General features: G+C 69.3%; 190 protein-coding genes, 1 tRNA gene and 10 pseudogenes (2 of these 201 running past the window's edge). 52 read left to right on the forward strand and 149 right to left on the reverse strand.

Annotation, left to right across the window (positions count from 1 at the left end; genetic code table 11):
• The 3 genes and pseudogenes from F4554_RS25115 to F4554_RS25125 form a co-directional block, all read right to left on the reverse strand.
• On the reverse strand, positions 1–537 hold the 5' portion of the coding sequence (locus F4554_RS25115) for a zinc-dependent alcohol dehydrogenase (protein WP_202889458.1). Its footprint begins 522 nt before the window's first position; 537 of the gene's 1,059 nt are visible here — the first part of the coding sequence; it begins with the start codon at positions 535–537; the stop codon falls past the left edge of the window.
• A gap of 83 nt (positions 538–620) precedes the next feature.
• The gene (locus F4554_RS25120) at positions 621–1,469 is read right to left on the reverse strand and encodes an ABC transporter substrate-binding protein (protein ID WP_179789859.1); all 849 of its coding nucleotides are present in this window, start codon (positions 1,467–1,469) and stop codon (positions 621–623) included.
• Positions 1,397–1,675: pseudogene (locus F4554_RS25125) on the reverse strand (ABC transporter substrate-binding protein); the annotation flags it as partial. The gene F4554_RS25120 and the pseudogene F4554_RS25125, both read right to left, overlap by 73 nt.
• A gap of 434 nt (positions 1,676–2,109) precedes the next feature.
• On the opposite strand from F4554_RS25125, the gene F4554_RS25130 reads away from it, so the two are divergent.
• From F4554_RS25130 to F4554_RS25150, 5 genes are all read left to right on the forward strand, one after another.
• Positions 2,110–3,291: a neutral zinc metallopeptidase gene (locus F4554_RS25130; protein ID WP_179789860.1), complete on the forward strand. Its 1,182-nt coding sequence runs from the start codon at positions 2,110–2,112 to the stop codon at positions 3,289–3,291.
• Positions 3,292–3,754: 463 nt separating this feature from the next.
• Positions 3,755–3,922, forward strand: coding sequence for a hypothetical protein (locus F4554_RS25135; protein WP_179789861.1), 168 nt, complete (start codon positions 3,755–3,757; stop codon positions 3,920–3,922).
• A 211-nt stretch (positions 3,923–4,133) separates the two neighbouring features.
• The gene (locus tag F4554_RS25140; protein WP_179789862.1) at positions 4,134–4,310 is read left to right on the forward strand and encodes a hypothetical protein; all 177 of its coding nucleotides are present in this window, start codon (positions 4,134–4,136) and stop codon (positions 4,308–4,310) included.
• 210 nt (positions 4,311–4,520) lie between these two features.
• Complete coding sequence (locus F4554_RS25145) at positions 4,521–6,443, forward strand: right-handed parallel beta-helix repeat-containing protein (protein ID WP_179789863.1); 1,923 nt, start codon at positions 4,521–4,523, stop codon at positions 6,441–6,443.
• A gap of 619 nt (positions 6,444–7,062) precedes the next feature.
• Positions 7,063–7,956, forward strand: coding sequence for a glycoside hydrolase family 16 protein (locus F4554_RS25150; RefSeq protein WP_179789864.1), 894 nt, complete (start codon positions 7,063–7,065; stop codon positions 7,954–7,956).
• A 105-nt stretch (positions 7,957–8,061) separates the two neighbouring features.
• On the opposite strand, the gene F4554_RS25155 is transcribed toward F4554_RS25150, so the two are convergent.
• From F4554_RS25155 to F4554_RS33830, 4 genes and pseudogenes are all read right to left on the reverse strand, one after another.
• Entirely contained in the window at positions 8,062–10,032 is a 1,971-nt protein-coding gene (locus F4554_RS25155; protein ID WP_179789865.1) for a hypothetical protein, read from the reverse strand.
• Positions 10,033–10,968: 936 nt separating this feature from the next.
• A complete protein-coding gene (locus tag F4554_RS25160) occupies positions 10,969–11,916 on the reverse strand; it encodes an alpha/beta hydrolase family protein (RefSeq protein WP_179789866.1) in 948 nt (315 codons plus the stop codon).
• A complete protein-coding gene (locus F4554_RS33825; protein WP_337796318.1) occupies positions 11,897–12,154 on the reverse strand; it encodes a hypothetical protein in 258 nt (85 codons plus the stop codon). Before F4554_RS33825 ends, F4554_RS25160 begins: the two co-directional genes overlap by 20 nt.
• Before the next feature lie 192 nt (positions 12,155–12,346).
• A pseudogene (locus F4554_RS33830) lies at positions 12,347–12,484 on the reverse strand (winged helix-turn-helix domain-containing protein); the annotation flags it as partial.
• A gap of 1,181 nt (positions 12,485–13,665) precedes the next feature.
• Between F4554_RS33830 and F4554_RS25170 the strand changes: the two are divergent.
• Entirely contained in the window at positions 13,666–13,995 is a 330-nt protein-coding gene (locus F4554_RS25170; RefSeq protein ID WP_179789868.1) for a hypothetical protein, read from the forward strand.
• Positions 13,996–14,118: 123 nt separating this feature from the next.
• The gene (locus F4554_RS25175) at positions 14,119–14,796 is read left to right on the forward strand and encodes a response regulator transcription factor (RefSeq protein ID WP_179789869.1); all 678 of its coding nucleotides are present in this window, start codon (positions 14,119–14,121) and stop codon (positions 14,794–14,796) included.
• Between the two features lie 55 nt (positions 14,797–14,851).
• On the opposite strand, the gene F4554_RS25180 is transcribed toward F4554_RS25175, so the two are convergent.
• From F4554_RS25180 to F4554_RS33835, 21 genes are all read right to left on the reverse strand, one after another.
• The gene (locus F4554_RS25180) at positions 14,852–16,786 is read right to left on the reverse strand and encodes a DUF6861 domain-containing protein (protein ID WP_179789870.1); all 1,935 of its coding nucleotides are present in this window, start codon (positions 16,784–16,786) and stop codon (positions 14,852–14,854) included.
• A gap of 286 nt (positions 16,787–17,072) precedes the next feature.
• The gene (locus F4554_RS25185; RefSeq protein WP_179789871.1) at positions 17,073–17,861 is read right to left on the reverse strand and encodes a hypothetical protein; all 789 of its coding nucleotides are present in this window, start codon (positions 17,859–17,861) and stop codon (positions 17,073–17,075) included.
• A gap of 25 nt (positions 17,862–17,886) precedes the next feature.
• Positions 17,887–19,236 (reverse strand): hypothetical protein, encoded by a 1,350-nt coding sequence (locus F4554_RS25190; protein WP_179789872.1) that lies wholly within the window; start codon positions 19,234–19,236, stop codon positions 17,887–17,889.
• Positions 19,237–19,253: 17 nt separating this feature from the next.
• Positions 19,254–21,392, reverse strand: coding sequence for a hypothetical protein (locus F4554_RS25195; RefSeq protein ID WP_179789873.1), 2,139 nt, complete (start codon positions 21,390–21,392; stop codon positions 19,254–19,256).
• Positions 21,389–23,227 carry a baseplate J/gp47 family protein gene (locus F4554_RS25200; RefSeq protein ID WP_179789874.1) on the reverse strand — a complete coding sequence of 613 codons (1,839 nt, stop codon included), beginning with the start codon at positions 23,225–23,227 and terminating at the stop codon, positions 21,389–21,391. Before F4554_RS25200 ends, F4554_RS25195 begins: the two co-directional genes overlap by 4 nt.
• On the reverse strand, positions 23,224–28,164 hold the full coding sequence (locus F4554_RS25205) for a baseplate J/gp47 family protein (protein ID WP_179789875.1): 4,941 nt from the start codon (positions 28,162–28,164) through the stop codon (positions 23,224–23,226). Before F4554_RS25205 ends, F4554_RS25200 begins: the two co-directional genes overlap by 4 nt.
• Complete coding sequence (locus tag F4554_RS25210; protein ID WP_179789876.1) at positions 28,161–28,583, reverse strand: GPW/gp25 family protein; 423 nt, start codon at positions 28,581–28,583, stop codon at positions 28,161–28,163. Before F4554_RS25210 ends, F4554_RS25205 begins: the two co-directional genes overlap by 4 nt.
• Positions 28,584–28,585: 2 nt before the next feature.
• On the reverse strand, positions 28,586–28,882 hold the full coding sequence (locus F4554_RS25215) for a PAAR domain-containing protein (RefSeq protein WP_179789877.1): 297 nt from the start codon (positions 28,880–28,882) through the stop codon (positions 28,586–28,588).
• A gap of 10 nt (positions 28,883–28,892) precedes the next feature.
• On the reverse strand, positions 28,893–29,534 hold the full coding sequence (locus F4554_RS25220; RefSeq protein WP_179789878.1) for a phage baseplate assembly protein V: 642 nt from the start codon (positions 29,532–29,534) through the stop codon (positions 28,893–28,895).
• The gene (locus F4554_RS25225) at positions 29,534–30,646 is read right to left on the reverse strand and encodes a phage late control D family protein (protein ID WP_179789879.1); all 1,113 of its coding nucleotides are present in this window, start codon (positions 30,644–30,646) and stop codon (positions 29,534–29,536) included. Before F4554_RS25225 ends, F4554_RS25220 begins: the two co-directional genes overlap by 1 nt.
• On the reverse strand, positions 30,627–31,310 hold the full coding sequence (locus tag F4554_RS25230; RefSeq protein WP_179789880.1) for a CIS tube protein: 684 nt from the start codon (positions 31,308–31,310) through the stop codon (positions 30,627–30,629). The genes F4554_RS25225 and F4554_RS25230 overlap by 20 nt, the downstream gene beginning before the upstream one ends.
• Positions 31,311–31,317: 7 nt before the next feature.
• Positions 31,318–31,674 (reverse strand): hypothetical protein, encoded by a 357-nt coding sequence (locus F4554_RS25235; protein WP_179789881.1) that lies wholly within the window; start codon positions 31,672–31,674, stop codon positions 31,318–31,320.
• Between the two features lie 1,291 nt (positions 31,675–32,965).
• Entirely contained in the window at positions 32,966–33,388 is a 423-nt protein-coding gene (locus F4554_RS25240; RefSeq protein ID WP_179789882.1) for a phage tail protein, read from the reverse strand.
• 10 nt (positions 33,389–33,398) lie between these two features.
• A complete protein-coding gene (locus tag F4554_RS25245; RefSeq protein ID WP_179789883.1) occupies positions 33,399–33,581 on the reverse strand; it encodes a DUF6760 family protein in 183 nt (60 codons plus the stop codon).
• Entirely contained in the window at positions 33,578–33,931 is a 354-nt protein-coding gene (locus tag F4554_RS25250) for a hypothetical protein (protein ID WP_179789884.1), read from the reverse strand. The genes F4554_RS25245 and F4554_RS25250 overlap by 4 nt, the downstream gene beginning before the upstream one ends.
• Positions 33,932–33,955: 24 nt before the next feature.
• Complete coding sequence (locus F4554_RS25255) at positions 33,956–34,396, reverse strand: phage tail protein (protein WP_179789885.1); 441 nt, start codon at positions 34,394–34,396, stop codon at positions 33,956–33,958.
• 35 nt (positions 34,397–34,431) lie between these two features.
• Entirely contained in the window at positions 34,432–35,961 is a 1,530-nt protein-coding gene (locus tag F4554_RS25260; RefSeq protein ID WP_179789886.1) for a phage tail sheath family protein, read from the reverse strand.
• 19 nt (positions 35,962–35,980) lie between these two features.
• Positions 35,981–36,160, reverse strand: a complete 180-nt coding sequence (locus F4554_RS25265; protein ID WP_179789887.1) for a hypothetical protein — start codon at positions 36,158–36,160, stop codon at positions 35,981–35,983.
• Positions 36,157–36,876, reverse strand: coding sequence for a hypothetical protein (locus F4554_RS25270; RefSeq protein ID WP_179789888.1), 720 nt, complete (start codon positions 36,874–36,876; stop codon positions 36,157–36,159). The genes F4554_RS25265 and F4554_RS25270 overlap by 4 nt, the downstream gene beginning before the upstream one ends.
• Entirely contained in the window at positions 36,873–37,448 is a 576-nt protein-coding gene (locus tag F4554_RS25275; RefSeq protein WP_179789889.1) for a Pvc16 family protein, read from the reverse strand. Before F4554_RS25275 ends, F4554_RS25270 begins: the two co-directional genes overlap by 4 nt.
• Positions 37,445–39,913 carry an AAA family ATPase gene (locus tag F4554_RS33835; protein WP_179789890.1) on the reverse strand — a complete coding sequence of 823 codons (2,469 nt, stop codon included), beginning with the start codon at positions 39,911–39,913 and terminating at the stop codon, positions 37,445–37,447. The genes F4554_RS25275 and F4554_RS33835 overlap by 4 nt, the downstream gene beginning before the upstream one ends.
• 418 nt (positions 39,914–40,331) lie before the next feature.
• Here F4554_RS33835 and F4554_RS34135 point away from each other — a divergent pair, with 418 nt between their 5' ends.
• Positions 40,332–40,895, forward strand: a complete 564-nt coding sequence (locus F4554_RS34135; RefSeq protein ID WP_420360733.1) for an eCIS core domain-containing protein — start codon at positions 40,332–40,334, stop codon at positions 40,893–40,895.
• An 833-nt stretch (positions 40,896–41,728) separates the two neighbouring features.
• Here the strand turns inward: F4554_RS34135 and F4554_RS25290 are convergent.
• The 5 genes from F4554_RS25290 to F4554_RS25310 form a co-directional block, all read right to left on the reverse strand.
• Positions 41,729–41,929, reverse strand: a complete 201-nt coding sequence (locus tag F4554_RS25290; RefSeq protein WP_179789892.1) for a hypothetical protein — start codon at positions 41,927–41,929, stop codon at positions 41,729–41,731.
• 192 nt (positions 41,930–42,121) lie between these two features.
• On the reverse strand, positions 42,122–42,379 hold the full coding sequence (locus F4554_RS25295; RefSeq protein ID WP_179789893.1) for a hypothetical protein: 258 nt from the start codon (positions 42,377–42,379) through the stop codon (positions 42,122–42,124).
• 882 nt (positions 42,380–43,261) lie between these two features.
• A complete protein-coding gene (locus F4554_RS25300) occupies positions 43,262–44,623 on the reverse strand; it encodes an ATP-binding protein (protein WP_179789894.1) in 1,362 nt (453 codons plus the stop codon).
• Positions 44,620–45,294, reverse strand: coding sequence for a response regulator transcription factor (locus tag F4554_RS25305; protein WP_179789895.1), 675 nt, complete (start codon positions 45,292–45,294; stop codon positions 44,620–44,622). The genes F4554_RS25300 and F4554_RS25305 overlap by 4 nt, the downstream gene beginning before the upstream one ends.
• Before the next feature lie 85 nt (positions 45,295–45,379).
• Positions 45,380–46,168 carry a hypothetical protein gene (locus tag F4554_RS25310; RefSeq protein WP_179789896.1) on the reverse strand — a complete coding sequence of 263 codons (789 nt, stop codon included), beginning with the start codon at positions 46,166–46,168 and terminating at the stop codon, positions 45,380–45,382.
• Positions 46,169–46,790: 622 nt separating this feature from the next.
• Between F4554_RS25310 and F4554_RS25315 the strand changes: the two genes are divergently transcribed.
• Positions 46,791–49,793, forward strand: coding sequence for a carbohydrate-binding protein (locus F4554_RS25315; RefSeq protein WP_179789897.1), 3,003 nt, complete (start codon positions 46,791–46,793; stop codon positions 49,791–49,793).
• Between the two features lie 105 nt (positions 49,794–49,898).
• Here the strand turns inward: F4554_RS25315 and F4554_RS33250 are convergent, their stop codons facing one another.
• The 5 genes and pseudogenes from F4554_RS33250 to F4554_RS25330 form a co-directional block, all read right to left on the reverse strand.
• Positions 49,899–50,021, reverse strand: coding sequence for a hypothetical protein (locus F4554_RS33250; RefSeq protein WP_272955909.1), 123 nt, complete (start codon positions 50,019–50,021; stop codon positions 49,899–49,901).
• Positions 50,022–50,085: 64 nt separating this feature from the next.
• Positions 50,086–50,733, reverse strand: a pseudogene (locus F4554_RS34140) (nucleotidyl transferase AbiEii/AbiGii toxin family protein); the annotation flags it as partial.
• A gap of 299 nt (positions 50,734–51,032) precedes the next feature.
• Entirely contained in the window at positions 51,033–52,769 is a 1,737-nt protein-coding gene (locus tag F4554_RS25320) for a DUF4855 domain-containing protein (RefSeq protein WP_179789898.1), read from the reverse strand.
• 206 nt (positions 52,770–52,975) lie between these two features.
• Positions 52,976–55,732 (reverse strand): NEW3 domain-containing protein, encoded by a 2,757-nt coding sequence (locus F4554_RS25325; RefSeq protein ID WP_179789899.1) that lies wholly within the window; start codon positions 55,730–55,732, stop codon positions 52,976–52,978.
• A gap of 431 nt (positions 55,733–56,163) precedes the next feature.
• Positions 56,164–56,553, reverse strand: a complete 390-nt coding sequence (locus F4554_RS25330) for a VOC family protein (RefSeq protein ID WP_179789900.1) — start codon at positions 56,551–56,553, stop codon at positions 56,164–56,166.
• Positions 56,554–56,972: 419 nt separating this feature from the next.
• On the opposite strand from F4554_RS25330, the gene F4554_RS25335 reads away from it, so the two are divergent.
• A complete protein-coding gene (locus F4554_RS25335) occupies positions 56,973–57,932 on the forward strand; it encodes a mannonate dehydratase (RefSeq protein ID WP_179789901.1) in 960 nt (319 codons plus the stop codon).
• A gap of 164 nt (positions 57,933–58,096) precedes the next feature.
• Here the strand turns inward: F4554_RS25335 and F4554_RS25340 are convergent, their stop codons facing one another.
• From F4554_RS25340 to F4554_RS25350, 3 genes and pseudogenes are all read right to left on the reverse strand, one after another.
• On the reverse strand, positions 58,097–58,441 hold the full coding sequence (locus F4554_RS25340; RefSeq protein ID WP_179789902.1) for a DUF1330 domain-containing protein: 345 nt from the start codon (positions 58,439–58,441) through the stop codon (positions 58,097–58,099).
• Complete coding sequence (locus tag F4554_RS25345; protein ID WP_420360734.1) at positions 58,438–58,698, reverse strand: nuclear transport factor 2 family protein; 261 nt, start codon at positions 58,696–58,698, stop codon at positions 58,438–58,440. Before F4554_RS25345 ends, F4554_RS25340 begins: the two co-directional genes overlap by 4 nt.
• Positions 58,699–58,774: 76 nt before the next feature.
• Positions 58,775–58,963, reverse strand: a pseudogene (locus F4554_RS25350) (transposase); the annotation flags it as partial.
• Between the two features lie 762 nt (positions 58,964–59,725).
• On the opposite strand from F4554_RS25350, the gene F4554_RS25355 reads away from it, so the two are divergent.
• Complete coding sequence (locus tag F4554_RS25355) at positions 59,726–60,031, forward strand: hypothetical protein (protein ID WP_179789903.1); 306 nt, start codon at positions 59,726–59,728, stop codon at positions 60,029–60,031.
• A 347-nt stretch (positions 60,032–60,378) separates the two neighbouring features.
• Here F4554_RS25355 and F4554_RS34145 read toward each other — a convergent pair whose 3' ends face one another.
• Positions 60,379–60,777: an MBL fold metallo-hydrolase gene (locus F4554_RS34145; protein WP_420360735.1), complete on the reverse strand. Its 399-nt coding sequence runs from the start codon at positions 60,775–60,777 to the stop codon at positions 60,379–60,381.
• On the reverse strand, positions 60,778–61,101 hold the full coding sequence (locus F4554_RS25365; RefSeq protein ID WP_238341400.1) for a mycothiol transferase: 324 nt from the start codon (positions 61,099–61,101) through the stop codon (positions 60,778–60,780).
• 16 nt (positions 61,102–61,117) lie between these two features.
• Between F4554_RS25365 and F4554_RS32635 the strand changes: the two genes are divergently transcribed.
• Positions 61,118–61,276 carry a hypothetical protein gene (locus tag F4554_RS32635; protein WP_238341401.1) on the forward strand — a complete coding sequence of 53 codons (159 nt, stop codon included), beginning with the start codon at positions 61,118–61,120 and terminating at the stop codon, positions 61,274–61,276.
• Positions 61,277–61,392: 116 nt separating this feature from the next.
• Here F4554_RS32635 and F4554_RS25370 read toward each other — a convergent pair whose 3' ends face one another.
• On the reverse strand, positions 61,393–63,195 hold the full coding sequence (locus F4554_RS25370) for a GAF domain-containing protein (protein ID WP_179789905.1): 1,803 nt from the start codon (positions 63,193–63,195) through the stop codon (positions 61,393–61,395).
• A 220-nt stretch (positions 63,196–63,415) separates the two neighbouring features.
• Between F4554_RS25370 and F4554_RS25375 the strand changes: the two genes are divergently transcribed.
• The 8 genes and pseudogenes from F4554_RS25375 (at position 63,416) to F4554_RS25400 (ending at position 68,550) form a co-directional block, all read left to right on the forward strand.
• A complete protein-coding gene (locus tag F4554_RS25375; RefSeq protein WP_344291878.1) occupies positions 63,416–64,096 on the forward strand; it encodes a helix-turn-helix domain-containing protein in 681 nt (226 codons plus the stop codon).
• 98 nt (positions 64,097–64,194) lie between these two features.
• Positions 64,195–64,482, forward strand: coding sequence for a hypothetical protein (locus tag F4554_RS25380; protein WP_179789906.1), 288 nt, complete (start codon positions 64,195–64,197; stop codon positions 64,480–64,482).
• 632 nt (positions 64,483–65,114) lie between these two features.
• Positions 65,115–66,191, forward strand: coding sequence for a hypothetical protein (locus tag F4554_RS25385; protein WP_179789907.1), 1,077 nt, complete (start codon positions 65,115–65,117; stop codon positions 66,189–66,191).
• A 3-nt stretch (positions 66,192–66,194) separates the two neighbouring features.
• Positions 66,195–66,974 (forward strand): SDR family oxidoreductase, encoded by a 780-nt coding sequence (locus F4554_RS25390; protein WP_179789908.1) that lies wholly within the window; start codon positions 66,195–66,197, stop codon positions 66,972–66,974.
• Positions 66,975–66,995: 21 nt separating this feature from the next.
• Complete coding sequence (locus F4554_RS33255) at positions 66,996–67,118, forward strand: hypothetical protein (RefSeq protein ID WP_272955910.1); 123 nt, start codon at positions 66,996–66,998, stop codon at positions 67,116–67,118.
• A gap of 39 nt (positions 67,119–67,157) precedes the next feature.
• A pseudogene (locus tag F4554_RS32640) lies at positions 67,158–67,307 on the forward strand (transposase); the annotation flags it as partial.
• A gap of 86 nt (positions 67,308–67,393) precedes the next feature.
• The gene (locus F4554_RS32645) at positions 67,394–67,699 is read left to right on the forward strand and encodes a transposase (RefSeq protein WP_337796194.1); all 306 of its coding nucleotides are present in this window, start codon (positions 67,394–67,396) and stop codon (positions 67,697–67,699) included.
• Entirely contained in the window at positions 67,699–68,550 is an 852-nt protein-coding gene (locus F4554_RS25400; protein ID WP_179789910.1) for an IS3 family transposase, read from the forward strand. Before F4554_RS32645 ends, F4554_RS25400 begins: the two co-directional genes overlap by 1 nt.
• A 345-nt stretch (positions 68,551–68,895) precedes the next feature.
• On the opposite strand, the gene F4554_RS25405 is transcribed toward F4554_RS25400, so the two are convergent.
• Positions 68,896–70,539 carry a DUF4855 domain-containing protein gene (locus F4554_RS25405; protein ID WP_337796195.1) on the reverse strand — a complete coding sequence of 548 codons (1,644 nt, stop codon included), beginning with the start codon at positions 70,537–70,539 and terminating at the stop codon, positions 68,896–68,898.
• A gap of 980 nt (positions 70,540–71,519) precedes the next feature.
• On the opposite strand from F4554_RS25405, the gene F4554_RS25410 reads away from it, so the two are divergent.
• From F4554_RS25410 to F4554_RS31635, 3 genes and pseudogenes are all read left to right on the forward strand, one after another.
• Positions 71,520–74,609 (forward strand): glycosyl hydrolase family 28-related protein, encoded by a 3,090-nt coding sequence (locus tag F4554_RS25410; RefSeq protein ID WP_179789912.1) that lies wholly within the window; start codon positions 71,520–71,522, stop codon positions 74,607–74,609.
• 1,037 nt (positions 74,610–75,646) lie between these two features.
• A pseudogene (locus F4554_RS34150) lies at positions 75,647–75,895 on the forward strand (helix-turn-helix domain-containing protein); the annotation flags it as partial.
• Positions 75,874–76,110, forward strand: a complete 237-nt coding sequence (locus F4554_RS31635; protein ID WP_202889461.1) for a hypothetical protein — start codon at positions 75,874–75,876, stop codon at positions 76,108–76,110. The pseudogene F4554_RS34150 and the gene F4554_RS31635, both read left to right, overlap by 22 nt.
• A gap of 280 nt (positions 76,111–76,390) precedes the next feature.
• Here the strand turns inward: F4554_RS31635 and F4554_RS25420 are convergent, their stop codons facing one another.
• From F4554_RS25420 to F4554_RS25445, 6 genes are all read right to left on the reverse strand, one after another.
• Positions 76,391–78,037, reverse strand: a complete 1,647-nt coding sequence (locus tag F4554_RS25420; protein ID WP_179789913.1) for a GxGYxYP domain-containing protein — start codon at positions 78,035–78,037, stop codon at positions 76,391–76,393.
• Positions 78,038–78,282: 245 nt separating this feature from the next.
• Complete coding sequence (locus F4554_RS25425; protein WP_179789914.1) at positions 78,283–80,058, reverse strand: GH39 family glycosyl hydrolase; 1,776 nt, start codon at positions 80,056–80,058, stop codon at positions 78,283–78,285.
• Between the two features lie 483 nt (positions 80,059–80,541).
• Entirely contained in the window at positions 80,542–82,047 is a 1,506-nt protein-coding gene (locus F4554_RS25430; RefSeq protein ID WP_179789915.1) for an extracellular solute-binding protein, read from the reverse strand.
• Positions 82,048–82,301: 254 nt separating this feature from the next.
• Entirely contained in the window at positions 82,302–83,210 is a 909-nt protein-coding gene (locus F4554_RS25435; RefSeq protein WP_179789916.1) for a carbohydrate ABC transporter permease, read from the reverse strand.
• The gene (locus tag F4554_RS25440) at positions 83,210–84,073 is read right to left on the reverse strand and encodes an ABC transporter permease (protein WP_179789917.1); all 864 of its coding nucleotides are present in this window, start codon (positions 84,071–84,073) and stop codon (positions 83,210–83,212) included. The genes F4554_RS25435 and F4554_RS25440 overlap by 1 nt, the downstream gene beginning before the upstream one ends.
• A gap of 178 nt (positions 84,074–84,251) precedes the next feature.
• Entirely contained in the window at positions 84,252–85,124 is an 873-nt protein-coding gene (locus F4554_RS25445; RefSeq protein ID WP_179789918.1) for a phytanoyl-CoA dioxygenase family protein, read from the reverse strand.
• Positions 85,125–86,084: 960 nt separating this feature from the next.
• Between F4554_RS25445 and F4554_RS25450 the strand changes: the two genes are divergently transcribed.
• The 3 genes from F4554_RS25450 to F4554_RS25460 all read left to right on the forward strand — a co-directional run bounded on the left by F4554_RS25450 (position 86,085) and on the right by F4554_RS25460 (position 88,236).
• The gene (locus tag F4554_RS25450; protein ID WP_179789919.1) at positions 86,085–86,435 is read left to right on the forward strand and encodes an ArsC/Spx/MgsR family protein; all 351 of its coding nucleotides are present in this window, start codon (positions 86,085–86,087) and stop codon (positions 86,433–86,435) included.
• Positions 86,436–86,882: 447 nt separating this feature from the next.
• On the forward strand, positions 86,883–87,458 hold the full coding sequence (locus tag F4554_RS25455; RefSeq protein ID WP_179789920.1) for a hypothetical protein: 576 nt from the start codon (positions 86,883–86,885) through the stop codon (positions 87,456–87,458).
• A 319-nt stretch (positions 87,459–87,777) separates the two neighbouring features.
• Positions 87,778–88,236 carry a hypothetical protein gene (locus tag F4554_RS25460; RefSeq protein WP_179789921.1) on the forward strand — a complete coding sequence of 153 codons (459 nt, stop codon included), beginning with the start codon at positions 87,778–87,780 and terminating at the stop codon, positions 88,234–88,236.
• A 736-nt stretch (positions 88,237–88,972) separates the two neighbouring features.
• Here the strand turns inward: F4554_RS25460 and F4554_RS25465 are convergent.
• From F4554_RS25465 to pglW, 16 genes are all read right to left on the reverse strand, one after another.
• Positions 88,973–89,665 (reverse strand): response regulator, encoded by a 693-nt coding sequence (locus F4554_RS25465; RefSeq protein ID WP_179789922.1) that lies wholly within the window; start codon positions 89,663–89,665, stop codon positions 88,973–88,975.
• A gap of 247 nt (positions 89,666–89,912) precedes the next feature.
• Complete coding sequence (locus tag F4554_RS25470) at positions 89,913–90,386, reverse strand: protein kinase family protein (protein ID WP_179789923.1); 474 nt, start codon at positions 90,384–90,386, stop codon at positions 89,913–89,915.
• A gap of 543 nt (positions 90,387–90,929) precedes the next feature.
• On the reverse strand, positions 90,930–91,880 hold the full coding sequence (locus tag F4554_RS25475) for a protein kinase family protein (protein WP_179789924.1): 951 nt from the start codon (positions 91,878–91,880) through the stop codon (positions 90,930–90,932).
• Positions 91,877–92,725 carry a protein phosphatase 2C domain-containing protein gene (locus F4554_RS25480; RefSeq protein WP_179789925.1) on the reverse strand — a complete coding sequence of 283 codons (849 nt, stop codon included), beginning with the start codon at positions 92,723–92,725 and terminating at the stop codon, positions 91,877–91,879. The genes F4554_RS25475 and F4554_RS25480 overlap by 4 nt, the downstream gene beginning before the upstream one ends.
• Positions 92,726–92,937: 212 nt before the next feature.
• Positions 92,938–93,606 (reverse strand): vWA domain-containing protein, encoded by a 669-nt coding sequence (locus F4554_RS25485; protein WP_179789926.1) that lies wholly within the window; start codon positions 93,604–93,606, stop codon positions 92,938–92,940.
• 14 nt (positions 93,607–93,620) lie between these two features.
• Positions 93,621–93,971, reverse strand: coding sequence for a hypothetical protein (locus F4554_RS25490; RefSeq protein WP_179789927.1), 351 nt, complete (start codon positions 93,969–93,971; stop codon positions 93,621–93,623).
• A 206-nt stretch (positions 93,972–94,177) separates the two neighbouring features.
• Entirely contained in the window at positions 94,178–95,302 is a 1,125-nt protein-coding gene (locus tag F4554_RS25495) for a hypothetical protein (protein ID WP_179789928.1), read from the reverse strand.
• A 122-nt stretch (positions 95,303–95,424) separates the two neighbouring features.
• Complete coding sequence (locus tag F4554_RS25500; protein WP_179791220.1) at positions 95,425–96,657, reverse strand: IS256 family transposase; 1,233 nt, start codon at positions 96,655–96,657, stop codon at positions 95,425–95,427.
• 199 nt (positions 96,658–96,856) lie between these two features.
• Complete coding sequence (locus F4554_RS25505) at positions 96,857–97,996, reverse strand: exonuclease domain-containing protein (RefSeq protein ID WP_179789929.1); 1,140 nt, start codon at positions 97,994–97,996, stop codon at positions 96,857–96,859.
• Between the two features lie 531 nt (positions 97,997–98,527).
• The gene (locus F4554_RS25510; protein ID WP_179789930.1) at positions 98,528–100,831 is read right to left on the reverse strand and encodes a HelD family protein; all 2,304 of its coding nucleotides are present in this window, start codon (positions 100,829–100,831) and stop codon (positions 98,528–98,530) included.
• A gap of 18 nt (positions 100,832–100,849) precedes the next feature.
• Positions 100,850–102,946, reverse strand: a complete 2,097-nt coding sequence (locus tag F4554_RS25515; protein ID WP_179789931.1) for a DEAD/DEAH box helicase — start codon at positions 102,944–102,946, stop codon at positions 100,850–100,852.
• The gene (gene brxD, locus F4554_RS25520) at positions 102,943–104,271 is read right to left on the reverse strand and encodes a BREX system ATP-binding protein BrxD (protein ID WP_179789932.1); all 1,329 of its coding nucleotides are present in this window, start codon (positions 104,269–104,271) and stop codon (positions 102,943–102,945) included. The genes F4554_RS25515 and brxD overlap by 4 nt, the downstream gene beginning before the upstream one ends.
• The gene (pglZ, locus tag F4554_RS25525) at positions 104,268–106,928 is read right to left on the reverse strand and encodes a BREX-2 system phosphatase PglZ (protein WP_179789933.1); all 2,661 of its coding nucleotides are present in this window, start codon (positions 106,926–106,928) and stop codon (positions 104,268–104,270) included. The genes brxD and pglZ overlap by 4 nt, the downstream gene beginning before the upstream one ends.
• The gene (locus F4554_RS25530; RefSeq protein ID WP_179789934.1) at positions 106,925–110,584 is read right to left on the reverse strand and encodes a DUF6079 family protein; all 3,660 of its coding nucleotides are present in this window, start codon (positions 110,582–110,584) and stop codon (positions 106,925–106,927) included. The genes pglZ and F4554_RS25530 overlap by 4 nt, the downstream gene beginning before the upstream one ends.
• Positions 110,585–110,598: 14 nt before the next feature.
• Entirely contained in the window at positions 110,599–114,141 is a 3,543-nt protein-coding gene (pglX, locus tag F4554_RS25535; protein WP_179789935.1) for a BREX-2 system adenine-specific DNA-methyltransferase PglX, read from the reverse strand.
• The gene (pglW, locus tag F4554_RS25540) at positions 114,138–118,283 is read right to left on the reverse strand and encodes a BREX system serine/threonine kinase PglW (RefSeq protein ID WP_179789936.1); all 4,146 of its coding nucleotides are present in this window, start codon (positions 118,281–118,283) and stop codon (positions 114,138–114,140) included. Before pglW ends, pglX begins: the two co-directional genes overlap by 4 nt.
• 404 nt (positions 118,284–118,687) lie before the next feature.
• On the opposite strand from pglW, the gene F4554_RS25545 reads away from it, so the two are divergent.
• Entirely contained in the window at positions 118,688–119,260 is a 573-nt protein-coding gene (locus F4554_RS25545; protein WP_179789937.1) for a DUF6642 family protein, read from the forward strand.
• Positions 119,261–119,677: 417 nt separating this feature from the next.
• Here the strand turns inward: F4554_RS25545 and F4554_RS25550 are convergent, their stop codons facing one another.
• The 3 genes and pseudogenes from F4554_RS25550 to F4554_RS25555 all read right to left on the reverse strand — a co-directional run bounded on the left by F4554_RS25550 (position 119,678) and on the right by F4554_RS25555 (position 122,395).
• On the reverse strand, positions 119,678–121,063 hold the full coding sequence (locus F4554_RS25550; RefSeq protein WP_420360762.1) for an HNH endonuclease family protein: 1,386 nt from the start codon (positions 121,061–121,063) through the stop codon (positions 119,678–119,680).
• A 9-nt stretch (positions 121,064–121,072) separates the two neighbouring features.
• A pseudogene (locus F4554_RS34155) lies at positions 121,073–121,774 on the reverse strand (DUF262 domain-containing protein); the annotation flags it as partial.
• A gap of 539 nt (positions 121,775–122,313) precedes the next feature.
• Positions 122,314–122,395: transfer RNA gene (locus F4554_RS25555), tRNA-Tyr, on the reverse strand.
• A 103-nt stretch (positions 122,396–122,498) separates the two neighbouring features.
• On the opposite strand from F4554_RS25555, the gene F4554_RS25560 reads away from it, so the two are divergent.
• Positions 122,499–122,993 (forward strand): YajQ family cyclic di-GMP-binding protein, encoded by a 495-nt coding sequence (locus F4554_RS25560; protein WP_179789939.1) that lies wholly within the window; start codon positions 122,499–122,501, stop codon positions 122,991–122,993.
• A gap of 98 nt (positions 122,994–123,091) precedes the next feature.
• Here the strand turns inward: F4554_RS25560 and F4554_RS25565 are convergent, their stop codons facing one another.
• The 18 genes and pseudogenes from F4554_RS25565 to F4554_RS25650 all read right to left on the reverse strand — a co-directional run bounded on the left by F4554_RS25565 (position 123,092) and on the right by F4554_RS25650 (position 142,508).
• The gene (locus F4554_RS25565; RefSeq protein WP_179789940.1) at positions 123,092–125,038 is read right to left on the reverse strand and encodes an efflux RND transporter periplasmic adaptor subunit; all 1,947 of its coding nucleotides are present in this window, start codon (positions 125,036–125,038) and stop codon (positions 123,092–123,094) included.
• The gene (locus F4554_RS33260; protein WP_179789941.1) at positions 125,031–126,029 is read right to left on the reverse strand and encodes a DUF5666 domain-containing protein; all 999 of its coding nucleotides are present in this window, start codon (positions 126,027–126,029) and stop codon (positions 125,031–125,033) included. Before F4554_RS33260 ends, F4554_RS25565 begins: the two co-directional genes overlap by 8 nt.
• Before the next feature lie 36 nt (positions 126,030–126,065).
• Positions 126,066–127,295: an ABC transporter permease gene (locus F4554_RS25575; RefSeq protein ID WP_179789942.1), complete on the reverse strand. Its 1,230-nt coding sequence runs from the start codon at positions 127,293–127,295 to the stop codon at positions 126,066–126,068.
• The gene (locus F4554_RS25580) at positions 127,292–128,041 is read right to left on the reverse strand and encodes an ABC transporter ATP-binding protein (protein ID WP_337796196.1); all 750 of its coding nucleotides are present in this window, start codon (positions 128,039–128,041) and stop codon (positions 127,292–127,294) included. The genes F4554_RS25575 and F4554_RS25580 overlap by 4 nt, the downstream gene beginning before the upstream one ends.
• Positions 128,038–129,405, reverse strand: coding sequence for a permuted SH3 domain-containing protein (locus tag F4554_RS25585; RefSeq protein WP_179789943.1), 1,368 nt, complete (start codon positions 129,403–129,405; stop codon positions 128,038–128,040). The genes F4554_RS25580 and F4554_RS25585 overlap by 4 nt, the downstream gene beginning before the upstream one ends.
• 165 nt (positions 129,406–129,570) lie before the next feature.
• Complete coding sequence (locus tag F4554_RS25590; protein WP_337796197.1) at positions 129,571–130,425, reverse strand: M48 family metalloprotease; 855 nt, start codon at positions 130,423–130,425, stop codon at positions 129,571–129,573.
• 148 nt (positions 130,426–130,573) lie between these two features.
• On the reverse strand, positions 130,574–132,208 hold the full coding sequence (locus tag F4554_RS25595) for an FAD-dependent oxidoreductase (protein WP_179789945.1): 1,635 nt from the start codon (positions 132,206–132,208) through the stop codon (positions 130,574–130,576).
• A 61-nt stretch (positions 132,209–132,269) separates the two neighbouring features.
• Positions 132,270–133,946, reverse strand: a complete 1,677-nt coding sequence (locus tag F4554_RS25600; protein WP_179789946.1) for a proton-conducting transporter transmembrane domain-containing protein — start codon at positions 133,944–133,946, stop codon at positions 132,270–132,272.
• 8 nt (positions 133,947–133,954) lie between these two features.
• Positions 133,955–135,469 (reverse strand): complex I subunit 4 family protein, encoded by a 1,515-nt coding sequence (locus F4554_RS25605; protein WP_179789947.1) that lies wholly within the window; start codon positions 135,467–135,469, stop codon positions 133,955–133,957.
• Positions 135,466–137,376, reverse strand: a complete 1,911-nt coding sequence (locus F4554_RS25610; RefSeq protein ID WP_179789948.1) for an NADH-quinone oxidoreductase subunit 5 family protein — start codon at positions 137,374–137,376, stop codon at positions 135,466–135,468. The genes F4554_RS25605 and F4554_RS25610 overlap by 4 nt, the downstream gene beginning before the upstream one ends.
• The gene (gene nuoK / locus F4554_RS34250) at positions 137,373–137,846 is read right to left on the reverse strand and encodes an NADH-quinone oxidoreductase subunit NuoK (RefSeq protein WP_179789949.1); all 474 of its coding nucleotides are present in this window, start codon (positions 137,844–137,846) and stop codon (positions 137,373–137,375) included. The genes F4554_RS25610 and nuoK (F4554_RS34250) overlap by 4 nt, the downstream gene beginning before the upstream one ends.
• On the reverse strand, positions 137,846–138,418 hold the full coding sequence (locus tag F4554_RS25620) for an NADH-quinone oxidoreductase subunit J family protein (RefSeq protein WP_179789950.1): 573 nt from the start codon (positions 138,416–138,418) through the stop codon (positions 137,846–137,848). The genes nuoK (F4554_RS34250) and F4554_RS25620 overlap by 1 nt, the downstream gene beginning before the upstream one ends.
• Positions 138,419–138,590: 172 nt before the next feature.
• Positions 138,591–138,815 (reverse strand): annotated as a pseudogene (locus F4554_RS32660) (4Fe-4S binding protein); the annotation flags it as partial.
• A 163-nt stretch (positions 138,816–138,978) separates the two neighbouring features.
• A complete protein-coding gene (gene nuoH, locus F4554_RS25630) occupies positions 138,979–139,938 on the reverse strand; it encodes an NADH-quinone oxidoreductase subunit NuoH (protein ID WP_179789952.1) in 960 nt (319 codons plus the stop codon).
• On the reverse strand, positions 139,931–140,764 hold the full coding sequence (locus F4554_RS25635; protein WP_179789953.1) for an NADH-quinone oxidoreductase subunit C: 834 nt from the start codon (positions 140,762–140,764) through the stop codon (positions 139,931–139,933). The genes nuoH (F4554_RS25630) and F4554_RS25635 overlap by 8 nt, the downstream gene beginning before the upstream one ends.
• Entirely contained in the window at positions 140,761–141,459 is a 699-nt protein-coding gene (locus tag F4554_RS33840) for an NADH-quinone oxidoreductase subunit B (protein ID WP_337796198.1), read from the reverse strand. The genes F4554_RS25635 and F4554_RS33840 overlap by 4 nt, the downstream gene beginning before the upstream one ends.
• Entirely contained in the window at positions 141,450–141,845 is a 396-nt protein-coding gene (locus tag F4554_RS25645; protein WP_337796199.1) for an NADH-quinone oxidoreductase subunit A, read from the reverse strand. Before F4554_RS25645 ends, F4554_RS33840 begins: the two co-directional genes overlap by 10 nt.
• 183 nt (positions 141,846–142,028) lie before the next feature.
• The gene (locus tag F4554_RS25650) at positions 142,029–142,508 is read right to left on the reverse strand and encodes a DinB family protein (RefSeq protein WP_179789954.1); all 480 of its coding nucleotides are present in this window, start codon (positions 142,506–142,508) and stop codon (positions 142,029–142,031) included.
• A 149-nt stretch (positions 142,509–142,657) separates the two neighbouring features.
• Here F4554_RS25650 and F4554_RS25655 point away from each other — a divergent pair, with 149 nt between their 5' ends.
• The 3 genes from F4554_RS25655 to F4554_RS25665 are packed head-to-tail and all read left to right on the forward strand — an operon-like array spanning position 142,658 to position 145,300.
• A complete protein-coding gene (locus F4554_RS25655) occupies positions 142,658–143,614 on the forward strand; it encodes an ABC transporter substrate-binding protein (protein ID WP_179789955.1) in 957 nt (318 codons plus the stop codon).
• 22 nt (positions 143,615–143,636) lie between these two features.
• Positions 143,637–144,545, forward strand: coding sequence for an amino acid ABC transporter permease (locus tag F4554_RS25660; RefSeq protein WP_179789956.1), 909 nt, complete (start codon positions 143,637–143,639; stop codon positions 144,543–144,545).
• Complete coding sequence (locus tag F4554_RS25665) at positions 144,542–145,300, forward strand: amino acid ABC transporter ATP-binding protein (RefSeq protein ID WP_179789957.1); 759 nt, start codon at positions 144,542–144,544, stop codon at positions 145,298–145,300. Before F4554_RS25660 ends, F4554_RS25665 begins: the two co-directional genes overlap by 4 nt.
• Before the next feature lie 53 nt (positions 145,301–145,353).
• Here F4554_RS25665 and F4554_RS34165 read toward each other — a convergent pair.
• The 4 genes and pseudogenes from F4554_RS34165 to F4554_RS25685 all read right to left on the reverse strand — a co-directional run bounded on the left by F4554_RS34165 (position 145,354) and on the right by F4554_RS25685 (position 149,616).
• Positions 145,354–146,455 (reverse strand): annotated as a pseudogene (locus tag F4554_RS34165) (aminotransferase-like domain-containing protein).
• Between the two features lie 274 nt (positions 146,456–146,729).
• Entirely contained in the window at positions 146,730–147,299 is a 570-nt protein-coding gene (locus tag F4554_RS25675) for a histidine phosphatase family protein (protein ID WP_179789958.1), read from the reverse strand.
• Between the two features lie 24 nt (positions 147,300–147,323).
• Positions 147,324–147,797 (reverse strand): DUF1203 domain-containing protein, encoded by a 474-nt coding sequence (locus F4554_RS25680; protein WP_179789959.1) that lies wholly within the window; start codon positions 147,795–147,797, stop codon positions 147,324–147,326.
• A gap of 112 nt (positions 147,798–147,909) precedes the next feature.
• Positions 147,910–149,616 carry an ABC transporter substrate-binding protein gene (locus F4554_RS25685; RefSeq protein ID WP_179789960.1) on the reverse strand — a complete coding sequence of 569 codons (1,707 nt, stop codon included), beginning with the start codon at positions 149,614–149,616 and terminating at the stop codon, positions 147,910–147,912.
• Positions 149,617–149,954: 338 nt separating this feature from the next.
• Here F4554_RS25685 and F4554_RS25690 point away from each other — a divergent pair, with 338 nt between their 5' ends.
• From F4554_RS25690 to F4554_RS25705, 4 genes are all read left to right on the forward strand, one after another.
• Positions 149,955–151,847: a 2-oxoacid:acceptor oxidoreductase subunit alpha gene (locus F4554_RS25690; protein WP_179789961.1), complete on the forward strand. Its 1,893-nt coding sequence runs from the start codon at positions 149,955–149,957 to the stop codon at positions 151,845–151,847.
• On the forward strand, positions 151,844–152,947 hold the full coding sequence (locus F4554_RS25695) for a 2-oxoacid:ferredoxin oxidoreductase subunit beta (protein ID WP_179789962.1): 1,104 nt from the start codon (positions 151,844–151,846) through the stop codon (positions 152,945–152,947). Before F4554_RS25690 ends, F4554_RS25695 begins: the two co-directional genes overlap by 4 nt.
• A complete protein-coding gene (gene rarD, locus F4554_RS25700; protein ID WP_337796200.1) occupies positions 152,944–153,990 on the forward strand; it encodes an EamA family transporter RarD in 1,047 nt (348 codons plus the stop codon). Before F4554_RS25695 ends, rarD begins: the two co-directional genes overlap by 4 nt.
• 76 nt (positions 153,991–154,066) lie before the next feature.
• On the forward strand, positions 154,067–154,630 hold the full coding sequence (locus F4554_RS25705) for an MOSC domain-containing protein (protein ID WP_179789963.1): 564 nt from the start codon (positions 154,067–154,069) through the stop codon (positions 154,628–154,630).
• 21 nt (positions 154,631–154,651) lie between these two features.
• Here F4554_RS25705 and F4554_RS25710 read toward each other — a convergent pair whose 3' ends face one another.
• Positions 154,652–155,353, reverse strand: a complete 702-nt coding sequence (locus F4554_RS25710) for a sulfotransferase family protein (RefSeq protein WP_179789964.1) — start codon at positions 155,351–155,353, stop codon at positions 154,652–154,654.
• 187 nt (positions 155,354–155,540) lie between these two features.
• Between F4554_RS25710 and F4554_RS25715 the strand changes: the two genes are divergently transcribed.
• The 5 genes from F4554_RS25715 to F4554_RS25735 all read left to right on the forward strand — a co-directional run bounded on the left by F4554_RS25715 (position 155,541) and on the right by F4554_RS25735 (position 160,474).
• Positions 155,541–155,906, forward strand: a complete 366-nt coding sequence (locus tag F4554_RS25715; protein WP_179789965.1) for a DUF427 domain-containing protein — start codon at positions 155,541–155,543, stop codon at positions 155,904–155,906.
• A gap of 110 nt (positions 155,907–156,016) precedes the next feature.
• Complete coding sequence (locus F4554_RS25720; protein ID WP_179789966.1) at positions 156,017–156,976, forward strand: PhoX family protein; 960 nt, start codon at positions 156,017–156,019, stop codon at positions 156,974–156,976.
• Positions 156,977–156,980: 4 nt separating this feature from the next.
• Complete coding sequence (locus F4554_RS25725; protein ID WP_179789967.1) at positions 156,981–157,580, forward strand: nucleotidyltransferase family protein; 600 nt, start codon at positions 156,981–156,983, stop codon at positions 157,578–157,580.
• Between the two features lie 64 nt (positions 157,581–157,644).
• The gene (locus tag F4554_RS25730) at positions 157,645–158,187 is read left to right on the forward strand and encodes a hypothetical protein (protein ID WP_179789968.1); all 543 of its coding nucleotides are present in this window, start codon (positions 157,645–157,647) and stop codon (positions 158,185–158,187) included.
• 10 nt (positions 158,188–158,197) lie between these two features.
• Complete coding sequence (locus tag F4554_RS25735; protein ID WP_179789969.1) at positions 158,198–160,474, forward strand: polysaccharide deacetylase family protein; 2,277 nt, start codon at positions 158,198–158,200, stop codon at positions 160,472–160,474.
• On the opposite strand, the gene F4554_RS25740 is transcribed toward F4554_RS25735, so the two are convergent.
• The 19 genes and pseudogenes from F4554_RS25740 to F4554_RS25830 all read right to left on the reverse strand — a co-directional run bounded on the left by F4554_RS25740 (position 160,402) and on the right by F4554_RS25830 (position 180,981).
• On the reverse strand, positions 160,402–161,403 hold the full coding sequence (locus F4554_RS25740) for a polyprenyl synthetase family protein (protein WP_179789970.1): 1,002 nt from the start codon (positions 161,401–161,403) through the stop codon (positions 160,402–160,404). The genes F4554_RS25735 and F4554_RS25740 overlap by 73 nt on opposite strands.
• Before the next feature lie 58 nt (positions 161,404–161,461).
• Positions 161,462–163,024, reverse strand: coding sequence for an NADH-quinone oxidoreductase subunit NuoN (gene nuoN / locus F4554_RS25745; RefSeq protein WP_179789971.1), 1,563 nt, complete (start codon positions 163,022–163,024; stop codon positions 161,462–161,464).
• A complete protein-coding gene (locus F4554_RS25750) occupies positions 163,021–164,643 on the reverse strand; it encodes an NADH-quinone oxidoreductase subunit M (RefSeq protein ID WP_179789972.1) in 1,623 nt (540 codons plus the stop codon). The genes nuoN and F4554_RS25750 overlap by 4 nt, the downstream gene beginning before the upstream one ends.
• Positions 164,640–166,553, reverse strand: coding sequence for an NADH-quinone oxidoreductase subunit L (nuoL, locus tag F4554_RS25755; protein ID WP_179791769.1), 1,914 nt, complete (start codon positions 166,551–166,553; stop codon positions 164,640–164,642). Before nuoL ends, F4554_RS25750 begins: the two co-directional genes overlap by 4 nt.
• Positions 166,554–166,635: 82 nt before the next feature.
• Positions 166,636–166,935, reverse strand: a complete 300-nt coding sequence (nuoK, locus tag F4554_RS25760) for an NADH-quinone oxidoreductase subunit NuoK (protein ID WP_092652824.1) — start codon at positions 166,933–166,935, stop codon at positions 166,636–166,638.
• Entirely contained in the window at positions 166,932–167,888 is a 957-nt protein-coding gene (locus F4554_RS25765) for an NADH-quinone oxidoreductase subunit J (protein ID WP_179789973.1), read from the reverse strand. The genes nuoK (F4554_RS25760) and F4554_RS25765 overlap by 4 nt, the downstream gene beginning before the upstream one ends.
• Positions 167,885–168,466, reverse strand: coding sequence for an NADH-quinone oxidoreductase subunit NuoI (gene nuoI / locus F4554_RS25770; RefSeq protein WP_179789974.1), 582 nt, complete (start codon positions 168,464–168,466; stop codon positions 167,885–167,887). The genes F4554_RS25765 and nuoI overlap by 4 nt, the downstream gene beginning before the upstream one ends.
• The gene (nuoH, locus tag F4554_RS25775) at positions 168,459–169,883 is read right to left on the reverse strand and encodes an NADH-quinone oxidoreductase subunit NuoH (RefSeq protein ID WP_179789975.1); all 1,425 of its coding nucleotides are present in this window, start codon (positions 169,881–169,883) and stop codon (positions 168,459–168,461) included. Before nuoH (F4554_RS25775) ends, nuoI begins: the two co-directional genes overlap by 8 nt.
• The gene (locus tag F4554_RS25780) at positions 169,880–172,435 is read right to left on the reverse strand and encodes an NADH-quinone oxidoreductase subunit G (protein WP_179789976.1); all 2,556 of its coding nucleotides are present in this window, start codon (positions 172,433–172,435) and stop codon (positions 169,880–169,882) included. The genes nuoH (F4554_RS25775) and F4554_RS25780 overlap by 4 nt, the downstream gene beginning before the upstream one ends.
• Entirely contained in the window at positions 172,432–173,754 is a 1,323-nt protein-coding gene (nuoF, locus tag F4554_RS25785) for an NADH-quinone oxidoreductase subunit NuoF (protein ID WP_179789977.1), read from the reverse strand. Before nuoF ends, F4554_RS25780 begins: the two co-directional genes overlap by 4 nt.
• Before the next feature lie 182 nt (positions 173,755–173,936).
• Positions 173,937–174,605: pseudogene (gene nuoE / locus F4554_RS25790) on the reverse strand (NADH-quinone oxidoreductase subunit NuoE); the annotation flags it as partial.
• A gap of 23 nt (positions 174,606–174,628) precedes the next feature.
• The gene (locus F4554_RS25795) at positions 174,629–175,990 is read right to left on the reverse strand and encodes an NADH-quinone oxidoreductase subunit D (RefSeq protein ID WP_179789978.1); all 1,362 of its coding nucleotides are present in this window, start codon (positions 175,988–175,990) and stop codon (positions 174,629–174,631) included.
• Positions 175,990–176,736 carry an NADH-quinone oxidoreductase subunit C gene (locus F4554_RS25800; RefSeq protein ID WP_179789979.1) on the reverse strand — a complete coding sequence of 249 codons (747 nt, stop codon included), beginning with the start codon at positions 176,734–176,736 and terminating at the stop codon, positions 175,990–175,992. The genes F4554_RS25795 and F4554_RS25800 overlap by 1 nt, the downstream gene beginning before the upstream one ends.
• On the reverse strand, positions 176,733–177,287 hold the full coding sequence (locus tag F4554_RS25805; RefSeq protein ID WP_179789980.1) for a NuoB/complex I 20 kDa subunit family protein: 555 nt from the start codon (positions 177,285–177,287) through the stop codon (positions 176,733–176,735). Before F4554_RS25805 ends, F4554_RS25800 begins: the two co-directional genes overlap by 4 nt.
• A gap of 46 nt (positions 177,288–177,333) precedes the next feature.
• A complete protein-coding gene (locus tag F4554_RS25810; protein WP_092652806.1) occupies positions 177,334–177,693 on the reverse strand; it encodes an NADH-quinone oxidoreductase subunit A in 360 nt (119 codons plus the stop codon).
• A 170-nt stretch (positions 177,694–177,863) separates the two neighbouring features.
• The gene (locus F4554_RS25815; RefSeq protein WP_179789981.1) at positions 177,864–179,168 is read right to left on the reverse strand and encodes a geranylgeranyl reductase family protein; all 1,305 of its coding nucleotides are present in this window, start codon (positions 179,166–179,168) and stop codon (positions 177,864–177,866) included.
• 285 nt (positions 179,169–179,453) lie between these two features.
• Positions 179,454–179,822: a DUF5615 family PIN-like protein gene (locus F4554_RS25820; protein WP_179789982.1), complete on the reverse strand. Its 369-nt coding sequence runs from the start codon at positions 179,820–179,822 to the stop codon at positions 179,454–179,456.
• Positions 179,819–180,046 (reverse strand): DUF433 domain-containing protein, encoded by a 228-nt coding sequence (locus F4554_RS25825; RefSeq protein WP_179789983.1) that lies wholly within the window; start codon positions 180,044–180,046, stop codon positions 179,819–179,821. The genes F4554_RS25820 and F4554_RS25825 overlap by 4 nt, the downstream gene beginning before the upstream one ends.
• Before the next feature lie 242 nt (positions 180,047–180,288).
• Positions 180,289–180,981, reverse strand: a complete 693-nt coding sequence (locus F4554_RS25830) for a demethylmenaquinone methyltransferase (RefSeq protein WP_179789984.1) — start codon at positions 180,979–180,981, stop codon at positions 180,289–180,291.
• Positions 180,982–181,044: 63 nt separating this feature from the next.
• Between F4554_RS25830 and F4554_RS25835 the strand changes: the two genes are divergently transcribed.
• Positions 181,045–182,367 (forward strand): isochorismate synthase, encoded by a 1,323-nt coding sequence (locus F4554_RS25835; RefSeq protein ID WP_179789985.1) that lies wholly within the window; start codon positions 181,045–181,047, stop codon positions 182,365–182,367.
• 182 nt (positions 182,368–182,549) lie between these two features.
• Here the strand turns inward: F4554_RS25835 and trhA are convergent, their stop codons facing one another.
• From trhA to F4554_RS25865, 6 genes are all read right to left on the reverse strand, one after another.
• Positions 182,550–183,236 (reverse strand): PAQR family membrane homeostasis protein TrhA, encoded by a 687-nt coding sequence (gene trhA, locus F4554_RS25840; RefSeq protein WP_179789986.1) that lies wholly within the window; start codon positions 183,234–183,236, stop codon positions 182,550–182,552.
• A gap of 73 nt (positions 183,237–183,309) precedes the next feature.
• A complete protein-coding gene (locus F4554_RS25845) occupies positions 183,310–184,968 on the reverse strand; it encodes an ABC-F family ATP-binding cassette domain-containing protein (RefSeq protein WP_179789987.1) in 1,659 nt (552 codons plus the stop codon).
• 191 nt (positions 184,969–185,159) lie between these two features.
• Positions 185,160–186,341: a DUF2207 domain-containing protein gene (locus F4554_RS25850; protein WP_179789988.1), complete on the reverse strand. Its 1,182-nt coding sequence runs from the start codon at positions 186,339–186,341 to the stop codon at positions 185,160–185,162.
• A 47-nt stretch (positions 186,342–186,388) separates the two neighbouring features.
• The gene (locus F4554_RS33845) at positions 186,389–187,348 is read right to left on the reverse strand and encodes a GNAT family N-acetyltransferase (protein ID WP_179789989.1); all 960 of its coding nucleotides are present in this window, start codon (positions 187,346–187,348) and stop codon (positions 186,389–186,391) included.
• A 68-nt stretch (positions 187,349–187,416) separates the two neighbouring features.
• Positions 187,417–189,192: a 2-succinyl-5-enolpyruvyl-6-hydroxy-3-cyclohexene-1-carboxylic-acid synthase gene (menD, locus tag F4554_RS25860; protein ID WP_179789990.1), complete on the reverse strand. Its 1,776-nt coding sequence runs from the start codon at positions 189,190–189,192 to the stop codon at positions 187,417–187,419.
• The gene (locus F4554_RS25865; RefSeq protein ID WP_179789991.1) at positions 189,189–190,151 is read right to left on the reverse strand and encodes an o-succinylbenzoate synthase; all 963 of its coding nucleotides are present in this window, start codon (positions 190,149–190,151) and stop codon (positions 189,189–189,191) included. Before F4554_RS25865 ends, menD begins: the two co-directional genes overlap by 4 nt.
• Before the next feature lie 100 nt (positions 190,152–190,251).
• On the opposite strand from F4554_RS25865, the gene F4554_RS25870 reads away from it, so the two are divergent.
• Complete coding sequence (locus F4554_RS25870; RefSeq protein WP_337796201.1) at positions 190,252–191,511, forward strand: AMP-binding protein; 1,260 nt, start codon at positions 190,252–190,254, stop codon at positions 191,509–191,511.
• A 120-nt stretch (positions 191,512–191,631) separates the two neighbouring features.
• Positions 191,632–192,504, forward strand: a complete 873-nt coding sequence (locus F4554_RS25875; RefSeq protein ID WP_179789992.1) for a 1,4-dihydroxy-2-naphthoate polyprenyltransferase — start codon at positions 191,632–191,634, stop codon at positions 192,502–192,504.
• 60 nt (positions 192,505–192,564) lie between these two features.
• Here the strand turns inward: F4554_RS25875 and F4554_RS25880 are convergent, their stop codons facing one another.
• The 8 genes from F4554_RS25880 to F4554_RS25915 form a co-directional block, all read right to left on the reverse strand.
• The gene (locus F4554_RS25880; RefSeq protein WP_179789993.1) at positions 192,565–192,783 is read right to left on the reverse strand and encodes a hypothetical protein; all 219 of its coding nucleotides are present in this window, start codon (positions 192,781–192,783) and stop codon (positions 192,565–192,567) included.
• An 84-nt stretch (positions 192,784–192,867) separates the two neighbouring features.
• Positions 192,868–194,019 (reverse strand): L-cysteine desulfhydrase Cds1, encoded by a 1,152-nt coding sequence (gene cds1, locus F4554_RS25885; protein ID WP_425546751.1) that lies wholly within the window; start codon positions 194,017–194,019, stop codon positions 192,868–192,870.
• Positions 194,020–194,028: 9 nt separating this feature from the next.
• Positions 194,029–195,042: an ABC-2 transporter permease gene (locus tag F4554_RS25890; RefSeq protein ID WP_179789994.1), complete on the reverse strand. Its 1,014-nt coding sequence runs from the start codon at positions 195,040–195,042 to the stop codon at positions 194,029–194,031.
• A 62-nt stretch (positions 195,043–195,104) separates the two neighbouring features.
• Positions 195,105–195,683 (reverse strand): TetR family transcriptional regulator, encoded by a 579-nt coding sequence (locus tag F4554_RS25895; protein ID WP_179789995.1) that lies wholly within the window; start codon positions 195,681–195,683, stop codon positions 195,105–195,107.
• Between the two features lie 23 nt (positions 195,684–195,706).
• Positions 195,707–196,030 carry a DMT family transporter gene (locus F4554_RS25900; RefSeq protein WP_179789996.1) on the reverse strand — a complete coding sequence of 108 codons (324 nt, stop codon included), beginning with the start codon at positions 196,028–196,030 and terminating at the stop codon, positions 195,707–195,709.
• Between the two features lie 199 nt (positions 196,031–196,229).
• A complete protein-coding gene (locus tag F4554_RS25905) occupies positions 196,230–196,484 on the reverse strand; it encodes a DUF4229 domain-containing protein (protein ID WP_179789997.1) in 255 nt (84 codons plus the stop codon).
• Positions 196,485–196,501: 17 nt separating this feature from the next.
• Positions 196,502–197,464, reverse strand: coding sequence for a threonine ammonia-lyase (locus F4554_RS25910; protein WP_179789998.1), 963 nt, complete (start codon positions 197,462–197,464; stop codon positions 196,502–196,504).
• Between the two features lie 10 nt (positions 197,465–197,474).
• On the reverse strand, positions 197,475–198,032 hold the full coding sequence (locus F4554_RS25915; protein WP_179789999.1) for an Lrp/AsnC family transcriptional regulator: 558 nt from the start codon (positions 198,030–198,032) through the stop codon (positions 197,475–197,477).
• Between the two features lie 119 nt (positions 198,033–198,151).
• On the opposite strand from F4554_RS25915, the gene F4554_RS25920 reads away from it, so the two are divergent.
• The 3 genes from F4554_RS25920 to F4554_RS25930 all read left to right on the forward strand — a co-directional run bounded on the left by F4554_RS25920 (position 198,152) and on the right by F4554_RS25930 (position 200,275).
• The gene (locus F4554_RS25920) at positions 198,152–198,337 is read left to right on the forward strand and encodes a hypothetical protein (protein WP_179790000.1); all 186 of its coding nucleotides are present in this window, start codon (positions 198,152–198,154) and stop codon (positions 198,335–198,337) included.
• A gap of 146 nt (positions 198,338–198,483) precedes the next feature.
• Entirely contained in the window at positions 198,484–198,873 is a 390-nt protein-coding gene (locus F4554_RS25925; protein WP_179790001.1) for a PLDc N-terminal domain-containing protein, read from the forward strand.
• A 49-nt stretch (positions 198,874–198,922) separates the two neighbouring features.
• Entirely contained in the window at positions 198,923–200,275 is a 1,353-nt protein-coding gene (locus tag F4554_RS25930) for a phosphotransferase family protein (RefSeq protein ID WP_179790002.1), read from the forward strand.
• A gap of 19 nt (positions 200,276–200,294) precedes the next feature.
• Here the strand turns inward: F4554_RS25930 and ccsB are convergent, their stop codons facing one another.
• From ccsB to F4554_RS25995, 13 genes are all read right to left on the reverse strand, one after another.
• Complete coding sequence (gene ccsB / locus F4554_RS25935) at positions 200,295–201,332, reverse strand: c-type cytochrome biogenesis protein CcsB (RefSeq protein WP_337796202.1); 1,038 nt, start codon at positions 201,330–201,332, stop codon at positions 200,295–200,297.
• Complete coding sequence (gene resB, locus F4554_RS25940) at positions 201,329–203,026, reverse strand: cytochrome c biogenesis protein ResB (RefSeq protein WP_179790003.1); 1,698 nt, start codon at positions 203,024–203,026, stop codon at positions 201,329–201,331. Before resB ends, ccsB begins: the two co-directional genes overlap by 4 nt.
• Before the next feature lie 3 nt (positions 203,027–203,029).
• Entirely contained in the window at positions 203,030–203,776 is a 747-nt protein-coding gene (locus F4554_RS25945; RefSeq protein WP_337796310.1) for a cytochrome c biogenesis CcdA family protein, read from the reverse strand.
• 29 nt (positions 203,777–203,805) lie between these two features.
• On the reverse strand, positions 203,806–204,453 hold the full coding sequence (locus tag F4554_RS25950; protein ID WP_202889463.1) for a TlpA disulfide reductase family protein: 648 nt from the start codon (positions 204,451–204,453) through the stop codon (positions 203,806–203,808).
• Between the two features lie 25 nt (positions 204,454–204,478).
• Positions 204,479–205,135, reverse strand: a complete 657-nt coding sequence (locus F4554_RS25955; RefSeq protein WP_179790004.1) for a histidine phosphatase family protein — start codon at positions 205,133–205,135, stop codon at positions 204,479–204,481.
• Positions 205,132–206,511, reverse strand: coding sequence for a glutamate-1-semialdehyde 2,1-aminomutase (gene hemL / locus F4554_RS25960; protein WP_179790005.1), 1,380 nt, complete (start codon positions 206,509–206,511; stop codon positions 205,132–205,134). The genes F4554_RS25955 and hemL overlap by 4 nt, the downstream gene beginning before the upstream one ends.
• 791 nt (positions 206,512–207,302) lie before the next feature.
• Complete coding sequence (gene hemB, locus F4554_RS25965; RefSeq protein ID WP_179790006.1) at positions 207,303–208,277, reverse strand: porphobilinogen synthase; 975 nt, start codon at positions 208,275–208,277, stop codon at positions 207,303–207,305.
• A 144-nt stretch (positions 208,278–208,421) separates the two neighbouring features.
• Positions 208,422–210,029: a uroporphyrinogen-III synthase gene (locus F4554_RS25970; protein WP_179790007.1), complete on the reverse strand. Its 1,608-nt coding sequence runs from the start codon at positions 210,027–210,029 to the stop codon at positions 208,422–208,424.
• Positions 210,026–210,988 (reverse strand): hydroxymethylbilane synthase, encoded by a 963-nt coding sequence (gene hemC / locus F4554_RS25975; RefSeq protein ID WP_238341405.1) that lies wholly within the window; start codon positions 210,986–210,988, stop codon positions 210,026–210,028. The genes F4554_RS25970 and hemC overlap by 4 nt, the downstream gene beginning before the upstream one ends.
• Positions 210,985–212,331: a glutamyl-tRNA reductase gene (locus F4554_RS25980; protein ID WP_179790008.1), complete on the reverse strand. Its 1,347-nt coding sequence runs from the start codon at positions 212,329–212,331 to the stop codon at positions 210,985–210,987. Before F4554_RS25980 ends, hemC begins: the two co-directional genes overlap by 4 nt.
• Positions 212,328–213,071 (reverse strand): redox-sensing transcriptional repressor Rex, encoded by a 744-nt coding sequence (locus F4554_RS25985; RefSeq protein WP_179790009.1) that lies wholly within the window; start codon positions 213,069–213,071, stop codon positions 212,328–212,330. Before F4554_RS25985 ends, F4554_RS25980 begins: the two co-directional genes overlap by 4 nt.
• A gap of 270 nt (positions 213,072–213,341) precedes the next feature.
• Positions 213,342–213,599 carry a glutaredoxin family protein gene (locus F4554_RS25990; protein WP_179790010.1) on the reverse strand — a complete coding sequence of 86 codons (258 nt, stop codon included), beginning with the start codon at positions 213,597–213,599 and terminating at the stop codon, positions 213,342–213,344.
• A 2-nt stretch (positions 213,600–213,601) separates the two neighbouring features.
• Positions 213,602–215,350 carry a class I adenylate-forming enzyme family protein gene (locus tag F4554_RS25995; protein WP_337796203.1) on the reverse strand — a complete coding sequence of 583 codons (1,749 nt, stop codon included), beginning with the start codon at positions 215,348–215,350 and terminating at the stop codon, positions 213,602–213,604.
• An 81-nt stretch (positions 215,351–215,431) separates the two neighbouring features.
• Between F4554_RS25995 and F4554_RS26000 the strand changes: the two genes are divergently transcribed.
• The 3 genes from F4554_RS26000 (at position 215,432) to F4554_RS26010 (ending at position 218,711) form a co-directional block, all read left to right on the forward strand.
• Positions 215,432–216,334, forward strand: a complete 903-nt coding sequence (locus F4554_RS26000) for an HAD family hydrolase (RefSeq protein ID WP_179790011.1) — start codon at positions 215,432–215,434, stop codon at positions 216,332–216,334.
• A gap of 85 nt (positions 216,335–216,419) precedes the next feature.
• Positions 216,420–217,295: a sigma-70 family RNA polymerase sigma factor gene (locus F4554_RS26005; protein WP_179790012.1), complete on the forward strand. Its 876-nt coding sequence runs from the start codon at positions 216,420–216,422 to the stop codon at positions 217,293–217,295.
• A 234-nt stretch (positions 217,296–217,529) separates the two neighbouring features.
• The gene (locus F4554_RS26010) at positions 217,530–218,711 is read left to right on the forward strand and encodes a DUF5667 domain-containing protein (protein ID WP_179790013.1); all 1,182 of its coding nucleotides are present in this window, start codon (positions 217,530–217,532) and stop codon (positions 218,709–218,711) included.
• 128 nt (positions 218,712–218,839) lie between these two features.
• Here the strand turns inward: F4554_RS26010 and F4554_RS26015 are convergent, their stop codons facing one another.
• The 5 genes from F4554_RS26015 to F4554_RS26035 form a co-directional block, all read right to left on the reverse strand.
• Positions 218,840–219,859, reverse strand: coding sequence for a lysophospholipid acyltransferase family protein (locus F4554_RS26015; protein WP_179790014.1), 1,020 nt, complete (start codon positions 219,857–219,859; stop codon positions 218,840–218,842).
• The gene (locus F4554_RS26020) at positions 219,852–220,910 is read right to left on the reverse strand and encodes an NAD-dependent epimerase/dehydratase family protein (protein WP_179790015.1); all 1,059 of its coding nucleotides are present in this window, start codon (positions 220,908–220,910) and stop codon (positions 219,852–219,854) included. The genes F4554_RS26015 and F4554_RS26020 overlap by 8 nt, the downstream gene beginning before the upstream one ends.
• A 30-nt stretch (positions 220,911–220,940) precedes the next feature.
• Positions 220,941–221,042, reverse strand: a complete 102-nt coding sequence (locus tag F4554_RS26025) for a 30S ribosomal protein bS22 (RefSeq protein ID WP_092652736.1) — start codon at positions 221,040–221,042, stop codon at positions 220,941–220,943.
• A gap of 225 nt (positions 221,043–221,267) precedes the next feature.
• A complete protein-coding gene (locus F4554_RS26030) occupies positions 221,268–222,512 on the reverse strand; it encodes an arginase family protein (protein ID WP_179790016.1) in 1,245 nt (414 codons plus the stop codon).
• A gap of 4 nt (positions 222,513–222,516) precedes the next feature.
• Positions 222,517–223,575: an ROK family protein gene (locus F4554_RS26035; RefSeq protein ID WP_202889465.1), complete on the reverse strand. Its 1,059-nt coding sequence runs from the start codon at positions 223,573–223,575 to the stop codon at positions 222,517–222,519.
• A gap of 107 nt (positions 223,576–223,682) precedes the next feature.
• Between F4554_RS26035 and F4554_RS26040 the strand changes: the two genes are divergently transcribed.
• Positions 223,683–224,228 (forward strand): NUDIX hydrolase, encoded by a 546-nt coding sequence (locus F4554_RS26040; protein ID WP_179790018.1) that lies wholly within the window; start codon positions 223,683–223,685, stop codon positions 224,226–224,228.
• 35 nt (positions 224,229–224,263) lie between these two features.
• Here the strand turns inward: F4554_RS26040 and F4554_RS26045 are convergent, their stop codons facing one another.
• Positions 224,264–224,857, reverse strand: coding sequence for a GNAT family N-acetyltransferase (locus F4554_RS26045; RefSeq protein WP_238341406.1), 594 nt, complete (start codon positions 224,855–224,857; stop codon positions 224,264–224,266).
• Between the two features lie 271 nt (positions 224,858–225,128).
• On the opposite strand from F4554_RS26045, the gene trpS reads away from it, so the two are divergent.
• Both trpS and F4554_RS26055 read left to right on the forward strand, forming a co-directional pair.
• A complete protein-coding gene (trpS, locus tag F4554_RS26050; RefSeq protein ID WP_179790020.1) occupies positions 225,129–226,169 on the forward strand; it encodes a tryptophan--tRNA ligase in 1,041 nt (346 codons plus the stop codon).
• Positions 226,170–226,246: 77 nt separating this feature from the next.
• Positions 226,247–226,627, forward strand: a complete 381-nt coding sequence (locus tag F4554_RS26055; RefSeq protein WP_179790021.1) for a nitroreductase family deazaflavin-dependent oxidoreductase — start codon at positions 226,247–226,249, stop codon at positions 226,625–226,627.
• A 64-nt stretch (positions 226,628–226,691) separates the two neighbouring features.
• Here F4554_RS26055 and proC read toward each other — a convergent pair whose 3' ends face one another.
• From proC to F4554_RS26075, 4 genes are all read right to left on the reverse strand, one after another.
• Positions 226,692–227,513, reverse strand: a complete 822-nt coding sequence (gene proC / locus F4554_RS26060; protein ID WP_179791777.1) for a pyrroline-5-carboxylate reductase — start codon at positions 227,511–227,513, stop codon at positions 226,692–226,694.
• 125 nt (positions 227,514–227,638) lie between these two features.
• Positions 227,639–228,571, reverse strand: coding sequence for a proline dehydrogenase family protein (locus F4554_RS26065; RefSeq protein ID WP_425546752.1), 933 nt, complete (start codon positions 228,569–228,571; stop codon positions 227,639–227,641).
• Positions 228,572–228,677: 106 nt separating this feature from the next.
• Complete coding sequence (locus tag F4554_RS26070; RefSeq protein ID WP_179790022.1) at positions 228,678–229,715, reverse strand: hemolysin family protein; 1,038 nt, start codon at positions 229,713–229,715, stop codon at positions 228,678–228,680.
• On the reverse strand, positions 229,708–230,686 hold the 3' portion of the coding sequence (locus F4554_RS26075; RefSeq protein ID WP_179790023.1) for a hemolysin family protein. The gene runs 428 nt beyond the window's last position; 979 of the gene's 1,407 nt are visible here — the last part of the coding sequence; its start codon lies beyond the right edge, outside the window — the gene reads right to left on this strand; it ends in the stop codon at positions 229,708–229,710. Before F4554_RS26075 ends, F4554_RS26070 begins: the two co-directional genes overlap by 8 nt.

Raw genomic sequence — 230,686 nt, forward strand, 5'->3', positions numbered from 1 at the left:
GTCGGTGTCGACGAGCTGTACGCGGACCCCGGGATAGCCGGCGAGCAGCCGGGCGACACAGCAGCCGACCATCCCGGCCCCTATGACGGCGATCCGGTCACCGACCATCGGCGCCGCGTCCCAGGCCGCGTTGACAGCCGTCTCGACGGTTCCGGCGAGCACGGCGCGCTCCACGGGAACGGAGTCCGGGATGACGGTCACCGCCTCGACGGGCACGACGTACCGGGTCTGGTGCGGATAGAGGCAGAAGACGGCCCTGCCGGCGAGCGCTGCCGGGCCGCGCTCGACGACGCCCACGTTGAGATATCCGTACTTGACCGGGGCAGGGAAGTCGCCTTCTTGGAACGGCGCCCGCATCACGTCGTACTGGCTCGGCGGAACCCGGCCGCCGAAGACGGTCCTCTCGGTGCCCCGGCTGACGCCACTCCACAGCGTGCGGACGACGACCTCACCCGGACCGGGCTCGGGCAGCGTGACCGGCCGGATCTCACCCTTCCCGGCAGAGACCACCCAGAAGGCGCGGGCCTCGAGTGCCATCGAACCTCCAGGAAGGGAACATCTCCGTCGACGGCGCCAGGTCGCTTTCGCCGTGACCGGTCGGGCCAGCGTAGCCCGACCGGTCACAGAACCTGTCGGGCGAGGCTATCGGTGCTTGCCGGGGTCTTCCCAGTAGTACGCCTCGGGGTCGTAGACCGCCGGGGTCGGGTGGATCCACGGGTTCGCGAAGCCACCCTGCCTGAGGTTCTCCTTCTTCGGCACGTTCTGGAGCTTGGCGTGGCTGAGGCCTCGGGGTCGTGCTTGACGTAGGCGTCACGCCAGTTCTTGTAGACCTGCTTGCCCTTGTCGTCGACATGGAACTCGATGGCCTTCGGGCTCATCGTCCCGGTGGTGATTTCTCCGGTGTTGAAGTAGATAGCCTTCTGGATCTCTTTCCTGTCCACGCCCAGTGACAGCGCCTGGCGGAACTTGGGTTCGCGGACGAGCTTGCGGAACTTCTCGTCCTTGTGGTCGTAGTTCAGGAAGAAGATCGAGCCGGTGCCCGAGCCGCCGTCCCAGAGCAGGACCTTGACCGTGTCCGCATAGGGAAGCTGGTCGCCGTTGGGCATGACAGCGTCGTAGTAGTACGGGTTGCGCTCGAGAGTTGTCAGGCGGCCCTCTTGCAGCGACTCCAGCTTCCAGCCGGTCATGGTCGGGCACATCGGGTTGCGCGACCAGTAGACCTTCGTCTCGAACAGGCCGCCCGCCGAAGCCCAGTCCTTGGGCACGTCCTTGTTGTACTTGGGGTGGAACTGCTTGGCGTAGTGGCTGGGCGCCATCCACTTCGGCCCGTTCCTCACGGTGCCGTTGACCCACATGGCGATCCGGTCCGCGGTCAGTGGCGCGGGTGCGTCGAAGGTCAGCACCAGAGTGTTGTCGTCAGGGGTGGTGAACTTCGCGAGCGTGCCCCTACCGGAGCGGGCCACGGGCATCCGTGGACCACCCGCATCGGCGCCTCCTTGAGCTTGGCGGGGGCGCTGAGCGGCTTGGTCGCAGAGCCCTTGGGCGCCGCGGCCGCACCACCGGAGTCGTTGCCGGCGTCGCTGCCGGTGTCGCTCGACGAGGTTCGGCTACCGGAACACGCCCCGAGCATCGCCGCGCCGGCGGAGGCCGCGGAGGCGTAGAGGAACGTACGACGGCTGAGCTTTGCCTTGTCCTGCGCGGGGACTGCTCCCTTCTCTTACCGGCCGGTGGCCGGCGTCGGAGACGTTGCGCGTCGGGTGGATGCGCGACGTACCCGGGGATGCAGAACACACGCAGGTCGGGGCCGGACCTTCACCCAATCGCAATACAGCGGCGTCAGAACCAGCGGGCAACGCGCGATGTAGCCGCTCTGACACGGTGCGTGGCCGAGGTCGGCTTAGCCGCTTGACCTGGCCGGCGTCCGGTTCGAGCGGAACTCTTGCCAAATGCTCCGGATGCGATGCACTATCTGGTTCGCGCACGACCCGAAGGATCAACAGGTCCTCAGGGCCGGCTGCACGGGGGGTTCTTCGCGTTGAGAGACCCAGCGCTTCGGGTTCCTTCGTTTTCCGGCCGCATGTCGCCGCGCCAGTACGAAGGAGACCCCCCTTGAAGCAGTCACCACGCTTCCTCGCCGCCTTCGGCGCAAGCATCGTCCTCACGATCGGTTCAGCCACGGCTGCTGTCGCCGGCACGGGCGTTGGCACCGGCGCCGCCGTCGACACCGCCGCACCGGCAGCCGCTGTGGCGCCTGCCGCCACCCGCACCGCGCTGGCCCGTAGCGGCGAGGCCGCCGACCGGTTCGGGATCGACCGGTCCCCAGCACGCGCGGCCGTCGAGCGGGCCATCGACCCCGGCGACTACCAGTGCGGACCGACCGACCTCGACGCCTACGTCAGCGCCCTGATCAACGGTATGTCCGACGAGGAGTACGCCTTCCTCGTCCGTCACCTCGAGATGCTCGACATCCCGACGTACGACGCACTGCTGTACGGCACCACCGCCGACCCGCGCTACGCCCTCCGCGCCGACTACGGGACCGAGCTGACCCACACGTTCCGGGACGTCAAGCGGTTCTGGGACATCCAGTCCGGCGACATCCAGCTGATGTCGATGCACGGCAGCATCATGGGTGACGCCGCGGCTGTCTCCCGCGTCCTTCAGCTGCCGATCCCCGGGTTCGGCTTCTCCCCCGCTGTCGCGGACGCGCGCGCCAAGGACATCGCCGCCGCGGTCAACAGCGGCATGTTCGACAACGGCAACAACCCGCTGTTCACGCTGAACGCGTTCGCGTTCACCGCCGAGGGCGACCCCGACCCGCTGGTCAAGGGTGTTCCCGACAAGCTGATCTTCGGTGACGGCATCGTCGACGCTCTCAACGCGATGGGCATCGGCGACGTCGGACCGCGCGCGGTGATGGGTCACGAGTTCGGCCACCACGTGCAGTTCGAGGACAACCTGATGGACTCCCCGCTGACCGGGCCCGAAGCGACCCGGCGTACCGAACTGATGGCCGACGCGTTCGGCACCTACTTCGCCACCCACGCCCGCGGGCTCTCCCTCAACACCAAGCGGGTACTGCAGGCCGAGAAGACCTTCTTCGAGGTCGGTGACTGCGCCTTCGACAACGACGGCCACCACGGCACACCGAACCAGCGGCTGCGCTCCGCCACCTGGGCCGCCGGCATCGCCGACTCGGCACGCCCGCAGGGCAAGATCCTGCCGTCGCTGACCTTCGCGGACATGTTCGAGGACGAGCTACCGACCCTGGTCGCCCCGGACGCCTCCTGACCAGTACGACAACACGCATCGGCCCGGCCACCCTTCTTGGTGGCCGGGCCGACGTGATTCCGGATCCAGCTGAGCGGACGGATTTACGGCTCGGCTCCGCCCTCCCGCGGCGTGGTCAGAGGTATGTGGTGCTGCAAGAGTGATGCCTCATACCCGCCTGGACCGCCACAGAGGCGAGAAGCTCACGGCATGATCCGGAACAACCCCGGTGCGCCGCGGTCAGTGGGGCCAGGTCGTACTGGCGCCGGGACGAAGTGACCGGAACCAGCGCGTAGGTGCGAGTTCTATGTGCTCGTCACCAGCCGAAGGCGACCTTGGGATGAGTTCCTGGTTCGGATGCCGATCGGCAGGATGACGTGCCGTGGGTCGCCGAGGGACTCGCGGCCGGTGATGCGCGTATGGAGCAGGTCTGCTGCCTGGCGGCCCATCTCGGCCGAGGCAGGATCGCCGCGACGGCGGTCAGGTGGAGGATGCCGAACGGGCCGGCGTCATCCATACCGGCCAGGTCGATGTCGCCCGGGACCTCCGCGCCGAGCGCCACCAGGTCCTCGGCGGCGGCAGCGAGGGGCGGTCGGGTGCAACCCCAAGCCAGCAGGTGCAGCATTCCGCGGGGACGACGATCTGCATCTGAGCCTGGACACGTGCGATGGCTCGTCAGGTCGAAGAAGTGCTCGCTCGGAGTGTGCCTGCGCAGGTTCTCGGTGAACCGAGTAACGCCATCTGTCGTATTGCTCGAAGGCTGCTTGCTCCCTGCATGCGATCCGTGCGCGTCAATGGCGACGGAGATCACCAGGGCCCCGCGGTGGAAGAGGAGCAGAGCGAAGGTCGGCGGCCGGCGACTCGTGTCTGTACTCACCTGGTGTCTCAAACTGTCCGTTGAGCGGCGGGACATCGACATCGGCACGCTTCTCGGCTGCTGGACCGTATCGCCGATTGCCGCCGAGCAGACCGGGATCGATCCCGCTCTGGTCGAAGGCTTTCCCGTCGGTATGCAAGGACTACATTTGATGCACGGTTGAGCTTCCAGCCGCGGACGCGCTTCTTGCGCCACCACGGAGGCTGGCTGTCATGCCCGGGAGGATCTGATGGCGCTGCCCCCCAACGCGTACACGACCGTGATCCGTGGCCGGATCCTTGACATGGTTGGGAACCCGCTTGAAGTTGATGTGCAGTTCACGGCGGACCCGGTGCGGATCCGTGTCCCTGCAGATCAGGTATTCCTGTACCACGTGACGGTCTCGACGAGGGCGGACAAGTTCACGGGCCAGTGGGAACTGGAAGTCCTGTCCACCGACAACCCTGAGCTTGACCCGACCGGCTGGGCCTACACCGTCCACGTCATCGGCGACGGCGTGGACGACACGATCGCGTCGGTGTCGGCACCGATGGGCGCCCCCGTGGACCCGGCCACAGGAAAGCCGACGATAGACCTGGTGGATCTGACCTCCGGCTCGGTGGCCGGCGACCGGGTGGGCCGCGACTGGACGCTCGACTCCACCCAGATCGCCGGCAAACCCGCCACGTTCCCGCCGCAGACGCACAGCCACGCGACCGGGGAGGTGACGGGGCTGGCGGCAGTCGCCACCACGGGGTCGTACGACGACCTGTTGGACGCGCCGCCATCGGACACGGGTGGCAGTGTGCAGGTCGACTCGTTGGTGTGGAACGTGAAGGACCACGGCGTGGTCGGCGATGGTACGGCCGATGACACAGCCGCGTTGCAGGCGATGTTCACCGCGGCGCCGGCGAACACGTGGATCCTGTTCCCGCACGGCACCACGTGCAAGATCAGCGGCACGTTGACGCTGTCCAAGCCGTTCCACATCGAGGGCGGCGAGATCGTCCAGGTCGCGACGAACGCGTACGGCTTCTCCCTGACCTCGGGAGCGTCTGGCACCGTCATCCGCGAGGTGCGGTTCACCGGCCCCGGCGCCACCAATTACGGCGGAAACCGGCGGGCGATCCACCTGCAGGGCAACTCGGCCACGTCCCGGGTTGGTGACGTGCTGGTGGAGGGGTGCACCATCTCCGGCTGGTCGTTCGGGGTGTCGTGCAGGCTCGGCGAGCGGATCACCGTGCGGGGCTGCAAGATCCTCACCATGGGCTATGCGGGGGTGCACTTCTTCTCGGTGAACCGGTGCAAGGTCACTGACAACTACATCGACGACGTCCGCCTGACCGGCAGCAACGTCGACTGCTACGGCATCACGATCAACCGGATCGAGAACGTCACAATCGCCGCCGAGCCGCTGTCCGAAGGGGGGTTGGTCTCCCGCAACCAGGTCCTCAACGTCGCCTGGGAAGGGATCGACTCCCATGGCGGGATCAACCTGGTCATCGCCGACAACTACGTGTACGGCTGCCTGAACGGCATCGCCCTGGTGGCCGGCGGGAACGAAAACAACGTCGAGACGTACGCCTGCAAGGCGATGGTGGTCCGGGGCAACGTCGTCGTGTCCGGCGTCACCAACGGCACCAAGGAGGTCGGGATCAAGGTCGTGGGGGCTGGGACGGCCGTCGGGGCGCTGGTCGACGGGGCGACCGGGATCATCTCCGGGAACTACGTCCACGGCCACGGGAAGATCGGTTCCACGAACGCCGCCGGGATCATGGTGTACTACACGTCCGGCATGGTGATCACCGACAACATCGTGGTGGAGCCGTCCAGCTTCGGGATCAACGCCTACCACACCAACAGAGGCGTCGTGATCGCGAACAATCTCGTGATCGACCCGTGGGACGCCTCCGTCAACTCCACCCTGCCCACCGGTGTGTTCCTGCGCGACCGGGCGAACATCAACGCCCTTGTGCACGGCAACGTCGTGCAACTGGGGTCGAAGGTCGCCCCGTCGAAACTGTTCCGCGGCGTGTCCATCAACAACACGGCCACGGGGATCCTCGGCATCAACTACGCGCCGGAGGCGACGAACAAGGATGTCCTCGCCGCCCCAGGGATGATCCACCAGAACAACTCCTTCACCTTCAAGTTCCACGATTCCGCTGGCTCCAGCAGGACCCTCGGGTTCTTCGGAAATACCCCGGTGTCCCAGCAGGTGATCGGCGCGTCGCCAACTGCGGACGTGACCGCGTTGAAGAGGGCGGTGGATGCAATACAGACAGCGCTGGTGAAATCCGGGCTGGCGAGACGGTAGGGGTGCGGTGGACTCTGGTGTAGCGTCCGCGAGGTGGCCCGCAGGGTTGAGCTCACCGACGCCCGAGCGTGGCCGGACCTCCTCGAGGATTTCGACGGCACCTACACCGGCACGCAAGGCCGCCCAACGGTCTCTCTGACGCAACGTGGCAGTCGCCGTCTGTGCTGACGGACTCAGACGTTGGTGGATCACGGTGATCAGAACTCTGCACGTGGCCGAGGCCTGGTGCAGTTCCTCGTGGCATAAAACTCTGGATGGCTAAAAGGTATGAGCAAAGTCGTGCCATTCACTGAAATCAGGCTCGGTGCCATCAGGCGGGATGCACGCCGCGATCACGGCCCCACCAACCTTCCAGACTGGAATCCCGTCGCCCTCTTCTGATCGTAAGCAATATCGGCCTTTTGACTGCCGCGCCACGGAGCTTTGTGCCGGCGGCGGTCACCTTTGCCGCAAACCTCAACCTGTGGCGGCCGAACGCGGCCGAAGTGCAGCAGCATGTGAGATGTTCGGCAGTCCGTCGATTACTCTCGACAAAATCGATAGCCTTCGTCCATCGGTTACCCAGCCAGTCTCGGTTCATGTTCCGCTCAGCTTTTGCCGACGAAACTTGGAGTTCCGTATGACTGATGGATCCATGCGGCGCCGCTCGCTTCTTCGCACGGCAGGAATCTGCATTGGCGCGGCAGTAGCCAGTTCTGTCACTGACACCGGATCGGCGCGGGCGGAGACCGTGCGCAGCGTATTCCACCGTCCGACACTGGTCGATCCGGCGACACCGCGTAATGCGCGCCCGTCGATCGGGGGAACAGGGCGCTCGCTGGTGTTCAGCGACGAGTTCACCGGAAGGTCACTTGACACGTCGAAGTGGAATGCGGTCGAGCAACATCGCAGCCCGGGCAATCACGGTGTCGACTACTGGTACAAGTCGGCCAACGTCCATGTCGGCGGTGGAGCTCTGGAGTTGGGCATCAGCCAGCTTGGGACCGATGCGTACGGTGGTTCCCGAGTGGACAGCCAGGGCAAGTTCGACTTCACCTTCGGCACGATCGAGTACGCCATCCATGTCCCACCCACGATCGGTCACCTCGCGGCAGCTTGGCTCCAAGCTGCCAACGGACTCACCCCCGGCGGCGTCGTCGATGGCACTGCTCGCGACGGGGAGGAGATCGACATAGTCGAAACCTTCAGCACCGACGACAAGTTCGGGGTCACCGTGCACTGGGACGGCTACGGCGCCGACCATCGGCAGTCCAACACGGTCGTGACCGCGCCTGGACTCCACGACGGCACGTGGTACCACACCTTCACGCTCGACTGGACGCCCACCACCATGACCTTCGGCTACGACGGTGACGTGGTACGGACAATCACCGATCCAGCACTGATCAGCCAGGTGAAGGAGTTCCCGATCGCATCCAACGAGATCATCTCCTACGCCCAAGGCGACATCCACGACGCGCCATTGGACTGGCACTCCACGATGTACGTCGACTACATCCGCATCTGGCAGTGACGCTTCAACCAAGAGGGCCCGCTCGCCAGGGCCCCAGCGGGCCCCAGCAGTGAGTCGGCCCCACCACCTACGGTGGCGGGGCCAGCCCGTCGGGGTGTCGCGCGGTTACCGTGCTGGGTGAAGCTCGATGATCGTCGTGGAGTGGGCCGGGAATGTGTAGCGGAACGCGGTGCTGCCCAAGCTCATCCGGCCGCGTTGGATCTGAACGGCATCGGGGTCGCCAACGGAGTTGTAGCTGGTGAACTCCTGCCCGGCCACCGTGCTGACAGCTGCCAGGTCGCCGTGTGCGTAGCCGGCTGGCACGACCTCGGCGGTCACGGCCCGGCCGGCGTCCCGATTGACGACCGCGACACGGAGTACGCCGTCATCGCCGACCGCGGCCGTGGTGGCCAGCGCGCCGTAGGTACCGAACCGGGCATCCTCCGTGGCCTCCGGGGTGACCTGCGGATTGTTCCTCACAGTGGTCGCGACAGTCGTACCGCCGCCGTCGACCAGAGGCTTGAACTGTTCACGCATGACCGCGTCCGCCGTGTAGACGAGGTCGGGCAGCCCACCGAGGACGGACCGCAGCGTGGTCGGGGTGTCGCCGATCAGCGTGTTGCCCATCGCCCAGGGCAGGTTGAGCTGGGAGAAGGCGGTCCATTGGGAGGCCATGTACAGCGCGTGCGACATCGCGGTGTCCCAGTGCGGGTAGGCGGAGATGTCGTTCATCGCGCCGAACCACAGCGCGCCGTACTCCGAGGTCGCGACGTACTGCCGACCGGATCCGTTGGTCCGGACGTCGGAGATGAGGTTCGCGACCAGGTCCGTGGCCTGCTTCTCGCCCAGGAAGTACTCGTCGTGCCCCTCCTGTGCGGTCTTCCAGTCGCCGTCACCGAAGACGTTTCTGAAGTTGGTGTACGGGTGGACGACCAGGCAGTCGTAGTTGTCCGCGAGTCCTGACTGCCTCATCACCTGGGCGAACGAGGCCACGCCGAGCCCGGATTCCTTGTTGATCGGCGCCCAGGTCGCGCAGACGTCGATGGACGGGTCGGCCTTCTTCATCTCGGCGTAGAAGTCGACGAACCCCGGCTTGCGTTCGGGCGTGTAGTCGGCCGTGACGACGGCCTGCTTTGCTGGGACCGCTCCGTGGATGCCGTCGCCGAAGTGGACCGTTCCGGTCTTCGGATCGAACTCGTACACCCTGTCGGAGGGGCCGGCCGAGCCGAGGTCCGCCACCGCGGTCCACGCCGTGCCGCCCACGTAGATCGTCTGGCTGTCCGGCACCACCGGCGGGTAGTAGACCTTCAACTGCTGGTTGGCCCTGCCGTCGCTCTTCGACGCCGCGGGCCGGCGGTCGCAGCCACGCTGCAGGTTCTGGCCGACCTGCGGTTCGGTGCCGCCGAAGGCGTACTCCCGCAGGTTGGTCGTCGGGTCGGTGCTCCGCCAGTACGTCTGTGCGGAGCGATCGGGCTCGTTCCCGATCTCCCAACTCCTGACCCCGTACGGCGCCGGGTGGCCATTCTCCGCCCGTATCTGCGCCCAGGCCGTGCCACCACGCGGATTCGTGCCGAGCGGAGCGTTCATGTACTCGACCCAGTCCGCGGCGTCCGAGGGTGTCTCGTTGATCATCGGCGTCATGATGTCGGGCCGGGCACCCGTCGCCTCGACGAACTTCATGTACTCGTCCGGTCCGAAGCTGCCGTCGACCGGACCTGGACCGCCATTGGGCTGCCCGGGGGTCTGGCACGCGCGCTGGTTCGCCGGCCCGATCGCGCTCTTCCAGTCGTAGAGTGCCGCTGGAGTTCCACCCGGGAAACGGACCATGCCGATGTTGGCCCGGCGCGTCTTGTCGACCACTGCGGGATCAGGGGCGTTCGCCGCCGGATCCCACAGGCCGTGTGAGTTGTTCCAGAACTGGTCGTTGTTCGCACCGGCGAGGAACGGCGACGCCGAACCGATGCGCTGATTGGTCTTCACCTGCAGCACGACCGGGACGTCGTCGGCGAAGCTCGGAGCCGGTGTCAAGGCCAGTGCGCAACTGGCCGCCGACAACAGGATCAGGGCATTGCGCCATTGCGGTCGCCGATACCTCATCTGCTACTCCTCACCCTTCTCGGGCCTTCGCCGATGTCTGGCCGGCCGGTCCTGAGCGGAGTCGCCCTGGAGCGGGTGCCGACTGGTCACACCTCTGTCATCGCGGAATCAGTTGCGGGTGGAGCAGGGAACGAACAACCATCGTCGGTTCTACAACGTTGCACTAAGTCTTGTAAAGACCTGACTGCCGCTGGCGAACCACCCGCACTGCCTCGCCTGCCTGCGCGCCATTGAGACCAGCAACTGCTCGCACCATCACCTGAGACGACGGCATCGACTCCACCAGCGCCCGTCCCAGCGGCTTGCGACGATCCAAAGGTCACAAGCGACAGCGCTCCGTAGGTGAGCTCGCCGTTGCCCTCGCACAGGTGATGATTGCCACAACGTCGCGGTCGTGCGTGCCCAGCCGGAGCTGGTCGGGCCGGCCGGCTCCGACCCCAACCGTCAACCGGAGAGCCGACGGTTTTGCAGGAAATCTGCAACCGGCCTGCGACCTGCGGCTTTGCCGTTTGGCGGCAGTTCCGCCACAAGTACGCCGCAGACGTTCACCTCACGCGTCACCCATCACCGTCGTGCACTGAGCAGGGTCGCAGTAAGTCGGACCGGCTTGTGCTTTAGCAGGGGTTACCGAGCGGTCTCGCCGATGTGACTCCAGATGCTGCCGGACGGTGCGCCACTACCGCTGGCTCTCCACCTCGTGCGCCTGATCCGCGGCATGGCCCTGTGGTTTGTTCTGGGCAGCAGTCGGTCCGCCGACGACGATCGCGCCGGGAAGCAGCCCCAGCACCTCAGCGCGGGATATCCAGTACCTGCTGGAGGTGCCAGAGCTGGCCGATGCTTCGCAGTTACCCCAGCACGCAGACAGCCGATCGATCCCCTCCAGCCGCTCTTACAGATGACACGGACACGACACGACCTGGCCCATTGGCCGTACGGCTACGAGGTGCGCTGCATCTGTACGAAGGCCTCCAGCATCGGCAGGAATCCCGGAGCGAGTTGGGTGTTGCCGGGCAAGCCGGGCTGCGGGTCGGCAACGAGCAGCCCGTGGTCGGCGCCGGGAAAGATCGCCAAGCCGTGCGGATCGCCAGGCAGTTGAAGTAGGCATCGGGCAAAGACCTCGACACTTTCCCGCACGGGTACGAGCTGGTCGGCGCCGCCGAAGACGGCGAGTACGGGACAGCCGACCTTCGGCAGCACTTCGGCGGGTTCGAAGTCAAGAGCACGGGCCAGGAAGCTGAGCATCTGCGGGGTGTCAAAGTATCGGGTCGCAGTTTCGTACCAGACTCGTCCGGCGTACTCGGCCTGCGCTTCGAGGACGGCTCGGACCTCGTCCCCGCGGCGCAACCGCGCCGCACGTTCGTCGAGCCAAGCCAACGCTTCGGCCATCGCGTCAGCATGGATCCCTTCGGCTACAAGCTCACGTTCGATCCGCACGCGATCCTGCACGGACGGGCTGACCCCCGGTCCGGACAGTGAGACGACGAAGTCGACGTGCTCTTCCTGAAGCGCGGCCGCGAGCAGCGAGACCCAGCCGCCCTGACTCATGCCGAACAGGCCGACGGGCCGGCCTGCCACCGATGGGTGCGCCCGCAGAACCCGCAGTGCCGCGAGCGACTCGTGAGCTCGGTCCGCGAAGGTCTGCTCTCGCCAGTCGCCGGGCGAGCCGCACCCCGGCTTGTCGTGGGCGATCACGGCGAAGCCACCCTCGGTGAGACGTGAAGGCCACTCGCCCCAGTCGTCGAACCGGCCGTCCCCCGAGCCGTGCACGAGCACGATGCCCGGCACCGGTCCCCTGACCGACGGCACCCAGATGCCAGCACGCAAGCTGCCGGCAGCAGTGGAGATCGATGTGGTGAGGGTGCGCTCAAACGAGGTCGGCGCCATCAGGCTTGTCCTTCCTGGAATTCGGACCGTCAGCGGTGTCCGGGCCTTCCACCTCCGGGCCGGTCAAGTCCAAAGGTGTGCCGCCGAGCAGGAATCGAACGAACCTGGCACCGGCCGGCACGGTGGAGGAGTCGGAAAGACGTTCGAGGTACGGCGCGAGGACGGCGCGGAGGCCCTCAGCGATCACCTCGACCTCGGCAGACGTGACGGGCAACGTCGTCCCGTCGACGTACGTCACCCGGCGCCACTCGTCGGCTTCGCCACCCTGTCTCGCGCTCCATCCCAGGATCCGGTTGGCCTCCCGCTGTACGAAGACGCGATGGAGTTCATCGGCTGATGCCCCACCGTCCGAAGGCCACGACTGCTCGATGTCGATCAAGCGCCACGGCCGCTCGCGTCGGTCACCGCTGTTGGGCGCCTGCTCGACAAACCCGTACTTGGCGAGTTGACGGAGGTGGAATGAGCATGATGCCTGTGACGTGCCGAGGCGGCTTGCGCATGTGGCCGCGGTGGCCGGGCCCAGAGCTCCGAGCAGTTCGATGAGGTCCAGCCGCAGTGGATGTGACATCGCCCGGAGAGCTTGCGGATCGGTTATGTGCACATGCCAAAGGTAGCTTTGACGTCGAGAACGTCAAAGCTACCTTTGGCAAATTCCGCCGCTAGTCGCGTGTACCCGTCCTCGCTTCCGAACCGCCTTACCGGGGTTGGGCGAGTCGACACCCTGCAGTCAGGAACCGCGCAGGCCGCGGCCCGCCGGAGTGGGTCCCGGTGGGGCCGGAGCCGGGTCCGCCGGACGCGGAAGAGTCGCTGGCGGACATTCTCGCCTCCCACTGGGAGCCAGTACTGCCGCCTGAACCAGCCGACACCATCGTCATCGCCTCCCACGGGCCGAACTGGATCACCGTCCTGTCCGCAGGCGATCCTCCAAACCTGAAGCGGCGGACCTGAGTGGCGACCTGGCGGGGCAACGACGACTCCGACAGTCCTGTCGCGATGGCGGAGTGCCCGGTGTCCCACCGCCGTGGCGTGTATGAGCGGGCCGCCCGCCAGAGGGCCGCGACTGGGCTCGAACATGGCGACGGCATGACCGAGCCCCGCGAGTTGCAGCTACCGCCGCCGGTGAACCTGGCGCCGGACCTCGACTGTGGCACGGTACGCATCTCCTGGACTACGGCCGCCCGGCCTGGCACGCCGTGTGGTTCGACATCTACGCCGAGCTCGCAGAGTTCAATCACGAGACGGCGCTTGTGGATTCGACCTCCGGTGCGACCTGTCTGGGACTTTCCTCCGGCATCGCCTCTCAGCCCCTGCGCGGTCGCAGTAGGCAGTGGAGTCAGAGCCAACCAGGTAAGACTGCTCAGCCGGGAACCAGGTACTTGACTAGCACTCGCCCCCGGCTCATCCTCACGGCAACGAGCCTGCAGTTCGGGCCTCTTGGTTTCCCCACCACCACTGCAAATCTGCCTGCTCGGCCATTCGGCTCGGCCGGCGCGCACCCTTCCCGTTCGGGATCACGTTGTCTGCCCCACGTTCAAAGAGACCTGGATGACATGAGTGACTGGTCGGTATCAGTTCGTAGCCAGGTGGCAGTAGAGCTTTCGTGGCTGTCCCCAAGCCAGGCGTCGCGTCCACCACCACATCATCATCGGACGCCGAAACCCCATCCGGTGTCCTCTTCCCCGCTTGCAGCGCCTGCCGTCTGGCTCACTCACACGGGTAGAAGCGGAGTAATTTCAGATGCAAATTAACATGTATTACAAGATGATCACCGCATTCGTTGGATGCGTGGCAACCTGGGCTGTTGCGGCCCTTCAGGACGGCGCGGTCTCGCCCAATGACTGGGGCGGGCTCGTCATAGCTCTGGGAACTGCGGTGACGGTCTACGTGGTGCCCAACGTGCGCGGAAGCGTAGGCGCCTACGCCAAGACGTTCGCTGCCGTGTTGGGCGCGGCCGGGACGTGGGTCTCCAGCGCTCTGCCGGCCGGCGTCACCGGTCAGGAGTGGGCGGCTCTCGTCTTGGCTGTCGTGACCGGACTGGGCGTCTTGGCTGTGCCTGGACCCGTCTCCGACCACACGTGAACAAGGGCCGAGGTGGACGCTTCGCTCACAGGCTCGCCTGCCGGCATGTCCTAGGCGCCCGTAAGGCCGTGCGTACAACCACCGACGGACTCGACGTCGCGCTCTGAGATGACCGGGGGCAGGATGCGCATACTCGTCTTCTCGCCGGTACGCCTGTTCGGCGAGGGCATCAGCGCATTCCTGCTTTCGCTCAACCGGTTCGACGCCGTGTTGGTGGAACACGACGCAACCGCGCTCGAAGCCACCGCCGTCGAGTTCCGCGCCGACCTTGCCCTCTTCGACGTCACCAGCGAAAAGTCCCTCCCGGTCGCCCAGACCCTGAAGGCGTTGTGCCCGGACGTCATGACGATCGCGATGGCAGTGCCGGAGGTGGCCGAGAACGTCATCGCCTGCGCCGACGCCGGCTTCGCCGCCTACATCCCACGCAACGCCTCCGCCGCGGAGATGCTGGCAATCGTCGACCGTGCGCTGTGCGGCGAAACCGTCTGCGCACCGCGTATCGCCCGCTCGCTGTTCGACGAGCTGTCCCGCCGCCGGGCCACCCACCCACCTCCCGATCCGGACGATTGCCTCACACTTCGGGAGATCGAGACGGCGCGAATGCTGGCCCGTGGCCTTTCCAACAAGGAGATCGCCAGGGAACTGCAGCTGAGCGTCGCGACCGTGAAAAACCATGTGCACTCGGTACTCCAGAAGTTGCAGGTACGCAGCCGCGCCCAGGTCGCCACCCTGCTGGTCGACAACCCCTGGGTACTTCGCTTTCCGATCAGCCGCCCGGTTGCCTCCAGGTTGGATGCGTGAGCGACGGGTCAGCCTCCCGACGCGCTGGCGACTCACCTCCGCGTGCAGGAGATCTTCAGTTGGGCTCCGCAGTCGGGCTGGGAGGACCTGTCAGCCGGCCGGTGTCGAGAAGGCCGCCGCCGCCATACCGCGCCTGGTACTTCCGCAGATGTTGTTGCCAGGATGTGACCGTCGTGGCGTCGAACCAGTCGTCGCCGGGAGTGCGCAGGGAGGAGTCGATGAAGTCCGGCTCAGGCACGAAGTCGGGAGCCGTGACCACCGCTGCCAGATCGGGGTCGTTCATCACCGACTCCTTGGCGAACGCATCGATTCGTGAGCCACGGTGGCGGGCTGCAGCCCTCGGATTGGTCCTGATGTCGATCTCCTGGTTTCGGGTGTAGCCCTCGACCTCGAACCGCGCACGCGCAGCGTCGACGTGCTGCTGCAGCCGCTTCCTGAGCCAGGCTCTGCGGACGCTCGGAGGCGCGGACGGCGGTGGCGGCGCGGTTGCTCCGGGCGGCCTGTACGGCTTCCGTGGCGCACCGGGAACCTCACCTTCGTCGGCTGTACGGCGCTCCCGCGGGCTGTTCAGTTCGTCCGGATCGGAGGGGCTCCGCCGACCGCTGCCGGTGCCCTCGGTCAGCTCATCGTGGACGGCGGCGATGTCCTCGGCGGTACTGCCGGGGTGCGGCTCTGAGGTCGCGCGGCCGCGGTTCGCCGCCGGTTGCGGCTTTGGCGGTCGGGACGTGCCGGATCGCCGGGTCTCCACGACCGGTTCCAGTGCGGGTGGGTGGGTCTCGACGGTGAAGTCATCACCTACTCCCGACGCGCTGGCGCCGCCGCTGCGAGGCGGCGCTGACGCCTTCGCCTCCGCGGACCCGGCCGTGGTGTTGGCCCGCTCGACGGTCTTCCGCGTCGTCGACCCGCGTTGCCTTTCGGCGAACCACTTTGCCAGCCGGCTCTCGCCGACGGTCTTCGCGAACCTTGTACCGGACAGGGCCTCACCGCCCTTCTTCATGAGGTAGGCGGCCACGACGACAAGAATCGCGCTGACGAGGATCCCCAGAGCGTCGGCAAGAGTCTGGCCCGCCTGGTCGATCTTCTTCTTGTCTCCATTGGCGTTCCAGACCTGACCGATGAAGCTGGCGAGCTGCCCGAGCAGGCTGCCCGCGACGCTGACGATCGCCTCGATCAACATCGCCAGGCCGTATGCCTCCAGGATGAGCAGCCCGACCTCGAAACCGATCTCCGCGCCGGGGACCGCGCCGACACCGCCGAACAGGGCGCCGATCAGGGCGCCGACGGCGGTGCTCACGCCGAGGATCTTTGCTGCGTCGACGGCGAAGTCGACCAGGCCGGTTAGCAGACCGAGCGCCGCGTCGCCGGCGTGGTGCGTGATCGAAGGCAGGATGTACTTGTGTGCCGCCGCCACGGCGTCCCGAAAGTCCTTCAGCTTCTGCTCGATCTTCTTGACGAGGCGCGTCACCTCGCCGGTCACGGTGCCGCTGCCGACGTCCATGCGCGCCGCGAAGCCGAAGCTGGGGATCCAGAGGTCGTAGCCGGCCTTCAGGAGGGTGTCGGAAGCATCGCGGCCGCTGATCAGCCAGTTGCCAACGTCGTCCATCCAGTCAGTCTTGACGACGAAGGCGTCGCCCTTGTTCACCGCTCGGATCGCGTTGATGAAGTGGTTGATGTTCTGGTCGGCGGTGCTTTCGTTCCCGCGGATGCCGTACTGCTCCTTCACCAGCCCCCAGAACGTCTGGCCGCTACGGATCCGCACCATGGTCAGGCCCGGATCCTGCTCGATCAGGTCGCGCGGGGGAAAGTGAATCCGAGGCGCGTAGAGAAAGCCGACGCCTTTCGTCGCCGTCGCCACCTTCTGCCAGCCGGGGTGCAGCGACTCGTCCTCCACCACGTGAACGCGGGCACCAAAGGCCAGCTTGGCCATGGAGGTCGACGTCTGGTCGGGACCGGCACGCAGGTTCAACCCTTCTTCGCGAACGAACGCCACTCGCCGAGCTTCACTCCGCTGAGCCGCCTCAAGATCGACCCCGACTGGCAGAGCATCGGCTCGGGTCACCACGCCCCCGGCCCGTTGAGTCTCGCTGACGTTGCCTGCACCGGTGGCCGGCCTGCCAACGACGGCCGACACGCCGCGGTTGCCCAGGCGACGCTGCAGGTCGGCTGGCGCCACCTGGGCCGATCGCCGCGCTGCGCCCGCGGCAGCCGGCGGGCGACGTTCCGGGCCTGCCCGGTGGGTCGGAGACGCCGGTGTCGGAGTCGGAGTCATTGCTCCTCTATCCCTTCTCCGGAGCCCGCTTTTCGAGGGCGGCGACCCGCTCGGTGAGCTTGGAAAGCTCGTTCGCCATGGTCGTTACTGTCCCGACCAGATCGCCAGGGCCCGCGCAGACGGCTTCTACGGGCTTCACCCACCGCCGTCCGCTGGTGTCCGGCTGGTCGACGATCCCCCTGTCCTTGTCCAGCGCCACGCACCCCAGCAGGATCCAGCTCTCCCCGCAGCCGCACGCGGAGCATGCGGTCAGCGCGGTGCACGCCGAGGTCTCCTCACCCGGCCTCCGACGGCACACCCGGTCGCCCAGCGCGTCGAGCTCCGGCTCGGTGAACGCCTTCACCATGACGTAGTCACGGACCCGGCGGCAGTCGAAGCGGGGCTCGTCGAGATCGCACGTACAGGCATCGTGTGGCGCCTCGTCGGAGGTGATGCGCCGCACGGCGATGCAGACCCTGTCCGGCGGAGGCTCGCAGGCGCACGCCTCGGGGCTCAGGTCGAGTTCCACGGGGGCGCACAGTTCGATCGGATAGCCGCGGCCGTCGATGGCGACCCCGCGGTCGACACACAGCACCCAGCCGCCGCGATCGGACTGCTTGGGCCGCAACGCCAGGCCGCACACGACACCGCACCCGAAGAAGGCTTGGAACACGGTGAGCAGCAGGCTGGTCGGGTAACGCATGGCCGCGTCCAGGTCGTCCGCGGTGACGATCATGCCGTCGCGGAACGAGACGGCTTCGATGGTGGTGGGCTTGGTCGTCTCGGGAAGTACGTAGGTGCGCTCGGTGGTCGTCATGGCTCTCTCTCAAGGGTCAGGGCGGTCAGTCCGCGGAGTTGTCTGCGGTACGAGAGTCGACGCGGTGGCGGCGGGCAACGCGGAACGCCGAGACGAAGTCGCCGCCGGGCCGCTCGTGACCGCGCTCACCATGCGCGATGTCGAGGGGGCGGGCGTCCAGCATGCGTCCGCAGGTGTCGCGCAGCAGCTGTCCGCGGATCGTCACCTCGACCTGGGCCCCGCCGAACAGGCTGGATCGCCGCCCGGTCACTTCGGCCGCCAGCCAGTCCGACTCCGGCACGAGCCGGACGACGCACGCACAGCGCTCCGCGTCGCCTTCCTCGTCGACGTAGACGAACCGCATCGGCACCTGCCGGGGCAGCCAGTAATCGGCGTCCTCCTCCTGGGTGCGGACGGTGACGAAGATGCCGGCTTGGTTGATCGTCGCGATTCGGACCGGCCGGGTGAACCGAATCTCCAACCCTTCGGCGATCCGCTCGGCGAACTCCGGCCACGGGACTCGTTTCCGCCAGCCGCCATCTATCCAGTCCTGCCACGAGATCTCCTCCACCCGCGGCAGCCGAACGTCGCAACCTTTCACCAGCTCGTAGAGCAGCGGGTTGCGGTAGACGAAAGGCCGCACCGCGCAGACGTCGGGCGACTCCGTCGCGAATCCGTAGCACGGCTCGCAGCCCGGATCGGCCAGGTTGCGTATCTGCACGCAGGCGATCGGGACGCAGACGTCGGGATCGGGGTCGTACCACCAGCCGTCGAGGCCGGTGGCGCACAGTTCGCCCGGCTCGGCGAGCACCCAGTCGACGTCCGGACTCACCGGGACGTTGCTGGGGTCGGGGCCGGGGCGGGCACCGGTACGGCGGCACACATAGGCGTCGTGGCCGATGCACGCACCGTCCGGGTGGTGCGCGCAGTGCCGGTCGACCGGGGCGCACTCCGGTCGCAGGGTGAAGACCACACCCTCCTTCCGCCACTGGGCCCGCTCGCCCGCGAACGGGAAGCAGCCGTCGGTGTCCGGGAGGTGGGTGGCGAAGTGCGCGCTGAGGGTGTAGCTGCCCTCCGCGGTCGGGGGCTCGCCGACGATGTCGGACGGCCTGATGTGACCGCCCTTCCAGTAGAGCATGCGTCCGTGGCGGTCCAGGGCGAGCCCGCCGGTGAGCTCGACGCACCCGTGCTCGACGATCAGGGCGCCGTCTTCGTCGACGGCCAGCCCGAGCCCGACGACCACGCCGTAGCCGTGCACGGCCCGGTTCAGCAGCTGTTCCCGCAGTATCTCGTCGGCCAGGCCCGCGTTGAGCTGGTGTGCGGTCAGCATCTGGCGGGGCCGGAAGCTGGGTCGGGCCGACCACACGCTGCGCTCCGCCGGGTTCTTCGTGGGCATCGATCGCTCCTTTGTCGCTAGTGGAGTCGTTGGGGGCCGCCGAGGGGGCCGCCGTGGTCGAGGAGGACGGGCCGGCACGGCGGCGCCGGCAGGGTCCACGCGTCGAGCCGGGTCGTGGCGCCGAGACGCCAGTGCACGGCGCTGTACAGCGCTGCAGCGTCGAGCTGGAAGTCGACGTCCAGCCTTCTGCTGCGGTCGGCCGCATCCGCGGCGGTGTAGTGGACCTGGAGGCGGCAGTGGGCGGGGACGAACGCCGGCATCAGCCGTTCGATCACCGGCTGAAGCGTCGTCCGCTGCTCCGGGTCGACCTCGACGGTGACCGTCACCGTGGTGGCCCGCTCGGCCAGCACGAGCTCCGGGTCGGGACAGCCCCGGCCCAGTGGGGTGCTGCCGAGGACCATTCCCCCGGCCCGCGCGGGCGCTGGCCGCTGCGCCAGGCTCACGGTGTCGACGCCGAGGCGTGCGGCGGCCGCCCCGACGGAGGGGCCGCCTCCCGTTCCCAGGAACCACGCGCCGGGTTCGTCGGCGTGGTCGGTCACGGTGGCGCGGTTGTCGGTCACCAGGTCCAGGAGCAGTTGCAGGCCGCCGCACGTGCCGCGCAGGTCGAGCAGTTCCGCGGCATGCTGCAGTAGCTGTGATCGGATCGGGGCGGGCAGGTCGCCCAGCGGCGGGAACCCGAGCCAGCTCAGCAGGTGGTCGGTGCGGGCGTCGTCCGCGGTGGACGGGTCGACGCGATCGGGTAGAGCGGCTAGTTCGGCGTCGAGGCCGTCGAACAGCAGCTCGTACGGTGCCACGATGCGGCGCAGCTCCGCGGCGGCCTGTGGGTTCTCCCGGTAGATGGCGGGCAGGTCGTCGAGGTAGGAGACATCGGGGTAGCGCACGCGGAGGGCGACCAGGGCGGGCGGGACGCGCCCTGGCGGGGTGTGCAGCCGCACCCGAAGCCAGAGGGTGGCCGCGGCCGCGCCGTCGAGCAGCGCTGCCAGCTGCTCGACTTCCTCGGTGTCGGACACCCCGCTGTAGGCGACGGCCTGGTCCTCGCACCACGGCAGCAGGGCATCCAGCTGGTCCACGAGATCCGCGGGCGCCGGCCCGTCGAACAGACTCGCCGCCCGGTCCACCGTCGACAAGTCGTCGGTCGCGGCCCAGGTCACGTCCATTGCTGTGCCGACGGGCAGCACCACGTCGATCTCGGCCCGGTCCCAGCCCGACCGAGACCCGGGCGGGGAGACCAGGGCCGGAGTGATGAAGGTCGACGTCCGCTCGCCGGTCCGCCCCGGCCGCGCTGCGATGTCCGCCAGGCCGTGCGCGCAGGCGACGACGAGCCCTGCCGGGCCGCCGACCAGCGCCGTCGGCCGTCCGAGCGGCAGCTCGAGATCCTGGTGGTCCTCGACACTGCCGGTGAGGTTCACCGCCTGGTAGACGGCGCGGTCGTCGGACGTCGCGGTGAGCAGGTGGATCCGGGTGCCACGGGCAGCGGTCAGCAACGTCCGGCGGCCGTGGTGCACCTGGTCGAGCCCGATCGCCGTGACGGCGCCGGTGGCCGGGTCGACGACGTAGGCCTCCGTCGACACCACTGGGTCGAGCACCACCAGCCGATCCCCGGCGACGGCCACGGTGGGCGCGTCACCCTCGAGACCGGGCACGGGGAACGGTGGCCGGCAACTGCGGCCCCAGCAGTCGACATGACGCAACCACCACCGGCCCGGTGATCCGGCTTCGGCCTCGACGAGCCACACGCCGTCTCGACCGTCCTCGGCGGCGTCGGAGATGGCCGGACGGACGACCGGGGTGAGCCGCTGGAGCGTGTCGGCGGCGTAGCGGTCGAGCCCCCGGTCGGTGAGCACCCAGAACAGGCTGCGTCCGCGCAGAAGCCTCCGGGCCGGCCCGGGGCCGTCGAGCGGGCCGACCAGGACCGGCCCGCGGGTGCCCGGCAGGGCCCGGCGCGCGAGCGTTCTCGTCGGCCTTAGCCACCACAGCACACCGCGGTCGTCGACCGCGGGCAACGCCCCCGCTTCGGCCGCGCCCGGGACAGGCACGACGCCCAGCTGGTCGGGGACGACCAGCCGATCGCCGCTTGGAGCCAGGTTGCGCCGCGCGCCGGCCGCCCACTGCGCGGGCAACGCGAACCGGTACATCCGCTTGTCGACGACGGTCATCGCGCCCGCCCTCCCCCGATGGAAACCTCCACCTGTCCGGCCACGACGAGTCCGTCCGTCGGCACTTCGACCGGATCCGAGCCGAGCGGGCCACCCGCGGCGCCCACCCGCACCGCCACGACCTGCTCCACCGCGGGCACGTCTGCGGCCAAGGCCTCCACGTCGACGACGGTCAGGTCCCGGCCCAGCGGCCATGCCAGCGCGGCAAGCCTGCTGTGGACCGCCGCTTGCACCGCGGACTCGACGTCGCCGGCCACCGCCCCGGCCGCGATGGTCACCGTCACCGCGACGTCGACGGCCACCACCGCCGGGCCCTGCACGACCAGCCGTTCGCCCAGCACCCGTCGGGGCGCGAGCCGGGTGGCCACCTCGTCGAGGTACGCCTGCGCGGGCCACACCGGGGCCGGTGGCCGGCCGCGGCCCGACCACGGCGGCTGGCGGGGAACGACGACGAGCGTGCGGATCCCGTCCACGCTGCGGCCGGGGAGCCTGCGGTCGAACCGCGGAAGTACCTCGGCGCGGCCGACCGCCATCCCGGTGAGACCGTTCGCGGCTGCAGCCAGTTCGGCGTCGGTCAGGAGCGCGGCCCGGGTGACGGCGACCTGCCGCGCCGCGCGGGCGAGGTCCTCAGGCGCGGTGGGGTCTGCACCGCCCGCGAGAGCCGTGCGGTTCTGCCCGTAGGCCCGCGGCCCCAGCGCAGGCACCGACCAGGTCAGGCCGGGTCGGAGGTTCCCGCCCGCGCCGAGGGTACGGACCAGCCCGGTGTGTCGGATGTCGGTCCCGAGCTCCGGCCGACGGCCGTTGACCCCGTTGCCGAACAGCAGGTGGTCGCCGAAGGCGACGTAGTGCGTGTCCTCGGGGCCGGACCGGGCCAGGTCGGCGCGGGCCTGCCACGGATCGTCCCCCACCCGGATGTCCGGCGGGCCGACGAGGTCGGTGGTGTCCACAGCGATCACCTGGTCGGGTTGGCCCGTGCCGACGCCCAGCACGGCGGGAGCGTCCCGGCGGAGCTGTACGACCGGGAGCGTGTTGATCGCCACAGCCCGAATCTGCGGGGCCACCGGGAAGAAGCCTTTGTCGAACCTCAGCCGCAGCTCCGCGGCACCTGCCGCGGTGCCCGCAGGGGGCACGGCCAGGATGACGACTCCCGTGCGGGCGAGCCCTGCCGTGCTGTCGCGCACGACCTTCAGCTCGACCCACCCGGCGGCCCCGGCCCGGTAGGCGTACCCGACCGGACCCCATGCCCGGTCGCCGGGCGCGGGCGGTGGGCCGGGCGGCGATGCCACCTCGACGCCGAGAGCGACCCGGGCGGGGCCGGTCGCGGCGAGCGGCCCGTCGAACCGGAGGGTGACCGTGGTGTCGGCGGGACTGCCGATGTCCCACGATCCGACGCCGGCCGGTGGCGCAAGCAGCTCGTCGCCGTCGCGGGTCAGGCCGACGCCTGTGAGAGAGACCGCCGGGAGGTAGAGCTCTGCATCGACGTCGAGGGTGAAGCCCACGTCGAGGTGCTGAAGGCAGACCACATCTGCGCCGGCTTGCACGATCCGCCCTTCCGGCAGTGGTTGGGCGGGCCAGACCAGGCCACGGGCGGGCGTCGGGCCGCTTGGCCGCTGGCCGAGGAGGGCGGCGAACGCGCGGCGGTACCGGCCGCCGACGAAGCCCGCCCGGAAGACCTGTTGGTCGACCACCCAGGCCAGCAGGTCGACCAGGGTCATGCCGGGGTCGTGCAGGTTGTGGTCGGTCCAGTCGGGTGCGTAGCGGGGGATCTCGCCGCGCGCCAGGTCCACCAGTTGGTCGAACTCGATGGTGTCGAGGTCTGGGACGATGTCGCTCACGAGGCCTCCTCGACCGCTGTCACGAGCACGGTGACGTCGGCGGGCTCGGCGGTGACCTGGCCGTCGGCAGGCGGCCGCGGGTCGGTCGGGGTGAGCTCGACCGACACCACCCGGTCCAGTCCGTGCACCGTGCCGAGTGCCCGGAGCACGTCGCTGCGGGTGGCCGGGCGCCCGAACGGCCACCCGGTACCGTCCGGCCCGCCCTCGACCGGATGGAACAGGCGGGTCAGGACCGCCTTGGCCGACTGCTCGACGTCGGCGAGCACCGCGCGTGGGGCGGTCAGCTGCACGGCCACCGCCACCCCGACGTAGGTGGGTGCCTTCACCACGATCGCGTCCGGGCCCAGCCCTCCCCAGCCCGTGGCTCGTAACAGCGCGGCGACCGCCTCGCGACGGGAGAGCGTCGGGACGGGGCGTCGGGTGCCGTCGCGCACCGAGAGGGTGACGGTGATCGGGGTACGCGGACCCGGTGGCGGGGCGCAGTGCGCGCGGACAACGTCCGCGGCGGACGCGACTGCGAGCGCCTCGACGTCGGCGGGGGTCAGGGCCCGGCCCGCGTGCCGGAGCAGGTCGGGCGCGGTGGCCAGAAGGGAGTCGCGGGCCGCCTGGTCGACCTGCGCGGCGTCGGTCCCGCCGACCCCGCCGGCGGCGTCGACCGGGAGGACGACCGCGTCGACGCCCTCGACGGCCGAGGTCAGCTTGGCATCCGACCAGGCGGCCACGTTGCCCGCCGCACCGCCGCCCTGCTGGTAGGCGAAGGCCCGGATGCCGTCGCGGCCGGCGGGAGGAATCTTGCCGCTGCGGCCGTCCCCGAACATCACCCTCCCCGAGCCCGGGTCGAGCAGGTAGACCCGCGCGTCCGCGGCCTGCCCCAGCAGGCCGTCCACGCGCTGCCACAGCACCCACGAACCGGGGAATTTCTCCGGATCCGTGACGACAATCGGCTCCGGCCCGTCGTACCCGGCTTGAAGCGTCACGAGCTCTTCGTCGCTCAGCAGCTCGCGGACCCGAAGCTGCACGGTGTCGGGAAGCACCGGTGCCGCGGCGAGCGCGACGGTCAGCCCCGGCCCGCCGAGGCTGGAGCCGAGGATCTCGTTCTCGACGGTCCGTGCCTGGCTGACCTCGACCGTGTTGAGGTAGACGCCGCGGACCTCGGGCGCCCAGGCCGCCGTGCCGGTTCGGAACCGGAGCCAGATCCGTTCCCGTCCGAAGAGCCGGACCGTCACCGGGTCGACGTCGATCGACAGGGTGACCATTCCGCGGCGGCGCAGTGCGGCGGTGCGGTCGTCCACGCCGACCGCGTGCCAACCGTCGGCCGTGCGCAGGTCCACGTTGACGGTGCCGGTGCCTTCCTGGTCGACGGCGTCGACGAGCAGCGACATCGACCCGACGCCGACCGGGCCGGTCAGCCCGAGAAACAAGGCCCGCTCGCCGGTCACCGCCACCGCGCCCTGGAACAGGTCGAACCGGGCCTCGGGCACCACCGCGGCCTGGGTCTGGTCGCGGACGTCGAGGTTGTTCTCGACGAGCAGGACCTCCGGAGCGAGCGTGTCGGCCAGGATGAAGCGGGCCTCGATCGCCAGGACTTCCGGTGGGTGCATTCTGGAGGTGTCGACGGTGACCGACTGCACCCCGTCGCTGGTGCGCACGTTGCAGCTCGGGCGGCCGTAGTCGCCACCGATGAGCCGCGCCCGGATCCAGTAATCGGTCTTGCCGCCGATCTCGGTCGGCGCCAGGTCGTCGGGCACCGTGAAACTGACCTTCCCTGTGCTGGACAGGTTCGCGGTGCCGTCGACGAACCCTTGCTCGATGCGCCGCCAGCCCTCGCCGTCGTAGTACTCCCACGACAACTCGGGGCTCTGGTAGCCGCGTTCAAGCGTGTTCTCGGTCCAGGTGGCGCCCGCCGCCACCGTCCCCGGCAGCACGACCGTGCCCGTGGCGGCGGGCCGGGTGGCCCACGCGTCGGTCAGCTGCACCCACACTGTCGAGTTCGCCTTCGTCTGGCGCTTGGCCCTCTGCCGTACAAGGCCCGCTGGGGACTCGAAGTCGAGGGTGTCGACGGTGTCGGTGGTGTCGAGTTCGGCCAGGGTGCCCAGTTCATCGGGCTGGACGGTGCCGGTGGCCTGGATGGCCGCCGTCCGGTAGGCGGGCGTCGCTGCGTTGCCCGCCACCGGCGCGCTGAGGCCGGCGATCCTGCCGTCCAGGGACTGCACGACGTAGGCCGCACCGGCGATGATCAGCCGGCTTGTGGGTGCGGTGTCGGTGTCGGCGGCGTCGAGCTGCAGCTCGGCCCGCTTGGCGGGGTCCGGGAACGACCCGTAGTAGGCGGTGGGTCTGACGTAGCGGAGGAAGGTGAGCGCCGTGCCGGGCTGCAGCGCCGGCTTGTCGATCTGGTAGATGCGCAGGTGGCCGTCGACGAACCGCCGGATGTCCTTCCCGAGCTTCACCAGGAATGCGGGACTCCCGATCTCGACCCAGTGTGGAAGCTTCTGGGTGACCGGGGCGACGATGTCGTGCAGTTCGTAGCCAACGGCGTCGGATGCGAGCGGCGCCCGGAAGATCCGCTCGTTGGTTCCGCCGAGGATCACCTCTGCCTGGTCTTTGCCGGCCCGCAGCAGCATCGGCCGCTCGGTGGGGGTGCCTCCAGTAGGCGGCGGAATCGTCGTGAGATCGTCGGCGTCGGGCCAGATGATCGCCCCGCCGGCGCTCAAGGCGACTGTCACCGGACGGCCGTCGACGCCGAGCAGCCCGGGGTTGGCGTGCAGCGTGGTCATGGAGCGCACAGTGGCCGCGAGGCTGTCGCCGGATACGGACACGGGAGCGTCCGTGCCTGCGAGCAGCACGCCGTGCAGCTTCCGGCCGGTTGTGGCGTAGGCGACCCAGAGGCGCTCTGATGTGTCGGCTGAGTCGGTACTGCGGAACCGGGTGGCGGCGGGCGCGGTGTCACCGGCGGCGGACCCGTCGCCGGCCAACGGTTTCCAGGTCGCGGCGAGCTGCGCGGCGGGGGCGGCCGGCGCGATGCTCGCCAGCCACACGGCGCCGGTCGGGTCGATCGCGACGAGCTCCGCCCGGTCAGGGCGCTTCGGCCAGTCCGGGCCCTGCACGGGGGTGAGCTGCCAGGTGCCGGTGAGCGTGGGTGCGCCGGAGCCGTCGATCCGCTGCCAGGTGGTCCCGATGGCCGTGCCGTCGTCGGTCACCTTCAGCGCGTGGATGGCGTTCCCGGCCACGGTGAACAACAGCGCCGCCACTCCCGAGCCAGGCGGGGCGGGCACGAGTACCGGTCCGGGTGGGCGGCCGTTGGGCGGCTGACCTGCCGACGGGGTGGGGGGATCGGGCAGCTTTCGCCAGGTCCCCTCGGCCGTTGGGACCCCCTGGTCGCCGGAGCGGTGGATCCGGGCCGTGTACAGCTTTCCGTCCCGGGTGGTGGCAACGACCAGGTCGATGCCCGGAGTGGTGGTCTCGACTGCGCCGGCGTTCGCCAGCAGGAGCCGGTTGCCGTCGGAGTCCGCGGCCTGCAGCACCTGCCAGCGCAGGGTGCCGTCCGGGCGGAAGGTCAGCTCCTGAAGGTCGCCGTTGCGCCCGACGCCGTATCCGTGGACGGTCGCCGGGTCGGCCACGGCCGCGATCTCGAACGTGGCCAGCGACGAGTCGACCATCGTGATGTCGATCGTGGCGGTGGCGCCCTTCTTGGACAGCGCCTCGGGGGCGGCGAGGGCGAACGCGTCGAACCGCAGCGGCTCGGACCCGAACGGGAGGAACCGCCCCGCTGTGGAGAGCGGGGTGCCGTTGTGGAAGGCGCGCGCGATGGTGCGGCTGCCCTCGGCCGGGTCCTCGTCGGCCTGCCCAAGTGAGGCCACGGCGACGCGGATCTCGGCCACGGGCGAACTGAGGCTTCGCAGGCGGCTTACAGGACCGTTGAGTTCGGCGCGCAGCCAGCGGCCCTCGCGGCCGTCGACCTTGACCTTGTCGACGGTGCCCGCGTCGGGCTTGACCAGGTTGAGCGTGCCGCCGGTGGTGCCGCGCAGCTCCAGCGGGTGCCAGGCGGGCTCCTGGTCGCCTTCCTTCGTGCCCCACATCGAGTAGGTCACGGCGAGCCCGGTCAGCTCCCGCGCGAGGTAAGGCGGGGCAACGGCAAGGGAGATCTCGGCGGCCTGCTTCAGGTCGAACAGCGCCGAGTGCCCGACGTAGAAGGCGTGGCGCTGCAGGTTACGCAGGTCGAACGAAGGGAACGAAGCGATCCTCCGCACGGTCGCGGCCGCGGCGACCGGCGCCTCCAGCGAATCCAGGAGGGTCACGATGCCGGTGTTCTTGTCGACGGTCGCGATCCGGTAAGCCGCGGCCCCGATCCGCAGGACGTCCCCGGCGGCCAGCCCCACGGCCGGGCTGAGCTGCACAGTCTGGCTCCCCGCGCCCGCCGGGCTCACCACCGCGTAGCTCCCCGGCGCCGGGTCGGGCGCGGCCGTCGCTGTGACCTGCGAGGGCGCCTGCTCGATGCGGTCGGCTGCGGGGTCGGCGCCGATCAGCTCGGCGAGTCGCCCGGGCACTACCCGCAGGCCGCCGCGGGTCTCGAACGGGACCTGGCCGCCGCCGGCCACGGCCACCGTCACCTGCGTTCTCGCCGGCGCGAACACCGGGAGCGTCGCGCCCTCGACGAGCGCCATGGCCAGCACACCTGTGGCGGCCCGCGGCGGCGATGGCGGCAGCCCGAGGAAGTCGAAGAAGGCCACGGGGTCGCGCTCGGCCGTCTGGTCGAGTCGCCGGGTCGTCTCCTCCCCCAGCCGGGCCGCGATGGCGAGGAGGGCGGAGGCGAAGTCGTCGCGCTCGCCGGTCGGCACCCACAGCGGAGTCAGAGCCGACGCCAGGCGGCGTAGCTGCGCGCGCAGCGCCGCGGCCCGGCGAGGATCTACCGGTGGCAGGAGGGTTCGGTAGCTGCTCATTGGCTCGCCGATTCCTGGAAGTAGAACGGGAACACGAAGTTGCCGGGCTGGTTGGTGGCCCGTACCTCGTAGTCGATGACGATGTCGAGGTAGCCGCGCGCGAGGTTGGCGGTGCCGACCGCCACGTTCTGGACGAGGATGCGGGCCTCGTAGGTACGCAGGGCGTCGCGCACGGTGGTCTCGATCTGCGAAACGACCTGAGCCGTGACCGCCGCGAACACCAGATCGTGGATCCCGCACCCGAAGTCCGGGCGCATCACCCGCTCGCCCTTCGCGGTCGTGAGGATGATCAGGATCGACTGCCGGATGTCCTGTTCGTAGGACACCCGCTCGACCAGGCCCGTCTCGGAAGCGATCCGTGGTGGGAAGGCCCATCCGGTGCCCAGGAACTCACGTCCCCGCTCCTCGCCGGCAGTCATGGCTACCCGATCACCACAGTGGGTGCGCCGAAGGCGACGGCGTTGGGCGCGCCCACCTCGACCACCTTGTCTCCCTGGCGAACGGCTGGCAGGCCGCCGATGAACACCGTGGCGCTGCCGACCGCGACGGTCCCGCCGACATGCGGCTTGACGCCGTCCACCAGGGGGCAGACGTGGAAGTCCGCGCCCACCCGCCATGCGGGCTTGCCCCCGATCAGCACCGTCGGGCAGCCCGGGCCGGGACCGAGCGGGGTGCCGTGGCTGGTGAGGTCACCGACCCGGGCGGCTGGCTGGCCCATGGTTTCTCCTTCAGTTGATCTGGACGAGCGCGCCGTTCAGCGCGAGCGTCCCCGACGACTTGACGTTCAGGGCGGTGGTCGCCTCGATCGAGACCGACGCCGCCTTGAGGGTGAGCTGCTGGGCGGCGCTGATCTCGATGGCACCGGACTGCGCGCGGAACGTGATGACGTTCTGGTGCGCGTCGTTGATGACGATCGTGTTCTGGTCCAGGAGGATCTGCTTGCCGTCGGACAGCCGCACCTCGATCTCGGGAGCGCCCTGGTCGTCGTTGAACCGGACGGTGTGACCGGACCGGCTCTTGATCAGCCGGGTGTTGTTGCCGTTGTCGCCGGTCACGGGCGGTTTCTGCTTGCCGTTCCACAGCGCGCCGAGCACGTAGAGGTGCGACGTGTCGCCCTCCTCGGCCCCGATGAGCACCTCGTCGCCGACCTCGGGCAGGAAGTAGGAGCCGCGGTCGTTCCCGGCCATCGGCATCGCGATGCGGGCCCAGAAGCTGGTGTCGCTGTCGGTGTGCCACGGCAGCCGCACCCGCACGCGCGCCAGGTTCTCGGGGTCCTGGTTGTCGGTCACCACGCCGACGGCCAGGCCGACCAGGAATCCGTCGGACTCCCGCTCGGCGTCGGAGGTGGGTAGCCACGCCATCCCGTCCATCAGATCGTCGCCTCCTGCACCGTGAACGTCGTGTGGTAGCCGTTGGCGTCGAGCCGGTGGTTGGCTGCCGACACGTAGTAGGTCCTGCTGAACGCACGGCCGAGGCCGCCGAGTGCGACATTGGTGTCCGGCAGGATCTCCGGAACCCCGATCGACTCACCGCTGCCGGTCACGAAGTCCTGGCCTCGTTCCTCCAACACCGCCTTGGCCCGCGCGTCGGCCTCCTCCTGGGTATGGACCGCGGCCCGCAGGTGCAGGACCGGTGTCGACGACAAGGCGGTGACCACCCGCTCGCCGCCGCTCTTTTTCCGGGCGTCGCGCCCGGACTCCTCACCGCGCCGGGCCCGGCCGAGCACCACCTCGCCCTTGGCAGCCGACCAGCCGTGCACCTGCACTTCTGCGACCTGACGGGCCAGGTTGGCCTCCGGGCGGAACGAGAGCAGGCCCTGGCCCCAGTCCAGCTCAACGATGTCGCTCGCGTCGTTGCGCCGCCGGCCGAAGTAGAGCTTGCGGTTGCGGTGGTAGAACGTGGCACCGTTGCGCTCGGCCAGCTCCCCGACGAACGCCATGTCGCTCAGGTTGTTCTGGTCGATCGTGAGCTTGACGGGGCTGGTCGGGCGTACGTCCGTGGCAACACCTCCGATGCCCGCGACGTCCTGGACTGCCGCGCTGTCGGGCTTGTTCTCCCAGTGGCGGGTGTTCTTGCCGACGGTCAGTGGATAGAGGTCGTCGTAGCCGCTCACGGTGAGCGTGGGCGTCGAACCGGTCGCGAAGTCGGTGGTGATCTCGGTGAGGACGCCGGTCAGCATCGGCTGGCCGAGCTTCGCCGGGTCGCCGTACCCCAACCCGACCTCGACCTTCCGACCGAAGGCGAACTGCTCGAGCAGGTCGACGCGCTTCTTCGCACGGGTCGCGAGGAACTCGCCGGCCTCCCAGTCGAACGCGCTCGCGACGGTGAAGGAGAAGCGGGCGGCCGCCTTCTCCTTCAGGTCGACGCTGACCTCCGACACCGCCAGGTACAGGTCGCGCAGCACGTCCTCGCCGCCGACCTTGATGACGGCGGTCGGCACGTAGAAGCCGCCGTGCTTGCGCTCAAGCTCCGCGATCCGCATCGGCGGCCTCCTTCGGGTCGGCGCGGTCGATCGGTGGCAGCACCAGCACCCGACCCGCCTCGATGCGCCGGGGGTCGTCGATGTCGTTCTCCTTGGCGATGAGCCGCCAGTACCGGACTTCGCCGTACTCGCGGGCGGCGAGCAGCCAGATGCTGTCGTGCGCCTCGAACACCCGGCGCTTGGTCTTGTCGGCGGAGTTGCGACGAGGATCTTCGAGCTGTTCGGCGATCGTCTTGTACTGCTTGAAGGTGACGGAGAGGGTGGCGCGCACCGGGATCCCGTCGGACCGGAACATGGTGAGCTTCTGCGTGATCTTCGAGACCACGGCGCGGAACGCGAACGAGCCCCAGCGGAACTCGACCGGCGGTGGGGCGTGGAGGTCCCCGTCGATGGCCACCATGTCCAGGAACGGCCGGGTCGTCGCCGTCACGTCCGCGCCGCCACCGTCGGTGTAGGTGTCGAACAGCAGGTCCATGGTCAGCACCTGCGCGTTCCCGTTGACGAACTGGATGATCGGGCTCGACAACCCTGGCGGGGCGGCCTCCTGGAAGGTCGCGGAGTACTCCACGCTGTACTCGGTCGGGTTGAACAGCACCTCGATCGCCCGGCCGCTGTTGCGCCCGCCCAGCAGGGTGACGACGGCCTTCGCCAGTTCCTGACCCATCGTTCGATCACCTTCTCCCGTGCCGTTCCTGTTCGATCCGCATCCGCTTCTCGAAGCGTCGCCAAAGGTCGCGGTCGAGCCGGTCCAGGTCGACCGGGGCCGGCGGGGGTGCGGCCTGCTGCTGCGGCGGCGCGGCCACGGTGACCGGGCGCGGCGGTGCGTCGGGCACGGTCCGGTGCACCCGCGCGACCGGGGAGTGGCGGCGGAGCAGCTCGTGCGGCGCGGGTTGGCGGGCAGCAGCACGTCCGAGGGACGGACGGGAGCGGACACCGACCAGGAGCGCGCCCGGTGCCGCGTGCGGGCCGGACCGCACGGCGATCCGCGGCGGAACCAGCCGGATCTGCACCGTGCGCGACGGCCACACACCTGCTTCCCCGCTCCGGTGCGGCCGGCCACGGGCACCTCGGACCACGGCAGGTGCCGCGCCGCCCGGGTGGCCTACGGGGGCGCGCCCGGCCGCACCCGGGTTCGGCTCAGGCTCGTCCCGGCGTGTCCACGCCGCCGCCCCACCTGGCTGCCTGGCGACGGACCAGGCCCGTCGCGGGCTCGCCGGGCGGGGACCGGCGCCCGGTCCGCTCGCCGCACCGTCCACGAAGGGCCCGGCGACCGGGGACCCACCCACCGGCGACCACGCCACCGACCGGCCACGAGTGGAGGGCCGGGCAGGCTGCGGGGCCGCGCGGTAGCTTCCGCTCTGCGAAGGACGGACGAGGTCGAGCGCGCCTGCGCCAGGCCGCACCTGGTCCGGCCCCAGCGCCGACCCCGACAGTGCGGTGCGGCCGAGCACGCTTGCCCACGGGCGGGTACCCGAGAGTTCACTCCTCGGTCGGACCTGATCCGGGCCCGTCGTACCGTCGCCTGCGGGCCAGGTTGCCGACGGCCACCACAACGGCCGCTGCCCCACGGGCGGCTGACCCACCGACGCACCTTTCGGCGACCACCCCTGCGCGGCCGGCCGGCCTGGCAGTGTGGTGGCGCGGTAGCGTCCGGCTCGCGACGGCGACGGCCAGGTGGGGTCGAGCGCACCTACGCCCGGAATCACCTGGCCCGGCCCCACCCTCGACGGGGCTGCGTGGCCAGGAACGCTTTCCCACGCGCGCGTACGAGAGTGTCCACTCCCCGGCCGGGTGTCGGGACCGCTGGCTGTCTGCCGGGTGGGCGCGGGCCCGCTCCCCGACGGCCGCAACCCTGCGGGGCTGCGCCGGCGGGCAACGCCGACCCAGGTGGCCGCCGGCGCCCGAGTGGGCGCGGCAGACATTGCCGGCACCGCGAGCGGCGTGGGCACAGCGGGCACAGCGGCCTGCGCCGGTGCGATCTCGTGGCGGGCGAGAAGGCGCGGGACCAACGGCGGGAGCGGTGCCACTCCGGCCTGCCGCACGACGGTCCGGAGCCGCTCGGCCCAGGAGACCCGGACGGCGAAGTGCACCGACAGCTCGATGGGGGCGGCAGCAGGCGCCCGCGGTGGTGGCGTCGTCGGCGATGTCGCCGGGAGGCGGAACACGAGGTGCAGCGGGCGGTGCCGTAGGGGCGAGCGGTGCACCGCCGTGGGCTGCGACGCGGTCCCGCCCGCACGCATCCCCGCCGCCCTGCGCCGGCCCATCGGCCGGGGCCGGTCGGGCAGGTGGCCCCACGGCTGCGCACCCATCATCGCCTCCTCACTGCCGGGTGATTCCGCGGTGGACGAACTCGACCGTCTCGGTGGCGACGGCGTCGGACATGGCGTCGAGTTCGGCGCCGGACCACCTGGTGGGGTACGCCGCCGCGCAGATCCACCGCCACACTTCGTCGCCCGCCTCGTCGAGCAAAAGCACGGAGATCGTTTTCCGCTCGACCGTTCCCCCGACGACGTCCTGGTGCCAGTCCCAGAGCGCGGTGTCGGCGAGGCCCCGCTTCAGGACGAGCGCCGGGTAGGTCGTCCTCACGACGAACTGGTGCTCGAACTCGTTGACGCCCCCCTCCCGGTACGGCTCCACCTCGGTCCGCCGTTCGAGGCCGGCGACCGACTGGAACCCGCCCGCGACGGTGCCGTCGAACTCGACGACGAAGCGGAACGCCCGGTACGGGTCGGGTCGGGCCATCGGTCACCTCTCAGGCGATCTCGAAGGGGTTGCTCGGCGCACCGCCGAGCTGTCGGTTGATCCGCGAGATCTCCTCGCACCACCGGCGCCGTTCGCCGTGCTCCAACGCCATCAGCTCGGCATGGGACCAGTGGAAGTGGTAGGCGATGAAGGCCATCTCCTCGTAGAGCTCGTCGAGGGGATAGGGCCTCATGAATCCCCCACGACGCGGAAACCCCCGGAAGGGTGGTCGGCTACCGGTTCTGGCGCCGCAGGCTCGTCGAGGTTGAGCTCGTCGTAGAGCTTCTGCAGGTGGTTGAGGTCGCTGGCGAACAGTCCCTCGATCACCTTCGTGTTGACGTCGCGCAGCGTCCCGAGCCGGGTGATCACCCGGGCCAGCACGACGATCGTCAGGTAGGCCGGGTTCGACTGCACCCGTGGGTCCTTCAGCGGCAGGATCTCGTCCGCGGCGGTGGCCAGCCGCATCACGCCCTCGGTGTGCAGCACCCCGTCCTGGTCGAGATAGCCCTTCGGCAAGGTGAAGTTGACTTCGGTCGCGAACATGGCAACTCCTCGCAGCTGATTCCGTTACTGGATACGCCGAATGCCCTCGTTGCAGAGCTCGAGGGAGTCGATGGCGACTTCGTTGCCGGTCGCGTTGAGGTCGCTCGGGTCGTACTTGCAGGGCCAGGCCCGGGTGATCTCGAATGCCGCCTTGTCGGTGCCCGCCTCGTCCTGGATCCGGATGACGACGGTCTTGCGGATGTCGTCGAGCAGGGTGGCGCCGCCGACGATCTGCTGGTGCCATTCGGCGAGCTCGACCGAGTCGGTGATGCCCCACTTCAACGTGACGTTGGCGTATTTCGTGAGGCCGCTGAGTTTGCGGACGGTCGGGATCTCGTCGCCTTCCCGGTACTCGATCGGGTCGCTGGCCAGGTCGCCGATCGTCACCTCGGAAAACGCCGCCTGCTCGATGCTGTCGATTTCCAGGCGGAAGCGAAACTTGCGGAGTGGGTCTTGACGCGCCATCGGTCAGGCCTCCGTGCTCGTTGGGGTGACGGGGATCATGACTTCGCCTCCTGGGTCTTCTGGAAGACCCGGAAGACCACGAACTCGGCCGGCCGTACTGGCGCGACGCCGATCTCGACGATCAGGCGGCCGTTGAGGATGTCGTCCTCGGTCATCGTTTCTCGGCCCACGGCGACGGAGAACGCCTCTTCCTCCTTGGCGCCGAAGAGCGCGCCCTCGCGCCACTGGGTCCGCAGGAACAAGGTGATCGTCTGCTTGACGCGCGCCCACAACTGCTGGTTGTTGGGTTCGAAAACCACCCACTGCGTCGAGTTGTAGATCGACGCCTCGAGGAAGATGAACAGCCGCCGGACGCTGACGTACTTCCACAAAGGGTCACTCGAGAGCGTCCGCGCCCCCCACACACGGATGCCGCGGCCGGGGAACCGCCGGATCACGTTCACCCCGGCAGGGTTGAGCGTGTCCTGGACGCGCTGGTTGATGTCGTACTCGAGGTCGATGGCGCCTGCGATCGTCTCGTTGGCAGGCGCCTTGAAGACGCCGCGGTTGTTGTCGGTGAGGGCGTAGATGCCGCAGACCGCGCCGCCGGGCGGCACGAGCTTGCGTGCCCCGCTGCGTGGATCACTGATCCAGATCCAGGGGTAGTAGAACGCGCCGTACTGGGTGTCGTCGACCTGCGCCCGCGCGTCGATCGATGTCGCGTTGGCCTGGTGGGGAAGAGCGTCGACGACAGCGAACCGGAACCGGTTGTTCTCGCAGTGGGTGACGACCTTCTGGGCGGCGTCATAGGCGGCTCCGGGGGCGTGCACGACCGCCACCGCCCGGAACGCGTCAAGGTCAAGCGCGGCCAGACCCTTGCGCCGGCTGGGATCGGGGTCGTCGACCTCGTAGTCGGCCGCGGTCACCCCGGAGCCGTCGCTCACCGATGGCAGCTGCGCGTCGGAGTCGCTGGTGGGCAGCGTGACCCCGGCGGCCGGGTCCGCCGGGACCAGTTCGACCAGCGACGAGTTGCCGTTGTTGATCCGCTTCTCGAAGTACGACGTCGAGGTCGGGTCGACACTGAGGTCGTTGAAGTCCTCGGAGATGGTTGGCGGCTTGCCGGCGGGGATCGACGCCGCGTCGGGGGGCACGTCGGCGGCGTTGGCCCAGTAGTCGATGCGCACGCGGAACCCGACAGGGTTGCCGTTCTTGTCCTTCGTGGAGCCGGGTCCGACGCGGATCCACACCTTGTGGTATTCGCTCCCGGGGCCGAGAGCCGTCACCGTCAGCCCGGCGATGTCGATGGTGGCGGTGGCGGCGTCCGCAGCCGCGATGCGGGCGATGTAGCAGCGACGGCCGCCGTTGTCGAAGAACATCTTCACCGCGTACGGCATGTACTTGTCGGGTCCGTAGATGTCCCCGAACAGGCGCAGGTACTCGTTGTAGCTGGTGACCAACGTCGGGGTCTGCGGTCCGCGCTGGGTCTCACCGAGGAAGGCGGCGGTACTCGTCGCCACGCCCTCGATCGGCTTCGGCCCGCGCTCGATCTCCTCGATGTAGACCCCTGGCGAAAGGTACTCGGGCATGAGGTTTCTCCTCACCTGGTCAGGCGTTGGCGGCCGGCTGGGCCGTGGTGATCGCGCGAAGCTCGTCACGCAGGTTGGCTTCGCCGTCGGACTTCTGCTCGGCGGCCGCCGGTTCGGCGTTCTGCTTGCCGGTCACCGCCTGGGTCGTATTCGCGTCGAGCGTCTTCCTCACTTCGACCTTCTTCTCGCTGTCGCTCACGACCGGGTGCTCCTTCGGCTGCCGGTCGTACCCGATGGTGTGAACCGGGGCGGGTCGTCCCGGTCGAGGTCGACCGGCTCCGCGAGGATGTGGGTGCGCCCCTCGTCGAGGGCGAGGGTGAACTCGCGTACCGGAAGGCCCGGCTTCTCCAAGCGCAGGAGCGTCGGCACCGGCGCCGGGCCTTCGGCCGTCGCGGCCAGCTTCAGGCCGACGGCGAGCGCGAAGACCCCTCGTTCGTCGGTGGTGGCCGGGAACTGGTGGCCCGCGGAGCCGGTGCGCGGGCGCGCCGTCACCGTGAGCCCCGCGACGGGCAGGGGGTGCGTCGGGGTGCCGCCGCCCGCGGACCGGACGACCGAACCGCGCACCAGGGTCGTTCCGTCGTCGAACGCGCGGTCCGGTCGCGGTTCGAGGGCAACGACCCTGCTGACACCGTCCCGGGCAGGGTTGAACGTGACGAACAGCGGGCCTCGGTAGCCCGCGTCCGCCGGGTCGATCCGGAACGTCAGGTCCTGGTCGGGTGACTCGTTCACGAGCACGACGTGGCCGCTGAGGTTGCGGATCAGGCGTCCCGGCCGCGCGGCCCCCCTCACCGGATCCCAGAGCAGGACGCCGAGCCGACTTCGCACCGGGCGCCGGGTCACGCCGTCGACGACGATCAGCACCGCAGCCACGACGTCCGTCCGCACCTGCTCGAAGGCGATCCGCCGCCGCGTCATGACTGCTCCCGTTCGGTGAACGGACCCTGCCGCGACGTGCGCTCCACCACTGCTGGGCCGGCCGGCATCGGGTCGAGGGTGACCGTCACCGGGCTCAGGAGGTAGACCATGGACGTGCGGTACGACGAGTCCGGGAACAGCCCCCAGATCCGGCTCAGTTCCTCCACCGTGTAGGGCTCCGGGGTGATTCGCACCAGCTGTCCGGGCACCTGCGCGTCGTCGATGAAGGGCTGCTCGTGCAGGGCGCGCACCGCCTGGCCCAGTGTGATGAGCTCGTTCGGATCGCCCATGCCGCCCGTGCCTGCGGATCGGAAGACCGACACGAGGTAGCGCAGGTCCAGCGGCAGCGCCGCTGCCTCGACGAGCGGGCCGTCGGGGTCACCCGCGCTGGCCACGTAGTGCCGCTCGTTGCGCAGTTCCTGGTTCGGCACCGCCTGGTACAGGCAGAGCGACAGTGTGCGGGTTCCCACGTCCTCGGCGATCGGCGGGCCCACGTACACCGGACCGCCGACGGCGGCCGCCAGCCGGTTCTGGAGCACGGCGGTCACCAGTGCGATCGCTTCGGCACTCATGACGGCACCGCCAGCTCGTCGAGGCTTCGCTCGGCAGTCAGCATGCCGATCTTGACCAGCTCCCGGCGGGTGGCGGCCAGGACGTGTGCGGCACTGATCGGTCCGCCCGCCGCTGCGGCGATGAAGGCCGCGTGCAGCGCGATGTTCTGGATGCTGCCGCCGGGAATCTGCAGGCGGCTCGCCAGGAGCGCGACGTCGACGTCGCGGGCCAACGGCGCGTGGGCCGGGAACGCCTTGCGCCAGATGCGTTCCCGCTCCGCGGCGGTCGGGAGGGCGAACTCGACGACGAAGCGGAGCCTGCGCACGAAGGCGTCGTCGATGTTCTGCTTGAAGTTCGTGGTGAGCACGGCCAGGCCACGGAAGGCCTCGATGCGCTGCAGGAGATAGGCGACCTCGACGTTGGCGTGCCGGTCGTGGGCGTCCTTGATCTCGGTCCGCTTGCCGAAGATGGCGTCGGCCTCGTCGAAGAGCAGCACGGATCCGGCGCCCTCGGCGGCGTCGAAGATGCGATCGAGGTTCTTCTCGGTCTCGCCGATGTACTTCGAGATCGTCTTCGACAGGTCGACCTGCAGCAGATCGACGCCGAGCGCGCCGGCGACGATCCGCGCCGCCATGGTCTTGCCGGTGCCACTCGGACCGCAGAACAGTGCGGCCACGCCCTGCCCGTAGGGAACACGGCTGGCAAAGCCCCACTCCTCCAGCACCCGGCCCGCCTGCAGGACATGCACGGGGATCGTCTGCAGCTGCTCCTTGCGGGCTTCGGGCAGCACGATGTCGTCCCACGTGTAGGTGGGCACGATCTGCCGTACGCCCTCCGGCAACGGCGTCGGCGAGAGCTCGCGAGCCGTACGTTGCATCTCGGCGACGGCCGCGTCCCCCGCGGGTAGCCCGAGCCGGGCCGCGGCGACCACGCTGCGCCGGATCCGCTCCGGATCGATCGGTGCGGTGGCGGCCAGCCGCTGGATGTCGTCGGCGCCGAGCGCGAGGCCGGCCTCGGTCGCCGCCCGCCGCCACCACGCGGCCCGCTGGGCAGTCGAGATGGCCGGAGCGCGCAGTTGTGTGGCTGACTCCCACCAGGTCCCGTCGGGGGTCGGCTCGCCGTCGAGGGCCACCAGCCGGAGACTCCGGGCGATCTCCACCAGCTGGCCCCTCACCCGGCTGCGGTCCAGCGGCTCCAGAGCGTCGATCCCGAGCACCATCAGCCCGCTCCCATCCAGGCGGGCGAGTACCGCCCAGTCGCCGACGACGTCCACCCCCCGCTCGACCCTGCGGAGGTCGCCAACCAGGAGGGGAAGCCCGATCGCGGCGGCCAGCCGAATGAACCACCCCTTGGCCGTTCCACTGCCGACAAGGTGGACCAGGGTGGTCTGGTCGGCGACCAACCGGTCCAGGCGGCGTGCAAGCTCCGCCTCCTCCACCGACAGCGGCTCCGTGGTCTCCGACGACGCTTCGCACAGCGTGGCGTCCACGGCGCGTACGGCGTCGTCGAGCGACGGGGCGAGCAGGTAGGCGACGAGCGCCCGGCTCGGCGCGAGACCCACGTCGACCGGGAGGGCGTCGGATCCGGCCGGCCGCACCAGTCCTTGCTTCATGACCGAGTTCGAGGCGTTGATCGTGCGCCGCAGGTTCCAGGTGCCGACATCGGTGGACACCATCAGCTCGGCGAGGAGGGTGAGGCCGGGACGACGGCGGGTCAGGTCGTCCTGGAGCACGCCGATGGCGGTGGCGTAGCGGCCGTCCAGCTCGGGCGCCAGCACCAGGCAGAGCAGCCGCAGCTCCAGCGCCGACAGGGCGAACGCCTCGGCGACGCGAGCAACGGGAGCCGGCAGGGAGGTCCGTGTCACCACGAGGGCCGCGTCGGCCGCAGCGAGGCGCGCGGCGAGTTCGGCCTCGGTGCTCAACAGCGGGTCCAGGGCGAGCGACTCAAGCGCCTCGGCGGGGGCGACCGACCAGCCCGGCACGCCTGGAGCGTCGTGGCCGGTGCGCCGTACGAGCGCCCGGGCGAGGCTGAGCTCCAGCCACTCTGTCAGCGGGGCCAGTGTGGCCGCGTCGGCGTCCTGGGACCGGGCGGGCCGCAGCGTCCAGGGGTCGACGACATGCACCCGTTCGGCCGTGACGTCGTGGGCTGCAGCCTGCAGCACCTCGACGAGCTTCCGCCAGTCGGGGTTCTCGAGCCCGATGAAGGCCCGTGCCCCGACCGGGTCGAAGAGGACGACGGAGCGGATGTGCTGTTCGTCGAGGTAGTCCTGGCAGGCCGCGGGATCCGCACCTTCGATGATGAGGATCGCCGCGCCGCCGCCGACGACGTGGCGGTCGAGGACGGCCGGGTCGTCGACCGAGACGACGTCGAACTCCCCGCTGCCGAGGAGAAAGGCCTTCAGCCCCAGTGCGAACGGCTCACTGGAGAACGGGCCCATGATGGCCGAGACCCTGGGCCTGCCGCGTTCTCCCCCACGATCGTCCACGCCCCCACTGTGTGCTGCCGTCCGCCCTGGGCCCATGGATCATTGGATTCACAAACGGTCCCCGACGGATTCGGACCGTGGATTAGGTGTGGAAGCTCGCCGACCCTCTTGGGTACTCGGGCGTGGAACGGGCAAAGGCGCGACGGAGTTATCCCCGTCTTCGCGGTGCGCCATACGTCGCACGGCCACGCGAGTGACCCAGGCGCTGGTGCTCTCCGCCAGCTTCCGCCACTGCCTGCCGCGCCACCGCTACCAGCGCCTCGTCCACCGACGCGTGACAGCCGAACCATCCGGTTCCATCATGGTGGTGCCCTGAGTGCACCGCCGGGTGTAGCGCGGGGTTAGCCCAGTCGAGGCGCGAGCCTTCGGCCGGCGCTCTTGAAAGAGCCGGGTGTTCGGCTGAGAGGGGCGAGTGGCTATGCATCACGCACGTGCAACCTCAAGTAGCGACACTGCGCGGTCGGAAGACCTCGAACCGAACAGGACCCGTTTCTCTCCGGAGGCCGCCGTATCAGAACCCGGCTTCGCGTTCGGGGCAGGCGCACGCGGGATAGGGCGGTTCCCGCCGGGCCAACGGGCGTTCCTGCAGCAGACGATTGGCAACCGAAGACTGAGCCAGCTCCTCACGGCACCGGATGGACCACCGGCAGGAGAACATGCGACTCCGGTGGGAGCGGATGAACCGGGACGCCCACTCGATGAGCCGGTCCGTGCCGAGATGGAGTCGCGTTTCCGCGATGACTTCAACCAGGTTCGAGTTCACGCGGACGCGAGCGCAGCAGCCACTGCCAGGGAGCTAAACGCGAGGGCGTACACGTTCGACAACCACATCGTCTTCGGCGCTGGTCAGTACTCTCCGGAGAGCGAGCCGGGCCGACAGCTCCTGGCGCACGAGCTGACGCACGTGCAGCAGCAGCGAGGCGGCCATCCACCGGAGCCCGACCACGGCGCAGCGCACGAGGGCAGCGTTGGCCAGCCATAGCCGCCGGCTGGTGTTGGCCAGCTCGGCGAACCGTGGCCGGCGAGGTCGATGCCATCTCCACAGGTGTCGGCGGGATACCACGACGACGGCGACAACCAAGGCACGCGGCGCCAGGCTCACGGTTCAACGAGTCGCGAACTGGCGTCGACCCCTTCGATCGGGCTCCCGATCGGAGGGGTCGACGACATACGGGCTCCGGTTCTGCACTGCACAGACATGAGGCAGCCCCGACCCCGACGCCCCGGATGCGTGCGAGGCCTCAGCGCATGACCACAGGCATGAGCTTGTCCCGTAAGGGGTCCGTCTTAACGCGCCACGCACCGAGCCACTTGCGACCTCCGCCTGCTTCTGGCACACCGCACGCACGCTAGCTAGCGTCTTAACAGGAAGGTCGCAACTGCCGGCTGACCTGCAGCTTTGCGCGCTGCGGCTGTCTAGGCCATAAATACGCCGGAGACGCTCACGCGACGCGTCGCCCATAACAGTTGTGCACTGAGCACGGTCGCAGCAGGTCGGACCGGCTTGTGCTGTAGCAGAGTTGTCGGCCGACTCTTGCTGGTCGGCGCCGACACCAAGCGGCCCGAATCTGACCTGCCGCGCCCAGCAAGGTGGACGGGACATTAGGTCACTCGGCGTTGGATCACATTGCTAGGTGCCCGGCACACGACCCGGCGGGGCCGGGTGCTTCCAACCGAAGCGGCGTCGCGCTACCCGGCGTTGAGTACCTCACGCTTCCTGACCCAGCACCCGTGCCGTCGCGCGGGCCGTGCGGGCCGTGTAGACGTCGCCGGTTTCCTCGCCCACCGCGATCACCACGCGGGTCGACGCCGCAGTCAGCGCGCCACGTCGGGGTGGTAGTCGGTGATGGCCACGACCAGCCCGGACAGCAGCGGGTGATCGCGCGAGCCGTGGTCCTCGCCCGGCAGTCCGAACCGGGCCGGGTCCGGGTCCGGTTGCGCGAAGTAGGCGTCGGCGAACTTGCCCTCCCAGGCGTGCATCGCCTGGAACCCGGCCATCGCCGGGCCGTAGCCCATCGCCTGGTAGGTCTGCAGGTAGTGCGCGCGGGCGCGGTGCGGCGACGGCGTCGGGCAGCACCGGGTTCATGGGCGGCTCGTGCGCGACGAGGACCGCGACGTCATTCGGGAAGCCGGCGACGAGCGCGAGAGCGACCACCGCACCGCCGCTGCCCGCGAACAACTCCTCCGGCCCGCCTCCGACCGCTTCGATCACCGCGTGGACGCCGCGGATTTGATCCTGCGGGGTCTGCTTCCCTCGTCCGTCTTGCGGACACTGCGGCCGCCGCTGCGCGGGTCGGAGGTGACCACGGTCCCGTCCGGGAAGAACCCGGCCAGCGCGCGGAAACCGCTCGCGTCTATCGGCTGGCCGATCATGACCAGCGGCGGCTGGCCGTCGGCGGTCGGCAATGGGCCGGCCACGTCGTAGACGAGGTCGACATCGGGAGTCTCCAGCGTATGAGTCCGCATGCCACCACGTCTCACCCCGGCTGCAGAACTCATCGGTTGGTCAACGCAGGCGCCCGTATCTGTACTGAGCAGAAGCCAGCCCGCCTCGCTCACCCCTTCGCGGCGAACGCAAGGGAGCTATCGCCTCGCAGCGTGCCAAGTCCGTCGCGACGGCGATCACGCTCGCGACGGACGTGAGCTCGCCGCGGAATCCGCACAATACGCAGAACCATTGCCAACGACCGTCTGCGCAGGTCAGCGAACCTTGAGCTCTCCAAGCGACGAAGCCGCAGAACGTCGCGTCAACTGGCCGGCAATTGCCAGAGATCCACAAGAGCGGACTGACGGAGATTGTGCGAGACTTCTGCGCCGGTTCAGAGCCATCACAGGCTTGGACCGCCACGGGTCGTCTGACCTGGGCAGCCACGTCGCCGGGTCGGCAACGGACGCTTGGCCGGACTCGCGCCTGCACTACGAGAGCGACCCTGACGAGGTTGCCGACAAGACCATTCTCGGTGAGGCCGGATTCGATCGGGCGGAGGGAGGCGACTTCGCTGACGTCTACCACCTCGCCCACTTATTCGGCGAGACAACTGATCACCTGACCACACACGCAGTCAGCCATAACGGCCCGAAACTGCGATCCCGACACGATCATCACGGTGGCGCAAAACCATTGATGCTTTTACAGGAAAGCCCCCAACCGGGCACTTGACCTGCACGGTTACAGGTTGGCGCACGGTGCGTCAGGCAGTCGGGTCCAGTCGGGCGCTGGCGCCAGGTGGCCGGCAGTCTTCCGGCCCTGTGCGTATCTTCCCGCGTCTGTTGGGCCGGACCCCCTCCTGGACCAGTGGCGGCTCCAGCGTGCCCGGTTCGGTGCGGCCGCGGACCCCGGCGCGGGTGTCAGGTCGAGGAGGGGAGGGAAAGCCGCATGCGGAGACCGCGGTCCAGGGGTTCCGCTGTGACGGTGCCGCCGTGGGTCTCGACGACCTGTTTGACGATGGCGAGTCCGAGGCCGGATCCGGGGAGGGAGCGGGCGGTCGGTGAGCGGTAGAAGCGGTCGTAGACGAAGGGCAGGTCGTCCGCCGGGATGCCCGGGCCCTGGTCGGTGACGGTGACCGTACCGTCGGGGAATACTCCGACCAGGACCTGGCCGCCGTCCGGGCTCCACTTGACCGCGTTGTCGACGAGGTTGCTCACGGCGCGTTCCAGTGCGTCGGGGTCGGCGTGTACCAGGCATTCGGACAGGTCGGTATGCAGCGACACATGCGGGCTTCGCCGGGCGGCCCGGGCCACCACCCGTTCTGCGAGGAGGTCGAGGCGGGTGTCCTCGGCGTGGGTGTGCTGCTGCCCGTACCGGGCCAGTTCCACCAGGTCGTTGACGAGGGACCGCAGCTCCTCGGCCTGGAAACGGGCCTGCTCGACCAGCGCGGGGGCCTGCGGATCGGCCACGCCAGGGCCGTCGCCGAGCAGTTCCAGATTGGTGATGATACTGGTCAGCGGGGTACGCAGTTCGTGCGAGGCGTCGGCGACCAGCCGCCGCTGTGCCCATACAGACTCCTCCACCGCGGCCATCATCGCGGTGAATGAGCGCGCCAGCCGGGCGATCTCGTCGCGTCCCCAGACGTCGATCCGGGCGGTGAGGTCCCGGGTGGCCGTCACGTGCTCGACCGTCTCGGTGAGCCTCCGCACCGGGCGGAGTACCCGGCCGGCCACGAGTCGCGCGCCGAGGGCCGCCAGCAGGGTGCCGATGGCCGTGATCGCGGCAAGCAGGGCGGCGAGCGGACGGAGGGTGGACTCAACCACTGACTGCGGTATCGCCGCCCGGACCACCGCGCCCTTCCAGCCGGCCAGCGGCGCGGTGTACACGCGATAGTGCACCCCCTGGTACTCCGCGTCTTGGAAGTACGCCGGGGCCTTGCCCTGGGAGACCAGCACGTCCCGCTCGGTGACCGCTATGAAGGCGCCGCCAGGACCGGCCTCGACCGGCGGGACCATGAACTGCAGCCGCGTGGAGCCGACGGTGACCGGCGAGGTCGGCACCGTCAGCCGGGATCCCTCCCGCTCCTGCTTCATCTGCTGCACCTTGAACTTGAAGTCCTCGAGCAGCTTGGAGGCGTCCTGGTCGGCGGCGGCTACGAGGATCTCGTCGTGCTGATGGTGCAGGTCGGCGCTGAGCGAAGGGTAGATGATCAGCGAGGCCAGCAGCAGCGCCGCGAAGACCACCGTGCCGCCCGCCAGTGCCACCCGGTTTCCCAGGGTCACGGCTCCTCCCGCAGCACATAGCCGAGCCCGCGCACGGTCTGGAGCAGCCGGGGCTCGCCGCCGGCCTCCAGCTTGCCGCGCAGACAACTGATATAGACCCACAGCGCGTTGGAGGACGGCCCGAAGTCGTAGCCCCACACCGACTCGAAGATCAGCGACCGGCTCAGCACCCGCCGCGGGTTGCGCAGGAACAGCTCCAGCAGCGCGTATTCGGTGCGGGTGAGCTCCAGCGTCCGCCCGCCGCGGCGGGCCTGGCAGGCCGCCATGTCCAGTTCCAGGTCGGCGAAGCGGATGACCTCCTCCTGGGCGGCGGCGCCGCGCCGCAGCAACGCGCGTACGCGGGCCCTGAGCTCGTCGAGGGCGAACGGCTTGACCAGGTAGTCGTCGGCGCCCGCATCCAGACCGGCCACCCGGTCCTCGACAAGGTCCCGGGCAGTGAGCATGAGGATTGGCACGCGGTCGCCCCGGGCCCGGACCCGGCGGCACACCTCCAGGCCGTTCGGCTCCGGCATCAGCACGTCGAGGATGACGACGTCGGGCTGGCCACCGCCGAGTGCCTCCAACGCCTCGGTACCGTCCGCTGCCTCGGCCACCTCGTGGCCGTCCCGGGTCAGGGCCCTGGAAAGCGCGAGGCGCACCGCGTCGTCGTCGTCCACCACCAGCACACGCATGGCTGCAATCGTCCCGTCCAGGAGGTCAATGGCGAATATGGGCGGCCAGCCCGGAGAGTCCCGGGGCCGGCCGCCCGCTGTCGGTTCAGCGCTTGGAGGACTGCCCGCCGGCGGCCAGCTCATCCGGTCCCCTGTGCCTGATGACGACCTTGCCGTCCCCCGGCTTGCCCTTGCCCTTCTCCTCCACGACCTGCTTGCCGAGGGCCTGCTTGGCCGCCGCCAGGGCCTTCTCGAAACGCACCGGACTGACGCCCAGTTCCTTCGCGATCGCCGCGAACTCGGCGCTGCGCGGGTCGACACCGTGCGACCGATCGGCCAGCGCGAACAGCTCCTTCAGCGCGTGCTCCGCGGAGGCGACGCCGACGTCCAGCCGGGCGGCGACGGCCTCGGCCAAGAGCCTCACGGTGCCGGCGTCGTCCGGTCCCCTGTGCCTGATGACGACCTTGCCGTCCCCCGGCTTGCCCTTGCCCTTCTCCTCCACGACCTGCTTGCCGAGGGCCTGCTTGGCCGCCGCCAGGGCCTTCTCGAAACGCACCGGACTGACGCCCAGTTCCTTCGCGATCGCCGCGAACTCGGCGCTGCGCGGGTCGACACCGTGCGACCGATCGGCCAGCGCGAACAGCTCCTTCAGCGCGTGCTCCGCGGAGGCGACGCCGACGTCCAGCCGGGCGGCGACGGCCTCGGCCAAGAGCCTCACGGTGCCGGCGTCGTCCGGTCCCCTGTGCCTGATGACGACCTTGCCGTCCCCCGGCTTGCCCTTCGCCCCGGCAGCTGCAACCGCCTTGGCCTTGGCCGTGTCGGACGACGGGCTCGCGGACGCGGCCGCCGACGCAGTCAGGCAGACCGCCGTGGCGACCGCGGCCACCACAGCCATCAAACGCACCCTGCTTCTCATACCTGCTCCCCTTCGCACTCGTGGGCCGGCGACTGCCGCCGCCCAAGTCGAGAAGACCATGTGGAACTCAAGGGAACTCTCAAGAAACCTTAGGCCGGCCTTAGGCCGCGATCCGTGGATCGGGTGCGTCGTCCATCAGCCGGTCGCGCGTGCCGGGTTGGTGCCGGGATGGCACTGGCCGAGCGGGCGGCCTGTCGGACCTGGTCTTGAGCAAGGTCGCGATCGCGGAGACGAGGCTGGCTGGCTTTGGTGGTGCGGGGGAGCGCCCACGCCTGTCCGCCGGACAGGGGCGGATGTGGCCTGAACGTGTCACAGGCCTTGATGATCGTGATGACGGGCGCTGAATTTGTATGGCAGCGCTTCGTAGAACGGTCCAAGTTCGCCGGGGCACTGCTGGAGCGACGGACCGGCACGAGATTCGCAGTCCGGTTCCCGATCCCGTCTCAAGCACACCGTAGGGCGCTGTCCATCGCCGTCTCATTGCACACGCCACCGTGATCCGCTCCAGGTGAAGGGAACACCCGACCATGCCATGTGTTCTCCGGCCCTGTTCACCGCCGTCGTGATGACACGCCTGCGCTTAGTGTTCTGAGGAGTACTGATGCAAGGACTACTGCGCCGCGCGATGGCGGTAGCTCTCGCCGTCGCGGCAACATCGGTCTGGTCGGTGGCCCTGGCACCGACGCCAACCTTCGCCGCGGCAACAGCGGGCTCGGCTGTCACGTTCAGCCCCGCAGGTGCCACGTCGGTTCCCTCGGATCCCAACGACGTGGCCGGCTACGCTCCGGACGGCACCAGCAACATCGCGGTCGGTGCCACGGTGACGTCTTCCTCCAGTTACGAGATGCCCACCGAGACCTGGGCCATGGCCTTCCTGAACAACCAGGTGGCGGGCACCACCGACGGGTGGAGCACCAATCCGTACGAGAAGGTGCAGGAACCGACGGCCCCCGCGTGGGTGCGCTACGACTTCGGCGACACCTACGATCTGAACCGAGTCGTCGTCTTCCCACGGACCAAGAGTTTCCCGGCCGACTTCCGCGTCGAGGTGTCCGACGACGGCGACACCTACACCACCGTCTTCTCCAGCAGCGGCAACGCCGACAACCGCACCGATCCAGTGGTGGTTGACCTGGCCGGGGTCAAGGGGCGGTACCTGCGCCTGTACGTCACCCGGCGCAACGGCGTCGCCACCGGCGACGGGTACCTGGTACAGCTGTCCGAGCTCGCGGTCTTCGGCACGATCAGTGGCGTACATCTGTCCATCGACAAACCCGCGCTGCTCTTGCAGACCGGCGGCAGTGACCAGTTGCCGTACCGGGCCGCCGCACCCGGTGGTACGCCGCGGGTGGTCTGGTCCTCCTCCGACCCGGCGGTGGCGACGGTGGACGACACCGGCAAGGTGACTGCGGTGGCGCCGGGCGAGGCGACGATCACATTGACCGCACCGCAACTCGACGTCTCGACGTCGATCCCGGTCCAGGTGCAGGACCACGTAGCGCGGATGGGTGAGGGCAACATCCTCATCTCGGTGTTCTGGCCACCCACGGGTGCCAACTACGTCAACGACACCCAGTACCGCTATCTCGGCGACGCCGGTATCGACGACGTGGTGGGCAACGACACGCTGGCGACCAAGGACATCAACCTGAAGATGGCCCAACTCGCGTACCAGCATGGCCTGCAGGCGACGGTCTACGACAGCCGCTTCACGAGCTTCCCGACGATGTCCGACGACCAGATCAAGAAGCTCGCACGGGAGTACACCGACGTGCCGGGCGTAGGCGGGTTCTACCTCGTGGACGAGCCGTACGACCCCACCCCGTACCAGCATGTCGTCAACGCCATCGCCGACGTCGCACCCGGCTACGACGCGCACCTGAACTTCCTGCCCAGCAGCGTCTACCCATCAGAGGCGGCGTACGCGCAGGTCATGCAGAACTACCTGACCGGCATCGATGGCCGTGGCTACCTGATGTTCGACCGGTATCCGTTTGGACTGGCGGCGGACAGCATGGACTACACCGGCTTCCTGAACAACCTCAACACGGTACGCAAGGTCGGACTTGCCAACAACACCAAGACGGCGACCTACCTGCAGTCGATCGGGCTACCGGGCGGCTTCCGCCGACCCAACGCCACCGAGATCCGCTACGAGGCCAACCTGGCCCTGGCCTACGGATACAAGCAGCTGTCCTACTTCACCTGGTTCACCCCGACCAACCGTAGCCAGACGTTCACCGACGCCATCGTGACCGCCGACGGGCGCAAGACCGACCTGTACGAGCCGGTCAAGCAGCTCGACAGCGAGATCCACGCGATCGGCTCGACCCTGGCGAAGCTGGATGCGAGGCAGGTCTGGCAGAACGGCAACACCTACGGTCAGCCGACGGTGCCGACGGACTTCTTCGTCCACGCCGGCTCGGACCAGAACCTGACACTCTCCTACCTGCGTGACCGCGACACCGGCCGCAACTACCTGATGGTCGTCAACAACGACTTCACCAGGGGTCAGGACATCTCCCTCACCTTCGACCACGGCATCGGTTCGGTACAGGAACTCAGCCGCACCGACGGAACCCTCCGCACGCCGATCGCGCTGACGGATGGCACGCCGCTGCACCGCCGGCTCGATGCGGGCGAGGCGGTGCTGTACGCGCTGCCCACCGGCTACGACTACGAGCACCCACCGGCCTGGAACGCGACCAGCGTCTACAACGCCGGTGACCGGGTCAGCTATCAGGGCAAGATCTACCTCGCCGCATGGCATTCCCGCAACCAGACACCGGGCGACCCGAACGGTCCGTGGCAGGAGACCGCGATGACCGACGACGGCACCCCGAAGTGGACGGCCTCGCGGATATTCGAGGCCGGCGACAAGGTCAGCTACCAGGGCAAGACCTACCTCGCCGCATGGCATTCCCGCAACCAGACACCGGGCGACCCGAACGGTCCGTGGCAGGAAATCGCGATGACCGACGACGGCACCCCGATCTGGACGGCCTCGCGGATTTTCCACGCCGGCGACAAGGTCAGCTATCAGGGCCACCTGTACGAGGCGCTGCAGTACACCCGCAATCAGGTGCCGGGTGAAGCGAACAGCCCATGGAAAAACATCGACCCGCGCTACACCTTCGACGACAGTGTGCAGGGCTGGCAGGCGGGTCAGAACGTGACCGGGGTGGAACAGGTGACCTCCATCGCGAACGGCCCGGGCCGCTGCTTCTCCGGTGGCTGCCTGCAGGCGAACACCGCGTCCGTGGCGCCGACAGCGGTACGCAGCGTCTACCTCGCCCCGGACCAGCCGATCGACATGTCACGAGCCTCGACCTTCTCGCTGAAGTTCAACTCCTGGGGCAGCGTGCCCGGCGTCGACCAGGCGACCGGGTACCAGGTGACCGTGAGGCTGACCGGCGCCAACGGCGCCACGCTGACCAAGACGTTCAACACGTCGGCGGACGCGTGGACGCCGCTCTCGTTCGAGCTGAAGGGCTGGGCAGGTGCGTCGGCGGTGAGCCGGATCGAGATCGGGACCCGCACGGCCGACACGGACTACGGGGCGTGGCCCGGCAAGTTCCAGCTCGACAACGTGACCTGGCAGTAGCCACCGCCGGGGCGCCGCGAAGTCTGCCTCGCGGCGCCTCGCCGGTCATCCCGTCGTGCGGGTCACTGCGCCCTGGACCGACTCGACCATCGGGTCGCGGAGACCCTAGCGAGCTGTAAGTGTGGCCCGCCATTCGGCGAAGAAGGTTCTCAGCTCCGCGATGTCGGCGGCCCGGATTGGGATGTCGCGGTCGTTGAGGCGGTTGAGGCGGTTGAGGCTGTTGAGCATGGTGGCGAATATGTTGGTGTCGAATCCGGGGTCTTGTTCGTGTGCCCAGGATGATGAGGTTGTCTCGGCCGAATCTGTGGGCGAGGTGGTAGATGTCGGCGAAGTCGCGTCCTTCTGCCCGGCCGTAGAGGGCGAGGGTTTTTGGGGCTGCGAGATCGCGCTCGGCGAGGGTGGGGCCGAGAATGGTGTGGTGGGTTGGTTGGTCGGGTGGTGAGTCGCGGCCGAGGTCGATCACCAGGCTTTCGTCTCCATTAGTAATGAGGAGCCGTACGAACTCGCGCTGGTCGACGATCCTTCGGGTGGTCCAGCCCCGAGTGTGGGCGGCTGTCTCGAAGCTGGTGGCCGCGTCGGGGATGCTCGACGTACGGCGGTGGACGGCGAACAGGTCGATGTCGTTGGTTGCCCGGGTGATCAGTCCTGAGGCGATCAGGGCCGCGCCGCCGGCGAGGACGAAGCCTTTGCTTTCGGGGAGTTCGAAGAACAAGCGAGCCGCGGCCAGCTGCAGGGATGTCAGGTCGGGGTGTGTGCTCATGTCACGCGGCCTGGGAGTGGGTTTGCTCGATGAGTGGCGCCCATGCGCGTCTGATGTCGGTGGGGAGGATGAGGTCGGGCCACAGGTCGGCCAGGAGGGTGCCGTCGATGTAGGTGAGGATGTCGTCGGCGGTGCCTTCGCGTAGGACGATGAGAACCTCGGTGCGTGCCTCGACGTCATGCGAGGTGCTTAGGGCTCCAAGCGATCATGTGCTCCACGCAATTCAGACCTTATGGGCGCTCGCTTCGCTCACACGGTGGCAGGACATGGCGTCGTCCGGCCCCGTCAAGATTCGGTAGAGAGGCAATCCGTCTGGTGGTGTGCTCATGAGGAGAAGGATCCCAGTCGTACCCGCCCACCGAGCCCAACGGGCCAGCGGTGTTCTTGGTGGCAAGGTGCAGGTGAGGGCGCTGTGGAAGCGTGTGATTCTTCTCATCCGGCTCGCCGGAAGTTCTGAGGAACCAGCGTGGCTGTGCGAATCAGCGGGATCGGCGGATGAATTCGTAGGCGGCGTCGTACATGGCCCGAACCTCCGGGTCGGTGCTCTCGACCATGGCCTGGAAGGTGGTCCGCGTGCCCCAGTAGTAGCCCTTGATTGCCTTGTCGGCGCTGGTGGCTCGGTCGACCTCCAGGTAGTTCAGCCACTTTTGCCGTGCACCGGCATCGGTGAGCGCGGCCTCGTCGATCTCGAGTTCCACCCCCTGCCCGCTCCACCGTGCGATCTCGGCGTTCAGTTCCAGTCGGGAGGTGTCCGTTGGGGACAAGATCCTGTCAAAGAAGTAGTTGGGCTGCATCATCGATGCGTCGAATCCGTAGTCTCTCCAGTACGCGAATCCGGCTGACTGGAACCACGGGATCCAGTAGAAGCGCAGGTTCTCCGGTCGATCGTGCAGCAGGGCCGAGACCTTCTGGACCAGTGCGGAGTCGGACGAGCGCGGGGCGATCTGCTCGCGCATCCAGTAGAAGCCGGCAAGTCGGAAGTTCCTGTGCCTGGCTGCGCGGAGGCGCTGCAGCGCCTGGTCGATGTACCAGTGCACGACGCGCAGTCTGTTGGCGGCCGAGACCTGCGCGCCGACCCTGGTCGGGTTGAGGTCGAGCTCTTCGCCGTTCAGTGAACCCCAGGGCCGGTCGAGGGTGGCCACCGGGTTCGGAATCGGCAGCACGAGCCGAATGGTCTGCCCGTCGTCGTCGAGGGTCTGACGCGCTGTGGCCACCGCCTGGTCGAGGGCGTCGATGTTGATGTCGGGCTCGAACAACCTGTCCAGCAGATCGTCCCAGCGTGGCTGGTCCGGGTAGCCGTCGAGCTCGGATCCGCCAGCCATCAGTAGTACGGTGTCCCACATCCAGTCCGTGGAGACGCTGTCGCTATCGACGTGGGTAATCACCTCGCGAAGGTCCTCAGCACTCCATTTGCCGACCTCGCCGAGTTCTGACTGGGTCCAGTAGGTGTAGGCGAGGAACATGTTCTTGACCCCGCCGACCTGTCCTGTTCCCTGCCTGAGGAACTGCCCGGGGTCCTGCGAGTCGGGCTTCACGATCTCGCCCGTTGGCTCCCGCGTGCCAGGCTCGATTCCCTCGGTCCCGAGCACCTCGATCTCGTCGACGAACGCCCAGCCGTTGACGTCGAAATGCACCTGGACGTAGCGGGCATAGGTCGGCGCCACCTCGACACCCACCACGCGGTGCTCGTTCACCGTGCCCACATTGTCGCCCGGAGCCGTCCCGGCCAGACGCCAGGTCTTGCCGTCCATCGACAGTGCGACCCGTACCTGGTTCGGAAGGTAGACGGCCGCGCTCGGATAGAAGAGATAGTCGATCAGGACCTTTTGGACTGTACCAATCTTCCCCAGATCAATGGCGATCGTCCTGGTGTCCTGCCGCAGGTAGCCACGCCATCCTGCGTCGGTGAACTCGGTGCCGGAGTACTGCCCGTCGGTGAGCAGGTTCCCCGTCTCGGGGTAACTGGTCTCGTCGCCCTCACCGTCAGACAGATTCGGCCGACCCGCCGTCACTCCATAGGACGCACCAGCGGCAAGGTTGCGAAGCGTGCTTTCCGCGGCGGCCGGGACGGCGAGCGTCGAGGCGCCACCGAAAGCCGCGGCGGCCACGCCGGCTGCCGTGATGAACCGACGGCGAGACATCCGCCCCAGACTGACCAGGGCCGATGCGTCCTCGGCGTCGTCGCGCCCGCGGTCCGCCGTGCTCCGGGGATCCATAGTGGTCCTATCGTCGAAGCGACAATTGGTAGAGACCTATTTGCCGAAAGTTATCGCCCAACGACGGCTCGGTCAACAGCACGTCCGGCTCCGGAACGGCCAACCCAGTGCGCCATCTCCCGCTCGAATCGACGATCGGGCGGGAGGGAATACCGCGAAATGGTAGGGGCTTGCGGTGGCATGTCTCCCAGTCGAAGCCGGGGCCGTCAGTGCTGCGGAGAGGAGACGCCGACGCCGGATACGACGACCGTAACCCGATGAATCGTGATCGGCCCGGCGGAGGAGAAGATCCGGAAGTCCGTCGCGCCGTTCTCGCGACCTGCGAATCGGGCGTCGTCGACGGTGAATGTAGCGGTCTTCCAGGTGCCGGTGTCGGCATTGGTCACCGTGCCAGCCGTGGTGTATGCGCCGCCCAGAGTGCCAGCGGGGTTGTTCGAGTCGTACTGCAGGACCCAGTCGTAGGTGTGCTCGTCGTAGTAGTCGACAGTGAAGGTGGCCTGGAACTGTCCGTCATTGGCGACGCTGTTGTCGACGCCGAAGTACACGTTGAGATCCGCAGGGACCACCTCGACCATCCGTCGACCTGTTTCACCGGCGACGGTGACCTCCTGGGTACGGCCATCGCCCGAGACCTCAACCTGGCTGAGGCCGTCGTCGACGTTGGCCGCAGCCAGGGTCGTGGAGATTGTTGCGCTGCCCGTCGCGGCGGAAGAGGTGCGTGTCTGGAATCCGTAGCTGCGTGAGGCCCCGCCAACGGTCACGACAGCGGCGAGGTCGTGCCGCTCGCCGAGTGGAAGCCCTGCGGGGGCTTGCACATCGATCGTGATCTGAGTTTGTCCTTCCGCATCGAGGTTGAACGGCACGGCGGCGGGGCTGGCCGTCCAACCGGATGGCGCGGTGATGGAGACCGAGCCTGTGGTCGCGGTCGGGCGGTAGCTGGTGAGCTCGAGGGTGACCGCTACGGACTGTCCGGGGACGACCGCCACGAAACTCGCCCCGACGGTTGCAATCACCTGGTCGTAGAGGTGCTGACGGAGTAGGGCGAAGAACGTCAGCGCGTCGACGAAGGCGACCTCGGCGTCAGGAAGCGAGGAGTGGATCCGGTCGGCGGCCTGCTTGTACCAGGTCGGTGACTGCAGGGTGTTGCGGTAGACGTGGAATTCCGGCAGGTACGGTGCTCGCGTGGTGTCGCCGGTGAGGATGCTCTCCAGCGACCCGTCCTGTGCGCCTTGCAGGTACGGCGTGGTGCCGATGACGCCGAGGGTGGGTCCGGACTGCTCGGCGAAACCGTTGGTGGAGAACCGCGCGTAGATCTGCCGGGCTTCCGCACTCATCGCGGGCGCGTTGCCGTCGATGACGAATCCCGTGACGGTGATGTCCCAGAGGTGGTAGTACCGGGAGCAGTGCCGTTGCCAGGCGGCGAGGCCCGACGGGAGGCCCGAGTACGGCCTTGGGGTCTCCAGCATGCTGGGGTTGAGATAGCCGGCACCCGAGTCGCCGGCAATGAATACGTCGTTGTCGGTCTGGGTGGCTCGGGTGTAGGTGAAGGCGGGGGCGATGCGGTCGGAGAGGTTGGGGTTGAAGGCCCAACTCAATGGAACCTCTCCTCGGTTCGGGTCGCGCCAGAACCGTGGCACAGCGTGGTAGATCCAGGCCGCCGAGTCGTAGTCGGAGACGTAGAACATGACGTAGCGCTTCGGCACGACCGATCCGTCGGGAGCCACAAGACCACGGTCTTGTAGTTGGCGCACGGTCGGTGCCGGGCGTTGCGGGTACGAGGGCTTCAGCGGCGTGTGCACGTATATCGATGCGTTCGCCATACCGCCGACCTCACCCGGCGCGTCGGCGTCGAGGTAGGCGTTGTAGGCGGAGAAGAGCTCGGCGCTCTCCCACTCTGCACCGACGGGGTTGTGCGGAGCAGAGCCGTATTTGTACTGCCAGGGGACGAAGCCGTGAACTGCCGTCATCTGGCCGCCGGTGCCGCGGTAGGCGGAGGCCAGGATCGCCTGCCAGGTCGCTCGGTCCGTGCCAGGGGGTTGAGTCGGGTCGTCCGAGGGCTGCTCGTCATCCCAGGGGCCGAGGTCGACGACGAAGCCCCTGCGTGCCACCAGATAGTCGTGGTTGGTGACCATCGCCACCGGCAGCCCGAAGGTCGGGTTCGTGAGCCAGTAGGCGTCCAGGTAATAGCCGAGCTGTCCTGGATCGCAGCGCCTGGTGTCGAGATAGCGGACCTTCGCCCACATGTACGCGTCACATTTCGCGCTGCCCGTGCTCTGCAGCTTCGTGCCGGGGATCGTGCCAGCTCCGGTGAACAGGGGCGAACCGTTGGGTTGGAGCAGCCATCGTTGGACCGGAAGGTGCACGGTCGGGGTCGCCGGTGTCGTCACATAGCGCGAGTAGAGGGAGCCTGGGCTGGTGTCGTAGCGGATGGCGACGAGATCCTCGACACCGGCCACCGTGGACGCCACATTGGACGTCGCCGCCACCCGCGGGTCCCACACCACCGCGCCATGCAGGTACGGGCGGAACGTGCGCACAAGATCGTCCAGGTCGGCCGCGTTCCGCGTGGGCCGGCCCGTGAGGAACTGGCCCGGCTGCTGCAGATAGTTCAGCCAGAAACCGTCGATGTCGGCGGCGCCGAAATCGTCATGGTAGGAGAACTTCACGTACAGCCGCGGTTCGTCCCGGTTCACGATCCCCTGCAGCGTCGCGACGAAATGCATCTCGTCGTACGCCGATCGGGCCTGCGCCTGGTCGGTGAGATCCAGCGAGTAGAGGTGTTGCATGTCGTAGATGACCAGCGTGCCTGATTCCGAGTCGGCCGCACGGGCCTCGGCAGGGATCGACAGCCTTGTTCCGAGGCCGGCCATCGCAACGACGGCGCCGCCGTACTTGATGACGCCACGACGAGAGAGACGGTGTCGCTCGGCCCGATCGGCGTGATGCGGCGTCGACGCGTCCATGTGCCGTGTCCTTTCCGGTGGCCTACTTCAGGCCGGTGGGGGCGAACCTTGGACCAAGTGGCGCTGGAAGAACAGGAAGACGACGACCTACGCGTGGCGCAACCGGACATAGCGCTCAGCTACTGCAGCGTCCACCATCTGCACCACCTCAGCCCTGAACTGCGCCCTGAACTTCCGGCGCTTCTCGGACGTGAACGCCATCCTCTCCGGTCAGGAGTCCCTGTCCAAGATCAGTGGTACACCCCAGCCTGAGCCAAGAGCGAGGCCGTGTGACCAGATGACTGGGATCGGTCAAGCCCGGGCCGCCGGCCGGTCGCGCCTACGGACTGTATCGCCGCCGGCAGCGTGCCAGGGTATGGCGTCAGATCCTGGCCGGCTGGACGTGGCGACCGGGTGGCGCCGATGAGCAGACGCTAACCGTCCCCGTTGTGTCAGAGGTCGTACGCCGTCGGATGGCTCGGCTGGTAGATCATGATGTCGTCGGCCCCAGGCACCTGCATCATCGTGGTGAGGCCGAAGCCGTAGTCCTCGATGCCGCCGCTGAACGCCGCCCCCTTCGACTCCAGCTCCGCCCTCGTGCGTTGCACGTCGTCGCAGATGAGCGAGACTGAGTGGTGTCTCGGGGAGGACCAGGACTCTCCGTCCGACTGCTTGCCAGCGGTGGGGTGTACCCCCAGCTCGCTCGAACCGGTCTTGAAGATCAGCCAGTCTTGGCCGGACTCCTCGTGCACCACGCTCGACCAGCCAAGCACGTCACGAAGAAACGCCCGGGTGGCCGGAGCGTCGTCGGAGTAGATGAGCGTGTGGACACCGGTGATCATGTCGCCAGCCTATGCACGTTGTTGTCAGCAGGAGTGGCGGTCATAGACAGTAGCGCGAACCCAGGCCCCAGGTCGCACACCAGCTCACGCTTGGGGGTGTCGGTGTGTGGGTGAGCCATCGCAGGTGTACAGCTGTACGTGCACGGCGGCGGGACCGGTCCTTGCCGCCAGGAGACGTGTGCCGTTCAGTAGGGGTTGTGGCTGGCCATTTGCTGTGCGTGGAGGTAGTTGATCGTGGCCCGTACGTGGTTGTCGATCCGGGTTGAGCTGGTCGGCGGCAGAGGCATGGACCTGTGGCCTGTCGGCGAAGGGAGTACGTCGTCGCGGTGGCCGTTCCTTGTCGAGATGCCGGGCCGCGGCCTCGTCTTCAGTATCGTGGCGGCTGGCACGCTGTCCGGGCAGTCGATCGGAGGAACGGCATGAAGATCTCGATGCAGCTGCGGTCCGACTTCACCGACGACGACCTGACGTTCGCCCGACAGCTCGGCGTCGACTACGTGAGCGTGAGCACGACAGGTGGCACGTACGACCTGTTCGCGACAGTCAAGGCACGCGTCGAAGCCGCCGGTCTCACGCTCGCCAACATCGGCAACACCCATGTGCACAACATGCCGGAGGTGACGCTCAACCTGCCGGGCCGGGACGAGAAGATCGCGCAGTACAAGGAGTACCTCCGCTCGCTCGGACGGCTGGGCATCGACTACACGACGTACGCCCACATGGGCAACGGGATCTGGAGCTCGGCACGCGACTCGACACGGGGTGACGCCTCGGCCCGGCACGTCGACCTCGACACGGCACACGGCTACTGGGTCGGCGAGGAGTTCGTTCCACCGCTCACCCATGGCCGTCGCTACTCCGAGGACGAGCTGTGGGACAACTACACGTACTTCATCCGCCAGGTCGCACCGGTCGCCGAAGAGGTCGGCGTCCGGATCGGCATGCATCCCGACGACCCGCCGGCCGTCGAGCTCGGCGGCGTCCCGCGCTGCGTACTGGGGACATACGACGGATACGTACGCGCGCTTGAGATCGCGGACAGCCCGAACGTCGGGGTCTGTCTGTGCATGGGGACATGGCTCGAAGGCGGCGACCGGATGGGAAAGCCGGTTGCCGACGCGGCGCGAGCCTTCGCGGCTCTGGGCAAGCTGTGGAAGGTCCACTTCCGAAACGTGAGCGCGCCACTGCCGACGTTCACCGAGACCTTCGTCGACGACGGCTATGCGGACATGCGCACCCTGATGCGTACGCTGGTGGCGCTCGACTTCGACGGCATCCTGATCGCGGACCACGTACCCCAGATGGTCGGCGACTCGCGTACTGGTTGGGCCTACAGCCTGGGCTACATCAAGGCACTGCGCGACATGGCCGTGAGCTGAGGGCAGCCGGCCAAGAAGACCCCACCGAACAGTCTGCCCGCGGCCGGCCACTGACCCGGCCACCCAGGGTCGCCCGACAGTTCAAGAGGCTCGCCAGGGCCGACTTTGCCGCTGCCTCCACGATCGCCGGGCCGTCCGTTGGACGGCCCGGCGACCTTGTCCGGTCAGCCGACGACCAGCTTGGCGATGGTTTCCGCGGCCTGGTATCCCTGCGGCACGCCCTCGAGGAGCACGACCTGGGAGTCGGCGTGGTTGACTCGCAGTTCGAGGATGTCCTGATAGGCGGGTGAGGCGTACCAGTCCCGGGCTGCGGTGATTGATGGAAAGCCGATGATCACCAGGTCGGCTGACCACGGTCCCTCCAGGACCTCCGGGTGGGTGCCGTGCACGATCCATTCCCCACCGAAGGGCTCGAAGGTGGACTCGATGCGCTCCATGTAGCGTCTGATCTCGGGTCCGAAATCGACGCTGCGGAAGTGCCACACGGCGTACCCACGTCCCGTGCTCATGCCGGCACCTTGTCGAGGAACCCGCGGACGTCCTGGATTCTGCCGTCCTCGTCGAGGACGATGACGTCGAAGCCGATGACCACCGGCTCCTCGCCGTCGGGTCCGAGCCCCCAGGAGAACCGGAGCTGCCGGTGGTGGGCATCCACCTCGGAGACCCGGCTGAAAACGAAACCGGGGAACTGCGCCTGCACAGCGTCGATGAGGCCACTGATCGCGGCACGACCGCCGGCTTCCGCGAGCGGGTCAACGTAGGTCACCTGAGGCGACCAGTGGCGGGCCAACAGGTCTTCGCGCTCGGCGCGCTCGGCGTTCCACGTGGCTAGGTCGTGTCTCCTAAATCTGGTTGCGGTGGTTGAGGACGATGGCTGCGAGGGTGACGCCGCTGAGGTAGGTGATGGCGTACTTGTCGTAGCGGCTGGCGATGCCGCGCCATTGCTTGATACGTCCGAAGCCGCGTTCGACGGTGTTGCGGTTCTTGTACAGGTCGGCGTTGAAGGCTGGTGGCCGTCCGCCGTGTGAGCCCACCCCGGGACCGTCCGAGCGCATGCTCACCCGGCTCGCCGTCGGGTTTCGCGTGCCATGTAGTCAGCTGTCGATGGTCAGGGCGAGCACGCCGCTGACATCGAGCATCTGGCGGGGGTTGGGCTCAGCCATGCTGCACGAGACTCCGAGGCAATCCAGTCCTGATCCTCGCGCCCGTGACCCACGCTGGGGGTGCGCTCGTTACGGATGTTGCCCCGACTCGCCAAGTGGGTGCCGTGCTTCTCAAGGCCCAGATGCTCGGTCATCTTTCGTTCAGAGCAGTCTCCAGAACCGTCTTGGCCGGCCACTGCGACTCTGCTGGTTGCAACAGGTACCGGTGAACTTCTTATGACACTTCCTTGAACGTTGGCTGGTTGACGTCGAGAAACATGTGCTGCTTAAGCCGTGTGCATGAACGACCGGTGCCTATCACACGTGTCATTCGAGATGGCAACTTGGCGACACCGATGAGGGAGGTGCCGAATGGTGCCCATGCCCGGACGCAGGGTGTGGTTGCGAGTGCGGACAGCGTTGAGGTGGTGTCAACAGGTCTGGGGCCGGCACCGCTCCGAGAGCGCTGTCGGCCCGGCGCTGGCCCTTGCTGCTGGAGAGCGACTGCTGCTTCGTGCGAGTACCGAGTGCGGTGCCGACATCGTTGCGAGCACACATGCGATGTACAGGCGAGACCGCGAGATGTGGACGCGGCTGGGTTGGGAGCGAATCGTCCGCATCGACTGGGACTCTCGTCGGAGCACGATGTCGGTGACCGCTCTCACACCCGATGCGTCGGATCTGCCCAGCTGGCCGCGCCTATCGGTCTTCTGCATCCACCACGCCAACAGGCTGCCAGCACTCGCGCGAGAACGTCTCGCGTCGACCACGCTCGCCCAGGGCCAGGTTGCGATCGACGCCCACCGCGGTGCACACATCATCGCTCGACGCGCGATCGGCGGTGAGGAAGTAGTATGGCTGGTCGCCGTTGAGAACGGACTGGATACTAGCGATCTGTCGATACGGACGGCCATCGATACCGCATTAGAAGGTTTCCGGTCTGCACACGGATTCTAGCCAGGGAGAGCCTGTGGTCGGCAATCTGAGGGTGGTGGGGCCGAGTCACCTGACGACACTCAGACGCGTTTCCGCGCACTGACCCGGGCCCATTGGTCGATCATCAGCACGTCGGCTCGCGACACGGCGCGGGCTGCTGATGGCCCGGATTACCAGGACCATGGGTTCGAGGCGTTCCGCATCTCAGGCGATCTTGCCAATCGCGCTCCCTCGATCAGCCGAGTCGGGGGGAACAACCTCCACATGAGTCGCCTCGGCTAGTAGCACGTCGACGTCGCGGGCGAGTGCGACCACCTCCGGATCTGGCCCGGTGTCACCGGTGTAGGCGAGCGTCGTCCCCGCCGCGGTCAGCCGTTCTCCCGCGTTGGGCAGCCAGTGCGGTAGCCCCCTGGTCGACACTCGATGGCCCGATGCGGAACTCCTCGCCGGCCTGAAACCCGTGCAGCACCAGCGCGTCGGCCAACATCCCCCCGGCAAGTCCAGCGCGAGCACGGCATCAAGGACACCGGGCAACGTGTGGACGGGCAGGGCCGGCGGCGGGTCTCACGGAGCGCCCGCGCCCGCAGCAGCTGGTTCAGATCGGCGCAGTGGTCGGGGTGGCCGTGACTGACATAGACCGCATCCACCTGGTCGGCGCTGACCGACTCGAGCAACTGGAGGAGGCTACCGCAACCAGGGTTGTTGACTGTCGGAGTGTCAGAACTGAATCGCACGATGCGGCTGGAACGCTTTGCCGGGCAACGCATTCATGAGGCGGCACATCCGGCGCACGTTCGCAGGGCCTTGGCCATCAACACGGGTGAGCCGTTCATCGGCACCTCATCGAAGTATTCGAGCCGCGGTGCCAATCGGACAGTGCGGCCGTCAAGAGGCGGGTCCGCGAAGGTCTCGTCGGCGAAGCTCCACGCCCGCCGATACAGGTTGATGATGCTGCGGCACGTTTCATGCTCAGTCGCGTACAAGTCGGCCTGTGAGTCGGTGTCATATTCCCGCTCCGAGATCCGCTCGTGGAGGGTCGGCCATTCACGGGCGAAGATGTCTCCGAAGTAGCCGATCTCGACGTTGGCCAAGTGCCCGACGATGCCGATGAAGTCCGTGCCCGTAGGCGTCCGGCATCGGGAGATCACGTTCGCCGACCCTGTCGAGCTTCCAGTCGCTGCAAGCCTGCGCGCCGCCATCACCTCCGGCGACATCGCCGTCGGAGACCAACTTCTGTTGCGATGGGTGGGCCTGCACCGGCGGTGAGCGCTGCGTCCACCGCCGGCGGCATCGACGTCGCACGGCCGACGTTGCGAGCGTGTCGGCCTTGGGTGCGCATGCGGTCGCGGCATACGGATCACGACACTGTTCCACGAAGGGGTTCACCGTTCGTCTGACCCGTCGCGTGCGAGGTGTTCGATCGTCTGGCGGACTTGCTCGGTCGTCTCGTCGAGGTCGCTGATCGCTTGCTGAACGCGATGGCGAATAGGCGGCTCGGTGCTCACGGCGGAGGCACTTTGCAGTCGGAGGCCCACCGCGAACAGGCGTTGTAGCACAGCGTCATGGAGGTTGTGAGCGATCTGCACGTGATCCTCGAGCAGATGCAGCTGCTCCCGGTTGTCTTGAGCCCGCACGCGTTGGAGGGCGAGGGCGGCCAGGTCGGCGAATGTCTGCACCTCCTGTACCTCGTCCGTGGCCATCCGCTCGTCGGGCGAATCGCGCCGCCAGCCGGCGAACAACACTCCCAGGACGTCATCCTCATCGGCCACGATGAGCGGTACGGCCATGCCGAGGCCGATCGTCGAGAGGGCTTCCCGCCACTCCGCGGGAGGGTGGTGGCCCTCCTGATGGGGATAATCGTCACTGACGATCCGTCGGCCGGTCCGCATCACGCGTGCGACGAGGCCGCTTCGCGGGATCCAGGTATCGGCGGACACGGGCGGAATGCCGGGTCCTTGAAAGCCCACGACCCGCAGGACGGTCGAGTCGGTGGGGTCTACGAGCATGATCCCGCCGAAGTCGGCGCCGGACACCTTGCGGAGCTGGTGGATCACCAGGTCCATCGCCTCGTCGCGGTCGACCTGGTCGATCAGCAGGCGGGCCATCTGCCCGCTCGCGTCCATCCATCGTTGCTTGCGGATCCGGAGCTGCTGGGCCTCGTAGCGCTGGAGCACGAGCGCGGCCGCTTGCGCGAACGGGATCGCCAACGACGCCATGCGGGTGGCGTGGCGGGCTTTTGGCGAGTCGCGCCGCCACGAGATGAACATCGCGCCCAGCGACTCACTCAGAGTGGCCAGCGGGATGATGAGCCCCGGGCCGAGGACCGACAGCGTCTCTACCCATTCGGCGGGTGGGGTGAACTGGACGGTCTTGGTGACGTCTTCGCTGACGATCGGCTGTCCGGAGTCCATGACTTCGGAGCAAAACCGGGCACGGGGTAGGTGCGTCCCGGACATCAGGTGCGCGCCAAGCCCAGAGGCAGCTTCGACAATCACTTGCCCCTCCTCGGCCCGATCGGCCAGAACAGTCACACTGGTGTCGGCACCAGCGGCCTCCCTCAGCAGGTCGGCAATGCTCTGGAGGCCTTCCTTTCGCCCGACGTCACCGTGCAACAGGCGAATCAGCTCCGTAATGGCGTCGATCCATCGGAGCCGGCCGGGCCGGTCGGTGACGTGGCGGAGAGTGTCTACGACAAGTCCGTCAGTGGCCGCGAGGGTGACGATGGTGCGTACATCATCGGGCGAGAAATCCTTGTCCTTGTGTTCGAGTGCCAGGTACAGGTATCCGGGTGGGCCCTCCCGCGGGTGAACAGGGGACCCGGCCAGGCTGGTCACGTCCGGGTGGGCCGACGGGATGCTGTAATCGGCGCGACGTGAGTGCATGTCGTTCAGCACCAGCGGCTGTGGCGCCGCCAGGAGGGCCGCGAAGAACGCGTCCATCCCGGGCAGGTCCGCCGGCACGCTCAACTGGTGCTCAGTAATCCTCGCATTGATGGCATTGGTGACATGTCTATCGGAATCCGCCAACAGCACCACGCCGTAAGCAGCATCGGTAAGCTGGCAGGCGGAAATGAGGATTCCCCTGAGTACCGGGACGACCTCACATTCCGGCCCGTCAAGTCGATCTTGCGCGGACAGGCGAGTCTCCTTCTGGCCACGCGCCGTGGCGCCGTCCCAGATAGACATTGTTTAACCCTAGTGCGTCCGGAGCACGGGTTGGGGTGAGAGGTGCGTCGTCTCTGGTGATCTTGCGATGTTACAAGCCTGCAGTTTGTCGGATGCGGCGTTTGAGGTGCTTCTTGACCTGTAGTGGTATAGGGGTCGGCCATCTAGTGCCCTGACCGCAAACGTTGGTGGTGTTTGGGACACGCCGGTTGTGGTGGTGATTGCAGGGCACGCTCAGGCGATGGCAGATCCAGTTCGAGTACGGCAGTTGAGTGACCAAGAGGGTCAGCGGCTTCAGCGGATCGTGCGTCGCGGCACGGGTTCGGCGGTTCGGCTGCGGCGGGCGATGGTGGTGCCGGCCTCGGCGGGCGGGAACAGTGTCCCGGTGATCGCGCGGTTGGTCCATGCTGATGAGGACTCGGTGCGGCAGGTGATCCATCGATTCAACGAGATGGGGATGGCCAGTCTGGACCCTCGGTGGGCGGGTGGCCGTCCCCGGATCACCCCTGACGATGAGGCGTTCATCGTCGCGACGGCCTACACCCGCCCGACCAAGCTCGGGCGTCCGTTCACCTGCTGGAGTCTTCGCAAGCTGGCCGAATTCCTGGCGGCCAACCCGGCCCGCATCGTGCAGGTCGGGCGGGAACGACTACGCCAGTTACTGCACAAGCATCAGATCAGCTTCCAGCACACCAAGACGTGGAAGGAGTCCACCGATCCCGACCGCGAGGCCAAACTGGCACGCATCGAAGACGTGATCGAGCAGTTCCGGACCGGGTGTTCGCGTTCGACGAGTTCGGCCCACTGGCGATCCGCCCACACCATGGCACCGGCTGGGTACCCAAGACCAAGCCGGCGCGGTTGCCGGCGAACCACCACAAGCTCCATGGCGTCAGGCACTTCCACGGCTGCTACTCGGTAGGCGAAGACCGATTGTGGGGCGTCGTCCGGCACCGAAAGTCATCAACGTGACGGACGCGGGGAGATGTCGGATGCCGGTTCGCGGCCCAGGGCGCGGTCGTGCAGGCAGCTGCCCTGCTTGTCGCCCTGCGGGTGCAGCGCGACGCGGCGCTGGAGGGCGACGGCGCCGCCGCTGCCGAAGCCGACCGGCGGCTCGCGGAGGCGCAGGCGCAGCTCGCACTGCTGGCCGAGACGCTCAAGGCAGCCCAGACGGTGCGCACGGGGGCCGGCAAGGTGGTGTCGGGCCTCGAGGCCGTGCACGAGGCGCTCGTCCGCAGCCTGCTGCAGGCGCGCGCGGCGCTGGCGGCCGGCGCCGCCGCCGACGGTGAGGCCGGCGCCGCCGCCTGACTGGTCAGCGCACGGCAGGGGCCCCTCCCGGCCGGGAGGGGCCCTGTGGCGTCCTCCGGGACAGCAGGAGGACACCTCGCCTCTATGTCAGGTCGCTGCCATCGCCTCGACGCGCTGCCTCACGATCATGCGACGGTGACGGACGCTCCGCCGGAGTCTCGGTGCAGGGGCCGCCAAATCGCCGACGCGCCGTCGCCGCCCCTCAGACGTCGCCGTCGGGTTCGCCGTCCGCGGCCTGCTCATCACCGGCCCGCGTCAGGGCACCGACACCATCCAGGACGCACGCTGCTCCCAATGCGGCACCCCGCGCCGAGCCTCGATGCGCAAGCTCAACCGAGAGGTGGTGCCCTGCTTCGTGTACGACGGCGCCGCCGACCTTTCCCTGCCCGCACCGGGTCTACCTGTTCCGCTTCCCGGCGTGGGGCCTCTACAAGGTCGGCATCACCAACAACGGCAACGAACATGCCTGCAGACCCACCGCGACCGCGGCCGAACCCGTCGTCGAGGTCGCCACCGTGCCGCACCGAGCGGCCGCGCTATGGGCAGGGGCCGAGGTGCTGAGTCTGGTCACGGCGTGGCCCGCCACGGGGCTGCCCGCCAGTAACGCCTCGACGGCTGGACCGAGATGTGGGATGCAGCCGCACCGGTCGCCGTGCGTCTGGCCGACCTCGTCGAGCACGCACAGGGCATCGAGATGGACCCGGCGCTGGTGCTGGACTGGAAGGCGAACCGGGTGCCGACCTCGGCAGCCACGCCTGGCAGCCGGCTGGTCCGACGGCCCGGTGACCGGTTCTGTTTCACCGGCGTCGGCGCCGGGGGTAGATGCCGCGAAACAGGCGCATAGGATCTACGGTGATCCGGTGACGTCCTCACGACAGCTCTACTCCTTCGATAAGCTGCGCGGCGCTGACCTGGTGCTCGATGCAGAGTACGCGGGCGGAACAGCTGGGCACACTGGCGACGATCCGATCCAGCGGCTCTTACCCGTGGGCAATCAAGGTGGCTTCCGCTTTGCCAGATCTTCCAAGCGGGAGGGCGTAAAACTTGCAGTCCTCTACACATCAGGCCGGAGCCCGGATTGGCCCGACATCCTCGACGAAAAGACGGGCGGCTGCGGTCGTGTCGATTCACCGCCACGGCAGAGCTACCCAGGTGCGCGCCGATCGAATCTCCGCGCTACCCCGTACGGGCCTCGCTCTAGGTCTCGTGCGCAGCTCGGCGCCCGGGAGCGGCGTATCAGCTTGGGAATTGCACGAATCGACCCCTTGTGGCTGTGTCACCGCGTGAGCAAGTGGCCTGGAGTGACCCTGCTGAACCTCCTCGATGAGCGTCAGTGGGGAACTTCGGTGAGCGCAATCACACGCGGACCTCAGATCCAAACCTCCATGCGGACCTTCTGCCGGTGTCCACTGCGTCTGTCAACCGGCGGCGCAAAGGTCAGAACGTCCGCCCGAGTCCAGGTCCGTCCAGGCCCTGTGTTAGCAACGGCGTTAGCAAAGGGCGACGCATTGCGAGTCTGTTCGCGTACGCGGGGGCACGTCTTCTCCCGCCGCGCCCGAGCGCGAAGTTGTGCATGGAGAGCCACAGTCATCCTGGACTTTGCGGCCCATTCGGGGCACGCGGTCGGCACGCCAGCCTCCTCTAAGGTCAAGCCAGATAGAGTGGCAGGATTGCCTGACCTGGCAGGATTCCCAGGGAATGGAACGTGACCAATGCCCAACAGCGAATCTGTCGTAGGCCGGCGCGCGCTGGTCAGTGGCGGCACCAAGGGCATCGGCGCCGCGATCGCGAGCCGCCTCCGTCTGGGCGGGGCGACCGTGCTTGTCACCGCCCGCAGCCGCCCGGATGACGTAAGGGCGGACACGTTCATCGCCGCAGACCTGACCACTGTCGAAGGCGCCGCGCAGGTCGTCGCCGAGGTGGATGCCCGCCTGGGCGGCATCGACATTCTGGTCAACACCCTCGGCGGATCTCAGGCACCCGCCGGCGGCTTCGCGGTGCTCAGCGAGGACGACTGGGCCCTGGAACTGAATACCAACCTGATGGCCGCCGTCCGCCTGGACCGGGGCCTACTCCCTGGCATGATCCAGGCCGGCAAGGGCGTGATCGTGCACGTTACGTCCATCCAGCGCCGCATGCCGCTATGGAACGGCACGCTCGCCTATGCAGCCGCCAAGGCTGCACTGACCACCTATAGCAAGGGGCTGGCGAACGAGGTTGCTCCGCACGGAGTTCGTGTCACGGCCGTTTCGCCCGGCTTCACCCACACCACAGCCGCCGACCGGCTGATCGCCCGCATCGCGCATGACGCAAGCATCAGCCACGAGGCAGCGCTCGGCCGGCTCATGGACTCCTTGGGCGGCATCCCGCTCGGCCGGCCCAACCGGCCGGAGGAGGTGGCCGAGCTGGTCGCCTTCCTGGTCTCTGACCGGGCCTCCACAATCGTCGGCGCCGAGTACGTCATCGACGGCGGCACTACACCGACCATCTGACCAGTCCCCAGGAGGACATCCGTGCCCGACAATCAGCCCCAGAGGGTCGCAGTGGACGCACTGCCCGAGATCATCACCCGCTACCTCGATGCGCACCGCGCCCGCGACACCGGCACCGCGATTACTACTGGGGTGTACCACTGATCTTGGACAGGGACTCCTGATTGGAGAGGATGTAGTCCCATGTCTGAGAAGCGCCGGAAGTTCAGTCCGCAGTTCAAGGCTGAGGCGGTGCAGATGGTGATCGAGACCGGGAAGCCGATCGCTGAGGTGGCCCGTGATCTTGGGATCCATGACGGCACGCTGGGCAACTGGGTGAACGCCTGGCGCCGTGACAACCCCGAACCTGAGAGTGGTGTGTCCCGGGTTCTGTGGAGTCGAAATTGCTGGATTCTGGTGCCTGACACCAGGAGGCCAGAGTGGGAAGACGGGGTTACCCGCCGCAGTTTCGTCGTAAGGTCCTCGACCTGCTCGAGGAAGGTCGTAGCGTCGCCCAGGTCGCGCACGACCTCGACATCAGCGAGCAGTCGATCTACGCCTGGCGACACCAAGACCGCATCGACAAGGGCCTCGTCGCTGGCCTGACGAGCAAGGAGAAGGAAGAGCTGGCCGCGGCGAAGAAACGGATCGCCGACCTGGAGACCGAGCTGGCCGTCGCACGGCGGGCCGTTGAACTGCTGCGGGAGGAAGCAACCCCAAAAGGAAGTTCTCGGCGGTCGAGGTGATGGCTGCCGAGAAGCTCCCTGTCCAGGTCGCCTGCCGGGTCCTAGCCGTGTCGGAGTCCGGATACTACGCACGACTCAGCCGCGCCCCGGCCGAGCGTGCCGTGCGGCACGCGTGGCTGACCGACCTGATCAGACAGGTCCACACCGACTCCCGCGGCATCTACGGCGGCCGGAGGGTCCACGCCGAACTCACCCTCGGCCACGGTGTCGCGGTCGGCCACTGCCAGGTCGAGTTGTTGATGCAGCGTGCCGGCCTGCACGGGGTGACAGGACGCCCGAAGTGGAAGCGCATGAAGCCCGACAACATCTCCACCGACAGCGTCAACCGCGACTTCAGCCGGTCCCTGCCGAACCAGCTGTGGGTCACCGACATCACCGAACACCCAACCCGGGAGGGCAAGGTCTACTGCTGTGTGGTGCTGGACACCTACTCCCGGCGGGTAGTGGGCTGGGCCATCGACGCATCCCCCAACGCCGCACTGGTCACCAACGCCCTCGGGATGGCGATCGACACCCGACATGGGAACACCACAACGGCCGGGACCGTGATCCACTCCGACCAGGGCACCCAGTTCGGATCATGGGCCTTCACCGACCGCGCCAAGAACTCCGGCCTGGTGCCCTCGATGGGCAGCGTGGGCGACTGTTACGACAACGCGATGATCGAGTCGTTCTGGTCGCGAGTGCAGGTCGAACTACTGGACCGCAAGAAGTGGAAGACCCGGATCGAGCTCGCCAACGCGATGTTCGACTACCTCGAGATCTGGCACAACCGCCAACGCCGGCACAGCGCCCTCGGCATGCTCACACCGATAGAGTTCGAACGCACACGCATCATCCCAGTCGCATGAGAGTCCAGATTCTCGACTCCATCGAACCCAGGGCAGGGCAGAGCCTCCGCCGAACCCGGGGCGCATCACGCGTGCTCGTCGACGACCTTCATGCCGGGCCGGCAAGCTTCCCGCAACTCGCAGGCAGCGAAAATGGCGACTACCTCTTCACCCTCACAGGACGTGATCTCCTTCGAGTAGACCTCCGCCCTTGAGGTAGATGGCCCGGCCGTCCGATGAGCTGCGTCCGGCAAGGCCGGCGAAGCGCCGGGTGAACGGTGGGATCGTCCACGCGACGCTCCGCTGCCCAGAGGCTGGACTACACTCCCAAACTCTGTGACCGGCGAAGTCGACAGTGACCTCGCATCAGCCGGTCGACTGTGGCCGATAGGTGCCGCGAACGAACTCGTGAAGCCAGTCGTAAAGGACCCTCTGGCGCGGGTCGCTACTGTTCGCCGCCTGAAGAACCGCATCGTTGCCCTGGTAGTAAGCAAGGAACGCGCTCTTCATGTAACCGTACTTGACTCCACCGTTCAGGTAGGTGATGTAGCGGTCGCGGAACACGTCGTCCGTAAGCATCCGCTCGTCGAACTCGACCTCGACGCCCATCCCGTAGCGCTTGGCGATGGCGGACGCGTCCTCGATACGCTCGGCGCTCATGTCCTCGAAGAAGTAGTTCGGCTGGAATGCTGCTGCGTCGATGCCCACGTCGGACCACATGTAACTCTTGTAGGCAAGGAAGTGGGGGATCCAGAAGAGCTTGTGACCGTTGTCGTGCGCGGCCGCGCTCACCCGACGCAGTGTCTCGGGCCCGGAAGCGCTCACGCTGATCTGCTCGGAGAGCCAGTACAACCCAGACAACTTCAGGTGTGTGTAGCCGGCGTTCGCCCAGCGCGTCTCGACGGTGTCTATCCACCAACGGACGATCTTCTCGCGGTTGGCCACAGCCTGTTCGCGACCGACAGAAGACTCGTTGACATCCTCGGTCACGCCGTCGCCGTCGACATCACCGAAGTCGGTCAGGGACTCACCAGGGTCTGGGATCATCAGAACAACCTTGGTGCGCAGTCCGGGCTTGCCCAGATCGTTGGCGACCTGCCCGGCGGCTTCGTTCAGCTGCTCCAGATCGCCTTGTGCAGCGAATGTCTTGTTGAGGTACCACATCCAGTCCGAGAGCGTCGTGCTCCCGGAGCCGAAGTCTCGGCCCTCTGGGGTTCGCAGGCCGAGATAGAGAACTCCGTCGAAGAGTTGCTCGACCGGTCTCCCGGCGGTGTCGACGTACTCCAAGTACGGGATGATCCGATCCTTGGTCCAGTTCCCCTTGCCGCTCTCGTAGTGCCCGTTGTACAGCAGGGCAAGGTCACTGATACCCGCCGTCGATGTGCCCGGCGTGAGGTAGGCCGTATGGTCGGGCCGAGGTGTCGCAGCTTGCTTGGTTCTTCCGTCGAAGCCGAGAACCTCAACCTCGTCCAGCAGCTGCGATGCGCGGGTGTGCACGGAGAACATCACCTTGACGTACCGCGCGTACGCCATCGTGCCTTCGTCGTTGCGGTCGGGGAACCCGTCGACGACACCATCCCAGAAGTACGTCTCGTCCCGAGGCGGCCCGTCACCCCACAGCAACTGGGTGGACTTGTGCGCCAGCAGTGCCCATGACTTGCTGTCCTGCGAGACATACATCGAAACCGTCAGTGGTACGAGGATCGAGGAGGCCGGCCAGTCTTGCAGGAAGTGGGCGTCGATGCGCGACACGGACTTCCTGCTGCCGAGGTCGATCACCACTTCGCGGGTCTCACCCTTCGTGTGACCTACCCAGGCCGGGTCATTGCGGTCCAGCGATCCGTAGTGGCCGTCGGTAAGTTCCCTGCCGTCGTCTGGATATGCGGCGTCCGGTGCCTGCGACCAGCTGTATCCGAGACCGGCGGCGAGGTTTCTTGGCCGTGGCTCCTGATCCGTGGCGGCCAAAGCGGAGGCCTGAGTGCCGACCGCGAGTGCGGCGATCGCGACCACGGCCAAGAGTCCGCGCGCTACAGGGAGGTGCCGACGCCGCCAGGGACTGATGCGATTGGGTTCATGCATGTCCACCTCTTGTTGTCCGAGGGCCGATGATTGGTACATACCAATGTGCGCAGATCGTAGTGATCACCACGGCGGTGCGCAACGGTGAAAGCGAGGTAACACCATCCAGGGCAGAGGAATCCTGGGTGCACGGACCGTACTGCGGGCTTGGACGTAGAAGGTGGCGCGACCGGTCTGTCCTGAAGTGGTTCGAGCCAATCGCGTCGCCCAGGCTGAGCGCCCCCCGGCTTCAAGCCGCGGGAACGCATGCCGTCAGTGAACGAGGCCAGGAGTTCACGCTCGCGGATGGACGGCTCGGCGACGTAGGTCCCACGGGATGTGAGCCCGCCGCATCCGCACACCACGCAGAACCCGCGCAACGAACGTCTGCGCAGGTCAGCGAGCCTTGGGCTCACCGGCTACGCAACCGCAGAACGTCGCGATAGCCGCCGCACAATTGCCGGGAGCCCCCACAGGACTCGGTCTCCACGCGATCCAAGACAGCGCACCCACGGCAAGTGTCGGGACTTCTCCGCCAGTTCTGCGGCCTCGCCGTCTTGAACCGCCCGCGCCGTCCGAACCTGGGCAGACAGTCGCCGGGCCAGCCTCCCCGTGGCCGCTCCGCTCAGGTCGGGGCACGTGAACCGAGCGTCAGATGTTCTACGGCCTCGTGCCGCCGTTCAACCTGATCCCGATGCAGGATTTCATCGCGCACTGGAACGACTTCTTCACCGGGGCCCTTCTTCCTCATGGACAACTCGAAGTGGCCACTTCAGGTCGTCGTGCGCTCCTCCATCATCGACCAGAGCATGCTCGGCATGAGCGGCATGAACTCCCCCACCCAGGACCTGCCGAGGTAATTCGTCAAGGGCATCATTCTCGGCGCCGTCAAGGGTTGACGCCGACAGCTCCCGTCAATTGGAGGTCGCACCGTGGTGAGATCAGAGCGGCTGTACGGCGGATTACTCGCGTTGGGCCTCGCGTTCTCCGGCCTGGTCGCGGTAGTGGCTACGCCGACTCCGGCCTCGGCACTCGACCGCAGGGTCGCCACTGTCGACTCCTGCGACTCGCTGGCTGGCTGGACGTCCTCCGGAGCCAATACCCTGGCACTGGACACAGCCGACAAGAAGGAGGGTGCGGCCAGTATCGCCTCGACCGGTCCCGGACCCGACTTCTTCACCCGCCCGTTCGGTGCGCCGATCGACACGAAGACCAACCGGGCGACGGGGATCCTGGCATTCTCGCTGTACGTCTCGGACGCGTCGAAGCTCGGCGACCGTCCAGGTCAGGTGGAGCTCACCAGCTCGGGCCACCCGGACGAGGACGAGATGGACTGGGACATGGCGCCCGTGCGTGCCAACCTCCACAACGGCTGGAACGACATACGTCTCCCCTTCGCCTCGTCGGGAACTGTCGGAAGTCCAGACCTGTCAGCGATCACGTTCTTCAGGATGTTCCAGTTCCTCGACGACCCACAGACATTGAAGATCGACGACATCCGCATCGAAGAGAAGGTCGACATCCCCGCGAATCCTCGGGTCGTACACACGACGCTGGGCTCCGCCGACGTGCCCATCGCGAGCTACGACGTCACCGAATGGGGCGCGAAGCCGGACGACGACGGCGACGACACCGCCACGATCCAGGCTGCCCTGGACGCGGCCGGTGAGGACGGCGGCGGTGTCGTCTTCGCACCCGCGGGGCGCTACGACATCAAGGGAAACCTGGTCATCCCAGCCTCTGTGACACTGCGCGGCGACTGGGCGAGTCCAGACGCGGGCGGACTCGGCAAGGGCACGATCCTGGCAGCGTACGCGGGACGTGGCGACGCGTCCGGCACACCGTTCATCACCACCCACGACGCCGCCACCGTGCGCGGTCTGACGATCTGGTATCCCGAACAGGACGATGCAGCAGCCGTGCAGCCGTACCCGTGGACCATCCAGTCCGATCCGCACGACGGCTACTACGGCCCGAACCTGTTCGACCTGACCTTCGTCAATTCCTACCGTGGTGTGAAGATCGCTCAGAACAACGGGCACTTCGTCCGGAACGTGTACGGCACGTTCCTCGACGACGGATTCTCACTCGACGCGGTGTACGACATCGGCCGGTTGCAGTCGGTGCATCTGGGCCCGGCGTACTGGTCCGGGTGGCCTGCGACGGCTCCCAGGACAGTTCCGTCCGAGGCCGACGTTCGCTCCTATCTTCGTTCCCACGCGACTGGCGTGACGATCTTCAAGTCCGACTGGGAGTACCTGTACGCCCTGAGCATGGACGACTACGAGGTCGGGATGCGGCTGGCTGAAACGCCATTCGGCTCGTCCAACGGACAGGCCTGGGGCATACACACGGCTCACGGCAAAGTGGGACTGCAGGTCGACTCAGTGAATGAGATCGGCTTCGTCTTCAGTCACAGCAGCTTCGAGACATCCGGGCCGGAGTCCGTGTCGGTCTTCGCGACGCAGAACATCGCCGCGAATCCCCTCAACGGCCTGATGTTCAACGACGTGACCCTTGGGGCTCCAGACGGTACGCCGGTCCAGTTGTCGGGCACCGCACTCCTGAGCTTCGCCCATGCCACGTTCACAGACTGGTCGACCGACTCAGCGGCGATCCGCGCCGACTCCGGATCGGTCTCGGTGACGGCAAGCCGCTTCCTCGCCGACAAGCCGGACGCCTGCCTCGGTGCCGGCGTGAGCTCGGCCGTGTTCGCCGCTAACACATTCGCCGGCGCACCCGACATCACCAACCTGAGTAAGGGCGATGTCAAGATCGACAACACAACATGGAGGCCCACCGACTTCCCGGCGGCGCCGACAGCCGATCCCGGACCGGAGCCGGTCGGGACGCAGCATCCGGACAGTGACGCGTTGCACTCCGTCAGCGACTACGGTGCACAGGGCAACGGCATCGACGACGACACATCAGCTTTCGCGCAGGCTCTGAACGCCGCGTCGGCAGCAGGCGGCGGAACCGTCTATGTGCCGGCTGGACGATACCGCCTTACCGGCCACATCAAGATTCCACGCGATGTGGAGCTTCGAGGTGTCGCCGACGGGCCGCACCACTACGGCATCTCGCCACGCGGCAGTGTGCTTGTCGCGACCGAGAACGAGGGAAAGCCGTCAGGGACAGCGTTCATCACCTTGAGCCGGCACGCTGGTGTCCGCGGACTCAGCGTCTACTACCCGTACCAGCGGTACGACAAGCCGATCGCCTATCCCGCGACCATCGCAACCGGCGGTGTCGATGCGTACGCCGTCGACGTCACCCTCCCCGACTCCTACACGGGGATCAGTGTCACCAAAGATGGCTTCTCGAGCGAGTACCTGCGCGGGCTCGGCTTGAAGACCTTCGTCTCCGTGGTCGGTGCCGACGGCGTACGGATCGACAATGCCATGAACTCTGTCGGCGACTGGCAGGACGGCGCCCGCGAGGCGAATGCTCCGCCCGCCAACTGGTGGCTCGATCATCCCTCCAGTGTGTCGAGCGGATTCGAGCTGACCAACTCCGATGACGCCGTACTCTTCAACGACTTCGGCTTTGGAGTGGCCTACGGCCTGGTGATCGGCGGAAGTTCGTCGAACATCCGCGTGCACGGGCACGGCGTCGACAACAGCGAGCGCGCCATCCAGCTCACGGGAACTGGATATGGCATCGACTTCACCAACACGCAGCTCGTCGCGATCGGAGGCGGCGGAAAGCGATACCTCGACGTCGCCGGGTCGTTCTCCGGAAAGGCGCGCTTCTTCAACTCCCTCGCCTGGGCATGCACCACAGGGTCCGACATCGCCGGCAGCGGGAGCGTCGTCCTACAGCAGTGGAAGTCTCGGAACAGCGGTGTCCAGCACCTCGGTGGAACACTGTGGATGGACAGTTCCTTCGGCCACACGACACCCCAGCTCGCCATCGGTCCAGACGTACGGCGAGCCACCGCGTACGCCAATGTCGGCAACGGAGGATTCGTGATCGACGCCCAGAGTCAGCAGTACGACGCGCGACTCAACATCGCACGTTAGCTAGCGCGGTCGGGGCGGTGCTGAGGTCAACGCGAGGTCGAGAGGACGAGGCGCACCTGCCTAGTTGTCCGGACGCCGCTGTCCGAGACGCCGCTTGTCCGAGACGGCTCGCAATCCCGTCGTCGCGCTCGTCGGCGAGAACGCCGCCGGCAAGACCACTGCGCCCGGCGTCAAAGCCGCGGGAACGCATGTCGTCAGTGAACGAGATCAGACGCTCACGCTTGCGGATGGAAGGCTCGGCGACGTAGGTCCCACGAGACGTGAACCCGCCGCAGTATCCGCACAATACGCAGAACCCCCCGCAACGGGCGCCTGCGCAGGTCAGCGAGCCTTGGGCTCACCGGGCGACGCAACCGCAGAACGTCGCGACAACCGCCGCGCAATTGCCGAAGCCCCCTCCAGGGCTCGGCCCCCACGCGATCCAAGACCGCTCACACACGGCAATTGTGCGGGACTTCTGCGCCAGTCCTGCGGTCACCGTCTTGAACCCTCGCGCCGTCTGGCCTGGGCAGACACTCGCCGGGCCGGCATCTCCGTCCTCGGTGCCGGTGAGCCCACCGGGAAGCTGATGAGCCGGGCGGATCCGGTTCATGAGGAGGTCGGACACCGAGCTGCTCGGCACCCTCGGCGACCCCCTGTCGTAGGCGGTCCGCACCCCCGAGACCGCCATCCCCGCGGCGCTCGCCAGGTCGATCAGCCGGTACGGACGGGGATGAACGAACTCTCGCCCGTACGCCAGCACAGGCGAAGGGGCTGTTCGGCCTCCAGAACCCTATGGCCAGTCGCGGCCTGCTCGGCCAACAGCAGATCCTGCCGGGAGCTCTCCCAGGCCAACCGACTGTTCTCAGGTCGATGAACACCGAATTGCGTGAGCACATGATCGCTTGGAGCCCAAGCACATCGCATGACGTCGAGGCGGGCACCGAAGTTCTGGCACCGTATCCAACTAGATACGGTTCAGGTCTCGGGTAGGAGGAGGCGGCCACGCGGGCAGGTGACCTTCTCGACCGTGCCCGACGGCTGGCGGGTATGACCCGGGCCGAACGGCCCGGCGCGCCGGCACGTCCAGACCGACACTTTCGGCGTATCTGTCCGGCACCAAGGGGCCGACCTTTGCGACCGCGCCGCGGATCATCCGGGCTGCCGGGTTCGACCTTGACCTCGTTCCCTTGGTCGAGTTCTCCCAGGTAGGAGGACGCGCCGACAGGCTCTTGCCCGTGCCCACCCAGCTGCCCCGCCTACCGGCGATCGAAGGCTGGCTCAAGTGGGACTGCCGCGTCACCTGAACTGGTCGGCTCCCGACCTGACCTACGACCTCGCCGATCGACAGCAACGCGCCCGCGTCTACGAGATCGTCCTACGTGAAGGCACCGCCGACGACATCCTCACCTACATCGACGGCGCCCTCCTGGTCGACCTGTGGCCCGACCTCGTCCTCCCCCTCGACGTCAGACGTGCATGGGCGCCACTCGTCGAACGCACCCATCCCCAGGCCGCGTGACCATGAGCACAAGCCCCGACCTGACACCACTGCAGCTGTCGAAGCAACGTGCCCGAACAGGGGGTCCAGGTTCGAGTGGACCGCGTTTCGACGTCGCCGAACCACCACCCGCAGGCCGGCCAACTCTGCCCACCTAGGGACGAGCATCGTGCCACATGTCCGCCCAGGGAGCGGTCGCGGGATCCGTGCTATCCGCCCAACCATAACCGCGACGACGGCCACGCCGCCCGCCAAGGTGATGCGGTCTCGCACAGACTCAGCCGCAGTATTCTGATCCTCTTCACAGAAATGCCAGCAGCGGCTTCAACTCGGTCCGTTCTTGCCGTTCGCCGTTCTCCAGTGGTGGTCGAACTCGTCGGCTGTGACGAAGACGTAGCCTTCTGGTTCGAGGAGGTCGGCGACGCGTCGCAGCCGCCGAGGACCGTAGTGCCAGCTGTAGAACATCGCCTGGACGAACCTCCCCCCCGGCCGGATTCGTACGGATCTCGTCAGCAAGCCACCGCGCTGCCGCCTCGTCGTTGGTGGTGTCGTACGGCGGATACCACGGCTGGTTCGACCAGCGCGTGAGTGTGTGGTGAACACCGACACCGCCCGCAGCCATGATGTTTGCATTGGATGCAGTGGTGCCGTCGTTGCGGCCCATGTCAGCGAGGACGGCGGTCACATTGGGCATGTTGGGGACGATGGTGTCGTCGACGAACGTGTCGTCGGCAATGGTCCACGGCGTCCAGGGGTGGGAGTAGAGCCCGAGCATGTCCATGTCGAGGCCGGACATCCGCTCGCCGGTGGCTCGGAAGTAGTCCGCGACCACCTCCTGCTGAGTCAGCTGACGCCCCGCTCGGTCGACCGCGCCTGCCGAGCCGTACCCCTCCAGCGGATAGCAGTATCCGGCCCCGGAGATCGAGGAAAAGAAGTAGTCGTTGGGTGTCGCGGTCTCATACAGCCACTGCAGGATCCCGGGAAGGAGCGTCCGCGCCGCTGGTGTGATGCCGTACGACATCGGCACCTGCCCGCGCACCGGGTCGTCCCACTGGAAGAACCGCAGCCCGTACTGCAGATAGCCGGGCGCGTCCCCGCTCTCGATCATGATCAGCGACACGTAGGTCACGTCCGGCCGGTAAGGGCGGAAGATCTTGCGGCGGGCGGGCTGGCGCTCGAAAGCCTTCGCATTGATGGGCGCCGCCGCATGGAAGCTGTAGTTGCCTGCCCAGTCCGACACCCAGGTGTACTTCGCGTAAGCGCCGGCCAGCTTTACCCCGGCGTACTCCCCAACTCCCCGCGGCGCGCCTTCGTCACTCACCGCGCTCCAGAACCCCAGAACCGGAATGTTGGCGGGTGCATCGTGCAACAGCCGGTGGACGTGCGCGTCCAGTTCCGGGCTGTGGTCTGGGTCGTCCGGGCCCGGCAGCCAGAACGTGTGCAGTCGATGCTGGACGGCATAGTCCCTTTGAAAGTCGTGCGCGACGGAGGTATGGAAGCAGCACAGCATGGCCCGGCTCTGCCGTGGCCAGAAGCGTTCATACGCCCAGGCGTAGGCGCTCGCCGCGTCCGCGAACTTCCCGCGCAGGTCGTAGACCACCGGTAGGTCCACCTCAGTCAGTTGATCCGGGTAGACGATCAGCAGATTCTCGACGCCGGCGACGTTGGTCGCCACGTTCAGCGTGTGCTCCTGCTCGGGATCGACGACCACGAGGCCCCGGGCAGTGTCACGGAAGTGAGCGATCAGCCGGTACGGATCGTTGTAGCGGTGTTCTTCCCTGACCCAGCCCTTGTCCATGTACCACTGTAGGTAGCCATGGTTGTTGCGTACGTCGTCCCAGCTTTGTAGCAAGTAGATCTCCGGCCGCTGACGTGCAACCAGCCCCTGGAGCGAGGCGAGTGCCACCCGGACACCCTTGTCGTGGCCGTCGAGGTCGAGCGTGCTCACGACCGCCCTGAAACCGGTGCCACGGGCGGCTTCTGGCTGGCGTCGGAGGAGTTGATCGCCCATCCGCGGTCCGAGTGGTGCCGCGCCTATCGCCGCCCCATAAGCAAGGAGATCCCTCCGCCGAAGTTGTCGGCCTATCAACGGAGTGGGGAGCATGAGGCCTCCAGTCAGATTGTCGAGGTGCTCAGCGGATGTGATGTCACTGGGCGCAAGCTGTCGTCGACGGCGACGGCGGCGTGGTCTGGTCAGCTCGCGGTGGCGTTGATCCGGAGGGGGATGGAGTGCGTGGCGTCGGCGCCAGTCACCTGAACGTCCGCGTGGTAGGCGATGTCCGTCGCGGCTGAGGTGGCCGAGATCTCCCAGGCCGCGCTGGCCACGCCGCCGGTCTCCAAGTCCGCGAACTCCTTCGCGCCGGAGACAAGCCGCACCTGCCAGTCACCGGGGAGGCCGATCAGCCGCACAACCCCGCTCACCGCGGCCGGCGTGGTGTTCACCAGGCGGGCGGTGGCGGTGAACGTCGACCCGACGGTGACGCTCGGCGCGCTCGCGGCCAACCCCAGCCACGGCACCCTCGCATCGCCGGCATCGACGAGGGTGTGGGCGACGGCGACGCCGGGGGCAAGCCGCACCGTCTCAGTCAGCAGCCCGGCGTGCCCGTCGACGCGTCGCGCCGCGACGACCTGCCCGGACGTACCACTCACCATCGACACCACAAGGATTCGGTCACGCCCGTCGCCCGGAAGCTCCATCGTGAACCGGGTCGGCTGAGATCCGTCCGCGAGGGCCGGGTCACGCCAGTACACGACGCTGACGCCGCGGCCGTCCTCGTCGCGGGTCGCCACCACGTGCTCCCCACGGGACCGGGCGCCTTGCGTCCAGACGCGCAGAGTCTCGCCTCGGACGTCGCGGAATAACCAGTAGGGCCAGTAGTTGCGGTCGAACACCGAGCCGTCGCGGCGGACCAGCCCGAAGGTGTAGGTGCCCTCGCGATACTCCAGCAACGTGAACTGGTGCCAGCCAAGCAGGTGGCCGCTGTTCTCGATGAGGGAAAACTGCCGGCCCAACAGGTCCTGCACCTTGAGCGCGGCGGAGTCGAAGAACGACTCCGACTCTGTCACCATCAGCTTCGGGTCCGCCTTGGTGGTGTGGTCGCGGATGTAGGACTCCCACAGCCGCAGGTCCGCGACGACCTTGGCTGGGGTGTCGCCGTAGGAGTGGTAGACGAAGAAGTCCATGTGCTCGCCGGCCGCGTCGATGAACGCCTTGCCGTAGTCGTAATAGCCCTCGATCCCCGGTGAGAACACCGGCCCGCCGACGAGCACTCCCGGGAACCGCGCATGGATGAGGTCCGCGGTGATCCGAAACAGCTCGAAGTACTCCTCGTCACTGCCGAGCCAGAACTGTTCCAGGTTCGGTTCGTTCCACACCTCGACATAGCGGACGCGCAGCCGGTAGTCGGGGTCGGTGCCCTCTCCGTTGAAGTGTGAGACGACGTTCGCCACGATGTCGGCCCACGCCCTCGGATCGGTCGGCGCCTCGTTCAACGCTCCGGTCTGGGTGAGCCAGCCGGTGTTGTACGCGCACAGCAGTACCGGCTCCATGCCCAGACCATCGACGTGGTTGACATAGGCGTCGCCGGTGTTGTCAACGAACCGGAGCATCTGGTCGGGACGGAACTCTCCCCGCGCCGGTGAGGCCTGGTTCATCATGACCTCGATCCGGGCCTGCGTTCCTACCGGGTTGAGCTGCCGGTAGCTGTCCAACGCCAGGGCCGACCCGTCGAGCTTCAGCTGGGCGTAGCCGGTGCAGCTGAACAGGGCTCGGTTGAACGCGCCCGTCACCACCCTGGTATCGACATCGACCGTACGCACCGAACTCGACGCCTGGGCGCTCACACCCCCCAACGCCGGGAGCGCGGCCCCCACCGTGGCGACACCTGACAGCTGCAACACCCTCCGCCGCGGCAACGCGGCTCCGGCCCCACCCTGTGCGTGCGGGCGAACCTCAGGCGGGTGCGACATCCGCCACCTCCATCTGTCCTCAGGAGGGTGCGACATCCGCCACCTCCATCTGTCGTTGGTCGATGAGGACTGCGCGGCCCAAGTGTCACCAAGCGTAGTGCCGTGACTGGACGAGGTGACGGCCAAGTACGGACCAGTCCCGCGCCGTCGACGCTGTCTCTCACCTACGCTCCACAGTTTGAGAGCGCGGAGGTGGTCACGTGACCGGTACGCACGCCAACCTGTCCCCACCGGCCGCCGCCTCACCCTCCGCTCTACGAAGCTCAACCGGTCACCATCCCGGTCGAGCCCGCGGAGCCCGCGCGGCCGGGGCTGCACTCGATCTGAGCATGGAGCGCTGAGAACGCGGCCTTGAACTTGCCGACCTGATCCCGCGCACCCCCTCCGCACCATCGGCCTTCGACGTTGCGTCGGGCGACCGCCTGCCCTTCCGATTGTTACCTGACCTCTGGGTGGGGTGCTCGGCCGTCGGCGCTCAGCTCGTCACTTGCATTTCTGGAGTGCGTCCTGGAACTCCTTGCGAGCCTGGTCGCCGCCCTGGCGCTTCCAGGTCTTGATGACCTCGTCGAGGTGGGACATCGGCTGGGCGCCCGTCGCGATCCGGTTGAACGCGTCCTGCTCCATCTTCACCAGGCTCGCCGCGTTTTGCACCCACGCCGGCGAGTAGAGGCCCTGGGTCGGGTCCGCCGTCGCGCCGTCGAGTGACTCCTCCTGCCAGTGCTGCATCCGCTCGGCCTCGCCGGGCTGGTTGGCGTAGAAGTAGTTGATCTCACCCGGGCCGCACAGGTAGTTGATGCCGTTCGCCCAGTTCTGGTTGCCGTTGGACACCGCGACCGGCGCGCCCTTCACGTAGTTGAACATCTTGCCCTCGATGCCCTTGTACATGAAGGTGAACTCCTCGCTGCCGAAAGGAGCCGCCCAGTACTCCATGATGTGGATCAGTTCGACGATCTTCTTCTCGTCCTTGACGGACGACGGGATACCGCCGAAGCCGTAGCTCGCCGTCCCGATCGCCATCGCGGGCTTCCCGCCGTCGTGACCTGGCGGCAGCCACGGTTGGGGGTTCGCCTTCGGGTTGTTCTGCCTCGTCTGGGTGTAGTCGGTGTTCGGCTGGTTGCCGAAGAAGCCCCACCCACCCTGCGTGAAGAACCCCGTCCGTCCACCATGGAGGAGGTCCTGGTTCTGGTTCAGCGTCAGGGTCAGCGCGTCGGGATGGATCGCGCCCTTCTTCCAGAGCTTGTTGGTGAATTCCAGCGCCGCCCTGTACTCCTCGGTCTCGAAGTCCTTCTGCAGGGTGCCGTCCTTGCCGAGCCGCCAGTTGTTCGGAGCGCGGAACATTCCCATCCACATGCTCTGGCGCAACCCGTCCAGGCCGTAGGTGTTCCTCTTCCCGTCACCGTTGGGGTCCTGGGTGGCGAAGGCGACGAACATTTTCAGCACTTCGTCGGCATTCTTAGGGTTGTCCACGCCGAGCTTCTCGGCCCAGTCCTTGCGGTACATGCCGAGCTGCCCGTTGACGGCCTGGATCGGATACGGGACGCCGTAGAGCTTGCCCTGGAACGAACTGCCCTGCCACGTCAGCGGCGGGATCCGCTGCAGGTTGGGGAAGTCCTTGAGCCCGTCACCGCTGAGGTACTGCGTCAGGTCGTGGAACGCGCCCTGGGCGATGAACTTCTGGAAGCCGGCACCGTTGTACTGGCCGTTCTGGTTGAAGTTGATGTAGGTGATGTCCGGGAAGTTGCCGCTCGCGGCCAGGGTCAGCAGCTTCGTGGCGTAGTCCGGCGACGGCGCGAGAGTTGGTTGCAACTTGACGTTGAGTCGCTTGTTCAGCTCCTGCCACCACGGGTTCTTGCCCAGCCCTGGCGGCGGCGAGCTGAAGAGGATCTGGAACGTGGACACCGTGCCGCCCTTGCCGGGGGGCTCCGGCATCGTGACGTACGGCTTCGGGTAGGCCGTCCACGCGATCGGCGTGTTCTTGACCTTCGACACGACCTCCTCCGGCTGGTGCTTCACCGTGCTCGCCGGAAATTTCAGCTCGGAGACACAACTGGCACTCGACGAGCTCGCCTTTCCGCACCCGCCCAGGAACGCCAGGCCCGCTCCAGCGAGTCCCGAAAGGAAGATCCTTCTGTCCACTCTCCCACCAACGCCGATACCTGGGCTTGGTAGATCGCCAGATTCCATCTCTGTTCACCTTCCTGGAGCATCGACGCGGCATCCAATTGGGGCCGCGTTGTCGCTTCTCATCCCTTGACCGCGCCTGACAGAACGCCCTGTGTGAAGTACTTCTGCAGGAACGGGTACACGAGGATGATCGGCGCGGTCGCGATGATCACGACTGCCATCTGCACGGTCTCCGCCGGTGGAGCCGGCTGGCCGACCTGCTGACTCTGTGCGATGTTCTGGCCCTGAAGGACGAACAGTCGCAGGACCAACTGGATGGGCCACTTTGTCGTGTCGTTCAGGTAGATGAGCGCGTTGAAGAAGTCCGACCACAAGGCCACGCCGTAGAACAACGCGACGACGGCCAGGACCGCCTTCGACAACGGCAGGATGATGTGCCAGAACACCTGGAAGGGACCGGCCCCGTCGATCCGCGCTGCGTCGGTCAACTCGTCGGGGATGTTCATGAAGAACTGCCGGACGACAACCAGGTTGAACGCGCTGATCAGTCCGGGCACGATCAGGGCCTCGTAGGAGTTGAGCATCCCCAGGTACCGAACGAGCAGGTAGTTGGGGATGATGCCGGCGCTGAACAGCAGCGTCCCGAGCACCATGAGCAGGACGAGTCTGCTTCCGGGTACCTGGCGCGTGCGGGTCAGCCCGTACGCCAACGTCGTCGTCATCACCATGCTCACGACGGTGCCGACGACTGTGACGCACACGCTCACCACCAGGGCGCGGGTGACCACGCCACCGGCCAGAATCTGCCGGTACGCCTCCAGCGTTGGGTGTTTCGGGATCAGCGTCACCGACGATCCGGCAAGGTCCGCCTGGGTGGACAGACTGACCGACAGGACGTAGAGGAACGGGAACAGCATCACGCCGACGATGACCGCGATGGTGACGACCTTCGTGATACTAGTGCCGACGGACGCCTTCTCGATCCAGATCGGGTGGGAAGCCCGTGGCGGTGCCGTGCGTAGTGCCATCAGAACACTCCATCCTCACCGAGCAGGTGCGCGACCTTGTTCGCCACGACGATCAGGATCGTGCCGACCACACCCTTGAACAAGCCGACGGCGGTCGCCAAGCCCCAGTTGCCGCCCACGACTCCCTCGAGATAGACGAAGGTGTCGAGGACCTGGCCGGCCTGCTCACCCACCGCTGGCTCCTGCAGCAGGATCTGCTCGAACCCGGTGGTCAGGATGTTTCCGAGGTTGAGAATCAGCAGCAGGATCGCGATCCCTTTGATCCCCGGCAGGGTGACGTGCCACATTCGACGGATCGGCCTGGCACCGTCGACCACGGCCGACTCGTACAGCGCCGGGTCGATCTTCGTGAGGGCCGCGAGGAAGATGATCGTGCCCCAACCCACGCACTTCCACATGTACTGCACGACCATCATCGGCTTGAACAGCTCCGGATTGCTCATCAGGTTGATCGCACCGAAGCCGTGGTCGGCCAGCGCCTGGTTCAGCAGGCCGTCGCCACCAAGCACGGACTGCCAAACGCTGACCAGCACGACCCAGCCAATGAAATACGGCAGATAGACGATCGTCTGGATGACCCGTTTGACCGTCGGCGAGAGAATGCTGTTCAGCAGAAGGGCAAGTGCGATGGGAGCGGGAAAGAAGAAGATCAGCTGGAGTCCGTTGATGACGAGCGTGTTAACGAGCGCCTGCCCCACCCTCGGGTCCTGGAAGAGCTGGACGAAGTTGTTCAGCCCGACCCACTCGCTCTGGATGATTCCCTGATACGGGGAGTAGTTTTCGAAGGCCACGATGTTGCCGGCCAGCGGCAGGTACCGGAAGACAACGAAGAACAAGAACCCGGGCAGGATGAACAGATACATCGCTCGTTCCTGCCGCACTCGCGACCACAAGGACACGTGCCGGGAATCATCCGGACGCGCCGAAAGCTTGCTCCTCTCGACAGTGTCCGAACTCGTTGCTGAGCCCTGGACGGCCACCTCCGACTCCCTTCGTACACCCGACACACCGGCGCCCTCGCGCACGGAGGCCGGTCATGGTTCAGTCCCAGAGGTCGACGCCCAGGAGCTTGCGTCCCAGCGGAGTCAACTCGGCGGGCGCAGATCGCTTCTCCTCGATCCCGCGTGGATCGCCCGGGAACGCCGCGCCCGACGGGTGGGTGTTGGCCTGCCAGCACTGGATCCGCTGTTGACGCGCGGCCTCGTCGGTGCCGACGGGATTCATGCTGAGGTACTGCGCGAACCGCGGACGCTGTGAGGTGTTGTGGCCGTTTCCATGCAGGAGCCGGGTCGTCCAGATCAGCAGGTCGCCGGCCGCGAGCCGAGGCCTTGTCACCGTGTATGCCGAGTAGTCGGGGTTTCGAGACGCGATCCGCTCGGGCGTCTGCGTCTTCAGGTACGCCTCGAGGTCCTGGTAGATCTCGGGGACACACTGGAAACCGCCCATGTCCGGCTCGGTGTCGGCCAGCGCGAGCACACCCTGAACGCGAAACGGGATGTCGGGATACTGTGTCATGTCGGTATCCCAGTGGATCATGCCCTTGTGGTCGTACTCCGGATAGCGCGGATCTACCGGCGGCTTGAGTCCGACACGGTCGATCGACACCGAGAGCTTGTCCGTGCGATGAATCGCCTTGAAGATCTCATAGACCCGTGGGCTCTGCCGGATGTTCCACATCGACTGGTAGTGATACATCTCCACCATGCCCACCGGCCGGATGACGTCCGGCCGATACCACGAATCCGGATCGTCCGGCCTGGCGCCGGTGTGTCGCCACATGTCATCGATGACCGCCTGCAGATCCTCGGCGGGAACGGCGTCATGCACGATCACGTATCCGTACTTCATGATCTGGTCGCGCCACTCCGCCGAGTCTCTCTGATCGCAACTCGGCTCCTGTGTGGACGCAGTCATTACGTTCCTCCTGTCGACTCCGGAATCACTAGGCACCGAGTAACAAGGCGAGTCGTCCGACGATCGTCGGACGTCCGTCTTTGTTGGTCGGTCGTCACAGCTGGTGCGTTGCTGGGGTTCGTCGAAAGAAGGGGCGAGTGCCGGTTGGGCCCTGTGGGCACAACAAGGCTCCTGTTCGGAAGACCGTCAGGTCATCAGCGCCCGTTTATGAGTCCGCATGAGAAGGTCGACTTCAGTGTCGACCGATATTCGTTGACTACCATTTGCTCCAAGGCATAAAACTTAATCGCCATCGGCGGCCGCAATTCGATGAGGCGACTAACTTTTCTGGCGCCAAACAAAAGACAATTTCGTGTTGCATTCATCAGTGATTGAACGAAGAACTGCGGACAACCTAATCCTCGGGTCGGACCCGGTCAACGCGTTGACCGTCAATGGTCAGGGGCGGTCGTCGCCAGTCACAGGGATGCATCTGCAGCCGTCCCCGCGTCCTGTCGGGATCCTCCAACCGGGCTGCTTGCTCGGTGGGGAAGAGGGACCCTGCAGCTGCTAGACGTCCTGCGCGTCGGGACTTGACCCTCAATCCTCAGAGCGTAGAAATCGCAGTGACCGCACGCTCAACGTGGCGACCAACGTCGCCGGCGTAGAGAATCTTCTGCGCCCAGGCGTCGAGTTCGGTGCGTACGGTCGAAGTCGACACCAGAGCGGTGACGGGTGCGTTCAACCGGGCCCTGTGGGCGTTCCAGTCGGTGATCACGGCGACCGGCGCGACGGCGTTGACGCGGATACCGTGCGGCGCACCTTCGAACGGCGGCCGCGCGAGTGAAGACTTCGAACCGCGCCCATGGTTGCGTCATACGACGTCTGCTGCTCACGACCGCCTGGCGACTCACGGCACATTGCTGGTACTGATGCTCCAGCAGCCGATCGAGACCACTTCTGACGTGGAGGACCTCACCCGTGGAGATCTGGATCAACCCGGCCTGTTCCAAGTGCCGTACCGCCACCAAGGCCCTCGACGAGGCCGGGCTCGCCTACACGGTCCGCCGCTACCTCGACGACCCGCCCACCGCCGCGGAGCTGGCCGATGTCCTGTCCCGCCTGAACCTCGAACCCTGGGACCTCGTCCGCCACAACGAACCCCAAGCCAAACCTCTCCGTGAGGTACCCCGCGACGCCGCACACCGCGAGACCTGGATCGAAGCAATGGTCGCCCACCCCATCCTCCTCCAACGCCCCATCCTCACCGCCGACGACTCCTCCACCGCCGTCGCCAGGGACCCCGAAACCCTCTCCAAGTTCCTCCCCTGATAGCCGAGGCGGAGGCCAACGCTGACCTGGTTCGACTTCGATCTCTGCGGATGGGTGTGTCCGACTAACGGCGAATGCTGGCCTCGGGCCAGCCAAGTTCGATCGAGCAAGCGTGATTAATACCTCCTGCGAGTGCCCTCAGGCCTGGCCGCAGATGCTCCGGGGTCATATGACTGTCAAAACCGGCCTCGAGATGTGACATCTGGAGGTGGCCGCCAAGAGACTTGTCCGGACGCGGGGGTTCTGTTCACTTGTCACCGGGGCATTGCTGCGGTACGACGTTCAGGAGCGTTGACATCGACGCCGCACGGAGTGACAGACCTGAGATGCCGCTCGCAGACCACGACACGACTCATCCCTGGGGAGCCCATGGCAACAAGGAAGGACCCTCACCTCCTTTACCGCGGCGAACACCTCGCTCCTGAACGTCTGGCGCAACTGCCTGGCTTGGGCAAGAACGGACATGGGGTCGTCGCGGTCGGTCTGCACGACGACCCGGATGAGGCCGTTGTGTTCGACGACGTACAGAGCTTCCTGCGGTGGTTGCCGGCCGGCCCGGCGCGAGAACCGATGCATCACTCATTCGCCAAGGCCGCGGAGCTGCGATCCAGTCGCGCGGTCACCGAGGAGCAGTTCGTCCATGACTGGCGCGTGAGGAACGAGTCGATCAAGCCTGCGTTGTCGAAGCTGGCCGCCGAGCTGGGGATTCCCAAGGACTCACCGCAGCTGTTCAAGGAGGCACACGAGCGCGGCATTCTGCACACGATCTTCGTCTACGACCAGCCGTACGGGAAAGGTGCCTGGACGTTCTACGACGGGCCGGTCCCCGTCTTCGGATGGACTGGATGGGACAACCGGATCCAGTCTTACCTACCCTTCGGCTTCGGCGGCATGTGGTCAGACAACTGGTTCTGGGGGCCTGCCGTGGCCGTCGGCGGTATCGGCGCGGTCGTGACATTCGAGGGTACCCTGCTGGGATGGTTCAGCCGACGTGCCTCATCGGGATACATCTCGGGTCCCTGAACCAGCACCTCGCCCGCAAGCCAACGCCTTGATCTCGTGACACTCCTCGACGGCGGCCGAGCCGACGCATGCTGCCGATGTGGTCGCCGTATTCGCGGAGCTCGACACCGACAACCCGGCGGTGGTCTGCCCCATGGCGGACCCCCCCGTTCCATGTCTGATGCCACAACGTAGGTCCGAGCATGTGGGTCGTAAAGAATTCGAACACGTTCGGCGTACGTAGCGCTACCTATCGACGGGGGCGATCCTTCAGCAGGACAATGCCCGGTACTGATCGGAGTCGTGCGGAGCCGCATGTCCGCCAGCCAAGGGAGGGGCCATGAAGCGTGTCCTCAGTGTGCTCTCGCTCGCCGCGTTACTGCTCGGGTTGAGTGCGGCCCCGGCGTCGGCGACTGTGAAGCAGGATAGAGACCGACGGCACCAGTACCGGGTCACGGCCTACGGGGACGACATCTGCGGGAACCCCGGCACCTTCTACTACGTCCTCACGGGCCGCGAGCACTACACCTGGGACGGCCCTATGCCGCACCACGGGAACGGCTCCGGAGTCTGGCGGTGGACTCTTGTCTACGAGGACCCGGCACTGGGCACCAGGACCGGAAGAGAGGTCTTCAACTGGACGGCCACGTATTGGCCTGACGGGAGCTGGAAGACGGTCCAGTCGACATGGCGGCTCCGCGCGGGGTCGCTGAGGTTCTTCCAGATCGACCACCAGGTCTATGACCGGCAGGGACGACTCAAGCAGGAGACTTTTAGGAACCGAGTCGAAGGCTGCTAGCGCGCGAGCGACCACTCGCCGCCGTACCCGGCGCGTCAACGCTGCCCCGCGACCTCCGCCGCGTAACGTACTGAGTGCTCACCGTCCCATTCCAGGCCGAGCGAGTCCGATCGCGAAGCCATCCGGGAGCCCCCGACCACGGTTCGGGGGCTTTCGGCAGCCAGCAACATGCCGAGTACGGCGGCAGTCTCCTATTCTAACTGCCATCCCCGAGGCGATCACCACGGCGCTGCAAAGCCATTGACGCTTTTACAGGAAGGCTGCGATTGCTGGCTGAGCTGCAGCAATGCCGCCTCGCGTCAACTCCGCCACAAATACGCCGCAGGAACGACCGTCGACGATCCCATGTTGGACTCTTCAAAGAAACTGCGCTCTGACTGGTGGACTGAAGGTCGTCGAGGTACTCAGGCTTCCAGCCCTCGGCGAGGCGTTGTGGTCATGCAGCTCAGACTTGGCAAGAATCCCCGCCCCTCGGGCAGGCCGAGGCGGAATTTCTCCCGCGGCGGCCGACGCACGTACACATCGATCGGTCGAGGCTTACCAGGCCCTTCTCGACAGCCTCGACCACGAGCACCGGGCTGCGCGATCCTTCCCCTATCGTTCGGCAGCCTGCGCTGAATAGCAATTCAATCCCCGCCGGTAGGCGCTACTGCTCAGCCACGTAGGCGGGTAGCCAGCAGCGACGTGGTCGTGAAGACTCTAACGACCGATCGTCGTTGCTATGTAGCTCGTTAGGTCAGCTACGGCTCCATCTTGCCTGGGTCCGGCTCACCGCCTGAGTAACCATGGCGATGAGCTCCTGCGGTGAGTTCGTGGAGCCTTCCGCTCCGTGGGAGCGGGCCTCCTGGTTGTGCTGTAGGGACCGAGAGCCAGCGTAGATGACGAACGGCGTGTGGTTGCCACCTGAACGCATCTTGTCCAGCAGTGTGTATCCGGCATGGGGGTCATCGGATCGGCCCATATCGGAGATGACCACGTCGACTGGGTTCTGGTGCAGGTGGTCCAAAGCCTCCTCGGTCGATGTCGCGGCATCGACCCTGATGCCGAGGGCCTCGAGCGCCTGCCTCTCGTAGCGGTTGTTGTCCGGCCGGTCGTCGACCCATAGTGCTACTGAGCGCTGCAGCGCGCGTTGTGCGCGGCCCCCGGGCAGTGCGTCGGCGAGTTCGGCCGCGGCGCGTGACGGGTCCACCAAACCAGCAGCTTGCCCTGGCTTCACCAAGGCGGCGCCGACGTTGACTGCAGCCTTGATCTGCTGCCGGCTGACGGACGCCTCGACGCCCATACCCTTGAAGCTGAACTCGCGGAGGGTGCCCACAAAGTCGGCGAGCCCCTTTCTCCGCTTGACAATCACAAAGAGGATCAGCGCTGGCCAAACCAGCGCGCCGACCAGCGCCGCGATCGCTGTCAGTAACTCCGTCATCGCCTTCATGAACGTCCTCCCGACGGTGATCGTAACCGCCAGGACCACCTTAGGTAGGCATTATTGACAGACCAGCTCCACGTCGCTGGCTGCATCATCACGCGCCACAGACCCTCACGGCCGCAGCCCGAAGTGTCTCTCCGGACCCAGATCAAGCAGGCCCGCAAGTCATCTGGACATACATCCCCTTGGTGGCAGGGCACGTTGCGGCGACCGCGGCTCTCTACAGCCGACTGCCCGCACGTGTCGGCCTCAGCTAACAGTCAGAGACACCCAAGGCGACACACCACTCCACCAGAGTGGGGCGAGTACCACTTGGCCCGCATGCCCGCCGCCACAGTCGACTAAGCCGGTGTATATCGGTGTCATGTAGTCCTTGCAGTCCGCGGGCTACCGCGTTGGGGTCGATGCTCGCGTTAAGGTCGCCCGAGACCAACAGGCGGAAGGCGAGCAGAGCGAAACGGAATCGGTCGCTGTCGAGCGTCGGTGGGCCTTCGCTTACTGCGGGATCCTCCCAGTCGATCGTATGGACAGCCTGTTGACCCGTGAAGGATCGCGCCCCGATCAACCGCGTGGAGTCGAAGTCGAAGATCGACACGCGGACCTCTGGACTCGTGGTGAACGCGATGTTCTTCCAGGAAAGATCACCATAGACGAGGTCTTCATCGTGCATTGACGCCAGCCATCGAGAAATCAGACGTACGAGCTCCAACCGGTCTTCGCTGGTCACCGAGAACGGGATCGTGAAAGCACTCCGTGTCGAGACGGCCCAGTCCAGAGAGCGCTCAACACGTCGCCGGCGGCCCTTGACCTGTACGTCGAAGTAGAACTCGGGTTTGAGTCGTGGCATAACGTACCCGCGGAGCTCAGATCCAGAGGTATCCATTTCTTCGGGCCAACAGAGCTCAACTCGCGCGGTTCCTATGCCCCGTCGGACATCACCGCCGCATGCCATAATCTGTCGGAATCCTGGAACTGCACCAGGGATTGGGGCCGAAAAGCGCTTGATCACGGCATCCGGCCGCCCAGGAATGTCATGTACCGTTCCTTGGCCGCCGCCTCCGACCTGACCGCCGCCTCCGACGTGACCGCCATGGCCGAGGCCGCCAGCGGAAGGCCGCCGCCTGCTCACTCGGAACATGGCGTTGGTCGTGATCGCAGGCTGAGCTGGCTGGAGCGGACTCGCCGCTCCTTGCGGCAACGGTGCCGTCCGGGCAAATACGCCTCGAAGGCGAATGAGCATCCGCCTAAGGAAACGCCATAGAGTCATGTCTCAGCTCGGAGGTGGTTGTACGGGCCGGAACTGCCTCGGACCACCGCTTGCGAGGAGGTCCGGCTTCGGTTTCGGCATGTCGATCCGGCGCCGCGATGCAGGCGCAAGGACGGGCTGCATCACACGATCCGAGAGGGCCGTCATCCATTCAGACGCAGCCGGACGAGTACCCGCCGCTCCGGCCGCCTTACTCAGCAGATCCTGGACTCCAGAGGGGTTGGCGCCGAGGAGAGCTGGGTCTAGTGGCCGGCCATCCAGCCGCCTGTTCAGGCTGGCACACAGGACGCGCAGCACGGCGAGCGCAAGCTTGTACCGGTCTTGGTCACGAGTCGGCTCGGCTCCCCGCACTACGTACGGATCATCCCAGTCAAGCGTATCGGCTTGGGGGAGGACCGAGGTTCGGCCCTCCAACCGCATCCCATCACAGTCGAGGAGCATGACCCCGGGCCTGGGGGTCACGGTCCACAGCACGTTCGCAAACGAGATGTCACCCAGCACAATCCCTCGTCGATGCAAGGTGTCGACGACACCTGCGAGATCGCGAAGGATGCCTAGCTTTTCGGAATGTGAAGGCAGGCTGACGGGTCCCCAGATAGGCTTTGGCGCGGTCGCAAGGTAGCTCAAATCAGCGAGCCGTTCGCCCTGCCCAATTTTCAGGCTGAACTGCTTCGGTACACGTCGCATCAAGAAACCTACGACGTGGGATCCCTCGAGTACGACCACTGCCGGCCAGGCCGCGAATTCATCGACTACTCGGCCTGCATGGCTGATGGTGTCGCGTTCGGCCACGAGCCGGTCAAGGCCTCCTGCATCGAAACTTGGGTGTGCCGGGTCGTGGTACATCTTGAGCACCTGATGGGAGCGGTCGAGGAGCTCGAAAACTCGCCCTTGACCCCCGTCCGCCAACTCCTTGCCAATCTGGAGGCTGGCGAGTTGAACCGTCGCAGTCACGGGAACCGCACTCCGACGAAGGTACGGTCATCGTCGAAGGCCTTGACCGTCGCGTCGACGACCTTCAGCAGACTCGCCGGCGACGGCGCGCCCCTGCGCCAGAGCTCTGCGAGGTCGTGAGCGTACGAGGGCTGCAGGCGCAAGATGTTTCCAATGCCATCCGACACCAGTGCCAGCGTCTCACCTGGAGCAAACGACTCTCGCCAGACCCTTGCCGTGGGATGCTCGGGCAGCGGGTCGACGACTGTACTCAGGACGGCCGACCCGCTGTTGGGGTCGTCGCCATGGCCCAGAGACGTCCACCCGTTGTCGGTCTTGCGCCAAGCGTCCGAGTCTCCGATCTGAGCGAGTACCACCTCACGGGTTCCGTCTCCCTCAGGCGCGCGACGGACGATTGCGACGATAAGTGTGGTCGACACGTCCCGCGGCGTGAACGAGCTGTTCTTAGCCTCATGCGTTAGCCGTACGGCGATCTTGCCGAATGACGTCTCACCAGTTTTCACGCCACCAATGATCTCCTCGATCAGTTCCCAATCGTTCGCTATCCCGCGAGCCGCCAGCGCAGAACCCAGGTGCGATCCACTCGAGCTGCCGACTCCATCGGCAACGGCAACCACGACTGCCTCCGGAGTCACCCCGATCGCGAAGGAGTCCTGTCGGATTTCCCCGAGATAACGGTGCATGTGCCCGCGTGCAGATACCGCGCGTACAGCAATACCACCGTTTGGCTCGCCTACTTCCAGCCAGTCCATCGCGATGTCGGGTACATGCTCGAGCGCCCTAGGGGGTTGCGCCGCGATCCGATGTGGCACGGGCCCGAGCCGGGCCGATGGACCGTAGGTCACCAGGCCATCGTCGGACTCAGAGAAACCTTGATCTCGAGTGGGCGGAACGCCCACAGTTCCTTCTTCGGACGATGTGCTCACGCCAGGCGCGATGCCCGACTGGGTAGCCGAGTCAGGGGAGACAAGCTCGACTGCCGCGACAGGGGCCTCGTCAGGTGAGGTCCGGCCTGGGGTGAGCGCGATTGGGTCGGTATCTTCATCGTAGCTAGTCATCAGACCCGGTCCACCGTGATGGCCGTGAAGCCCGGAACTGTGTCCGGCGTCTGCAACGTCATTCCACCGTCGGGAGCTGGCGTGCTGCCACTTCGGACGATGGACTTGGTCAGCGCTACAGCAAATTCCTGGAGCGCTTGCGCCGGCGACAGAGTGCCGTCGGAGACAAAGGCCCTGAACGTCCCGACCGCCGAGATCGTGTCTGGGTCCACATGTGACCCTATCCCGAACGCGACGATGTTCGGATGCAGTGGGAACGATGTAGTCGTCAGGTCCTCCCACTCCTTGCGGTAGTCACCGGTCGGCTGGCCATCGGTCAGAAAGAACACGACGGGACGAAAAACTTGATGGCCCTGCGACTTCAGACGGGCAACATCCTGCTCGATCTGGTCCTTGACGCACCGGAACGCTGCAGCGTAATCGGTGCTGCCTTTCGTCGTAAGCACCGGCAGTTGCTTAACCTGGCTCAGGTCTGAGAGAGGTAGCGCGATGTCAACAGAGTCGCTGAACCCGATGATGGCGAACTGAGTCTTGTCGGCGACGACGGGGTTGTACGCAATCTCCTGGTGCAACTCCGGAAGGGCGGTGTTGATCGCATCGATCGGATCGCCCGACATCGACCCCGACTCGTCGCAAACGAGATAGAACGGGAGGATCTGCTGAGCCATATCTACTCCTTTTATCAACCCGCACTTGCGGATTGCTTGGTGGTGAAAACGAAGACCTCGAGGCGGGCCTGGCCGTAATCGAGGCTGCCGTCCCAGAATGCACGAAACGGTGTCTGCGGGGCAAAGATGTCAGCGTTGGCGCAGTGCAATTGCTTTCCGATCGCGCTCGCGACTTGCTGGCCAGGTCCTGGCTTCGTCGCTCCGCCGAAGATGAGCACGAGTGCGGCCTTCTTTCCCGTCAATACCTTGCTGCGCTGCCGGAGTTTGGAACAGACGTGGCGACTTTCGGCCTTTCCCACCTGGCCGGGCGTCACGAGAGCGCCCGCGTTGAGGCCGATGGAGACATTGACAGGTTTCGTGGCCATCCCGACGATCGTGGGGAGCTTCTTGGGAGCGGCGGTCTTTGCGATCTTGGCAACCGGCTTGGGCTTTGGCGGCTCGTGTGGGATCGCGCTTCCGAGTCCGACCAAGACCAGAACGAGGAGCAGGTCTGCGAAGACCCACCCGGCGAACCCCTCGACGGAGCGGAGGCCACCGCGGCCACCTCCCGATGCTGTTCGACGGCGAGGCACTAGACCCTCACGCCGTTCTGCGGCGAAGGACTGACAATCCGCTCCAACTGACTGAGCATCCGCTCCGCAGCATCCCTCGCTGCCGTCAGTTCGGACACCTGACCCTGGAGTGCGCTCTCGTGGCGCTCGAGCGAGTCATCGAGTTGCCCAAGTACTTGACCGACGCTCGCGTGGTTGACACCGATTGCGGCTACCTCGGTTTTGAGCGCACGATGCGTGTCGGCAACCTGACCCACCTCGGCCGCGAGGGCGGAGACGGCCTGTGTAGTCGCCGCCTTGAGATCCTGGGTGCTGGCACTAAGCCCCGTACGAAGTTCGTCCAGGCTCAGATCCAGCTGCTTGTGGACCGACGCCAGCGTGTTGGTCAGATCTGTTTGCGCTCTCTGAGCTCCCGCTACCAATGCCGCAAGATCCGTGCTCGCTTGCCCCGCGTTCGACGCGGCGTCCCGTAGCCGCTCGCTGGCCAGATGGAGTTGATCGGAGCCCTCGCGAGTCCTCTCGTGTGCACGATGGAGCTCCTTGACGGAGCGCTTCACCAGCGACTCGATCCGCGCTGGGTCGTCAGAACGACGTTCGTTAAGCACGCGCTGCGCTCCCGAGAGAGCGGAGACCAAGGCGGCCTCGGCATGACTGTTCAGCTCGTCCTCACGATGAAGACTCGCCTGGGCAAAGAGTCGATGGAGAACGATAAGCGCCACGGCAATGACGATGAGCCATACGGAGACCTTGGCCATCGGAACAAGCCGGTGGTCGCTGGCGAGCCGGCCATCGAAGCCCTCGGTCCAGAGGGCCAGGAAGGTGCGCCCCTTCTCACTGCTTGCATCGAGCAGGCTCTGGTAGGCGCTGGTGGCAGCGTGCAGACTCCACCACGTCCATGCGACCGGAAGGAAGACCGAGATTCCGGAGAGGATCCCCAGAAAGCGCTCAAAGGAACCGCTACGCCGGACAGACACCGTGGACGAAGCCGGGAACGCAGAAAACAGGTCCACCCCCGTCCAGCTGTCGTCATCGGCGTCGGAGACGGCGGAAGCGAGTGACCGCAGATCGGCGGCACGGCGCCAGTAGTCTGGATCCTCTGCAAGCCGCTCAAGGTGCTCGGCCACCTCGGCCTTAGTGATGTCCACAACCGTCCTTCCGGGACACTGTGCGAGCCCGTCGATTCAGTCCTGGTGAGACTGGAGAGCAGCCGAAGAGGTCAAGTCCATTGGCGTGGTGTAGCGGTCGTGTCGCGTGATCCTCTTGGTGGTTAGGCGCTGAGCGCCTTGAGGTCGGTGTCGGTCACCTCCTCGGTCTCGGTGGCGCGGGCTTTGGCGAGGAGGTCCAGGCCGAGGTAGCGGCGGCCTTCGATCCATTCGTCGTGTTGTTCGGCGAGGACGGCTCCGACGAGGCGGATGAGGGAGTTGCGGTCGGGGAAGATCCCGACGACGTCGGTGCGGCGGCGGATCTCGCGGTTGAGGCGTTCTTGGGGGTTGTTGGACCAGATCTGTCGCCATAGCTGCTTGGGGAAGCCGGTGAACGCCAGCACGTCGGTCCGGGCGGCCTCGAGGTGGTCGGCGACCTTGGGTAGCTTGTCGGCCAGGGCGTCCAGGACGCGGTTGAACTGGTCGTGGACCGCGGCGGTGTCGGGCTGGTCATAGACCGAGTGCAGCAGCGTCCGCACCCACGGCCAGGACGCCTTCGGGGTCACGGCCATGAGGTTGGCGGCGTAGTGGGTGCGGCACCGTTGCCAGCCCGCGCCCGGGAGTGTGGCGCCGATCGCTGCGACCAGACCTGCGTGGGCGTCAGAGGTCACCAGGCCCACGCCGGACAGGCCGCGGGCGACCAGGCCGCGCAGGAATCCCAGCCAGCCGGCGCCGTCTTCGGCGGAGGTGACGTCGATGCCGAGGATCTCTCGGTGTCCGTCGGCGTTGACACCGGTCGCGACGAGTGCGTGCACCCCGACGACCCGGCCGCCCTCTCTGACCTTCAGCACCAGGGCGTCCATCGCGACGAACGTGTACGGACCTTGATCGAGGGGGCGGGTGCGGAACGCCTCGACCTGCTCGTCCAGCTCCGCCGCCATCACGCTCACTTGTGACTTGGACAGGCGGGTGATGCCGAGTTGTTCGACGAGTTTCTCCATCCGCCGCGTCGATACCCCGAGCAGGTAGCAGGTGGCCACCACCGACGTCAGGGCCCGTTCGGCCCGGCGTCGCCGTTCCAGCAGCCAGTCCGGGAAGTACGAACCGGAGCGGAGCTTGGGGATCGCGACATCGATCGTGCCGGTACGGGTGTCGAAGTCGCGGTGACGGTAGCCGTTACGGGAGTTGGTGCGGTCCGGGCTGGGCTGACCGTAGGGGGCGCCGCAGACCGCGTCGACTTCGGCACCCATCAGGGCGTCGATGAACGTCGACAGCAGGTCGCGCAGCAGGTCCGGCGACGCAGCAGCCAGCTGTTCGTGCAGGAACCGGTCAGGGGTCATACTGGGCTTGGCGGTCATCGCGTAGGTCTCCTTGAGCTTGAGCGGGAACTCAGTTCGAAGGATCACGCGATGACCGCCCTTACGCGTCTACGACACGCCCATCAACAAGGCGCCTGCGGTACACCACTCTGCTGGACGCCACTGCCGAAGATGATGCTCAGGCATGCTCCGCTACTCGTGCATTGGGCCGACCTGCGCTCGATGCGGTGTCGAGAGTTCATACTCCAACCGCCTGAGGGCAGGTCGGTCGGTAGTGACCGATCTCGCGACAGTGACCGCACCGGCGCTTGGCCGCTGTCCGTACAGCAGGTGGCTGCTGAACCGCGACGGTTGTGGACCTGCCCGCCGCCATGACCGGAACGGCCACTGCAGCAGCGTCGGTGGGCTGCAGGTCGTCGAAGTAGTCGGGCACACCGAGCACCTTCGCGGTGGCGTTGAGGTCACGCAGCTCAGCCGCGGTGAGGACCTCGTCCTCCAGCGCCGCCTCACGCATGCCCTCCAGGAAACGCTCGTTCAGTGCCGCGACCTGTGCCGCACCGAAGCCGGCCACACCGGCCAGACGCGCAAGGGACTTCGCCTCGTCCCCGATGATCTTCCCGTCCTCGAGCACCACCGACAGCGCGTCCAGATACGCCGCAGCGTCAGGCTCCATCACCTCCGCACCGCTCAAGGGCAGCCGCGCGACCAGCGAAGCCATCCAACCGTCGGTCCCCTTCCGCATCGCCACCGCACGGGTCCGAGGACGGACCAGCCCGGTGGGCCACCGCACCAGGTGCCCCCCGGCCGCCGGCGCGCACCCGTAACAGATCGGGGCGCCGTGACGGGCCAGCATTTGCGGCAGCAGGGCCGCGACCGCGCGAACATCCCCGAGTGCGGCGTGCGCGTCAACCAGAGGGATGCCCGCGTGACGGGCGAGGGTGGCGAGCTTGTGGTTCGGAGTGTCGAACGTCCGCTGAGCCAACCACAACGTGCACAGCGCCGGGAACTGCGGCGCCTCCACACCCGCGCGAGCGAACTCCGCAGCAAGGAAACGCTCCTCGAACGACGCGTTGTGCGCGACGACCACCGCGCCGTCGAGCCGGGCCAGGATGTCCCCGGCAACATCAGCAAACACCGGGGCGTCGCGAACAGCCTCGTTGCTGATCCCGTGCACGAACACCGGCCCGGTGTCGCGACCCTGCGGGTTCAACAGCGTGGCGTACTCATCCAGAATCCGACCCGACGCGTCGACCCGTGCGATCGCGATCTCGATCACCCGGTCGCCTCGCTCCGGGGAGAACCCAGTGGTCTCCACGTCGATCACGGCGTACACGCCGTCGTGCCGATACACCGCCTTGCCGGCCGCACCCCCGTACACGAACAGCGAACCCCGCGCAGCCGGCTTGGCATACGCCTCAGTCCCCCTGCCAGTGGCGCGCGGACTCCGCTCCGCGGGCAGTGCAGGTCGCCGAGCCGCACGTAGCGCGTGCCGGCCGACCTCCCCGCCCTCGCGGGTCGACCGAATTTCCGGCCTAGCCTTCGCGGCGTGCCTCCGCCAGAGCCAACAGCCAAGGCCAAGCAGCACCAGCAGACCAACTATTACTTCCACGCGTCCCCCACACCTGTTACGGCCAACCCGTCGGGCACGTACTCCATCGCGTCGCCATCAACCGGTCGTGAAATTCAGGTTCCCTGACGGCTACCTCGGCACTACTACGCGCCACAGTCGTGACCGGTTGCATGGTTCATCTAGCTGGGCCGAAGGCGCCTCGCCCAGCCGGACCTCCCCTCAGTGAGGGGTAGGGATCGCCGCGAGCAACAGTTCACAACCTGGTCCTGGGGCTTACAGGGCATTGGAAATCTCACACCTTTGGATGTGACAGGGCGGGGGGGAAACGGAGGTGGGAAATTACTCGAAGCGATCGAAAAGATCTTCTTGGCTGACGCCGAGCTCGAGCCGGATCCTATTGATCACATCTGCCCAAAGCGGTTCGCCGACCGAGTGGCGTATATGCGCAGCGATGGTAACCGCGACAGCTTGACTGACTGTCTCAGCAATATTGAAGCCTACGCCGTCCTTCGACGAGTGGTCCGTGCGGACACGGGACGGTCCCGTCTCCGTTTCCGGGCGCTGCCTGGTTGGCGTCGGGCTTTCCTCCGGCGGTTCTTCGACTGTACGGATAGCGGGCGCGTCAGCATCCGACACCTCGCCGCCAGTTGAGTCCACAGGGAGCGCCAATGCGGTGCGGCTGTATACGACCGACAGATAGCGGGTTGTTCTGGTCAGCGCCACGTAGAGCATGCGATGACCCCGTTCGTACTCCGCGACAATTGATTCCGGTTCGACCACGACTACGGCGTCGAACTCCAAGCCTTTTGCTTCGACCGGACGAGCGAGGTTGATGGAGGCGCCGAGCTTCCCACTACCGACGTCGCTGTACGCTACCCCGGCCCGGCTCAGCGAGTCCTCAACATTCGCTCGGACAGCGTCAGGGCAGACGATTCCCACAAAGAGTCCTCGTCCGGCGTACTCCCGAGCGGTGACAACGGCCTGCCCAGCCACGTCCTCAGGGTCGACGTGGGTGAGCTCGGGGTCGGCGGGGCCTCTTCGTACGACGCGAGGAGGGGTGATCTCGGGTGCAGCTATCGGCAGGAGCCACGCAGCAAGGGCGTAGACCTGTTCGGGTACCCGGTATCCCAGTGTGAGTTCTTCGACCCTAGACGGATGGCGGCGGACGAGCGTCTCCTCGATGTCCGTCCACGAATCTCGAGCCCAGGGGCCAGTCGACTGCGCCAGGTCTCCGACGACCGTGAGTGAGCCAGTCCTCGACCGTAGGCGGACCGATTGCAACTGCATGGGGGAAAGATCCTGCGCTTCGTCTATGACGATGTGACGAAACGTCGGGAAGCGGCCACTGATCATATAATCCGCTTGGTCAAGTAAGGCCACATCGGTATCGCTCCAACGCTCCTCAGATATTCGTTCTGACGGGGCGCGCAGAAGTCGACCTATGTCGCCCGCAGTGAAGTCGTCCCCGGCAGCCGCGACCAGGCGCTCTCGAGATCCGAGTAGCTCTCGTAGGAAGCTCTGCGGAGTAAGGGACGGCCACACCCGCTCGACGGCGGCCTCCAAGACGGTGGCGCTTACGCCGACTGTACTCCGCGTCCCTCGATGGACCCGCTCCGAAAGCCAGGCACGAAACTGTCCACGACCGTCGTTGTAGGTCGCCGCCGCGAGGAACCGCGGAAGGACGCTCTGGACGGCGTTCCGTGTGAGCCGCTGTACCCCTACTCCCCGCCCGATATCCAACACCTCGGATCGCTCGGGGAACCTGACTCGCTGTTGTAGCGCACGCGTCAGAAGTCGACTCATCCGGGCCTCGCCTTTCAGGCGGGCGACCTCTGGGTCCTCAGCCAGTCCGGTACTCGCTTGGGGACCGAGCGACCTCAGGTCACGATGTTCTACGTCTGCATCGCCCAGTCCTGGCAGGACCGAGCGGATGTAACGCGTGAAGGTCGGGTTGGGACCCACTACGAGTACGTCAGAGGGAGCGATCTTGCCCTGGTAGTTGTAGAGGAGCCACGACACGCGGTGCAGGGCGATGGCCGTCTTGCCGGTTCCCGGCCCACCTTGGATGATGAGCAATTGTTCCAAGGGCGATCGGATCAACTCGTACTGAGCTGCATGAATGGTCTGCACGATGTCGCGCATCTCTCCGGTGCGCTGTGCATCGAGATCCCTCAGTACCGTGTCATCGATGCCCCATCGCTCAGTCCCCGAGAGATCCTCCACGCGCTGCGCGAGGTCGGCGAACAGCACGTCTTCATAGTCCAACACCTTGTTGGCTTGGGTCTTGAAGCTTCGCTTCAACCGAACGTCGCAAGGATCGTCATGGGTCGCTTTGTAATAGGGAACGGCGGCTGGCGACTGCCAGTTGATCACCAGGCAGTCGCGGTCTTCCGTGTTGATTAGGTGCTTGCCGACGTAGTAGGTATCGCCAGCTGAATCACCAAATCGGCCGAATGCCACCGAGTCTTCCGGCGCCCCTAGGGCATCGATCGCGCGCTCGGCTGCCCGCTTGACCTGCGCAGTACCTGATATTGGCCCCGCAGCGGCCATGGGCGCAGACCGAAGTACCTCCCGTTTGCGCTCTCGTTCGCCCCATGCCCGATCGAAGTACGCCTGCTCAAGTCGGAGCTCGGAGGAATCCATGGTTGGCACCCCTAGTAGTTAAGGCTGAACTTCTCGGAGCACGCTTCCAAGCGCGTGCTGCAAACCGAATTGGTCCTGCAATCGCTCACTCAGCGTGTCTTGCCCTAACTGAGTTGGGACCGCGGACGAGAACTTCAGGCCGTCGAGGGCTGCGTCGTCGACGTTGGGGCGGGCGTCGAGGAGGGCTTCACGTCGCTCGTCCAAGGCAGCTCGGAGGTCGGCGGCCCGCACGTACGGCTTGAGCCTCAGCCTTAGGTCCCCGACCGACGCCGTGCCGTCCAGCAAGTCGCCCAGGCCTTGAGTAAGCGCCGAGTTGGCGGTGAAGCCGGCGAAGGTCCACCACTGCACGGCCCGGGACGCATCGCTGACCACGTACGTCCGGTCGCCGGGGCTCACGAAGGCGTGGTCTTCGCGCAGGTCGACAAGGGCGTCCTGCGCTCGGCGGGAAAGGTGGACCCCGCCAGGCGAGGAACCGGCAGCGACATCGTGGTGCGCCCGGGCCAGCTCGTGGGACATCGTCCGCCCTCCCCCATTCCATCGTGAACGGCCACGCAGACCGGTCGCCTCCACGAAGACCCGCCACCTTCGCCAGTCGACGTGCTTCACGAGCCACGAGCGTCCGCCGAGCAGCACCAACCGTGGTCCGCCCTCGGGTCGCGCTACCAGGGATAGCGCGGACAGCGATCCCAGGACCTGCCGGCCGAACAGCACCTGGAGCAGCGGCTCGCTGGTGAAGGCGGACGTCAGCTCCAGGAAGTGCCGCCGCCCGTACTCCTGCTCCGCCTTCGGGCCGATCGACAACAGGCCGCCGTCGTCGACCACGAAGCCTTCGGCGACGAGATGGGCAAGCACCTTGTCAGCACCCGGTACGACCGCCAGCCCGTCAAGCCACTCCCACAGGTCGTGCTGAACGACCTGGCGCTCCTGAAGCATCAACCCGAGGATCTGCTGCGCCACGATGTGCAGCGGGAGGACGGGTGCGCGCACCGGCTCCACGTAGCCGCGGTCCCACAGCAACAGGATCGACGCAGCCTGCCACAGCGATTCCTGGCGGGTAGTGAGGAAGAGCATGTTCCGCGTCGTGCCGGGTCGCCGCCCAGTACGCCCCATCCGCTGAAGAAAAGCCGCGACGGTCGACGGCGCGTCGATCTGGATCACGCGATCGAGGTCACCGATGTCCACCCCGAGCTCGAGCGTCGACGTGGCGACGATGACGCAGTTGGACGCAGCAGCGAACCCCGCCTCGGACTGCCGCCGCTCCGCCGCGGACAGCGACGAGTGCGAGACGAACGTCTGCACGCCGTTGCGTCGAAGGGCGACCGCCAGGTCCTCGACCTGCGTCCTGGAATCGCAGAACACCAGCCGCTTCTCACCCTGGTGCAGGCGGGCGATCACGTGGGCCGCGTTCTGCACCGAGCCCACGTAGTCCAGCTCCACCTCCGGCACAGCATCAAGCCCAACAACAGGCGGGTTCACCACCCGCCGGACCGCCCGCGAGTCCTCCACGAACCAGTCCAGCAGCGCCTCAGGGTTGCCGACCGTCGCCGACAGTCCGACGCGTTGCACGGGCCTTCCGGCGAGGCGGGTGAGCCGGGATAGGACCCCGAGCAGGTGCCAGCCGCGGTCGTCGCCACCGAACGCATGAAGCTCGTCGACAACGATCGTCCGCAGGTCGCCGAACAGCCACTGGTGATCCACCCGAGCAGACATCAGCATCGCTTCCAGCGACTCCGGCGTGGTCAGGAGAACATCGGGCGGGTCCTTGGCGATCCGCTGCCGAACCGAGTCCGGCACATCCCCATGCCACACCGCGGCGCGACGGCCGAGCCAGGCGGTCATGGCCGAGAGACGGGGTTCGAGGTCGTTGACCAGTGCGCGCAGCGGGCATACGTACAGAACGCTCAAGCCCCGCCAACCGCCGGCGGCCATCCGGGACAGCAGCGGCAACATCGCCGCCTCCGTCTTCCCACCGGCGGTAGGGGCAAGTAGCAACGCGTCATCACCCGAGAGGACCGGCGACACCGCGGCCTCCTGCAACGGCCGCAGCGACGACCATCCCAGGCTGTTCACGACGTGGTACTGAACGGCCGGGTGCAGGTCGTCGAAACCGCTCACAGCCTCAGGTCGATCTCGTCGACGGACTCTGCGGAAGCCAGTGGCGGAGGTGTCGGCATGGTCGCCCGCTCGGCGTCGGTGAGCTCCTGGCCGGAGACCCGCACCGAGTAGTCCCGCCGGGGGTCGAACGAAACATGCTGGTCCACGCGATCCAGCACGTCGACCAGCTTCTTGACGAAGATCCGGGGCGCCACGCCCACCTTGTCGCCGAAGTGGCCGGCAACAGCCCTGGCCAGGTCGGCGATATAGGCATCGTCGATCAGATCAGTGAGCCGGTCGCGGTGCGACGATTCCTGCACGTACAAACCCCGTACCCGAGACCCGAGTTCGAGCAAGGAGTCTTTGTCAAAGCCCGGTAGCCGGATCTGCACCGCCCGGGGATTGTCGAACGTCGGCTCGGTGGAGAAGTCCACGTGTAGCCGCTGGGCGAGCGGAGCGAGCCGTTGCATCCCCTGCGGCCCGTCGAAGAACGCCGGTGTACCGGTGATCACCAACATCAGCCCGGGAAAGCGCCCGGAGTCCACGTCGTCGACCAGCTGCCGCAGCGCGTTCAAAGCCTTGTCGCGTACGTCGGAACGGACCCGCTGGAGCGTCTCCACCTCGTCCAGGACGACGAGCAGCCCTGCGTGCCCGCTGTCGCGCAAGACTGCGAGCAGTCCCTGCAGGAACCCGAGCGCGCCGTCATGGTCCAGGTCGCCCCGTATCCCGGCAACCCGCTTGACCGACGCGCCCACGTGCGGCTGCCCGCCCAGCCAGGCCATCAGCCCCTCGGCCACCGCCACGTCGCCCGCGACACTCGCCCGCCGGTAGGCGCGCAGTGCGGCGGCGAACGACGGAGCGACCCGGCTGACCGCGGCCAGCCGCTGTTCCAGCAGCTCCCCGACGCGTCGCTCCAGCTCGTCCTCGTCCACCTGACCTTCGGCGAGAACGTCCTCTTCGAGCGCGAAGAACCACGAGTCGATGATCGGGCGCAGCGCGCTCGGGGTGAACTCGGCGGTGGCCAGGTGCTCGGTGAGCCGCCGGTAGACGGTCTCCAGCCGGTGCAGCGGGGTCTCGTTCTCCGAGATCTGCACCTCGGTGGTGGCGAGCCCGGCGCGCTTGGCGCGTTCGGCGAGCCAGCGGCTGAAGAACGTCTTGCCCGCGCCGTACTCGCCGCGCACTGCCTTGAAAACAGCCTGCCCGGAAGCGATACGGCCGAGCTCTTCACCCACTGCTGACTCGAAGCGCCCCAACCCGACCGCCAGGACGTCAAGCCCCTGTTGCGGGACCGTCCCACGGCGCAGCGCGTCGACCACCTCGCGCCGGCGCTGCTCGCTGATGCTCACGCCTCTCCTGCCTGCGTCCTGAGAAGGGCCGCATTGAGTCGTACGGTGTCACCCTCGATTGTGAGTACCTCGTAACCGTCCAAGTTGACAACCCGCTGCGCGGCCGCGACCTGGTTGGCCACCCGCCCCTCCGGGATGTCCAGGGCCCGCGCTACCACGGCACGCGTGGCCGCGCCGCCGTGGTCGTCAAGGGCACGCAGCAACACTTCGAGGCGGTCGGCCGGCATGCCACCGCGCCGGACCCGCTGCAGCTGCGCTGTGACCGCGCCGCTGGCGAGCACCCGGGTGATCCAGTTCTCGGCTGCCACCTCCTCGGCGCCGAAGAGCGCATCCTCGGCAGGTGCCGAAGCGGGAGTGGGGACCGAGGCCCCGCGGCGGCCGTTCTTCCGCTTCGACGGCGCACGCTCTACCGCCGGCGCCGCTTCCACCCCGGTCGCCGTGCCCACCCACCAGTCGGGCTGCGGATGATGCCGTACGCGCCAACCAGGCAGGTCCAGGCCCGTACGCGCCAGCAGCGCAAGCGGAATAACGACCTCCTGGGCGCTCGCACCTCCGTGGTAGCCGTTGCGCTGTTTGGCATAGCGCAGCTTCTCGTTCCACGGCGCGACCACCCGGCCGCCACCGAGCAGCACCCGCGACCCGGCCAGTTCCACTTCGTCAACCTCGACTGGACGCGTGGACGTACGGAACCGCGCTCCCCCGCTGCTGTCGGACTCCAGCCGGGACCCGCGTTCGTGGACATGGCCGTGGTCACTGACCAGCAGAACAACCCGGTCGGCGTCGTGGCCCGCGGTGAGCAACTCCACGAAACGGTCCACGGAGTCGGCGGTCCACGGCGTACGGCCACCCTTGTCGAGCGTGTCGTCCACCGTGTTGACTACCGCGCCCACCACCTTCGCGGTGCCGCTGATGGCCTCGCGTACTTCGGTCGACAGGGCGCTGCCGGCCTTCGCCGCTGTCAGGTTGCTCTTGTGGAACAGCGGCCATCCCCGCTCACCGAACGCGGCCCGCTCGGTAGCAGCCGATCCGTCGATGAGACGGCCGGTCAGCAGGCTCGTCCGGGAGACGCGAGTGATGGACGGCAACACCGAGATGACCGGACGCTCGGGCGTCAACGTGTGCTCGGACCATCCACGGGTGGACAGGTCCTCCACGAGCTCGCGCGCCACACCGGTGGACAGGCCGTCCAGCACGAGCAACAGCACACGTTGCTGCTCGGCCAGCGGAAGTAGGACGTCGGTCAGGACGTCCTCGACCGGCAGCAGGTCCGTCAGCGTCGAGCCGGTACGTACGTGATCGGCAAGGAGGCGAGCGAAGCGTTCCTCGTGCTCCGCTCGGATCCCGTCGACAACCTCACACAGCGCGGCATACGCGTCGGCGACGGTCTGGTCGACGTCGCCCTCCCACACCCGGGCCCTCGCCACGTCTACCCAGGCATCGCCGCTCTGCTGGCGGCGCGCTGCCTCGGCCAGATCGGGCGCAAGCTTGGGCGGAGCGCTTCGCTGCAAGACGACCCAGCGCACCAGCCGGGCGGCCATGGCCGCCCGCCGGCACCGTTCGGCGTGATCGCCCACCAGTGCGTGGGAGAGAACGTCGCCGAGCGCTCCTTCCATCGGCCCCAGGTGCGCGGGCGAGAGCGATCGCTTACGAAGCAGCCGGGCGATCTCGGCTCCCAGCCGGCCGATGCGCTGGCCCAGCCCGACCTCGAGAATGACACTCGCGTACGCCAGTCCTGTGGCGTTCTGCTCGGCGAGGATCTCCTCGGCCTGGTGAGTCACCTTGCCCACTCCGGCCCGGCCACCCGCTGTCAACCGCCGCTGGACAAGCGCGTCGGCTGCCTTGCCCCATTCACGGGCCACCTCGTCGGCCAGCGCTCCCCCGGCGGTGCGGGTCTCCAGCATCGTGCGGGGAACCTTGCCATCGTTCAGCACACGCGGCTGCGTCAGCGCGGACAGGACGAGGCCCACCGCCACGGTGTCCTCGCCGTGCTCACCGGACATGCAGCGCACCACTGCGTCGATGACCCGGCCGTCCCGGCTGCGCCCGACCAGCCACTCCGACAGGCCGGCTCGCACTGGTTTCTCGACCGCCCGCCACCTGTCGATGTGCGCGGGATCGAGCGTCCACTGCAGCAGGGCGGCGAGGTCCAGGTCGGCCCGGCCCAGACCTGCCAGGCGGTGGCACAGCTCCGAGAGGGCGGTCTCCTTGTCCAGGTAGCCGCTTCGTACGGGCTCGTATCCCTCGCTTGGCGCGTACTTCAGCAGGGCGTCCACGGCCCAGGTCATCCGGGTGAGTTCCGGGGCGATCTCACGGCAGCGGAACAGGCTGGTCAGCTGGTACCACCGGTCGAGCGGCAGCACCCGCTGCCCGGCAATCCGGGCGCGGATGCTGTCGCCGAGCTCGGCGCTCTCCTGGTCGGTGAGGAGTACGAGCAGATCGGACTCCGGCAGCTCCTCCAGCTGGTCCAGAGCGTCCCGGATGGCCAGAGTGGAGACGCACGGGCGTACGACGATGCCCCGCCCGCCGGACAGCTCCACCCGCTCGTCGTGGCTCCACGACGGGCTGGCGAGCAACGCGACCACGCGAGCCGTACTGTCCGCCTTGAGGACGTCGACGACCTTGGAGCGCACCAGGGCCGGTGTGGCGAGGAGGCTCACTCCACCTCCCAGGTGATCCGTACCCGCCGGTGCTTTCGTACAAGATCCTCGATCGTGGCGACGACGCCCCGTATGTCTGCGGTGTTGGCGACGAGCGCCTCCCCGTGCGATGTTTCGTCCCGCCGCCACGGTGGCAACTCTGGGTCCGACGGCGGACGAGGACCGTCGGGCGTGGGCTCCGGCTTCCGCGTCGCCTCCAGGACGAGCTGGCGCGCTCCGGCATCTGCAGACCCTAGCGCCGGCTGCAGGTGCTTGGTGAACTCGTTCGCCGCCCACACCTGCGCCAGGTCATCGACGATGCCGGCGGCTCGCAGCCCGAGCGGGTGGTCTGTCCCCCAGCTCGCCACGGTGGCCAGGATGTTCCAGTCCACCCGGCGGATGGCACTGAGCAGTTCGGCAGCGGTCGCCAGGCTCCGCCCGACATGCAGTCCGGCAGTAGGCAACGCGATGCCAGCGAGTCGATCGACCAACGTCACGTCCCCGGTCGCCGCTCCCAGCTCCTCGCACAGCCGGCTCGCACCATCGGCGATCTGGTACCGCTCGGTCGACGTCGGGTCGACCCCGCGCAGCACGGTCGGCCCTCTCTCCGCGAGCGCGTCGACCAGTTGCTCGGCCGCACTTCGGTACGACGCGACCTTGGATCGCACCCGCTCGGCGAGCACGCTGACGTTGCGGGCGGTCAGCAGTTCCGTGACGTCGCCGATCCCGAAGATCGCCTGCGCCCGTTCACGGGCCTCCCGCCACGCTTCCTCGCCGGGGAGCTTCTGCTCGACGAGTTCGGCGTCGGCCGGCAGCGTCTGCAGCGTTCCCACGTCGATCGGCGGACGACTACGGCTGACGATGCTGCGGTTGGTCTGCTCGGCGAACACCAGCAGCACCAGGTCCGCGACCTCCTGCGGGAGTCCCATCCGCTTCGGCTCGTCCAGCCACGCGCGCAACTGGCCGACGCTCACCGGCTTCCCGCCCAGCCCGGCGTCGGAGATCTTCCGGTTGAGGTGCTGCACCCAGTGGTGGCCGAGCACGAAATGCTGCGCGTGTTGTTCGCCGAGCCGGAGCGGCATCGCGATCCGGCTCATCACGCCGCGTTCGCCGGACTCGACCATGATGCGGTGACCGGGGTCCTCGATCGCCCGGCGCACCTGGGCGTGCACCTTGCGCAGGTCCGCCGTCCGCACCTCGCCCGTCCCGAACAACGGATGAGCCGGGAAGTCCGAGGTGAGCATCTGGTCCAGCAGGTTCTCATACGCCTGCCGCAGGGTCGCCCCAGCCGGCACCTTCGGCTCGAAGCTGGGATCGAGGCTGGCGAACATGTCGATCCCGCCATGCGCGGTGTCGACCAGCGTCTCGTCGGGAGTGCCCACGCCGTACGCCTGCAGAAGCGCGTTCTCCAGCCGGCTCCGCAGCTGGTCCCGCTGGGCGACCATCTGCTGCCGCGCGACCGCCCGGTCGTTGTCGGACAGGTGCCCGGCCAGCTGGTCGAAGCTCGCGCCCAGCGCATACTGCAGCCGCACGTAACGACCCAGGTCACTGACCGCCTGGGAAGTGAGGTGCCGCGGCACCCAGCACACGGTGTGCGCGGGCCGGCGGTCGCGGAGGGTGCGAATGCGTTCGAGGTCCTCGACCGGGGAGTGCCCCTCCTCGTCGAAGGGGTAGTCCAGGACCGACCGCCAGCCGTCGTGGCTGGGCTGGAACGCGCTGTCGCCGAGGTCCGCGGGGTCACGGACGTTGCCGTAGAGGAGTTCGACGGTACGCCGGGTGCCGCGCCAGATGGTGGAGGTGACGGTGACGCCGTCGATGCCGAGGCTTTCCCGGGTGCCGAGCATGTCGAACAGCAGGAGGCGTACGACCTGACGCCGCGCGCCGGAGGAGTCGGCGGACTTGGCGTTGTCGAGGATGCCCTCGATGTCGACGCCTTCGAGGCGTACGGAGATCAGCGGGTTCGTCTCGTCGCCGGTGATCTGCACCGTGCCCAGCCGCGCGGCCCACTGGCGTACGGCACCCAGCACGATCCCGGCTTCCTGGCCAGGCACCATCGAGCGGATGTAGCCGTGGTTGAGGGCGACGATCTTGCGCGCGGTGAGGTCGCGCAGCGAGTCGACCTCGGGCATCAGCGCGGCGAGCACCAGGGTCTTCGCGATCCGGTCGTCACGGCGGAACGCGTGCGTGGCCGGCAGATCCGGCACGTCGTCCTCGCTGACCTTGTTGACCTCCAGGATGAGCCGGCGCAGGTCGCCGTAGACCTTCTGCGCGCTGCGCCACAGGTTGCCGAGCTCGCCGGTGAGCGGGTCGTCGCCGGCTACCAGCACGTCGAACAGGTCCGCGATCGGGACGAGCTGCCCGAGCTGGAGGGTGTCCCGCTGCTCGACGAGAATCTGCAACATGACCCGAAGCGAAGTCCGCTCACGCTGCAGCGCACCAGACAGCGCGACGAGCGTCTCCACAAATGCCGGACTGAAGGGGTACGTCAGCCGGAACTCGTTGCGGCCCGCGTTCTCCGTCATCAACGCCGAGCGGATGTCCTGGCGTACCTGCTCGGTCGAGGCGAAGGCAGCATCGATCTGTCCGCGACCCGAATCGCTTCGGGGCTTGAGGAGGCGCCGGGACGCGATCAGCGGGAGGTTGTTGTCGGACAGACGGATGGTGCCGAATCGCCCCTCCCACCACTTCAGGCTGTCCGCGAAGGCGAGGTGCTCGGTGCCGGGCAGGTTGGTGCCTACGAGTTCGCGCAGGTCGCGCTGGCGGGCGATGAAGCTGATGATCGGCGCCGGCCGGTTGGCATTGGCCGCTTCCACCAGCTTGCCGACCTTCGGCGCCTCGCGCGCGACCCAGGTGTGATCGCCCATCCTGGTCGCGAACCACAGGATCAACTCGTCCAGGAACAACACCAGACCGTCGTAGCCGAGCTGGGCGGCGTGCTGGCTGATCGCCGCCAGTCCGTCGTCGATGTTGACATACGACGACCGCGCACCGCGGGCGAGTTCGGCGAAGCCCGGCAGTACGTCCTGCAGCGTGGTGACGAGGTTCGTCCTCTCCGGATGCTCCGGTCCCATCCGCAGCGCCGCGTCGAAGCGCTCGGCGTCCCAGTCGGCAGCTTCGTCGCCCCAGCCCTCGTCCTTGTCGCCGAGTAGGGCAAAGAAGGACTCGTCACCGAGCCGTTCGCGCAGTGCTCGAGCGCTGTCCAGCAGGGGCGTGTCGATAAGGACTGCCGGCAGCGGGGCGTCCGGGTGCACAGTGCGCACGTAGGAGAGATAACCCCCGAGGATCGCGTCCTCCGCTGACTCTCCGCCGACCAGGTGGTACGGCACCATCAGGAACCGCTTGCTACCGATGAACTTGTCGTACTTGTGCACTACCGGCGCGAGGTCCTCGATGGCGCGCGCTGTGGGGTGGTTGTTCAGCAGCGCGTGTAGCACGGCCATGAAGTGGCTCTTACCGGAACCGAACGAGCCGTTGAGATAGGCAGCTTTGCTGCTGCGCTCCGTCACCGCGGACCGAATCAGCGACAGCGCCTCGTCGAAGCGCTGGGCCAGTTCAGGGGTAACTACATAATTCGTCAGGGCGCGGTCAACATCGTCTACGCTGTCGGCGAGCTTCAGAACGAAGTCACCAGTGTGTACAGCGTCGGGGACCTCGATGACTTCGGAAATCAGCGTCATGGTGGCGGTTCCCCTCAGGTGGTCTTGCGTCGGCGGCCGCGGGTCGGGGCCGGTGGCCGCCACGCGGTGAGGTCGTCTCGGGTCAGGCCGAGCTGGAGCAGCACCTGGTCGAGGTAGCCGTCGTAGGCATCGGCCGGGGCCTGCCCGAACTCCGGGTCGACGTCGGGATGCCACTGCCGGATCCAGGGCAGCAGTTCGGCCAGTGCGGCAAGGAGCGGGACGAATTGCTCCGCGCCCCACGCGTCCAGCTCCTGGCGTTCGGTGACGTAGGCGACCAGGGCCTGCGCCTGCTGCAGGTGGTCGAACCCGGCCCAGCCGAGCAGCAGCGTGCCGTCGCGGGACGCCTCCGGGTACGACGTGAAGCGCTCCTTGGGGACGTCGAGCTTGCCGCGGTTACGCCAGTACGACACGGAACGGAAGTCACCCTGCTTGTACTTCGGCGGCACCGCGATCTTGCCGACGTTCTCTCCCGCGTCCTCGCGGCGCTGCAGGTCCCAGGTCTGCTCCCAGGCCTTGCGAATGCGCAGGCCGGAGTCGGTGTAGCGCCAGGCGGAGGTTCCCGGGACGTGCTGATCGCGCACCAGGTCCTGCACCACGTCGAGCAGGTCCTGGTCGCGGGCGTACAGCTGAGCAACGGATAAAAAGTCATCATCGGTACGCAGCTCGTCGGCAAGCTGCGCCGCGCTCCGCACGGTGGGCTCGGGTCGGAACCACAGCGCCCGATCCTCCAGCCGGTCCTGCAGCCAGCCACGCAGCGCATCGGACTCCATGTCCTCCCACGAGCGTGTTACCCAGCGCCGCTTGCACTCCGAACGCTCAATCAAATGGAGGTACGGGTCGTCGGCGATCTTCTCCAGCCGCCGCTCCACCAGCGCGCGGTAGTCCGCCGGCCAGTGGTCGGGGAGTTCGGTGACGGGAGTCGAGCCGTGCCGGACGAACCACTGAGTCTCGAGCTCGCCTGCAGCCATCTTCCGCGCTAGCGCGATCTCGAACGCCCGCTCGCCCAGCTGCAGCGGCGGCTTGGTGACGTCCTTACCGACCAGTGCGTTGGTGTCGTCGCCGAGCACCCCGTAGAGACCGTAGACTTCCCAGTCCAGCTCCTCCTGCGCCGAGATCATCTCCGCCCGGATCTGCGCCCACTCACTTTGCGCAGCATTTAGGGTCTCACGGTCAAACGCGCCCTTTTCAACCACCGCGATCGGAGTCGTGGCATGCAACTCTCGGGCGAGGGAATCTAGTCGGCCGGCAAGCGCCAGCGGAGCGTCATCCGGCACCGGAAATTCCTGTAATTTCGTGCCAGTGAACTCCCAATTCCATGACCAAGGCTGGTCAGGTATACCACTCGAAGCCGTAGCGTTGCCTTTGCTATGACTAACCTGCTTCAGCCAGAAGCATGCCGTCGATGAATTTAGTATCCCGAGCAAGCACAGGTGATCTTCCTCGCTCGCCCCCTCTGGCAATTTGATTACCGGCGCCGAACGATTGAAAACTTTTCCGCCACGGTCTAGAACGAAATTGTTATGCGTCGCCACAAATGCAAAGGAGATAGCGAGTGGAGTAAGAAAGCGGTGACGGTAAAACTCGCGATACTCGAACCACTTGAACCCGTCGATCTCTTCGACCGGAACGCTAAAACGCCGCCTCAGTTGAAGGTTACGCCTCAGCGGCCATAGCCATCGCCAGACTGGGTGAGATGCGTCGATCCGTAGAGTTCTCAGGTCATTGTCGTAGGGCCAGACAATATCCACCCCACGACGAACCGCGTAGTCGCGCACCACGTCGCCCGGGCCGAAAGCCCGCCTATCGCTCAAAGATCTACGCTCGAACGAGGTGGCCGGGGCAGTGAACGCGTCATCTTCGCCCGTGATTGCAGCGAAACCTATCCCGGCCACCTTGTCCGCAAGGGTACATTGACAAACTTGTGTAACTTGGAGAGCCAAGTCTTGCGCTCCACCCCCCGCAAGGCTCCAGGGATATCGAGACATCAGCTTCCGGCTAACGTCATCCACTGAGACATATTCCGTGTGCGTCCCAGGGAAATCGACGTTATTCACGATCGAGGACCACACGTGCCCCTTCGCAGGCTCTCGGGGAGCCTTTGGTTCACCTTGAACCCCAAAGACCACTCTTACTTGCCCACTGACCGGCCGGCGGCTACGGCCCAGCAGTGTGACTGTGGGGGTGCTATGCCCAGGGATATAGGCACCACTGGTATCGACGACCGCTGTAAGGTCAATGGTTGGAAGGAAGCCCTCTATGAGCTTCCGGCCAAACTCTCGCTTCATGAATGAATTAGAGGTTATCTGCCCGGTAAATCCTCCGGGTACTGCCAGGTCAAATAGCCTTTGCGCGAACGGCACCGACAGGGCGTACTGGCCTGCGCAGGCGCTCCAGACCCGGCGGTAGAGCTTGTTAAGTCGCGGGTCCTTAACGGTGATGTAAGGCGGGTTCGCAACCACCGCGTGGTAGCGGTCACCGAGGATCTCCTCCAGTTCGGCGGCATCCTCGTACTCGTAGACGAACTCGCCCTCTCCAGACTGCCCAGCCATCGCGGCCTCGGTCACGCCCGCAATCGCGGCCTGCCCGTTCCGCGTACCGAAGAGCAACGAGTCACCGATCGCGACCCGCAACCGCCAGGCCGGAGCATCCTTCAATCGATCGATCCCACAGGCCGTGAGCGCAGCGACGAGCAGGCGGAACCTCGCGATCGCCACCGCGTACGGGTTGATGTCGACGCCGTTCACCTGCCGTAGCACGCGTTCGACGTGTACCCGTACGTCCGCGCCCGGCTCCAGATGCTGCCACCGCCGCAACAAGCGGGCGAACGCACCCAGCAGGAAGTGCCCAGATCCGCAGGCAGGGTCGATCAGCCGTACGTCGGCGAGCCCGAACTCCTCGATCGCCGGGTCGAGTGTCCGGTCGAGGATGAATTCCTCCACGAACTCCGGCGTCTGCAGCAGCGCATAGTCCTTGCGGGCCTGCTCTGACAGGTCCTGGTACAGGTCACCGAGGAACCGCGTCGACAGTGACGGGTCGGTGAAATCGTGCACGAGCAGGCCGGTCTCGGGGTCGATCCGTCGCCAGAAGTCCAGCAAAGCCGTCGCCGTGTCCGGCGAAGGATCCATTACGTGCAACGGGTTCTGCCGCTCGACCAGGGCTCGGGTGACCTCGGTGTCCTCCAGCCGGTTGATCGCCGCGCGCAGGTAATCGAGGTCGGAATGCGAGCCGTACTCGCGGAAGTAGGCGTCCTGCCGCTCGCGCGCCTCCGCCAGCCGGTCGCCCGGTCCGGCCAGCAGCGCCTGCTCCACCAGGCGGTTGTCCTCGCAGAACCTCGCGAACACACAAGCCAGCACCCAGCCCGCCGCCACCTGGGTGAGTTGCTGGCCCCGCCAGGTCTCGAACGGCAGGCCCGTCCGGTTGCCCTTGACCGCCGCCTCGTACCGCTTGGCCAGCCGATCTGCTGCCCCGGTGTCGGACTCGGCCAAACGCAGGAGATCGGCCTCGATCGACCGAACCTGGCGTTGCAGGTCTATCAGCAGTCGCCTCGCGTCGATCATGCGGCTCCACCCTCCCGAAGTGCCGACTCGTGCTTGCTGATCCACTCCTCCGGCAGCGGCATCCACTGCGACCCGAACACCGGCACGGCCACGCCGTCCAACTTCGGCGGCGAGTCGTCGGGCCCCGGCACCACCAGCCAGACCGTGCGCACCGGGGAGTCTGCCGTCGCCCGGAACACCTCGTCGCGGAGTTCGTCAAGGATGCGAAGGCTCGGGTCGTACCTCATCAGCACTCCGGCGTGGGTGAGCAGCACGCACGGTCCTGCCTCCCGGATCGCCTCGCGCACGCGGGGCAGCGCACCGCCCTGCACCACACTCGACAGCCGTGACCAGTCACGCGACGAGCGGTCGGCTGCGTCGGCGGCGAGCACGACGTCCCACTTCACCCGGCGTTCCTTGCAGTACTCGCGCAGGCCGGCGAGGAACTCGCGTTCGACGTCGACGGTGTTCACCTGTTGGTGTGACAGGCAAGCCTCCGCGCGGGCCAACCGGCTCGGGCGTACGGGGAGAACGACCCAGCCGCCGTCGTCCAGCGACCGCGCCAACCGGTCGTCGGCTGCGATGACGGCGTTCTCGACGCGGCGCCAGTCCGCCTTTGACAGCGTGCCGCCGGTCGATGCCCGCTGCGGAGTCGAGCGGCCAGTCGTCAGGAACACCGAGGTGAGCCCCACGCCCTCGGGTTTGCGGGCGAGGTACTTCGACTGCTCGACGTTCCAGACCAGCGGCACGCCCGCGGACTCCAGCAGCGCGTCGAGTTCGGGTCGGCCCGGCAGCGGCGCGGCGTACGGGAAACGCGCCATCACCCGCTCGGCCACCTCGCCCGGGCTCAGCTCGCTGACCCCGTACAACGCACCCGCTGCGAGCCGCACCGCGCGGCCGGCGTCCAGCCCGCGCGGATAGATCTCCAGGCGCGGGGTGACGGCAGCGGTCTCCGCGGCGAGCGCAGCCACCTCGACCAGACGGTCAGGCGCCAGCAAGGCGGAGTCCGTGCCATCGGGAGCGGGGACCTCGCGCAGCGTCTCGACCACCCGCGCGGGTACCGGCAGCGGGTCCGCCGCCGCCATCGTGTCCGCGGCCTCACCGAGGACTGAGGCCCACTCCAGCCGCTCCGCTGTCGACGGGCCCTCGCCGGCCTCCAGCGGACCGGCGGCGACCAGGATCCCGTGCGTCTGACGGCTGTAGACCAGGCGCGGGTCGCCGTCCAGGTGCTCGTCGGCGAGTTCGGCGTCGATCGCCACCCGTACCAGCGCCTCGGCGAGCCGCGATCGCAACGGCTCCTCAACTGTGCTGCCCAGCCGGTCCAGCAACCTGGCGGCGCAGTGCGCGGCAGACGCGACCCCGCCGACGGACTCGACCACCTCGACCACGACGTCGCGGAGTAGGCGCATGCCGTCGAGGCCGACCCAGTGGTCCTCGAGCCGCTGGACGGCCTGGCGCATGGTGCGCTGGTCTCGGCCGAGTGCCTTGGACGCGTCACGGGTGCTCGCCCAGGCGGCGCCGCCGGCCTCCCCCAGGCCGAGCAGCGCTTCGGCTACGGCTCTGTCCGCGGAGTCGGGGACCAGCGCGTCGGCCACCTTGTCCAGCAAGGTGGGTTCGGTGGGTCGTTCCTGGGTGGAGGCGGCGACTTGGTCGGCGAGGTCGCTCAGCTCCTTGCGCAGGCGTTCCCGCGTCTTCGTGCCGATGCCGGGCAGCCAGGTGAGCTGCGCCGGCGGCAGATCGAGCGCGGCGCCCACGTCGGCGGCGTTCAGACGTTCGAGAACGGCGAGGACCTGAGGCGACAGGCCGACGGCACCGATCGGGGTCTCGCGGCTGACCCGCTGCGCTGTCGGCTGCTCCGGCACGACCGTGGCCGGCTTGGCGAACACCGCGTCCCAGGCGCGCTGCATGTCCTCGGCGGTGTCGAACCTCTTGCGCGCGTCGCGGTGCAGTGCGCGGCGGAAGAAGTCCGCCAGGCCGACGGCGTAGGAACGGTCGAACAGCTCCGGGTCGATGGTGACATCCGCGTCGCCGTAGCCCGGATGCCCGCCACCGGCGCCGTAGGTCGGCCGTCGCGCGGTGGCCATCTCGTACAGCGTGACCGCGGCGGCGTACCGCTCGGCTGCGGTGTCCCAGCGGTGACGGTCCCCGCGCCCCAGGAAGGGATCGAGATAGGGCGGGGTGCCGGCCTCGACCGCCTCCAGCGGCTCCCTGGACAGCGAGAAGTCGAACAGAACCAGGCGCCGCTTCTTGCCCTTGCCGCCAACCTCGCTGATGCCGAGGTTGTCGGGCTTGATGTCGCGGTGCGCGACGCCGGTGCGTTCGAGGTAGTCGACGGTGGCGAGCAGATCCTTGCCCCAGTCGTGCAGCCACTCCGGCTGCAGGCGTCCGCGCTCGCGGAGCTCCCTCGTCAGGGTGCCCTTGCCGGCGAAAGTGAGCAGGATTGCCAGCCGGCCGCCAACAAGCAGCGGATCGGGATCCAGCAACTGGACGATGCCCGGGTGTTCGCCGAGGAGCGCGAGCGCCGCGGCCTCGGATCGGATACGGGTGTCCTTCTGGGGGTCGAGTGAGACCTTGAGGACCGCTTCCTTCTCGTCCCGCTCGACCAACAGTGCCAGGGCGGTGGAGCCGCGGCCGAGCCGTCGTACGACCTTGAAGCCGTCCTCCAGCTCTGCTCCCGCTTCTGCGGTGAGCGGATCGACGGCCACAACCTGCTCTGCCGCCTCTTCTGTCAGCTGCTCCCGCAGCGTGTCCAGGTCGAGCAGGAAGGCGGCCATGTCCTGCGTCCGCTTGGCCGCATCGGCCATCGTCGCCTTGGCGACCAGGGTGTCCAGCCGGTCGCTGACGTTGTCGACCTGCGCACGCAGGGACAGACAACCCTGCGACAACAGCCGACGGGCCAGCGCGCCGAACGACGAAGCGGGCGGGTGCCCGGCGAACAGCAAGTAAGCGATCGCGCCGACTCCGAACACGTCCAGCGGGACGCCGTTCTGGCTCCCCCACGCCCACTCAGGGGCGAAGTAGGCGGTCGCGCCCTCCTCGGCGAGCTCGGCGAACGTCTGCGTCGAACTCACCGAAGCGCCCGTGGTCGACTCCGAGCCCCTGGTCGCGGTCTGCCAGTCGGTCACCTGAAGATGGAAGCCATCGCCGTCGCGGCGTACCCACACGCATTGAGGGCTCAGGCCGCGGTGGGCGAGCGTTCGGCGGTGCGCGTAGGAGATGGTCTCCGCGAGCGTCCGTATGAGGGACAGGCGAGCGTCCAGGTCGAGCTTCGCGTCCTCCTGCTGCAGGAAGTGGTCCAGGCGTACCAGGCTCGGGTCGTGCGGGAAGATCAGCGCCGGGCCGAGGTCGTGCTCGACGAAGTCGATCGGGCTGGCGATGCCGCTGTAGTCGATGCCCCGAAGCGCGCGGTACTCGCGCTCGGCCGCTCGTACGAGCTGTGCGCGGCGGTCACCTGCCTCCGCCTCACCGGCCAGGTAGATCCGGACGCGGCGAGGTCGGTCGTCCTTGAAGCGCTCGTGGCGGGCTACGAAATCCTGCCAGCCGGGACCTTCCTGCATTGCAGGCATCTCCAAGCGGAGGCTGCCGATCTTGCGTCCGCGCTGCGACTGGCGGATGCCTGCCTGGTCTACTGCTCTTGCGATCGCGGTCGACATCGTGGCATCGACGTCGTCGCCGGGCTCCGTGATGTGGGCAAGGACGCTGGGCAGGCCTTCGTGGTCTTGGCGGCCGAAGACGTGAGCGAGACCTTCGGACTTCAGACGTACGTCGAGACTGGCGTCGGAGAGGAAGACTGCTCCCTCGATCCAGGGAACGCGCTTACCGCGCAACGCGGGCTGGGCCGCGAGCAGCGACTTCAGCTTGCGGGCTTTGCGGGTCGCCCCGATCACCGGGTTGTCGACCGGCGCACGGTGCGTCTGCTGCCAGGTGCCGGCGTCACCGACGAGGATGCCCGCCCACGACTTGACCTCGAGGACGATGAGGCGCCGTGGGGTGACGAGAAGCAGGTCGATCTCGTTGACCGACCCGTCGGTGCCGATGAACTCGGCGTTCGCCCAGGCGCGGTAGGGCTCCTTCTCCGGCAGGAGCGTGCGCAGGTACGCGAGCGCAGCGCGCTCCCACGAAAACTCCGACGGCGTGCACTGAACCCAGCGTCCGACGTCCATCGCCCCCCTCCCCGACGGCTTGGACACGCGAGCACCGGCCGCCAGTAGTTGAACCCGCGACCAAGATCATTCGCGCGGTCACCTTAGCAGCGCGTAAAGGACCTGCCAGTGGACAACCACGAACGTGATCGTTTGGTGATGCCGACCTCGCAAGACTGTCCACCGTCGGCCATCTGGTCTAACCGGCCTTGCCAACGAGATTGCTGCGCACCAGTTGAACTACTCAAAGAGCGTTAGCAGCCGCGCACCTCGGACCGCGACTGCGTAGCTACCGCCCAGACGACTGCGACAAGTCCCGTCCGAGCGTCTCCTCGGTCCCGTAACCTCAGTGATCATCACTTCCAGCTCCACGCCCGTCGGCGTCGAGCTCGCCCGCCGCCTAGCGATCTACCACTGGAGATGCCTTGGCCACGCCACGTGGAGTCTTCTGTCTCGAGGGTCAATGGGACGAGAACCTGACCGACACCAGCTCCGTACGTCCCGCACTTGAGCTACTAGAGCGACTCGGCTACATACAGTTCATCCACAAGGACGTCGCCACCGTCCCGGAGTTAGACCATTTCCTGGAGCGCTGGGCGCGGAGGGCCTATAGCGACTTTGCAGTGGGCTACTTCGCTATGCACGGTGAATCTAGCAAGCTCCGACTGTCAAACGGGAACGTCGTTCCACTCCATCACATCGCCCAGCACCTTGAGGGGAGATGCGGGGGCCGACGACTGTACTTCGGCAGTTGCTCGGTAATGAACGCTTCCGACGCGTCGCTTACAGACTTCCTGAAATTAACAGGTGCAGAGCTCATTTGTGGCTATACCAAAGACGTCGACTGGCTCGACTCGGCCGCCTTCGACGTGGCGTTCCTAGGGCATCTCGCTAACGGTACGCAAAGGAAGCTGCTCACCACACCCCACTGGAGCGCAGTTACACAGAAGCTCGGCTTCCGCATCCTATATTCCGATGGGCGAAAGAACAGCCGTTAGAATCACGGATCGGCGTCCGGCACAGGAGGCAGGAAATGGGCGATTTTAACGCAGTCTGGACACGCATCGAAGCAAGCGCTGGACAGGAGTTCCACACAAAGACTGGTCTCCCGTTCATCTACCGCGTCGAAGGGACCAGCGTGATTCCTAACAGAACCGAATACCTAATCCATAAGAATCAGTTTCGGAAAGCATATGAGCTCATGCCGCTAGCAGGGCCAAGCGAGATCGATTCAATTGTGCGAGGGCCAGCGTATGTTTACGCGATCCTTACCGACTGGCGGATGCGGGTCTGATTCGCCGAACATCGGCTCTTGAACTCCCCCGACTCGCTGCACTCCTACATTTGACTGAACCGCAAGTGGCGACAGTGGACCGCTGGACACGGGCGCGCGGCGGAAGAGGACCGGCAGGTCGTCAGGACTGCAGATAGGAAGGCAGCTGACGATCGAGCGCCGCGAACGCGGCGACGAGTACCGCCCGGTCGTCGTCCAAGCCACCCGGAAGTTCGTCAGGAACAGAGTCCTCGGGCTCCAAGAAGTACTCTGCCACCGCGCGGACCAGCCTCCGATCCGAGTGGCTGTAATCCTCCCAGCCTTGGAGGAGCTCGGTCAGTCCATCGGCGATCTTGCCCGCCAGAGACGAATGATCGGCATGACCGGCAAGGTGGCCAGGCAGGCGGGTAGCCAGCGATCGAATCTCCTGAGCCGTGGTGTCGGTGGCATAGGGCTCGATCGCAGACCACAGCGCGCCGACCCCCTCGCGGAAGTCGTCGAGCGATGTCTTGTGTTCGTACCGCAGAGCAGGCAACTGGTCGTGCGGAACTGGATGGACGCGCCAGATGCTCTCCGCTACGTCCGCGAGCCAACGCTGGCGGGCGTCGATTTGTTCCGGTCCCCAGGTTCCGTACTGGCACAGTTCCTGCGTGATCGTCACCTGCGAGTCGCCGTAGTACCGCTTCTTCTGGTCAAACGCCTTGTTGCTGGCCGGTATGTTCAGCCCCGCGAACAGGAGGGTCAGGTTTCCCCAACGATTCACGTACTCCTGGTGCTGGTCGGCAAACGACCCCAGGCTCGCTGACCAGTCCTTGTTGAGCGTCTGCGGCATGACATGCTCGATGTGTACGAGGGTTGACACGTCGACCATCTTCTCCAACGCCGGATGCAGTGCCTGCTCTATCCGCTGGAGCGTGTAGCGGATGAGGTACTGACGCCCCATCTCCAGGCGCTGGAACGCCACACGGAACTGCTCGGCATCGGGCATGGCTGCGATGAGGGTCTCGCGCGCCTCCGCCAAACGCGTCCCTTGGCTGTCATGAAGGAGTTTGGCCGCCCTGTGATAAACGGGTTCGATCTCGTTGGTCCCTCGACCAACCACGCTGCTGTAGCGATAGGTCAGGACCTCCGCCAGTCGCGCGAACTCGACGAAGTCCTTCTCCGCCAGGTACCGACGTGCCGGCAGCAGAGCTATGTAGCAGGTGACTGCCCGAAGCGTGGCAAGGTCCTTGAGTACCGCGGCCGTTGGCTCGTGCCCCGCCTTGGAGGGTGCCTCGAACTCCCCGTAAGCGGCGGCTGCGGTCCGAAGGTCGGCGAGCACAGACTCCGCGCCGCGGTCTCTTACCAGTTCCTTGAACTGGTCGAAGACGCTGTCCTTCTTCACCTTCGGGACGTAGCCAAGGAGGTAATGCCGGAGGAAACGTGTGACGTCGACACCTGCGCCGAGGTCGTCAAGCATTCCGTCCCACGATGACGCGGCCTGGTCGACATCCTCCTCGGCAGACCGCTTGGCGATCTCGCCAAGCATGTGGCTCTTCAGCAGGTCGGCTGCCGACAGCTGTAGCCCTCGGTCGTTGAGGGTCTCGAAAAGCAGGAAGGCGTCCCCAAGGTCTCGCACCGCGATGACTACAAGCTCGACCTTACCGAGCAGGCCCTTCCAGAAGTCTCGAAGCCACTTCTCCTGCCCGAGCTCAGGGAGACGGTCGAGGCGTGACGCGAGGAGCGCGAGGATCCGGTCACGGTTGCTGAGCAGAGCCCGGTTGCGCGCACGCAGGTCCTTGTCCAACGCACCGACGTCGGACTCGGTCTTGCGAAGCGGGTCACCAACCGACCGAAGTGTGAAGTCGCGGAACACAGCCCAGTTCGCGTTCCCGGTTCTGAACTTGAACTGCGCGTCACCATTCGCAAGATCGTCCGCGATGAACCGCTTCTCGATCTGCTGGACATCATTTGTCATGTCACGGGCATGACACGCGTCGCGAACAGCACCCAGTATCAACATCAGGGTGGTCAGTCGTTGTTGGCCGTCGATGACGAGTGGCCGGGCATCATCTTCGGCCGCCAGAACGACCGAGCCAATGAAGTGGCCTGCCTGCACGTTCTCGATCAGGTCGTTCCACAGGTCGTCGACCTGTTCACGGGTCCACGAGTACGGCCGCTGGTACGGAGGGATCCTGAACTGTTGCTCATCGACCGCCAGAAGTGCCTTCAGCGTCTGCTTCTCGGCTTTGAGTTCCATCAGTCGAGCGCCTCCCGATCGGGCCCCTCCGAGGTCAGCGATGCTGAACCGCGCCTTGTCGAGAGCCTGACCTCCTGTCTGGATGAGCCTTGCCGTTCGCTCGAAGCACTCGTCAAACCGATGTCCATGCCACCGCCCCCGGAAGCAATCGCCTTGATCAAGACCTCAGGCTACTCACGCGCAGTCGGCATCGCAGGCAGGGCTCACGAATCGACTGGTCCGGGTTGGTCAAGGCGATGCGCGGGACTGCCGGTTTCGCTGCGCACTCACGGTGGTGGACGCCGGCTCCGGTTGACGGAGCGCAGGCGAGAGAGTCGTGATACGCCGCCGCATGCGCAAGCAGCATCAGCTTCTATTGGCGGCCGTCAGCCGGAGGCACCCTTGCCGACCACGATGCGCCGGTCGCCCGCAGAGTGCTGACCTTCGCCACGGATTCGCCAGACGTGACCGTGAACAGTTGGTCCGGGCTGGACATGACTGGACGCCAATGAGAACGGCCCCGGACCTGTTTGCGCAGGTCAGGGGCCGTTCAAGCTGTGTGGCAGGTACTGGATTCGAACCAGTGTAGGCTGAGCCGACGGTTTTACAGACCGCTCCCTTTGGCCGCTCGGGCAACCTGCCGGGTGCTGCTTCACAGCAGCGAGTTGAGAGGATAGCGCAGACGCTACCGGCCCGTGCCACCCGGTTGGTACGTCACCGACAGCCGCATACGAAGGGAGCCCGGATGGCCGCCGAATCGTCGTTCGACATCGTGAGCAAGGTCGATCGTCAGGAGGCCGACAACGCGCTCAACCAGACGTCCCGCGAGATCGCACAGAGGTTCGACTTCAAGAACACCGGCGCCGGGATCCGATGGTCGGGCGAGCTCGGCGTGGAGATTACCGCCAACTCCGAGGAGCGGGCGAAGGCCGTACTCGACGTGTTCAAGGAGAAGCTGGTCAAACGGGGCGTCTCGCTGCGCAGCCTGGAGGCCGACGACCCCAAGCAGTCCGGCAAGGACTACCGCCTGTCGGCCACCTTCGAGCAGGGCATCTCCCAGGAGAACGCCAAGAAGGTAGCCAAGATCGTCCGCGACGAGGGCCCCAAGGGGGTCAAGGTCCAGGTCCAGGGCGACGAGCTGCGGGTCGCCAGCAAGAAGCGGGACGACCTCCAGGAGGTCATCTCTCTGCTGAAGGGCAAGGAGCTCGACTTCGCCCTCCAGTTCGTCAACTACCGCTGACGAAGATCACCGCCACGCACCACCTGACGTCCTCCGCCGGCGTTCAGCACTGACGTCCACGGCCGTCCCGCCCCGAGTCCCGGGCGGGGCGGCCGTACTCATTGACCGGGCCGGGCTCCCACCCGGAAGCCACCTCCGGCCCCGCCCGCACGCAGGCCGCCCAGGCCGGAGTTGGTCGTCGGCGGGGGGAGTTCGAGATCGGCGAGTACGACCTCGGCGCCCTTCGCCAGGCCCGACTTGATCTGCGTCCGGGCCGGCCCGACGGCTCCGGCCTGCACCCGCGTACGCACCGGCTCCCCCGCCTTCATCGCCGTGACGTACTGCATGCTGCCGATCGTCCGTACGGCAGACGTCGGCACGGTCAGCACCCCCGCCGTACGCCCGGTGAGCACGGCCACGGTCGCCGTCGCCCCGACCGGCAGCGCCGAGGCGTTCGGGTCGATGGCCACGGTCACGGTGTACGACGGGGAGTCCCCGCTGGTGTCCGGGTTCAGCGTGTCGACGGCCCCGACGGTGCCGGTCAGGCTCCGCGACGTACCAGTCGGGGTGATCTTCGCCGTCATCCCCGGCCGTACGTCGCCCACCTCGGTGTCGCTCACGGTCATCGTCGCGACCTGCGCGCCCGGCGCGACGACCACCACCGCGGCGGTCGAGGACGTGACCTGCTCCCCCGCCGCTGTACCCACGCTCGCGACCGTCCCGGCCATCGGCGCGGTGATCTCCGCCTGGGCGCGGTTCTGCTCGGCGGCCGTCAGCGCGGCCTCGGCGGCGTCGATCGAGGCCTGGTCCGCGGCGAGCTGTTCCGGCGACACGGGGCTGCTGCTCCGCCCTGCCGTCTGCCCGCTCCCACCCGAGGTGGCGGTGCCTGAGGCTTTGGCATTGCCCGAGGCACCGGTGGACGGGCCGCCGGCGGCCGGTGAGCGAGGCGCCGAGCTGCCGCTCTGCGAGGCGGTCGCCGTCAGGGCGGAGAGCGTGCGACCGAGCGCGGCTTGCGACCGGGCGAGCTGCTGCTGAGCCCGGGCGGTGTCGGACTGGGCCGCCATCACTGCCTGGATCGCGGCGTCACAGACCGCCTGGTCACGGCCCGGGCCGTCGGTCGGCGACGGCGTGGGCGTGGGGGTTTTCGTCGGCGTCGGAGACGGAGTGGGAGTACGGGACGGCGTGGGGCTGGGCGACGCCGTGGGAGTGGGTGAGCTCGTCGGAGTCGGGGAGGTCGTCGGGGTGGGCGAGGTCGTGGGTGTCGGAGTCGGGGACGCCGTGGGCGTGGGAGTAGGAGTTCGTACGGCGGCGTCGCTGGCGGCAGCGGAGTCGGTACGCATGAACACCGTCGGAGCGACGTGCCCCTTCCCCCGCGGGTTCGGCTGCCTGGGCGGCGGAGTCCCGCCGGCCGGAGACACCTGGCAGGCCTGCTGCTCGGCGCTCATGGCAGTACGGGAGCGAGCCAGGCCCTGGTCGACCGCACGCTGCGCGGCGAGTACGGCAGCCTGCTGATGGGCCAGCGAGCGAGTGGCACCCGGCTTACCTGACGATCCGGAGGAGGACCTGGCCGCCGGTCCTCCGGACGAGCCGCCGGTGCCACCGGTCGAGGCAGCCGACGAGCTGCCGGCAGCTGAGGATGAGGACGACGTACTCCGGGAGGCGGTGGTGGTCTGGCTGGCCTCGTCCTGCGCCAGCCGCGCCTTCGCCGGCGCGAGCGTCTCCTGCGCGGACGTGACCTCCGCGTCCAGAGAGGTCGTGTCCAATCTGGCGAGCGGCTGCCCGGCGTCGACGTGCTCGCCCTGGCGTACGGCGACACTGGCGACCGTCCCCGACATCGGGAAACTCACGTCCGCCCGGCCGGACGGCGCGACGGTACCCGGCTTGGACAGCCACTGCTCGACGTCGCCGACCGTCGCGGTGGCGAGCCGGTAGCGCGGCTGGTCGGGACCGGTCGCCGCGCGGGCGGCGACGACGCCTGCCGCGATGACGGCGAGGACGAGTACGCCGGCGACGCCACCCCGCCACAGCCGCGGGCGACGACGCGCGCGAACGTGTGACTCAGGCATTGCCGCCACCCGCCGAGCCGTTGCCACCCGCCGAGCCGTTGCCGCCACCGGGTCCTCCGCCCGCACCACCACCGCGGCGGAACCCACCAGCCGGCACGCAGCCCTGCGGCCCGGCCGGGCGCACGCTGATCGACGTCGCGGCGACGGTACCGGTGTCGTCAGCCTTTCCCAGCGCGGTCACACACTTCCCGACCGCGAGCGCCTTGGCCGTCGCCGACTCGGCGCGAGTGACGCTGGTCGATGCGGTGGTTCGTACGGTCACATTGCCCGGCGACGCAGCCGCGCCCGCACCGGCACCACCCGCCCGCGCCTCCCGGGCGACCACGAAGCTGCTGCCGGACACCGAGACCACCCGGCCGACGGCCATGCCACCGAAGCCTCCGAACCCACCGGCCCCGCCGAACCCACCGTTGCCACCCGCCCGCGGAGTTCCCGTCGGGCGCGGCCGGGGCGTCTGCGTCCAACGTCCGCCGTTCGGCCGGACCCCTCCCCGGCCGAACGCACTGACCTCGGCGCACTTGCCCGACGCGTCCGCCTTGCCGAGCACCGTGACGTCCGTCGCCGTGAACGGGCCACTCGACGGCGCCGGGGCCGGAGCGCCGCCCGAACCGGAGCCCGACCCTCCCCGGGCACCACCAGCAGGCCGAGCCGCGGAGGCGCGTACGCAGTCACCGGCGGCGACGTCGCGCAAGCTCACCTTGACGGTCTGGGAGAACTTCGTGGCCGCCGAGAACGTGACGGTCACCTGCCCGAAGGCGGGATTCTGCACCTGGAGGTTGTCGTTGGCGACCGCGGCGACCGTCCCGGAAGTGCCCGGCGCACGCTGCTGCCGCATCCCGCCGTCCGACCCGCCCTGGCCGGCGGGAGTCGGGGACGGCGTGGCGGACGGCGCGTCCGCGGTGGTCGCCCCGCCCGCGCTGGAGCAGCCGGCCAGGACGACGGCGGCCGCGGTGAGGGCAACGGAGATCGCGAGGACGCGGCGTCGGTCCATGGTGTGGGTTCCGTCCTGAAGAGGGTTCGGCAGGAGTCACTCGCTCCGCAGCGCGTCGATGGGAGCCAGCCGCGCGGCCCGGCTGGCCGGGTAGACGCCGAACGCCACCCCGATCCCGATGGCCACGGCGAGCGCGCCGACCGCGGCGGCCGGGCTGATCGTCACCGGGTTCGAGATCACCCGCGGCAACAGCAGCGCGCCGACGATGCCGAGCGCGAGTCCGAGCAACCCACCGACCAGGCCGAGCACGCTGGACTCGACGAGGAACTGCCGCCGGATCCCGCGCGGGGTGGCGCCGAGCGCCTTGCGCAGGCCGATCTCACGCACGCGTTCGGTGACCGAGACCAGCATGATGTTCATGACGCCGATGCCGCCGACGAGCAGCGAGATGGCGGCGATCCCGCCGAGCAGCACGGTGAGGGTCTTCGCGATCGAGTTCGCCGTACTCAGCAACGACTGCTGGGTGGCGATGGTGTAGTCGGGCGAGGTGGGGTCGGTCGTCTTGTGGAGGGCAGCGAGTTCGGCGTCGACCTCCTGGTAGGCCGCGGACACGACGTCGGCGCTGCGGGCCTGGACGTAGATCGTCTGCACCGAACCGGCCGTCGCACCACCGACCAGCCGCGCGGACGCGGTGGAGATCGGGACGACGGCCTGGTCGTCGTCGTTGCTCGCCGCCGACGAACCCGCGCTCGCCAGCACACCCACCACGGTGAACGGCACGGCGTTGATCGTGACCGACTGCCCCACCGGGTCACGCCGGCCGAACAACTGCTCCGCGGTCGAGGAGCCGAGCACGGCCACCGCTCCCCCGTCGCTGACGTCCTGCGGCGCGAGGAACCGACCGGACGACACAGTACGCGCGCGCACCGACAACCAGTCCGGCGTCGCGCCGACGACGGAGGTCGTCCAGTTCGTCGTACCGGCGAGGAGTTCCTCGGAACGCTGGACGACGGGAGCGACCGCCTGCACGTCCGGCGCGACCGTGGGGTCGGCGAGCGCGGTGGCGTCGGCCTGGGTCAGCGTGGACGCCGAACCGAACCCACCGCGCACCCCGCCACTGGTCGAACTCCCCGGCGTCACGATCAGCAGGTTGCTGCCGAGCGCGTTCACCTGGGCGCTGATCGTCGTCTGGGCACCCAGACCGAGTCCGACGGTGAGCATCACCGCCGCGATCCCGATCAGGATGCCGAGCACCGTGAGGCCCGACCGCAACCGGTGCGTGCGTACGGCCTCCAGACCGCTGCGCATCGTCTCCAGCCAGTTCACGGCGTCTCCGCGCGCACCGCGTCGGTGAGTACACCGTCGGTGAGTACGCCGTCCCGGATGCGCAGGATCCGGTCCGCGGCCTTCGCGACGTCCGGCTCGTGGGTGATGAGGATGATCGTGCGGCCGCTCGCGTGCAGCTCACCGAGCAGGGCGAGCACCTCCGCGCTGGAGTGGCTGTCGAGGTTGCCGGTCGGTTCGTCGGCGAGGATCAGCGCCGGATCGCCGACCAGTGCCCGCGCGATCGCGACGCGCTGCTGCTGGCCGCCGGACAGTTCGCCCGGCCGGTGGTCGACGCGGTCCGCGAGGCCGACCCGGCCCAGCGCCCGCATCGCGCGCTCGCGGCGTTCGGCCCGGCCGACCCCGGCGTACACCAGCGGCAACTCGACGTTGCGCCACGCCGGCAGCGACGGCAGCAGGTTGAACTGCTGGAAGACGAAGCCGATCCGGCGGTTGCGTACGTCCGCGAGCTCGGTCTCCCCCATCCGGCTCACGTCCTGGCCGGCCAGCAGATAACTGCCGCGAGTCGGTACGTCGAGACAGCCGAGGATGTGCATCAGCGTCGACTTGCCGGACCCGGACGGGCCCATGATCGCCACGTAGTCGCCGGCCGGGATGTCCAGCGTGACGCCGCACAGGGCCTCCACCTCGAAGGCACCTCGGCGGTACGTCTTGCCCACGTCGGCCAGGGCGATGACCGGCGCGCCGGCGGAGGGACCGGCAGGAGGGATGTCGTACGGCGTGCTCACTGGCCGGCACCTCCACCGGCCGGTGCGCCGCCGCCGGGCTGCCCACCGCCACCGCCACCGCCTCCACCGAAGCCGCCGCCACCCTGGCCGCCGAACCGGCGGAAGCCTCCGTTGCCCCCGCCCTGCCCGAAGCCGCCGAACCCGGCCCGGCCGTTTCCGCCGTTCGTGCCGCCGGACCCGCCGGCGCCCGAACCCCTTGCCGGCACGGTCACCTCCACCTGGTCACCGGACTTCAGCCCGGAGGTGATCTGGACCTCCCCGGCCTCGACCGCGCCGACGGTGACCTTCTGGGTGACGCGCTTGCCGTCGCGGACGACCGTGACCGTCGTGCCGCTCGCGGAGTAGCGAACGGCCGAGGCGGGCACGGCGAGTACGTCCGACAACACCTTGACCACGATCGAGACCTGCGCGCTCGCCCCGGGCAGCAGCCCGCTCGGCGTGCCGGTGACGGAGATGGTCACGGGGTACGACGCGGTGCCCGAACCACTGGCCGGCAGCATGCCCACGGTGTCGACCAGGCCGTAGACCGGCGTGCTCGCGCCGTTCGGCGTGATGACCGCCTGCAGCCCCTTCTTGAGCTGACCGACCACGGTGTCGTCGACGGTGGCCTGCACCGTCCAGTGCGTTGTGTCGACGACGACGACCTGGGCGGAGCCGGAGGACGACGAGGACGACGAGGACGACGTACTGCTCGACGTACCGCCTGATCCGCCCGAGCCGGCGCGCGCACCGGACCCGCCTGAGCCCGAGCCTGAACCAGATGCAGAGCCGCCGGAGCTCGAACCGCCCGACCCGGAACCGGAGCCACCCGAACCTGAGACCTCCTGCCCGACGGCGAGGTCGACCGACGCGACCGTACCCGCGATCGGCGAGGTGAGCGTGGCGGCGGACAGTGCTGCCTGCGCGTCGTCCACCTGGCTCTGCGCGGCGGTGACGGCGGCGCGGTCGGCGGCGAGCTGCGCGTCGGAGGCGTCGCTGTCGACATCTGCGGTGAGCCGCGCCTGGTCACCGGCGAGGGTGGCCTTCGCGGAGGCGAGCTGGGCCTGCAACGAGGCAGAGGACACCGTGGCGAGCGACGCGCCCTTGCTGACGTGCTGCCCCTCGCGTACGGAGACCGCGGTCACCTTCCCGCTGACCTCGAAGGTGAGATCGGCGCGGTTGGTGGGCTGGAGGGTGCCGCTCGCGGCGACCGTCTGTTTGAAGGTCGTGGGGCCGGCCGTCACCAGCCGGGTCGTCGCGGTCGTCGTGGGGGCGTCGGACCGGGTGGCCGCCCAGACCGCGCCGCCGGCCACCACGACCGCGACGACAACGAACACCGGAACGACGATCCGGCGTACCGGCCGGCCTCTGACCCTGGACCGCACAAGATCCTCCTGGCGGTCCCGCCCGCGCCTACGCGGGCGGGACCGTCAGACAGTGTCGAGTCCGTTGCTGAGAGGTTCCTGACGAAAAGCTGGGAATCAGCTGTCAATCGGTCCTTGAAACCCAGACCGGGCAAGCAGGGCGACTGCCCCGGACACACCGCCGTGTCAGCGGCGTACGCCGGCCAGATGTTCCAGCCGCGCGATCCGGTCCTGCGTCGACGGGTGGGTGGAGAAGGCGCGTACGAACCCCTTCTCGTGGAACGGGTTGGCGATCATCAGCGCGGCCGTGCTCCGCAGCTCCGGCGCCGCCGGCAGCGGATGTCTGCGGGTCGCCGACTCCAGCTTGCGCAGCGCGCCCGCCAGTGCCAGCGGGTCGCCGGTGATCCGCGCGGACACCTGGTCCGCGGAGTACTCCCGCGACCGCGTCACCGCCGCCTGCAGCAGCAGCGCCGCGACCGGGCCGAGGACCAGCAGCGCGAGCGCGGTGACCGCCGAGCCGTCGCCGTTGCGGCCGCCGTCGGCACCGTCGCCAGAGCGGTTACGCCCGGTCGGAGCCAGCCAGGCGAACTGCGCGGCGTACATGATCATGCTGGCCAGCGCCGCCGCGACAGAAGAAACGAGAATGTCGCGGTTGGCGACGTGGCCCAGCTCGTGCCCGAGGACGGCGCGCAGCTCCCGCGGGTCCAGCAGGTCCAGCAGCCCCTCGGTCACGCACACGGCGGACCGCCGCGGGTTACGCCCGGTGGTGAACGCGTTCGGCGTCTGCGTCGGCGAGACGTAGACGGCGGGGATCGGCAGCCGCATCGTGATCGCGAGCTCCCGGACGAGCCGGCACAGCTCCGGATGCTCCGCCTCGCTCACGGGATAGGCCCGCATCGACCGCAGCGCCATCCGGTCACAGCGGTAGAACGCCGCGACGTTCATCGCCAGCGCCACCAGCAGCCCGGCGGCCAGACCCGTCCGCCCGCCCAGCGACCGGCCGAGCACCAGCGCCAGCCCGGACAGCACTGCAACCAGCACAGTCGTCCTGAGCTGGTTGCGATGGCACTGGGCGCGATCGTGCATACGTCGTCATGACCTCCACCGTGAGAACGCCGTCACCGGGGCGGACGTTCCCCGCACCGCCGGGCTTACCGGCTTACAAGCCCGCGGTGCCCGTGCCGTCGGCTTACAGGCCCTCGGCGTCCACGCCCTCGGTGACCATGCCCTCGAGGTAGGCGACCACGATCTCCGGGCGCAGCCCGGCGCGCAGCCCGACATAACCATCCGGGCGTACGACGAGAAGGCTGCCGCCCCGGCTGCCGAGCGTGTGCCGAGCCTCGCCGTACCTGTCGAGCAGGCTCACCCCCGGGATCGCCGACGTCCCGGCGCCCCCGCCGATCACCTCCCCGCGCACCCCGTCCCCGAACCGCAGCCGCACCGTGGACACCGTTTCCGCGGACACCGAGCCCAGGCCGATCAGCGTCCAGTGCGGGCCGCGGAGGATGTCGAACAGCCGGAGGTCCGCGGCCGAGTGGACGCTCCACAGCCGGATGTCGGGCACCCGGTCGCCGGCGTGCAGGATCAGCCGCTTGCCGCCGAGTTCCTGGCTCAGGGCCGACTCGCGGTAGTGCGTCTCGGGTTGGTCGGAGCCGGTGAGGGCGGCGTGCCACGGGCGGGGTTTGGCGCGGCCGAAGAGCGTCCGGCGCGGCGCGGCAGGCCGGCGTTCGCTGTCGTACGTCTCCAGCGCCGCCTCCTCCCCGCTGGCCAGCGCGGCGGAGAGCTTCCAGCCCAGGTTGTGCACGTCCTGCAGCCCGGCGTCCAGGCCGCCGAGCGGGTACGGGTGGGCGCCGGTCGCGTCGCCGGCGAGGAGGATCCGGCCGAGGCGGTACGAGGTGGTCGGGGCGGTCGCGCCGGGTGTCGTCCCGCCGGAGTACGCCACCAGGGACGCGGCGTCGCGGAAGCGGACGTCGGTGAGGCCGGTCCGCTCGTGGAACACCTGCTGGGCGCGGGCCAGCGTGGGCGGCTGTGAGGTGTTCCGCCGCGCGGGCGGCCGGTCGTCGGACACGTCGTACGCCAGGAACCACCAGGTGTCGCCGCCCGGCAGCGGGATCAGCGCGATCCCCTGCTCCCAGAGGTGGAGTACCTCGTCGCGAGCGAGGCCGGTCAGCGTGAGCTCACCGACGTACGTCAGCGGCGCAGGCTCGGGTTCCTGGGCCGGTTCGGGCAGTACGTCGGGCAGGGATTCGGTGAGGATCACGTACGCCGCCCTGGCCGGCGTCCCGCTTCCGTTGGCGCTCCCTGCCGCTCCCCCGGCCAGCGAGATGTTCACGCCGGACTCGTCCTGGCTCAGCCGGCCGAGGCCGTCGACCTGCTCCACCCGGACGCCGTACCCCGCCAGCCGGTCCCGCAGGATGGCCTCCACCTGGCGGCCAGGGATCGTGAGCGGGCCGAGGTAGGTCTGCCCCCGCGGGCCTCGCTTGCCGGTCCGGGCGGCCGGCGACTCGTTGACGCGCGATCCGGCGTACCGGCGAACCGGCTGGTCCGGAGTACCGGCGGCGAGGAGTTCGGGCGTCACCCCGAGGTCGTCGAAGAGTTCCAGGCTGCGCGGGCCCAGGCCACGCATCGGCGGGCGGGACGCGCGGGCCGCCTCCGGCTCCAGCACCCGGACGCGGACGCCGCGCCGGGCGAGGTCGACAGCGGCGGTCAGCCCGACCGGTCCGGCACCGACGACCACCACGTCGGCCGCGTAGTCGGAGCGAGGCTCCCCTGCGTCCGGCCGGCCCGAATCCGGCTGCGCTGAATCCGGCTGGATCTCTGTCACGCGGCACAGCCTCTCCCCACCGCCCCGGCGCGGCAAGTCCGGGGGTGGGATCCAGGAGGGGTCAGGCGCGGGCGGGGTAGGCCAGGAAGCCGAGGGCGATCTCGGGGAAGACGGAGAGTAGGACCGCGATCACGACCAGGATTCCGATCGCGACCCGGGCGGGCCACGGCCCAGCCCACACCTCCGCCCCGGCAGCAGCAGGGGCACTGTCCGGAGCCGGCCCGGCCTCGGTGGCGCCCTCACGGGAACGGAACAGCAGCGCCGTCCAGTACAGGTAGTACGCCAGCGCGATCACGACGTTGACCGCCATCACCACGGCCAGCCACCCGGCGCCGCCGTCGATCGCCGCCCGGAACAGCACGAACTTCCCGAACAGCCCGAGCACCCCCGGCGGCAGCCCGGCCAGCGCCAGCAGGAAGAACCCCAGCGCGAGCGCCCGTGCCGGCCGCCGCCAGAACAGCCCGCGGTAGTCGCCGAGCAGCCGCCCCGGTCCGGTGCTGACGGTCAGCGACACGACGGCGAACGCGCCGAGGTTGGCGACCGCGTAGACGAGGAGGTACGCCACGGTGGCGCTGAGCGTGGTCCCGCGTACGTCACCGTTGCTCGCCGCCAGCGGCACCAGCAGGTAGCCGGCCTGGGCGATGCTGGACCACGCGAGCAGCCGGACGGCGTTGCGCTGGCGCAGCGCCACCAGGTTGCCGAGCGTCATCGTCGCCGCCGCCAGCACGCCGACGATCGGCGCCCACATCCCGACGTAGCCGGGGAACGCCCACCCCACCACCAGCAGGATGCCGACGAACCCGGCCGCCTTGGAGACCACCGAGAGGTACGCCGCGACAGGTACGGGCGCGCCGACGTAGGTGTCCGGGACCCAGAAGTGGAACGGCATCGCGGCGACCTTGAACGCCAGCCCGACCAGCGTCAGCATCACCCCGAGCCCGGCGACCGCGGCCAGGTCACCACCGGGCAGGGCAGGAGAGGCGGCGATGGCAGCCGGCCCCACCACGCCGGGGTGCCCCGCGGGGCTCAGCGCCCGGGCGATCCGGTCGAGGTACATCGTGCCGGTCACGCCGTACACCAGTGAGACCCCGAACAGCATCACCGCGACCGAGACCACCGACACCAGGAAGAACTTCAAAGCCCCCTCGGCCCCTCGCCGGTCGCCGCGGCGCAGGCCCACCAGCGCGAACACCGGCAGCGACACGACCTCCAGCGCCACCACGAGCGTGATCAGGTCCCGGGCGGCGGCGAGCGTCATCGCACCGGCCGCCGAGGCGAGGAGCAGGAAGTGGTACTCCCCGGTGGGGACGCCGGCGCCAAGCGTCCCGGCCCCCTCCCCGTAGCTCCGCACCCCCGGCCGGTCGGGCGGCGGCCTGCGCTCCCAGCCCCGGCCGGCGGACAGCAGCACCACGACCGCCGCACCGCCCGCGACGATGAACTGGAACGTCCAGGTGAGCGGGTCGGCGACGTACGAACACGCGGCGACCTGCCACGGCGCACCGGCGCCGGGGGCGCAGAAGGCGCCCTCCGTCCACGACGACGAGCCCGCCATGGACACCACCAGCAGGGCGATCCCCGCGACCAGCCCGGCCAGCGCGAGCCAGGGCGCGACGCCGCGTCGGCGGGCCGGTGCGAACGCGTCCACCACCAGCACCAGCAGCGCAGTCACCGCCACCGCGAGCGGTGGGCTGACGACCAGCCAGGGAACGGGCTGCACGAAGCTCGCCACAGCGCTCACCACCGCACTCACCCGCCCACCAGGAACCGCACGGCCGGGTCGGTGACCGTCAGCACCGCACCCGGATACAGGCCGAGCACCACCGTCAGCGCCACCAGCGGCGCCCACGCCACCACCTCCACGGCGGTGACGTCGCGCACGGACAGCAGGCTCGGCCCGATCGTGTCGGTGCCCTGGCACATCCGGCGGACGAGGACGAGGAAGTACGCCGCCGTGAGGACGGCACCGAGCCCGGCGAGCACCATCAGCACGAGGTACGTCGTACGGGCGAGCGAGGCGGCCGGGTTCCAGGCGCCGAACAACGCCAGCATCTCCCCCCAGAAGCCGGCCAGCCCGGGCAGCCCGAGGCTGGCCACCGCGCCGAACACGAACACCCCGGCCAGCCGCGGCATCCGGGCGTACATCCCGCCGCCCAGCCGGGCCAGGTCGCCGGTGCCGTGCCGGTCCTTGATCGCCCCGGCCACGAAGAACAGCAGCCCGGTGATCAGCCCGTGCGCCACCCCGGCGAACAACGCGCCGTTGACGCCCGCGGCGGTGAGGGTGGCGATCCCGAGCAGGACGAAGCCCATGTGCCCGACCGAGGAGTACGCGATCAGCCGCTTCAGCTCGCCCTGGCGCAGGCAGGCCAGCGCGCCGTAGAGGATCCCGACGGTCGCCAGCCCGGCGAGGTACGGCGCGACCGCCCGGGCACCGTCGGGCACCACCGGCAGCCACACGCGGACGAAGCCGTACGTGCCCATCTTCAGCAGCACCCCGGCCAGCAGCACCGACCCGACCGTGGGCGCCTTGGCGTGCGCGTCCGGCAGCCAGCTGTGCAGCGGCCACATCGGGCTCTTCACCGCGAGGCCCAGGCCGATCGCCACCGCCGCCAGCACCTGGATGCCGCGCGCGATCCCCTTCCCGCCGCGCGTCGCGAGCTCGGTCAGGTCGAACGTGTGCGCGCCGGTGTAGACGAGCAGGAAGCCCAGCAGCATGATCGCGCTGCCGAGCAGGGTATAGAGGATGAACGTCGTCGCCGCGCGGCGTCGGCCGGCCGCGTCGTGCGGGTCGCCCCACACCGCGATCACGAACCACATCGGGACCAGCACGACCTCGAAGAACAGGAAGAAGACGATCAGGTCGAACGCCACGAAGGTCCCGAGCATGCCGACCTCGAGCACCAGCACCAGCGCCACGAGTGCGCGCACCCGGCCGCCCTCCGGCGCGACCCGGGTGGTGTAGAGGAGGCACAGGAACGCCAGCAGCGCGGTGAGCAGCACCATCGGCAACGAGACGCCGTCCATGCCGAGGTGCCAGCGCACGTCGACGGCGGGGATCCAGCTCACGTTCGTCTGGAACTGCACCTCGTGCGCGGCGCCGTAGTCGAACGCGGCCGCCAGCCAGACCGCGAGCAGCAGGGTCACTGCCCCGACCACCGCACCGAAGGTCGCGGTGACCCGGTCGGGCACCAGCCGGCGGCCGGCGGTGAGGATCAGCGCGCCGAGGAGGGGTACGGCGAGGAGAAGCTGGAGTACGACGTTCATGCGAACGCTCCCAGCGCCGCGACGGCCAGCAGGACGACCCCGGCGAGCAGCAGGCTGAGATAGGTCGACACGTTGCCGGTCTGCAGCAGCCGCAGCCCGCCGCCGACCCAGCGGGCCGCGCGACCGGATCCTCGTACGTAGAAGTCGACGACGTCGCGGTCACCGGCGACGACCGCGCGGGCCAGGCCCCACACCGGCCGGACGACGTACGCCGCGATCAGCTCGTCCATCCGGAAGCCGTTCGCCAGCAGCGGGCGCGACCGGCCGAGCAACCGCGCGGGGTCCTCGCGTTCGACGTGCCGCCAGGCCCAGGTCACCAGCACACAGGCGAGGACCAGGTGCACCAGCGCCAGCAGCGTGGTCGTCCAGTGCACCATCGTGGGTTCGGGGATGCCGGGCCCACCGCCGCCGAGCCAGCGTGCCCAGGTGCCCGGCACCAGGGCGAGCCAGCCGACCAGCGCGGCCGGGACCGCGAGCACCACCAGCGGCCAGCGCATCAGGGCGGGCGCCTCGGCCAGGTGGGGTTGGGTGTGTGCGGGCTGGCTGGGCGCGGCCGGGACCGTGCCGGTGGGCGTGCCGAAGAAGACCCGCAGCCACATCCTCGTGGCGTACCCCGCGGTGAGCGCCACGGTGACGAAGCCGGCGACCAGCGCCACCCAGGCCGCCCAGCCCGGCAGCGGCCCGCCGTGGAACGCCGCCCGCGAGATCGCCCCGATCACGGCGTCCTTGGCGAAGAACCCGGACAGCGGCGGCACCGCGGCGAGCGCACCGAGCCCGATGGTCATCGTCACGAACGTCACCGGCAGCGTGCGGCGCAGGCCGCCCATCGCGTCCATGGAGTTGCTGCCGACCGCGTGGATCAGCGCGCCCGCGCACAGGAAGAGCAGCGCCTTGAACGCGCCGTGCGCCACCAGCAGCAACAGTCCCGCGGTGTAGCCGCCGGCGGCGAGACCGGCCAGCATGTACGCCAGCTGGCTGACCGTCGACCATGCCAACACGCGCTTGACGTCGTTCTCGGCCAGCGCACACAGGGCCGCGCCCACCATCGTCACCGCGGCGACGACCGCGAGCACGGCGAGGGTGGCCGGCGCCTCCTGGAACACCGGCAGCAGCCGGGCCACCACGAACACCCCGGCCGCCACCATCGTGGCCGCGTGGATGAGCGCGCTGATCGGGGTCGGGCCGGCCATCGCGTCCGGCAGCCACACGTGCAGCGGGAACTGCGCCGACTTGCCGGCCACGCCGCACAGCAGCAGCAACGTCGCCAGGGTTGCCGTACCCGTTGTCAACCCGCCGTTGGCGGCGACCTCGCGGACACCGCCGATGGAGAACGTGCCGGCACCGAGGCCGAGGGCGAAGATGCCGAAGAGGAAGCCGATGTCGCCCAGCCGGGTGACGAGGAACGCCTTGATCGCGCCGCCGCGGGCCTCGGGCAGCTCCCAGTGATGGCCGATCAGGAAGTACGAACAGATGCCCATCACCTCCCAGCCGACCAGCAGCACGAACAGGTCGTTCGCGGTCACCACGACCAGCATCGCGGCGGTGAACAGCGAGACGAACGCGGTGTAGGAGGCGTAGCGAGGGTCGCCGCGCAGGTAGTCGATCGAGTAGATCTGCACGGCCAGCGCGACCCCGGTGACCAGCACGGCCACCAGCGCGGTCAGGCCGTCGACGCGGAAGGAGATGTCGAACGCCAGCCCGCCGGTCGGCACGTGCGCGAGGGTCGCGCCGCGCTGGCCGAGGTCACCGGCGATGTCGATGCCGGCGAGTACGCAGGCGGCCAGGAACGCGACCCCGGCGCCGGTCACCCCGATCGGCGCGACCAGCCGGGGAATTCTGCGGCCGATGGCGAGCGCGGCCAGGGCGGCGGTGAACGGCGCGAGCAACGCGATCCAGACGGCGGTCATCGGCCGGCCTCCGCGGTGGCCGTGCGCTGCTCGGCCGCCTCGGCACCCTCACCGCGTTCGGCATCGGCGGTCTGGGCGAGCCCGGCTTCGGCCCGCTCGGCGAGTTCGTCGCGCTCGGCGGCTTCGGCGCGTTCGGCCTCGGCGATCCGCTCGTCGGCCTGGTCACGGTCGGCCAGCTCGCGTACGGCATCGACGTCCACCTGGCGGCGCGTCCGGAACACCAGCAACACGATCGCCAGCCCCAGCCCGATCTCCGCGGCTGCGATCGTGATCACGAACAGCGTCAGGATCTGCCCGCCGTGCAGGGCGTCTGCGTGCCAGGCGTCGAACGCGACGAGGTTGAGGTTGACGGCGTTCAGCATCAGCTCCACGCCCATCAGGACGAGGATGGCGTTGCGGCGTACGAGTACGGCGTACACCCCGATGGCGAACAACAGCGCCGCCACCACGAGCGGGAACAGCAGCGGCATCAGCGGCTCCCCTCCGAACTCGCCGAGGCGGTCGGGCTCGCCGTCTCCCCGGACTTCGCCGACGTCGCCGGGCCGTCCCGGCGGGACAGCGCGATCGCGCCCACCAGCGCGGCCAGCAACAGCACGGACAGCACCTCGAACGGCAGTACCCACGTGGAGAACAGCGCCCGCCCGGTGGCCCGCGCCCCGCCGACCTCGACCCGGTCCAGCGGGATGACCGCACCGGAGAAGCCCGCGACCAGCGCGACCAGCAGCACCGCCGCCACCCCGACCGCGACCAGGCCCGCCACCACCACGTGCGACAGGGGCGCCCGCTCCACCGGCGCGATCGGCGCCCGGGTGAGCATCAACGCGAACACCAGCAGCACGACCACCGCGCCGAGGTAGATGAGCACCTGCACCCAGGCCACGAACTCCGCCGTCAACAGCAGGTAGCATCCGGCCAGCGCGCCCAGCGAGACCACCAGCCACAACGCGGCGTGCACGATCCGGCGGGTGGTCACCACCAGCAGGGCGGAGCCGACCGCGACCGCGCCGAGCAGGCAGAACAACACGTCGACCATGATCGTCATGGGCTCAGCGGCTCTCCCGCTCGGCGGCCTTGCGCGCGGCGCCGAGTTCCTTCGGCACGTCGGCCCCGGCGTCGACCGGCGGCGGCGCCGGCACGGTCCACATCCATTCCCGCAGCTCGTCCTTCTCGTGGGTGAGGTCGGCGATGTCGGTGGTGGCGTACTCGAACTCCGGCGACCAGAACAACGCGTCGAACGGGCACACCTCGATGCAGATACCGCAGTACATGCACAGCGAATAGTCGATCGCGAACCGGTCGAGCACGTTGTGGGAACGTTCCCGGGCACCGGGCTCGCTCGGCTCCGTGGTCTCCTTGTGCGAGTCGATGTAGATGCACCAGCACGGGCACTCGCGCGCGCACAGCATGCACACCGTGCAGTTCTCCTCGAACAACGCGATGACACCGCGGGAGCGGTCAGGCAACTCCGGCTTGACATCGGGGTACTGCTGGGTCACCGCGCGCCGGGTGAGGTGGTCGAACGTCACCTTCAGCCCGTGTACGAGCCCCTTGCCGGGGAGATCGGTCATCGTGCCCACGCCACCTTCCCGTACGACAACTCGTTCATGAGATGGCCACCTTCACCACGCCGGTGAGCGCGAGCTGGAACAACGCCAGCGGCACCAGCAGCTGCCAGCCCAGCCGCTGCAGCTGGTCGGCCCGCAGCCGCGGGTAGGCGACCCGCACCCAGATCACCACGAACGCCACGAGGAACACCTTGACCAGCGTCCACAGCCAGCCGAGCTCCGCGGCGAACGGACCCTCCCAGCCGCCGAGGAACAGCACCGTGGTGAGGGCCGCCAGCACCACGATCCCGGCGTACTCCGCCAGCAGGAACAACGCGAACCGGATGCCGGTGTACTCGGTGTAGGGACCGAAGATGATCTCGGCGTCGGCGACCGGCATGTCGAACGGCGGGCGGGCCAGCTCGGCCAGCCCGGCCACGAAGAACACGAACAGGCCCGGCAGCTGCCACAGCAGCCACCACGGCTCCCACGCCTGCACGATCCCGGACAGCGACAGGGTGCCGGCGGCCATCGCCACGCTCGCCGCCGCGAGCACGAACGGGAGCTCGTACGCCAGCAGCTGCCCGGCCGACCGGAACGCGCCGATCAGGCTGTACTTGTTGGCGCTGGCCCAGCCGGCCATCAGCGCGCCGAGCACCCCGATCCCCATCACCGCGAGGACGTAGAACAGCCCGGTCTCCAACTCGACGCCCACCACTCCGGGCGCGAGCGGGATGGCCGCGAGCGCGACGAGGTACGGCAGCAGGGCGAGCACGGGCGCGAGCTTGAACACCGTACGGTCCGCGCGGGCGGGTACGACGTCCTCCTTCTGCGCGAACTTCACCCCGTCGGCAACGAGCTGCGCCCAGCCGTGGAACCCGCCCGCGTACATCGGGCCCAGCCGGCCCTGCATGTGCGCCATCACCTTGTGCTCGGTCTGGCCCACCAGCAGCGGCAGCACGAGGAACGCGGCGAACACCCCGACGACCCGCAGCAGGACCTCCAGCACCTCACTCATCCCCGGCACCGCCATCCCCCTGGTCCGCTTCCGGCGGACTGGCGGGTTGCTCGGGCTGGTTCGCCTGCTCGGGCCTGTTCGGCTGCTCGGGCTGGTCGGTTCGCGGCGTGCGCCGGGCCGGGCGTTCCGCGCGCTTGGCCGAGCGTGCGGGCCGGGTCGGCCTGGCGGCGGCCAGCGGATCCGGGGCGGGCGAGCCGGGGGGCCGGGGACCCCAGGCCTCGGGCGAGGGAACGCCCGGTGGGGCGACTCGGCGCCGGCTCGGTGCCCGCGCGGCGTCGTGCTCGGACTCGCCCGGCTCCTTCGCGCCCGGCCAGGGCTTCGCGACCCGGCTGGCCAGCACGAACTCCTTGCGCAGCGGGTGCCCCTCGAACTGGTCCGGCAGCAGCAGCGGTGCGAGGTTCGGGTGCCCGGCGAAGTCGATGGCGAACATCTCGTACGTCTCCCGCTCGTGCCAGCCGGCACCGGCGTACACCCCGGTGGCGGTGGGCAGCCGAGGGTCCTCGCGCGGGATCTTCGTACGTACCAGCAGGTGGTCGATCGCCGAGTCGCCGGTCCCCTCGGCAGTGGCCTCCCCCGCGGTGCGCAGCCGGGCGACGTGGCAGACCACGGTGAAGCCCTGCTCGAGCTCGTCCACCGCGGACAGCCAGTCGAAGTACGTACAGCCCACGACGTCGCGGACGGCAGTGAGCGCGTCCACCCAGCGGTCTGCGGGTACGTCGAGCGCGGGCGGGCCGAACGCCTCGTCCAGGCCGACCTCAACAGCGTCGCCGGCGTCGATGGCGAGCGCCTCGGCCACGGCCGCCCGGGCCTGCTCCGACCAGGTCATTCGCGATCCCCCGGCCGCAGCGGACGGCGCAGCAGCGAGGCCGCCGAACGCCACCGGCCACGCGGCCGGCCGGCTTCTGTTCCAGCCTGCCCAGTCTGCCCGGGCTGCCCGGGTTCGCCGGACTCCGCGGGCCCGGCGTACCGCTCCGGCAGCGACTCCGCCGCGATCTTGTCCTGCAGCCGGAGGATTCCCTGCAGCAACGCCTCCGGACGCGGCGGGCATCCGGGCACGTAGACGTCCACCGGGACGATCTGGTCGACGCCCTTGGTGACGCAGTAGGAGTCCCAGTACGGGCCGCCGGAGTTGGAGCAGGACCCGAACGAGATGACGTACTTCGGCTCCGGCATCTGTTCGTACAGCCGCTTGATCGCCGGCGCCATCTTGTCGGTGACGGTCCCGGACACCACCATCAGGTCGGCCTGCCGCGGCCCCGGCGCGAACGGGATCACGCCCAGCCGGATGAAGTCGTGCCGGGACATCGACGAGGCGATGAACTCGATCGCGCAGCAGGCCAGGCCGAAGTTGAACACCCACAGGGAATAGCGCCGGCCCCAGTTGAGGACGAACTTCAGCGGCTCCGGCGCCAGCTTGGACAGGGCGCCCAATTCGCCGGGACTCTCGGGTCCGGGACCGGTTCCGGACGGCACGACCTGCGGCAGCGGCAGGTCGACCGGGCCCGTCGGGGTCACGTCCATGTCAACACCCCCTTGCGCCAGGCGTACAGCAGCCCGACCGCGATGAACCCGATGAACACGAACATCTCGGTCAGCGTCGCCCAGCCGAACCCGGGCGCGGCGAACACCGTGGCCCAGGGAAACAGGAAGATCGCGTCGACGGCGAACACGACGTAGAGGTAGGCGTAGACGTAGTAGCGGACGTGGGTCTGCGCCCAGCCCTCCCCCACCGGGTCGACCCCGGACTCGTAGGTGAGGAGCTTCTCCCGCGTCGGCCGATGGGGCCGCAGCAGCCGGTTGGCGCCGAACGCAGCCGCGGCGAAGGCCACTCCGGCCAGCACGACCAGCAGAACCGTCGTGTAGGTCGCGTAGTAACTCGCGTTACCGGCCATCGCCAGGGCGCTCACGGCACGCCTCCTTCCGCCCGTGCCGCGAGTCTAGGGCCTGCGCAACGTCTCGCCCGCACGCCCGACACGGCGCTGGCTTGGCCGGCGTGCCGAACCCGAACGAACCGGACGAGTAGTTCCCCGTTCTGGAGGGGCCCTACTTCGAGAACGACCCGCCGGCGCACTGAGGCTCGGTCGCGGAACTCAGTCGGCAAGTACCTGTTCGCGCAGGATGTCGGCGTGTCCGCTGTGCTGGGCCAGCTCCCGCAGCACCTGCAGGTAGACCCAGCGAAGCGTGCGCGGCCCCGACCGGTGGCCGGTCACGACGGTGTCCAGCGGCAGGTCCGCGACCGCGGCCCGGGCCGTGGCGCAGGCTTCCCGGTGAGCCGCCGTGACCGAGGCGATGGTGTCGTCGTCGAGGAGCCGGAAGGATTCGTCCGGAGTCCGCACCAGGCCGAGCTCCCGTCGGGACATGCCGCCGACACACTCCTCGAACCACACCCGCTGCATCCAGGTGACGTGCTTGAGCAGCCCGAGCAACGTCGTCGCCGACGAGACGAGCCGGCGGCGGGCCTGTTCCTCGGTGAGAGAGTCGAGAGTCGCCTCGACGGCACCGCGATGTTCCTCGACGAACGCTTCGAGCTGTGTACGTTCGTCGTCCAGCGGCACATCGAACGAACCCATCCAAGTCCCCTGTCACTCCTGCTGCACGAGCCGGCCCAAGTTAACCAGGCCCCCTGTCCCCGGGCACCTCTAAGGTGATCACGTTCGGATGATCGCGACCGCGTGACTCCGGACGACCGTTCGACCCCACGCTTTCCCGGAGCCCCCGCATGCCCGCTGCCACCTGGTCCCGCCGTCACACGTCGCGCCGCGGCACGTCCCGCCGCCTCGTCGTGCTGCTCCCCGCGCTCACCTGCGCGGTCCTCGCCGCGCTCACCGCCTGCGCGCCCGAGGACAGCGCCACCGACGGGCAGTCCGGCGCCACGCCCACGAAGCAGACGAAAACCTCCGGGACCGCCTCGCCCACCGCACGCGGTTGCGCGAAGGGCGACCTCGACCTGCGCACGCCCGGCACCCTCACGGTGGCCACCGACCAGCCGGCGTACGAACCGTGGTTCGCCGACGACGACCCCACCAGCGGCAAGGGTTTCGAGTCGGCGGTCGCCTACGCAGTGGCCAAGCAGCTCGGCTTCAGTGCGTCGGAGGTGACCTGGACCCGGGTGCGGTTCAACAACGCCATCCAGCCCGGGCCGAAGGACTTCGACTTCGACACCAACGAGTTCACCATCACCGACCAGCGGAAGAAGGCCGTCGACTTCAGCTCCTCCTACTACGACGCCACCCAGGCCGTGGTGGCGCTCAAGTCCTCGTCGATCGCGAACGCCAAGTCGGTCGACGGACTGAAGGACGCCAAGCTCGGCGCGCAGGTCAACACCACGAGCTACGACGTGATCAACGAGGTCGTGCGGCCCAGCAGGCAGGCCCAGGTGTTCCGCAGCAACGACGACGCCCGGCAGGCCCTGGCGAACGGCTCGATCGACGGGCTGGTGGTCGACCTGCCCACCGCCTTCTACATGACCGCCGCGCAGCTCAAGGGCGCCACGATCGTCGGCCAGCTGAAGCAGAAGTCGGGCACACCGGAGCAGTTCGGCCTGGTCCTGGACAAGGGCTCGCCGCTGACCGCCTGCGTCACCCGCGCCGTGGACGCGCTACGGACCGACGGCACGCTGGACGAACTGGCGAAGACCTGGCTGGCCGACGTCGCCGGCGCACCGGTCCTGAACTGAGCTGACGGGATCGAGCTGACCGATGTCGTCCACCACCTCACCCGGCCGCCGCGCACCGGGCACCGGACCGGACCCCCACCGCGAGTCCGGTCACGTGCCCAGCCCGCTGCAGGTCCAGCGCGACCGTTACCGCTCCCGGCAGACCGTACGGTCGGTGCTGGTCGCCGCAGTCTCCACCGCGGTCGTCGGGCTGGTCCTCTACATCGCCCTCACCGGCGCGCCCGGCTGGGAGCGTGTCAGAGCGTCGTTCCTCGACCCGCAGGTGGCCCGGCAGGCGTTGCCGCACATCCTGTCCGGGCTGTGGCTCAACCTCCGCCTGCTGCTGGCCTGCGCGGCGTGCTCGCTGCTGTTGGGGTTGCTGATCGCGTTCCTGCGTACGCTCCGCGGCCCGGTGGCGTTCCCGATCCGGGCACTGTCGACGGGCTACACCTACGCCTTCCGCGGCGTACCCCTCATCATCGTCATCTACGTCATGGCGCTCGGCGTCCCCGGGCTGCGACTGCGGGGCACCCCCGGCGTCATCGTGCTGGGTGCGGCCGCCATCATCCTCACCTACAGCGCCTACCTCGCCGAGGTGTTCCGCGCCGGCATCGAGTCGGTGCATCCGAGCCAGCGGGCCGCCGCCCGCTCGCTCGGGCTCAGCTACCGGCAGACGATGCGGTACGTCGTGCTGCCCCAGGCCGTGCGCCGGGTCAGCCCGCCATTGCTGAACGACCTGGTGGCGATGCAGAAGGACGTCGGGCTGATCTCGCTGGCCGGGCCGATCGACGCGGTCCGGGCAGCGGAGATCTCGGTCGGCACCACGTACAACTTCACGCCGTACGTCGTGGCCGGTGCGTTGTTCGTCGCGCTGGCCGTGCCACTGGTCGCCGTCACCGACGCGGTGACCGTACGCGCCGCCCGCCGGCAGTCCGCGGAGGGATCGGCATGAGCGCTGTGCTGGAGTGCCGCGACGTGTGGAAGAGGTTCGGCCGCCGGTCGGCCACGGTGGAGGTGCTGCGCGGCATCGACCTCACCGTCGCCGAACACGAGGTCGTCGTCCTCATCGGGGCGTCCGGTTCGGGCAAGTCGACCCTGCTGCGCTGCGTCAACCTGCTCGAACGCGTCAGCGACGGAACGATCCACCTCGACGGCACCGACATCACCGATCCGCGCGTGGACGCCGACGCGTGCCGGCAGCGGATCGGCATGGTGTTCCAGTCGTACAACCTGTTCCCGCATCTGACCGTGCTGGACAACGTGACGCTGGCACCCCGCCGGGTGCATGGCCGGTCGAAGGAGGACGCCGAGCAGGCAGCGCACGAACTCCTTGCCCGGGTGGGGCTGGCCGACAAGGCCCGCGAGTATCCCGACCGGCTGTCCGGCGGGCAGCAGCAGCGCGCCGCGATCGTACGCGCGCTGGTCAACTCGCCCCGGCTGATGCTGTTCGACGAGGTGACGTCCGCGCTCGATCCCGAACTCGTCGGCGAGGTGCTCGCCCTGGTCGCCGACCTGCGCCGGGACGGGATGACGATGGTGATCGCCACCCACGAGATGGGCTTCGCCCGCCGGGTCGCGGACCGGGTGTGCTTCCTCGACCGCGGCGTCATCGCCGAGCAGGGACCACCCGAGCAGGTGCTCGACGATCCCGTCGAGCCGCGCACCCGGCAGTTCCTGCACCGCCTGGTGGACGCCGACCAGACCTGACCCACGACCGAAAGGGGGCGTTGTCGCGTCCTCCCGAAGCGTGCTTCCCGGCCTCAGGGTGCGGGCGCATCCTCGACCGCCCGCTCCAGTGCCTGGGCGAGTCGGCGCACCCCTTCTGCGACCTCGCTCGCCGGCACCGGCGCGAACGACAGGCGCAGGCTCGAGGAACCTCCCTCGAGCATGAAGTCGGGGCCCGCCACGAAGGTGACGCCCACCCTCTTGGCGTGGGTGAGCAGCGCCCTGGAGTCGACGTCTTTGAGGTCGAGCCAGAGGAAGTAGCCGCCCGCCGGGATGACGAACTCCGCCTCGGGGATGTGCTTGTGGAGAGCCTCCACCAGTACGTCCCGGCGCTCGCGAAGCGCGGTGTTCACCACCTTGAGGTTCTCGTCGAGGCCACCTGAGCGGCAGAGTTCGAAGACGATCGACTCCGCCAGCATGTTCGGCGAGATGTACTGCTCGTTGGCTCTCTTCGCGAGCGTGGCGATCTGCCCGGCCGGCCCGACCAGGTAGCCCACTCGCACACCCGGGGCTGATCGATTTCGAGAAGGAGGAGGCGTGGATCACCCGATCCGCGCTGTCCAGGTCGAGCATCGTCGGCCCCTGAGCCTCGTCGAAGGAGATCAGCCGGTACGGGTCGTCCTCGAAGAGGGTGAAGCCGTTGTCGGCCGCCAGCTTCACCAGCCGGGAGCGCTTCTCCGCCGAGAGCGTGCAACCGGCCGGGTTGTGGAAGTTCGGGATCACGTGGACCAGGCCGACCTCGTCCTGCGCACAGGCAGCCTCGATCGCGGCCGGGTCGATGCCGTCGGTCTCCAGTGGCGCGCCCACGAGCTCGGCGCCGGCCTGCTGAAGCAGAAGCAGTGTGCGGTCGTAGGTGGGCTGCTCGACCACGACGCGATCGCCACCGGAGACGAGGTGGCGGAAGAGGAGCGCCGCTCCTTCCATCGAGCCGTTGGTGATCATCACCTGCTCAGGGTCGACGCCGTGTCGCTCGGCGATCCACTCGCAGAGCCCCGGGTGCCCTCGCCCTGTTCCATAGCTGAGCGCGTTCTCCCAGTCCGACTCGAGGGCATGCGCGGCCGCCTCACGCACGGCCTCGTGCGGGAGGATGTCGGCGCTCGGCGCGCCGCGAGCAAAGCTGATCGTCCGTACGGCCATTGGCGTAGCACCTTGCTGTAGATGATTCGAGAGGACGTCTCAGTGTCGACGCTCGACGGCGTACGGGGAAAGTTCTTAACGTCGCCGAAGCCGAACAGGTAGCCGGGAGTGAGGTAGCGTCACACAATGCCTCGCGGTATTCGACAAATCATCGAGCAGGCCGAGGAGCTCGCCCGGCAGTTTGAGGACTTCGAACCTGACGCTGCCGACCGTGAACGCGCGGAGGCGTTGGCGGTGTTGCGGCGAAGCGCTCGTCCCTAAGTGGACCCCGTTCTCAGCGCGCGGTCGTGGCGACCTCGTCGTGACCGGTGAGCGTCACGGTGCCGGTCGCGAACCGCAGCCGGTACCACCCGCCACGATCGACCACCGCCGGCAGCGGCCGGGCGTACATCCCGGCCACCAGCGACAGGAAGACCGGGATGACGTCCCCGTGCGAGCTGGCGACCACTCGCCCGCCGGGATGGCTGCGCGCCATCAGGGCAAGGGCCCGCACCGCACGGCCGGCCGACCACGCGCCACCGATCGCCATCCCGACGGGCGCGAAGATCCCGTCGATCCACTCACTCGGCTCCCCGAACCCCGCCGCCTCGTCCAGTTCGGCCAGTTCGATGACCGTCAGGCCGACGACATCGGCCAGCGGCGAAACCGTCTGCCGGCACCGCAGCGCCGGGCTGCTGTAGATCGCGTCGACGTCGATGCCGAGCGCACCCACCAGAGCGCGGGCCTGCGCATGGCCTTCTTCGCTGAGGGGACGGACCCGGTGCTCACCGGACCAGCCCTCGCGGGGCACCGACGAACAGTGCGGGACCAACTCCAGCGTGAACCCGTCGAGCGTGGGAAGCATGCCCAGGATCGTACGGCGGAAGACCTACCGGGCCGGGCGCGCCTCGAAGGCCAGGCATCCCGCGTCGACGCTGCGGACGTGCACGAACGCCACCTCGGGCCGGCCCAGGAGTTCGGCCAGCGTCTCCTCGTAGGAGTCACCCGGTGAGACGAACGTGATGTGGTCGTACGCCCGGTTGCCGTCTGGGTCGAAGGTGTTGAACATGCACCTGCCCCGGGCCATGTTCTCCGGATAGCGGTCCGGCGTGAGGTAGCCCGCGCACCGCTCGGCGTGCACGAACACCGGACCCGCCTCCATCCACGGGCTCGGCCCGGTCCATGGCGTGTAGCAGATCAGGGCGACCGCCTCGTCCGGCTCGGACTTGCGCAGGCAGCACCGCAGCGGTTCCCAGCCCTCGGCGGGAAACGGCTTCCAGGCGTTGCCGAACTCGTCCTCGCCCTGCACGCGCATCGCGTCCAGCCGCTCGGCGCTGATCGGCACGATCTCGAATGTGCTCATGCCGGCAATCGTGTCCCGCCACGACCGCGAACACCGGCGGATATCGGACCTCGCGTACCCCGGCCGCCGTGTCAACCAGCGCTTGCGCGCCGCAGCGCCGCCCGCCCGTCACCTACCTCACGTAGATCTGGCTGAAGTCCGGCATGCCGCCCACGGAGTCGATGATGACGTTGCCCACCCGGGAACCGTGCATCACCGTCGTCCCGCTCTCGCCGAGCGGAACCGCCGGGAGGTACTTCTCCATGATCGTCTTGTCGAGCTGACCCCAGGCGTTCAGCGCCTTCTGCGCCGGCAGGTCGCTGATCCGGTCGATCTCGTCGTTGACCGCGGGCACGTCGAGGAACGACGGAACCGGCGCACCCGGCAGGTCGGCCTTCTTGCCGTCCAGGATCGCCGGCAGCACCGAGTCGCCGCTGGCCCAGTCCATGCACCAGCTGCCGTCACGCAGGTTGGCCGGGCGGATCGAGTCGTCGGCCAGGTCCCGCGCCAGCGACGACGGTGCCGGGATCGCCTTGACGGTGAAGCCCGCCCGGGTGAGCGCCTTCTTCCGTACGGCGGCGATCTTCGCCTCGTTCTCGTCGTCGGAGGAGTAGTAGAACGACAGCTCGAAGCCGAGCTGGCCCGCGTCGGTGAGCATCTTCTTGGCGGCCGCGGGATCGCCGTCGCCCTCGCCCTTGTTGCCGATCACGTCGAAGTTCTGCCAGCCGGGCGTGGCCGACGGCATGATCGTCGTGGCCGGGCGCCAGGTCAGGCCGGGAATCTCGCCACCGGCGCGGTTCTCCGAGCTCAGCGGCCACGCCTTGGCCACCGCGCGGCGTACCGCCAGCGGGATCTTGCGGGTGTCCATCCACATGTAGGAGCTGCACGGGCTGGGCCCGACCACCAGCCGCCTGCGGGCGTCCGTGCCCCGGATGTGGTCGTAGTTCGAGGCCAGGATGTTGGAGTACGTCAGCGCGGTCTGGTCCTCGGCGTTGTCGGCGATGACCCGCCGCTGCACCTCGTCGGTGTCCAGGCCGAAGTCGAACACCATCTGGTCGACGTACTGGTGGCGGTTCGGGTCGGTCTTCGGGTCCCACTCGGGGTTCTTCACCAGCACGAGCTTCTTGCCCGGGTCGTAGCTGCCGAACTTGTACGGCCCGGTGGCCAACGGGTGGTTGCTGTAGTCCTCGCGGGTGTCCTTGGACTTGGGGATCGGCGAGAACGTCGGCAGCGAGGTGTAGTAGCGCATCGACGGAAAGGGCTTTCGCATCTTCACGACGATGGTCTTCTCGTCGGGGGTCTCGACCCCTTCGAAGTCGTCGCCGCTCTTGTACGGCCCCTTGTAGGTGTCGCCGCCGAGGTAGTAGTCCAGGCCGTACGTCGGACCGCCGGACAGCTCGTCCTGCGCGAGCTGGCGTTTGATCGCGTACGCCACGTCGGCCGCCTTCACCGGCGAGCCGTCCTCGTACTTCAGCCCGTCCCGCAGGGTGAACTCCCACCGGGTGAAGTCGGCGTTCGGCCGGCCGAGGTCGGTGGCGAGGTCGGGCACCAGCACCGGCTTGCCCTTGACGTACCGCGTCTGGGTGAGGCCACGGGTGACCATCCGCATGATGGCGAGCGTGTCCAGGTGATACACCCGGGTGGGGTCGAACGTGTGCGGCGTCGCGGACGACAGCACGTGCAGCGTCCCGCCGCTGCGCGCGTCGGGCACCTCCGGTGCGGGCGCCTTCGCCTTCGCGTCCTGCGCCTCGTCGTAGGTCGACACCCGCCGGGTCGCCGGGGACTCGTCGTCGGACGAACCGCCGGGCAGCACGCTGCACGCGGCCATCGCCGACGCCATCGCCACAGCGGCGACCGAGACCGCGCCCGCCGTAAACCGACGTCGTCGACCGAATCCGGACAAGGGTCGACGTGCGGGTCGGTTGGGTCGTCGCATCGAGGGGTCCTCCCTGTAGCTGCCCGAGGCTGAGCCGCCGGAACACCCGAGGTTGCCGATCCGGCACCCCTCCCGAACACCGAGAGTTACAGTCGACACGCGCACTGCAAGGGCGTTCCACAGTGCGGTCGCCCCCACGGCACACCACGGCCCGGACGTAGCATAGAAGTACCAAATGGGATTGCGCCGCACAGGACGGCGGAGAACATTCCTGCGCGGGCGTCGAGGAGGTCGTTCACCCAGTGACCAAACAGGTCCTGCAGGTCGACCGTGTCATCATCCGATTTGCCGGTGACTCCGGAGATGGGATGCAGCTGGCCGGTGACCGGTTCACCCAGGAAACCGCGTCGTTCGGAAACGATCTTTCGACGCTACCCAACTTCCCGGCCGAAATCCGGGCACCAGCGGGCACCCTGCCGGGAGTCTCGTCCTTCCAGATCCACTTCGCCGACCACGACATTCTTACCCCGGGCGACGCCCCGGACGTCCTGGTGGCGATGAACCCCGCGGCCCTCAAGGCCAACCTGCCGGAGCTGCCGCGCGGGGCCACGCTGATCGTCGACTCCGACGAGTTCACCAAGCGCAACCTCACCCGGGTGGGCTACGACGCCAACCCGCTCGAGGACGGCTCGCTGGACGCGTACCAAACGCACTCGTTCCCGCTGACCAGCGCGACCGCCGAGGCGGTCAAGGAGTTCGGGCTGACCCGCAAGGACGCCTCGCGGTCCAAGAACATGTACGCCCTGGGCCTGGTGTCCTGGCTCTACAACCGCCCGACCGACTCGACCCTGTCGTTCCTGCACGCGAAGTTCGCCCGCAATCCCGCCGTCCGGGACGCGAACGTCGCCGCCTTCCGGGCGGGGTGGAACTTCGGCGAGACCGCGGAGGCGTTCGCCGTCTCCTACCAGGTCAAGCCGGCGGAGATGAAGTCCGGCCACTACCGCAACATCTCCGGCAACCTTGCCCTGGCGTACGGCCTGATCGCCGGCGCGCGGCGGGCCGACCTGCCGATGTTCCTCGGGTCCTACCCGATCACCCCGGCCAGCGACGTCCTGCACGAGCTGAGCAAGCACAAGCGGTTCGGCGTCACGACGTTCCAGGCCGAGGACGAGATCGCCGGGGTCACCGCGGCGCTCGGTGCGGCGTTCGGCGGCTCCCTCGGCGTCACCACGACGTCCGGGCCGGGCATGGCGCTGAAGGCGGAGACCATCGGCCTCGCGGTGGCACTCGAGCTGCCGCTGGTCGTCTGCGACATCCAGCGCGCAGGTCCGTCCACCGGCATGCCGACCAAGACCGAGCAGGCCGACCTACTGCAGTCGATGTACGGCCGCAACGGCGAGGCGCCGCTGCCGATCGTGGCGCCCCAGTCGCCGGCCGACTGCTTCGACGCCGCGATCGAGGCCGTCCGGATCGCGGTCACCTACCGCACCCCGGTGATCCTGCTGTCCGACGGCTACCTCGCCAACGGCTCCGAGCCCTGGCGGATCCCGAAGACCGCGGAGCTGCCGGAGATCCGGGTCGACTTCGCCACCGAGCCCAACCACCAGACCGAGAACGGCGACCGCGCGTTCTGGCCGTACAAGCGTGACCCGGAGACCCTTGCCCGTCCCTGGGCGGTGCCCGGCACGCCCGGCCTCGAACACCGCGTCGGCGGACTGGAGAAGGCCGACGGCCACGGCAACATCTCCTACGACGCGGCCAACCACGAGCTGATGGTGCGCACCCGGCAGGCCAAGGTGGACGCCGTGGCCCGCTCGGTCGCGCCGCTGGAGGTGGACGACCCGACCTCCGACGCGCGGATCCTGGTGCTCGGCTGGGGTTCGACGTACGGACCGATCGGTGCCGCCTGCCGGGCAGTGCGCGAGCACGGCATCCCGGTCGCCCAGGCGCACCTGCGGCACCTGAACCCGTTCCCGCCCGACCTCGGCGAGGTCCTGCGCAGCTACGACCGTGTGCTGGTCCCGGAGATGAACCTCGGCCAGCTGTCCATGCTGCTGCGCGCCCGCTACCTGGTCGACGTCGTGAGCTACAACCGCGTGCGCGGCCTGCCGTTCAGCGCGGGCGAGCTCACCGGCGCCATCACCGAACTCGCGGGATCGCTCGACCTCGAGCAGACGGAGGAGTCCCACCGATGAGCGCAACCGACCTGCCCGTTCCCGGTCTGCGCGGCGTCACCACCACCGACCTGCCGCAGAACCGCAAGGACTTCACCTCCGACCAGGAGGTGCGCTGGTGCCCCGGCTGCGGCGACTACGCGATCCTCGCCGCGGTGCAGGGCTTCCTGCCCGAGCTGGGCGTTCCTCGCGAGAACATCGTGTTCGTGTCCGGGATCGGCTGCTCCAGCCGGTTCCCGTACTACCTGAACACCTACGGCATGCACAGCATCCACGGCCGGGCGCCCGCGATCGCCACCGGCCTGGCGACGTCGCGGCCCGACCTGTCGGTCTGGGTGATCACCGGTGACGGCGACGGGCTGTCCATCGGCGGCAACCACCTGATCCACGCGCTGCGCCGCAACGTCAACCTCAACATCCTGCTGTTCAACAACCGCATCTACGGCCTCACCAAGGGGCAGTACTCCCCCACGTCCGAACGCGGCAAGATCACCAAGTCGACGCCGATGGGGTCGCTGGACGCGCCGTTCAACCCCGTCTCGCTGGCGCTCGGCGCGGAGGCGACGTTCGTGGGGCGGACGCTGGACACCGACCGCAAGCACCTCACCTCGGTGCTGCGCGCGGCCGTCGCCCACCGGGGCACGTCGCTGGTGGAGATCTACCAGAACTGCAACATCTACAACGACGGCGCGTTCGACCTGCTCAAGGACAAGGACACCCAGGACGAGGCGGTCATCCGGCTCGAGCACGGCCGGCCGATCCGGTTCGGCGCCGACGGCGAGCTCGGCGTGGTCCGCGACCCGGCCTCCGGTCAGCTGCGGGTGATGCCGGTCGCCGAGGTCGGCACCGACGCCCTCCTCGTGCACGACGCGCACGCCGACGACCCGACGACCGCGTTCGCGCTGTCCCGGCTGTCCGACGCGCAGACGTTGGCCCGTACGCCGATCGGCATCTTCCGCGACGTGGACCGGCCGTCGTACGACGACCTCGCCCGCGAGCAGGTCCGGCTGGCCCGCGACGCGCACGGCACCACCACCGACACCGGCGTCGAGGTCGGCGACAGCGACCTCGACCAACTCCTGCGCGGGTCCGACACCTGGACCGTCGGCGCGGACGCGTGAGTACGGGCCTGTCGGAGGAGTCCGCCGGCTCGCCCTCCCACCAGCCTCCCGCGTCACCCGTAGCCGCCCCCGTCGACGAGAACCGGCGGGGGCTGGTCTTCGGTGCGGCCGCCTACGCCGCGTGGGGACTCTTCCCGCTCTACTGGCCGCTGCTGCAGCCGGCCGGTTCGCTGGAGATCCTCGCCCACCGGATGGTGTGGTCGCTGGTCTTCGCGGTGATCGTGCTGCGCGTCCGGCCCCGCCCGGGCTGGTGGGCGCGCCTGCGCGAAACCCCGGCGACCATCGGCTACCTCGCCACCGCCGGCGTCGTCGTCACGATCAACTGGGGCACCTACATCTGGGCGGTCAACCACGACCACGTGGTGGAGACCGCGCTCGGCTACTACATCAACCCGCTGGTCATCGTGCTGGTCGGCGTGGCCTTCCTCGGCGAACGCCTCAACCGGGTGCAGTGGACGGCGGTCGGCCTGGCCGCCGTGGCGGTGGTCATCCTCACCGTGTCGCACGGCCGGCCGCCGTGGGTGGCATTCATCCTGGCGGCGACCTTCACCGCGTACGCCTACTGCAAGAAGAAGGCGAACGTCGCCGCCATCGAGAGCCTGATGGTGGAGACCTCGGTGGTGACGCCACTCGCCCTCGGCTACCTGCTCTGGCTGCAGGTGCAGGGCACCGCGGCGTTCGGGCACCACGGCGCCGGGCAGGCGGTGCTGCTGGCCGGAGCCGGGGTGGTGACGGCGATTCCGCTGCTGCTGTTCGCCGGTGCGGCCACCCGGGTGCCCATGACGCTGCTCGGCATCCTGCAGTACCTCGCGCCGACGCTGCAGTTCCTGCTCGGCGTGCTCGTGTTCCACGAGCCGATGCCGCCGGACCGGCTGGTGGGCTTCGGATTCGTGTGGCTCGCCGTGGTCGTGTTCACCTGGGACGGGCTGCGCCGTCGGCGTCGTACGGTCGCCGGGAAGGTGGCTGCCGCGCGAGCGGACGCGAACGCCTCAGCCGCCGAGCGGTCGGCGGGTGCCCCGATGCCGGTCACCGAGCCGGACTGAGCCGGACTGAGTCGGACTGAGCCGGACTGATCGTCAGAACGCAGGGTCGTAGAGCCGCGGAGAAGGGGCCGAGCCGATGGACCAGAACGCGCCGGACAGCAGTGCGGTCGTACGCGCGGTCAGCAGCAGCGGAACACACACGTTCAGCAAGCCGGGCCGCGACCGCATCCGGCTGCTCGCCGGGTTGGGGGTGGAGGGCGACGCGCACCTGGGTACGACGGTGAAGCACCGCTCCCGGGTGGCCCGCGACCCCAGCCAGCCGAATCTCCGCCAGGTCCACCTCATCCACGCCGAACTGCTCGCCGAGCTCATCGAGGCGGGGTACGACGTGGCGCCCGGCCAGCTCGGGGAGAACGTCACCACAGAGGGCGTCGATCTGCTCGGCCTGCCGACCGGCACCCTGCTCCGGCTCGGGCAGACCGCCGAGGTCGAGGTGACCGGGCTGCGCAACCCCTGCCGGCAGATCGAGGACTTCCGCACCGGCGTGCTCGCCCGGGTGGTCGGCCGGGCCGAGGACGGTTCGGTCGTCCGCCGGGCCGGCATCATGGGGATCGTGCGGACCGGCGGCGAGGTGGCTCCGGGCGACCCGATCGTGGTCACCCTCCCGCCGCCACCCCACCGCCCGCTGGAATGCGTCTGACCCACCGGGCCAGGGCACGTCTCAGCTGCCGGGCTTGCGCAGGTCCTCCAGGGTGAAGCTCTCCGGGACCTCGCCGGTGCGGGCACGTTCGGCCATCCGCCGCATCGTGTCGCCGTCGTTCAGGTGCGGGTAGCCCGTCTCCGGCTCGGGGACGCCGAGGAAGTCGCACAGCGGCTCCCACCCGTCACGTGCCTCGTGCACCAGCAGCCGGTCGGCAGGCACGGTCTCGCGTACGGTCGCGAGGTGGCGTTCGAACACGTCCACCGCATGGTCCTCGGCCGGCATCTCCTCCCCCATCTCCTCGCCGAACGTTCCGGCCCACAGGCGGCCGAGGACCGGTGCGAGCGGATTGGGCGGCCGCCGGCCGGCGCGTTCGGCGCGCTCGCCCTCGCGGGTGAACGTGAAGATCGTGTCGCGCACGCTGGCGTACCAGCGGTGCGGGTCGCGCACGGTCAGCAGCACCTTCGCGTCGGGGAAGGCGGCCATCAGCTCCCGCCAGTAGTACGAACTCGGCCAGTCGACCGACGACTTGTAGCCTTCCAGCGCCCAGGTCCAGTCGACCCGGCCGTCGTTCTCGATGACCTGCCGCCACTTCCCCTGCTGCTCCGGGTGCTGGATCACCTCGAACATGTGGTGGCAGGGCCCGAAGCCCAACTGCTCCAGTGCGGCCTTCATCGACGTGGTGCCGGTCCGCGGGAACCCCGCACCGATGACCTTCAGCATTGCCCACCTTCCCCGTACGTCAGTGTTGCCTGCTTCGCGGTCTGCTTCCGTCCGGACAACGAGACGAGCTCGCTCTCGGTGCCCACAATGTGCCCACACGGCTGGGCGATTCGGACCACTCGCGGACATTCGGTCCGACCGTACGGTGGAAGGAAGCCACCGCCACGCAGCCAGGACGGAGATCACCATGGCCGTACGCAACCTCTTCCACAAAGTCAGCGTCGCCCCGAGCACCCGGCACGTGCGGATCGAACACGGCGGCCGCGTCGTCGCGGAGACCGACCGGGCGCTGGTGCTGACCGAGACCGGGCTGGGCGACCGTCTGTACATCCCGGTCGAGGACGTGCGGACGGACCTGATTCTGGCCACCGACTCCCACACGACCTGCCCGTTCAAGGGAGTCGCGTCGTACTGGGCGTTCGCCGACGACGAATCGGTCAGGGACGCGGCATGGGCCTATCCCGAGCCGAAGGAGGACGTCGCGGGGATCACGGACCACCTGTCGTTCTACGACGAGGGAGTCGAGACCTACGTCGACGGCGTACGCCGGTAGCCGGAGTACGCCGGACCGACCCCGTCCGTTCAACTTCCGGCCCAGGGCCGGCCGCCCGGGCCCTCTAGCGTCGCGATCGGTGACCCCGATCCGGACCTGGAGGCGCCCGGATGAATCCTCTGTCGTCCCTGCTGCCGCGGCAGTTCTCCCGGGCGCCGGTGCCCGACAACGCCGGTGACGGCGCGGTCGTCCTGCCGCTGGAGTGGTCCCGCGGACGAAGCTGCCACCGCGGCGCCGGCCAGGCCCTGATGGTGACCGGGCGCGAGGCGGTCGGCGTGTCCGCCGAACCCCTGAACAACCTGAGCGAACTGAGCGAACCGAGCGAACCGAGCAACCTGTGTGAGCTGTTCGTGCTGGCGGTCCGGCGGACCGTCCCGGCCGGTGACTGGCAGGAGGTCCTCGGCGGCGACCTCCCGTACAACCGCGTGTTCACCGCGCGGGCGCCGTTCGTGCTCACCGGACCGGCCGCCGGGCACCGACTGCTGCGTACTGTGGCGGACCCCTCCGGCCGCCGCGTCCTGGGCACGTCGGCCCGCCGATGCCTGGCCGTCACACCGTGGGGCACGACCCTGCACGGCGAGCGGGCCGTCCACCCGAACGCCCACCAGAACCTCGCCCGGGACCCGCACGAGGCCAACCGGTTCGGCTGGCTGGTCGAGCTCGACCCCTACGACCCGGACGCGACGCCGCGCAAGCGCACCATGCTCGGACGGTTCCAGCGCGACCGCGTGGCGATCTCGCTCACCGCGGACGGGCGGGTCACGGCTGACATGGTCGGCATGGTCGCCACCGCCGAGCCGAGCGGTGCGCGGTTCCGGTTCGTGTCCCGTGACCGGGTGCGCCGGGGCGCCACCGCCGCCGAGCACCGCCACAACCTGGCTCTGCTCGACCACGGCACGTTGTACGCCGCCCGGCCCGCCGACGACGGTGAAGCCGACCGCGAGGGAACGGACGCGTGGACCCCGCTGTGTGACGACGAGCAGTCGTTCGTGCCCGGCCGGTCGGTCACCGAGGTCCTCCTCGACCCACGGTCGGCGGCCCGGGCGGGAGACCCGCTGCCGCTACCGTGAGGGCATGACCGTTGCGGGGCTGCTGCTCGCAGCCGGTGAGGGGCGGCGGCTCGGCCGGCCCAAGGCGCTGGTCGACCTCGACGGCCGACTGCTCGTCGAGCGCGGCCTGGCCACCCTGACCGCCGGCGGGTGTACGCCGGTCCACGTCGTCCTGGGCGCGGCCCACGACGAGGTGCTCGCCGCCGCCGACCTGGCCGGCGCGACCGTCGTACTCAACGAGGACTGGCGGGCCGGCCTGGCGTCGTCCCTGCGCGCCGGCCTCGCCGCGCTGCCGTCCCAGGTCGAGGCGGTCGTCGTCGCCCTGGTGGACCAGCCGCTGGTCACGCCCGAAGTGGTCCGCCGGCTGCGGCAGGCGTACGACGGCGGGGCGGTCACCGCGGTCGCGACGTACGGCGGCCTGCCCCGCAACCCGGTCCTGCTCGCGCGTTCGACCTGGGCCGACGTCGCCGCGCAGGCCTCCGGGGACACCGGCGCCCGAGCCTTCCTCCGCGCGAACCCGGACCTCACGACACCGGTCCCCTGCGACGACGTGGGCGCGCCCGACGACGTGGACACCCCCGCGGAGCTGGCCACGCTACGGCGGCGGCTGCTGACACAGAGTTGACCTTGACCAACTCCGGGAGTCGGACCGTGCCAAACCGGTCGAACCACTCCTACACTGGGCCGCCGTGCGAAAACACCCAGGCGGAAAACACGCGGTGTTCGTGGATGACTCCGGACGCCGGCATCGTCGTGTCCGCAAGGCCGGGCTGATCCTCGGCGGGGTCGTGGTGGTCTCGCTGGCCCTGTTGTGCATCAGCCTGGTGAGCGGCTCCGGGTTGCAGTCGACGCCGTGGAGCCTCGGCCGGCCGGCCTCCCTCCCGGAGCCGACGGCGACGCCCACGCCCTCCCCGTCGGTGGACTCGAAGGTCTCCGGCCGCAAGCTGGAGACGCGGAGACCGACACCGGACGCGCGCACCACCCAGCGAACCACCAGGACGCCGTCGCCGATCCCCACGGCGACTCGGCGGGTTCCGGCCCCGGCGCCCACGCCGAGGGTCACGAGCGCACCGACCACGAAGCCGACGCCGACACCCACGCGGACCCGCACGTCCGCGCCCACACCGACCCCCACCCCTACCGCGACGCCCCGTCCGGCCCCCACGCCGACCGCGAATCCGAAGGGGCACGGACGAGCGACGCACTCCCCCACCCCGAAGCCCAAGCAGTAGGCCCGCCGCCGTGGCCCGACACCTGCGGATCCGGGAGCCCCGCCATCACTGGTTTCTGGTCGGGCTGCTGCTTGCCACGCTGGTCGGCGTCCTGCTGGTGCAGGGGTACGTCCAGCGCAGCTGGAACGACCTCACCGACGCGCCTCGGACGACGGCCGGTGGTGACCGGGTCCCGCGCGCCGCCCTCCGCGACGACCGGCCGGTCCTCGACCTCAGCGGTGACCGCCCGAACACCGCGGCGATGCCGGCGCGCACGGTCGCCCTCACCTTCGACGACGGGCCGGACCCGCGATGGACGCCGCGGATCCTGGAGGTCCTTCGGCGCCACCACGCGAGGGCGACGTTCTTCGTCCTCGGCTCCAAGGTCGCCATCTACCCCGCGCTGGCCCGCCGGATCGTGGCCGAGGGACACGAGATCGGTTCGCACACATACACCCACGTCGACCTCGCCCGTACGCCCACCTGGCAACGCGGGCTGGAGCTCGGCCTGACCCAGAAGGCGCTCGCCGGCGCCCTCGGCCTGCACACGCACCTGCTGCGGCCGCCGTACTCCGGCAAGCCCTCCGAGCTCACCGGCCCCGACTACGCCGCCGCGCGGGACGCCGGGCGCGCGGGCTACCTCGTGGTACTCGCCGACCACGACACCAAGGACTGGGACAACCGGACCGCTGACCAGATCGTGGCGCGAGCGACACCCTCCGGACAGCGCGGCGCCGTCGTCCTGATGCACGACGGTGGCGGCGACCGGTCCAGGACCGTCGCCGCCCTGGACAAACTGCTGACCCGGCTGGACGAACGCGGATACCGCGCCACCACGGTTTCGGACGCACTGCGCCTGCGGCACGCGGCCGTACCCGTGAGCCTCCCGGAACGCATCGCGGGCCGCACCGTCGTCGCCGCGCAACAGATCGGCCGGATCGCGGCGGTCGGGCTCACCTACGCCCTGGCCGTCGCCGGGGTGCTCACGGTGGCGCGGGTGGTGATCCTGGCCGCCATCGCCCGGATGCACGTCCGCCGGACCCGCCGCGACCGCCGCCGCCGGCGACCGGAGAACGAGCCGGGTTGGTACTACCCGCCGGTCTCGGTCGTCGTGCCCGCCTACAACGAGGCGGCCGGGATCGCGGCGACGGTCGGCTCACTGGTGCGGACCACCTACCCGGGCCCGGTGGAAGTCATCGTGGTCGACGACGGCTCGACCGACGACACCGCGCTGATCGCCCGTGACCTCGACCTGCCCGGGGTGACCGTCCTCTCCCAGGCCAACGCCGGCAAGCCGGCCGCGCTCAACACCGGCATCGCGTACGCCCGCCACGAGATCCTGGTCCTGGTCGACGGCGACACCGTGTTCCAGCCGGACACCATCGGCCGCCTGGTCGCGCCGTTCGCCAACCCCACGGTCGGGGCGGTCAGCGGCAACACCAAGGTAGGCAACGCGGGCGGGATCCTGGGACGCTGGCAGCACATCGAGTACGTCATCGGCTTCAACCTCGACCGGCGGATGTTCGACGTGCTGGAGTGCATGCCGACGGTGCCGGGCGCGATCGGTGCGTTCCGGCGGCAGGCACTGGCCGACGCGGCCGACCCCGAGGGGCCGGGGAGCACGTACGCGATGACAGGCCCGGTGAGCATCGACACCCTGGCAGAGGACACCGACCTGACGATGGCGGTCTGCCGGGCCGGCTGGCGGGTGGTGTACGAGGAGACCGCCCGGGCCTGGACGGAGGCACCCGGCTCGCTGCGGCAGCTGTGGCGGCAGCGGTACCGCTGGTGCTACGGCACGTTGCAGTCGATGTGGAAGCACCGTCACGCGCTGGTCGAGCGCGGCCCCTCGGGACGGTTCGGCCGCCGGGCGCTTCCCTACCTCGCGGTCTTCCAGGTCGTGCTTCCGCTGCTGGCGCCGGCGGTCGACGTGTTCGCGCTGTACGGACTGTTCTTCGGTGAGCCGGCGCGGGTGGTCGCGGTCTGGGCGGCGTTCGTGGCAGTGCAGGCGTTCCTGGGGGCATACGCGCTCCGCCTGGACGGGGAACGCCTCACTCCGCTGTGGACCCTGCCGTTGCAGCAGTTCGTCTACCGCCAGCTGATGTATCTCGTGGTGATCCAGTCGGTGGTCACGGCGGTCGCGGGTGCGCCGCTGCGCTGGCACGTGATCCGGCGGGAAGGTACGTTCGCCCGGCGCGACCCGGCCTCGGCGGTGTGGAACCCGCCGGGAGATGGTCAGCCGGTACGGGAGACCACGAGGTCGCACAGCCCGGCCAGCGCGTCCCGCGCGGGAATGTCGGGCAGGTAGCGCAATGTGGCCCGCGCCTCGTCGGCCCACTGCTGCACGATCGCCCGGGCCTGGTCCATCGCCGGGTGGGCCCGCAACAGTGACAGCGCCTCGGCATGCCGGGCGTCGTCGGGCAGCGGACCGGACAACAGCTCCAGCAGCCGGCCGTCGGCCGGGTCGGTGGATCGCTGGGCCAGCAGCATCGGCAGCGTCGGGATGCCCTCGCGCAGGTCGGTGCCGGGCGTCTTGCCGGACTGGTCGGCGTCGCTGGCGATGTCGAGTACGTCGTCGGAGAGCTGGAACGCGATCCCGATCTTCTCGCCGTACTCCGTCATCACCCGCTCGATGTCGCCCGGGGTGCCGGCGACCTTGGCCCCGAGGCGCGCCGACGTGGCGATCAGCGAGCCGGTCTTGTCGGCGAGCACGGCGAGGTAGTGGTCGAGCCTGTCCTCGTCCTCGGTCGGCCCGAGCGTCTCCCGGATCTGCCCCTCGACCAGCCGGGCGAACGTCTGCGACTGGATGCGGACCGCCTCCAGGCCGAGGTCGACCATCCGGTCCGAGGCCCGGGCGAAGAGGTAGTCGCCGGTGAGGATCGCCACGGTGTTGTCCCACCGGGCGTTCGCGCTGGGAGCGCCGCGGCGCAGCGCCGCCTCGTCCATCACGTCGTCGTGGTGCAGCGTCGCGAGGTGGATCAGCTCCAGCGCGGTGGCCACCGCCACGACGTCACCGGCTGAGGAGGAGGGCTCGCCGAACTCCGCGCCCAGCACCACCAGCAGCGGCCGGAACCGCTTGCCGCCCGCGTGGATCAGGTGCTGGGCGGCCTCGGTGACGAAGCCGAACTCGCTGGCCGCCACCCGGTCGAGCTCGTCCTCCACCTCGGCCAGCCGGCGGCGTACCCGAAGGTCGAGGTCGCCGTCGACCGACGGCAACGTGAGGCCGGCCATGCTCATCGAGGTCCCCTCCCTCCGGGTGTCGCACTGCTCCGAACGGAGCGGGTCTGCGCTGCGCTCAGCCCACCAGGTGGGCAGCACGCGCCGCGAGGTCCAGCAGCGGGCCGGGCAGCAGACCGAGCACCACCGTGGCCGCGACACCGACCGCCACCGCCACGGACGTGAAGATGCTGGGCACCGCGATGGTCGGTCCCTCCGCGGCCGGCGTGGAGAAGAACATCACCACGATCACCCGGACGTAGAAGAACGCGGCCACGACGCTGGCCAGCACGCCGATCACGACCAGCGGCCAGGCACCACCCTGCCACGCTGCGCTGAACACTGCCCACTTACCCATGAACCCGCTGGTCAACGGGATACCGGCGAACGCGAGCAGGAACAGCGCCATCGCACTGGCCAGCAGCGGCGACCGGCGGCCGAGCCCGGCCCAGCGGGACAGGTGGGTCGCCTCGCCACTCGCGTCGCGGACCAGCGTCACCAGGCCGAACGCGCCGATCGTGGCGAAGCCGTACGCGGCGAGGTAGAACAGCACACCGGACAGGTTGGCCGAGATCGCCTCGCGCACCCCGACGAACCCGACCAGCAGGAAGCCGGCGTGGGCGATCGAGGAGTACGCCAGCATCCGCTTGATGTCGGTCTGGGTGAGAGCCAGCACCGCACCGACCGCCATGGTGAGGATGGCGACCACCCAGATCATCGGCTGCCAGTCCCAGCGGGCGGCACCGAGCGCGACGTAGAACAGCCGCAGCAGGGCACCGAACGCGGCGATCTTGGTGCAGGCCGCCATGAACGCGGTGATCGCGGTCGGCGCGCCCTGGTAGACGTCCGGCGTCCACATGTGGAACGGCGCGGCGCCGATCTTGAACAACAGCCCCACCGCGACGAGTCCGGTCCCGGCGAGCAGCAGGCCGTCCGCGCCGACCTTCGCGCCCACCGCGGTCGCGATGCCGGCGAAGCTGATCGTGCCGGCGAAGCCGTACAGCATCGCCATGCCGTAGAGGAAGAACGCCGAGGCGAACGCGCCGAGCAGGAAGTACTTCATCGCGGCTTCCTGCGACAGCAGCCGGCGGCGGCGGGCCAGCCCGCACAGGAGGTACAGCGGCAGCGACAGCACCTCGAGCGCGACGAACATCGTCAACAGGTCGTTGGCGGCCGGGAACAACAGCATGCCGCTGACCGCGAACAGGAAGAGCGGGAACACCTCGGTCTGCTCCAGCCGGCGGCCCAGCGACTCCCGCTCGGCCTCCGTTCCCGGCAGCGCCGAGGCCTGCGCGGCGAACGCGGTCACGCCGCCGTCGACGGCACGCTCGGCCAGCAGCAGCACCGAGATGATCGCCATCACCAGCACGGTGCCCCACAGGAACAACGTGAAGCCGTCGACCGCGACCGCGCCCTCGGCGGCCACCTGCGACGTGCCGGCCAGCCCGATGGTCGTCGCCAGCGCGGCGACCAGGGCGAGCAGCGTCACCGTCACCTGGGCGGGGTAACGCAGCCGGCGCGGAAGGAACGCCTCGATGAGAACGCCGACGATCGCAACGCCGAAGATGATGAGCAGCGGCGCGATCTTGGCGTACTCGATCGTCGGGCTCTTGAACTCCTGGGCCAGGATGATCGGAGTCACTTCGTACCTTCCGAAGGAGCCGTGACGGGGACCTTGGGTGCCGGATCGGTGACACCGACCCGCTTCATCGTCGCGTCGACGGCGGGTGAGATGACATCGAGCGCCGGCTTGGGGAACACCCCGAGCGCGATGATCAGTACGACCAGCGGAGCGATCGCGAGCTTCTCCCGGCCACGCAGGTCGGGCATCTTCGCCACCGCCGCGGCGGTCGGGCCGGTCATCGTGCGCTGGAAGAGGATCAGCATGTACAGCGCAGCGAGGATGATGCTGCAGGTGGCGATGATCGCCGCCACCTCGTACCGCTTGAACGTGCCCGCCAGCGCCAGGAACTCACTGACGAACGGCGCCAGACCGGGCAGCGCGAGCCCGGACAGGGCGGCGAACAGGAACGTGCCGGACAGCACCGGCGCCACCTTGTCCACCCCGCCGAAGTCGGCGATCCGCGACGAGCCGCGCCGGCTGATGAGGTAGCCGCCGACCAGGAACAGCGCCGCCGTGGACAGTCCGTGGTTGAGCATGTAGAGCGTCGCGCCGGCCTGGCCCTGGCTGGTCATCGCGAAGATGCCGAGCACGATCACACCGAAGTGGGAGACCGAGCTGTAGGCGATCACCCGCTTGATGTCCTTCTGCCCGATCGCGAGGACCGCGCCGTAGATCACGCTGATCACGGCCAGCACGATGATCGCCGGGGTGGCCCACTTCGAGGCCTCCGGGAACAGCTGCAGGCACAGCCGGATCATCCCGAACGTGCCGATCTTGTCCAGGATCGACACCAGCAGCACCGAGGTGCCGGGGGTCGCCTCCCGGGCGGCGTCGGGCAGCCAGGTGTGCACCGGCCACATCGGCGCCTTGATCGCGAACGCGATGAAGAAGCCGGCGAACAGCCACTTCTGGGTGGCCGGGTCGATGTTCAGCTCGGTCAGCGAGTGCAGCAGGAACGACGGGCTGCCCTTGGTCTGCGACACCGACAGGGCGTACAGGCCGACCACCGAGGCCAGCATGAGCAGGCCGCCGACGAGGCTGTAGATCAGGAACTTCACCGCGGCGTAGCTGCGGCGCGGACCGCCGAACCGGCCGATCAGGAAGTAGATCGGGATCAGCGTGGCCTCGAACAGCACGTAGAACAAGAAGACGTCGGTGGCCGCGAACACGCCGAGGGCCAGCGTCTCCAGCGCCAGCATCAGCGCGAAGAACGTCTTCACGCCGCTGCGCTGCCGCTCCGGCTGCTCGGCGTCGGTGGGCTGCCCGGTCGCATCGACCGCCGCGCCCGCCGCCCGGGCCGGTGCGTCGGCGTCGTTCCACGAGGCCAGGATCACCACCGGCGTGAGCAGCGCGGTGAGCAGGAACAGCACCAGGCCGATGCCGTCCAGGCCGAGGGCGTAGTGGACGCCGAACTGCGGGATCCAGCTGTGCTGCTCGGCGAACTGGAACTTGCCCCCGCTCGCCGCCGCCGGGTCGAACCGCACCGCCATCACCACGGCGAGCACCAGCGCGACCGTGGAGAAGGCGAGCGCGGTCTGCTTCGCCAGCAGGTCACGCCCCTTCGGGAGCAGCGCCACGACGAGCGCCCCCACGGCGGGGAGCACGCCGATGACGGTCAGCCAAGGGAAGTTGTTCACGACAGCCTCACCAACAGCATGGACACGACGACGAGGGCGGCGCCCCCGATCATGACGAGTGCGTACGAACGGACGAAGCCGGTCTGGACCCGGCGGACCCGGCCGGACACGCCACCGAAGAAGGCGGCGAGGCCGTTGACCACGCCGTCGATCCCGTGGCTGTCGAAGCCGACCAGCCCGCGGGTCACCTCCTGACCGGGACGCATGAGGACGACCTCGTTGAAGGCGTCGCCGTACAGGTCGCGCCGGGCCGCGGTGGTGATCGGCGACACCTTGGTCGGCGCGACCGTCGGCACCTCCCGGCGGGCCACGAACAACCAGGCGACGGCGATGCCGAGCAGCACCACCAGCAGGGTGACGATGGTCAGCAGGACCAGCGGGAACGGCAGGTGGGCTTCCTTCTCACCGACCACCGGCTCCAGCCAGTTGACGATCCCGCCGCCGACGTAGGCCATGCCCGCACCACCCACGGTGCTGAGGATCGCCAGCAGGATCAGCGGAACCGTCATCACCGACGGCGACTCGTGCGGGTGCGCGTCCTTGGCCCAGCGCTTGTGACCGAGGTAGGTCATGTACACCAGCCGGGTCATGTAGAACGCGGTGACGCCGGCACCGAGCAGCGCGCAGAGACCGATCCAGAAGTTGGACGCGAACGCCACCTCGATGATCTTGTCCTTGCTGAAGAACCCGGCGAACGGCGGGATGCCGATGATCGCGAGGTACCCCACGAAGAACGTGCCGAAGGTGATCGGCATGACCTTGCGCAGGGCGCCGTAGCGGCGCATGTTGACCTCGTCGTTCATGCCGTGCATCACCGAGCCGGCACCGAGGAACATGTCCGCCTTGAAGAAGCCGTGCGTGAGCAGGTGGAAGATCGCGAAGGCGTACCCCACCGGCCCGAGCCCGGCCGCCAGCATCATGTAGCCGATCTGGCTCATGGTGGAGCCGGCCAGCACCTTCTTGATGTCGTCCTTGGCGCAACCGATGACCGCACCCATCAGCAGGGTGATCGTGCCGACCAGCACCACGGCCGTCTGCGCGACCGGTGCCTGGTCGAAGATCGCGTTGGACCGGGTGACGAGGTAGACGCCCGCGGTCACCATCGTCGCGGCGTGGATCAGCGCCGACACCGGGGTCGGGCCCTCCATCGCGTCCAGCAGCCAGGACTGCAGCGGGAACTGCGCGGACTTACCGCACGCGCCCAGCAGGAGCAGGAACCCCAGCGCGGTGGCGATGCCGGTCCCGGCGGCGCCCACGTGGGAGAAGACGCCGGCGAACGACGAGGTGCCGAACGTCGCCAGCATCAGCATCACCGCCAGCGACAGGCCGACGTCACCGACGCGGTTGACGACGAACGCCTTCTTCGCCGCGGTGGCCGCGGAGTGCTTGTGCTGCCAGAAGCCGATCAGGAGGTACGACGCCAGGCCGACACCCTCCCAGCCGATGAAGACCACGAGGAAGTCGTTGGCCAGCACCAGCAGCAGCATCGCCGCGACGAACAGGTTGAGGTATCCGAAGAACCTCTTCCGCCGCTCGTCGTGGGCCATGTAGCCGAGGGAGTAGACGTGGATGATGCTGCCCACGCCGGTGATCAGCAGGACGAAGCACACCGACAACTGGTCCAGCAGCAGCCCCGCCTCGACGTGGTAGTCGGGCAGCGGGATGAACGTGTAGAGCTGCTGGGCGACCGCCCGGTCCTCCGGGCCGCGGCCGAGCATCGAGAAGAACATGATCGCGCCGAGCACGAACGACGCGATCGGCGCGGCGCAGCCGAGGAGGTGTCCCCAGGCGTTGCCGGCGCGTCCGGAAAGCAGGATCACCGCTGCCGAAACCGCCGGGATGGCGACGATCAGCCACAGCAGCGAGAAGACGCCGCTCGCGTGGGCCGCTTGCTCGCCGGCCAGCGCCAGGGCGCTCACAGGGGTGGTCACGTGGGTCTCGCCTCTCGGATCAGAACTGGCCGCTTGGGGCTGGCATCAGGTGTCGGCCGCATCAGAACTTCAGCAGGCTCGCGTCGTCGACCGAGGCCGAGCGACGGGTCCGGAAGATGGTCATGATGATCGCCAGACCGACGACGACCTCGGCGGCGGCCACCACCATCACGAAGAACGCCACGACCTGCCCGTCGAGGTTGCCAACCTGGCGGGCGAAGGCCACGAACGCCAGGTTGCCGGCGTTCAGCATCAGCTCGACGCACATGAACACGACGATCGCGTTGCGGCGTACGAGCACACCGAGCGCACCGATCGTGAACAGCAGCGCCGACAGCACGATGTAGGGACCGGCGGTCATGCGTCACCTCCGTTGGAAGTACCGCCTCGTGAGGAACCGCCTTCGGGCGAACCGCCCTCGTGGGGACCGGCCGAACCGTTGCCGTTGGCGTCGCGGCCGGTGCCGGAGCCGTTGTGCGCCGAGCCGGCGTAGTCGGTGCCGTTCTCGGCGGCCGTCTCGTCGTTCGGGCGGCCGTCGGCGCCGCGGGTGGCCCTCGGCGAGGGCTTGCCGGTGTACGGCTCGAGGCCGGGCACCTGGTTGGTGTAGCGCTCGGGGTCGCGGACCGTGCCCCGGGCGATGAGCACCCGGGAGACCGAGGACTCGGCCGCGGTCCCGTCGGGCAGCAGGGCCGGGGTGTCGACCGCGTTGTGCCGGGCGAACGTGCCGGGAGCCGGGTGCTGGCCGGGGTGGCGGCCCTGCTCGGCGTACGCCCGGAACCGCTGCTCGGCCAGCTGCTTCTGGGTCACCTTCTCGGTGATCCGCTCGCGGTGGGCGAGGATCATCGCGCCCACGGCCGCGGTGATCAGCAGGGCGCTGGTCACCTCGAACGCGAAGACGTACTTGGAGAACAGCAGCGACGCGAGGGCGGGGACGTTGCCGTCCGGCGTGGCGGCGGCCAGGCCGACCGGCTTGCCCAGGGTGACCTGGCCGACCGCGACCAGGATCAGGATCCCGAACAGCAGGGCACCCACGATCGCCATCCACCGCTGCCCGCGCAGTGTCTCCACCGCGGAGTCGGAGGCGTCGACGCCGACCAGCATCAGGACGAACAGGAACAGCATCAGGATGGCGCCGGTGTAGACGATCACCTGGACGGCGAACAGGAACGGCGCGTCCAGGCTGGCGTACATGATGGCGAGGCACATCATCACCGCCGCCAGAAGCAACGCGCTGTGCACCGCCTTCCGGGCGAGCACCATGCCCAGGGCGGCGAGCACCGCGATCGGTGCCAGCACCCAGAAGGTCGCGGTCATGAGTGCGCTGCCTCGCTCTCCACGTTCGTGTCCTTCTCGGACCCGCCCCGGCCGGACCAGCCGGGCAGGCCGGCGCCGAGGTAGTAGTCCTTCTCGTCGTCACCGAGCCGCATCTCGTGCGGCGGCTCCTCCATGCCGGGCAGGAGCGGTGCGAGCAGATCCTTCTTCTCGTAGATCAGGTCCGCGCGGTTGTCGTCGGCGAGCTCGTACTCGTTGGTCATCGTGAGCGCCCGGGTGGGGCACGCCTCGATGCACAGCCCGCAGAGGATGCAACGCAGGTAGTTGATCTGGTAGACGCGGCCGTACCGCTCACCGGGCGAGAAGCGACCGCCCTCGGTGTTGTCCGCGCCCTCGACGTAGATCGCGTCGGCCGGGCAGGCCCAGGCGCACAGCTCACAGCCGACGCACTTCTCCAGCCCGTCCGGGTGGCGGTTGAGCTGGTGCCGGCCGTGGAACCGCGGCGCGGTGGGCTTCTTCTCGAAGGGGTACTGCTCGGTGAAGACCTTCCGGAACATCGTCGTGAAGGTCACCCCGAACCCTGCGATCGGGTCCCAGAGCTGCTGCTTGAGACTAGCCACGGGAGTCCTCCTGGCCTGCGCTGTCTGTCGATCGGCCGGCGGTGCCCGAACCGCCTGCCCCGGTCTCGCGGGCGCCCGCGTCGGCGGACACCGCCACCGCGGCGGGTTGCAGACCGGGCACCTTTTGTCCGGGCATCGGCGGGACAGGGTATCCACCCACGAACGGGTCGAACTCCGCCCGGTCGGCTTCTTCCCTCGCGGTCTCCTCCGCCTGCTCCTTGCGGGCCGCCCTCGCGTCGTAGACGAAGGACAGCGCCAGGACCACGAGGATCACCGCGCCGATGCCGAAGAAGAACTGGCGCTGGTAGCCCGCGCTCAGGGTGGCCCGCGCGGTCGCGACGAAGACCGTCCACACCAGCGCGATCGGGATCAGGAACTTCCAGCCCAGCCGCATGAACTGGTCGTACCGGAACCGCGGCAGGGTCCCGCGCAGCCAGATGAACACGAACATGAAGACGAGCACCTTGCCGATGAACCACACGAACGGCAGCCAGCCCTCGTTGGCACCCGACCACAGCGACAGCGGCCAGGGCGCGCGCCAGCCGCCCAGGAACAGCGTGGTCGCCAGGGCGGAGACCGTCACCATGTTGACGTACTCGGCGAGGAAGAACAGGAGGTACTTCATCGAGGCGTACTCGGTGGCGAAGCCGGCGACCAGCTCACCCTCGGCCTCGGGCAGGTCGAACGGCGCCCGGTTGGTCTCGCCCACCATCGACACGAGATAGATGAGGAACGACGGGAGCAGCACGATGGCGTACCAGCTGGGCAGCTGGATGGTCAGCCCGAAGATGTGCGCCGCGCTGCCGTGCGCCTGCGCGCCGACGATCTCCGAGGTCGACATGGAGCCGGAGTAGAGGAACACCGCGACGAACGCGAGTCCCATCGCGACCTCGTAGGAGATCATCTGCGCCGAGGAGCGCAGACCACCCAGCAGGGGGTACGTCGAGCCGGAGGACCAGCCGCCGAGCACGATGCCGTAGATGCCGAGCGAGGCCACCGCGAGCACCAGCAGCACCCCGACCGGAAGGTCGGTCAGCTGCAGCGGCGTGCGGTGCCCGAAGATGCTCACCTCGGGCCCGAGCGGGATCACCGAGAACGCCGTGAACGCCATCGCCGCCGAGATCACCGGCGCCATCACGTAGATCACGGTGTCGACGTTCTTCGGCTTGATCGTCTCCTTCAGCGACAGCTTCACGCCGTCGGCGAGGCTCTGCAGCAGACCGAAGGGGCCGTGCACCTTGGGCCCGGTGCGGTGCTGCATCCGGGCCACGACCTTGCGTTCGAACCACACGTTGAAGATCGTGAACACCAGCAGGAGCACCGTGATGCCGACCGCCTTGATGAGGACGATCCACCACGGGTCCTTGCCGAACGCCGACAGCTCGTTGGCGGCGAGCGGCAGCACAGCGGCGGTCATGCCGTACCTCCCTGACTGGCGGTCGAGCCGGCGGCCGACCCGTTCGGAGACTGCTGGTCGTGGCCCGTCGCCGCGTGGTCGACGGTCTGCGGCGCCCGCTCGGCCCGGGCGACGTCCACCAGCGCGCCGGCGTCGACGCCGAGCGTGTCGTACACGTGCGACCCCGTGGAGTGGGTCGGCACCCACACCACCTGGTCGGGCAGGTCGGCGACGGCGACCGGCAGGTGCAGCCGGCCGCGTGCCGTGGAGACCTCCACCGAGTCGCCCTCGACGACACCGAGGGCCGTCGCGGTCGTCGCGGACAGGCGGGCCCGCACCGGGCGGGCGGTGCCGGCGAGGTTGGGCTCCCCGGCCAGCAGGGCACCGTCGTCGATCAGCTGGGGCCAGGTCGCGAGGACCGCCTCACCCGCGCTCGGCTGGGCCGGCTCGGGTGCGGGCAGCCGCGGCGGCACCGCGCGGGTGCCGTCCCAGGCACCCAGCTCGGTCAGCTCGGCGCGGGCGCCCTCGACGGTGGTGAAGCCGAGCGGCGCGTCCAGCTCGTCGGCGAGTCCGGCCAGCACCCACAGGTCGGGCTGCTGTCCGCCCTCGGCGAGCGCCCGCTCGAACGGGCGGGCGCGGCCCTCCCAGTCGACGAACGAACCGGCCTTCTCGGCCACCGCGGCGACCGGGAACACCACGTCGGCGTACTTCGTGACCTCGGTCGGGGACAGCTCCAGGCTGACCACGAACCCGGCCCGCTCCAGCCCGGCGCGCGCGGCGGCCGGGTCTGGCAGGTCGTCGATCTCGACACCGCCGACCACCAGCGCACCCAGCTCGCCGTCGGCGGCCTCGGTGAGCATGGTCGAGGCGTCCCTGCCGGGCTCGATCGGCAGGTCGCCGACGCCCCACGCCGCGGCCACGTCGACCCGGGCGGCCGCGTCGAAGCTCGGCCGGCCGCCGGGCAGCAGGTGCGGGAGGCAGCCCGCGTCCACCGCACCCCGCTCACCGGCGCGGCGGGGAACCCAGGCGAGACGCGCACCGGTCTCCTCCGCCAGCCGCAGTACGGCCGACAGCGCACCGGAGGACCCAGCCAGGCGGGACCCGACCAGGATCACGGCGTTGTCGCCGCGCAGCGCCTCGGCGGCGGCCCGGCCGGCCTCGTCGAGACCGCTCTCCGCACCGCCACCGTGGAGGGCGTCCAGGAACTCCGCCTCCGTGCCGGGCGCGGCCCGCAGCAGCGAGCCGGACAGCTTCTCGAGTCCGGACGTGGTGTACGGAGCCATCGCGGTGACGGTGGTCCCGCCCTTGCTGACCGCCTTGCGGAGCCGCAGGAAGACGATCGGCGCCTCCTCCTCGACCTCCAGGCCGACCAGCAGGACCGCGCTCGCGCGCTCCAGGTCGCGGTAGGTCACGCCGAGGCCGGTGCCGGCGACGGCGGCGCTGAGGAAGTCGGCCTCCTCGTGGGAGTGCGGCCGGGAACGGAAGTCGACGTTGTTGGTGTTCAGCGCCACCCGGGCGAACTTGGAGTAGGCGTAGGCGTCCTCCAGCGTCACCCGGCCGCCGGTCAGCACACCGGTGCGACCGCGGGCGGCGGCCAGCCCCTCGGCGGCCACCCGGAACGCCTCCGACCACGAGGCCGGACGCAGCTCACCGGTGTCCTCGTCGCGGACCAGCGGGTGGGTGAGGCGCTCGGTCGACGCGGCGTACCGGAAGCCGAACCGGCCCTTGTCGCAGATCCACTCCTCGTTGACCTCGGGGTCGTCGCCGGCCAGCCGGCGCATGACCTTGCCGCGCCGGTGGTCGGTGCGGATCGAGCAGCCGTTGGAGCAGTGCTCGCAGGTGCCCGGCGTGGACACCAGGTCGAACGGGCGGGAGCGGAAGCGGTACTGCGCGCTGGTGAGCGCACCGACCGGGCAGATCTGGATGGTGTTGCCGGAGAAGTAGCTGGAGAACGGCTCCTTCTCGTAGATGCCGACCTGCTGCAGCGCGCCGCGCTCGAGGAGCTCGATGAACGGGTCGCCGGCCACCTGCTTGGAGAAGCGGGTGCACCGTGCGCACAGAACGCAGCGCTCGCGGTCGAGCAGCACCTGGCTGGAGATGTTGATCGGCTTGGGATAGGTGCGCTTCACCTCGGTGAAGCGGCTCTCCGGCCGGCCGTTGCTCATCGCCTGGTTCTGCAGCGGGCACTCGCCGCCCTTGTCGCAGACCGGGCAGTCCAGCGGGTGGTTGATCAGCAGGAACTCCATGATTCCCTGCTGCGCCTTGTCGGCCGTACCGGACGTCAACTGGGACTTGACGACCATGCCCTCGGCGACCTCGATCGTGCAGGAGGCCTGCGGCTTGGGGAAGCCGCGCCCGTTGCCCGCGTCGGGAATGTCGACCAGGCACTGCCGGCAGGCACCCACCGGGTCCAGCAGCGGGTGGTCGCAGAACCTCGGGATCTGCACCCCGATCATCTCCGCGGCCCGGATCACCAGGGTGCCCTTCGGCACGCTCACCTTGACGTCGTCGATGGTGAGCGTGACGAGGTTCTCCACCTCGGCCGACGTCTGGTCGGACGCCTGCACTGTCATACGCCAACTCCTGCGGTCGCAGTCTCGGCCCCGAACAATGTGGCGGCGGCCGGGTCGAACGGGCAGCCGCCGTGTTCGAAGTGCGCGACGTAATCGTCGCGGAAGAACTTGATGGACGACATGATCGGCGCGACGGCACCGTCGGCCAGGGCGCAGAACGACCTGCCGGCGATGTTGTCGCACAGGTCGAGCAGCGTCTCCAGGTCGTCGGTGCTCCCCTCGCCCCGCTCCAGGCGTTCGAGGATCTGCACCAGCCACCAGGTGCCCTCCCGGCAGGGAGTGCACTTGCCGCACGACTCGTGCTTGTAGAACTCCGTCCACCGCAGCACCGCCCGCACCGCGCAGGTGGTGTCGTCGAACATCTGCAGGGCGCGGGTGCCGAGCATGCTGCCGGCGCCCATCATCCCCTCGTAGTCGAGCGGCACGTCGAGGTGTTCGGCGGTGAGCATCGGCGTGGAGGAGCCGCCCGGCGTCCAGAACTTCAGCTGGTGCCCGGCGCGGATGCCGCCGGCCAGGTCGAGCAGCTCGCGCAGGGTGATGCCCAGCGGGCCCTCGTACTGTCCCGGCCGCTCGACGTGCCCGGACAGGGAGTAGATGACGTGGCCCTTGCTCTTCTCGGTCCCCATGCCGGCGAACCATTCCGGTCCGTTGGCGACGATGGCCGGAACCGAGGCGATGGACTCGACGTTGTTGATGACAGTGGGCGAGGCGTACAGACCCGCGACGGCCGGGAAGGGCGGCCGCAGCCGAGGCTGACCCCGGCGACCCTCCAGCGAGTCGAGCAGGGCGGTCTCCTCACCACAGATGTAGGCGCCCGCGCCCGCGTGCACCACGACGTCGAGGTCGTAGCCGGTGTCGAGGATGTTGCGGCCGATGTAGCCCGCGGCGTAGGCCTCCTGCACCGCCTGCTGCAGCCGGCGGATGACGTGCAGCACCTCACCGCGTACGTAGATGAACGCCTGCCGCGCGCGGATGGCGTACGCCGAGATGATGACGCCCTCCACCAGCGTGTGCGGGCTGGCCATCATCAGCGGGATGTCCTTGCAGGTGCCCGGCTCGGACTCGTCGGCGTTGACGACGAGGTAGCGCGGCTTGTCACCGAGCGGCGGCAGGAAGCCCCACTTCATCCCGGTGGGGAAGCCGGCGCCGCCCCGACCGCGCAGGCCGGAGTCCTTGACCATGGCCACGACCTCTTCGGGCTCGCGGCCGAACGCCTGCCTGAGCGCTTCGTACCCGCCCTGGTCGGCGTAGGCACGCATGGTCCACGAACCCTGCCGGCCCCAGTTGGCCGTGAGAACCGGCGCAAGCGGATCGGTCATCGCTGTCCCCTCTCACCGTCGGCGCTGCCCGCGGAACCCGCGTTGCCCGCGTTGTCGGCGTTCTCCGCACCGCTTTCGGGCGTCTCGGGCCGGTTGCCCGGGCCCCTGCCGCCTCCACCGACGCCGGCCTCGGCGGCCCGCGACTCGCTCTCGGCGCGGGTGGTGTCGGTCTCGGCCGCGGTCCGGGTCGCCTCTTCGGGAGTGGCGCTCCGGGTGGTCAGGTCGGGCGCCGCCGCGGCGACGTTCCCGCCGGCGGTCCAGCCGCGCTCGTGCGCCAGCCGCAGACCGGCCAGCGACGCCTCACCGGCCGACGGACCTTCGTCCGCGCGGCCGTCGGGGAAGCCGGCCAGCACCCGCTCGGCCTGCCGCCAGGTGCACACCCGCGCACCCCGGTCGGCCTCCACCTCGGCGCCGGCCCGCAGGTCGTCGACGAGCTTGCGGGCCCGGTCGGGGGTCATGTTGTCGAAGAACTCCCAGTTGACCATCACCACGGGGGCGAAGTCGCAGGCGGCGTTGCACTCGACGTGTTCGAGGGTGACCTTGCCGTCCTCGGTGGTCTCGTCGTTGCCGATCCCGAGGTGGTCCTTCAGCCCGGCCATGATCTGGTCGCCGCCCATCACCGCGCACAGCGTGTTGGTGCACACGCCGACGTGGTAGTCGCCGACCGGGCGCCGCTTGTACATGGTGTAGAAGGTCGCCACAGCCGCGACCTCGGCCGCGGTGATGTCGAGCAGCTCGGCACACACCTCGATGCCGTCCGGGCTGACGAAGCCCTCCTCGCTCTGGACGAGGTGCAGCATCGGCAGCAGCGCCGAACGCGGCTGGGGGTAGCGCGCGATGATCTCCCGCATCTCCGCACGCGTCTTCTCGGTGATCAACGGTCCACTCCACCCATCACGGGGTCGATGCTCGCGACCGCGACGATGACGTCGGCCACCATGCTGCCCTCACACATGGCCGCCGCGGTCTGCAGGTTGACGAAGGACGGGTCGCGGAAGTGGGCCCGGAACGGCCGGGTACCACCGTCGGACACCAGGTGGCAGGCCAGCTCGCCGCGGGGGGACTCCACCGCGAAGTAGGCCTGGCCGGCCGGCACGCGGAAGCCCTCGGTCACCAGCTTGAAGTGGTGGATGAGCGCTTCCATCGACTCGCCCATGATGTGCTTGATGTGGTCGAGGGAGTTGCCCAGGCCGTCGGAGCCGATCGCCAGCTGGCTGGGCCAGGCGACCTTCTTGTCGGCGACCATCACCGGGCCGGGCTTCTCCAGGCGTTCGATGCACTGCTCGACGATCTTCAGGCTCTCGTGCATCTCGTCCAGCCGGATGCGGAACCGGCCGTAGGAGTCGGAGGTGTCCCACGTCTTCACCTCGAAGTCGTAGGTCTCGTAGCCCCAGTACGGCTGGGTCTTGCGCAGGTCCCACGGGTAGCCGGTCGCCCGCAGCACCGGACCGCTGGCGCCGAGCGCCATGCAGCCGGTGAGGTCGAGGTAGCCGTTTCCGGCCAGGCGGCCCTTGAAGATGGGGTTCTCGTTGCACAGCGCGGCGTACTCGGGCAGGTGCTTGCGCATCCACACGATGTAGTCGCGGATGGCGTCCAGGGCGCCGTCGGGCAGGTCCTGGGAGACACCGCCGGGACGGATGTACGCGTGGTTCATCCGCAGGCCGGTGATCAGCTCGAACAGGTCGAGCGTCTTCTCCCGCTCACGGAAGCCGATCGTCATCACGGTGAGGGCGCCGATCTCCATGCCGCCGGTGGCGATCGCCACCAGGTGGGAGGAGATGCGGTTGAGCTCCATCATCAGGACGCGGAGGACCTGTGCCCGCTCGGGGATGTCGTCCTCGATGCCGAGCAGCTTCTCCATCGCGCCGACGTAGGCGGCCTCGTTGTAGAACGGCGAGAGGTAGTCCATCCGGGTGCAGAACGTGACGCCCTGCGTCCACGTCCGGTATTCCATGTTCTTCTCGATACCGGTGTGGAGGTAGCCGATCCCGCACCGCATGTCCTTCACGGTCTCGCCGTCCAGCTCCAGGATCAGCCGGAGGACGCCGTGCGTGGACGGGTGCTGCGGGCCCATGTTGACCACGACGCGCTCGTCGTCGGCCTCGGCGGCGCCCTGCACCACGGAGTCCCAGTCCTGACCGGTGACGGTGAAGACCTGGCCCTCGGTGGTGTCCCGGCTGCCGGCGTACGGGTCCTGCTGCTCGGTGTGCTGGGTGTGCTCTTGTTGCGTAGTCATCAGCTGTATGACCTCCGCTCGTCCGGAGGCGGAATGGTCGCGCCCTTGTACTCGACGGGAATGCCGCCCAACGGGTAATCCTTGCGCTGCGGGTGACCCGGCCAGTCGTCGGGCATCTCGATCCGGGTCAGGCCCGGGTGCCCGTCGTAGACGATTCCGAAGAAGTCGTAGGTCTCGCGCTCGTGCCAGTCGGCGGTGGGGTAGACCCCGACGACCGACGGGACGTGCGGGTCGGCGTCGGGGCAGCTCACCTCGAGCCGGATCCGGCGGTTGTGGGTCATGGAAAGCAGGTGGTAGACGGAGTGCAGCTCGCGCCCGGTGTCGCCCGGGTAGTGCACGCCGGAGACCCCGCTGCAGAACTCGTACCGCAGCGCCGGGTCGTCGCGGAGGGTACGTACGACGCTCAGCAGGTGTGCCCGCCGGACGTGGAACGTGATCTCGCCCCGGTCGACGACGACCTTCTCGATCGCCTCGTCGAACCCCTGGCCGCCATGGTCGGGCAGGGCCGCGTCCAGCCGCTCGGCCAGCTCGTCGAACCAGCCGCCGTAGGGCGGTGCGGTCCCACCCGGCAGCGCGACCGTGCGCACCAGCCGGCCGTAGCCGGAGGTGTCACCGGTGCCGCCCGCCCCGAACGAACCGTGGCGTAGGCCGATCACCTCCGGAGGGGTCGGCTCCCTGCGGCTCGGCAGGTTTTCCTGCGCGTCGCCGGGCTGCTGCCCGTCGGCAGGCTGTCGTTCGTCGCTCACCGAAGCAGCCCCTTCATCTGCGAGGTCGGCGCGGCCTCCAGCGCGAGGCTCTCGTGCTCCTCGAGCTCCTGCCGCTTGTGGACGCCGAGCTTCCCGGCCTGGATCTTCTCGTGCAGCTTGATGATCGCGTCCAGCAGCATCTCCGGCCGCGGCGGGCAGCCGGGCAGGTAGATGTCGACCGGGACGACGTGGTCGACGCCCTGCACGATCGCGTAGTTGTTGAACATGCCGCCGCTGGAGGCGCACACCCCCATCGCCAGCACCCACTTGGGCTCGGGCATCTGGTCGTAGATCTGGCGCAGCACCGGGGCCATCTTCTGGCTCACCCGGCCGGCGACGATCATCAGGTCGGCCTGCCGCGGCGAGGCGCGGAAGACCTCCATGCCCCAGCGGGCGGTGTCGTAGCGGGGGCCGCCGGTCGTCATCATCTCGATGGCGCAGCAGGCCAGGCCGAACGTCGCGGGCCACACCGACGCCTTGCGGAAGTAGCCCACGATGCCCTCGACCGTGGTCAGGGCGACCCCGGCGGGCAGCTTCTCTTCGATGCCCATGGCTCTCAGCTCTCTTCCGTACGGCGGACCAGGTGCGGGGTGCTGCTCAGTCCCATTCCAGGCCCCCGCGGCGCCAGACGTACGCGTAGGCGACGAACACGGTCAGGATGAACAGGACCATCTCGACCAGGCCGAACAGCGCCATCGAGTCGAAGGCGACCGCCCAGGGGTAGAGGAAGATGATCTCGATGTCGAAGACGATGAACAGCATCGCGGTGATGTAGTACTTCACCGGGAAGCGGCCACCGCCGGCCGGCTGCGGAGTGGGTTCGATCCCACACTCGTACGACTCGACCTTGGCCCGGTTGTAGCGCTTCGGTCCCATGACGGAGCCGGCCACGGCGGAGACAACCGCGAAGCCGCCGCCGAGCAGAAGCAGAATGAGAATCGGCACATAGGGGTTCACGCCGACCTGCTCCCCTTTCTGGCTGTTGTCGTACCGGCCCCCGGGGTGGTCATCCTAGGACTCCCTCGCCCGGTGGGTTTCGGCCGGCCGTGCCGGTTGGCCGGCCGGTTGTCTGGGTGGAACGTGCTGTGGAACCTGGTGTGGAACGTCGTGTGGAACTCGCATGATCGCTACGCCGCCGGGGTGACCTTGGCGAGCGCGTTGATGAGCCGGTCCATGGCGTCACCTCCGCGCGGGTCGGTCAGGTTGGCCAGCAGTTTGATCGTGAAGCGCATCAGCACCGGGTGCGGCAGGCCGTGGCGGGTGGCGATCTTCATCACCTGTGGGTTTCCGATCGCCCTCACGAAGATCCGGCCCATTGTGTAGTAGCCGCCGTACCTCGCCGAAAGCGCCCGCGGATAACTCTCCAGCACCCGCTCGCGCTGCGGACCGTCGGGGCGGGCCAGCGCCTGGGCGACGACCTCGGCGGCCATCTCCCCCGACTCCATGGCGTAGGCGATCCCTTCGCCGTTGAAGGGGTTGACCATGCCGCCGGCGTCACCGACGAGCATCAGTCCGGAAGCGTAGTGGGGCTTGCGGTTGAAGCCCATCGGGAGTGCCGCTCCGCGGACCTGGCCGACCTGCCGGTCGTCCACGAAGCCCCACTCCGGCGGCATCCCCGACAGCCAGGCCTTCAGCAGGCCGCGGTAGTCGGCGTTCTGGAAGCCGGTGGCGGTGTTGAGCATGCCGAGGCCGACGTTGCTGGTGCCGTCGCCCATGCCGAACACCCAGCCGTAGCCGGGCAGCAGGTTGCTCTGGCCCGGTTTGCCGTCCCACAGCTCCAGCCAGGACTCCAGCCAGTCGTCGTCGTGCCGGGGGCTTTCGAAGTACGTACGAACGGCCACGCCCATCGGGCGGTTCTCGCGGCGCATCCGGCCGGCCGAGACCGACAGCCGGGAGGAGTTGCCGTCGGCCGCGATCACCACCGGGGCGCGGTAGGTGATCTCGGTCCCGGCGCCTTCGCCGGAGCCGGGCTCGCGGACCGGCTTCGCGGTCACGCCGACGACCCGCCCGGTGCGCTCGTCGGTGACGGGGCCGGTGACGGTGGTGCGTTCGTGCAGGCGGGCGCCGGCCTTCTGGGCCTGGCGGGCGAGAGTCTCGTCGAAGTCGGTGCGCTTGCGGACCAGGCCGTGCGGCGGGTACTCCGCGAGGTCGGGCCAGGGCAGCTCCAGCCGCATTCCGCCGCCGTAGATGCGCAGGCCCTTGTTCTGCAGCCAGCCGGCCTCGGCCGAGGTGTCGATGCCCATCGCCACGAGCGACTTCACCGCGCGGGGGGTGAGTCCGTCGCCGCAGACCTTCTCGCGCGGGAACGCCGTCTTCTCCAGCACCAGGACGTCGAGCCCGGTGCGGGCGAGGTGGTAGGCGGTCGTAGCGCCCGCCGGACCGGCTCCGACGACGATGACGTCCGCGTCGTGATCAGCGCTGTTGCGGCTCATGGCCCTTGCCTGGGAAGTGAGATTCGGGACCTGATGCGGTGGTGCTGTGCGAACTTGTGAACACCTTCACGAGTCCGTGATGGTCACAGTCTACGAGGTTCGCTGCCATCCGTGCGCAAGCCCCCATGGGCGGGCTGACCTGGGGATTTAAGCGACGTTTCGGTTGCCAAAAACCTGCTGGCCGTTGCCGGACAATCGGACGCCGCTCACCTGCGGTTCAGCCGCCGATTCCCCGCCGATCACCCTGTCGATCCCCTGCCGGTCACCCCGCGGATCCCCTGCCGATCAGCCCAGCGGGAGCCGCCGTACCCGGATGCCGTGGGTCCCGAACGCCACGATCGCTCCCTGCCTCAGGTCCTGCTCGACAAGGTCCAGGTGCGCGACGAAGTAGTCGGCGAGCACGGCCGCCGGAGCGACGCTGATCTCCCTGGTCAGCAGCACCGACGGGCCGAACGAGCGCTGGGCGGCCAGGAGCAGGCCGAAATCGGTGAACGCGGAGACGACGATCCGCTGGTCGAAGCGCGCGTGCTCGAGCAGGTCGGCGTCCGCGGCGTCGTGCAGGCCCACGTGATCGACGTGGACCGCGTCGTGCCCGGCCACCCGGAGGTACTCACACAGCCGGACGGAGATGTTCTTGTCGGCGAGAAACCTCACGCGGAGTCCCGCAGCGGCATCATCGTCACCTCGCTGGTGGCCGCGGCGTACAGCAGCGCCTGGCGCAGGTCCTCCGCCTCGACGAAGGCGTACTCCCGCTGGATCTGCTCCAGCGTCCAGCCGGCCGCGGCGAGGCGGATCAGCTGCGCCACCGTGAACCGCAGTCCACGGATACAGGGCCGGCCCTCCATCTTTCCGGGCTCGACCGTGATCCGGTCCAACACCTCGTCGCTCCTTCGCCGGGTCAGCGCCGGCCGGAGCCGGGAGTTCTGGGCTGCGTCATGCTCGGGATTCTTCGCCGAGGTCGGCCGGGACCGGCCAGGTGCGGAGGCGCTGGGCGACCGGTGGGCGTGGTGCTGGGGCGGGTTCAGCCGGGTTCGGCCGGGTTCAGCCGGGTTCAGATGGATCCGGGCGTGCTCGGGGTCGTTCGGGACGCTGCCTGGAGGTGTTCGGGCGTACGGGATCGTCAGGGGCGGCACGCCCGATGCAGCGCGACGATGCCGCCGCTCAGGTTGCGCCACTCCACCCGGCCCCACCCGGCCGCGGCGAACTCGGCGGCCAGGGCAGCCTGGTCCGGCCAGGCCTGGATCGTCTCGGCGAGGTAGACGTACGACTCGGGCTCGGCCGCCACCCGGCGGGCGATCCCGGGCAGCGCGCGCATGAGGTACTCGACGTACACCCGGCGGAACGGCGCCCACACCGGGTGGCTGAACTCGCACACCACGACCCGGCCGCCGGGCCGGGTGACGCGCAGCAGCTCGGCCAGGCCGGCGCGCGGGTCGACCAGGTTACGCAGGCCGAAGGAGATGGTCACCGCGTCGAAGCTCGCGTCGGCGAACGGCAGCGCCAGCGCGTCCCCGCCGACGAACGGCAGCTCCGGCCGCAGCCGCTTCCCGCGGCCCAGCATCCCGACGGAGAAGTCGCACGGAACGACGAAAGCCCCGTCCCGCTCCATCGGCTCGCTGGAGGTGCCGGTGCCGGCAGCGAGGTCGAGCACGCGTTCACCCATCCGCGGGTCGACCGCCTTCACCACCGCCCGCCGCCACCAACGGTCCTGCCCCAGTGACAACAGGTCGTTGGTCAGGTCGTAACGCTCGGCGATCTCGTCGAACATCGCCGCCACTTCGGCCGGCTGCTTTGCCAGGGATGCACGTGCCACGTGTCCAACCTCTCACGGCCGCGCCCGCGCCTTAACCTCGGCCGACACCTACTCTGGTGAGCCGTGACGGAATCATCGGCCATCCCCGCGGACGAGTTCGCGGCCCCTGACGTGCCCCGGCTGGTCGTACGCACCACCGAGCTCGACCCCGACGTGCACGCCGGACTCGATCTCCTGCAGACCCTGCCCACCGAGGACGCGACCGCCTGGGTGCGGCGCGGCGAAGGGCTGGTCGGGCACGGCGAGGCGGCCCGGCTCGACGTCGGTGGCGCCGACCGCTTCGCGGCCGCGGTGCAGTGGTGGGACAAGCTGGCCGAGTCCGCCGCCGTACGGGACGAGATCGGCGAACCCGGCACCGGCCTGGTGGGGTTCGGATCCTTCGCGTTCGCCGACGACCCCGGGCACTCCACGCTCGTCGTACCCCGCGTCGTCCTCGGCCGCCGCGGCGACCGCCGCTGGATCACCACCATCGCGGTCGAGCCCGCCCTGCCGACGGTGCCGTCGCTGCCCTCGCTGTTCGGTACGCCGCCTCCGGAGCGGCCGCAGGGAGTGGTGTTCGCCGACGGTGCGCTGACCGGCGCGCAGTGGGCGAGCGCGGTCGCCGACGCCGTACGCCGGATCGACGCCGGTGACCTGGACAAGGTGGTGCTGGCCCGCGACCTGCTCGCCGTCGCGGAGAAGCCGGTCGACTTCCGATGGCCGCTGGCCCGGCTCGCGCGCGACTACCCGGCCTGCTGGACCTACGCCGTGCGGGGCCTGATCGGCGCGACGCCGGAGATGCTGGTCCGGCTGGAGAACGGCCTGGTCACCTCGCGGGTGCTCGCCGGGACGATCCGGCGCAGCAACGACGACGCGCGCGACCTGGCGCTGGCCGCCTCGCTGGCGCGGTCGAGCAAGGACCTTGAGGAGCACGAGTACGCCGTACGTTCGGTGGCCGACTCGCTGGCGCCGCACTGCACGAGCATGAACGTGCCGGAGTCGCCGTTCGTACTCCACCTGCCGAACGTCATGCACCTCGCCACCGACCTCGCCGGAGTGCTGGCGGACGGCTCGAGCTCGCTGGAACTCGCGGCGGCGTTGCACCCGTCCGCGGCGGTGTGCGGCACGCCCACGCCGGTCGCGCTCGAGCTGATCGCCGAGCTGGAACACATGAACCGTGGCCGGTACACCGGTCCCGTCGGCTGGGTGGACGCCGCGGGGAACGGCGAGTGGGGCATCGCGTTGCGGTGCGCGCAGGTGGACACCGACGATCCGCGGCGGCTACGGCTGTACGCCGGCTGCGGGATCGTGGCCGACTCCGTACCGGAGTCCGAACTCGCCGAGGCGCAGGCGAAGCTGGTGCCCGTACGCGACGCGCTCACTCCCGACCCCGCCGAGACGCCGTAACCGGGAGCCTTGTTCGGCTCTCCTCCTCGTTCGGCTCGCCTCATGAGGTGGGAAGACTCATGGGTGTCATAGGCCCGACAAGTCTTCCCAGCTTGCCGATTCTTCCGCGGAGAACGCCGGTGACCAGGCCGGATCCGTGGTCCCCGCCGAACCTCCGACCCGTGCGCGCTTGGGGCGAGCGGTCAGGAGTAGACCGTCAGTGACACGCCGACGTAGTGGGCGATGAACGCCAGGACCGTGAACGCGTGGAAGACCTCGTGGAACCCGAACCAGCGCGGCGACGGGTTCGGCTTCTTGGTGGCGTACACGATCGCGCCCGCGGAGTAGAGCAGCCCACCGGTGAGAATCATCGCGAAGACCGCGCCCCGGCCGTGGTCGAAGAAGTCCGGCAGCCAGAACGCCGCCGCCCAGCCGACCGCGACGTACACCGGGACGTACAGCCAGCGCGGCGCGCCAAGCCACAGCACCCGGAACGCCACCCCGAGCAGCGCACCGCCCCACACGATGGCGAGCAGCACCTTCGCGTTCTGCTTGTCCAGCAGCAGCAGGGTGAACGGCGTGTAGGTGCCGGCGATGATCAGGAAGATGTTGGCGTGGTCCAGCCGGCGCAGCACCCCGGCCGCGCGGGGCGACCAGGTCCCGCGGTGGTAGAGCGCGCTCACCCCGAAGAGCAGACTGGCCGTGAGGGCGAAGATCCCGGTCGCGATCTTGGCCTCGGGGGTCGGCGCCAGGACCACGATGACGATGCCCGCCGCCACCGAGAGCGGGAAGGTGCCGGCGTGCAGCCAGCCCCGCAACCTCGGCTTGACGGTCTGGGCGACGTCGTGGACCGTTTCCTGCACGGAGCTTCCGAGGTCTGGCACGTGCATGGGCCCTCCACGGTGCGGATCCGTTGTGGATCGAGTCCGGTCCAGCTGCTACGGGTGAGTAACGAATCTAGTCTTACGGGCGTTCCACGCTGATGTGCCCATCTAGCACGTGAACTATGTGCGTCGGGTGCACGGCTTCGACCAACTTTCGGTCATGGCTGGCCAGCACGAGGGTACCGTCGTAGTCCGCGAGCGCCTGCTCCAGCTGTTCGACCGCCGGCAGGTCGAGGTGGTTGGTCGGCTCGTCCAGCACCAGCAGGTTGGCCTGCCGCGCGACGAGGAGTGCCAGGTCGGCCCGGGTCCGCTCACCGGGCGAGAGCGAGCCGGTCTGTCGTACGACATCGTCGGCGCCGAGTCCGAACTTCGCCAGCAACGTCCGCGCCTCGGTCTCGTCCTGCCCCGAGGCCTGCCGGAAAGCGTCCAGCAGTACGACGTCGGCGGCCACGCCCCGGCGTACCTGGTCGATCTGCCCGAGTACGACGCCGTGCCCGATCCACCGCTCCCCCGCGGTCGGCTCCAGCTGGCCGAGCAGGACCGAGATCAGGCTGGACTTCCCGGCGCCGTTCGGACCGACCAGCACCATCCGGTCGGCGTAGCGCAGGTCGAGGTCGACCGGCCCCAGCCGGAACGATCCCCGCTCCACCACGACGCCCGCCAGCCCGGCGACCCGCGCCCCGCTGCGAGAACCCTGGTCCAGCTTCAGCCGCAGCTCCCACGGCGTCCGCGGCTCCTCGACCTCGGCCAGCCGGTCGGCCGCCCGCTGCGCACGGGCCGCGCCGGCACCAGTGCCCTGGGCCTTCTGGATGTGGAAGTGCCGGACGAACTTGTCGTTGTCGGCGGGCTTGCGGGCGGAGCGCTGGGCACCCGCGCGGGCCCACTCCTGCTTGCGTTTCGCCTGTTCCAGCAGGGCGTCCCGCTGGGAGGCGTAGGTGTCGTACGCCTCCTGCGCCGCGGCGTGCGTGCGCTCGCGTTCGGCCAGGTAGGAGTCGAATCCGCCGCCGTAGGTCCGGCCCTGCCGGCTGAACTCGTCGATCTCGAGTACGTCGGTCGCCACCCGCTGCAGGAACGCCCTGTCGTGGGAGACCACCACCAGCGCACCGGACCGGCTGGTGAGGAACTCCTCCAGCCTGGCCAGCCCGGCGAGGTCGAGGTCGTTGGTGGGTTCGTCGAGCAGGAGTACGTCGAACTTCGCCAGCAGCACCGACGCCAGCGCCAACCGGGCGAGTTGCCCGCCCGACAGGGACAGCACCGGGTCGTCGAGCCGGTCCGGCGGCAGGCCGAGGTCGGCGAGGACGGCGGGCGCGCGGGTGTCGAGGTCAGCGGCGCCGAGGGCGAGGTAGCGGTCCAGGGCGAGCGCGTACCGGTCGTCCGCGCCCTTCTCCCCCTCGGCCAGTGCGGTGGTCGCGTCGGCGAGCTCGGCCTCGGCCGCGGTGACGCCGGTACGCCGGCCGAGGTAGCCGGCGAGCGTCTCACCCGGCCGGGCGTCCCGCTCCTGCGGAAGCAGCCCGACGGTGGCCTCTGCGGGCTGGCGTTCGACCGAGCCCTGGTCGGGGGCGAGCGCGCCGAGCATCACCCGCAACAGCGTGGTCTTGCCGACGCCGTTGGGTCCGACGACCGCACAGCGATCACCGGGCGCGACGGTGGCGGAGATGCCCCCGAGGACGAGCTGGGGACCGAGGTGAAGCTGAACGTCGCGAACGACGACGGTGGACAGAGCCGACACGGCGGACATAGCTGCTCCGGGGGCGACGTGGCCAGAAGACCTGGCCGGCATGGTGCGCGGCTGCCTGGAAGCAAGCGCGCGCGGGGGCCGAACGTCGGCGGACTCCCGGGTGGAACGAACGCGTTCCACGCAACGGACGAAGCCCGCGGATCAGCTGCGCATCGGTCGGATCACTCCCGGATCGAGGGGACGGACCAACCCTACCCGGCCGGGGCAACCGGTTCGGGGCCGGTCGGCGACGGGGCCGGCTCGGCCGGTCGGTGCGCTCCGGGCGACGGCAGCATCAGGCTCATCACGACCAGGGCGGCGCCGAAGCAGACCACCGGGAGGGCCCACCAGATCAGGTCGTACCTCGCAAGGAAGTACGCCAGGACCAGCCCGCCGATCGCGACCAGGGCGCCGGTGTCGCGTACCGCCGCTGCGGGCAGGCGCGGCCGGCGGGCGACCAGCACCAGTCCCACGACCACCGCCGCGGCCAGCAGCGCGGCCACCGCCCACACGACGCTCGCGGGCAGCCCGGCCATCGCGCCGGGGCCGGCGAGGTTGCTGCGCAGGGTGGCCTTCACGCCGGGCAGGATCGCCGCGCTGTCGTCGGCGTGCACGCCGGGGAGCTCGGCGTAGGTGGTCACCGCGCTCTTGCCCGGCAGGTTGGCGGCGGTGAAGGTGACCGTGGACCCGTCGGCTCTGGCCCTGCAGGGCGCCGCGTCGTCGGTGATGGTGCACGACACCCGGGCCGGCGTCCCCGGCGCCGTCACCGTCAGCCGCACCCGGTCGATCGGCTCGTCGTGGGCGGAGATCGCGTTCCACCACATCTGCGCCGTGCCGGCGCCGGACGCGCCCTGCCGCTGGTCGCCCGGCGAGGTGACCAGCCCGCGCAGGACGTAGCTGACCTCGTAGCTGTGCCGCCCGGCCGGGGTGGTGCCGTCCGGCCCGATCCAGATGGCGTACCACCAGGCCTGATGGTCGTGGTACGTCCGCACCGGGCGGCCGTCCATGCGTACCGCCAGGTCGTGCACCGACACCACCTGGCCGGTCGCCTGGTCACGGCCGTCCGCGCTCTCACCGGCCGAGGTGAACCTGATCGGCACCGCCCAGTTCAGCGGGGTGGGCCGGCCCGCCGCCAGGTCGTAGGTGAACCGCTCACGCACGGCGACCGAGCCGTCGGTGCCGACCCGGGCGGTGATGTCGTACGCCGGGATGCGGTCACCCTCGGCAGCCTTGGCGGCCTTGGCTGCTTTCGCGGCCCCGGCGGCCTTCGCCACCGCCGCGTGGGCGGGCGCCGGGTGGGCCAGGCCGAGCCCGGCCAGCACCAGCCCCGCGAGGAGCGAGGCCAAGGGGAGTACGACCGGGAACCGGGTCCGGCCGCCGTACGCCGTCGTCATGACCGCTCAGCCTGCCAGCACACCCTGTGCGAACACACCCTGCGTCCTCATCCCGGGCCTGTCACCCAAGCCCGCTCGAAGCGGTACGCCGTCACGTCGCGCACCGGCCGGTAGCCGACCGCGGCGTAGATCTTGTTCGACGTCGGGTTGGCCAGGTCGGTGTAGAGGGCGCACGTCTTGGCGCCGGCGTCCAGCTCGTGCCGACTGACGGCGGCGACCAGCGCGCTCGCGTACCCGCGTCCGCGCCGGTCACGCGGGGTGTAGACGGGACCGATGCGGACGACGCCGTGCACCGGCGTGGTGACGCCGAGGTGCGACACCGGCCCGTCGTGGTCCCACACCCACGAACGCCGCTCGGCCAGCCGCAGGTCGACGGCCTCGGTCACGCGGCGCCGCTCCACCTCGGTCGGCGCGTTCACCGGCCGGCCGGCGGCCTCGGCGGCGTCCGCCTCGAAGGCGAGGCACCACGCCAGCAGGACGTCCCGGTCGGCGGCGGTGGCCAACCTGGGCGCGCCCGGGACCGCCATCGGCGGCGGCGTCACCGCGTCCAGCGCGTGTAGGCGCTCGGCAAGCTCGGGTACGGCCTGGGCGCCGGTGAGGCGTTCCCACGTCCGGGTGAAGTCGGCGACGTACGGGTGGGTGCCGACCACGCCCGCCGCGTCCGGGCAGGCCGCGGCCAGGAGTTCCGCGGCCAGTTCAGCGGCCGGGCCGGACTCCGCGGACAGCCACACCCGCTGCGGAGGGGTTCGCATGGCGGCGGCCACCACGTCGCCGCCCTCGCCTCCGCCGCCCTCACCTCCGTCGCCGTCGCCTCCGCCGCCCTCGCCTCCGTCGCCGTCGCCGGTTCGCACTGTGAGGTACGTCGCCGGCGCCGGGTCGGTGATCACCCCGGCCGCCCGGCCGGTGACGTTGGTGACCAGCACGTTGTTGACCACCGGGTCCGCTGCGAAGTAGCCCGCGGCCGAGGCCAGGAAGGCGGCCGGGTCGTCGGTGAGCTCGCCGTGCACCCGCCGATCATCCCACCGACGGCGGGATCGGGGCGCCCGCCGACCTACGTCCTCGCGGGCTCGAAGCGTCAGCGCACGCCGTCGTACGCCGCGGCCGCCACCGCCTCGCGCAGCCGCGCGTGCAGGTCACGGGTGCGCGACCGGTCGACCGGCACCTCGACGACGCGCAGGCCGCGAGACCGGGAAAGCGCCCCGCGCAGCTCCGCTCCGTTCGTCGCCCGGGTGAACGGCGTGTGGGTCGCCGCGGCGAGGGAGCCGAGGTCGACGCCGTGCGGCGTACCGAAGATCCGCTCGAACGCCTCGGCGTGGTCGGGCCCGCCCTGTTCGAGGGTGCTGAAGATGCCGCCGCCGTCGTCGTTGACCACCACGATGGTGAGGTCGGGCCGGGCTTCGTACGGGCCGCGGACGAGCGCGTTGGCGTCGTGCAGGAACGTGAGGTCGCCGACCAGCGCGTACGCCGGACCGGACCGGTGCACCAGCGCCGCCCCGATCGCGGTGGACAGGGTGCCGTCGATGCCGGCCAGGCCGCGGTTGCTCAGTACGCGGCGGTGGTTGCGCGGGTCGATCCGGCCGGACTCGTCGACCAGCCGGTTGCCCCACGGCGCGGCGGCGAGGTCGAGGTCGCGGATCGGGTTGGAGGAGCCGGCCACCAGCAGGCCGCCCTCGGGCAGTACGCCGGCGACCTCCCGTGCGACGTGCAGCCCGGTGAACTCCGGCTCCTCCGCGAGTACGTCGTCGACGGCGGCGCGGGCGGCCCGGTCGGCGGCCAGCCAGGCGGCCAGCCACTCGTCCGGCTCACGCCGGCCGGCACCCTCGACCGTCCCCTCCAGCGCCGCGGTCGTGGTGACGCGGTACGCCTGGTGGCCGGCGTCGGGCCAGGACGGCCGGCGGGACACCACGACGATCTCGACGTCCGGGCGGGCGAGCAGCCGGGTCACCGGTCGGGACAGCGTGGGCCAGCCGTGCACCACCACGCGTTCGATGCCGGCTTCGAGGTCGGGCCCGGTGTCCAGCAGCAGGCGGTAGGGGCCGAGCGCGTTCGGGCCGGACCGCGCACCGCTGGAGGGCTCGGCGAGCAGCGGCCAGCCGGCCGTCTCGGCCAGCCAGCGGGCCTGCGCGTCGGTGCCGTCGCCGGCGACCACCACCGTCCGCGGCCCTTCCTCCAGCCAGGCGATGTGCTCGGTGGACACGCGCTCGATCCGGGTCCACCTGCCGTGCCCGGACCGGCCGGCGAGGGACTCCGGCCAGTCGTCGCGCAGGCGGGGGTCCTCGAGGTCCACCGGGTCGGTCGGTTCGGGTACCAGCGGGTCGCGGAACGCGAAGTTCAGGTGTACCGGGCCGGGGTTGCGGTCGCGGAAGCCGCGCGCCGCCGCGGTTGCCCGGCCGACGAGCTCGCGCCAGTAGGCGTTCTGGCCAGGCCTGCGCTCGGGTACGCCGACCTCGTGGAAGAGCCGCACCGCGTCGCCGTACAGCTTGAGCTGGTCCGTCGTCTGGCTGGCGCCCACGCCCCGCAGCTCCGGCGGCCGGTCCGCGGTGAGCACCAGCAGCGGTATCCCCGCGTGGTTGGCCTCGAGGACGGCCGGGTGCAGGTTGGCCGCGGCGGTGCCGGAGGTGCACACCACCGGGACCGGGCGGCGGCCGGCCTTGGCCAGGCCGAGGGCCAGGAACCCGGCGGTGCGTTCGTCGACGCGTACGTGCAGCCGGATCCGGCCCCGTGCGTCAGCGGCGTGCAGGGCGAACGCGAGCGCGGCGTTGCGGGATCCGGGTGCGAGCACCGCCTCGCGTACGCCACACCGCCACAGCTCGTCGACGACCACCCGGGCCAGTGCGGTGGACGGGTTCACGCGAGGCCCTCCACCCGGTCCAGGCGCTCCAGCCAGCGCTGCCGGGTCGCCTCGTCGGCGGCGGCCGCGGCCAGCCGGGCGGGTTCGGGTTCGGGCCGGACGACCGGCAGCGCGCCGTCCACGGGGACCAGCGGGTCGGCCACCACGTCGGCGGTCAGCATCGAGACGGTGGCCAGGCCGCAGGCGTACGGCAACTCCGGCAGCGCGGCGGCCAGCGCGACCCCGGCGGCGATCCCGATCGAGGTCTCCAGCGCGCTCGACACCACCACCGGGAGGCCGATCTGCTCGGCGATCCGCAGCGCGGCCAGCACCCCGCCGAGCGGCTGGACCTTGAGCACGGCGATGTCGGCGGCCTCGTGCCGGACGACGCGGTAGGGGTCGGCGGCCTGCCGGATCGACTCGTCGGCGGCGATCGGCACGTCGACCCGTCGGCGTACCTGGGCGAGTTCCTCGACGGTGGCGCAGGGTTGTTCGGCGTACTCCAGACCACCGGCGGCCTTGTCCAGCCAGGTGATCATCCGGACCGCGGTGTCGACGTCCCAGCCGCCGTTGGCGTCGACCCGGATCCGGCCGTCGGGGCCGAGGGCATCGCGGACCGCCTCCACCCGCGACAGGTCGTCGGACTCTGGCTGGCCGGGCTCGGCGACCTTCACCTTGGCGGTACGGCAGCCGGCGCTGCGGCACACCACCCCGTGCGCCTGCTCGGGGCCGACGGCGGGAACGGTGCAGTTGACCGGGATCGCGTCGCGAACTGGGGTGGGCCACACGTCGTACGCGGCCTCGCGGGCCGCCCGCAGCCAGGGGACGCAGGTGGCGTCGTCGTAGTCGAGGAAGGGGCTGAACTCCGCCCAGCCCGCCGGGCCGCGGACCAGGATCCCCTCACGGAGGGTGATGCTACGGAAGCGGTTGCGCATGGCCACCGCGAAGACGTGCAGATCGCCGTCCGCCCGGATGATCATGGCAGCATCCTCCGTCCCTTCCCCGCCACTGTCCCCGTCGGGGTGTTCCCCCGCACGTTCGTGACACAGTGTCACGAGACCGGGCTCGTACCCTAGTCACGTGCCAACCGACTTCCACCGCCGACTGGTCGCCGTCGAACTCGTGGACGAGCACCCTCCCGACCGCTCGGGCGACGGCTCGCAGGCCCTAGTCGATCATGCCGACCCGAACGTCGTGCGGGCCGGTGTCGACGGACTGCTGGCGCTGCTCGCGGACCGGCTCGACGGCAACGGACCGGCGCCGGCGCCGCTCGCGCCGGGACCCGAGCGCGAACAGATCCTGACCATACTCCGGACCGATCTTCCGCTGGAACGCGACGACATCGCCGTCGTACTACCCACGTCCGGCTCCACCGGCGAGCCGAAGGGAGCGCTGCTGCCCGGGTCGGCGCTGCTGCACTCGGCCAGGGCGACGCTGGACGCCCTCGGCGGCCCCGGCCGGTGGTTGCTGGCGCTGCCGCCGACCCGGGTGGCCGGCCTGCAGGTGCTGGTCCGGTCGCTGGTCGCGGGGACGACGCCGGTGGTGATGCCGGGCCGGTTCACGGTGGAGGCGTTCACGGCGGCGACCTCGCGGCTGGGCTCCGGCTCGCCCGGCGGGTCCGGCCCGTCCGGACGTCGGTACACCGCGCTGGTGCCGACCCAGCTCGGGCGACTGCTCGACGCCGGGCCGGAGGCCGTGGACGCGCTCAGGTCGTACGACGCGGTGCTGGCCGGCGGCGGGGCGAGTTCGGCGGCGCTGCTGGAGCGGGCCCGCTCGGCCGGGGTCCGGGTGGTCACGACGTACGGCATGACCGAGACGTGCGGCGGGTGCGTCTACGACGGGCGGCCGCTGGCCGGGGTCGAGTTGGACATCGACGAGGTGAGCGGCCTGGTGCGGATCGGCGGCGCGACGGTGTTCGCCGGCTACCGGCGCCGGCCCGACCTCACCGCGGCGGCGCTGGTGGACGGCCGGCACCTGACCAGCGACCTCGGCCGGCTGCGCCCCGACGGGACGCTGGAGATCCTCGGCCGGGCCGACGACGTGGTGGTCTCCGGCGGTGTCAACGTCCCCTTGCTCGCGGTGGAGCGGGCGGTCGCGTCGTGTCCCGGGGTCGCCGAGGCGGCGGCGGTGGGAGTCCCGGACGCCGAGTGGGGATCCCGGGTCCGGGCGTACGTCGTACTCCGGCCGGGTGCCGACGCGCCCGCGCTGGCCGACGTCCGCGACCACGTGAGCGCGGCGCATCCTCGCGCGTACGCCCCGCGCGAGGTGGTCGTGGTCGACGCACTGCCACTGCTGCCCTCGGGGAAGGTCGACCGCTCGGCGCTACGCGCCACCGGCTGAGCTGCTGTCCACGCGGCCCGGCCCGTCGACGCGGTCCGTCGACCCGGCCCGTCGACACCGGCGGTCGGCACGGGCCGACCCGGGCGCGGCGAACGGCACCGCCGTTGAAAGAATCCGGCCGTGGCAACTCCCGCAGAGTGGTTGGACGGCGCCCGTCCGCGCACGCTGTCCGCGTCGATCTCACCGGTCGTCGCGGGCTCCGGTGCGGCCGCGGCCGCCGGCTCGTTCGTCGCCTGGAAGGCCGCCCTCGCGCTCGTCGTCGCGGTGGCCCTGCAGGTCGGCTCCAACTACGCCAACGACTACTCCGACGGCATCCGCGGCACCGACGACAACCGCGTCGGCCCGCAGCGCCTGGTCGGTTCCGGCGCGGCTCGGCCGAGGACGGTGAAAGCCGTCGCCTTCGGCTGCTTCGCGGTCGCCGCGGTCTGCGGTCTCGTCCTCGCGCTCACCACCGCGTGGTGGCTGCTGCTGGTCGGCGTGGCCGCGGTCGCCGCCGCGTGGTTCTACACCGGAGGCAGCAGGCCGTACGGCTACTACGCGCTCGGCGAGATCAGCGTGTTCGTGTTCTTCGGCCTGGTCGCGGTGATCGGCACCACGTACGTGCAGACCGGCCGGGTGACCTGGCCCGCCGTCGCCTGTGCGTTCGGCGTCGGCGCGCTCACCTGCGCGCTGCTGGTGGCCAACAACCTGCGGGACATCCCGACCGACCGGGAGAGCGGCAAGCGCACCCTCGCGGTCGTGATGGGCGACCGCGGATCCCGTCTGCTGTACGCCGGGCTGCAGGCCGTGGCGTACGTCGTGGTGGTGGTGCTCGCGGTGACGGTGACTCCGTGGACGCTGCTGGCGCTGCTCTCCCTGCCGCTGGCGATCCGGCCGGTGGCCACGGTCCTGCGCGGGACCACCGGCCGGGAGCTCATCCCGGTGCTCCGCGACACCGGCGTGGCCGAACTCGCCTACGCCGTGCTGCTCGCTGTCGGGCTCGTCCTCGCCTGAGGTCCCGCCCGCCCGAGCCCTTCTGGCCGAAGACCTCGGCACGCGGGCGGGCCGGTCGACTCAGGTGCGCTCGGTGGGGTCGTCCGTCGTGGACGACGTACCCATCTCGTCCTCGGTCTCCTGCTTGGCATGGGACACCTGCCGGCGCTCCTGGAGCCGTCGGACGTACTCCGGGTTGATCTGCTCCTCGTCGATGTCGCGCGGATCCTCGCCTGGCGTTGCGCCTTCCTTGGCCCAGCGAGACTTGTCCTGCGAGTCGCGGCGCGGTTCGTCGGTCATAACTGCCCGCTACCCAGGTGCACCGCCCGGAAACTCCGGGGCCGCCGACACGGAGTCCCGGGGTAGCCGACCGTCGATTCCCGGCTACCGAACGTCGCCGGATTCGAGCGTTCCGGTGGCGGTGAACGCCGCCAGCCGGCGGGCGTACGGCGCGAGGTCGAGCCCCTGCGCGGCCACCCAGGCGTCGTCGTAGTAGGTGTGGGCGTACCGGTCGCCGCCGTCGCAGATCAGCGTCACCACGCTCCCCCGTTCACCGGCCGCCCGCATCCGTCCGACCAGGGTGAGCGCGCCCCACAGGTTGGTGCCGGTGGAGCCGCCGGCGCGCTGGCCGGTCACCCCGAGCAGGTGCCGCATCGCCGCCACCGACGCCGCGTCCGGCACCCGCAGCATGGTGTCGACGACGCTGGGCACGAACGAGGGTTCGACCCGCGGCCGGCCGATGCCCTCGATCCGGGAGCCGACCGCGGTCACCTCGCTGTCGCCGCGCGACCAGCCCTCGAAGAACGCCGAGCCGTCCGGGTCGACGACGCACAGCCCGGTGTCGTGCCGCCGGTAGCGGACGTACCGGCCGATGGTGGCGCTGGTGCCGCCGGTCCCGGCACCGACCACGACCCATCGGGGCACCGGGTGGCGTTCCAGCCGCAGCTGCTCGAAGATGCTCTCGGCGATGTTGTTGTTGCCCCGCCAGTCGGTGGCGCGTTCGGCGTAGGTGAACTGGTCCATGAAGTGCCCGCCGGTCTCCTCGGCGAGCCGGTGCGACTCCGCGTAGATCCCGCGCGGGTCGTCGATCAGGTGACAGCGGCCGCCGTAGAACTCGATCAGCGCGATCTTCTCCGGGCTCGTGCACGCCGGCATCACCGCCACGAACGACAGCCCGAGCAGCCGCGCGAAGTACGCCTCGCTGACCGCGGTGGAGCCGCTGGACGCCTCGATCACCGGCGTGTCCGGGCCGAGCCAGCCGCTGGTCAGCGCGTACAGGAACAGCGACCGCGCCAGCCGGTGCTTGAGGCTGCCGGTCGGGTGCACCGACTCGTCCTTGAGGTAGAGGTCGATGCCCCACTCGACAGGCAACGGGAACACGTGCAGGTGGGTGTCGGCACTGCGGTTGGCGTCGGCCTCCACCCGGCGGACCGCCTCGGCCACCCAGTCGCGGTCGGGCATCGGCCGGGCCGGGGCGGGAAGTGTGGGCAGGTCGGGCGGTGCGGGCGAGACGGGCGGCACGGACGGCGCTGACATGGCGGCACCCTAGCTCCGGCCCTGGGGACGCCCGGGCGGCGACGTGTCGTCGACGCTCGCCCGCCGCCGCCGTACGACCCAGAAGACGCACGTCGACACCGCGGCCCACCCGGCCAGGACCAGGAACGGCAGGCCGTGCGGATAGCTCGGGAAGTAGACCTCGGTGTGGATCGCCCCGATCGCGGCGCCGGACGGCAACCAGGGCCCGACGACACGCAGGAACGCTGGCAGCAGGGGCCAGGAGATCACGCCACCGGACGCGGGGTTTCCGATCAGGACGATGATCGCCCAGGTGGGAACGAGCGCCCACGGCCCGATCAGGACCTGGAACATGAGGAACACCATGCTGGCGACGTACATCGTCAGGGCCAGCGTCAGCCAGACCGTCACGAACGGCAGCTGGAGCGCGCCGAGAAACCAGTCCACCACCGCCGCGACGGCGAACGTTCCCAGGAGCGCATAGCCGACGGTGAACCCGATGCGCATGCCGGGACCGAGGCTGCTCGCGTGCACGTTGAGCTGGATCGCGCCGACGAAGCCGACGATGACGGCCGCCAGCGTGATGTAGAAGATCGCGAGGCCTCTCGGGTCGCCCGGCTGGTTGGGTTTGACGTCCCGTACCACCACATCGACCCCGACGGCCTTGCCCACCACCGGCGCCGCCTGCTGCAGGAGTTGGGCGACGGACGCACCCGACGCCGAGGACACGTCCACGGTCACCCGCCGCGCCTGCCGCAGGTCGAAGATCGCGAACGCCCGCTGCTGCTCGATCGCGGCCCTGGCCTGTGCGTAGGTGGCGGCGGGGCGCGCCACCAGCGCGGCGTCCAGCACCTGGTCCATCCCGGCCACGAAGGCGCGGTGCTGCGTTCCCTTCCAGCCGACCACGGCGACCGGAACTTCTCGCGGAGCAGGGTTGGCGAACGCATAGGTGTACGACCACGCGAAGAAGCCCGCGCCCGCGGAGATGAGCACCACCAGAACCGTCGCCTTGAGGAACGGGAAGCTCCGCTTTCCCTCCGCCATGGCGACGATGCTAGGTCAACGGAGCGTGACCAGTCGGCAACTCGGCGCGTAGGCGACCGCCGTCACCGCTCGCCCAGGAGTTGGGCGAGCAGGTCGGTGGCGACGTCGCGAGCGTCGCCGCGGCCCTCCGACAGCGCGCTCACCGCGGCACCGTCGACGAGCGCGAGGACCACGTCGGCACCCACCCGGCCGGACCAGCCGGTACGGGCGAGCAGGTCGTCGATCACTTCCAGGAACGCCGGCCGCATCCCCCGCAGCACCGCGGCGACGGCGGGATGCCGGGCAGCGGCGAGGAGTTGCTCGTACTGCGCGAGGACAGCGGCACGCCCGGCCGGCAGCACCGCGCGGGCCAGCCTGCGGGCTGCCTCGCGCTCGTCGTAGCTGCCTTCCGGCACGGAGGCGGCGGAGCGCGCGGCCCGGCGTACCCACCGCTGCGCGAGGGCCCCGGCCGCGGCCGCGCGCAGGTCGTCCAGCGAGGTGAAGTAGTACGTCGTGGAACCGAGGGGTACGCCGGCCCGGTGAGCCACCGCGCGGTGGCTCACCGCGTCCACCCCGGCGTCCTCGAGCAGGTCGGCGGCCGCGGCGACGAGGGCGTCCCGGCGCCGCTGGCCACGTTCCTGCCGGGGCTCCTGTCGCGACACCGGGCGCGGCGCCGCCCGGCCGGTCAGTGCCCCGCCCCGGACAGGTTGAGCCCGATCACGCCGGCGACGATCAGCACCAGCGAGACGAGCTTCAGGACGGACACGCCGTCGCCCAGGAAGACCATGCCGATCGCGGCGGTCACCGAGGCGCCGATGCCGGTCCAGGCCGCGTACGCCGGCCCGACCGGGATCTGCTTCATCGCCCACGCGAGCCCGGCCAGGCTGGCGAGCGCGCACACGGCGAACACCACCGACGGCACCAGGCGGGTGAAGCCGTTGGACAGCTTCAGCGAAACCGCCCAGCCCGCTTCGAGAAACCCCGACCCGATCAACACCAGCCACGCCATCTCGCACTCTCCTCGGCCAGCGAGAACCTGTACGTCCGTACAACTTAACTTGTACGAGAGTACACATTTTCCGAGCGGCGGGCGAGCGCGGTGCGGTGCGGTGCGAGATCGAGAACGCGTGAACGAAACAGCCCGACGGCACGTGACCCGCCGGGAGCACCACCAGCGGATCACCCGGGAAATCGACCGGGGTGACCGGTCAGCCCTCCGCGTCCTCCCGGCGGGTGGACGCATCCAGCCGGCCGCGCGCGGACCGCCAGCCGGAGGACAGCGCCGCGCCGGCCTCGACGCCACGCTGACGCAGGAGCAACCAGGACAGACCGGACGTGAAGAGCACGGCGGGCAGGGCGATCAGCCATCCCGACACGTGGGCGCCGAAGAGCAGGTACAGCACTCCGAAGCACGCCAGGAAGATGACGAGCCGGAGCAGCGTGTAGACGAGGAAGGTACGCACGACGTTGGCAGCGTACGTCAGGAGCCGAGCAGCTTGACCAGGAGGTCCGGCTCGATGTTGCCGCCGGACACCACCGCGACGACCGGGCCGGCGGGCAGGTCGGCCGCGTGGCTGAGGTAGGCCGCCGTGGTCACCGCCCCGCCGGGCTCGGCCACCAGCCGGGACCGGGTGGCCAGCACCCGCACCGCCTCGGCGATGGCGTCCTCGGTGACGGTGAGCACGCCGTCCACGCGTTCGCGCAGGTGTGCCCAGGTGAGCTCGCCAAGACCGGTCCGCAGCGAGTCGGCCATGGTGCGGTAGGTCTGCTCGACCGGCCACACCCGGCGCTCACCGAGGCGCATGCTCTCCGCGGCGTCACCGGCCAGCTCCGGCTCACAGCCGAGCACCGTGACGTTGGGCCGCAGCGCCTTGACCGCGGTGGCGACACCGGACAGCAGGCCGCCGCCGCCGACCGGCACGAGGACGGTCGCCACGTCGGGCAGGTCGGCGAGGATCTCCAGCCCGATGGTGCCCTGACCGGCGATCACGTCGGGATGTTCGTACGGCGGGACGTAGGCGTACCCGTGTTCGGCGACCAGCTCGGCGGTGCGCGACTCCCGCTCGGCGGCCAGAACCATCACCACCTCGGCGCCCAGGGCAAGGGTCGCGGCGACCTTCACCTCGGGCGCGGTGTCCGGCATCACCACCGTCACCGGCGCGGCGTACTCCCGCCCGGCCAGCGCGACCGCCTGCGCGTGGTTGCCGGAGGAGTGCGTGACGATGCCGTGCGCCCGCTCCTGCTCGGTCAGCGCGCCGACGGCGTTCAGCGCGCCCCGGACCTTGAAGGCCCCGATGACCTGGAGGTTCTCCGGCTTCAGCCACAGCGGCTTGTCGGGCTCACCCCAGGACGTCGCGACCAGCGGGGTGCGCAGCACCTGGTCGGCGATCCGGTTGGCGGCGGTGCGTACGTCTTCCAGCGTCACCAGTGCGCTCTCGGCCATGCGCGAAACGCTACCCGGCGTCGGTGTTGCCGCCGGCGTCCCCGTCGCTCGCTGCGTCCGTGGCGTCCGGGGCGTCCGGGGCGTCCGGGGCGTCCGTGGCGTCCGACCCGGCGCCGTCCGGCAGCCCGGACATCGGCAACCGCCCCTCCCATTTCGTGGACAGGACGAGGGTGGTCCGGGTGCGGCTGATCCCCTCCACCCGGAGCAGCCGGCCCAGCAACTCCTCCAGCGCGTCGACGTCGGCGACCCGCACCTTGACCACGTAGGACTCCTCGCCGGCGACGAACCAGCAGTCCTCGATCTCGGGCACGCCGACCAGCCGCCCCACCACCGCGTTCTGGTCGGCGTTGTCGGACAGCAGCAGGCCGATCAGCGACGTCACGGTGAGGCCCACGGCGCCCGGCCGGACCAGAGCGCGGTAGCCGGTGAGCACGCCGCGCTCCTCCAGCCGGCGTACACGCTCCTGGACGCTCGGACCGGACAGCCCGACGAGCCGGCCGAGTTCGGCGTACGACGCGCGGGCGTTCTCCCGCAGGGCGGCGACCAGGCGGCCGTCCAGCTCGTCCATCACGATCCTCCGTAATCCTCGGCGTCGGCAGGCAATCCGTTGGCGTTCCGCCTCCAAACACCTTAGAATCATCGGCGTACGTCTAGATACACCAACGATCCAAGGGGCACACCCACCAGATGTTCATCGGTTCCCCGGAGTTCCCGACGCTCCGTCAGCTTCCGCACCTCGGCACCACCTCGCTCGCGACCTCCCGTCGCGTCCCCACACCCTCGCAGGGTTCGCTCTCGGCCGACCTGCAGGCTTCCGCGACCGCCGGCCGCATGGGCCACCGGTTCCGCCGCTTCGTCCGCCGCTCGCGCTGACCCGGTCGCAGCTGACCCGCTCACACTGAGCCAGACGGTCTGGACCGGGGCCGCACCACCCCGCGGGGAGGACCACGGGCCTCGAGCCTCCCGGACGGCTACCCTCGGGGGTAGCTTCACCCCGCAGCCGTCCGGGAGGGGGTCCGGTGCTTCGCGTACTACCCGTCCTGATCGCCCTCGTCCTGCTCGTCTACTGCCTGGTCGACCTCGCGCAGAGCCGATCCGACCGGGTACGGGCCTTGCCCCGGTGGGCGTGGGCGCTCGTCATCACGTTCCTTCCGTACGCCGGACCGGTCGGCTGGCTGACCCTCGGCCGGCCCATCGAGGGCAGCACGTCCGGCCGGCCCGCGCCCCGGCCCGGCCAGCCGCTGGCGCCCGACGACGACCCGGAGTTCCTCGCCCGGCTCGCCCGGATGCGGCAGCAGTCCGAGGACGACCGGCTGCGCCAGTGGCAGGCCGACCTCGAACGCCGCGAACGCGAACTCGGCGGCGACGAGGGCGAAGGCCCCGGTCCCGCCGGCAGCAGTCACGCCTGAGGCGGCAAACCCGCTACCGCCGGCGGCTCGCGGGGCCTACTCTGCGGCGATGATCCCGCCGTCGTCGAAGGCCGCGTCCGACCAGCCCGACCAGTCCATGCCCGTCGAGCCCGTCGAGCCCGTCGAGCCCGTCGAGCCCGTCGAGCCCGTCGAGCCCGTCGAGCCCGTCGAGCCCGTCGAGCCCGTCGAGCCCGCGCCCGACCAGGATTCCTTCGGCGACCACCTGCCTGCCGGCGTCGCTACCCGCGCGGCCGCCCTCCTGAGCGACCACCTCGGCACACCTGTCCGCGTGACGGCCTACGAGCCGCTTCGCGTGGACGGGCACGCACACGTCGCCCGGCTGGTTCTCGCCGGCGCGGCGTTCCCGACGGCCGTGGTGAAGGTGGCGCATCGGGGCGACGACGGCGAGTTCGACCGGGCCGCCACCGGCTTCTGGAGCCCCGCCAACCGGCTGTGGAACGAATGGGCCGGCCTGGAGTTCCTGTCCGCCTCCGGCGCGACCCCCGCGTTCTACGGCGGGGACGCCGAACTCGGCTTCATCCTGCTGGAGGACCTCGGCCCAGAGCGCAGCCTCGCCCACGTCCTGGTGCGGGAGGGCGTCGAGCAGGCGCGGGCCGGGATGGCCGGCTACGTCGACGCGCTCGCCGGCATCCACCTGGCGGGCTTCGGCCGGGGCGAGGAGTACGCCCGGCTGCGGGCACGGTTCGGGACGCACGCGGCCGGCGACGGCCTCGCGCACGACGTGCGCACCAAACTCGCCCCTACCCTGGCCGAACTCGAGCCAGGTCTCGCGTCCGCCGTCGACGACGACGCCCTGGCCGCGGTCGACTGGATCGAGGAGGTACTGGCCGCGCCGTCCTGGCAGGTGTACAGCCCGAACGACTGCTGCCCCGACAACAACCACGTCGACGAGGACGGCACGGTGCGGTTGTTCGACCTGGAGTTCGGGGGGTTCGGGCACGCCCTTCGCGACCTCGCCTACGTGCGTACGGTCATGCCCACCTGCTGGTGTGTACGCCGACTGCCGGACGGGCTGTCGGAGGTGCTGGTCGACCGCTACCGGCAGCGGCTCGCCGAGGCCGGCCGGGACGTCGACGACGCCGAGTTCGCCACGGCGCTGGACGCCTGCCAGGCATATTGGGCGTTGTGGGCACTGATCTGGATGGTGTCCCAGGCCCTCACTGCCGACGGAGCCGAGCGACGACGGTATGACGAGTGGGAGTTCGATCTGGGCTCTCATCGCGAACTGTTCGTGCTGCGGCTGGACAATCTCGCCGACGCCGCCCGCCGTCAACCCCGCCTTGCGGCGCTGGGTGACCTCGCCGGCACGGTGCGGGCGGCCACCCGGCGGGCCTGGCCGGGGGTCGGGCTGGTGCCGATCTACCCCGCGTTCGGCCGGTGACCCAGGACAGACCCCGTGCCTACTTGGCGTAGGAGTGCAGGCCGGCGATGAAGAAGTTGACGCCGACCAGGTTGAACACCAGTGCGGCGTAGGACACCAGCGCGATCCCCGACACCTTGGTCCGCCAGCCGGCCGTCGACCGTGCGTGCAGGTAGGCGGCGTAGCAGACCCAGGTGATGAACATCCAGGTCTCCTTGGGGTCCCAGCCCCAGTAGCGACCCCAGGCCGCCGCCGCCCAGACCGCGCCCGCGATCAGCGCGAACGTCCAGATCGGGAACGCGAACGCGTTCAGCCGGTACGCCACCCGGTCGATGGCCTGCGCGGACGGAAGCTGGGCGAAGTAGCCGCCGGGAGTGCGGGCCCCGGATGCCACCCGGCGTTCGTAGCGGGCCTTGAAGATCTGCAGGGCGCTGGCGACCGCACCCAGGGTGAAGATGCCGGTGGCCAGGCAGGCGGCGGACACGTGGATGGCCAGCCAGTACGACTGCAGCGCGGGGATCAGCCCGGTCACCGGGACGTAGAGCACCGAGATGGCCACCGTGAGCAGGACCAGCACGAACCCGGTCAGCGGCAGCCCGAGGAAGTTGGTGCGCAGCTTCCGCAGGGACACGAGGTAGACGACCATGATCACGAAGCTGCCGGTGATGGAGAACTCGTACAGGTTGCTCCACGGCACCCGGCCGGCCGCGAATCCCCGGCACAGCACGCCCGCGCCGAGCAGGCCGGCGGACAGGATCGTCAGCGCCACGCCGATCCGGGCGAACAGGTCGGCCCGGTCCACGCCGCCCCCGCCGTCCGACGGCTGCTCGCGTTCCAGCACGGCGACGCCGCCACCGGACTCGCCCGCACCGGGCTGGTCACCGGCGGCCGACTCGACCGCCGTGGTGGCCGCACCGCTCGTCTCGCCACTCACTGTCGCGGCCTGCTCCGCCCGGCCGGACGTACGGCGCTCGCGGCGGAACGCCCACTCGGCCGCGTGCGCCAGCATCGCCAGCGCGATCACCGCCGTCGAGGCGTAGACGAAGTTGTCCGACAAGCTCGCGAGCAACGAACTCACGGTGATTCCTCCCCGGCCGGGGCCGCACGACCGGGCAGGTCCGCGGCGATTCTGTCGATCTCGACGGCGAGGTCGCGCGTCTCGTCGTCGTCGGCGCCGGCCGGGCCGGACCGCCCCTCCCGCTCGGCGCGGTCTCCCTCGTCGGGTGCCGCCCGGGCCACGCCCGGTGCGCGGGAGCTGAGCCGTTCGCCCTTGTCCATGCCGGCGATCGCGACCACGGTACGCCCGTTGTCTGTGCCGACTCGCACCCACACCCGGCGGCGACGTACTACAAGGGATAGTAGCAACCCGAACAGGGCGAGCACCGCGCCCACCAGCGCCACCGGAGCACCCGGGTTGCTGCTGATCTGGAGGTTGACCCAGCGGGTGTAGCCGTCGAGGCGGATGCTCCCGCCGCCCGGCAGCGCGGCGGTCTGCCCGGGCTCCAGCGACTTGCGCCAGGGCCCGTCCCCGCCCTTGAGCTGGGTCAGCCGGGTCTTGTCGAGGCTGTACACCGACTGCGGCACGCCCTCGTCCAGGCCGAGGTTTCCGGTGTACCCGGTGAGGAACACCATCGGCCGCAACGCGTCCGGGAACGCCGAGATCGGGCCGCGCTGCTGGTCGATCATCCCCGTCGGGAGGAAGAAGCCCTCGAACCCGAACTGCTTCGGCCGGGCGTCGGGCACCTTCACCACGCCCGTGGAGGAGAAGTTCGCGTCCTGGGGCAGGAACGGCACCGGCCCGGAGAACGCCACCTTGCCGCTGCCGTCCCGGACGGTGAACCGGGGCGCGTACCCGTGGCCGCTCAGGTGGATCTGCGTACCGTCCACGTGCAGGGGGTGGTTGATCCGCAGGTGGTAGTCGCGGGTGGTGGCACCCGGGCGCGGGGTGTACGCCAGGGCCGCGTCGAACGACCGCGGCGAGCCGCTCTCCTCGCCGTTGGTGGCGAACTTCACCTTGAAACTCTTCACGGTGAACGAGAACGGCGCCAGCTGACTCTCCTTGAACAGCCCGCCGCCCTGGTAGCCGTCGTACTGCGTCACGGTGTTGGCGAAGCCGTTGCCGACGACGACCAGCACGGTGCCGCGGAAACCGAACAGGCTGCCGATGGCCACGCCGACCAGCACCACCACGATCGCCATGTGGAAGAGGAGGTTGCCTACTTCGCGCAGGTAGCCGCGTTCGCCGGACAGCGAGGAACCGGCCGGCCCCTCGTCGGCCACCACGCGGTAGCGCGCCGCGCGCAGCCGGTCCCGGGCGGCCGCGAGCACCTTTTCCGGCGGGGTGTCGGTGGTCCAGGAACGATGCACCGACAGCCGCTCCAGGCGGCGCGGCGCGACCGGTGGCCGGGACCGGATCAGCCGCCAGTGGGCGAGCGTGCGCGGCAGGATGCAGCCGAGCAGGGACACCAGCAACAGCAGGTAGATCGCGCCGAACCACGGCGAGCCGAACACGTCGAACAGCCCGAGCTTCTCGTACCACCGCGACAGGCCGGGGTTGTTGCGGATGAACTCCGCCACCGTCACCGGGTTGATCCGGCGCTGCGGGATGAGCGTGCCGGGGATGGAAGCCACCGCCAGCAGGAACAACAGGATGAGGGCGGTACGCATGGACGTCAGCTGCCGCCACACCCAGCGGGTCAGCTCCCGTGCGCCCAGCGGCGGCGCGTCCTTGGCCGCCGTCACCTGGCGTTCGCGTTCCTGCGTCGAAGCCATCCGTCACACCACCGTCAGGAAGTTGCTGGCCCACTGCCGCAGCGGGCCGATCACGGCGTCCCAGGCCCCGGTGACCATGGCCAGGCCGACCAGGATCAGCAGCGCGCCACCGGCTCGGGTCACCCACACGTGGTGGCGGCGCACCCAGGACAGCCCGCCCAGCACCCGCCGGAAGCCGAGCGCCACCAGGACGAACGGCACGCCGAGACCGAGCGCGTAGGCGAGCATCAGCAGCGAACCACGCCCGGCGGTCCCCTCGTTGACCGCGAGCGTCGCCGCCACGCCGAGCGTGGGGCCGACGCACGGCGTCCAGCCCAGGCCGAACAGCACGCCGAGCAGCGGCGCCGCGGCCAGCCCGACCGCCGGCACCTTGTGCACCCGTACGTCGCGTTGCAGCCAGGGCACGAGTCCGACGAACGCCAGCCCGAGCAGGATCGCCACCACGCCGAGGATCCGGGTGAGCAAGCCGGCGTTGACAGCGAGGAAGTTGCCCACCACGCCGAACACCGCGCCGATGGAGACGAACACCGCGGCGAAGCCGAGGACGAACAACAACGCGCCGGCCAACATCCGGCCCCGCCGAGCCGAGGCCAGGTCGGCGCCGGTGAGCCCGGTGACGTAGGACAGGTAGCCCGGCACCAGCGGCAGCACGCACGGGGACAGGAACGACACCAGGCCGGCCAGTGCCGCGATCGGGATCGCCAGCATCAGCGAGCCGTGCAGTGCCGTACGCGCGAACCCGTCGCCCACCGATGTCGCCGCGGCCGAGAAGAGCAGGCTCACCGCAGCCCCGTCACGTCGGTGGTGAGTTGTTCGAGGGTGCGGCGGCTGACGTTGCCGAGCACCCGCGCGGCGACCCGGCCCTGCTTGTCGATCACCAGCGTCGACGGGATCGCGCTCGGCGGCAGCGTCGCCCGGAAGCCCAGCAGCTGGTCGCCGTTCGGGTCGTAGATGCTGGGGTACGGCACGTCGAAGGTACGCACGAACGCCTGTGCCGGTTGGCGGGAGACGTCCCGGGTGTTGATGCCGAGGAACTCCACGCCCTTGGCCCGCAGGGCGCGGGCGGCGGCGGCCAGGTCGGGCGCCTCCTTGCGGCAGGGCGCGCACCAGGAGCCCCAGACGTTCAGCACGACGACCTTGCCGCGGTAGTCGGCGAGCGCGATCCGCTTGCCGTCCAGTGTGGTTCCGGCCACCGCCGGGGCTCGCCGGCGTTCGTCCGGCGGCATGGTGGTGACGGTGCCGCTGCCGGAGACGAACCTCGTGGTGGCGTTGGTCGAACGCGAGCCGTCGCCGCCCTCTCCACCGCCGCCGGAGCCGTCACCCGAACAGCCGGCGAGTCCGGCCACGCCCAACAGGGCGAGCGTCGCCATCGCGGCGAGCGCACGCGACCGCGCGCCCCGCGGGTGCTTCGGTGACCTCGAACCCATACCGCCGTTCATCCTCAGCTGATGTTCACGCCCCGGCGACGAACTTCTTGCCCGCCAGGCCGCCCGGCAGCAGGTCGGCCGCCGGCTCGGAGTAGTCGACGGACACGATCCGGCCGTCCTCGTAGGTGAACGTCGTCAGGCTGGCAAGCGTGCATTGACGCTTGCGCGGGTCGTGCCACAGGCGGCGGCCCTCGACGTAGGAGCGCACCGTCCAGATCGGCAGCTGGTGGGAGACGAGGAGCGCCTCGTCGCCCTCCGCGGCGGTCCGCGCGTCCGCCATCGCCGCCAGCATCCGCACCACGATCGCGCGGTAGGGCTCGCCCCACGAGGGCCGGAACGGGTTGCGCAGGTGCTTCCACGAATCCGGCCGGCGCAGCGAACCGTCGCCCACCCCGAACGTCAGCCCCTCGAACAGGTTGCCCGCCTCGATCAGGCGTTCGTCGGTGGCGATCGGCAGGCCCAGCTTGTCGGCCATCGGCTGGGCCGTCTCCTGCGCGCGCTCCAGCGGCGAGGCGACCAGATGGGTGATCTGCCGGGACGCGACGGTCTCGGCGACGCGTTCGGCCATCTCCCGCCCGAGGTCGGACAGGTGATAACCGGGGAGCCGGCCGTAGAGAACCTTCTGCGGGTTGTCGACCTCGCCGTGGCGCAGCAGATGGACGAGGGTGCGGCTTCGGCTCACGAACGCTCCTGCTCAGTCAGGTCGGCTGTCGGGGCTGGGGCCGGATCGGGTTCGGCGGCAGCGGCGGCCCGGGCCGCGGCCGGCAGGGCGGAGGCGATGCGGTCCAGCGCCTCCTCGTCGTGCGCGGCACTGACGAACCACACCTCGAACGCGCTCGGCGGCAGGTGCACCCCGCCGTCGAGCATCGCGTGGAAGAACGCCCGGAACCGGTGCTGCGCCTGCGAGCGGGCGTCGTCGAAGTTGCGGACCCGCGGCACCTCGGTGGGGTCTACGAAGAAGATGCTGAAGAGGTTCCCGGCGAACTGCGGCAGGTGGGGTACGCCCTCCTTGGTCAGCGCCTCGCCGACCAGTCCGGCGATGGTGGCCGCCGTCTTGTCCAGGTGTGCGTAGACCTGCGCGTCGGCCAGGCGCAGCGTGGTGAGCCCGGCCGTGGTGGCGATGGGGTTACCCGCCAGCGTGCCGGCCTGGTAGACCGGCCCGGCCGGGGACAGCCGCTCCATGTGGGCCGCCTTCCCGCCGAAGGCCGCGGCCGGGAAGCCGCCGCCCATCACCTTGCCGAACGTCACCAGGTCGGCGGCCACGCCGTCGATGCCGTACCAACCGGAACGGCTCACCCGGAAGCCCGTCATCACCTCGTCGGAGATGAACAACGCCCCGTGCTCGTGTGCGGTTCGGGCCAGGAACTCGTTGAACCCGTCCTCGGGTGGTACCGCTCCCATGTTGCCCGGCGCGGCCTCGGTGATGATCGCCGCGATCTCCCCGCCGTACCTCGCGAAGACGTCGCTCACCGCCGCGCGGTCGTTGTACGGGACCACCAGGGTGTCGCCCGCCTGGGCACCGGTCACGCCCGGGGAGTCTGGATGCCCGAACGTAGCCACCCCCGACCCCGCGGAGGCCAGCAGCGCGTCGACGTGACCGTGGTAACACCCGGCGAACTTCACCAGCTTCGCCCGGCCGGTGACGCCCCGGGCCAGCCGGATCGCCGACATCGTGGCCTCGGTGCCGGACGAGACGAATCTCACCTGCTCGATCGGCGTACGGGTGACGATCTCCTCGGCCAGCTCCACCTCCGGGCGGGTGGGCGTGCCGTAGGACGTGCCCGCCGACACCGCGCGGGTCACCGCGTCGATCACCTCGGGGTGGGCGTGGCCGAGGATCATCGGGCCCCACGAGCCGATCAGGTCGACGTACTCGTTGCCGTCGGCGTCGACGAGGTAGGGCCCGCGCGCGGAGGTGACGAACCTCGGCGTACCGCCCACGGCGTGGAACGCGCGGACCGGTGAGTTGACGCCACCAGGAGTGACGACGCGGGCACGGTCGAACAATGCCTGGGAGGCGGCACTTCCGCGCGTGGCGGGGTTTCGCGGCTCGGTCACCGCGTCATTGTCCCTCGCCGTGCTGGGCTCGCCCGCAGGGGCGGGGGGTCCGCCGACCGGCCGGGTGTGCGGACCGGTCCGCGGCGTTCTGCGACGAACGGAATCCCACCGGTCGAAACTCGCGAAAGCCGGGCGTAACTTCCCGCGTTCCCCGTCGTTGATGAGGTGGTTGACCGAGTCGTCGACGGAGACGGCACGGCGTCAAGGCTTCAAAGACTCGGGGTGGGGACGTAAGGTGAGGCGTGAGCCGGGGAGGTCGAGATCACGCGGTGGCCCGTTGACGGGCCAGGTGCGTCCGCGTGGACTGACGCCGAAGTCGGGCCCATCGGGGTGGGGTCGCGGGCAACCGACACGGCGCGCCGGACGACGAGTCCCCGATGCGCTGAGTAGCCACGACGGCCTCGCCTACTGACCTTTCCGATCCACCGAACGGCCACAGCCAGGCCACTGACCAGGCCACCAGACAGGAAAGCCCACAGCACGGACCACAGACTTCTCCGAGCCCACAGCCGCGACGTGCGCGACGCGCACCCGGGCTCCCCAAGCTGGCTCGGCGCCCTCACCCCCCCCGGGCGCGCCGAGCCTCCTCGGCCGCCGCGGTGCCCGGTTACCTCCCCCCCGACCGGGCGCCGTGGCGGCCCCTCCATTTACACGTGATTACACGTGATTCCACCCGATTTCACCTGACCCACCGATGCTCGGCCAAACGCGGGCAGCGCACGTGACGAGGCCCGCCGTCCGGTATCGGACGGCGGGCCACGCGGCTCTTCCGGTCTGGAAGGGGCGGAGGGTCAGCGCAGCCGGCGCGCCGCCTCCACCGCCCAGTACGTCAGCACGATGTCGGCGCCGGCCCTGCGGATCGAGGTGAGCACCTCGAGGATGGCGCGCTCGCGGTCGATCCATCCCTGGGCCGCGGCCGCCTCGACCATGGAGTACTCACCGGAGACGTTGTACGCGGCGACCGGAACGTCCACCGCGTCCCGCACCCGGCGAATCACGTCGAGGTAGCCCAGCGCTGGTTTGACGAGCACCATGTCGGCGCCCTCGGCGACGTCGAGTGCCACCTCCCGCATCGACTCGGTGGCGTTGGCCGGGTCCTGTTGGTACGTACTCCGGTCGCCCTCCAGGCTGGACTGCACCGCGTCGCGGAACGGGCCGAAGAACGCCGAGGCGTACTTCGCCGAGTAGGCCAACGCGCTCACGTCGGTGTAACCGGCCCGGTCGAGAGCGGCGCGGATCGCCCCGATCTGGCCGTCCATCATGCCGCTCGGCCCGACCACCTGGACCCCGGCCTCGGCCTGGGCGACGGCCATGTCGGCGTACCTCACCAGCGTGGCGTCGTTGTCCACCCGCCCGTCGGGGGTCAGGACGCCGCAGTGCCCGTGGTCGGTGAACTCGTCCAGGCACAGGTCGGCCATCACCACGCTCGCGTCGCCGACCTCGGCGACGACCTCGCGGATCGCGACGTTGAGGATGCCGTCCGGGTCGGTCGCCCCCGAACCCACGGCGTCCTTGGCCTGCGGCACCGCGAACAACATCAGCCCGCCGACACCGGCCTCGGCGGCCTCGACGGCCGCCTTGCGCAGGGAGTCCAGGGTGTGTTGCACCACACCCGGCATGGACGGGATCGGGACCGGTTCGGCCGCGCCCTCCAGGACGAACACCGGCAGCACCAGCGAGCGCGGCGGAACGTCGGTCTCGGCGACCAGTCGGCGCATCGCGGGCGTCGTACGAAGGCGCCTGGGGCGCATCTCCGGATAACCCATGCCGCCCAGCCTAGCCAGGACGTGCGAAGGGGCCCGCCTGGTCCGGGCAGACCTGGCGGGCCCCTTCGTACGTGGCGCTGTTCGGAGCGTTCGTCCCGGTTGCTCCGGGCTTACCTCCGGCCTTGCTTCCGGGCTACTCCCGGGCTACTTGGTGGTAGCCCGGCGCCGGGCACCGGCCTTGCGCTCGGACGGCTTGGTCACCGGGTCGCCGGCCTCGATCTGGGCCGCGCGCCGCGCCTCGCCGAAGTCGGCGAGCGCCTCCGCCAGCGCCTCGATCGACGGCTCCGGCGGCTGCACGTCCACCCGCAGGCCGTGCTCCTCCGCAGTCGTCGCGGTCTGCGCGCCGATCGTGGCGATCACGGTGGTGGCGTGCGGCTTGCCGGCGATACCGACGAGGTTGCGCACCGTCGAACTGGAGGTGAAGGCGACCGCGTCGAACTTTCCGGTCTTGATCGCCTCCCGGATCGGGGCGGGCGGCGGCGCCGCGCGCACCGTGCGGTACGCCGTCACGTCGTCGACCTCCCAGCCGAGCTCGACCAGCCCGGCCACCAGCGTCTCGGTGGCGATGTCGGCCCGAGGCAGGAACACCCGGTTGATCGGGTCCAGCACCCGGTCGTAGGGCGGCCAGTCCTCGACCAGTCCGCGCGCGGAGTGCTCACCGGAGGGCACCAGGTCAGGCTTGATGCCCCAGGACTGGATCGCCTCGGCGGTCTTCTCCCCCACCGCGGCGATCTTCAGTCCGGCGAACGCCCGCGCGTCCAGGCCGTACTCCTCGAACTTCTCCCGCACCGCGCGCACCGCGTTGACCGAGGTGAACGCGACCCACTGGTAGCGGCCGGTGACCAGGCCGGTGATGGCCCGGTCCAGCTGCTGGGGGTTGCGCGGCGGCTCCACCGAGATGGTCGGCACCTCCTCGGGCACCGCGCCGTACTGCCGGAGCAGCTTGGACAGCACGCCCGCCTGCTCCTTGGTGCGCGGCACCAGGATCCGCCAGCCGAACAGCGGCTTGGTCTCGAACCACGACAGCTTGTCGCGGTGCGCGACGGCCGAGCCGACGACGAGGACGAACGGGCCGGCGAGCCGGGACGACTTCACCTCGGCCGCGATCGTCTCCAGCGTCCCGGCGACGGTGCGCTGGTCGGTGGTGGTGCCGGCGGTGGTCGCCGCCACCGGCGTGGAGGGTTCCCGGCCGGCCTTGACCAGGAAGGCGGCGATGTCCTTCAGGCCCTCGGTGACGTTGGTCAGCACCAGGGTCGCCGAACCCTCGGCGAACGTCTCCCAGGCCGGCTCGCCGCCGGCCAGGTCGACGAACCGGGTCTCGCGTACCTTCGTACCGGTCAGCGGGATCCCGGCGTAGGCGGGCACCGCGGTCGCCACCGGCAGGCCCGGCGTCACCTCGAACGGCACGTGGTGCCGGACGAACGCGGCGACGTGCTCGGCGGCGTTGCCGTCGAGGAACGGGTCGCCGTGGTACAGGCGGACGACGTGCTTGCCGTCCTTCCCGTGCTTGGCGAGCACCCTGCCGGCTTCGGCCGCGGTCACGGCGTCCTCGGTCAGCTCCAGCCGCTCGGCGTCCTCTCGGACGTGAGTGCTGACCACGGCCTCGAAGGCCGCTAGCTCACCTGCGATGACGTCGGCACGGCCCAGGAGCTCCTTCGCCCTGGCCGTGACGAGCGCGGGGTCGCCGGGGCCGACCCCGACGAAGGAGACCGAGCCCTGGGTTTTCTTAGTGGTCTTTGTCTTGGCGGTCACGTGACGCGTTCCTCGATCAAACGGCTGGCGCCCTCGGCGAGCAGGGCGGCCGCCAGCTGACGGCCGAGCTCCTCCGCATCGCCTAGAGGCCCCGAGGTGGACAGACGGACGCTTGCGGAGCCGTCGACGGCGGCCACGACGGCATGGAGGGAAAGGTCGTCTCCCTCCACTCCGCCGGTGGTCTCGGCGAAGGCTCCCATGGGTGCGCTGCAGCCGGCCCCGATTCCGGCGAGTACGGCGCGTTCGGCGGTCACCGCCGCCCTGGTGCGTAATTCGTCAAGCCCGGCGAGAGCGCGCACCACGTCCTCGTCGGTGTTCCGGCACTCGATCCCCAGTGCGCCCTGGCCGGGGGCCGGGACGAACGCGGTGGGGTCGAAGGTGTCGGTGATCTCGTCGTGCCGCCCCAGTCGGGTGAGTCCGGCACAGGCGAGAACGACGGCGTCGAGCTCACCGTCGCGTACCTTCTTGATCCGGGTGTCGACGTTCCCCCGGATCTCGACCAGCTCGAGGTCGTACTCTCGAAGCAGCCGAAGCAGGGCCAGCCGCCGCGGCGAGCCGGTGCCCACCCGCGCACCCGCGGGCAGGTCCGCCAGGCGCAAGCCGTCGCGGGCGACCAGGGCGTCGCGGGGATCCTCGCGCGGGGGTACGGCGGCGAGGACGATCCCGTCGATGTCCTGCGTCGGCAGGTCCTTCAGCGAGTGCACCGCGACGTCGATCTCCTTGCGGAACAGGGCTTCACGCAGGGCACCGGTGAAGACACCCTGGCCACCGATGGTGGCCAGCGGCGCGCGGTTGCGGTCGCCCTCGGTGGTCACCTCGACCAGCTCGCACCGGTGGCCGGCCCGCTCCAGCGCGGCGACGACGTGGCGGGCCTGGGTGAGCGCGAGGGCGCTGCGCCGGGTGCCGACGCGGAACGCGGTTCCGGCAGTCCCTGAGGTCATGGCCGTACCGGCTGTCATGGCGCACCTCCCGGCTCTCCGGGCTGCACCGAACGGTCCGGCTGGGCAGGCTCCACCGGCTCGACGCTGGTGAACGCCTCCAGTGCGCTGAGGTCGAGGGCGAACAGCTCCCGCAGCGCGTCGGTGTAGGAGGTCTCGACCGTCTGCTCGGCGAGTTCCTTCACCCGGATCGTCGGCGCGTGCAGCAGCTTGTCGACCACCCGGCGTACGGTCTTGGCCACCTCCGCGTGGGAGTGGTCGTCCAGGTGCGGCACGCGTGCGGTCAGCCGGCGCAGCTCGGCGTCGACGACCTCGGCGGCCATGCTCCGCAACGCCACCACGGTGGGGGCGACGGTCGCGGCCCGCCGGGTGGCCACGAAGTCGGCGACCTCCTCGGCCACGATGGCACGTACGGCCTCCACGTCGGTGGCCACACCGTCGTCCACGGTCTCTGCCAGTCGGCCGAGGTCGATCAGGGTGACGCCCGCGACGTGCCCGCCCTCGATCTCGACGTCACGCGGCATCGCCAGGTCACAGACCACCAACGGCCGGTCGGGGCGCCGTCGCATCGCCGCGGCGAGGTCGACGGCGGAGATCACGGTGCCGACCGCGCCGGTGCACGAGACCACCACGTCGGCGTCGGCCAGCGCGGTCCGCAGGTCCGCCAGCGGGACCGCGGTGCCCTCGACCTGCGCGGCGATCCGGCGGGCGCGCGACGGCGTGCGGTTGGTGACCACCACGCGGGCGTCGTGGTCGCGTCGAAGAGTGGTGGCGGCGAGCGCGGCCATCGAACCCGCGCCGACCACCAGTGCCGTACGTCCGGCCAGTTCGCCGTGGACGCCGACCGCCTGCGCCAGTGCCGCGCTGACCACGGAGCGGCCGGCGCGTCCGAGTTCGGTCTCGGTGTGCGCCCGCTTGCCGACCCGCAGCGCGCGCTGGAAGACGCCGTTCAGGACCGAGCCGATCGTCTCGGCGTCCTGGGCGTTGCGCAGCGCAGCCTTGGCCTGGCCGAGGATCTGGGTCTCGCCGACGACCATCGAGTCCAGGCCGCACACCACCGAGAACAGATGGCTCACCGCGCCGTCCTCGTACCGCACGTAGAGGTGCGGGGTGAGCTCGGCGGCGGAGACACCCGCGTGGCGGGCCAGAAGTTCGGCGAGTTCCTCGACACCGCCGTGGAACCGCTCCACCTCGGCGTAGATCTCCACCCGGTTGCACGTGGACAACACCACGGCCGCGGCGACGTGCGGACACGCCACCGCGTCGAGGAGGACCTTGTCCAGCGTCTCCGGTGCGGGCACCACGCGCTCGAGCAGATGGACGGGGGTACCGCGGTGGGACAGGCCGACGACCAGAATGCTCATGGGACGAGGGGACTCCTCTCGACTGGGATGCCGTCGACCTGGCTCAGCGAACCCGTGCCCGGGCCCGCGAGCGCCTTGCGTTGTTCGTGGTAGGCGAGGATCTGCAGCTCGGTGGACAGGTCGACCTTGCGGACGTCCACACCGGGCGGAACGCTCAGCACCACGGGAGCGAAGTTGAGCACGCTGGTGATGCCCGCCGCAACCATGCGGTCGCAGACCTCCTGCGCGGCGGTCGCCGGCGTCGAGATGACGCCGATGGCCACGCCGTACTCTGACACGACGCGTTCGAGTTCGCTGTACGCCTGGATCACGTGGTCCCCGACCTGCTCACCGACCCGCGCCGGGTCGGCGTCGAGAAGTCCGACGATGCCGAACCCACGGGACACGAACCCGGAGTAGTTGGCGAGCGCGTGGCCGAGATTTCCGATCCCGACGATCACCACGGGCCAGTCCTGGGTGAGGCCGATCTCCCGCGCGATCTGGTAGCGGAGGTACTCCACGTCGTACCCCACCCCGCGGGTGCCGTAGGACCCGAGGTAGGACAGGTCCTTGCGCAGCTTCGCGGAGTTGACGCCGGCCGCCCGGGCGAGTTCCTCACTGGAAGCGGTCGCGATCCCCCGGTCCGCGAGCGCGGTCAGCGCCCGGAGGTAGACCGGCAGTCGCGCCACGGTCGCCTCGGGGATGCCGCGGCTCGGGCGCGCTTCCTGCTCGTTCGTACGGCGGGGGTTCGGCGGACTCACATCTCTCCCGTAGTGGCACGTGACGTCTCGAAGGGTCGACGACGCCTCTGCTCGATCGGAGCCGTCCCGACCGGCGATCTCCAAGCCTAGGACTTTGTGAACGTGCGAACAAAATCGAGCGTAGCGCTGGGTGGACGTGCCGGTCGTCACATCCGGCGCGCTCGGAGCGGATCTGCCCCGATTTGCTCCCGTATACGGGCGTTCGGCATGATCGCCGGAACGCCGAAACGCGGACCCGTCGACGGAACTCGGCGGGCGCCTCTTCGGCGGTCAGCCGACGGCGAGCGCGGCGCGCAGCCGGTCGGCGTCGACCCGCCAGAAGTCGTGCTGGCGGCCGTCCACGAACGTGACCGGGATCTGCTCCCAGAACCTGCGGTACAACGAGTCGTCGCTCTCGATGTCGATCTCGCTCCAGCCGACGTCCAGGTCGGCGCACACGGACGCGACCACTGCCCGGGCGTCGTCGCACAGGTGGCAGCCGGGCTTGCTGTAGAGGGTCACGCGTTCCGGCTGGGTCGGCTGAGCCATGGTCAGAAGCCGATCGCCGACTCGCGGGCGGCCCGCCGCAGACTGGACTTGGCGACCTTGCCGGTCACCGAGCGCGGCAGCTCGGGAACGATCTCCACCACGCTGGGCCGCTTGAACCTCGCCAGCCGGACCTCGCAGTGCCGGCGTACCTCTTCCGCACTCACCTGCGCACCGGCGGCGGGAACGACGTACGCCCGAACCGCCTCACCGGTCTGCGGGTCGGGCATCCCGACCACCGCGACCTCGGCCACGCCGTCGACCTCGGCGATCGCCTCCTCGACCTCGCGCGGGTAGACGTTGAAGCCGGAGACGATCACGAGCTCCTTGATCCGGTCGACCAGCACCAGGTCGCCGTCCTCGTCGAGGTAGCCGATGTCGCCGGTGGCCAGCCAGCCCTTCTCACCCGGCGCGTCGGAGCCGTCCGGCCAGTAGCCGGAGAACAGGTTCGGTCCGCGGACGAGCACCTGGCCGGGCTCGCCCACCTCGACCTCGGCGCCGGTCTCGTCGACGATCCGCAGCTCCACCCCCGGCAGGGGCGCGCCCACCGTCTGCTTCGCCCGTCCGGTGGGGTGAGCCTGGGCAGTGGGCTGGGCCTGGGCAGTCGCCTCGTCCGACTCGACCGCCTCGTCAGCCGTCTCCGCCGTCGCGCCGGCCGAGCACAGGGTGCTGGTCACCACCGGGCCGGCCTCGGTCAGGCCATACCCCTCCTGGACGACCAGGCCGGTGGCCGACCGCACCGCGCTTCGCAGCGACGGCGACAGCGGCGCCGCACCGGACACCAGCAGCCGGACGCTCGCGAGCCGGCGCGCGAGCTCGGCGTCCCCGCCGGCGGCCCGCAGCCAGCTCGCGAACACCGTGGGAACCGCCGGGACGTTCGTCACCTGCTCGGCCGCCACCAGGTCGAGGCTGCCCTCCGGGGCGAACCGGCGGACCAGGACCAGCGTCCCGGCCACCCGGGCGACCATGCCCAGCACGGCATTCAGGCCGTACACATGACACATCGGGAGCACACCGAGCACCACGTCGGCGGGCGTCATCACCGGCGGCTCGATCGCGGCCAACTGGTCGAGGTTGGCCAGCAGCGCACGGTGCGTGAGCATCACCGGAGGGCTCGCCACGCCGGAGGTGAACAGCAGCACGGCGAGGGTCTCGGGGTCCGCGGGCGGAACGGCGGGCGCGCTGGACGCGGCGGCCAGCAACTCGTCGTAGCTGCGTTCGCCGGGCCGGGAGGCGATCCCGACCGGGACCACCACCGGCACGGCATCCGCGTCGAGGGCGGGTCCGCCACCACCGACGAGCTCGTCCACCGCGGCCCGGACGGCGGCCACGCTCGTGTCGTCGGCGAGAACCACCCGCGCGTTCACCGCGCCCAGCATCGAACCGATCTCCTGGGCCGTGCTGGCGGGATTGAGGGGTACGGCGACCAGGCCCGCGCGAAGCGCGCCGAAGTAGGCGGTGACGAACTCCAGGGAGTTGGACATGGCCAGCGCGACCCGGAACCCGGTCACCAGCCCGGCACCGGACCAGGCGGCGGCCACGGCGTCGACCGCGCGGTCGAGCTCGGCCCAGGTCAGCCGGTCGTCGCCGGCCACCACCGCGAGATGGTCGGGGGCATCCTGGGCTGCCCGTCGCACCAGGTCGGCGACGTTGATCGCCGTGTCCACCCGGACCGGCTGCAGCTGCGTACGAGGCGCCATCACCACGTCGGCGAGTCTGGCACACATCGAGTCGGCGCGGCTTCGGGTGTCCACTGCCAGGGCCGCTCCCGAAGCCGGAGGATTCCCACATCCTGACCGCCGCGATGTCGGTCCCACGGCCTAAGCTCGGTGGGCATGACGCCCGCGGAGGAATCGAAGCCGGCTCCGTCCCCGATCCACGCCCCCGACCGACCACCTGCCGACCTGGCCGCGGCGGCGTTCTTCGACGTGGACAACACGCTGATGCGCGGCGCCTCGCTGTTCTACCTCGCCCGTGGCCTGCACTCGCGCGACTACTACCCGACCCGGGAGTTCCTCAGCGCGGGCTGGCAGCAGCTGAAGTTCCGGATCAGCGGCGCGGAGGACGCCGACGGGATCAGCCAGATCCGCGAGCTCGGGCTGGCGTTCATCGCCGGCTGGGAGGTCGAAGACCTGGCCGAACTCGCCTCGGAGATCTTCGACGAGGCGCTGGCCACCAAGATCTGGCCCGGAACGGCCGCGCTCGCGCAGCGGCACCTCGACCAGGGCCAGCGGGTGTGGCTGGTCACCGCGGCACCCGTGGAGATCGCCCGGCTGATCGCCGAGCGGCTGAACCTCACCGGCGCGCTCGGCACCGTCGCGGAGACGCAGGACGGCCGCTACACCGGCCGGCTGGTGGGCGACCTCATGCACGGCCAGGCCAAGGCCGAGGCGGTCCGCGTGCTGGCCGCGCAGGAAGACCTCGACCTGTCCCGCTGCGCGGCCTACTCCGACTCCGCCAACGACGTCCCGATGCTGTCGCTGGTCGGCCTGCCGTACGCCATCAACCCCGACCGCAAGCTGCGCAGGTACGCCCGCAAGCACGGGTGGCGCATCCGGGACTTCCGCCGGGCGCGCAGAGCGGCCCGGGCAGGGCTCGCGGCAGCGGCCATGGCCGGCGCCGTCGGCGGCGCGGCTGCGGCTGCCGCGGCCCTGCGCCGTACGTCCCTCGGCCGGCACCAGTCTCCGCTCGCAATGCCACTTCGGCGGCGCCACTCTCCGTGGTGGAAGCTGCGCTGAACGCACCGAGTTTCCCGTTTGCCGGGATCTTCCCTACGATGCCGCAAATGGGGCCGTACCCATCCCTGCTGGGGGGCAGGTAGCGATGTCGGATGACCGCCGGACCACGCTCGCGGACCGCGCGGGCGTGCAGGAGCTCGTCGCGCTGCTGCGCGCCGTGCTGCGTACCAGCGACGTCTGGGGTCCGGCCGGCGGGCACGTCCTCGTCCCGATCTCCGCCACTTCCACTCTCGCCTCCGTCCCCTCCGACGGCTCCTCCGCCGGCCCTTCTGCTGGCCCCTCGGTCGGGCGTTCCCGTGTGCCCGACGACGGCCGCCTGTGCCAGGCCTCGCACCAGGAGACCGCCTCGACCCGGACCCGTGCGGGTGCCCGGGCCGCCGACGGTCTCGGCGGCAACGCGCCCGCCGACGCCACCAGATCCCGGATCGTCGCACTGGTCGAGCTCGCCCAGAACGGCGACGCCGAGGCGTTCGGCCAGCTGTACGACCACTACGTCCCGAGCGTCTACCGGTACGTCTACTACCGGGTCGGTACGCACGCCCTCGCCGAGGACCTCACCAGCGAGACGTTCCTGCGCGCCCTGCGGTCGCTGGGGTCGTTCCGCTGGCAGGGACGCGACTTCGGTGCCTGGCTGGTGACGATCGCCCGCAACCTCGTCACCGACCACTTCAAGTCGGGCCGGTTCCGGCTGGAGGTCGCGACCGGGGAGATCCTCGACTCCGACTCGGTCACCGCCGGCCCCGAGGACGACGTCCTCACCCGGTTGACCAACGAGGCGCTGGTGGAGGCGCTCCGGCAGCTCGGCCAGGACCAGCAGGAGTGCCTGGTGATGCGCTTCCTCAACGGCATGTCGGTGGCCGAGACCGCCCAGTCGCTGGGCAAGAGCGAGGGCGCGGTCAAACAACTCCAGTTGCGAGCGGTCCGCAACCTCGCCAAGCTGCTCCCCGACGGACTGCGGTGACCTCGCCGAGGCGGTGCCCGGACACCGGCCGCTCCGGGCCGGCGGACCGCGCGGGGCCGCTGTGAACCGGCGGATTGTCGATCATGGACGGCCGCGGGCCGTAACCACGGGGGCGACTGCTCGTTTTCGCAGGTATCCCTCGGGACCCGGGACACCGCCGTCCCACCGAACAACCACCGGATGTGCACGGAGGATCCGGCCACCCCGGTCGACTGGTCGAAGGAGTACACGTCGATGACCTCCCTCCTGGCGTCGCGCCGGCGGGCCGAGGTATTCGCCCGGCTGGTGGATGGCACCGGCCGCTCCACCGACCCCACGCTCCGCGACCTGCACTCCGTCACCATCCGGCTGCGGCCCTCCGCGATCGAGCCGTCGGAGGAGTTCCGCACGGCCCTCCGGGAACGCCTGGTGGTGGCCGCGGCTGCTCGGGCTTCCGCCGAGGGAGGCGCCGGCGACGGCCGGACGGGCGGAGCCGGGTCGCGTGCGCACCGTTCGGACCGGCCCGGGGCCGCGACTCCGCGGCGTTCGCGAATCCTCGCCGTCGCCGCCGCGGTGGTGCTGGCCGGCGGGGTGGCCGGAACAGCCGCCGCGGCCCGCGACGCCCAGCCCGGCGGAATGTTCTACCCCATCAAGATCGGCCTGGAGCGCACCCAGGTGGCAGTGGCCTCCGGCCAGGAGTCACGCGGCCGGGAGTACCTCACCCAGGCCTCGACCCGGCTGGCCGAGGTGGGCCGGATGGCCGGCGGCGCGCCCCTCCGCGACACCGACACCGAACGCGCCGACCTGGCGCGGGCCACCCTGGACCAGATGAGCGCCGACACCCGCCGGGGCGCCGACCTGCTCCTGCGGGCACACCAGACCGACGGAAGCACCGCGCCGGTGGTCGCGATCCGGGAGTTCGCCGCCGACGCCCGGCCACACCTCCGGGAGCTGCGGCCGCTGCTGCCGCAGGGGCTGTCCGGGTCGTACGCCCGCGCGGCTGCCGCGGTCGCCGACGCCGATCGCCGGGCCCGTGCCGCCTGCCCCACCTGCGGGACCACGACCACCGACCCGGACGCCCCCGCCCGGCCCGCGTCCCCGCGCCCCACTCCGACCTCCGGACCAACGGACAGGCCCAACTCCGGACCGGTTCCGCCCACGCCGGGGCCGGCGCGCCCGACCAGTGGACCCGGTCCGGTGCCGACCAACCCCGGCCCGGGCGGTCCGCAGCCGACCCGCACCGCCGATCCGCTACCCCTGCCGCTGCCGACGCTCACCCTGCCGCGGCCCGGGCCGCACGGACCGGGCACGCCGGACCCGAAACCGACCACCCCAGGCCCGACGGGGACACCCAAGTCGCCGCCGCCGCCCGAGTTGCCGTTGCCGCTTCCCCTACCGACCCTGCCGCTGCCGTTGCCCCTCCCACTGCCCCACTAGCGCCGGTAGTCGACGGGGAGTCGGCGTGCCACGGCGGCCGAGCGGCGCGGTTCTTCCCGCGGAAGAATGCGCGCCCACAAGCTCCCCGTGGCACAAGGGCAGCCAGGCGGGATGCGGGGGCCGCGGCCTCAGAAGGCGTCGGGGCGGTCGAGGAGGAGTGCGTACAGGGTGTGCTGGATGGTCTCGCGCACCTGGTCTGTCAGGTCGAAGACCAGCATCGGGTCCTCGGCCGCCTCCGCGTCGTAGCTGTCGGTGGAGATCGGCTCGCCGAAGGAGATGATCCACTTCGACGGCAGTGGCACCAGCCCGAGTGGGCCGAGCCACGGGAACGTCGGCGTGATCGGGAGGTACGGCACACCGAGCAGCCGGGCGAGCGGCTCGACGTTACCGAGCAGCGGGTAGGTCTCCTCGGCGCCGACGATCGAGCACGGCACGATGGGCACGCCGGTGCGCAGCGCGGCCGCGACGAAACCGCCCCGCCCGAACCGCTGCAGCTTGTAGCGCTCGGAAAACGGCTTGCCCAGCCCCTTGTAACCCTCGGGGAACACCGCGACCAGCTCACCCGCGCTGAGCAGCCGCTCGGCGTCCTCGTTACAGGCGAGAGTGGTGCCGCCCTTGCGGGCGAGTTCGGAGATCACCGGCGTACGGAAGACGAGGTCGGCGCCGAGCATCCGGATGTGGCGGTGTGCCGGGTGGTGGTCGTGCACCGCGACGTGGGTCATCAGACCGTCGACGGGCAGCGTGCCCGAGTGGTTGGCCACCAGGAGCGCACCACCAACGGCCGGGATGTTGTCCAGTCCGCGCACCTCGACCCGGAACCAGTTCTCGTACAGCGGCCGCAGGATGGCGAGCAGGACGTTCTCGGTGAGGTCGGGGTCGAAGCCGAGGTCGTCGACCTCGTACTCCCCCGTCAGCCGGCGCCGGGCGAACTCCAGCCCGCCGGCAACCTTCCTCCGCCAGTCGTCACCGAGGGTTCGTGCGGCCAGGCCCTGAGCGAGCGCGCCGGCCGCCTCGATCAGGCCGTCGCCGAGACTTGCCGACCGGTCGGCGTCGCCGGTCGAGCCCGAGTCGGTTCCCTGCGAACCGGCGCCGTCGGCCGACGGTGAGCCGTGCAGGGGAATCACCTTCGCCTGGGAGGAGTCAGCCATGGCCCTGTCGTACCCCTTCGGCCTCGTCTCGCACATCGCGTATCCCGAGGAACGCCGCGGCCTCCTCCTCGGCTGCCGCGACGCGGTCAGAACTCAGCAGGCCCTGTTCGTGCACCGCGGCGAAGGACTCGAACGCCTCCGCAGTGGTGTGGCTCGGCTTGAAGCCCAGGTCGTCGCGCATCCGGGTGGTGTCGACGCCGCGGCCGTATGTGAGGTAGGAGAGCTGTTCGGGGGTGAAGTCGGCCAGCCGGGCGGCCCGGAACATCTGCCCGAACGTCGCCACCGCGAACGCCGGTACGGGCGCGGTGGGCCGGCCCATCCGGCGGATGGCCTGGGACAGCATCAGCATGCCGTCCCCCGCGACGTTGAACGTGCCGGGCACCTGGCTCACGGTGGCGAGGCGCAACGCCTCCAGCAGGTCGTCCTCGTGGACGAACTGCAGCCGCGCGTCGAAGCCGAGCACGGTCGGCACCACCGGCAGGGTGAAGTAACGCGTCATCGGGGTGCGTACCCGCTGACCGATGACGTTGGCGAACCGGAGCGTCGTCACGGCGACGTCCGGGCGACGGCGGGCGAAGCCGCGGACGTAGCTCTCCACCTCCACCGCGTCCTTGGCGAACCCGGACTGCGGCAGCGCGCGCGGCTCCATGTCCTCGGTGAACATCGCCGGGTCGGCCGGCGACGCGCCGTAGACCGCGGTGGAGGACTTGACCACGACCTTGCTCACCGACGGCAGCCGCTGGCAGGCGGCCAGCAGCTGCATCGTGCCGATGACGTTGATCTCCTTCATCGTGGCCCGCCCGCCCGCGTGCTGCGGGGTGGCGATCACGTTCAGGTGGACAACGGTGTCGATGCTCTCCCGAGCGAGGACGCGGGAGACGACCGGGCTGCGCAGGTCGACACGTACGAACTCCGCGTCACCGAGATCGTGACGCGGAGGTACGACGTCGACGGCGAGCACCCGGTCGACGCCGGGGTCGCCGGCCAACCGGCGCGCGAACCGGCTACCAAGATCGCGGGAGACTCCCGTGACCAGGACTACACGCGCCATATCGGCCTCACCCCGTGGGCACGAAGGTCGCTACTTCCCCTGACGCCTGCGCTGCACGCGCGTCCTCTTGAGGAGCTTGCGATGCTTCTTCTTCGACATTCGCTTGCGACGCTTCTTGATGACGGAACCCACGCGGAACCCTTTCGGATGTGTTCGTACCCCAACCAATACGCACCCGAACGTCGGAAATCGCGACGCCTGTGGGCAGGCGATGACCAGCGCGGACCGATGCGTCCTCACAGGGTACAGGCCGCGAGCCCGCCCACTTCCGCCCGGACCGTCCCGCTCTCCCGCCCTGCTCCGTCCGGGTCGGAGGCAGGGTCAGAGGTGGGGTCAGAGGCAGGGTCAGAGGCAGGGTCAGAGGTGGGGATCGAGGCCGTGGCAGGGGAAGACCGCCTGCCGGGTCGCGCGGACCGCCCGGTCCAGTTCGTCGGCGGGGTCGTAACCGGTGTCCCAGTCTGCGTACGTGGGATCCTCCCCGTCGGTCATCGACGTCGGCGCCGGCCGCCGGCACTCCGCCGCGACCAGATCACGCCAGCCCGGCGGGGTGGGTGTGTTCGGTGAGAGGGGCCGGCCACCGGCGATCGCCAGCAGGTGGCTCCAGGTGCGCGGCACCACTTCCACCAGGGCGTAGCCGCCCCCGCCGGTGGCCACCCAGCGGCCCTCGCACAGTCGGTGGGCCAGGTCGTGTACGGCCAGCGCGGCTGCGCGCTGCCCGTCGACGGACAGGGCGAGATGGGCCAGCGGGTCGGCGCGGTGGCTGTCGCAGCCGTGCTGGCTGACCAGGACAGTGGGCTGGAAAGCCTCCAGCAGGTGGGGTACGACGGCGTGGAACGCGCGCAGCCAGCCGGCGTCGCCCGTACCCGCAGGCAAGGCGAGGTTGACAGCGAAGCCCTCGGCGTTCGGTCCGCCGATCTCGGTGGGATAGCCGCTGACGTACGGGAACAACGTCCGCGGCGACTCGTGCACGCTGATCGTCAGCACCCGCGGGTCGTCCCAGAAGACCTCCTGTACGCCGTCGCCGTGGTGGACGTCGAGGTCGAGGTAGGCGACCCGTGGGCACCCGGCGTCCAGCAGCCAGCGGATCGCCAGCGCCGGGTCGTTGTAGACGCAGAAGCCGCTGGCCGAGGCGGGCATCGCGTGGTGCAGCCCGCCGGCGACGTTGACCGCGTGCAGTGCCTCCCCCGACCAGACGGTGCGCGCCGCCTCGACACTGGCGCCGACGACGTGGGCGGCCGCCTCGTGCATGCCGGCGAACGTCGGGTTGTCCGAGCTCCCCAGGCCGTACTCCGCGTCGGCCCACTCCGGGTGCACGCTGGCCCGCTTGACCGCCTCGAGGTAGGCCGGGTCGTGGACGAGGGCGAGCAGCTCGTCGGTGGCCGAGGGAGCGGGCACCTGGAGCACGCGGCCGTTCGCTTCGGCGCCGGTCTCGCCCGGGGAGGCCTGCGCGGTGGACGAGGCGGGCGAGGTGGTGTCGACGAGGCCGAGTTCGGTGGCCAGGGCGACGGTCAGCCGCACCCTGATCGGGGCCAGCGGGTGGTGGGGGCCGAAATCGTACGCCGTGAGGTCCGGGTCGTACACCAGCCGTGCGTGTCCGGTCACGTTCCTACCTTGCCGGTTCGGCGGGCACCGCGTCGAGCAGGGCGGCCCGGCCGAGCAGGGCGGCCCGACCGAGCAGGGCGGCACCGAGTACGCCGGACTCGGCACCCATCGCGGCCCGTACCACCCGAGGGTGGCGCTGGAACGTCAGCCGGGCCAGCAGCCGGTCGCGTACTGGGTCGACGAGCTGGTCACCGGCGAGGGCGAGCCCGCCGCCGAGCACCACGAGCTCCGATCCGAACACCGTCACCGCCGTGGCCAGCGCGTCGGCGAGCGCCGTGACGGCCTCGCCCCACACGGCAGCCGCGACCGGGTCGCCGGTACGGGCCAGCTGGGCCACGTCCCGGGCGGTCAGGTCCGCGTTCGCCGTGTCCCCCGAGGTGCGTTCGGCGTAGCGGCGGACGACGGCGGTGGCCGAGGCCAGCGTCGCCAGGCAGCCGTACTGACCGCAGGTGCACCGCGCCCCGCCGGGGTCGACCACGACGTGCCCGAGCTGCCCGGCGTACCCGCCGCCGACGAGCAGCCGGCCGTCGCTGACCACGCCCGCGCCGATGCCGGTGCCGAGCGTCACCAGCAACGCGTCGCCGGATCCGCGGGCGGCGCCCAGGTGCCATTCCGCGACGCACGCCGAGCGGACGTCGTGCCCGAGCGCCACCGGCAGGCCGGTCGCCTGGGACAGGAGCGCGCGCACCGGTGTGTCCCGCCAGCCGAGGTTGGCCGCGACCACGGCGACGCCGCGTTGTTCGTCGATGATGCCGGGTACGGCGACGCCGAGCGCCGCCACGTCGCCGGGCGGCTCCTCGCTCCGCGCGCGCTCCCGCAGTCCGGCCACGACCGAGACGACCGCGGACAGCACGGTGTCGGCGTCGCGGGCCGGTGGTGTCGGCTCCTCCGCCCGGGCGCCGACCTGTCCGTCGGCGTACACCACCGCGGCCTTGATCAGCGTCCCGCCGACGTCCACTCCGATCACGGGAGCGGCGTCCGATGCGGGCTGTGCGGGCTGGGTGTTCGGGTCGGGCCGCGTGGACTCGGGCTGCGTGGGCTCGGCAGGTGGGGAGTTCGTCACGCCTGCCATCCTGCCCCAGACCGGATCTCGACTCCGGACGTGATCCCGGCCAGGCCGGGCGAACGCCGACGGTGGCCTTGCGGCAGCCAGCCCTAGGGTGCTTGGTCATGGACGTGATCCCCGCCGGGCCGGTCGACCGTTTCCCCCTGCTCTACGCACCGCAGCGGTGGGAGTGGGCGGGCCTCGACGCGCAGTTCTCCACGACGCTCCCGCCCGAGCCGCTGGTGCAGAGCATCCACGTGGTCGGCTTCGTCGGCGACGAGGTGGCGGTCTGCCGCGACCACCGCGACGTGTGGTTCCTGCCCGGCGGCACCCGCGAACCAGGTGAGTCCGTGCTCGCCGCCGTCGACCGGGAGATCGCCGAGGAGGCCGGTGCCAGGAGGGTGGGCCCGCTGCGGTGGTTCGGCGCGCACCACTGCGTGTCCGACCGGTCCGAGCCGTACCGCCCGCACCTGCCGCACCCGGAGAAGGCCTGGCTGTGGTGTCTCACCGACGTCGTGGTCGACGGGGTGCCCAGCAACCCGCCGGACGGAGAGCAGGTGGAGGAGGTACGCGTGGTCCCGGTCGCGCGGGCCCGGGAGCTGCTGCGCACCGACGGCGACTGGTACCCCGAACTACTCGACCTGGCCTGGGAGCTCCGCCGGGCAGCCTGACTGCCGGGCCGCCTGGTCTCCGGACCGGGCCGGGCTCACGCGCGGAGTTCGCGCACCATGCCGATCTCGCTCAGGCTCGGGTCGGAGGGCAGCGGCGCGCGTTCGCCGGTGGACACGAAACCGCAGCGTTCGTACAACCGTCGGGCCGGGTCGTTCCCGTCCGTCACCCACAGGTGCACCCGGGCGGCGCCGGTGCTGGTGGCCCAGTCGACCGCCGCCGCGACCAGGTGGGCACCCACCCCGCGTCCGCGGACCGCGGGACTGACCCACATCGATACCAGCTCGACGGTGGCGCCGCCCTGACCTGTGCCGGCCTCGTTGGACTCGCCGGACTCGTCGAACTCACCGGGCTCGGGGTGTTCGATGAAGGCCCCGCTCATACCGACCGGGGAGGCAGTTCCCGGCAGGTCGGCGAGGTAGCAGGGGAAGTCACGCAACCTGCGCCGCCACTCGGCCTCGCCGAACGTCCGCGCCTGCGCGAGCGTCGATCCGAACGCCCACGGCGCCTCCTCGAGTGCCGCCAGCCGGACCGTCCGCCACTCCCGCCAGTCGTCCGGGCCGACCTGCCGGACCACCACGGCCGGCTCGCTCGCATCCGCACCCGCATCCGCGGCTACGGCACCAGTCAAGCCGGCATTGACAGGGCCGCTTTCGGCCGTCGGGTTCTCCACATTCGCCACGGTGGTCATCCTCTCGTGCGGACACGACATCCGCCGAGCGGTTATTGTGAGGGTGTGCGTACGCCGAAACCCGTTCTTCGACCACTGGGTTGGTGGGCTGCCTAGGGCGGCCCCGATCCCGCGTACGACGCACCCCAGCATCCGCGGCCGCCCCTGCGAGGGCGGCCGGCGCATGTGTTGACCCGTCCTCGTGGCGGCGGCTCCGACCAAGGAGCTCTCGATGAATCCCGCAGCCGTGACCCACACCGCCGTCGACCCCACGGTCACGAACCACCCGGTCACCAGCCGGACGATCTTCTCCGGCATCCAGCCCACCGGCCGGCTCACCCTCGGCAACTATTTAGGTGCGCTGGGCCGGTTCGTCGACCTGCAGCACACCGCCCGGTGCGTCTTCTGCGTCGTCGACCTGCACGCGCTCACCGTCGTGCACGATCCGAAGGAGCTGCGCCGGCTGACCCGCGAGATCGCCACGCTGTACCTCGCGGCCGGGTTGGACCCCGCGGTCTGCGTGCTCACCCGGCAGAGCGACCTGCCCGCGCACACCGAACTCATGTACCTGCTGGAGTCGACGGCCTACGTCGGCGAGCTGAGCCGGATGATCCAGTTCAAGGAGAAGGGCCGCGGCCGGCCGCGCACCCGGGTGTCGCTGTACACCTATCCAGTGCTGATGGCCGCCGACATCCTGCTGTACGGGAGTACGGAGGTGCCGGTCGGCGACGACCAGCGCCAGCACGTGGAACTCGCCCGCGACCTGGCGATCCGGTTCAACCGCACGTACGGGCCGACGTTCGTCGTGCCGGAGCTGAGCCCGGCCACGGTGGGCGCGCGGGTGATGGACCTGCAGAACCCGACCACGAAGATGAGCGGGTCCGCGCCCGCCGACTCGCTGGGGTCCATCCGGCTGCTCGACCCGCCCGAGGTGATCGTCCGCAAGATCTCCCGCGCGGTCACCGACGCCTCCCCCGACGTCGGCTACGACCCCGAGAACCGGCCGGGTGTCTCCAACCTGCTGGAGATCCTCGCGGGCTGCACCGGCGAGGCCGACCCGGCCGCCCTCGCCGGGAAGTACGACGGTTACGCCGCGCTCAAACGGGACACCGCCGACGCGGTGGTGGGCGTTCTGAAGCCGCTGCAGAACAGGTACGCCGAACTCGTCGCGGACCCGGCACACGTCGACGCGACCCTGCGCCTCGGCGCCGAACGCGCACGGGAGCTCGCCGCACCGACCCTCGCCGCCGCCCGGACGGCGATCGGGCTGTGAAGGAGTTGTGAAGGACCGGGGCCGGCCCGAAGCCCGTGGGTGTTGATCAATCCGGAAAGTGGGGGAACGATCGGGCCATGGTGCTGAGCAAGCGGATCGCGAGGTTCAACAAGGTCGCCACCAACCGGGTCCTCGGCAGGGCGGCACCCCGGCTGCCGGGGATGGCGATGGTCGTCCACCAGGGCCGCAGGTCGGGACGTCGCTTCGAGACGCCGGTGAACGTCTTCGAACGCCCGGACGGCTATGTCATCGCCCTGACGTACGGCCCGGACGCGGACTGGGTGCGCAACATCCTCGCCGCGAGCGGCTGCGAGATCGTCACCAAGGGCCGGACGATCCGGTTGACCGATCCCCGGGTGGTGCACGACGAGGACCGTACGGACATGCCGAAGCGGGCCAGATTCATCCTGGCCCGTTTCGGCGTGAGCGACTTCCTGTACCTGCGCCGCGCCGACTAAGCCGGCGCGCGGTCGCTCAGAAGCGGCGGTCACTTCGAAGCGGCGGTCATTCCATGAGCGGTGGTCACTCCGCGGCGGCCGCCAGCTCGCGGGCCCGGTCGCGGGCGGCCTCGATCGCGTCCAGCACCGCGGCCCGGACCCGGTGGCTCTCCAGCTCCCGGATGGCGCTGATCGTGGTGCCGCCCGGCGAGGTCACCGCCTCCCGCAGCGCCACCGGGTGCTCACCGGTGTCGCGCAGCATCACCGCCGCGCCGAGCGCGGCCTGCACGATCAGGTCGTGCGCCACCTGGCGCGGCAGCCCGAGCAGGATGCCGGCGTCGGTCATCGCCTCGACGAGGTAGTAGAAGTACGCCGGGCCCGAACCCGACAGCGCCGTCACCGCGTCCTGCTGCGACTCCGGCAGCCGCAGCGTCTCCCCCAGCGGGCGCAGCATCTCCTCGGTCAGCGCGAGGTGCTCGGCGCTGGCGTGCGAACCGGCCGAGATCGCGCTCATCGCCTGGTCCACCAGGGCCGGGGTGTTGGACATCACCCGTACGACCGGGGTGGCGTCCGGCAGCCGCTTCTCGAAGAACGCCGTCGGCAGGCCGGCGCACAGGGTCACCACCAGTTTTCCGGCGGGCACGGCGGGAGCGAGTTCGACCATCAGCGTGCCGGCGTCCTGCGGCTTGACCGCGATCACCAGCACGTCCGCGGCGGCGGCCGCCTCGGTGTTGGGCAGGACACGGACGCCGTAGCGCTCGGCGAGCTGCTCGCCGCGCTCGGCCCGGCGGGCTGTCGCGATCAGCCGGTTCGCCGGCCAGCCGGCACGGAGCAGGCCGGACAGGATGGCCTCGCCCATCTTGCCGGCGCCGATCACGGCGATCGTGTGCTGCTGGACGGCGTTCATCACGACATCATCCTTCGGCGGGTGCGGTTTCTCGTACGGCTCGTCCGGCCGGACACCCCTACACCTACACCCACGTGCACCGTCGCGGCCCGGCGCGGTCGGCCTGGCCCCGCGCGGCCGGCCGGTCAGGTCCGGGTGAGCAGCGAGCGTACGAAGAACGCGGCGTTGGCCGGTCGCTCCGCCATGCGGCGCATGAGGTAGGCGTACCACTCGTCGCCGTACGGCACGTAGACCCGGACGGTGTCGCCCAGGTCGGCCAGCCGCCGCTGCTCCTGGGGCCGGATGCCGTACAGCATCTGGAACTCGTAGCTGCCGCGGGACCGGTCGTGGCGCATCGCGAGGGCGCCGGCGATCTCGATCAGCCGCGGGTCGTGGGTGGCGATCATCGGGTAGCCCTGGCCGGCCATCAGAACCTTCAGGCAGCGGACGTAGGACCGGTCCACGTCGCCGGTCTTCTGGTACGCCACCGAGCCGGGCTCGTTGTAGGCGCCCTTGCACAGCCGCACCCGGGAACCCTCGTAGGCGAGGTCACGGCAGTCGGCCTCGGTGCGGTGGAGGTACGCCTGCAGGACGGCCCCCGTCTCCGGGAAGTCGCGGCGCAGCTCGTGCAGGATCGACAGCGTGGGCTCGACGGTGGTGTGGTCCTCCATGTCGAGGGTCACCGTGGTGCCGGCGTTCCTGGCGGCGTCGGCGATCGACCGGGCGTTGTCGAGGGCGATCTTCTCGCCGTCGGAGCCGAGCGCCCGCCCGACGGCGGACAGCTTGACCGAGATCTCCGCACCCCGGGTCAGGCCGGCGCGGTGCAGCCGGTCGAGCAGGATGAGGTAGGCCTGGGTGGACCGCGTGGCCTGGTCGCGGTCGTGGGTGTCCTCGCCGAGGTAGTCGATCGAGGACTGCAACCCATCGGTGAGCAACCGGCGCGCGGCCTCCACCGCCTCGTCGGCGGTCTCCCCGGCGACGTACCGCGCCACGATCGCGGACGAGACCGGCATCGTGGAGACCAACTTCCGCAGCCGCCGGCTGCGGGCACCGGTCAGCAGCGCCTGGCGTAGCACCACCGTGACCCTCCCAAGGTCGAGCCCCGCGATCAGTGATCGGTCCGTCGGTCGGTACCCGGCCCTGTCAGGCTACGCCCCGGCACCCTCCGAACGGAGGCCGATCATGTCAGCGGGCCTCCTGGTGCCGGCGAGGGGGTACCAGTCGGAGGAGTACGTCGTCCAGGGTGAGCACCCCGGTGGTCGCACCCGCCTCGTCGTCGACCCGGGCCAGGTGGCTCGCACCGAGCCGGAGGGCGGAGAGCACCTCCACCAGCGGTGTCGCGGTGGTGATCGCCGGCAGCCGGCGGATCTGGGCCGACGCCAGCGGCCGCGGCTCCTCGTCGGTGGTGCCGGCGAGAACGTCCTTGAGGTGGACGTACCCGGACAGAGCTCCCTCGGCGTCGCGGCGGGGGAAGCGCGAGTGGCCGGTGCGGGCGGACAGCTCCTCCACCTCGGCGGCGGTTGCTCCGGCGCCGATCAGCACCACCGAGTCCAGCGGGATGGCGACGTCGCCGGCGGTGCCCTCGGCGAACGCCAGCGCCTCGGTGGTCAGCCGGTGCTCGTCCTCGTCGACCAGGCCCTCCTCGCGCGACTCGGCCAGCAGGTGGCCCACCTCCTCATGGGTCACCGCGTCGTCCACCTCGTTCTGCGGGGTGACCCGCAGCAGCCACAGGACGCCGTTGGCAACGCCGTTCAGGCCGGTGATCAGCGGCCGGATGGCCCGCACCATCGCCCGCAGCGGCGGGCCGAGCGTGAGTGCCGCCCGGTCCGGCGCGGCCAGCGCGATGTTCTTGGGGACCATCTCCCCCAGCACGACGTGCAGTGCGACCACCACCAGCAACGCGATCACGATGGCGACCGGGTGGAGCAGCGCGTGAGGTAAGCCGACCGCCTCGAACGCCGGCTGGAGCAGGTGGGCCAGGGCGGGTTCGGCGATGGCGCCGAGCCCGACCGTGGACAACGTGATGCCGAGCTGGGCGCCGGCCATCATCAGGGTGACCCGGCGGATGGCCCACATGGTCGACCGCGCCCGGCGCGACCCGGCCTCCACCAGCGGCTCGATCTGACTGCGGCGGACTGAGACCAGGGAGAACTCCGCCCCGACGAAGAACGCGTTCGCCGCCAGCAGGACGACCGACAGGATCAGTGCGCCGCCGTCACTCATGGCCGGCACCTCCGTGTCCGTTGCGCCCGGCGCCCGCACCGGCTCTCGCGGGCTCGTCGGGCTGGTCGCCGTGGGGCTTGTCGCCGTCGGGCTGGTCGCCGCCGGGCAGGTGTTCGAGGTGCACCTGGTCGATGCGGTGGTTGTCCATCCGAGCCACCGTGAGCCGTACGCCGTCCACGGCCGCGACGTCACCGGCGTCGGGCACCTTGCCCAGCAGTTGCAGCACCAGCCCGGCGACGGTCTCGTACCGGTGGTCGTCGGCGGGCAACCGGATGCCGGTCAGATCGCGAACCTCGTCCGGCCGGAGCAGGCCGGAGATCACCCAGCCGTCACCGGTGCGCTCGTGGGTCGGGCTCGGCTCGTCGTGCTCGTCGGACACCTCCCCGACGATCTCCTCCACGACGTCCTCGAACGTCGTGATGCCGGCGGTTCCGCCGTACTCGTCGAGTACGACGCACAGCTCGGTCCGGTAGTCGCGCAGCGCCCACAGCACCTCGTCCAGCGGTGCGGTGTCGGGCACCACCAGGGGTTCGGCGGCGAACGTACCGACGGTGGTGGTCGCCCGCTCCGCGGCCGGCACCGCGATCGCCTGACTCAGCTCGACCACGCCCACGATGTCGTCCAGGTCGTCACCGCGCGCCACCGGGAACCGGGAGAGGCCGTGCTCGCGGGCCAGGTCGACCACCCGCTGGGCGGGGTCGCGGTCGGCCAGCCAGACCAGCCGGGTGCGCGGGGTGATCACGTCGCGGGCCCGCTTGTCGTCGAAGCGGAGCATGCGTTCGACCAGGGCGGCGGTGGACTCCGCCAGCGAGCCCGACTCGGCCGAACTTCGTACGACCGACACCAGCTCCTCGGGGGTGCGGGCCGAGGCCAGCTCCTCCTGCGGCTCGATGCCGAGCGCCCGGACGACGCGGTTGGCGGTGCTGTTGAGCGCGACGGTGAGCGGCTTGGTGGCGGTGGTGAAGACCCGC

It is taken from the genome of Actinopolymorpha rutila, from assembly GCF_013407855.1.
Classification (GTDB): Bacteria; Actinomycetota; Actinomycetes; order Propionibacteriales; family Actinopolymorphaceae; genus Actinopolymorpha; species Actinopolymorpha rutila.

Coding starts and splice junctions, on each gene's coding strand:
- F4554_RS25120 (WP_179789859.1), bottom strand. CDS start 1,469: ATGCCCGTGGCCCGCTCCGGTAGGGGCACGCTCGCGAAGTTCACCACC.
- F4554_RS25150 (WP_179789864.1), top strand. CDS start 7,063: ATGACTGATGGATCCATGCGGCGCCGCTCGCTTCTTCGCACGGCAGGA.
- F4554_RS25155 (WP_179789865.1), bottom strand. CDS start 10,032: ATGAGGTATCGGCGACCGCAATGGCGCAATGCCCTGATCCTGTTGTCG.
- F4554_RS25160 (WP_179789866.1), bottom strand. CDS start 11,916: ATGGCGCCGACCTCGTTTGAGCGCACCCTCACCACATCGATCTCCACT.
- F4554_RS25170 (WP_179789868.1), top strand. CDS start 13,666: ATGTATTACAAGATGATCACCGCATTCGTTGGATGCGTGGCAACCTGG.
- F4554_RS25175 (WP_179789869.1), top strand. CDS start 14,119: ATGCGCATACTCGTCTTCTCGCCGGTACGCCTGTTCGGCGAGGGCATC.
- F4554_RS25185 (WP_179789871.1), bottom strand. CDS start 17,861: ATGACGACCACCGAGCGCACCTACGTACTTCCCGAGACGACCAAGCCC.
- F4554_RS25190 (WP_179789872.1), bottom strand. CDS start 19,236: ATGCCCACGAAGAACCCGGCGGAGCGCAGCGTGTGGTCGGCCCGACCC.
- F4554_RS25195 (WP_179789873.1), bottom strand. CDS start 21,392: ATGACCGTCGTCGACAAGCGGATGTACCGGTTCGCGTTGCCCGCGCAG.
- F4554_RS25205 (WP_179789875.1), bottom strand. CDS start 28,164: ATGAGCAGCTACCGAACCCTCCTGCCACCGGTAGATCCTCGCCGGGCC.
- F4554_RS25210 (WP_179789876.1), bottom strand. CDS start 28,583: ATGACTGCCGGCGAGGAGCGGGGACGTGAGTTCCTGGGCACCGGATGG.
- F4554_RS25215 (WP_179789877.1), bottom strand. CDS start 28,882: ATGGGCCAGCCAGCCGCCCGGGTCGGTGACCTCACCAGCCACGGCACC.
- F4554_RS25220 (WP_179789878.1), bottom strand. CDS start 29,534: ATGGACGGGATGGCGTGGCTACCCACCTCCGACGCCGAGCGGGAGTCC.
- F4554_RS25225 (WP_179789879.1), bottom strand. CDS start 30,646: ATGCGGATCGCGGAGCTTGAGCGCAAGCACGGCGGCTTCTACGTGCCG.
- F4554_RS25230 (WP_179789880.1), bottom strand. CDS start 31,310: ATGGGTCAGGAACTGGCGAAGGCCGTCGTCACCCTGCTGGGCGGGCGC.
- F4554_RS25240 (WP_179789882.1), bottom strand. CDS start 33,388: ATGGCCCGACCCGACCCGTACCGGGCGTTCCGCTTCGTCGTCGAGTTC.
- F4554_RS25245 (WP_179789883.1), bottom strand. CDS start 33,581: ATGAGGCCCTATCCCCTCGACGAGCTCTACGAGGAGATGGCCTTCATC.
- F4554_RS25250 (WP_179789884.1), bottom strand. CDS start 33,931: ATGTTCGCGACCGAAGTCAACTTCACCTTGCCGAAGGGCTATCTCGAC.
- F4554_RS25255 (WP_179789885.1), bottom strand. CDS start 34,396: ATGGCGCGTCAAGACCCACTCCGCAAGTTTCGCTTCCGCCTGGAAATC.
- F4554_RS25260 (WP_179789886.1), bottom strand. CDS start 35,961: ATGCCCGAGTACCTTTCGCCAGGGGTCTACATCGAGGAGATCGAGCGC.
- F4554_RS25270 (WP_179789888.1), bottom strand. CDS start 36,876: ATGACGCGGCGGCGGATCGCCTTCGAGCAGGTGCGGACGGACGTCGTG.
- F4554_RS25275 (WP_179789889.1), bottom strand. CDS start 37,448: ATGAGTGCCGAAGCGATCGCACTGGTGACCGCCGTGCTCCAGAACCGG.
- F4554_RS34135 (WP_420360733.1), top strand. CDS start 40,332: ATGCATCACGCACGTGCAACCTCAAGTAGCGACACTGCGCGGTCGGAA.
- F4554_RS25290 (WP_179789892.1), bottom strand. CDS start 41,929: ATGGGCTACGGCCCGGCGATGGCCGGGTTCCAGGCGATGCACGCCTGG.
- F4554_RS25295 (WP_179789893.1), bottom strand. CDS start 42,379: ATGCGGACTCATACGCTGGAGACTCCCGATGTCGACCTCGTCTACGAC.
- F4554_RS25305 (WP_179789895.1), bottom strand. CDS start 45,294: ATGCGTGTGCTGGTGGTGGACGACGACGACGCGGTGCGCCTCGCGCTT.
- F4554_RS25310 (WP_179789896.1), bottom strand. CDS start 46,168: ATGGCTGTGGTGGCCGCGGTCGCCACGGCGGTCTGCCTGACTGCGTCG.
- F4554_RS25315 (WP_179789897.1), top strand. CDS start 46,791: ATGCAAGGACTACTGCGCCGCGCGATGGCGGTAGCTCTCGCCGTCGCG.
- F4554_RS33250 (WP_272955909.1), bottom strand. CDS start 50,021: ATGCTCAACAGCCTCAACCGCCTCAACCGCCTCAACGACCGCGACATC.
- F4554_RS25320 (WP_179789898.1), bottom strand. CDS start 52,769: ATGGATCCCCGGAGCACGGCGGACCGCGGGCGCGACGACGCCGAGGAC.
- F4554_RS25325 (WP_179789899.1), bottom strand. CDS start 55,732: ATGGACGCGTCGACGCCGCATCACGCCGATCGGGCCGAGCGACACCGT.
- F4554_RS25330 (WP_179789900.1), bottom strand. CDS start 56,553: ATGATCACCGGTGTCCACACGCTCATCTACTCCGACGACGCTCCGGCC.
- F4554_RS25335 (WP_179789901.1), top strand. CDS start 56,973: ATGAAGATCTCGATGCAGCTGCGGTCCGACTTCACCGACGACGACCTG.
- F4554_RS25340 (WP_179789902.1), bottom strand. CDS start 58,441: ATGAGCACGGGACGTGGGTACGCCGTGTGGCACTTCCGCAGCGTCGAT.
- F4554_RS34145 (WP_420360735.1), bottom strand. CDS start 60,777: ATGCGTTGCCCGGCAAAGCGTTCCAGCCGCATCGTGCGATTCAGTTCT.
- F4554_RS32635 (WP_238341401.1), top strand. CDS start 61,118: ATGAAGTCCGTGCCCGTAGGCGTCCGGCATCGGGAGATCACGTTCGCC.
- F4554_RS25370 (WP_179789905.1), bottom strand. CDS start 63,195: ATGTCTATCTGGGACGGCGCCACGGCGCGTGGCCAGAAGGAGACTCGC.
- F4554_RS25375 (WP_344291878.1), top strand. CDS start 63,416: ATGGCAGATCCAGTTCGAGTACGGCAGTTGAGTGACCAAGAGGGTCAG.
- F4554_RS25385 (WP_179789907.1), top strand. CDS start 65,115: ATGCAGCCGCACCGGTCGCCGTGCGTCTGGCCGACCTCGTCGAGCACG.
- F4554_RS25390 (WP_179789908.1), top strand. CDS start 66,195: ATGCCCAACAGCGAATCTGTCGTAGGCCGGCGCGCGCTGGTCAGTGGC.
- F4554_RS25400 (WP_179789910.1), top strand. CDS start 67,699: ATGGCTGCCGAGAAGCTCCCTGTCCAGGTCGCCTGCCGGGTCCTAGCC.
- F4554_RS25425 (WP_179789914.1), bottom strand. CDS start 80,058: ATGTCGCACCCGCCTGAGGTTCGCCCGCACGCACAGGGTGGGGCCGGA.
- F4554_RS25435 (WP_179789916.1), bottom strand. CDS start 83,210: ATGGCACTACGCACGGCACCGCCACGGGCTTCCCACCCGATCTGGATC.
- F4554_RS25440 (WP_179789917.1), bottom strand. CDS start 84,073: ATGTATCTGTTCATCCTGCCCGGGTTCTTGTTCTTCGTTGTCTTCCGG.
- F4554_RS25445 (WP_179789918.1), bottom strand. CDS start 85,124: ATGACTGCGTCCACACAGGAGCCGAGTTGCGATCAGAGAGACTCGGCG.
- F4554_RS25460 (WP_179789921.1), top strand. CDS start 87,778: ATGAAGCGTGTCCTCAGTGTGCTCTCGCTCGCCGCGTTACTGCTCGGG.
- F4554_RS25465 (WP_179789922.1), bottom strand. CDS start 89,665: ATGAAGGCGATGACGGAGTTACTGACAGCGATCGCGGCGCTGGTCGGC.
- F4554_RS25485 (WP_179789926.1), bottom strand. CDS start 93,606: ATGGCTCAGCAGATCCTCCCGTTCTATCTCGTTTGCGACGAGTCGGGG.
- F4554_RS25490 (WP_179789927.1), bottom strand. CDS start 93,971: ATGGCCACGAAACCTGTCAATGTCTCCATCGGCCTCAACGCGGGCGCT.
- F4554_RS25500 (WP_179791220.1), bottom strand. CDS start 96,657: ATGACCGCCAAGCCCAGTATGACCCCTGACCGGTTCCTGCACGAACAG.
- F4554_RS25510 (WP_179789930.1), bottom strand. CDS start 100,831: ATGGATTCCTCCGAGCTCCGACTTGAGCAGGCGTACTTCGATCGGGCA.
- F4554_RS25530 (WP_179789934.1), bottom strand. CDS start 110,584: ATGACGCTGATTTCCGAAGTCATCGAGGTCCCCGACGCTGTACACACT.
- pglX (WP_179789935.1), bottom strand. CDS start 114,141: ATGATCGACGCGAGGCGACTGCTGATAGACCTGCAACGCCAGGTTCGG.
- pglW (WP_179789936.1), bottom strand. CDS start 118,283: ATGGACGTCGGACGCTGGGTTCAGTGCACGCCGTCGGAGTTTTCGTGG.
- F4554_RS25550 (WP_420360762.1), bottom strand. CDS start 121,063: ATGCTTGGCGAGATCGCCAAGCGGTCTGCCGAGGAGGATGTCGACCAG.
- F4554_RS25560 (WP_179789939.1), top strand. CDS start 122,499: ATGGCCGCCGAATCGTCGTTCGACATCGTGAGCAAGGTCGATCGTCAG.
- F4554_RS25565 (WP_179789940.1), bottom strand. CDS start 125,038: ATGCCTGAGTCACACGTTCGCGCGCGTCGTCGCCCGCGGCTGTGGCGG.
- F4554_RS33260 (WP_179789941.1), bottom strand. CDS start 126,029: ATGGACCGACGCCGCGTCCTCGCGATCTCCGTTGCCCTCACCGCGGCC.
- F4554_RS25605 (WP_179789947.1), bottom strand. CDS start 135,469: ATGAACGTCGTACTCCAGCTTCTCCTCGCCGTACCCCTCCTCGGCGCG.
- F4554_RS25610 (WP_179789948.1), bottom strand. CDS start 137,376: ATGACCGCCGTCTGGATCGCGTTGCTCGCGCCGTTCACCGCCGCCCTG.
- nuoK (WP_179789949.1), bottom strand. CDS start 137,846: ATGCCGCTGCTGTTCCCGCTCGTGGTGGCGGCGCTGTTGTTCGCCATC.
- F4554_RS25620 (WP_179789950.1), bottom strand. CDS start 138,418: ATGACGATCATGGTCGACGTGTTGTTCTGCCTGCTCGGCGCGGTCGCG.
- nuoH (WP_179789952.1), bottom strand. CDS start 139,938: ATGAGTGAGGTGCTGGAGGTCCTGCTGCGGGTCGTCGGGGTGTTCGCC.
- F4554_RS25635 (WP_179789953.1), bottom strand. CDS start 140,764: ATGACCTGGTCGGAGCAGGCCCGGGCGGCCGTGGCCGAGGCGCTCGCC.
- F4554_RS33840 (WP_337796198.1), bottom strand. CDS start 141,459: ATGGACGTGACCCCGACGGGCCCGGTCGACCTGCCGCTGCCGCAGGTC.
- F4554_RS25650 (WP_179789954.1), bottom strand. CDS start 142,508: ATGGGTTCGTTCGATGTGCCGCTGGACGACGAACGTACACAGCTCGAA.
- F4554_RS25655 (WP_179789955.1), top strand. CDS start 142,658: ATGCCCGCTGCCACCTGGTCCCGCCGTCACACGTCGCGCCGCGGCACG.
- F4554_RS25660 (WP_179789956.1), top strand. CDS start 143,637: ATGTCGTCCACCACCTCACCCGGCCGCCGCGCACCGGGCACCGGACCG.
- F4554_RS25665 (WP_179789957.1), top strand. CDS start 144,542: ATGAGCGCTGTGCTGGAGTGCCGCGACGTGTGGAAGAGGTTCGGCCGC.
- F4554_RS25675 (WP_179789958.1), bottom strand. CDS start 147,299: ATGCTTCCCACGCTCGACGGGTTCACGCTGGAGTTGGTCCCGCACTGT.
- F4554_RS25680 (WP_179789959.1), bottom strand. CDS start 147,797: ATGAGCACATTCGAGATCGTGCCGATCAGCGCCGAGCGGCTGGACGCG.
- F4554_RS25685 (WP_179789960.1), bottom strand. CDS start 149,616: ATGGCGTCGGCGATGGCCGCGTGCAGCGTGCTGCCCGGCGGTTCGTCC.
- F4554_RS25695 (WP_179789962.1), top strand. CDS start 151,844: ATGAGCGCAACCGACCTGCCCGTTCCCGGTCTGCGCGGCGTCACCACC.
- F4554_RS25705 (WP_179789963.1), top strand. CDS start 154,067: ATGGACCAGAACGCGCCGGACAGCAGTGCGGTCGTACGCGCGGTCAGC.
- F4554_RS25710 (WP_179789964.1), bottom strand. CDS start 155,353: ATGCTGAAGGTCATCGGTGCGGGGTTCCCGCGGACCGGCACCACGTCG.
- F4554_RS25715 (WP_179789965.1), top strand. CDS start 155,541: ATGGCCGTACGCAACCTCTTCCACAAAGTCAGCGTCGCCCCGAGCACC.
- F4554_RS25720 (WP_179789966.1), top strand. CDS start 156,017: ATGAATCCTCTGTCGTCCCTGCTGCCGCGGCAGTTCTCCCGGGCGCCG.
- F4554_RS25725 (WP_179789967.1), top strand. CDS start 156,981: ATGACCGTTGCGGGGCTGCTGCTCGCAGCCGGTGAGGGGCGGCGGCTC.
- F4554_RS25740 (WP_179789970.1), bottom strand. CDS start 161,403: ATGAGCATGGCCGGCCTCACGTTGCCGTCGGTCGACGGCGACCTCGAC.
- nuoK (WP_092652824.1), bottom strand. CDS start 166,935: ATGACCGCCGGTCCCTACATCGTGCTGTCGGCGCTGCTGTTCACGATC.
- F4554_RS25765 (WP_179789973.1), bottom strand. CDS start 167,888: ATGACCGCGACCTTCTGGGTGCTGGCACCGATCGCGGTGCTCGCCGCC.
- nuoH (WP_179789975.1), bottom strand. CDS start 169,883: ATGACCGCCGCTGTGCTGCCGCTCGCCGCCAACGAGCTGTCGGCGTTC.
- F4554_RS25780 (WP_179789976.1), bottom strand. CDS start 172,435: ATGACAGTGCAGGCGTCCGACCAGACGTCGGCCGAGGTGGAGAACCTC.
- nuoF (WP_179789977.1), bottom strand. CDS start 173,754: ATGACCGATCCGCTTGCGCCGGTTCTCACGGCCAACTGGGGCCGGCAG.
- F4554_RS25795 (WP_179789978.1), bottom strand. CDS start 175,990: ATGACTACGCAACAAGAGCACACCCAGCACACCGAGCAGCAGGACCCG.
- F4554_RS25805 (WP_179789980.1), bottom strand. CDS start 177,287: ATGGGCATCGAAGAGAAGCTGCCCGCCGGGGTCGCCCTGACCACGGTC.
- F4554_RS25815 (WP_179789981.1), bottom strand. CDS start 179,168: ATGAGCCGCAACAGCGCTGATCACGACGCGGACGTCATCGTCGTCGGA.
- trhA (WP_179789986.1), bottom strand. CDS start 183,236: ATGCACGTGCCAGACCTCGGAAGCTCCGTGCAGGAAACGGTCCACGAC.
- F4554_RS25845 (WP_179789987.1), bottom strand. CDS start 184,968: ATGTCCGCCGTGTCGGCTCTGTCCACCGTCGTCGTTCGCGACGTTCAG.
- F4554_RS25850 (WP_179789988.1), bottom strand. CDS start 186,341: ATGACGACGGCGTACGGCGGCCGGACCCGGTTCCCGGTCGTACTCCCC.
- F4554_RS25865 (WP_179789991.1), bottom strand. CDS start 190,151: ATGATCATCCGGGCGGACGGCGATCTGCACGTCTTCGCGGTGGCCATG.
- F4554_RS25880 (WP_179789993.1), bottom strand. CDS start 192,783: ATGACCGACGAACCGCGCCGCGACTCGCAGGACAAGTCTCGCTGGGCC.
- cds1 (WP_425546751.1), bottom strand. CDS start 194,019: ATGTCAGCGCCGTCCGTGCCGCCCGTCTCGCCCGCACCGCCCGACCTG.
- F4554_RS25890 (WP_179789994.1), bottom strand. CDS start 195,042: ATGGCGGAGGGAAAGCGGAGCTTCCCGTTCCTCAAGGCGACGGTTCTG.
- F4554_RS25900 (WP_179789996.1), bottom strand. CDS start 196,030: ATGGCGTGGCTGGTGTTGATCGGGTCGGGGTTTCTCGAAGCGGGCTGG.
- F4554_RS25910 (WP_179789998.1), bottom strand. CDS start 197,464: ATGGCCGAGAGCGCACTGGTGACGCTGGAAGACGTACGCACCGCCGCC.
- F4554_RS25915 (WP_179789999.1), bottom strand. CDS start 198,032: ATGGACGAGCTGGACGGCCGCCTGGTCGCCGCCCTGCGGGAGAACGCC.
- F4554_RS25920 (WP_179790000.1), top strand. CDS start 198,152: ATGTTCATCGGTTCCCCGGAGTTCCCGACGCTCCGTCAGCTTCCGCAC.
- F4554_RS25930 (WP_179790002.1), top strand. CDS start 198,923: ATGATCCCGCCGTCGTCGAAGGCCGCGTCCGACCAGCCCGACCAGTCC.
- resB (WP_179790003.1), bottom strand. CDS start 203,026: ATGGCTTCGACGCAGGAACGCGAACGCCAGGTGACGGCGGCCAAGGAC.
- F4554_RS25950 (WP_202889463.1), bottom strand. CDS start 204,453: ATGGGTTCGAGGTCACCGAAGCACCCGCGGGGCGCGCGGTCGCGTGCG.
- hemB (WP_179790006.1), bottom strand. CDS start 208,277: ATGGGTTATCCGGAGATGCGCCCCAGGCGCCTTCGTACGACGCCCGCG.
- hemC (WP_238341405.1), bottom strand. CDS start 210,988: ATGACAGCCGGTACGGCCATGACCTCAGGGACTGCCGGAACCGCGTTC.
- F4554_RS25980 (WP_179790008.1), bottom strand. CDS start 212,331: ATGAGCATTCTGGTCGTCGGCCTGTCCCACCGCGGTACCCCCGTCCAT.
- F4554_RS25990 (WP_179790010.1), bottom strand. CDS start 213,599: ATGGCTCAGCCGACCCAGCCGGAACGCGTGACCCTCTACAGCAAGCCC.
- F4554_RS26000 (WP_179790011.1), top strand. CDS start 215,432: ATGACGCCCGCGGAGGAATCGAAGCCGGCTCCGTCCCCGATCCACGCC.
- F4554_RS26005 (WP_179790012.1), top strand. CDS start 216,420: ATGTCGGATGACCGCCGGACCACGCTCGCGGACCGCGCGGGCGTGCAG.
- F4554_RS26010 (WP_179790013.1), top strand. CDS start 217,530: ATGACCTCCCTCCTGGCGTCGCGCCGGCGGGCCGAGGTATTCGCCCGG.
- F4554_RS26015 (WP_179790014.1), bottom strand. CDS start 219,859: ATGGCTGACTCCTCCCAGGCGAAGGTGATTCCCCTGCACGGCTCACCG.
- F4554_RS26020 (WP_179790015.1), bottom strand. CDS start 220,910: ATGGCGCGTGTAGTCCTGGTCACGGGAGTCTCCCGCGATCTTGGTAGC.
- F4554_RS26040 (WP_179790018.1), top strand. CDS start 223,683: ATGGACGTGATCCCCGCCGGGCCGGTCGACCGTTTCCCCCTGCTCTAC.
- trpS (WP_179790020.1), top strand. CDS start 225,129: ATGAATCCCGCAGCCGTGACCCACACCGCCGTCGACCCCACGGTCACG.
- F4554_RS26055 (WP_179790021.1), top strand. CDS start 226,247: ATGGTGCTGAGCAAGCGGATCGCGAGGTTCAACAAGGTCGCCACCAAC.
- proC (WP_179791777.1), bottom strand. CDS start 227,513: ATGAACGCCGTCCAGCAGCACACGATCGCCGTGATCGGCGCCGGCAAG.
- F4554_RS26070 (WP_179790022.1), bottom strand. CDS start 229,715: ATGAGTGACGGCGGCGCACTGATCCTGTCGGTCGTCCTGCTGGCGGCG.